The organism is Nonomuraea sp. NPDC049504, from assembly GCF_040676845.1.
GTDB lineage: Bacteria > Actinomycetota > Actinomycetes > Streptosporangiales > Streptosporangiaceae > Nonomuraea > Nonomuraea salmonea.
Genome location: NZ_JBFAPT010000003.1, coordinates 57,672 through 286,398, shown reverse-complemented (window position 1 = coordinate 286,398; position 228,727 = coordinate 57,672). Strand labels below are relative to the sequence as shown.

Here is a 228,727-nt window from a genome sequence, read left to right as displayed (position 1 = left end):
AGCGGGTCGCCGCCGCCGCGTACGAGGTCGCAGAAGGCGATGCCGTCGACGCCGAGCGAGCGCGCGCTCGCGGGCGCCAGCGCCACCCCGCGCCCGGCCGCGACGAGCAGCACGGCGGTGAGGATCTGGTGCACCTGCTGCTCGATGCGGGGGTGGGCGTTGGTGAGGAAGCGCACGGTCAGCTCGTGAAAGTAGCGCGACTGTACGGGGTTGTAGCTGATCACCGGCAGCCCGTCGAAGTCGTCGGGCGCGAGCGGCCTGCCGAGCCCGGCCAGCCGGTGCCCGGCGGGCACGACGGCGCACAGCGGCTCGCGGAAGACGACCCGGGAGTCGAGCGTGGCGATGTCGAACGGCGGCCGGGCGAGACCGAGATCGAGCTCGCCGCGCAGCAGGCCGTCCACCTGCCCCGCGGTCACCCGTTCGTGCAGGATGACGTCGATGTCGGGGAGCTGCTCGGCCAGGCGGCGCAGCAGCGTGCCGAGCATGCTGATGGCCGAGACGGCGGTGAACCCGAGCCGCACGGTGCCCGCCGCGCCGCTGGCGATCCGGCGCGCCCGGTCGCCCGCGGTGTCGATCAGCGAGAGCATGCGCCGGGCGTCCTCCAGGAAGCCGCGCCCGGCGTCGGTGAGCACGACGCGGCGGTTGTCACGCTCCAGCAAGGTCACGCCGACGGCGCGTTCGAGCTTCTGGATGTGCCGGCTGAGCGGCGGCTGCGTCATGCGCAGGCGGTCGGCCGCGCGGCCGAAGTGCAGCTCTTCGGCGACCGCGACGAAGGCCCGGATCTGGTCGAGGGTCAGCATGATGCTCGCAGAGTATCACTCGATACCGAAAAGAGGTTGGACAGGCATCAAGCCAGGTCCTTAGTCTCCGGAGAACCAAAACAGCGGAAACCTTGCCGTAACCTGACGCAACTGCATCTCCGCACAGAGCAAGCCACGGGCGGCCCCCCGCCCGGATGAAGGAGAAGTCCATGCCGACATCTCGGACAGCCCCCCGCCGCATCCTCCTGGGTGTCGCCGGTGCCGTCGCCGCGATGGCGCTGACCGCGTGCGGTGGTGTCAAGACGACCTCCTCCGGGGGCGGCGACGGGGAATATCCGTCGGGCAACATCGAGTTCAGCGTCGGCGCCTCCGCCGGCGGCTCCTCCGACCTCATCACCCGCGCGCTCGCCCAGGGCATCGCCAAAGAGCTCGGCGTCTCCGCGCCCGTGATCAACAAGCCCGGCGCCAACGGCGCGCTCGCGGCCAAGGAGCTGCAGGCCGCCAAGCCCGACGGCTACAAGATCGCCGTGCAGAACGCCTCGCTGTTCACGATCACGCCGCTCACGGTGTCGCCCGCCGAGGCCACCAAGATCGACTCGTTCGAGGTCATCACCGGTGTCTCCCGCGACGACTACGTCATGGCCACCAACCCCAAGTCCGGCTTCACGTCCATCGAGGACATGAAGAAGGCCGGCAAGACCATCCGGTACGGCACCACCGGCGTCGGCACCGGAGCCCAGCTCGCCTCCGCGCTGACGTTCAAGACCGCCGGCATCGACGCCACGGCCGTGCCCTTCGACGGCGGCGCCCCCAACCTGACGGCCCTGCTCGGCAACCAGGTGGACGTCTCCACCATGCAGATCGGCGAGGCCATCGAGAACATCAAGGGCGGCAAGCTCGTGCCGCTCGCCGTGTTCTCCAAGGAGCGCATTCCCTACCTGCCCGACGTCAAGACCGCCATCGAGCAGGGCTTCGACGTCCAGGTGACGCAGTACCGCTTCCTGACCGCGCCCAAGGGCACGCCGGAGAACGTCAAGTCCAAGCTGCTCGACGCGGCGAAGAAGACGTTCGCCACACCGGAGTACAAGAAGTTCAACGAGCAGAACTCGCTCACTCCGATGGAGGTCTCCCCGCAGGAGGTCCTCGACGCGCTGCAGAAGGACTCCTCGACGTTCAAGGCGAAGCTCGACGAGTTCGGCATCAGCCTGGCCGGTTGACCCCCCTTCCTGCGAAGGAGTACCCCCATGTCCGTGTCCGACCCGGCGCCGCCACCGGACTCCGGCGACGCCGCCGTGCTGCAGGCCGAGGCCGACCGGATCCAGGCCGAGATGGAGGAGGCCAGGCCCCCGCACGCGGGCCCGGCCGCCCAGGTCGGCGCCGCGCTGGTGGCGCTGGTCGTCGGCCTGCTCGGCACGGCCGGCTCGTACGCGCTGGGCCTCGGCGCGCTGACCCAGCCGGGCCCCGGCCTGTGGCCGTTCGCCATCAGCGTCGTCATCGTCGTGCTGTCGGCGGTGCTCCTCGTCACCGGCCGCGGCCTGCGGGACACCGAGCGGTTCTCCCGCGCGAGCCTGCAGACCGTGGTCGGCCTGGTGACGCTCGTGCTGCTCGCCGCGCTGCTGCCGGTGATCGGGTTCGAGATCCCGTCGGCGCTGCTGATGTTCGTCTGGCTGCGCTGGCTGGGCAAGGAGTCGTGGCGCTCGTCCATCGTGATCAGCATCGGCGCCGTGGCCGCGTTCTACGTGCTCTTCGTGCTGCTGCTGCAGATCCCGCTCCCCCGCCTCATCTGAGGAAGGCCCCGAGAAGAGTCACATGGACATCTCCCCGATCCTCAACGGCTTCGGCGTCGTCCTGGAGCCGGCCAACCTGCTCTACTGCCTGGTCGGCGTCATCATCGGCATGCTCATCGGCGTGCTGCCCGGCCTCGGGCCCGGCGCGACGATCGCGATCCTGCTGCCGATCACGTACGGCATCGGGCCGGTCTCGGCGATCATCATGCTGGCGGGCATCTTCTACGGCGCCCAGTACGGCGGCACGATCACCTCGGTCCTGCTGCGCCTGCCCGGCGAGGCGTCCTCCGTCGTGACCGTCTTCGACGGCTTCGCCCTGGCCAAACAGGGCAAGGCGGGCACGGCGCTCGGCATCGCGGCCATCGGCTCGTTCGTCGGCGGCACGATCTCGATCATCGGCCTGACCCTCGTCGCGCCGATCGTGGCCGGCTTCGCCCTCGACTTCGGGCCGCCCGAGTACGCCGCGCTCGGCATCCTCGGCGTGCTGCTGATCTCCTCGATCGGCAACGGCAACAAGCTCAAGGCCATCATCGCCGCCTGCGTCGGCCTGCTGATCGCGACCGTCGGCCGCGACACGTTCACCGGCGCGGAGCGCTTCACCTTCGGCAGCCTCAACCTGGCCGAGGGCATCGACTTCATCCCGATCGCCATGGGCCTGTTCGGGCTCAGCGAGATCCTCTACAACCTGGAGGAGCGGCACAACAAGGTGCACTCCCCCGCCAAGGTCGGCAACGTCTGGCCGTCGCGCCGCGACCTCAGCCAGTCCAAGGGCGCGATCGGGCGGGGCTCGCTGGTCGGGTTCGTGCTGGGCGTGCTGCCCGGCGGCGGGGCCGTGCTGTCGTCGCTGGCGGCGTACGCGCTGGAGAAGCGGCGCGCCAAGCAGCCCGAGCGCTTCGGCCGCGGCGCGGTGGAGGGCGTGGCCGCGCCCGAGACCGCCAACAACGCCGCCGCCACCTCCTCGTTCATCCCGCTGCTGACGCTCGGCATCCCGGCCAACGCCACGATGGCGCTGATCTTCGGCGCGCTGCTCATCCAGGGCATCCAGCCGGGGCCGCAGCTCGTCACCGAGCACCCCGACGTGTTCTGGGGCGTCATCAACTCGATGTACATCGGCAACATCCTGCTGCTGATCATGAGCATCCCCATGGTCGGCGTGTTCGTCAGGATCCTGCGGGTGCGCCCGGCCATCCTGGCGCCCATCACGGTGCTGATCACGCTGCTCGGCGCCTACACCGTGCGCAACCAGGTCTACGACATCTTCCTGGTGATCGTGTTCGGCGTGCTGGGCTACCTGATGAAGAAGTTCGGTTTCGAGCCGGGGCCGCTGGTGCTGGCGTTCGTGCTGGGCACGATGATCGAGAGCTCGGCGCGTCAGGGGCTGCTCATCTTCGGCGGCAACCCGGCGGGCTTCCTCACCCGCCCCATTTCTGGGACGGTGTTCGCCATCGTGGTGATCGTGGCCGCCTGGCCGCTGCTCCGCAGAGCCGTGCGCCGCAGACCGGCGCAGGACGCCGATCGTGTCGAGGAGAGGATCTGATGACCGTCACCGCCGGCCGGGTCAGCCGGGTCGTCGTCACGCCCGTCGCCTTCCGCGACCCGCCCCTGCTCAACGTGGTGGGCGTGCACCAGCCGTACGTGCTGCGCGCGATCGTCCAGGTGCACACCGACGAGGGGCTGGTGGGGCTCGGCGAGACGTACGCCGACGAGGCGCATCTCGGCCGCCTGGAGGCGGTGGCCGCGGCCCTGCCCGGCGCGGACGTCTTCGACCTGCACGCCCTGCGCCGCGTCGTCACCGAGACGCTCGGCGCCTCGACCGGCGGTGCGGGGGCCAGCTTCGGCGGCATGCTGGAGGTCTCCAGCGCCGTGGACACCGTGGTGTCGCCGTTCGAGGTGGCGCTGCTCGACCTCCAGGGCAGGGCGCTGGGCCGGCCGGTGAGCGACCTGCTGGGCGGCGCCGTACGCGACCGGGTGCCGTACTCGGCGTACCTGTTCTACAAATGGGCCGGGCACCCCGGCCATGACGAGGACGCCTGGGGCGAGGGCCGCACGCCCGAGCAACTGGTCGCCCAGGCGCGCCGGATGGTCGACGAGTACGGCTTCACCGCCGTCAAGCTCAAGGGCGGCGTGTACGAGCCCCGCCACGAGGCCGAGACCGTCGAGGCGCTGGCCGCCGCCTTCCCCGGCCACGCGCTGCGCATCGACCCCAACGGCGCATGGACGGTCGGCACCTCGATCGAGGTGGCCGATCGGCTGTCCGGCGTGCTGGAGTACCTCGAGGACCCGACGCCCGGCATCGACGGCATGGCCGAGGTCGCGAAGCACACCGAGCTGCCGCTGGCCACGAACATGTGCGTGATCGCCTTCGAGCACCTCAAGCCGGCCGTGGCCGCCGACGCCGTGCAGGTCGTGCTCTCCGACCACCACCTGTGGGGCGGGCTGCGCCGCTCGGCGCTGCTCGGGGGCATCTGCGAGACGTTCGGCATGGGGCTGTCGATGCACTCCAACTCGCATCTCGGGGTCAGCCTGGCCGCGATGACGCACCTGGCCGCCGCCACGCCCAACCTCACCTACGCCTGCGACACCCACTACCCGTGGAAGACCGAGGAGGTCGTCAAGCCGGGCGTGCTGGAGTTCCGCAACGGCGGCGTGGCCGTGCCGCACGGCCCCGGCCTCGGGGTCGAGCTGGACGAGGACGCGCTGGCCGCGCTGCACGAGCAGTATCTGCGCTGCGGGCAGCGCGGGCGCGAGGACACCGCGTACATGCGCTCGATCGTCCCCGGCTTCACCCCGAACACCGCCCGCTGGTAGCCCTCCTACGGGGCTTGCAGGCGGGCGCGGCTGTTGGACAGGTGCAGCCGCATCGCCGCCCGCGCCGCCGCCGCGTCCCTGTCGGCGACGGCGCGGTAGACGTTCTCGTGCTCCAGCGTCACCCGCGTGAGGTGGGTGGCGTCGGAGACCGTGTAGACGTGTTCGAGCCGGGTGCGCGGCAGCATGATCATCATGGGGCCGAGCGAGGCCAGCAGGTCGGAGTAGAACCGGTTGCCCGAGGCCAGCGCCACCTTCATGTGGAAGGCGAAGTCGGCCTCGACGGCGTGTCCGGGCTGCTCGCCCGACCGCCCGAGGTCGATCAGGGCCCGCTCGATGGCTTTGAGCTGCAAATCCGTACGCCGCTCAGCCGCCAGCCCCGCGGCCTCCGTCTCGACGCCGATGCGGAAGTCGATCATGTCGAGGACGTCGCGGTGGGTGCGCACCTGCGCCGCCTCCACCGAGAACGCCGTGGGCGGCGGCAGCGCCAGCACGAACGAGCCCCGCCCCTGGAACGTCTCCACCAGCCCGGCCGCCTGCAGCCGCGAGACGGCCTCGCGCACCACCGTGCGGCTGACCCCGAACTCCTTGATCAGCGACGACTCGGTGGGCAGCTTGTCGCCCGGCCTGATCTCGCCGGCCAGGATGCGGGCGCGGAGCCGCTCGACCAGCTCGTGCGCCAGCCCGCGCCCGCCGTCTCGCCCGATCCTGCGCGCCGCCTTCCGGCCGGTCGGCGTGGCATCGCTCTGGTCGCTCGGCACGGCGGACAATCTACCGGCCGGAGCCGTGGAACTCGACGTCGTCGATCAGCCGGTCGCGGGCCCGCCCGGCCAGGCTCAGGCCCAGCCCTGGACGGTCCGGCACGGCCATCCGCCCGCCCTCGATGCGCATCCGCTCCTCGAACAGCGGCGCCAGCCACTCGATGTGCTCCACCCACGACTCGCGCGGGAACGCGGCGGCCAGGTGCACGTGGATCTCCATCACGAAGTGCGGCGCGACCTGCGTGTGCGCGTGGTCGGCCAGCGCGGCGATCTTGAGGTAGGGGGTGATGCCGCCGACGCGCGGCACGTCGGGCTGGATGACGTCAACGGCCTCGATGAGGCCGATGTGCTCGGCGACGCTGGTGAGCATCTCGCCGGTGGCGATCGGCGTGTCCAGCGCGGCGGCCAGCCGCGCGTGCCCCTCGGCGTCGTACGCGTCCAGCGGCTCCTCGATCCACACCAGGCCCAGGTCCTCGACCGCCCGCCCGAACCGCAACGCCGACGCGCGATCCCACTGCTGGTTGGCGTCCACCATCAGCGGCACCCCGTCCCCGACATGCTCCCTGACCGCCGCCAGCCGCCGCAGATCCTCCTTCATGTCCGGCTGCCCCACCTTGATCTTGATCCCGCCGATCCCGTCGGCGAGGGACTGCGCGGCCCGCTCCTTGACCTCGTCCAGCGGCGCCTGGAGGTAACCGCCCGAGGTGTTGTAGACCCGCACGGAATCCCGGTGGGCGTCCAGGAGCTTCGCCAGCGGCAGCCCCGCCCGCCGCGCCTTCAGATCCCACAGGGCCACGTCCACGGCCGCCAGCGCCTGCGTGGCCACCCCGGAGCGGCCCACCGACGCGCCCGCCCACAGCAGCGCCTCGTACGTCTTGCCGATGTCCGACGGGTCGCGCCCGAGCAGGCTCTCCCCCACCTCCCTGACGTGCGCGTACTGCGCCGGGGTGCCCGCCCTGGTCGTGTAGGAGAAGCCGAGCCCGCGCAGGCCGTCCCTGGTGCCGATCTCGCAGGTCAGCACGTCGATCTGGGACAGCGGTCGCTGCCGTCCCGTGGCCACTTTGGCGTCGCTGACGGGGGCCGCGAGCGGCACCGCGTACCGGGCGAACCGGACGTACGCGATCGCGTCGCCCACGCGGGTCACGCCTTCCCGAACTCGACGCTGTCCGTCACCCATGCACGGCACTGCTCGCTCAGCGTGAACCCGAGCCCGGGGCGGTCCGGCACGATCATGCGCCCGTCGCGCGTCTCGAGACGCTCGTTGAACAGCGGGTTCAGCCACTCGAAGTGCTCCACCCACGGCTCGCGCGGATAGGCGGCGGCCAGGTGGAGATGGATCTCCATGGCGAAGTGCGGCGCGAGCTGCAGGCCCGCGTGGTCGGCGAGGGTGGCCAGGCGCAGGAAGGAGGTGATGCCGCCGACGCGGGGCGCGTCGGGCTGGATGACGTCGGCGGCGCGGGCCTCGATGAGCCGGACGTGCTCGGCGACGCTGGAGAGCATCTCGCCGGTGGCGATCGGCGTGTCCAGCGCGGCGGCCAGCCGCGCGTGCCCCTCGGCGTCGTACGCGTCCAGCGGCTCCTCGATCCACACCAGGCCCAGGTCCTCGACCGCCCGCCCGAACCGCAACGCCGACGCCCGGTCCCACTGCTGGTTGGCGTCCACCATCAGCGGCACCCCGTCCCCGACATGCTCCCTGACCGCCGCCAGCCGCCGCAGATCCTCCTTCATGTCCGGCTGCCCCACCTTGATCTTGATCCCGCCGATCCCGTCGGCGAGGGACTGCGAGGCCCGCTGCTTCACCTCCTCGATCGGCGCGTGCAGGAAGCCCCCCGAGGTGTTGTACGCCCGCACCGAGTCCCGGTAGGCCCCAAGGAGCTTCGCCAGCGGCAGCCCCGCCCGCCGCGCCTTCAGATCCCACAGGGCCACGTCCACGGCCGCCAGCGCCTGCGTGGCCACGCCCGAGCGGCCCACCGACGCGCCCGCCCACAGCAGCGTGTCGTACACCTTGCCGATGTCGGACGGGTCCTGCCCGATGAGGTTCTCGCCCACCTCCTTGGCGTGCGCGTACTGCGCGGGGCCGCCGGCCCGCTTGGAGTAGCTGAACCCGGTGCCGGAGTGCCCGTCCTCGGTCGCGATCTCGGCGAAGAGGAACACGATCTCCGTCATCGGCTTCTGCCGCCCGGTGAGCACCTTGGCGTCGCTGACGGGCACGTCCAGGGGAAGCGTGACGGAGGAGAGCGTGACGTGACGGATGCGGTCGGCCATGAGGAACCTCGCGGGGTCGGGGTGGGGCTGGCGTACGCAAGTCATCGTACAAATTCGATATTCATCCGACAACTGGCCATCCGCGGCCACGCGATGGACACACGCATGCCCGCCACGGATCCTGAACCTGACCAATGATCGGGGACCCCTTCTCCGGGGGACACCCGCGCCTCGAGTACCGGGAGATCCGCATGAGAACCCGCCCCTGGGCCCGCCGCACCGCCGCCTCGGCCGCCACGCTGGTCGCCGTCCTCGCCCTCACCACCGCCCCGGCCCAGGCCGCCGACCCCTCGGACTGCGCACAGGCCGCCACGGTCGTCCGCACCCCGCAGGTCATGGTGCTGGCCGACGGCGAGTCCGGCACGAAACGCCCACTCTGAACCCGATCCCGATCGGCGCATCAATCCACCAAAATCTCCACCGAAGCCGGGACGCTCCGAATCGACGGTGACGATGACCGCCGCCTACCACGTGACGTTTCGCGGCGGCCCTCGTCCTCCGTTCAGTCGAGGACCACGACCATCTTGCCGCCGGCCTGGTTGGCCTCCATCACCCGATGCGCCTCGGGGACCTCGTCGAAGCGGAACACGCGCGCCGGCTCGACCTTGAGCCGGCCCGCCGCCACCTGCTCGGCTATCTGCTGCAGGGGGACGTCGGAGAGCGGAAAGCCGGGAGTGCCGAAGACGAAGCTGGCGAAGAAGGTGAGGTAGACGCCGCTCGCCATCTGCGCCAGCGGATTGAAGTCGGCGATGGGATCGAGCCCGCCCAGCCAACCGGCCAGGCAGGCACGGCCGCCGCGCCGCAGCATCGCCAGGGAGTCCAGGATGGTGCTGTTGCCCACCAGGTCGAGTACCGCGTCGAGCTGCCTGGCCTCGCCGATGCGCCGGCACAGGTCGGGCTCCTCCCGTTCGGCGCGCCGCGCGCCGAGTTCCTCCAGCATGGCGAAACGTTCCGGGTTGCGGCTGGTGGCGATGACCTGGGCACCAGCGTTGACCGCCAGCTTGAGTGCGGCCTGACCGAAAGAGGAGGTCGCCCCACGAACGAGCAGCGACTGCCCCTCAGCGATCTCCAGGTTGCGGAACAGGCAGGTCCACGCCGTCGCGTAGGTCTCCGGGATGGCCGCGAGCACCTCCCACGGCAGATCGGACTCGATCAGCGCCACGTTGGAGGCCGGCGCCCGCGTGTACTCGGCGTAGCTGCCGTTGATGGTGCGTCCGAGACCGCCCATCAACGCCGCGACCTTGGCGCCCACCGGAAACTCACCACCAGGGCACGCCTTGACCAGTCCGACGCACTCGATGCCGCTCACCTTCGCGGCCTCGGCCCACTCACCCCGGCGCATGTGCATCTCGGCATGATTGACACCGAACCCCTTGATCTCGATGACGACCTGACCGGCGACGGGCTCGGGGTCGGGCAGTTCGGTATAGACCAGGCAGTCAGGACCGCCAAATCTCTCGATGACGATGGCGCGCATCACGACTCCCACGACGTACGGCATCCTGCGCCCCAAGGCGGCACCGCCACAGTGGCGCGGGCACCGGAGAAGGTGATCCCCGTTACCGGGACCTCGAAAGGAGGCTGCCCCCTCACCCCACGTTCACGCCCTGACCAGCGCGTTCAGCTCCCGGAGGAAGCACACGAGGGTCGAGTGGAGGCAGCACGCACGCCGCCGGCCTCTCGGCTCGAGCGCCTCTACAAGCCGTACTCCGTCTGCAGGCTGAGCCAGATCTCGCTGACGGTGGGGAAGACGGGGACCGCGTGCCGGAGCTGGTCGAGGGATGCCTCGCAGGTCACCGCGATGGTGGCCGAGTGAAGCAGGTCGACCACCGAAGGGCCGACGAAGGTGGCGCCCAGCAGGACGCGGCGTTCCTCGTCGACGACCAGTTTCGCCCGGCCCTGATAGTCGTCGCCGCGCAGCCTCGCACCGATCACGGCGGCCAGGTCGTACTCGACCGTGCGCACCATGAACCCGGCCGCGCGAGCCCGTGCCTCGGTGAGTCCCACCGCGCACACTTGCGGGTCCGTGAAGATGACCTGGGGCGCCCCCCGCTCGTCAGCGATATCGCCTTCCAGCCCGCCGGACCGAGCGGTGATCACATCGGCGCAGACGCGGGCCTGGTACTTACCCATGTGCGTGAGCAGGTTGCGCCCGTTGACGTCGCCGACCGCGTACAGCCAGCCGTCCGGGACCGCGGTCGCCCGCATACGCGCGTCCACGATGATCGGCCCGTCAGCATCGACACCGACGGTCTCCAGCCCGAGATCGGCTACGGCCAGCCGGCGCCCGGCGGCGACGAGGATCTCATCGGCGTCGATCCGCTCACCGGCATCGGTGTGCACACTCACCGGACCCTTCGGGACGGGCCGTTCAACCCGGACCGCCGTATGCCGGAAACGCACGTCGATGCCGAGGCCGGCGAAAGACTTGGCCACCAAGTCCCCGGCGAACGGCTCAGTCTGCGCCAGCAGCCGATCTCCGCGGACGAGCATGGTGACCTCACGAGCGCCGAGGGCATGCAGGGCCTGGGCCATCTCGCAGGCGACCGGCCCGGCGCCGATGACCACGAGCCGCTCGGGCACCTGCCGCGCGCTGGTGGCCTCCTGGTTCGTCCACGGGCGCGCCTCCCGCAACCCTGGGATGCCGGGGATGGCGGGGGTGCTGCCGGTGGCCAGGACGACGGCTTCGCCGGCCCGCAGGGAGAGGGTGCCACCGTCCGGCGTCCGCACCGCGACCTGCGAGGGCCCGGACAGCCGGCCACGGCCTCGCACGAACGTCGCGGGGAGATCGTTCAGCCCGCTCACGTAGTCACTGTCATCGAAATGCGATACGAACTCCTCCCGGCGGTCCAGCACCGCGGCGGCGTCGATCGGACCGCCGAGTTCGAGGCCCGGCATCCGGCTGACGTCGGCCGCGATCTCCATCGGCCACAGCATGGCCTTGCTCGGGACGCATCCGTAGTAGTTGCACTCGCCGCCCACCAGGCGTTCCTCGACCACGGCCACCGTCGGACCGGCGCGGGCGACGCGTTCGGCCACGGTCATTCCGACCGGGCCCGCGCCTACGACGACCACGTCGAAGACTTCGTTCTCATGCATCACGAAGGGCTCCCGTCCTGTACTTGCGTGACGGGCCGCGAGCATGACGAGCCCCACGTCACGGCGGTGGAACGCGGCTCGCGACGCGACCCGGCAGGAATCGTCCCGAGCCAGGCGACGCGGCACTGCTCGCCGCACCATGCGGCCAGTGGCCACCGGACAGGAACCCATCGATCTAAACACGCCCGCCACCAGGAACGACGCCGACATGCCCCACGATGGCTAAAGGAGCTGCAGATCATTGCCCTGCCGGCCGCCCAAGCAAAAAGGCCAGCCGATCCGGAGTCACTCCAAGATCGTCTGGCCTTCTACAACCGTCGGGACGACAGGATTTGAACCTGCGACCCCTTGACCCCCAGGCACATCACGACGGGGCGGGATAACGGCCGAAACCCGCCCCCACCTGGTACGGCCGTCCCGTACGATCCCCTCAGATCCTTGGTCGTCCGGGCCGGTTGTCACTCAGTTAGTCACCCAGAATCTGGCCGGTTGGCTGGGCCTGCTGCCATACGTCTCGGCCGTTGCTCCACAGCTCAGAGGCATGGTAGGCGAACCGGTCGAACAGGCCGTCATCCTGATACCGCCGCAGGTGCAGCATAGGCGAGTCGTGCCCGACCAGCTTGGCCAGGTGGGGCGTGACGAGCATCTCCGAGTCGAACCGGAACACGCTCATGGCGATGTGCTCGTCGCCGAACCGGGCTTCTACGCCCGGAACGTCTCGTAGCTGTTCGGCCTCTGACAAGGTGATCCGGATGCGCGTGGAGACGGTCAGCGGAACGTTCTCCACCTCCTCACGCCGCCGGGTGACCTCGCTCTCCGGGTCACCGACGAGGAACCGGACCTTGCAGCCCTGCTGGGCCTTCCGTTTGAGCACCTTCGCGAGGTTGGGGTGTTCCAGCCACAGGAAGTAGTTCGTGTAACCGGCGAATACGATTTCGTTGCGCGCCGAATTGATGAGATTGCGCCAGATTGATTTCGGACATGCAGAGCGATAGGGATAAACGGTCAAGACTTCCTTGTCCGGCCCGGTTTTCACCGTATTGCGGATTGCTTCTGGCCATAGCACGGCGATCTCAACTCCTAGTGCCTCTGCGGCGGCCCATTGGTGTCGCATGTGCGGAACGCGCGTTTCGTCTTGCAGCCAGCGTTCCACCGTCTTGACGTCCACGCCACATCGGTCGGCCAAGTTCTGGTTCGTGACCTGGGCGTTCAGCATGGCTCTGCGTAGGGGGACATTGGCCACGGTACACCTCGCGCTGAGGACGTCAGGGACGTCTGGAGCGTAACGCCATAACGTCCTGGACGTCTTGGTAACGCGGTGGGTTTGTCACGCGCAGGTAAGCACGCTGATCCCATGTCAACCCCGGTAATTCTCGAAGACCTCCAAGCGGCATTTCCCGGTTGGTGCATTTGGCGTAGTTCCGCCGGTCGCATCTGGGCCACCCGGAATGGCCGTCGGCTGTCTCAGCGCGAGATAGATCACGGCCTGGCACAGACGATCGACGCGGACGACATCGCCCAGCTCGCCGAGCAGTTGAAGGAGCAGGAAGCAGGAGAGCAGGCACTGTGACCACCCCCTCCACCAGAGTCGGCCGCCGCGCCGAGATCACGGGCATGCTCCACAGCCCGGCAGCAACACGAGCGTGGGCTTCCTTCCTCCTCGGACGCTTCGGGACCGTGATAGCGGTGCTGCGTAACGGCACTCTGGCCTTGCTCGCGCTGGACGGAGATGCGCACGAGATGCCGGGAGGAGTGAAGCGCTGGCCGATCCACTTGGACGACCACCTGCCATGCCCCTTCTTCCGCCACGGTGACCATGTTGCGATCCAGTCCTCTCGCCTGCCACCTCGTACGCCGTCGACTCACCGCGTAGCGGCAGCGGGCCGGGGGCAGAGCGTCAAGCCCGGCTTCGCGTGTACGTTCGCCGGTCGTCGTTCCTCGGTCACGTGTTGTCCTGCGGTCAGAGCCGGACTGCTGGGGTTGCCTGAATCGATGGCGTGCGAGGTGGTCCCCCACCTCGGGGGCCGGAGCGTCCTTGAGGGTTGAAGAGCCCCGGTTCCTGGCGAGTACTACTGGACGCCTCGGGAGCTGCGCCACAGCTTCGTCTCGCTGCTCTCCGGCTCCGGCGTCCCCTGGACGACATTGCCCCACCTGGTCGTCAACAGTGGCACCGCCGCCACCAAAGCCGTCCACCGTAAGCAGATTCGTGCTCGGAAAGCACTCATCAATGCGAAAGGGTGCCACTCTTTAGAGTGACACCCTCATCGACCAGCGAAAATCTGGTCGGGACGACAGGATTTGAACCTGCGACCCCTTGACCCCCAGTCAAGTGCGCTACCAAGCTGCGCTACGTCCCGGTTGTGTCGGCCGCCCCCTGCGGGGCGGGACGTCATAACCTTAGCGCACATCAGAGGTGCGCGCGTACACGGAAAAGCGGGAGCGGAGGCGGCCAGTGGGGCGGAGGCCGAGCATCGATCGGGATGAGCTGGCCAGGCTCGTCGCTCAAGGGCGGAGCGTGCAGGAGCTGGCGGCGCACTTCGGGGTGAGCGAATCGGGGGTGTTGCAGGCCAAGCGGGCCGCGGGGCTGGCCAAGCCGATGCTCGACCACAGTGCCGCCCTGCCGTGGAAGCTCGCCAGGACGCACTCCCAGTCGGGGCCCGCCACGAACCTGCGTAACCTGTCGGCCGCGGCGCAGGGCAAGCCGCCGGCGGCCGAGCGGCTGAACACGGCGCTGCGGTGGGCTCAGCGGCTCGTGGACGCGGGCCTGGACGTGCGCTACGACCCCGCGGAAGGGTTCAGCGAGGTGCCGGCCTCCCCAGGGGGCTCACATGTCGCAGCCGTGCTGGAGGCGGCGAGGAAAGCACTCGACGCTCACTGAGGCTCGCGTTTCGACATACCTGTTCGAGGGCAGTCGCTGGTCTCATCGAAGAGACCGGAGGCGAGAACATGACCACCTCTGTATGGGTGGCCGTCGTCGTGGTCGTGGTGGTGGCGCTCGCCGCAGTGGGCTGGTTCATGCTGCAGCAGCAGAAGCGCCGCTCCCACCTCCGCGAACGCTTCGGCCCGGAGTACGAACGCATAGTCTCCGAGCACGACAACCGCCGGGAGGCGGAGCAGGAGCTGCTCGACCGTGAGCAGCGCCACGCCGAGCTGGACATCAGGCCCCTGTCGGACGAGTCCCGCGACGCGTACGCGAGCCGCTGGATCGAGGTCCAGGAGCGCTTCGTGGACGCGCCCGGCTTCGCGGTGACGGAGGCGGACCAGCTCGTGACGGCCGTCATGGCCGAGCGGGGCTACCCCACCGAGGACTTCGAGCAGCGCCTGTCCGACCTGTCGGTCGGGCACGCGGCGACGCTCGACCACTACAGGACGGCTCACGAGATCAGCGGGCGCGCGGCCAGGAAGGAGGCCTCCACCGAGGACCTCCGGCAGGCCATGGTGCACTACCGCGCGCTGTTCGAGGAGCTCCTCCACGAGACCACCCGAGGACGGTGAGCACGATATGAGCAGCAGCGACGAGCTCAAGGTGCCGTCGCAGCCCGGCAGAACGTACGACCACGCCGGAAACGACACCCCGCATGACACCACGCATGACACCGCGAACGACCGTGAGCACGACTACAGGGACGGCGAGCGGGACGGCCTCGCAGACGATCTGCGTGACGACCCCAGGGACGACCCCAAGGACGACCCCAAGGACGACGTCGCGCACCGGGAGCCCGTCGAGGACGTGATCGTCAGCGACGAGCCCGTCCGCGACGGCGAGTACGCCCGCGACGGCGACGAGCTGGCCGCGTCCGAGGCCGGGACCGACCGCATCTCCCCGTACGACGACGACCCCCACGACGGCACGGCCATCCCCGGCACCGGCGTCGCGGCGACCCCCGCGGCTCCCGCGGCGACCGGCCGTGACCCGTACGCGGACCAGGCGCCGGCGCACGCGGCCCCCGACGACATCGTCCTGTTCGACCAGGACCCCACCCAGGTGCAGGCCCGCTGGCGCGACCTGCAGGCGTCGTTCGTGGACGACCCCGGTGAGGCGGTGCGACGCGCGGACGGGCTGGTCGGCGAGGTGGTGGAGTCGCTCACCAGCAGCCTGACGAGCCGTACGGAGGCGCTGCGCGGCCGCTGGAAGGACGCCGGCGAGGCGGAGACCGAGCAGCTGCGGCTGGCGCTGCGCGACTACCGCAACGTCCTGGAGCGCCTGCTCGCGCTCAGCGGCTCGCAGGACCACGGCGCGCCGCACGCTCAGGGGATCTCGCAGGACCACGGCGTCCAGCACGCCCAGGGGATCTCGCAGGACCACGGCGTCCAGCATGCTCAGGGAATGAGGTGACGTGGCATGCTCGCGATCATCGCAGCGATCATCTTCGGTCTAGGGTTCCTGCTCGACCTGGTGGGCGCGTCGATCCCCGGCGGCTTCTCCGGGATGACGTTCGTCCTGCTGGGGCTGACGCTGCTGGCGCTGCACCAGGCGGGCGTCGGCACGGCCGGCATCCGTACGGGCAACGGCGGCTGGCGCAGCAGGGCCCGCCGCTAGAACGAAGTGAAGGGGCCCGGCGAGCCGGGCCCCTTCGCCATACGCGTTGGACGCGGATGTCAGCTTTTGCCGGGAAAGCGCATGATGACCGTGCTGCCCTCGCCGCCGACCTGCAAGGTCAGGTCGGAGGAGAGCAGGCGAGCCACCCACAGCCCCATGCCGCCGACGGAGCCGGGCATCGGCCCCGGTTTCCACGAGCCGTTGTCGTGCACCTCGACGACGAGGTCGCCGTCAGAGGTCCACGTCCGCAGGAACGCGTGGTCGTGCCCGTGGGTGACGGCGTTGGTGGCGACCTCGTTGACGGCGATGACGAAGTCGCCGATGGCGTCCTCCGGCATGCCGGAGGCCCGCGCCTCCTCCTCGGCGTACTGCCGCACGCGCGGCAGGTCCGGCAGGCGGAACCGCAGGCCTTTCACGGGCGCGCCGGGTGGCGGGCCCTTGTGGCCCGACTGAGGCTCCACGTCCTCGTTCACCCGGTGACCGCCCTCGTCAGGAGACCAGCTCGGCACGCAGCTGGTCGAGAACCTTGCGCAGGATGCGTGAGACGTGCATCTGCGAGATGCCGAACTCGGCCGCGATCTCGGCCTGCGTCATGTTGCCGAAGAAGCGCAACAGCAGGATGTGCTTCTCGCGGGAGGGCAGAGCGTCGATGAGCGGCTTGACGGCCTCCCTGTCGACCATGGTGCTCAGCGTGTCGTCGTCCTCGGGGATGACGTCGCCGAGCGAGGCGGCGTCGTCGTCCGTGCCGAGCGGCGCGTCGAGCGAGAGCGTGCTGTACGCGGCCGAGGCGTCGAGCGTCAGCAGGACGTCCTCCTCCGTGATGTTCATCTTGGCGGCGAGCTCCGCAACGGTCGGGGACCTGCCGAGGTCCTGGCTCAGGTCGGCCACGAGCCGGTTGAGCTCCGAGCGGCGCTCCTGGTAGAGGCGGGGCACCCGGATCGCCCAGGTGCGGTCGCGGAAGTGCCGCTTGACCTCGCCGGTCATCGTGACGACCGCGTAGCCCCTGAACGCGTGTCCGAGGGTCGGGTCGAAGCCGTTGACGGCTTTCATCAGGCCAACATACGCGGCCTGGAGGAGATCCTCCAATGGCTCGCCGCGGTAGCGGTAGCGTCGCGCGATCTCCATGGCGAGCGGCCTGTGCATCTCGACGATGCGCTCGCGCAGGCGTTCCCTGTGGCTGTCGGGCGTCTCTTCCCTGACCATTTCGGCCAGGAGTTCTTCCGCGGTCATCTCCTCGAGGACGTATTCCTGCACAGCCATCGCTGCTCCCTATATGGATCGCAGGCGGCCTCGCAAGGAAAAAAGCCCATGCAGAGGCACGCCTCGTCTGTTCTCGAGACAGAAGCCCTCTGCTGGACCTCGGATCCAGTGTCCCCCATCGGGCTGGAAGTATTCCTCGATCGCGTGGTGACAGTAGGGTTGCTTCGTGACAATGCCGGAGAACGGCGGGGAGCCCGTGGCGGCCCTCAGCCTGACGTCGTCGACCGTGGACGGGATCACCGTGGTGCGGGTCGACGGGGTGCTCGACGCCACGACACGCGCCCAGTTCGCCGACTATCTAGCCATGGCGGGCGACGACCTGATCCTCGACCTCGCCGGGGTGACGTTCATGGACTCGCGCGCGCTCGGGCTGATCGTGCATCACTGGCAGACCAGCCTCACGGCGGGCACCAAGTTCGCGCTCATCGGGGTGGAGTACACCAAGTCGAAGGTGATGTGGATCACAGGTCTGGCGCAGCGGCTGCCGATTTACGACACGCTCGCTGACGCGGTCGCCGCGATCAAGTGAGCCGTGTGCAGTGAGCGGCGTCCAGTGGCGGCGTCCAGTGAGCCGCGTCCGGTGAGCCGCGTCCAGTGAGGGTCAGCCGCGTTTCGACGACTTGCGCTGGTGCTCCTCGACCAGGAGCCTGGCCAGGTCGGCCACCTTCACCTGGTGGTGCTGGGAGATGCGGCGCAGCTCCTCGAACGCGGCCTCGGCGCTGCACCCGCTGGTCTGCATGATGATGCCCTTGGCCTGGTCGATCAGCGAGCGTCCTGCCAGGGCCTCCTGCAGCTGGGCGGCGTCGGTGCGCACCTCCTCGAACTCCCACATGTTGGCCATCGCCACGCCGACCTGCTCGGTCAGCATGTCGGCGAGCGACACCGCGCCCTGGGGCGAGAACGCGCCAGGGCGTACCGAGTAGAGGCCGACGACCAGCAGCGCGGGCGGCACCTCGATGGGCACCGTGAGCACGGAGCGCACGCCGGAGCGGGTGGCCAGCGCGTCGTAGCGCGGCCAGCGGGTCTCCTTGAGCACGTCGGTCACGGTGGCGCGGCCGCCGCTCTGCCTGGCCTCGATGGACGGGCCCTCGCCCAGCTCACGTTCGCCCTCGACGAGCAGGATCAGCTCCCTGTGGGAGCCGGAGACCAGCACCCGGTGGTCGCGCCAGTGCTCGGCCGAGGCTCCCGAGCAGCCGGGCACTCCTGCCGCCAGCGCCGCCGTCAGTCCTCTGAGCACGCTCTCCGTCGAGGTGTCCTCGCCCAGGCGGCCCAGTGCGGCGAGGTCGCGCGCGAGTCCGGGGGTGATCATCGCGGTCGATTCCATAGCAACAAGCATCTACCCCTTATGGCTAGCATTATCCCGGGTGGCGTAGCGTTCAGACCATGACCATGCCGGACCTCGAACACGCGCTAGACGCGCTGGCCGGGCGCGTCTCCTCGCTGCGCGAAGCGAGGGCCGCCTACCCCAAGGACCTCGCGCCCACACTCGACGCGGCGCTGGCCGAGCTCGACACGGCCGCGGAACTCCTGGCGGAGGCCCGGGAGGAGCTGCGCAAGGCCCCCAGGCGTCCTGGCGGCAAGAAGGACGGCGGGCAGCGGGAGCTGAAGCTGCTGCGCCAGGTGTTCAGGGCCTTCCCCGTGCCCGTCATCGTGCTCGACGGCGGCGGCGTGGTCAGGCGGATCAACCCCGAGACCTCCCGCATGCTGGGCAGCCCCGACGGCTATCTCGTGGGCCGCTCGTTCCCGCTGCTGGTGGACGTGTCGCGGCGGGCGGCGTTCCGCTCGCATCTGACGGCGGTGCTGCAGACGGGCCAGCCGTCGGCGTTCGAGACGCGCCTCGCGCACCAGGGCCGCACCCACACCGTGCAGCTCGCGCTGACCCGGCTGACCATGCCGGGCGAGCCGCAGCAGATGATCGCGGCGGTGGCGCTGCCGACGGAGGTGCAGCTGCCCGAGCCGGGCGCGCGGCGGCCGGAGCAGGCCGACGGCGCGCTGCTGCTGGCCGCGGCGCGGCGGCAGGACCTGCTGGCCAGGATGGCCAGGCTGCTGCTCGAAGAGGACGCGCTGATGCGTCCTGGCGCGCTGCAGCGGGCCACGCGGCTGCTGGCGGCCGAGTGGGCCGACTGGGTGATCGCCGACCTGATGCGCGACGGCCTGCCGCACCGCGCGGCCGTCATGGCGCCGAAGAACCATCCGCTGGGCGACCTGGTCAGGCAGGTGGAGTCGGCCGATCCGGCGGGCAGCATGGTCGTGATGCAGGTGCTCGACCGCCGCTCCGGCGTGGTGCAGGAGATGGTGGACGACGAGAGCGTGCTCGGGTTCTGCGCGGAGGGGCCACTGCTGACCGTGATGGGCGCGGGCTCGCTGCTGTCGGTGCCGATCGGGCACGGCGACGGCGTGCTGACGCTCGTGCGGGCGCACGACCGGCCGCCGTTCGGCCTGGCCGACCTGGCCGTCATGCAGGAGGTGGGGCTGCAGCTCGGCCTGGCCCTGCGCGCCCAGGTGAGCTTCCAGAGCCGGTCGCGGGCCGCCGACGCGCTGTCGGCCAGCGTGGCCCCGCGCAACCTGCCCGACGTGCCCGGCTACGAGGCGGCGGCGGTCTACCACCCCGGCTCGTCGGTGGGCGCCGAGTTCTACGACGTGTTCCCGGTGTCGGGCGGCTGGGGGTTCGCGCTGGGCGGCGCGGCCGGCAAGAGCGAGGAGGCGGCCTCGGTCAGCGCGATGGTGCGCGGCGGCCTGCGGGTGCTCAGCGCCTGGGAGCCCGATCCCGACCTGGTCATGCGCAAGGTGAACGAGGCGCTGGTCGCGCAGGGCACCGGTATGTTCGTGATGGCGGTGGCGGGCTTCGTGAAGGGCCGCGAGATCCGGCTGTCGTCGGCGGGCCACCATCCCGCCGCCCTGTTGCAGCCCGACGGGGCGGTGCGGTTCGGGGCGGGAGGTGGCGTGCCGCTGGGCATCTCCGCCGAGGCGGAGACCGAGGTCCAGACGCTGACGGTGGCCGTCGGCGAGACGCTGGTGCTCTACTCGGAGGGGCTGGTCTCCTCGCGGAACGAGCGGGGCGAGCCGTACGGCGAGGAGCGGCTGGCCGACGTGCTGGGCCGGTGCGCGGGGCAGGCGCCGTCGACCGTGGTCAAGGCGGTGGAGGCCGATCGGCACGCGTTCTCGGGCGGCCAGGTCTGGGATGAGATCGTGGTTTTCGCCCTGCGCGGTGTCTGATCTGCGGGGGTTTGCGATCGGCGGAAATCTGGGTATCGTCTGAGAAGTAGAACGACGTGCCTAAGACGCAGGCACACCTTTGAGGCTGCTTTTTCCACGCTGAGGTGTGCCATGAATATCGCGATCGTCGCTTCTTCCAACGGTAACCAGCGCCACCGCATTCTCTCCGTCGCACGAGAGCTGGGGCGCGAGCACCACGTCACCATCTACTCCCGACGTGACAACGCCGAAGGCAAGCCCAAGACGCGGGTGGCCCCGGGTGTCACTCTGGAGCACATCGACGTGGGGCCCGCCAAGGAGCTGGCCGCCGACGAGGTGTCCCCTTACCTCAGTGAGGTGGGCGCCCACCTCGGCAAGCGATGGACGCAGGATCGCCCCGACGTGATCCACGCCTACTCGTGGACCGGCGGGCTGGTCGCCGTCGCCGGCGCCGAAGGTCTCGGAGTGCCGGTCACGCAGACGTTCCACCGGGTGGACGCCGGCCACAAGGACCTGGAGCGGGCGCTCGGGCGCCGGGCCAACGCGGTCATCGCGGGCTCGGGCGACGAGGAGTCCGCCCTCATCAGGCTGGGCGTGCCGCGCGGGAACATCGCGGTGGTGCCGTACGGCGTCGACACCGAGCGCTTCCAGCGCCGGGGCGCGGTCGCCACGCGCGGCACCCGCAAGCGCCTGCTGCACGTCGGCCCGCTGTCGATCGACCGCGGCGCCCACACCATCGTCAGGGCGCTGCCCGGCCTCGGCGACGTGGAGCTCGTCATCGCCGGCGGCCCGGAGCCCGAGGAGCTCGACCAGGACCGCGACGCGCGCCGCCTGCGCGCCCTGGCGGAGCAGCTCGGCGTGGCCGACCGGGTGACGCTGCTCGGCCAGGTGAAGCGGACCGCAGTACCGAAGCTGATGCGCAGCGCGGACGCCGTCGTGTCGGTGCCGCGCGAGGCCGTGACCGGGATCGTCGCGCTGGAGGCCATGGCCTGCGGCGTGCCGGTGATCGCCTCGGCCGTCGGCGCGCACCTCGACTCCATCGTGGACGGCGTCACCGGGCTGCTGGTGCCGCCGGACCGTCCCGCCCGCACCGCGCGGCTGGCCCGCGAGCTGCTGTACGACCCCACCCTGCGCACCGCGCTCGGCTACGCGGGCGCCGACCGGGCCCGCTCGCGCTACTCCTGGGAGCGGGTGAGCCAGGAGCTCGTCCGCGTCTACGAGTCCTGCGCCTGATTCCCCATCACGCGACCCCGGCAGGTGGCCTCGGCCACCTGCCGTCTCCCTGTCCGGGGGTCAACCGCCGATGAGATGAGCGGCCTTGAGCGCCAGGTGCACCGCCAGGCGGTCGTCGCCGTCCGACAGGTCGCGATGGGTGAGCCGCTCGGCCTTGGCCAGCCGGTAGTAGAGGGTCTGGCGGTGCACGCCCAGCTCGGCGGCGGTCTTCTGGGCGTGGCCGCCCCGGTCGAGATAGACCTCCACCGTCTGGGCCAGCTCCGCGTCCAGCCCCGCCGTCTCCGCCGCCAGCTCGCGCAGGTCGGCCTGGCTGAGCCTGGCCAGCAGACGGTGCACGCCGAGGTCCTCCCAGCGGGCGATCGGGGCGTGGCGCGGGAAGTGCTCGGCGATGCGCAGCGCCTGGCGGGCCTCGCGCCAGCTCAGCCACGCCTCCCCCGGGTCGTCGCGGGGCGCGCCGACGCCGGCCGCGGTGCCGTACGCGCTCTGCACCGTCCGCGCCACCTCCCCCGCCAGGTGCGCGGGGGCGAGCAGGGCGACCGGCGAGCCGGTACGTGCCAGCACGCCGCGCGGCAGCGTCCACAGGGCCGCCACGCGCTCCTGCGACTCGCGTACGGCGATGGCCGCCACCGGCCCGCTCACCTCCAGCGAGACGGACGCGCGCTCCTCGGGATCGGCGGAGAGCAGGGCGCGCAGCCCGTGCCCGAGGTCCTGCCTGCTGCGCGCCTCCTGGGCCAGCGCGGCGGCGGCCCGCGCGACCAGCGGCGCGGCCGAGCGCAGCCGCTCGTCGGTCAGCTCGCCCGAGTCGAGCAGCCACAGGTAGCCGTAGGTGACGTCGGCGTGCCGCAGCGGCCAGCACACCCGGGCCAGGACCTTCAGCTCGGCGTCCGCCGGGATCCTGACCGGCCCGCTCGCGCGGGCGATGCCGTAGCGCTCGAAGTAGTCGCGCACCTCTCCCGTGGCGCGCCTGCGCAGGATCGACTCCTGGCGGACCGTGTCAATGTCGCCGTGCTGGGCGCCGTAGGCGAGCAGCCGGAACGAGCGGTCCTCCAGCGTCGCGGACGCGCCCAGCCGGGCGGCGATCTCGTCGACGATCTCTTGCAGGTCAGCCGAGTTGTGCATTTGTACGACAGCCTCCCACACCGGGCGTTACGCGCGTCGATGGCCCCCTCTGAGCTGGCTTTTTACACTTGAAGCATGCTGGGTCAACTGCTGCTCGCCGCTTCGCGGAGCGGGCTCGTCCGCCGTTCCGTGTCAGGCTTCCCGCTCACCAAGAGGGTCGTGGAGCGGTTCGTCGCGGGCGAGAGCGTTGAGCAGGCGCGTGACGCCATCGAACGGCTGCGCGACGCCAAGCTCGCCGTGACCGTCGACCACCTGGGCGAGGAGACGCTCGACGCGCGGGCCGCCGAGGCTGTCGCCGACGCGTACATCACGCTGCTGCGGGCCGTCAGGCCGCTCGGGCTCGGCTCGCGGGGTGAGGTGTCGGTCAAGCTGTCGGCGGTCGGGCAGCGGCTCGACGAGTCGATGGCGCTGGAGCACGCCCGCGAGATCTGCGCCGCCGCCGCGGCCAACGACTCCACCGTGACGCTCGACATGGAGGACCACACCACGGTCGACTCCACGCTGACGATCCTGCGCAAGCTGCGCGAGGACTATCCGGGCACCGGGGTGGCGATCCAGGCGTACCTGTTCAGGAGCGAGCAGGACTGCCGGGACCTTGCTTCGGAGGGCTCCCGCGTACGGCTGGTCAAGGGCGCCTACCGCGAGCCCGCCTCCGTCGCCCACCAGGGCAGGACCCCCGTGGACAAGGCGTACGTGCGATGCCTGCGGATCCTCATGGCGGGGAAGGGTTACCCCATGGTGGCGACGCACGACGATCGCATGATCGCGATCACGGAGCTGCTCGCCGACCGGTTCGGGCGGACGATCGGCGACCACGAGTTCCAGATGCTCTACGGAATCAGGACCGACCTGCAGGAGTCCCTGGCGGGAGCGGGTCACACGGTCCGCGTCTACGTCCCCTACGGCGACGACTGGTACGGCTACTTCATGCGCCGCCTGGCCGAGCGCCCCGCCAACGTCGCCTTCTTCCTTCGTGCCCTTGGGGGTAAGTAAATGGATGCCATCAGCAACGTCCCCGTGCCCGCGAACGAGCGCGTCTACGGCTACGCGCCCGGCAGCGCCGAGCGGGCCGCGCTGGAGGACCGCATCAAGGAGCTGGCCGGTTCGCAGGCCGACCTGACCATGACCATCGGCGGCGAGCAGCGCCTCGGCGGCGGCGCGCCCATCGACGTGGTGCAGCCGCACAACCATGGCTCCGTCCTGGGCCGTACCAATGACGCTACGGCCCAGGACGTGAAGGACGCCATCGACGCCGCGCTGGCGGCGGCGCCGTCGTGGCGGGCCCTGTCGTTCGACGAGCGGGCGGCGATCTTCCTGCGGGCGGCCGACCTGCTGTCCGGGCCGTGGCGGGCGACGCTGAACGCGGCGACCGTGCTCGGGCAGTCGAAGTCGGTGCAGCAGGCGGAGATCGACGCGGCCTGCGAGCTGATCGACTTCCTGCGGTTCAACGTCTCGTTCGCCCGGCAGATCTACGCCGACCAGCCGATCTCGTCGCCCGGCGTGTGGAACAGGATGGAGTACCGGCCCCTTGAGGGGTTCGTGCTGGCGATCACGCCGTTCAACTTCACCGCCATCGCCGGAAATCTGCCGACTTCTGCGGCTTTGATGGGCAATGTCGTCGTCTGGAAGCCGTCGCCCACCCAGCAGTTCGCCGCGCACTTCACGATGCGGCTGCTGGAGGCCGCCGGGCTGCCTCCCGGCGTGATCAACCTGATCACCGGCAACGGGCAGGCCGTCTCCGAGGTGGCGCTGACCCACCCCGCGCTGGCCGGCATCCACTTCACCGGCTCCACCGCGACGTTCCAGCACCTGTGGCGCACCGTCGGCGAGAACATCGCCGGCTACCACGGCTACCCGCGCCTCGTCGGCGAGACCGGCGGCAAGGACTTCGTGCTCGCGCACCCCTCCGCCGACCCCGCCGTGCTCTCGACCGCGCTGATCAGGGGCGCCTTCGAGTACCAGGGGCAGAAGTGCTCGGCGGCGTCGCGGGCGTACGTGCCGCGCTCGGTCTGGAACCGCATGCGTGACGACTTCGTCGCCACCGCCGAGTCCCTCACCGTGGGCGACGTGGCGGGCGACCTGTCGACGTTCATGGGCGCGGTCATCGACGCGCGGGCCTTCGCCAAGCACAAGGAGGCCATCGACCGGGCGCGGGCGGCGTCGAACATCGACATGCTCACCGGCTCGTACGACGACTCCACCGGCTACTTCGTCAAGCCGACCGTCCTGGAGTGCGCCGACCCGGCCGACGAGATCTTCGTCAAGGAGTACTTCGGGCCGATCCTCGGCGTGCACGTCTACGACGACGGCGACTACGACAGGGTGCTCGACCAGATGGAGGGCATCGCCCCGTACGCGCTGACCGGGTCGATCGTGGCCGAGGACCGCTACGCGATCGCCGCCGCCTCCGAGCGGCTGCGCTTCGCGGCCGGCAACTTCTACGTCAACGACAAGCCGACCGGCGCCGTCGTGGGCCAGCAGCCGTTCGGCGGCGGGCGGGCCTCCGGCACCAACGACAAGGCGGGCTCGATCTTCAACCTGACGCGGTGGGTGAGCGCCCGCGCGATCAAGGAGACGTTCGTACCGCCGACCGACCACCGTTACCCGCACATGGGCTGACCTCTCCACAGCCCGTCGCCGCCGAGAGCCTCCCGGTCCTGCCCCGGGAGGCTCTCGGCGTCCTCCGGATGGCCGGATCTGCAAGGAACGTGTCATTGACGCCATCCGTGGGCCGCGACCAGCATGAAGGCATGCAGCGACGAGTCCTCATCGTCGTCTTCCCCGGTTTCCAGCTGCTCGACATGGCCGGGCCGGCCGACGTCTTCGGCACCGCGACCCTGATCCGCCGCGACGCCTATCAGGTCGAGGTGGGGTCGGTCTCCGGCGGCCACGTCACGGCGGGCAACGGGGTGCCGGTCGTGACCAGGCCGCTCGCCGAGGTCACCGAGCCCGTGGACACGCTGCTGGTGGCGGGCGGGCCCTCCGTACCCGAGCGGCTGGCCGACACCGCGCTCGTCGGGCAGATCGCCCGGCTCGCGGCGGGCGCGCGGCGTACGGCGTCGGTGTGCAGCGGCGCGTTCCTGCTCGCCGAGGCCGGACTGCTCGACCGCCGCCGCGCCACCACGCACTGGCTCGTCGCCGACGACCTGCGCAGCCGCTACTCCGGCGTGGACGTCGACGCCGACCCCCTCTACATCGAGGACGGCGACGTGTGGACGTCGGCCGGCGTGCTGTCCGGCGTGGACCTGGCGCTCGCCCTCGTCGCCCGCGACCACGGCCACGGCCTGGCCAGGAACGTCGCCCGCGGCCTCGTGGTCTATCTGCACAGGCCGGGCGGGCAGAGCCAGTTCAGCACCGCCATGCGGGCGCTGACGCCGCGCAGCGAGCCGCTCAGGGAGCTGCAGGGCTACATCGACGCGAACCCGGCCGCCGACCTCAGCGTGCCCGCGCTCGCCGCGCGGGCCGGCATGAGCCAGCGGCACTTCTCCCGCGTCTTCACCGCCCAGACCGGCATGTCACCCGGCCGGTACGTGGAACGCAGCCGCGCCGACACCGCCAGGCGGCTCCTGGAGGTCACCGGGCTGCCGCTCGACGCGGTGGCCAGGGAGTCGGGGCTCGGCTCGCCGGAGACCCTCTACCGCGTCTTCAGGCGGCACTGGCGGATCTCACCCGGCGACCATCGGCGCCGGTTCCAGTCGAAGGAGAGGTAACTCGTCATGCACGTGGCCATCCCGCTCTATCCCCGCTTCACCGCGCTGGACGTGGCGGGGCCCTACACGGTCCTGTCCATGGTGCCCGGCTGCACCGTCACGCTCGTCGCCGCCGACCGCGGGCCCGTCGCCGACGACTTCGGCACGTTCCTGCTCGCCGCCACCGCCTCGTACGAGGAGGTGCCCGCCCCCGACGTCATCATGGTCCCCGGCGGCACCGGCACCCTGGACGTCCTTTCTGACGAGGCCCTGGTGAACTGGATCAGGCAGGCCCACGAGCACACCCGGTGGACCACGTCGGTGTGCACCGGCTCGCTCCTGCTCGGCGCCGCCGGCCTGTTGGAGGGCCTCCCCGCCACCAGCCACTGGGCCCTCCTCGACCTCCTCAAGCAGTACGGCGCCGAACCCGTCAGCACCCGGGTGGTGCACACGGGCAAGATCGTGACGGCGGCGGGGGTGTCGGCCGGCATCGACATGGCACTCACGCTGGTGGGCAAGGCCGTGGACGAGGAAACCGCGCAAAGCGTCCAGCTGGCCATCGAGTACGACCCCGAGCCCCCGTTCACGGCCGGCAGCCTCCAGACGGCCCCTGAAGGCATCCCCGACCGCGCCCTCCACCTCCTGACCCAAACCCCCTGACACCGCCACAGGCGGCCACCTCGAACCGCCGTCGCCGAGACGATCACCCTGGGCCGCCGCCGAGCGGTGGGGTTGCCCACAGGGCGGCACCCAGGCTCACGCCCTGACCGAGCCTCACCGGGCAGACGCTCAGCCTTCCTGCACCGCCCCGATGGGCAGCACGTCAAAGTGCACGATCACATGCCCCACCGCCGTCTCACCGGACCGTTCGAGCTCCGCGGCGGACTGAACGGACCCCGCGCCGCCCGTCGCCCCTCCCTCTTCACCAAGGCTGCCGGGCCTCACCCCGCGGGCCACCGAGTCGCCCGCTCCCCCGGCCTGGGCCGTCTCCGCATCACGTCTGTCATCAGCAGCGACCCGGCCCTCAGCGCCTCCCGGCGCCTGAGCACTCCCCTCAGCGTCGGCGGCAGAGCCTGCCACGTCCTCGGGGCCGAGGGATTCGGCTCTGCCGTCGGAGACCGCTCGGTAGCGTTCGAGCACCTCAAGAACCTCGTCCCGCATCCGCCCTGTCTCCTCGGGCGTGAGGCGGAGTGAGCGCCGGGCGAAGCCGCTGACCTGGTACCACTCCGCCGGCGCACGGTCGGCCACCTCGCGCCAGCGCGCCAGCTCGGCGCTGCGCTGGCGGATCAGGTCGTCCAGCAGGAATTCGAGCGCGCCGGCCGCCTCGGGATCGACGGGCTGGTCGCCGTAGGAGTAGCCGCCGGGGGTGATGCGCCAGTACTTCTCCTTGCCGCGTCCCATCCCGGCCACGACCTCGATCATCCCGTGCCGGGCCAGCTCACGCAGGTGGTAGCTGGTGGCGCCGGTGTTCTGGCCGAGGAGGGCGGCGAGGCGGGTGGCGGTGGAGGGGCCGTGTTCGTCGAGGAGCTCGTAGATGCGCAGCCGCAGCGGGTGGGCGAACGACTTGAGCGCGTTCGCGTCCAGCGTACGCGCCGAGTAGCGCTTGCTCGTCATTTGTGCAAACCTATCTTTGCAAAGAATCCTGTGCACACTTTCCCTTACACATTATCGGAGGGCGCCATGGCGGGCCTTGGCCGTTCGTTCGGCTTCCTGTGGGCGTCGACCGCGATGTCCAACCTGGCCGACGGCCTGCTCAAGGTCGGGGCGCCGCTGCTGGCCGTCTCGCTGACCCGCTCCCCCACCCTGGTCTCCCTGGTCGGCGCGGCCGCGACGCTGCCGTGGCTGCTGCTCGCGCTGCACGCGGGCGCCGTCGCCGACCGGGCCGACCGCCGGCGCGTCATGGTCCGGGCCAACCTGGTGCGCGCCGCGATCCTGGCCGGCGTCACCGCGCTGGCCGCGTCCGGGCTGCTCGACCTCTGGCTGCTGCTCGCCGCGGTGCTGCTGGCCGGGGTGAGCGAGGTCTTCGCCGACCTCTCGGCGCAGTCCGTGCTGCCGATGACCGTCTCCGGTCCCGACCTGACCAGGGCCAACGGCCGCGTCTCGACCGCCCAGATGATCGGCAACGACTTCGTCGGCGCCCCGCTGGCGGGCCTGCTCGTGGCCGTCGTCCCCGCCGTCCTGTTCGGCGCCCCGGCCATCCTGTACGCCGCCGCGGGCCTGCTCCTGCTGGGCATGCGCGGCACGTACGCACCGGCCCCGGCCGCCCGCGACCGGCCGATGCGGGCCGACATCGCGCAGGCGCTGCGGTTCTTAGGGTCACATCGGGTGCTGCGCGGCCTGGCGCTCACGGCCGGCGCGTGCAACTTCGCCAACGCCGCCTACTTCGGCGTCTTCGTGCTCTGGGCCGTCGGCGAGGAGTCGGCGATGGGGCTGCGGCCCGCCCAATACGGCCTGATGACCACGGCGTTCGCGGTCGGCGCGGTGGCCGGGTCGCTGCTGGCGGGCCGGGCGGCGGGGCTGTTCGGGGAGTTCCGCACGCTGCTGGGCGCCTGGCTGGTCAGCGCCCTGCTGCTCCTGGTGCCGGTGCTCGTGCCGTCCGCGTGGACGCTCTATCCCACCGCCGTGCTCTGGGGCGTGCTCGGCGCGGCGGGCAACGTCCTGGTGATCTCGGCGCGGCAGCGGCTGATCCCGGCCGAACTCCTCGGCAGGGTCAACTCGGCATACCGGCTCGTCGGCATGGGCGCGATGCCGCTGGGGGCGGCGCTGGGGGGCGTCGTGGCCGAATTCGCCGGGCTTCCTGCCGTCCTCACCGGCGCGACTGGAGTATGTTTGTGCGCTGTCGGGCTGTTGTGGCGCGCTTTGTCAGATCAAATTTCTGAGCCTCTGACCAGGGCACCCACACTTTCCGACATATCCGGATCACGTTAGGCACCCAAGAGCCTGTGCCGAGGTGACATGATTATCCCCGAGCTTGAGGGGATGGTATGCGGGAGATCGGCGGACGGTACCTCCTGAACGAGGAGGCCGGTCGTGGGGGTATGGGAGTCGTCTGGAGGGCGTTCGATCAGCTCCTCCACCGTACGGTGGCGCTCAAAGAGCTGACCCTTACCGGCGAGGTCGAGATGGTGCGCCGCAGGGTGCTCCGCGAGGCCAGGATGGCTGCCGGGCTGACGCACCCCAACATCGTCACGGTGCACGACCTGATCGAGGAGAGCGGCAAGCTCTGGATCGTGATGGAATACCTTGACGGGCTCTCATTGCACCAGTTGCTCTCACAGGTGGGCACGCTGCCCGCGCAGTCGGTGGCGGCCATCGGCCAGCACCTGCTCGCGGCGCTGCGCACCGCCCACGAGGCAGGGGTGCTGCATCGAGACGTCAAGCCCGCCAACGTCATGCTGACGGGCGACCGCGTGGTGCTCACCGACTTCGGCATAGCGACCGCCGAGGGCGACATCCGCATGACCACCTCGCGGCGGCTGCGCGGCACCCCGGCGTTCATGGCGCCCGAGCGGCTGCACGGAGGGCCGGCCAGCAAGGAAGCCGACATGTGGTCCTTCGGCGCCACCCTCTACAGCGCCATCGAGGGCCAGCCGCCCTACCCTGGCCAGGACGCCGCCACGGTGCTCGGCATGGCCCGCAGCGGCCCCTACCCGCCACCGCGCCGCGCCGGAGTCATGCGCCCCCTGATCGAGGGCCTCCTCCACCACGACCCCATCCGCCGCTTCACCCTTGACCAGACGGCAGGCCTCCTGGCCGGCATGCGCGCCAGCAGCTACCAAGCCGCCATCTGAGACGGAGCCGCCGACGCCTCGGCCCGATTGCCGTGGCCGAGGCGAGGTCAGGTGGGCGAAGGAGCAGCCATGAGCTGCGGGCGTCAGTCCTCCTTGTCGGCGCGGGCCTCGGCTTCTGCGGCGTCCATGGCTTCCGCTTCCTCCGGGGTGGGGGCGGTGCCGCCCAGGTGGGCGGGTTGCCACCAGACGCCGGGGGGCACCTCCGGGTAGGTGCGCTGGGCCTTGTCCACCAACTCCGACAGGCGGCCGTGCAGGTCGGCGACGTGGTCGTTGACGTTCTCGCCGCGCTTGGGGTACATCGGCTCGCCCACCAGGATGGTCATCGGGACGTGCCGCTGCAGCAGCTTGCGGGGACGGCCCTTGGTCCACAGGCGCTGGCTGCCCCACATCCCGACGGGGATGATCGGGGTGCCGGTGGCCTGGGCCATGCGGATGGCGCCGTTCTTGATCTCTTTGACGGTGAAGGAGCGGCTGATCGTGGCTTCGGCGAACACGCCGACGACTTCGCCGGCCTTGAGCATGCGCAGGGCGGTGGCGTACGAGCCGGCCCCCGCGCCCCGGTCGACCGGGATGTGGTGCATGCCGCGCATCAGCGGCCCGGAGATGCGGTGCTCGAACACGTCCTGCTTGGCCATGAACCGCACCAGCCGCTTCGACGGCAATGCGGCGAACCCGGCGAAGATGAAGTCGAGGTAGCTGATGTGGTTGCTGACCAGCACCGCTCCCCCCGACCGCGGCACGTGCTCGGTCCCCTCCATGTGGAAGCGGATGTCGAGCACGCGAAAGAGGGTCCGCGCGGCGGCGATCACCGGCGGGTACACGATCTCAGCCATGAGCAGACGGTAACCTACTCAGGCGGGTTTGACGGACGTGGGGAGGCTGACCATCCCCCTCACGTTGCCGTGCGCGGTCCTGCGGATGCCGCTCTCGTCGATGTCGTAGTCGGGCGTGACGGCGCGGGTGAGCTCCTCCAGCGCTACCCGGGCCTCCAGGCGGGCGAGCGGGGCGCCGAGGCAGAAGTGGCGGCCGGCGCCGAAGCTGATGGCGCGGCGGGTGTCGCGGGTGAGGTCGTAGACGCCGGCGTCGGGGAAGACGCTCTCGTCGCGGTTGGCGGAGCCGATCAGCAGCCACATCCTGGCGTCGGCGGGCACCCGGACGCCGTACCACTCGGTCTCGCGGGTGAGGCGGCGGGCGGTGCCGTGGGCGGGGGCGTCGTAGCGCAGCGTCTCCTCGGTCCACCGGTCGATGGCCCCGCCGAAGGCGGCGGCGCGCTGGCCGGGGTTGCGCCAGGCCCAATACCAGGCGGCGCTCAGCAGGTGGGCGGTGGTCTCGGCGCCGGCGCCGATGAGCAGGAAGAGGAACGCCACGATGTCGTCGTCGGTCAGCTCGTCGTCGGCGACGAGCACGGAGACGAGGTCGTCGCGGGGGGCGGCCCGGCGTTCGGCGATGATCGTACGGTAATAGCCCCCGAGCGAGAGCAGGCCCTTGACGCCCTCCTCGCTCATCGCGCCCGCGGGGTCGGCGTCGAACAGCGCGCCGGAGTCGCGCCGGATGTCCGCGCGGTCCGACGGCGGCACGCCGACCAGCTCGGCGATGACGTCGAGCGGCAGCCTGGCGGCGATGTCGCGGGCGAAGTCGAACGTGCCGTGTTCGAGGGCCCGTTCGATGTGCCCGCGGACGATCTGCCTGATCATGGGTTCGAGCGCGGCGACGCGGCGCGCGGTGAAGCCGCGCGAGACGGTGGCGCGCATGCGGGTGTGCTGGGGCGGGTCCATGGCGACGAACGACAGGTAGCCGCGGACGTGGGGACCCCAGGCGCCGGGGTCGAGCATGGGGCCGTGGTCGCTGGACAGCAGCTCGCTGTCGATCAGCGCGGCGGAGACGTCGGCGTGCCGGGACAGCGCCCAGAAACCGAGGTCGGGGTTGTGGTAGAGCGGTGCTTCCGCGCGCATCCTGGCGTAGACGGGGTAGGGCTCGTCGTTGATGACCGGATCGTAGGGGCTGTAGACGACATCCACCCGGCCCACGTTATGACGCTTGCGCGGTCGTGAAAACGGGCAGATGTTTTGACCATGAAGAAGCTCATCAACACGGCTGGTTCCGTCGTTGACGACGCGCTGAACGGCATGGTCGCCGCCCACCCCACGCTGCGGGTCCGCGACAAGGTCGTCTACCGCGCGGAGGGGCCGCGGCCCGGCAAGGTGGGCCTGGTGTCGGGCGGCGGTTCGGGGCACGAGCCGCTGCACGCGGGGTTCGTCGGTTACGGCATGCTCGACGCCGCCTGCTGCGGCGAGATCTTCACCGCGCCGGTGCCCGACCCGATCATCGAGGCGACCATGGGCGTGGACGGCGGCGCCGGGGTGCTGCACATCGTCAAGAACTACACCGGCGACGTGCTGAACTTCGAGATGGCGGCCGACGCGGTCGAGGGCGTCGAGGTGGCGAGCGTGCTGGTGAACGACGACGTCGCCGTCGAGGACTCGCTCTACACGGCGGGCCGGCGCGGCACGGGCGCGACGCTGTTCGTGGAGAAGATCGCCGGGGCGCTCGCGGAGGAGGGCGCGCCGCTGGGCGAGGTCGCCGCGGTGGCGACGGAGGTCAACCAGCGCAGCCGCTCGTTCGGCATCGCCCTGACCTCCTGTACGCCGCCCGCCGCCGGCAAGCCCATCTTCGACCTGCCGGAGGCCGAGGTGGAGCTGGGCATCGGCATCCACGGCGAGCCGGGGCGCAGGCGGGTGCCGCTGGCGCCGGCGCGGGAGCTGGCCGACGTGGCGATGGACGCGATCCACGGTGACCTGCCGCTGCGGGGCGACCTGCTGGTCATGGTCAACGGCATGGGCGGGACGCCGCTGTCGGAGCTGTACGTGGTGTTCGCCGAGGTGGCGGCGTACATCAAGGGCAAGGGGGCGCGGGTGACGCGCTCGCTGGTGGGCAATTACGTGACGAGCCTGGACATGCAGGGCTTCTCGGTCAGCATCTGCCTGCTGGACGAGACGCTGGCCCGCCTATGGGACGCACCGGTCGAGACGCCGGGGCTGCGCTGGGGGCGATGATGGACACCGACCTGTTCGTGGCCTGGTTCGAGGAGAGCGCCAGGCTGATCCGCCGCGAACGCGACCGCCTGACCAGGCTGGACGCGGCGATCGGCGATGCCGACCACGGCACCAACCTCGACCGCGGCTTCTCCGAGGTCTGCAAGGCGCTGGCCGACGACCCGCCCGGCTCGGCCGCCGAGGTGCTGACGACGGCGGGCGTGACCCTCATCCGCCGCGTCGGGGGCGCGGCGGGGCCGCTCTACGGGTCGGTGTTCCGGCAGATGGGCAGGGCGCTGCCCGAGTCGCCGGTGACGCTGGCGGGGTTCGCGGCGGCGTTCGAGGAGGGCGTGGTGGCGGTCGAGCGGCTGGGCAAGGCCGCGCTGGGCGACAAGACGATGGTGGACGCCCTCGCGCCCGCCTCCCGCGCCCTGTCTCTGGCCGTACGCGACGGCGTCGGCGTACGGCAGGCCGTCGAGCAGGCGGCGCACGCGGCCAGGGAGGGCGCCAAGTCGACGATCCCGATGCAGGCGAGGAGGGGCCGGGCCAGCTACCTGGGTCCGCGCAGCATCGGCCACGAGGACCCCGGCGCGGCCTCCGCGGCCCTACTGCTGGAGGCGCTGGCGAGCGTGGTGGAATGAACGCCGCAAGCGCCCCCTCACGGCATGGTGCCGGTGAGCGGCGGGGTGCCGGGATGTGGCGGGAGGCCGGGGAGGCGGTGCGATCGTTGGGCGGCGGGGCTCTGTGATGGTGGGCGTGGTGCTGGTCTCGCACAGCGCCGGGCTGGCGGCCGAGGCGGTGGCGCTGGCCCGGGGCATCGCGGGGGAGGACGTGCCGCTCGCGGCGGCCGGCGGGACGGCCGACGGCGGGCTCGGCACCAGCGTGGACGTCGTCGAGGCGGCGGTGCGCAGCGTCGACAGGGGGCGCGGGGTGCTGCTCATCCCCGACATCGGCAGCTCCGTGCTGACCGCCCGGCTGGTTGCCGAGGAGCACCGGGCGGTGGTGGCCGACGTACCGTTCCTGGAGGGGGCGATCGCGGCGGCGGTCACGGCGGGCGCGGGCTCGTCCCTGACCGACGTGCTCGCCGCGGCCGAGGAAGCCCGCACCTACCGCAAGTTCTGACGGCGGACGCGGGCTCACCCCCCGCAGCCGACAGGCTCGCCGCAGCCCAGAAGGCCCGCACCTACCGCACGTTCTGACAGCGGGCGCGGGCTCACCCCCGATCGAGGAGGCCCGCGCCTGCTCCGGTGTCAGTGGCCCTTGAAGGCCTCCTCCAGCCACCAGGAGCCGCGGTCGCGGGTCACCTTGGCGTGGATCAGGAGCGGGCGGTCACGAGGGCCGGAGAGCCAGGTCGAGACGTCGGCCAGGTCCTCGCGCCGGGTGACGGTCACGGCGGCGAGGCCGTGGCCGCGAGCGATGGCGGCCAGGTCGGCGGGTGGGAAGGTGACCGTGCCGAGCGGGTGGTCGTGCGGGCCGAAGTGGTGGGCCTCGGCGCCGTACGCCTCGTCGTCGTACACGACGATCACCATCGGCAGCCCCAGCCGCACCACGGTCTCCAGCTCGGCGACCCCCATGAGGAAGCCGCCGTCGCCGAGCGCGGCGACGGGAAGCCGGTCGGGGCGGGCCAGCGCGGCGCCGACGGCGGTGGCGAGGCCGAGCCCGACCGACTGGAACGCCTGAGTGAAGCAGAACCCGTTCTCATCCGGCACGTCCATGAACATCGACGGATAGCCCATGAAGTTGCCGGAGTCGATGGACACGATGCGCTCGGCGGGCAGCAGGTCGTCCAGGCCGATGGTGAGCGTCCTGGGGTCGATGCGGCCGCCGTCGCCGTCGTCCTCGTACGGCACCGCCCGCCACCGCCCCTCGGCCTGGATCCGGCCGGCCAGCTCAGGCGTACGGTAACCGGCCTTCGCCGGAACGACGCCCGCCAGCGCGGCGGCGACCTGGGCCACGTCGCCCACCACGCCGACGTCGGCGGGTACGTGGGTCTTGAGCGCGGCGGGTTCGAGATCGACCTTCGCCACCCGGGTGCCGGGCGAGACGAGGGACCCATGGCGGGTGGTCCACATGTTGAGCGCGCAGCCCCAGCCGACGACGAGGTCGGCGCCGCGGATCAGCTCGGCGGCCAGCGGGGTGGCGAAGCCGCCGGAGACGTCGAGGTCCCACGGGCTGCCCCGGAACAGGCCCCTGGCCACGGCCGAGGTGGCGAGCAGCGCCCCCGTGCGCTCGGCCAGCGCCTCCAGCTCCCGCCTGGCGTGCCGGGCACCGCGCCCCGCGATGAACACCGGCCGCTCGGCCGCCTCCAGCGCCGCGGCCAGCTCGCCCGCCTCGGCCACCGCCGAGGAAGCCTGAGACGCGGCGGGCACCTCGACCGCACCCGTGTAAGGGGCGGACTGGACGTCGAGCGGCAGGTTGAGCAGCACCGTACGCCGCTCCCCCGCCGCCACCCGGTACGCCCGCACCGCCTGCGCGACCGCCTCGTCCGCGCTCGTGACGCGCATCGGCACCGCGCCCACCGCCGTGGCGAGCGCCGCCTGGTCGATGTGGAAGTTGGACTGCGCCTCGGTGGCCTCGCCGGCCAGCACGACCATCGGGGTGCGGCTCTTGGCCGCCTCGGTGATGCCGGTGAGCGCGTTGGTGAGCCCCGGCCCCTGGTGCACTGTGACGATGCCGGGCCGGCCGCTCATCCTCGCGTAGGCGTCGGCCATGGTGGCGGCCCCGCCCTCGTGGCGGGCGGCGACGAAGCGCGCGCCGGCCGCCACGAGGGCGTTGGTGACGTGGAAGTTGCCGCTGCCGACCACCCCGAAGACCGTCCCGGCCCCGCAGGCGGCCAGGGCGCGGCCGACGGCCTCGGCGACGATCAACGTTCCACCAGGGCGAGCACGCGGACGGGGCTGCCCGAGCCGCCGACGATGGGCAGCGGCGGCGCGACGACGACGGCGCCGGTGACGGGCAGCCGGTCGATGTTGCGGAGCTGGGTGAGGCCGTATTTCCCGGCGCCCAGAAGGAAGGAGTGGCAGGGGAAGGGCGGGTCGAAGGAGTGGGCGGCGCCCGCGTCGGTGCCGACGGTCTCGACGCCGATGCCCTGGATGGGCGCCTCGGAGGCGAGCCACTGCGCGCACTCGGAGGAGATGCCGGGCGTGTGCGGGCCGTTCTCGTCGGCGTTGAGGAAGGCGGCCTGGTCGGCGGAGCGGGCGTCCCAGCCGGTGCGGTAGAGCAGCCAGCCGCCCTCGGGGAGCGGGCCGTTGGCGCGTGCCCACTCCTTCACGTGGTCGATCTGGAGGAGGAAGTCGGGGTCCTTCGACGCCTCGGCGGCGAAGTCGAGCACGACGGCGGGCGCGATGAGGCTGCGGGCCGGCACCTGGGAGACGTCCTGGCCGTCGCGGGCGGTGACCCAGTGGACGGGGGCGTCGAAGTGGGTGCCCGTGTGCTCGCCTGTGTGGATGTCGTTCCAGTACCACGCCGGGCCGCGGTCGTCGTAGCGGCTGATCTCCTCCAGCCGGAACGGGATCGTGTTGGCGAACGGCTCGGGCAGCTGGAGGATCGGCGTCTCCGCGGTGAGGGGCGCGGTCAGGTCGATCACCTCGATCGCCCCGCTGCGCACGCTGTCCACGAAGCTCTGCAACACCGACATGTCTTCCTCCTTGGTAGGGCTGTGCGCATCCTCCTACGCTCGCCCTACCAGTGCCAACACCCGCGTCACGACTTCGTCCACTCCGCGCAGCCGCCGGTCTGGAAGGCCTTGTCCGTGGGCTGGACGGTGACGGTGGCGGCGCCCGTCGGCATGCCGGCCGCGATCACGTCGCCGCTCGCGCTGCGCAGCCGGGCCCAGTAGCACATGGTGAACCCGGCGGCAGGGCCGGTGGTGCGGTAGGTGCCGGGCTGGATGTCGGTGCCGACGTGGAGGGTACGCAGGGACATGGGGTTGGTGAGGGTCCCGCCGCCCGGCTGCGTCTGACTCGGCACGCTCTGGTCGGGCGGCGTCTGAGCGGGCGGGGTCTGTGCGGGCGGCGTCTGGGCGGGACCGGTGGGAACGGTCTGGGCAGGGCCGGTGGGAACGGTCTGGGCCGGATCAGTGGGGACGGGCTGCACGGGAGCGCTGCTCTCCACCGGAGCCGACGGGCTCGACTCGACCGTCACCGTCACCTTGGGCGCGGGCTCGTCCCCCGACGACGGCGACGTGGACCCGGCCCCGAATCCGACGAACACTCCCAGCAGGAACCCCAGCAGCGCGGCCAGCCCCGAGACGAGCACGATGATCGGCGGGCTGCTCGTCGCGCGCGGATATTGCGGGTAGTCAGGGGGAGGTGGCCCGTACATCACGGACCCAGCGTGCCACCCCTGTCAACCCATCCGGTCAGCACAGGCGGTCAGCGGTGAAGGTAGTCGACGAGCGACGCCTTCTCCGTCTCCAGCTCCTCGATGGCGCTCTTGACGACGTCGCCGATGCTCACGATGCCGATCAGCCGGCCGCCGTCGACGACGGGCATGTGGCGGAAGCGCTGGTTGGTCATCGTACGGCGCAACGACTCGACGTTCTCGCCGGGCCCCACGGTGGTCACCTCGGTCGTCATGATCGAGGACACCGGGGCGTCGAGGATCGAGGCGCCGCGGTCGTGCAGCCGGCGCACGACGTCGCGCTCGGAGACGATGCCCTCGATGGTGACGCCGTCGGAGGAGACGACCACCGCCCCGATGTTGTGCTCGGCCAGCTCCGTGAGCAGCTCGCGCACGGTGGCGGCCGGTGACACGCAGGTCACGTGGCTGCCCTTGTTCCGAAGGATCGAACCGATGAGCATGTGCATCACCTCTGTCCCTCAGTGTTCCAAGCCCGCGTCCAGAGCAAACAAGCGTGTGGGGGCGGAGTCAAGCGGTCCCGTAGGCTGCCTGCGTACGAACTCCGACATGTCACTCAGGGACCGTGAAAATGACCGAGGTGCTCAACACCGGTAGCCATGATCTGCCCGTCACCGACGAGCTGGCCGCGTTCATGCGGACGGGGTGGGCGGGCGAGCGCCGGGCCGGCATCGCGCCCCTGCCGATCGCGCCGTGGGCGGCCAAGCGGCGGGCCGCGCTGGCCCAGCGCTTCCCCGGCGAGCGGCTGGTGATCCCGGCGGGCACGCTGAAGGTGCGCAGCAACGACAGCGACTACCGGTTCCGTCCGCACAGCGCGTACTCGTACCTGACGGGGGCGGGCGAGTCGGACGACGTGCTGGTGATCGAGCCGTCCGGCGAGGCCGTCCTGTACGTCAGGCCGCGCGCCCCGCGCGAGGAGGGCCAGGAGTTCTACCGGGACCGCCGCTACGGCGAGTTCTGGGCGGGCCCGCGCCCCGACCTGGCGGAGGCGGCCGAGCTGTACCAGGTGGAATGCGCCCACATCCGCGACCTCGACCTGAAGGGCCCGGCGCGGGTGCTGCGCGGGGTGGACGCGTCGGTGGACGCCAGGGTCGAGCGAGGCGGCGGCGACGCGGAGCTGGAGTCGTTCCTGTCGGAGATGCGGCTGATCAAGGACGAGTGGGAGGTGGGCGAGCTGCGTTCGGCGGTGGACGCGACCGTGCGCGGCTTCGAGGACGTCGTGCGCGCCCTTCCCCAGGCGATGGGCCACCGGCGCGGCGAGCGGTACCTGGAGGGCGTGTTCGGGCTGCGGGCCCGCCTGGAGGGCAACGCGGTCGGCTACGACAGCATCGTGGCGTCGGGCTCGCACGCCTGCGTGCTGCACTGGATCCGCAACGACGGCCCGCTGCGCCGCGACGACCTGCTGCTGATGGACGCCGGCGTCGAGTCGGACACGCTCTACACGGCCGACGTCACCCGCACGTTCCCGCTGTCGGGCCGGTTCAGCGCGGTGCAGCGGCAGGTGTACGAGCTGGTCTACGAGGCCCAGACGGCGGCCATCGCGACGCTGCGGCCCGGCGCCCGCTTCCGCGACTTCCACCTGGCGGCCATGCGCGTCATCTGCGAAGGGCTGCGCGACTGGGGCCTGCTGAAGGAGCCGGCCGACACGCTGCTGGAGACCGGCCTCTACCGCCGCTACACGCTCTGCAGCAGCGGCCACATGCTGGGCCTCGACGTGCACGACTGCGCGAAGTCGCGGGCCGAGGTCTATCTGGACGGCGTGCTGGAGGAGGGCCAGGTGCTGACCGTCGAGCCCGGCCTGTACCTCCAGCCCGACGACCTGACGCTGCCGGAGGAGCTGCGCGGCATCGGCGTGCGCATCGAGGACGACCTGGTGATCACCGCCGGCGGTGCGGAGCTGCTGTCGGGCGGCCTGCCCCGCCACCCCGACGAGATCGAGTCGTGGATGGGCACGCTTCTGTAGTGGATCGCACACGTTTCGTGCGTGGCTGACAAGTTCGAACCGGGCTCTCATACCTTTTACGCAAATTCTCACCGGAGCATCGACTACTGGACAACCCGTCAGTAGGGTTGCCAATCCGTAGGCGGCGGAGGTGGTGATGGCCTGGTCCGGGTACGTCGGGCGCCGGGCCGGCGCGGCCCTCGGCCAGGTCGGTGAGCTGTTCGTCATCGTGCTGGAGGGCCTGCGCCGCAGCTGGGACGTCAGGCGCTGGTTCTGGGAGTTCGTCGACCAGTGCTGGTTCCTGGCCCGCGTCACCAGCGTCCCCGTGCTGCTGGTCTCCCTGCCGCTCGGCGCCACCGTCGCGTTACAGGTGGGCGAGCTGGCCCGGCAGCTGGGCGCCGGGTCGGCCACCGGCAGCGCGGTCTTCGTCGGCCTCATCCGCGAGGTGGCGCCGCTGGCCAGCGCGCTGCTGATCGCCGGGGCCGGCGGCAGCGCCATGACCTCCGACATCGGGGCCCGCCACATCCGCGACGAGCTGAGCGCGATGGAGGTCATGTCGGTCAACCCCGTCCACCGGCTGGTCACGCCGCGCATGTGGGCGGCCAGCACGATCGCGGTGTGCCTGTGCCCGCTGGTCATCGTGGCGGGCGCGGCCGGCGGCTACTTCTTCAACGTGGTGGTGCAGGGCGTCACGCCGGGCGCGTACTTCGACGGGGCGCTGTCGCTGGTGGTGGCATCCGACCTGTACGTGACGCTGCTCAAGGCGTGGATCTTCGGGTTCATCGCCGCGGGGGTGGCCTGCTACAAGGGCATGACGTGCGCGACCAGCCCGGTCGGGGTGGGGCGGGCGGTCAACCAGTCGACCGTGGTGACGTTCATGCTGGTGTTCACCTTCAACTACGTCATCTCGGCCGTGTACTTCCTGGCCTACCCGCCGAGGTCGCTGTGACGACGGCGTTGCGGGCCGCCGAGCGCTTCGCGTCCCTGTCCGACTGGCCGCTGTTCGTGGGCAAGGTGCTGTTCTACTGCGTCCGCGACGTCGTGCTCCGCCTCAAATACGGCAAGGTCGTGTTACGGCAGGTCAGCGACGTGGTGGTGGGCGTCGGCGCGACGGTCATCGGCGGCGGCATGATCTTCGTGGTGTTCACGATGGCCTTCGTCGTGGGCGCGACCGTGGGGCTGCAGGGCTACCAGGGGTTGCAGGCCATCGGCGCGGAGTCGTTCATGGGCCTGGTGGGCAGCTTCGCCAACGTCCGCGAGATCACCCCGATCATCGCGGCGACGGCGCTGGCGGCGCAGGTCGGCTCGTCGTTCACGGCGGAGCTGGGCGCGATGCGGATCTCCGAGGAGATCGACGCGCTGGAGGTGATGGGCATCAACGCCTTCACCTACCTGATCTGCACCCGCGTCGTGGCCGCGTTGCTGGCGCTGGTGCCGATCTACCTGATCGCGTTGTTCGCCAGCTTCTTCGCCACGCGGCTGATGTGCACGGTGCTGTTCGGGCTGGCGCCGGGCGTCTACGACTACTACTTCTACCTGTATCTGCCGGTCAGCGACATCGTGTTCAGCGTCGCGAAGGTCGCGGTGTTCGCGTTCGCGGTGATCGTCATCCACTGCTTCCACGGGTTCCACGCCACGGGCGGGCCGGTGGGCGTGGGGGTGGCGGCGGGCCGGGCCATCCGCCAGTCGATCGTCACGATCGTGCTGCTCAACCTGTTGCTGTCGTACCTGTTCTGGGGTGGCGGCGGCAACATCCCGCTGACGGGGTGACGCGGTGAACCGCAGCGAGCTCTCCCTCTCCACCCGGCTCTGCATCGCGCTCGCCATGCTCGTGGTGCTGGCGGGAACCGTCCTGTACGCCGTGCGCACCGCCACCGAGGTCCCCGGCACCCGCTACGACGCCGTGTTCGGCCGGGCCGGGCAGGGCCTCGACGCCGGCTCCCCCGTGAAGATCCGCGGCATCACCGTGGGCGAGGTGACGGACGTCTCGCTCGACGCCAAGGGCAGGGCGGTGGTCACCATGCACGTGGACGACGCGATCAGGGTGCCGCGCACGGCGACCGCGTCGGTGGAGCCCGCGTCGGTGTTCGGGCCCAAGTTCGTGGACCTGCGGCCGGGGCGGGGCGAGGCGCGCGGGCCGTACCTGGCGGCCGGGGCCGTCATCACCCGTACGGAGGACCCGCTCGATCTGTCCGACACGCTCGGCGACGCCTACCGGGGCCTGAAGGCCGTGAATCCGCGCGAGGTGACGGTCATCGTGCACACCCTGGCCAAGGGCCTGGAGGGGCAGGGCGAGGACCTGCGGGAGCTGATCGGCGACGCCGGCACGGTCATGTCGGTGGCGCACCGGCAGCGCTTCCGCGCCCGGCGCTTCCTGCGCGACGGCGCGCTGCTCGGCACCGCCCTGTCCGGCAAGGGCGACGAGCTGGTCGCCATCTCCTCCGACGTCAACGCCATCACCCCCGACCTGCTCAAGCGGGCCGACAAGGTACGGGCTCTGCTGCAGGAGGTCACCTCGGTCTCCGGGCAGGTCACGCACGGCCTGGCCAAGCACAGGGGGAACCTGCGGGCCGGGGTGCACTCGGGCGAGCGGGTGGCCGCGCTCATCTATGCCCAACTCGGCCTCGCGGGCGACGGCGTACGCGGCCTGAACACGCTGGTCGATCTGCTGAACGAGCTGATCGAGGCGCCGGGACCAGGAGGGACCAGGCAGCTGCAGGTGGAGGCGTTCCTGTCGGGCGACGTGTGCGAGCTGGTGGTGGGCATCTGCGGCCCCACCGACGGGAGGCGCTGATGGAGATCGCCCGCCGCCGCTGGACGCTGCTGCGCGCCGCGCTGTTCACCGGCGTGTGCGTGGCGCTGATCGCGGCCATCGGCGTGCAGGTCGCGCGGGTGAGCACCGGCGACGGCTACCGGCTCGTCGCCGTCTTCGACGACGTGTCGGGGCTGGTCGAGGGCGACCAGGTGAAGATCGCCGGAGCGCCCGTCGGCCAGGTGGAGGCGATCAGGGTCGTGGACGGCCGCGCCGAGGTGACGCTGGAGGTGCAGCGGGAGATCACCGTGCCGTCCGACACCGAGGCCGCCGTACGCTGGCGCAACGCCGTCGGCCAGCGCGTGGTCTACCTGCTGCCCGGCACCGCGCCCGGCAGGCTCGCCCCCGGCGCGCGCATCGCCCGCACCTCGTCGGTGGTGGACATCGGCGAGCTGATCAGCGACCTCGGCCCGCTCACCCGCAGCCTCGACCCCGACCAGATCAACCGGCTGCTGACCGCCGCCGCCACGTCGCTCAAGGGCAACGACCGCACGATCCCGCGGCTGCTCGACAACGTCAACGCCATCACCACCACGGTCGAGCAGCGCAGGAAGACCATCGAGCAGCTGCTGAAGGACTACGCCACGGTCAGCGACGTGGTCGCCAGGCGCGACAGGCAGATCGAGCGGCTGGTGGACAACCTGGTGACGCTGTCGGAGTCGTTCGCCGACAACCGCGAGCTGGTGGACGACGCGCTGGTGGAGCTGGCGGCGACCATGCACACCACGAACGAGGTGCTCGGCAAGAACGCCGGCGAGCTGGGCTCCCTGGTCGACAACCTGTCGGGGCTGACCGGCGGCATCAGGCGCAACGTCAGGAGCATCGACCAGGCGGTCGGCACCTTCCCGCCGCTGTTCGAGCGGGCGTACTCGTCGGTCAACCGGGGCCACTACTTCATGACCGCGGTCCCCTGCCTGGCGCTCGGGCCCGCGCCCTGCCCGTACGGCATGCGCACCCCGCCGCCGCTGCGCAACACCCGCGTGCAGAGCGAGAAGGACCTGCGGAAGCTGCTGGTGGGGTCGTGATGGCGCTCAAGTCCTTCAGGGATCGCAACCGGCACGCCGTCGGGCTGGTGTCGCTGGCCACGCTCGCCACGGTGCTGGTGGCCACGTTCCTGGTCGGCAACCTGGGGCTGCTGGAGGGCGGCTACACCATGTCGGGCGTGTTCGCCGACTCGGGCGGGGTGCGCACCGGCAACGACGTACGGGTGGCCGGCGTACGGGTGGGCGAGGTCACCGAGGTGCGCGCCGACTACGCGCAGGGCCACGTGATCGTCACCTGGCGGGTGGACGACGGCGTCCGGCTCGGCCGCGGCACCCGCGCCGACATCGCCCTGTCCAACCTGCTCGGCGGCCGGTACGTCAAGCTGTCGGGAGCCGTCTCGCCCCCGTACATGCACGAGCTGCCAGAGGGGCGGCGGCGCGTCCCGATGACCCGCACCGGCGTCCCCACGCTGGTCAACGACGCCGTCAAGGACGCGACCCGGCTGGTCGAACGCCTCGACACGAAGGCCGTGGACGACCTGCTCACCGAGCTGGGCAAGCTCGACGTCGTCAAGCGCGGCCGCGTCACCCGGCTGCTCGACGACATCGGCGACCTGTCCGACACCGTCAGCAAGAGCGAGCCGCAGCTGCGCCGGCTGCTCGACAACGGCGCCCGCGTCATGGACGTGCTGAAGAAGAAGGACGCCCAGCTCGGCCGGCTCATCGACGCCGTCGAGGTGATGCTGGAGGAGCTGCGCAGGCGCAGGAAGGAGCTGCGCACGCTGCTCGGCGACGGCAGCGACCTGGTACGCAGCACCACCCGCCTGATCAGGGAGCACGAGCGCTCGCTCGTCCAGGTCCTCGACGACAACGCCGCCATCACCACCCGGCTCAGCGCCGGCAACGAGCGGCTGAACACGCTGCTGGCCTGGGCGGGGCCGACGTTCTCCGGGCTGTCCACGATGGGCGGCCAGGGGCCGTGGCTGGAGGCGATCGCGACCGGGCTGGGGCCGATCAACCCGGAAGTGCTGGCGGCCGTCACCAAGGACAGGGCGAAGGACAGGAGGGGCGACCGATGAGGCGGCTCGTCGCGGTGCTTTCGGCCTGGGTGCTCCTCGCGTCGGGGTGCACGGTGGGCGGGGCGGAGCCGTACCGGCTGAGCGCCGTCTTCGCCAAGACGCCCGCCCTGTACGAGGAGGCGCGGGTCAAGGTCATGGGCCTCGACGCCGGCTACGTGGACCGCATCCGCATCGACGGCGACCGCGTACGGGTGGACCTGCGGATCGACCCGCACGTGCCGCTGCCGTCCGGCGTCAAGGCCGTGGTCGCGCCGCAGAACACGCTCGGCGAGCGCAACGTCGTGCTCTACCCGCCGTGGAAGCCGGGCGATCGGCGCATCGCGCCGGGAGCGGTGATCCCGCTGGAGCGCACCGACCTGCCGGTGGAGATCGACGACGCGCTCGACGCGTTCACCAAGCTGACCGAGGCGCTCGACTCCCGCAAGCTGGGCGGCGTCGCGGGCGACCTCGCCGACGGCGTCAGGGGACGCGGGAAGACCATCGGCGACGCCATCAGCAGCACCTCCGAGCTGACCGGCGTGCTCGCCGCGCAGGACCAGCGGCTGGTCGAGCTGGCGGAGGGCCTCAACGAGCTGGCCACCAGCCTCAACGAGCGCGAGCGCCAGGTAAGGGGCGCCATCGACGCCTTCTCCGAGGCGAGCGCGCTGCTGGCCGAGGAGCGGCGGCGGCTGCGCGGGTTCGTCACGTCCATGGCGGGGTTCGTGCGGCGCGGCGACGTGATCATCGAGCAGTACGCGGAACGCCTGCCCCAGGCCACCACGACGCTGGCCGAGCTGGTGCTGACGGTCAGGGCCAACAGCGCCTCCATGGCGCGGGCGGTCAAGGGCGCCGCCGACTTCGCCGACGTGCTGATCGACTCCTGGGACCGCGAACAGCACGTGCTGCAGATCCGCGTCGTGCTCAACGCGATGACCAGGGCGTGGCTGCGGCCGCTGTTCGACTCCCTGAACCTGGGCGAGGTGCCGTGCCTGCCCGCCGGCCTGAGCAACTGCCCCTTCGAACGCAGGGGAGGCGGCCGATGAGGCGCGTCCTGGCCTTGGTCCTCGTGGTCACGGTGACGGCGGCCTGCTCGCTGCGCACGCTCGGCGCCACCACCGGCGACCTCACCCTGTACGCGGTCTTCGACGACGTGCAGAGCTTGGTCTCCGGGCACAGCGTGCAGATCGCCGACGTACGCGTCGGGTCGGTCACCGACGTGCGCCTGGAGGGCTACCGAGCCAAGGTCACCATGTCCGTCCAGTCCGCCCACCGGCTGCCCGCGGGCAGCACCGCGACCGTGGCCAAGACCTCCGTGCTGGGCGAGAACTACGTCCTGCTCACTCCGCCGCCCGGCAAGGACCTGACCACGGGGCCGTACATGAAGGACGGCGCCACCATCTCGGAGACCTCGGTCGAGCCGGACATCGAGCAGGTCACCGCGAGAGCGGGGCCGCTCATCGAGGCGCTCGGCGCGCAGGACGTCAACGCCGTGCTGGACGCCGCGTCCACCGCCTTCGCCGGGCAGGGCGACGAGGTCAACCGGCTGATCAGGCAGACCGCCGAGGTCACCGACGCCTACGCGGCCGCCAGGAAGGACCTCGCCACCTCCATCGACGCCCTGGCGAAGCTCGGCGACGACCTGGCCGAGGGCAGCGGCGAGCTGGACCGGCTGCCCGGCACGCTGGCCGCCGCCACCGACCGGCTCGCCCACGGGCGGGGGCACGTCAAGAAGGCCGTGGCCGCCCTGACCAAGCTGGCCGAGCAGGCCAACCTCACCGTCTATCCGCGGCACGCCGCCCGGCTGCGGACGCTGCTGCGCGAGCTGGAGGGCATCTCCACGGCCATGCAGCGCGGCGGGCAGGACCTGAAGGGGCTGGTGGCCAGGCTGCAGAAGTTCATCGACGCGCCGCCCATCACCGTCAACGGGCAGGTGCTCACGTACGTGTGGCTGCGCGGCGTGCTGCTGCCCCAGCCAGGACGGCCCGTACGCGACACCGTGGACGCCGTCCGCCGGCTGCTGGAGCCGCCGCGATGAAGAACCGGGTCGCGCTCAACCTCGGGTTCTTCGTGGCCCTGGGGATCGTCATGACGGTGTGGGCGTTCACCACGATCATCCGGCTGGACGCCGTCGAGCGGCCGTACCGGGTGTCGGCCGAGTTCGCCTCCTCCCCCGGGCTGATCCGCGGGTTCGACGTCGCCTACCTGGGCGTACGGGTCGGGAAGATCGGCGACGTGCGGCTCGCGCCCGGGAAGATCGTGGTCGGGCTGGACATCGACAGGGAGACCAGGCTGCCGAAGGGCGTCACCGCCGAAGTGCGGCGCCGCTCCGCCGTCGGAGAGCCGTACGTCGAGCTGTCGCCGCCCGCCACCGGCGTCACCGGCGCCAGGCTCGCGGCCGGCGACACGATCCCGCTGGCCAGGACCGCCGTGCCGCTCGACTACAAGAAGCTGTTCGAGGGCGTCGGCAAGCTGCTGAACGCGGTGCCGCCCGAGGACGCCGAGACCATCGTGCACGAGCTGGCCGTCGCGCTCGACGGGCGGGCGCCCGCCATCAGGCGCATCATCGACGACGCCCACACCCTGACCGGCACGCTGGCCGACAACGCCGACGTTCTGGACGACCTGTCGGTACAGCTCACCCGGCTCACCCACACGCTGGCCGGCAAGCGGGGCGAGCTGGCCTCCGGCATCACCGACCTGAGCACGGTGACCGCGACGCTGCGGGCCTCCCGCAAGGACCTGAACGCCATCCTCGACCGGGGCCCTGGCGTGTTCGGGCAGCTCGACGCGGCCGTGCGCGCCTCGCGGCCGGGCTTCTCGTGCCTGCTGACCGCCGCCGGGCTGCCGCACCGGCCCGCCTTCTCCGCCGCCACCGAGCGGAACGTGCACCACCTGCTGAGCATTGTGCCGACCGCGCTGAGCCTCGCCGACGACATCAGCGACCGGCGCGGCGACACCGTGTACGGGCGGGCGGAGTTCCTGTTCAGCGTCCCCGGCGGGCCGACGCCGGCCGAGGAGTACGCGGGGCCGCTCGGGCCGCCCACCGTGCCCCGGCTGCGCGCCTGCCCCGACCGTGACCCCGAGCCGCGCCCCGGCCGCTCCGGCGACCGGTACCGCGAGGTCGCCGACCCGGAGCCGTCCGGACGTCCCTCGGCCCTGGACACCCCGAGACCCGATCGGAGCAAGACCCCCGCACGCACCTCGGACCCCGTCGCCGCCCCCACCGGCGGCCCCGGGCCCTCCGACCCCCTGGACAACGCCCCGCTGATCGTCGCGATCATGCTCGCCGTGCTGGCGGGCGGCGGCGTCGTGGGCTGGACCGCCGCGGGCCGCGCCGCCCGCCGCCGATGAGGAGCCCCTATGACCACCCGGCACCCCACCGCCCCCGCCACCCAGGAAGACCCACCCCTCCCCATCTCCGAGCCCGCCGCGGAGCCCGCCTCTGAGCGAGCCGCCGAGCCCGCATCTGGGCCCGCCGCCGAGCCAGCCCCCGCCTCCGCCTCTGAGCCCGCCGGCTCGGCCGAGCCGGCCCCTGCTCGTGCCGGCTCCCCCGCCGAACCGGAGGCCGCCGCCGAGGCGGCCCCCTCACCCGAGACGCCCGCCGCAACCCAGCAGGAGGCGCGGTCGAGGGGTGGGTTCACGCGGGCCAAGCTGCTCGGGGCGCTCGGGGCGATGCTGGTGGTCGCCGTCGCGGCCACCGCCGTGCTGCAGTGGGTCTCTGCGACCCGCGCCCAGGAGGCCACCGCCCGGCTGGAGGCCGAGCGGGCGCTGCGGGTGGAGGTGTCGGGCGCGGCGGGCGCGTTCAGCCGGGCCCTGCTCAGCTACGACTACCAGAACCTGCAGACCACCCGTGCCACGCTGGCCGCCCAGGCGACGGGCGACTTCCTGGCGACGTACGACGCGGCGTTCGGCGGCGCGATGGCCCAGGTCATCGTCAAGCTCAAGGCCACCTCCCAGGCGACCGTGCGCGAGGTCTACCTGGCCGGCGTGGACGAGGCCACCGCCCACGCCATCGTGGTCGTCGACCAGCAGGTCAACACCTCGGAGGCGATCCGCTCCGTCAAGGACTCGCACCTCAAGATCAGCCTGGTGAAGGAGAAGGGCATCTGGAGGATCAACGAGGTGACGGTGCTGGGCGCGGCGTCGGAGGACCAGTACGACCTGGACGGCAAGCCCGCCAAGGAGTGATCAGCGGCGCGTGGGCGTGGGGTCGAGGAACACCTGCTCTACCTCGGGGAACCGATCCCGCAACCGCCGATCCACCTCGTCGCAGGCGATCTCCAGACCGGCGGCGCCGGCCTCGTCCCAAAAATCGATCTTGGCGGCGACCAGCACCGCGCCGGGCCCGATCACCATCGTCAGCAGCTCCACCACGTCGGCCACCTCGGGCTGCTCCAGCAGCACGGCCCTGATGCCGGCCTCCATGCCCTCGGGCGCGGCCTGGTCGATGAGCAGCGACAGGTTCGAGCCGATCAGGATGAGCGCCGCCACCAGCAGGAGCAGGCCGATGGTCACGGAGGCGACGCCGTCCCAGAGCGCCGAGCCGGTGAGCTGCGAGGCGAGCAGCCCGCCGGCGGCGATCAGCAGGCCCACGAGCGCGGCGGCGTCCTCGAACAGCACGGCCTTCAGCGCCGTGTCGGACGTCACCCGCACCAGCCGGAGCGGGTTGACGTCGTGCCGCCTGGCCTCGCGGCGCAGCTGCGACAGCGCCTTGAGGAACGAGACGCCCTCGATCACGAACGCGGCGGCCAGCACGACGTACGACGGGGTGAGGTTCGACAGCTCCTCGCCGTGGCTGATCTCGTGCAGGCCGTGCGTGACGGAGAACCCGGCGCCGCCCACCAGCGTCGCCACCGCCGCCATCATCGCCCAGACGAAGCCCGACTTGCCGTGCCCGAACGGATGCCGCCGGTCGGCCGGCCTGCCCGACCTGCGCACGGCCACCAGCAACAGCAGCTCGGTCACGGTGTCGGCGGCCGAGTGTGCCGCCTCCGACAGCATGGCCGCCGAGCCGCCGATGAGCCCGGCGATGAGCTTGGCCAGCGCGATGGCGAGGTTGGCGGCGCCGGCCACGAGCACCGTGCCGAGGCTCTCTCCCGACTTCCCGCCCATAGCGTTCCACCTTACGTGCGCTAGATTGGGGATCATGCGCGAGCCCCGGTGGCTGTCCCCGGCCGAACAGCGTGCGTGGCGCACGCACCTGGCGGTGCACAAGCTGCTCATGCACCGGCTCGATCGCGAGTTGCACGCGCACTCGCTCTCGCTCAACGACTACGAGATCCTCGTCAACCTCTCCGAGAGCCCGGGGCGCCGCATGCGCATGAGCGAGCTGGCCGACGTCACCATCCAGTCGCGCAGCCGGCTGTCGCACCAGATCTCCCGCATGGAGGCCAAGGGGCTGGTGACCAGGGAAGACTGCCGCGACGACCGGCGGGGCACCTACGCCGTGCTGACCGACGAGGGCTGGGAGACGATCCAGCGGGTGGCCCCCTACCACGTGAAGGGCGTGCGCGAGCACTTCGTCGACCGGCTCACCGACGACCAGCTGGAGGCGATCGAGGCGGCGTACGCGCCGATCGTCGAGCACCTGAAGAAGCTGCGCTGACACCCAACCGATATGCGCGAGGAGCCACGCGCCCTCCCGCCGATCGCTAGCATCCGGTCATGCTCAGAAAGCTACTGATCGTGGCGGTCCTCGCGCTGGCGACGGCGTGCTCGTCAGGCGGCGGGGGGCCAGAGCTGCCGGCCGGGCCCGACGTGATGAAGAAGGCCGTCGACGCCATGAAGACCGTCAAGTCGGCCAGCTTCTCCATCGCCACCGAGGGCAAGCCGGACGTGCCGCTGAAGAAGGCCGACGGCCGGCTCACGGCCGAGGGCGACGCCGACGGCACGATCACGCTCGAAGCGCTGGGCAACCTCCTCGAGGTCACCTTCGCCGTCGTGGGCGACACCGTGCACTTCAAGGGCGCCACTGGCGGGTTCCAGAAGATGACGCGGCAGCAGCTGGCGCAGATCTACGACCCTTCGGTCATCCTCGAGCCCACCAAGGGCGTCGCGCAGCTGCTCGCCTCCGGCACCGACCCCAAGGTCGAGGCCGTCGAGAACGGCTCCTACCGGGTCGCCACCACCTTCCCCGCGAACGTCGTGGGCCAGATCGTCCCCGGCGTCACGCAGGGCGTCAACGGCAAGATCTGGATCGACCAGGCCAGCAGCCGGCTCACCAAGGCCAGCCTGCCGTTGCAGGGCGGCACGGTGACGGTGTCGTTCAGCGACTACGACGCGCCGGTCACGATCAAGCCGCCCGCGGAGTGACGCACGTGCGACGGGACGTGAGGCGGGCCCCATGAGGCGGGCTCAATGAGGTGGGCTCAATGAGGTGGGCTCGATTGAGGCGGGCTCGATGAGGCGCGCCCGCCGGGTGGTGCTCGGCGCGGGCGGCGCGGTGGTGCTGCTTGCGGCGCTGGACGCGTACGTGGTGGTGACCGTCCTGGTCGCCATCGCCGGCGACGTCGGCATCCCGCTCAACCACCTCGAACGCGCCACCCCGATCGTGACGGGCTTCCTGCTGGGGTACGTCGCCGCGATGCCCCTGCTCGGGCGGCTCTCCGACCGCTACGGCCGCCGCCCCCTCATCCACGCCTGCCTGGCCGCCTTCGCCCTCGGCTCCGTGCTGACGGCGTTGGCGAGCGGCGAGATCATGGTGGTGACCGGCCGCACGGTGCAAGGCGTGGCAGGCGGCGCCCTGCTGCCCATCACCATGGCCCTGATCGGCGACCTGTGGGACGAACACGAGCGCCCGGTGGCCCTCGGCGCGGTTGGTGCCGCCCAGGAGCTGGGCAGCGCCCTCGGCCCGCTGTACGGCGGCCTCCTGGCCGGCATCCCCAGCACGGTGGTGGCGGGCCTGGAACTGGGCGGCTGGCACGCCATCTTCTGGATCAACGTCCCCCTGGCCGCCCTCGCCGCCCTCGCCATCCACCTCACCCTCCCACCCGGCCCGGCCAGGGCCGTTGAGGCCGGCGCGGATGCGCGCCGAGAAACCGCCGGCCCGATCGTGGCCGCGCACCCCTCTGCCGTATCCGCCGCGCCGCCCGCCGAAGGCGAGGCCACCGGCGGGGCACTGGACGCCTCCGCGCACGCGCGCCGCCGACCGGGCGAGACCGTCTCCGCAGCCGAAGGCGCCCCACCTGGCGCGGCCGTAGATGCCGACGCGGACTCGCGCCCCGAGACCTCCGAGGCCCGCGCGTCCGCTGTCGGCGGGCGCCCCGCCACCACCCCTGAGAGCGCCGCAGCCGGTGCGGGCGTTGCGGTTGCCGCGGGTGGGCGGGTGGATCTCGTGGGTGGGGGGTTGTTGGCGTTGGCGTTGGCGCTGCTCGTGATCGGGCTTTACAACCCCGATCCGGCGGCGGCCGTCCTGCCGCCCTGGGGGGTTCCGCTGATCGTGGCGAGCGTCGTGGTCGGCGCCGGGTTCGTGTGGTGGGAGGTGCGGTCGCCCGTACGGTTGATCGATCTCACCGGCGCCCGTAAGGGCCCGCTGCTGGCCACCCTCGCGGTCAGCTTTCTGGCGGGGGCGGCGTTGCTCGTCACCATGGTGTTCGTGCCGATCACCGCCCAGACCCTGCTGGGCACCGACGAGCTGGGCGCGTCGCTGGTGCTGGCGAGGTTCCTGGCGGCGCTGACGGTGGCCGCGTTCCTCGGCGGGCTGCTGGCCCGCCGGCTGGGCGACCGGGCGGTGGCGATGGCGGGCATGATCCCGGCTGCGGCGGGATACGCGCTGATGAGCCGATGGCCGCTCGACCTGGCCGGCGCGGGCCTGACGGTCGATCTCACGCTGGCGCTGGCCGGCCTGGGGCTGGGCTTGGTGATCGCCCCGGTGTCGTCGGCGGTGCTCAGGGTGAGCCGCCCCGACCAGCACGGCGTGGCGTCGGCCGCGGTCGTGGTGGCGCGGATGATGGGCATGCTGGTCGGCATCGCGGCCGTCTCGGCCTGGGGTTTCTACCGGTTCCAGTCGCTGACGGCCCACCTGGACACGCCGCTGCCGTTCGGCGTGGACGCGGCGACGTACCAGCGGCAACTGGCCGACTACACCGAGCTGGTGCAGGCGGCGCTGCACACCGAGTACACCGAGATGTTCCTGGTCACGGCGTTCATCTGCCTGCTGGGGGCGGCGGTCGCCGTCCGCATGCCGGCCCGCCGCTAGGGGCGGCCCCCACGAAGAGGGCCGCCCCCAGGCGGGGGGTCAGGGCGACAGGCGGTGCAGGTCGCGGGGGAACGCGGTGGCCTGCCGGACGTTGGCGGCGCCGGTCAGGCGGGCGGTCCAGCGTTCGAGCCCGAGGGCGAACCCGCCGTGCGGCGGCATCCCGTACCGGAACGCCTGGAGATACCCCTCGTACGGGCCGGTCCCCTCGCCCTGGGCGGCCAGCGCGCGGACGTAGTCGTCGTAGCGGTGCAGCCGCTGCCCGCCCGTCACCAGTTCGAGCCCGCGGAAGAGCAGGTCGAACCCGTTGGAGTAGCCGGGCCGCGCGGGGTCGGGATGGGTGTAGAAGGGCCGCTTGGACATCGGGTAGCCGGTGACGAACAGGAACTCCGACCCGTGCTCCCGCTCGGCCCACTCCGACAGCCACCGTTCCTGCGCGGGCGACAGGTCGGGCTCGGACGAGGACGTGAGCCGCTGCGCCTCGGTGAAGTGCACGGAGGGGATCTCCGCCGGCACCTCGGGCACCCGTACGCCGAGCAGCGAAAGGGCCCGCGGCGCCCGCCGGCGTACGGACTCCAGCATGCCCGCCACCACCTCCCGCAGCACCGCCATCACGTCCCGGTGGTCGCGGACGAAGCCGAGCTCGGCGTCCAGGCTGGTGTACTGGGCGAGGTGCCGTACGGTGTCGTGCGGCTCGGCCCGGAAGACGGGCCCGACCTCGTAGACCCGCTCGAACACTCCGACCATCGCCTGCTTGTAGAACTGCGGCGACTGGGCGAGGTAGGCGGGCCGCCCGAAGTAGTCGATGGCGAAGACGTTCGCGCCCGACTCGGTGGCCGAGCCGACGATCTTCGGGGTGTGGATCTCGGTGAACCCGAGCCGGTCGAGCGTCTCCCTGAACCCGGCCACGCCGGCCGCCGCGATCTCCAGCGGCGCCCGCAGCAGCGGGTGCCGCAGCGCGACGGGCGCGTGGTCGAGCACGGTCGGCAGCCCCGCGCCGACCACAGGCCGGTAGAGGTCGAACGGCGGCGGCGTGCCCGGCTCGGCCAGCACCTCGATCGAGGGCGAGACCAGCTCGTGGCCGCCCGGGGCCTGCGGGTTGACGGCCACCGTGCCGGTGACGGCGACCACGCTCTCCTCGGGCGGCAGAACGGCTGCTGAGTCGGTGACCGCCTGGGCGAGCCCGGCGCGGTCGCGTACGACGAGGAAGGAAACGGACTTCAGTTGCCGGCGGCGATGGACCCAGCCGGCGATCGTCACTCGTTGTCCCGCGTGCTCGGCGAGCTCCGCGGAGAGAATACGAGAGATCATCACAACTCCTGCGAGACGTGTATGACCCCTTGGGAGTGCGGGGGAGAAGGGAGCTCCCGGTGCCACCGCACTTTCGCCGCCCCCGCGAAGGGGGCGGCCTCGAAACGACCCGATGACGGGGGTCAGGCCGGCGGGGCATTTCCTCCCCGCGCTCGGGAGTGTCTTCACCGGCGGGTCACGGCGCCGCCTTCGCAGCTGCCGGCGGCTCTCTGAGGCCGTGGTGCCCGCGGTTACTCGTCTCCGTCAACGCGTTGCCGCAGACCTTATCACTTGTCCTTCTTGGCGCGCTTCTCCCTGATCTTCATCGTCACCTCGATCGGCGAGCCCGCGAAGCCGAACTCCTCGCGGATGCGCCGCTCGATGAAGCGCCGGTAGGTGTCCTCCAGCCAGCCGGAGGTGAACAGCACGAACTTGGGCGGCTCGACCGACGCCTGCGTGGCGAAGAGGATCTTCGGCTGCTTGCCGCCGCGCACCGGCGGCGGGGTCTCGTGCACCAGCTCGGTCAGGAACGCGTTGAGCCGGGCCGTGGGCACCCGCGTGGACCAGGAGTCGAGCGCCTTCTCCAGGGCGGGCACGAGCCGGTCGAGGTGGCGCCCGGTCTTGGCGGAGATGTTGACGCGCAGCGCCCACGGGGTGCGGACGAGCTGGCGGTCGATCTCCCTCTCGAGGTAGTAGCGCCGGTCCTCGTCGAGCAGGTCCCACTTGTTGAAGGCGACCACCATGGCCCGGCCCGACTCGATGACCAGGCCGATGATGCGGAGGTCCTGCTCGGTGAGTGGCTGGCTGGCGTCGATGAGCACCACCGCGACCTCGCTGCGCTCAAGGGCGGCGCGGGTGCGCATGGCGGCGTAGAAGTCGGCGCCCTGCAGCTCGCGGTCGCGCCGGCGGATGCCGGCGGTGTCGACGAAGCGCCAGGTGCGCCCGCCCAGCTCGATCAGCTCGTCGACGGGGTCGCGGGTGGTGCCGGCCATCGGGTCGACGAGCACGCGCTCCTCCCCCGCCAGCTTGTTGAGCAGCGAGGACTTGCCGACGTTGGGCTTGCCGAGCAGCGCGACGCGGGCGGGACCGCGCTCGGCCTCGAACGTGAGGCGCGGCGTCTCGGGCAGCGCGTCGAGCACGACGTCGAGCAGGTCGCCGCTGGAGCGCCCGTGCAGCGCGGAGACGGGGAAGGGCTCGCCGAGCCCCAGCGACCACAGCGCGGCGGCCTCCAGCTCCAGCTGCTGGTTGTCGACCTTGTTGGCGGCCAGCACGACCGGTTTGCCCGACTGGCGCAGCACGGAGCCGACGATCTCGTCGGCGTCGGTGGCGCCCACGGTGGCGTCGACGACGAACACGATCACGTCGGCCAGCTCGACGGCGACCTGGGCTTGCTCGGCGATGCGCAGGTTCATGCCCGTGGCGTCGGGGTCCCAGCCGCCGGTGTCGACGACGGTGAAGCGGCGGCCACGCCAGTTGGCGTCGTAGGTGACGCGGTCGCGGGTCACGCCCGGCACGTCTTCGACGACCGCCTCACGGCGGCCGATGATGCGGTTGACCAGCGTGGACTTGCCGACGTTGGGCCGGCCCACGATGGCGACGACCGGAAGCGGCGTGGCGTCTTCGTGCTCGCCGATCTCAAGCTCGTCGAGGTCGGCCTCGACCCAATCCCCCGTTGTCACGATTTTACGTCCTTTGTGAGTCCCGCACCGGACTTCGGATCAGGTGCGCTCTTTGACCAGTCTCAACACCTCCGCGATGACCTCGTCCAAGGTCAGCGCGGTGGTGTCGAGCTCGATGGCGCCATCCGCCATCGAGAGCGGGTCTGTCTTACGTGTCGAGTCAAGAGTGTCACGCTTGGCCATGGCCGCGCGCTGCGCCTCCAGCGTCGAGCCCGCCACCTCGGCGCTGCGCCGCAGCGCACGGGCTTCGGGGCTGGCCGTCAGGTAAACCTTGACGGTGGCGTCGGGGCAGACGACCGTGCCGATGTCGCGGCCCTCGACCACGATGTCACCGGCGCCGACGATCTCGCGCTGCAGCGCCACCAGGCGGGCACGCACCTCGGGGACGGCCGCCACGGCCGACACCGCGCCGGTCACCTCGGCCTCCCTGATCGGCCCCGCCACGTCGACGCCGTCGACGTGGATGGTGGGACCGTCGGGATCGGTGCCGGAGCCGACGGCCGGCTCGCCGCAGCGGGCCGCGATCGCGGCCGGATCGGCGAGATCGACGCCCTGGCGCAGCATCCACCAGGTCATCGCGCGGTACATCGCCCCGGTGTCCAGGTAGCGCAGGCCCAGCGCGCGGGCGACCCCGCGCGACACGCTCGACTTACCCGACCCCGAAGGGCCGTCCATCGCGACGACCAGACCGGTCACGGCCTCTCCCTCTTCACGTTTCAGCTTGCCTCGAAGAGGCTACCGCCTCCGGCTCAGTCGGCGATCCAGCTTGCGTGAAAGCCGAGCGGCACGCGGGCGGGCAGCCGCACGGTGGCGAGGGGCTCGCCGGTGAAGTCCTGGGCGGACAGGATCACCAGGTCGCCCGCGCCCCGCTCGGGGTTGTTGACGTAGGAGAGCACGTATCCGTCGTCCTCGCCCTCCCCTGCGGGGACGAAGACCGGCTCGCCCGCGAACGCCTCGCGGCCCAACCGCCGCGTCTCCTGCGTGCCGCGCTCCAGGTCGTGCTTGATCAGCGTGTTGTCGAACGCCGTGTCGGGCATGTCCTCCAGGTCGGTGGCGCCCGGGTAGAACCGCTCCTCCATGTCGAGGGTGGCGGCGGTGTAGCCGTAACGGTACGGCCGGCCGGTGCGGCGCTCGTCCATGCGCGGGAACTCCTGCGCCCGGTCGTCGAGCCGGGTCTCGGACACACGCCCTGTGCGCAGGTCGATGCGCCAGCGGTCGAGCGTGGGCGGGCCGCCGAGGTCGAGCCGGGAGTCGAGGAAGCGCTTGGGGTAGCGGACGACGTCCACGACCACCTCGTCGCCCTCCTCGTACGCGTTGAGCGTGTGGAACACCCAGCACGGCGCCACCTCGAACCAGCGCACCTCGCCGGTCGCGCGCGACAGGAGCCCGAGCCGCGCGCCGTGGTCCTCGTTCCAGGCGACGGGCAGCGGCGAGCCCTTCTCGGCGTGCGGCATGCTGAACGTCACCGGCAGGTCGTAGATCACCACGAACCGCTCGGTGAGCGCGAAGTCGTGCATCATCGGCGCGTCGGGGACCGGGATCTTCCTGACCTCCGTCACCACGCCCTTGTCGTCGATGACGATGTGCTGGTGGTGGTCCCAGCCGAAGAAGTACGCCATCGCGTGCAGCTCGCCGGTGAACGGGTCGAGGTGGGCGTGGCCGGTGTAGCCGCCGGGCAGCCCGCCGTCGAAGTCGCACGGCCCGATCGTGTCCAGCTCGTAGCTCAGCTCGTACGGCCGAGCGCCCCCTTCCTGCGTCGCGAACGTGCGCCCGGCCAGCCCGATCACGTGGGTGTTGGGCGCGAGGTCGAGGCCGGAGTGCACCGGCCCCGGCCGCGGTTGCTCGCCGAGCCGCCGCGCGACGGGGGCGCTGCGCACCCACCGGTTGCGGTACCACTCGGCGCGGCCGTCGCGCAGCCGCACCCCGTGCACCATGCCCTCGCCGATGAGCAGGTGGGCGGCGCCGGGGTCGTCGAGGCCGAGCGGGTTGGGCCCGTTGCGCAGGAAGCGGCCGTTCAGCTCGGCCGGGATGCGGCCGGTGACCTCAAGGCCGAAGGCGGTGATCTCCTCGGTGGCCGGGGCGAAGCCGCCGGTGAACGGGGTGGTGCCCATCATGCTCTCCCTCTCGTCTTCATGAACGGCGGTCGTGGGCCGGCAGGAACCCGGTGAGCACCGAGGTGCACAGCAGCCGGTAGCGCGGCGACGCGTCGGCCTCCTCGAAATAGCTCATGATCTCCAGGCTCACGGCGCCGTGGACGGCCATCCACAGCAGGTCCGCGATCTCGGCCGCCGCGCCGCCGGTCAGCTCCCCCGCCTCCAGGCACGCGGCCACGGACGCCACGAGCAGGCCGAAGGTGTGCTTGGCCGTCCGCGTCGCCTCTTCCCCCGCCCTGAAGCCCGGCAGGGCGCCCAGGAACATGACGCGGTAGTAGTCGGGCTCGGCCAGCGCGTACGCCCGGTACGCGCCCAGCACGGCCATCAGCCGGTCGAGCGGGCCCTCCTCGTGGGGCACCGCCAGCAGCCGCTGTTCGAGCCGGGCGAAGCCCTCCAGCCAGAGGGCCTCGCTGAGGCCGTCCTTGGCGCCGAAGAGCGTGTAGATGACCTTCGTGGAGCAGCCGGCCTCGGCCGCGATCCGCCGGACGGTCAGCGCCGCCGGCCCTTCGCTGATGAGCAGAAGCTTGGCCGCGTCGAGGACGGCCGCCCTGACGACGCTCTGCCCTTCGCGCTGGGCCTGCTGGTACGGGGTATTCACGGTAACGCCGTTTCTTCTCGGTAACACTGTTACCGATCTTTCTACCCGCCCATGCGCGGCCTGTCAACGACTAAGCGGGGGCGTGCAGGTAAGAGCGAGGGGTGTGGAGAGCGAACCGCGTGTCACGGTCGTGGTGGTCAGCAGGGACAGGGTGCGGACGCTGACCCGTACGCTGCCGCTGCACCCGCGCCCGGTGATCCTGGTGGACAACGGCTCGGGTGACGGCACCGCCGGGTTCGTCCGCCGCCACTTCCCCGACGTCCACGTGGTCGAGGCGGGCAGGAACCTGGGCGCCCCCGGCCGCAACCTCGGCGTCGAGCTGGCCGGGACGCCCTACGTGGCCTTCGCCGACGACGACTCCTGGTGGGCGCCGAAGGCGCTGGAACGGGCGGCCGACGTGCTGGACGCCCACCCCCGCCTCGCCGTGCTGGGTGCGCGCGTGCTGGTCGGCCCCGACGAGCGGCTGGACACGGTGTCGGAACGCATGCGCGACTCGCCGCTCGGCACCGAGCCCGGAATGCCGGGGCCGAGCGTGCTGGGGTTCCTGGCGTGCGGGGTGGTGGTGCGCAGGGACGCGTTCCTGGAGGCGGGCGGGTTCGACGACGTGGTCTTCTTCTTCGGCGAGGAGGAACGGCTGGCGCTGGATCTCGCGGCGCTGGGGTGGGGGCTGGCGTACGTGGACGAGGTCGTGGCCCACCACCACCCCTCGCCCGCCCGCGACCCCGAGGGCCGCCGCGCCCTGGCCGTCAGGAACGCGCTGCTGACGGCCGTGCTGCGGCGCCCCTGGCCGGTGGTGGCGCGGCGGGCGTTCGACGCGCTGCGCGGCGGCCGGGCAGGCCGGCGCGGTCTCCGTACGGCGCTGCGCCGGCTCCCCGCGGCCCTTTCAGAACGCCGCCGCCTCCCGCCGGCAGTGGAACGGAAACGACGCATGCTGGAAAGTCGTTACATATCGTGATTGATGGGCATCAGAGGGTCATGACAACAGCACCTAACCCGATCGACCTGCAGAAGCACCTGAGCGGGGTGGACTACCCGGCCAGCAAGCAGGACCTGATCAAGGCCGCTCGCGAGCACAACGCGAGCAACGACATAGTCAAGGCTCTCGAAGCCATGCCCGACCGTGAGTACGACGGCCCGAACGCCGTCAGCCAGGCGATCACCAAGCGCTGATCGCCGGAACGCGCCGGGCGGGCCCCCTCACGGGGACCCGCCCGGCGTACGTCCATGAACGGCCCGCCCGGACAGCGGGCGAGATGGTCTCAGGGGACCTGCCAGCCGCGTTCGTGCAGAGCCTGGGTGAGGGCGGCGGCGGCGCCGGGCTCCACGGACAGCTCCGCGATGCCCAGCGGCAGGCCGGGGGCGTGCTCAAGGCGGACGTCCTCGACGTTGACCCCGACCTCGTCGCACGCCTGGAACAGGCGGGCGAGCTGACCGGGACGGTCGCCGATGACCACCTGCACCACGGCGTAGGAGGAGGCGGGCCCGCCGTGCTTGCCGGGGATGCGGTCGTGACCCACCACGCCGCGCTTGAGCAGCTGGGTGATCTCGTTGGTCGCGGTGCCGTCGCCGTCGGCCAGGGCCCGCAGCGCGTTCGCCGCGTCGGCCAGGTCGTTGGCCACCGCCTCCAGCACCTCGGCGACCGGCGTCGCGTTGCCGGACAGGATGCCCAGCCACAGCCCGGGATCGCTGCCCGCGATGCGCGTGACGTCGCGGATGCCCTGACCGGCCAGCCCGAGCGCGACGTCGGTGGCGTCGGCCAGCCGGGCCGCCACCGCCGAGGCCGCCACGTGGGGAGCGTGGGAGACGACCGCGACCGCACGGTCATGGTCGATGGCGCTGACCTCGACCGCGTTGGCCCCGCACAGCTCGATCAGCCGCAGCACCGCCGCCTTCGCCTCGGGATCGGCCTCCTCGGTGGGGCACAGCGCCCACGGCCGGCCCAGGAACAGGTCGTCCCTGGCCGCGCCCGGCCCCGACTTCTCCCGCCCGGCGAGCGGATGCGAGGCGACGTAGGAGGACAGGTCGCAGCCGAGCTGCATGGCCCGATGGATGGGCTCGCCCTTGACGCTCGCCACGTCGGTGTAGAAGCGGGCCGCGCCGACCCGCTGCAGCTCCAGCAGCTCGGTCGCCACGTGCGCGGGCGGCACCGCGATGACCGCGAGGTCGGCCCGCTCGGCGTCGGCGCCCGGCCGCCACTCCTCGCCGGCGCCGAGCTCCCGTGCCAGTCGTACGGCCCCCTCATCCTGATCGGCGAGCAGCACCCGCACACCCCGCTTGCGCAGGGCCAGCGCCGCAGAGGTGCCGATGAGACCGGTGCCGACGACGAGCACGGTACGAAGATCCATCTCGATGTCCTGATTGGTCGGGCTGAACGGTTGAGAGGTGCCGCGCGGCCGGCATGCCCGCCGCGTCCTGCCTTACGGCGAATCTACTGGGCGATGTCCTGCCGCAGCGCCACCGCACCCCGCAGATAGACGTGCTGCATCTCGGAACGCGGCCGGTCGGTCTCGATGTGGGCCATGAGGCGCACCACCCGCGGCAGCGCGCCGGGAACGTCGATCTCGGTGCAGCAGATCAGCGGCACCTCATGGAAGCCCAGCTTGCGCGCGGCCAGCGCGGGGAACTCGGCCGTCAGGTCGGGCGTCGCGGTGAACAGCACGCTGATCACGTCGTCGGGAGTCAGGTCGTTACGCTCCATGATCGCGCTGACCAGCTCGGTCGTGCCCGAGATGACCGCGTCACGGTCGTTGGCGTCGACCTGGATCGCCCCACGGATCGCCCGCACCATGTGCTTCGTTCCCTTCCACGGCCATGGAGCCCGTGCGGAGGTACCGCACGGGCTCCTGCGTCCGGCCAGATTACAGCTTCACGGCCGCGTACAGCTCGCCGACTTCCTTCAGCGACAGCGCCCTGACGGTGCCCGGCTTCGTGCGGCCCAGCTTCACCGGCCCGAACTCGATCCTGGCCAGGTCGATCACCCGGTGACCCGCCTCCTCCAGCATCCGCCTGACCACGTGCTTGCGGCCCTCGTGCAGCACCACCTCGACCAGCGCCTGCTGGCCGTGCTCCTGCACGATCGAGAACGCGTCGGCCCTCGCGATGCCGTCCTCCAGCTCGATGCCCTGCTTGAGGCGGCGGCCGAGGTCGCGCGGGATCGGGCCCGGCACCTTGGCCCAGTATTTCTTCTGCACGCCGTAGCTCGGGTGCGTCAGCCTGTTGGCCAGCTCGCCGTCGTTGGTGAGCAGCAGCAGGCCCTCGGTCTCGGTGTCGAGCCGCCCGACGTGGAACAACCTGGGCGCCAGCTCCTCGACGTAGTCGGCCAGGCAAGGACGGCCCTGCGGGTCGTCCATGGTGGACACGACGCCGATCGGCTTGTTGAGCGCGTAGTAGACCAGGTCGGGGGCGGTCGGGATGCGCATGCCGTCGACGTGGATGACCTGCGTCGCCGGGTCGACCTTGGCGCCGAACCTGCGGACGACCTGGCCGTTGACCGTGACCCGGCCCTCGCCGATCATCTCCTCGCAGGCCCTGCGGCTCGCGACGCCCGCCTGGGCGAGCACCTTCTGCAGCCGCACGCCGTCGGGGACCTCGGTGGTGTCGCGCTCGTCGGTGTAGCCCTCGGGGTAGAAGTCGCGGTCGCGAAGCGGCTGCCTGGCCGCCTTGACGCGGTCACGCTGAGGGCTGCCGGGGCCGCCGCCGGAACCACTGCCGCGCCGTCCCCCGCCGACGGTCTGCACGTCGTCCCTGCGCCCGGTACGCGCGCCAGGACGCCCGTTCCGCTCGAACCGCCCCCGCTCAGGACGCTCGCCCCGCTCAGGACGACCGCCACGCTCGGGACGGTCACGCCGGTCGGTGCGCTCACCGCGCTCGAAGCGGTCTCCGCGCTCGGGGCGGTCCTGCCGGCCGGAGCGCTGCGGGCGGGCCTGGCGGTCGTCACGCTCGGGACGGTCGCTCCAGTCGCGCCGGGCCGGCCTGTCGTCGCCGTCACTCCGGCCGTAGCGGGCGCGCGTCGAGCTCACGGACCTGGGCGCGGCGTCCTCACGCCGCCCGCTCCGGCCCGCACGGAACGCACTGGCGCCCCGCTCGTCACGCCGCTCGCCCCGCCGATCGTCTCGCCGGTCGTCGCGCCGGTCGTCGCGCCGGTCATCCGATCGGTCGGAACGGTAACCGCCCCGGCCCTCGTCACGGAAGCGCTCACCGCGCTCGTAACGGTCGCCGCCCCGGTCGAACCGGTCGCCCCCGCCGAAGCGGTCGCCGCGTCCCCCGGGCCGGTCAGCCCGGTCGCTCCGATCGAAGCGGTCGCCACGCCCTCCGGCGCGGTCGTCCCGGCCGAAGCGCTCCTGCCGGTCACCGCCGCTGTACCGCCCGCGATCACCACCGCTGTTCCGCCCGCGGTCACCGCCACCGAACCGGCCACGGTCACCACCGCCGAAACGATCGCGGTCGCCGCCGCTGAAGCGGTCGCGGTCGCCGCCGAATCGCTGCCGGCGGTCGTCGCCGCCGGCGTACCTGTCATCGCGCCTGTCATCGCGCCTGTCGCTGCGCCTGTCGTCGCGCGGGCCCTGCCGGCGGTCGCCGTCACCGCGGTCGTACCGGGCGCGGGCGCCGCCCCGGTCGGCGCGCAGGGAGTCGCGGGACGGCCGGGCGCGGAAGTCGCCTCCGCCGCGGACGTCGTCGTCGCGCCGGAAGTCGCCCCGGCCACCGTGGGCACCGCGGGAGTCCCCTCCACGCGCGCCGCCGCCACGGGTGTCACCGGAGCGGAAGGCGGGACGCCCGCCACGGCCGGAGCCGCCGGCACGTCCACGACCGCGTCCATCACCGGACGGGGTGCTACGCCTGTTGATCACTTTGTCGTCTCCTCGAGATTTTCCACGTCGTCGGGGAGGAAGGGGGCGAGCTCAGGCAGCTCGCTCAGATCCCGCAGTCCCAGACGTTCAAGGAAGTATGAGCTTGTCCGGTAGAGCACTGCCTGGCTCTCCGGGTCGGTGCCGGCCTCCTCGACCAGCCCCCTGGCGACGAGCGTCCGCATGACGCCGTCGCTGTTGACGCCGCGCACCGCGGCGACGCGGGCACGGCTCACCGGTTGCCGGTAGGCCACGACCGCGAGTGTCTCCAGCGCGGCCTGGGTCAGCCGCGTCTGCTGGCCGTCGCGTACGAACCGCTCGACCAGCGCCGCGCAGTCGGCACGCGTGTAAAAGCGCCAGCCGCCCGCGACGTCTCGCAAATCAAAACCCCGCCCGGCGGCGGTGTATTCCGCCGCCAGCGCGCGCAACGCAGCGGCCACCTGATGCGTCGGCCGCTCCAGCACCTGAGCCAGCGTCACCTCGGCGACGGGCTCATCAACCACCATCAGGATAGCCTCCAGCGCCGCCTCCAGCGACGGCCCCTCCCCGCCACCCCCGCCGGCACCGGTGTTCCCGGGCTCTTCGCCCCCACGAGCGGACGCCGCCACCGCGGGCTTCTCGGCCTCGGTGGCGTCCCGCCACCCGGCCCGCGGAACGCCCCCATCAGCCTCGTCCCGCACCGGGGAACGGGCCTCATCCACAGAAGGGGCCGCCGGCTCAGCCTCCGAAGACTCGGACGTGTCCGGCGTCTCCGCGACCTCAGCCACTGGGCGCTCAGGCGCGTCCGGTGCCTGAGCGGCCGCAACCGCGTCGGATGCCTGCGCGGCCTCGTCCGGCGCCTCCGGCGCCTCTGCGGCCGCGTTCGCCTCCGCCTGCTCGGTGTGTGGCGGCGCGTCGTCGACGGGCGCAGGGCCGGCCGGGTCGCCCGGGTCGGTGGCGTCGGTGCCTTCCACCCGAGGGGCGCCCGGCTGGATCAGGGAGCCGGGGAGGGTCATCCAGGCGGGCAGGGGTGGGTCGGAGTCGGGTGAGCGGCGTGGGTTGGGCAGCGGGTTGTCGTCAGTCATCAGTGCGTTTCTCCGCCGGTTCCTCGTAGTCGTCCCCCACCGCGACGTCGCCGTCGTCGGTGCCCGTCCAGGTCACGTGCAGCTCCCCCAGCGGCTCGACCTGGTCGAACGTGACCGCAGACTCGCGGAAGAGCTCGAGCACGGCCAGGAAGCGTGCGATCACCTCGATCGTGCCCTCGCAGTCGGCGGTGAGGGCGCGGAAGGTGGCCCGCCGCATCCGGCGCAGGTGCATGACCAGGATGGCGGCCTGCTCCTTGACGCTGGCGAGCGGCTGGTAGATGTGGCCGACGCTCACGGTGGGCGGCAGCTTGGGGGTGAACGCCTTGGCCGCGATGCGGGCGAGCTGCTCGGGCCCGATGCCGAGGATCAGCTCGGGCAGCAGGTTGGCGAACTGCTCCTCCATCGGCACCGTACGCGGGAAGCGCAGCGCCTCCTCGGCCATCCGCCCGGCGAAGACCTTGGCCACTTCCTTGTAGGCCTTGTACTGCAGCAGCCGCGCGAACAGCAGGTCTCTGGCCTCGAGCAGCGCCAGGTCCTCTTCGTCCTCGACCTCGCCCGACGGCAGCAGCCTGGCCGCCTTGAGGTCGAGCAGGGTCGCCGCGACCAGCAGGAAGTGGCTGGTCTGGTCGAGGTCCCACTCGGGCCCCCGCGACTTGATGTACGCGATGAACTCGTCGGTGACCTTGGAGAGCGAGACCTCGGTGATGTCGAGCTTGTGCTTGGCGATGAGGCCGAGGAGCAGGTCGAAGGGGCCCTCGAAGACGTCCAGATGAACCTGGAAGCCCTGGGTCTCGGTCTGCTCTGCGGTCACCTGGCCATTGTGGCAGGCGCGGGCCAGCGCGAGAGCACCTCGCGGGCCAGCTCACGGTAGGCGTTGGCGCCGAGCGACGACGGGTCGAACGTCGTGATGGGCTCGCCCGCCACGGTGGCGTCGGGGAAGCGCACCGTACGGTTGATCACGGTGTGGAACACCTTGTCGCCGAACGCCTCCACGACCCGGGCCAGCACCTCGCGGCCGTGCAGGGTGCGGGCGTCGTACATGGTGGCGAGCAGGCCCTCGATCTCGAGGTCCTCGTTGAGCCGCTCCTGCACCTTGGAGATGGTGTCCATGAGCAGCGCGACACCGCGCAGCGCGAAGAACTCGCACTCCAGCGGCACCATGACGCCGTGGGCGCAGGTGAGGGCGTTGATGGTGAGCAGGCCGAGCGACGGCTGGCAGTCGATGAGGCAGACGTCGTAGTGGGGCAGCAGCGGCTTGATGACGCGGCCGAGCACCTGCTCGCGGGCGACCTCGGTGACGAGCTGCACTTCGGCGGCGGACAGGTCGATGTTGCTGGGCAGCAGGTCGAGGCCGTCGACGCCGGTCTCGAGCAGGACGTCTTCGGCGGTGACCCCGCGCTCCATCAGCAGGTTGTAGACGGTCAGGTCGAGCTGCAGCGGGTTGATGCCGAGCCCGACGGAGAGCGCGCCCTGCGGGTCGAAGTCGACCAGGAGTACCTTGAGGCCGTATTCGACCAGCGCGGCGCCGAGATTGATGGTGGTCGTGGTCTTGCCGACGCCACCCTTCTGGTTGACCATCGCGACCACGCGCGCCGGGCCGTGCACCGCAGGGGGCACCGGCTCGGGGAACACGGGTCTGGGCCGCTGTGTCGGGCCCAGATTGACGCCGTTGGAGGGCGCGTTGGTCTTGGTGTCGCCCCAGGGGTTGTCGGGGGTCCCCGGGGTCGAACCCTTGGTCGTCACAGTCACCAGCTCGAACCTCCCTGACGATCCCGAACCGGACCGTCCGGACGGACACTATGGCGTCACCACTTAACGCGGCAAGGCGGCACGCCGTGGGCGGCGCACGTCCCAAAAGACTATAGATCACTGCCGGGCGCGCGGATGCGCGGCGGCGTAGACCTCACGGAGCTTGTCGACCGTGACCAGGGTGTAGACCTGCGTGGTCGTCACCGAGGCGTGGCCGAGCAGCTCCTGCACCACCCTAACGTCCGCGCCGCCGTCCAAAAGGTGAGTTGCGAAGGAATGCCGGAGTACGTGGGGGCTTATCCCGTCGAGTCCGGCTCGTTCGGCTGCGGCCTGCAACACCTCCCACGCGCCCTGCCTGGTCAGCCGCCCGCCGCGGGCGTTGAGGAAGACGGCGGGGGTGCCGCGGCCGTGGGCGAGCAGCCCCGGCCTGGCGCGTACGAGGTAGGCGTCCAGCGCGGCCCACGCGTAGCGGCCCAGCGGCACGATGCGGGTGCGGCCGCCCTTGCCGCGCAGGCGCACCTGGTCGTCCTCAAGGTCGTCCACGGCCAGCCCGACGGCCTCGGAGATGCGGGCGCCGGTGCCGTAGAGGACTTCGAGCAGGGCCCTGTTGCGCAGCGTGAGCGGCGCGCCGTCGGGGCCGGACGCGGCGATGAGGCGTTCGACCTCGGCGACGCCGATGGCCTTGGGCAGGCGGCGCAGCCGGCGGGGCGGGCGTACCTCGTGGGCGGGGTCGTGGGCCGTCACGCCTTCGCGCAGGGCGAAGCGGTGCAGCCCGCGCACGGCGGAGACCGCGCGGGCCGCGGAGCTGGCCACGAGGGCGGGGTGCTCGCCGTCGCCCTCGCGCAGCGCGGCGAGGAAGGCCTGGACGTCGGCCTCCCCCACCTGGTCGAGCTCCAGGCGCCCGCGCGCCTGGAGGTGGTCGACGTAGCGGCGCAGGTCACGGCGGTAGGACGCGAGCGTGTTGGCAGCCAGACCTCGTTCGACCGCGAGATGGGCGAGGTAGCTGGAGAGCACTGCCTCCACGAACAGGTCCTTCCGTCACGCCTCCGGAGCGTCGGCGGGGCGCAACAGGGCGAACCCCTCAACCGATGCCGCATATGCGGCGAGGATACCGGCCACGGCCGTGGAATTGTGGATCATACCCATGAGGGCCTTCTCCACCGCGTCGGCCAGCGGCACCCATTCGATCGGCATGCCGATCTCCTCGTGCCGCTGGACGAAGTCGTTGTCCTCGTCGGGGATCTTGGTCAGGCCACGGGCGAGGAACACCCTGACCCGCTCGTCGGTCATGCCGGGCGACGAGCGCAGGTCGGCCAGGGTGTACCAGGTCTCGGCGCGGTAGCCGGCCTCCTCGGCGAGCTCGCGCGCGGCGGTCTCGACCAGCGGTTCGCCCGCCACGTCGCGGATCCCGGCGGGCAGCTCCCACATCAGGTGGCGGGTGGGGTGGCGGTATTGCCTGATGAGCAGGACGCGGTCGTGCTCGTCGAGGGCGAGCGCGGCGACGGCTCCTGGATGGACGACGTAGTCGCGCTCGGCCACCTCGTCGCGGGGCATCCTGACCGTGTCGGTGACGACGTCGATGATGTGACCCTTGAAGCGGTGGCGGGATTCGACGACGTCCCACGACTCGGGCGTGTCCGCGATCAGCCGGCCGCCCGCGGCGCCCTGCGGCGACGAGCCGTTGGGGTGGCCGTTCACGGGTGCACCTTGGCGCTGCCGACGCGGCTGTCGGCGTAGACGAGCGCGGCTCCGACGAGGCTCTTGAACATCGGGTTGGCCCTGGTGGGCCGGGAGCGGAACTCGGGGTGCGCCTGGGTGCCGATGAAGAACGGGTGGATCTCGGGGGGCAGCTCGGTGTACTCGACCAGCCGGCCGTCGGGCGACAGGCCGGAGAAGACCAGGCCGACCTGCTCGAGCCGCTCACGGTAGGCGTTGTTGACCTCGTAGCGGTGGCGGTGGCGCTCGTCGGCCTTGGCCTTGCCGCCGTAGAGGTGCCTGGCCAGCGTGCCCTCGCCGAGCTTGGCGGTGTAGCTGCCGAGCCGCATGGTGCCGCCCATGTCGCGCTCGCCGGCGATGACGTCTTCCTGGTCGGCCATGGTGGAGATGACCGGGTGCTTGGTGTCGGGGTCGAACTCGGAGGAGTTGGCGTCCTCGATGCCGGCCATGTTGCGGGCGGCCTCGATGACCATGCCCTGCATGCCGAGGCAGATGCCGAGCAGCGGGATCTTGTTCTCGCGGGCGTGGCGGATGGCGCCGATCTTGCCCTCGATGCCGCGGACGCCGAAGCCGCCGGGGATCAGCACGCCGTCGACGCCGTCGAGCTCGCGCTCGGCGCCCTCGGGGGTCTCGCAGTCGTCGCTCTTGACCCAGCGGATGTTGACGCGGGCGTCGTTGGCGAAGCCGCCGGCGCGCAGCGCCTCGGTGACCGAGAGGTACGCGTCCGGCAAATCGATATATTTCCCGACGAGGGCGATCGTGACCTCCTTGGCCGGGCGGTGCACCCGGCGCAGGAGCTGCTCCCACTCGGTCCAGTCGACGTCGCGGAAGGGCAGGCCGAGCCGGCGCACGACGTACGCGTCGAGACCCTCGGCGTGGAGCACCTTCGGGATGTCGTAGATCGAGGCCGCGTCGACCGCGGAGACGACGGCGTCCTCGTCGACGTCGCACATCAGGCTGATCTTGCGCTTGATGGCCGTCTGCACCGGCCGGTCGGAGCGCAGCACGATCGCGTCGGGCTGGATGCCGATGCTGCGCAGCGCGGCCACGCTGTGCTGGGTCGGCTTGGTCTTGAGCTCGCCCGACGGCCCGATGTACGGCAGCAGCGACACGTGCAGGAAGAACACGTTGTCGCGGCCCACCTCGTGCCTGATCTGGCGGACGGCCTCCAGGAACGGCTGGGACTCGATGTCGCCGACCGTGCCGCCCACCTCGGTGATGACCACGTCCACGTCAGGACCGGCCATGCCCCGGATGCGGTCCTTGATCTCGTTGGTGATGTGCGGGATGACCTGCACGGTGTCGCCCAGGTATTCGCCGCGGCGCTCCTTGGCGATGACGTTGGAGTAGACCTGCCCGGTGGTCACGTTGGCCGAGCCGAGCAGGCTGGTGTCGAGGAACCGCTCGTAGTGGCCGACGTCGAGGTCGGTCTCGGCACCGTCGTCGGTGACGAACACCTCGCCGTGCTGGAACGGGTTCATGGTGCCGGGGTCGACGTTGAGGTAAGGGTCGAGCTTCTGCATGGTGACCCTGAGACCGCGCCCCTTGAGAAGGCGACCGAGGCTGGATGCCGTGAGCCCCTTGCCGAGACTGGAGGCGACACCGCCGGTGACGAACAGATGCTTGGTTTGCGATGCGCTGCGCAAAGGGGCTCCCGTGGCTCGAGGTGTGGTCGAAGTGTCCACGGGCTCTCAGGATATCAAACAACGCCCCTCACATGCCCGAACGGCTTGACCTAGCGGTAACTTTGGTCCCTATGTCACTCGTTCGGCGGGCTTTGGGCGCGTTGATTCACCGTACGTACACGGCGATCCGGCATGCCGGGGCGATCACTCCGTCCACTCCCGCGGGCTACCGATTCGGCCGGCTCGGCGACGGTGTCAGCATCGCCTTCCCCCCTGGCGCGATCTTCGGCGAGCGGTGGATGGAGATCGGCGAGCACACGCTCGTGGGCGAGCGGGTGTCGCTGTCGTGCGGCATGATGCCGGGTCACGACCTCGGCGACGGCTCCGTCCTGCGCATCGGCGGCGGCTGCTCGATCGGCAGGGGCTCCCACATCGTCGCGCACCAGTCCATCGACATCGGCGACCACGTCTTCACCGGCCCGTACGTCTACATCACCGACCAGAACCACGTCTACGACGACCCCGAGGTGCCGATCGGCCGGCAGTGGCCGCGCAACAGCCCGGTCTCCATCGGCGCCGGCTCCTGGCTGGGCGCGGGCGCGATCATCCTGCCGGGCACCACGCTGGGCCGCCAGTGCGTGGTGGCGGGCGGCGCGGTGGTGCGCGGCGAGTTCCCCGACCACAGTGTTGTGGCGGGTGTGCCGGCCAGGCGGGTCCGCGGCTACACGCCCGAGATGGGATGGCACGCGCCCGTCACGTTCGACGCGACGACCTGAGCTCCAGGGGATGGACCGAACAAGCTTCTGACCGTTAGCGTCGGTTCATGCGCACCGCGATAAGTGAGCGTTTAGGGATCGAGTTTCCGCTCTTCGCCTTCAGCCACTGCCGCGACGTGGTGGCCGCCGTCACGAACGCGGGCGGGTTCGGGGTGCTGGGCGCGGTCGCGTACTCGCCCGAGCAGCTCGACACCGAGCTGACGTGGCTGGACGAGCGGGTGGGCGGCCGGCCGTACGGGGTGGACGTGCTCGTCCCCGGAAAGATCGACTCATCGGCGCACGACCGGCGCGTGCACCTCATGGACGCCGTCCCCGACCGGCACCGCGACTTCGTCACCCACCTGCTGACCAAATACGGCGTCAGCGCGCCCGGCCGGCCGATGAGCGCCACCGCCGACGAGATGGGCAGGCGGGTCACCGCGGCCGGCGCGACCGGGCTGATCGACGTGGCGCTGAAGCACCGCATCGGGCTGATCGCCAGCGCCCTGGGCCCGCCGCCGCCCGAGATGGTGACGAAGGCCAGGGAGGCGGGCGTGCCGGTGGCGGCCCTGGTGGGCACCGTCGAGCACGCGCGCAGGCAGGTCGAGGCCGGCGCCGACCTCATCGTGGCGCAGGGCACGGAGGCGGGCGGCCACACCGGCGACGTCTCCACGATGGTGCTGGTGCCGCAGGTCGTGGACGCGGTCGCGCCGGTGCCCGTGCTGGCCGCGGGCGGCATCGCGTCGGGGCGGCAGATGGCGGCGGCCATGGCGCTCGGCGCGGAGGGCGTGTGGTGCGGCTCGCTCTGGCTGACGACCGAGGAGGCGGAGACCTCTCCGGCGGTCAAGCGGAAGCTGCTGGCCGCCTCGTCGCTGGACACCGTACGGTCGCGCTCCCGTACGGGGAAGCCGGCCCGCCAGCTCAAGTCCGCCTGGACCGAGGAGTGGGACTCCGGGCAGGAGAGCCCCGGCCCGCTGGGCATGCCGCTGCAGCTGCTGCTGGCCGAGGGCGCGATGGCGCGGATCGGCGCGGCGGCGGAGAAGGGCGAGCCCGGCGCCGTGGAGCTGGTCAACTACTTCGTCGGGCAGGTGGTCGGCCAGCTCGACCAGGTACGCCCGGCCAGGGAGGTCGTCTACGACCTGGTCAGCGAGTTCGGCGAGGCGGTCGAACGGCTGGGCCGCCTCACGGCGGACTGACGCGGCCGGGCTCACGCCGCCTGGCGGCCTTGACGCGGGCTGACGCGGCGGGGTGGCCGCACGGCTGAGTGACGGCGGGGGCGAGCGCGGCTCCCCCGCCCTTTCCGCCCACCCCAAGGCGTTGCCAAGCCGGCGGCAAGAGGTACCCTGCGCCTGTGGTCGGGACCCCGCCTGAGCTGGAGCGCGGCACCGGCGTCCCCGCGCACGTGCAGATCGAGCGCTGGCTGCTCGACTCGATCGCCGGAGGCGAGCTGGCGCCGGGTGACCGGCTGCCCGGCGAGCGGGAGCTGGCCGGGCGGCTCGGCGTGAGCAGGATGACGCTCAGGCAGGCGCTCGCCACCCTCGAACGCGACGGCGTGCTGCTGCGCGTGCCCGGCAGGTCGGGCGGCGCGTTCGTGGCGGAGCCGCCGCCGGGACCGCGCATCGAGTGCGACCTGACGGGGCTGGCCGGGTTCACCGAGCAGATGCGCCGGGCCCACCTACGGGCCGAGGCGCGCATCCTGCGGGCCGCCACCGTGCCCGCACCGGCCGCCGCCGCGGTGGCGCTCGGCGTCCCCGCGGGCGAGCCGGTGCACGAGGTGGCGCGGGTACGCTCGGCGGGCCGCTCCCCCGTCGCGCTGGAGCGCTCCTACTTCCCCGCCCTGCCAGGACTGCTCGACCAGGACCTGACCGGCTCCCTGTACGACCTGCTCGCCGCCCGCTACGACCTGCGCCCTCGCACGGCGGTCGAACATCTCGACCCGGTGGTCGCCGAGCCGGGCGACGCGGCGGAGCTGGGCATCGAGGCGGGCGCGCCGCTCATGCTGATCGAGCGCACCGCCTACGCGGCGGGCGGCGTCCCCGTGGAGTACGCGCTCGACCTGTTCCGCCCCGACCGGGTGCGCATCTCCGTACGCAGCGGCGTCACGGCACCACCGGCCCCTTGACCACGGTGCCGGGCACCCACCGGCCCTCCACCTCGACCTCGACGGGCGCGCCCGGCGCGCTCTCGTCCGCCGGCAGGTAGGCGTAGGCGATGGAGGCGCGGGCGGTGTAGCCGTAGCCGCCGGAGGTGACGCGGGAGACGACGCGGCCGGCGAGGCGTACCGGCTCGTTGCCGAGGGCGACGATGCGCGGGTCGTCCAGCGTCAGGCAGCGCAGCCGGCGCGCGGGACGGGGGTCGAGCGCGTCCTTACCGAGGAAGTCCTTGTCGGGTTTGACGCAGAAGCCGAGGCCCGCCTCGTACGGTGTCGTCTCGGGCCCGAGGTCGGCGCCCCACACCCGGTAGCCCTTCTCCAGGCGCAGGCTGTCGATGGCCCGGTAGCCGCCGGCCACCAGCCCGTGCGGTCGTCCCGCCGCCCAGAGCGTCTGCCAGAGCGCGAGCCCGTACTCGCTGGAGCAGTACAGCTCCCAGCCGTGCTCCCCCACGAACGTCACCCGCAGCGCCAGCACCGGCACGTCCCCCACGGTGAGCTCGCGCGCCGTCATGAACGGGTGGTCGGCGGGCTCGGGCGTCAGCCCGGCGAGCACGTCGCGGGCGCGCGGCCCCCACAGCGCGAAGCAGGCGTACTGGCCGGTCACGTCGGCGATCCTGACGTCCGCGCTCGTGCGGGCGGCCTGCTTGCGCAGCCAGCCGAGGTCGTGGGCGCCGAACGCGGTGCCGGTGACGACGAGGAACTCCCGCTCGCCGCGCCGGGTGACGGTGAAGTCGCACTCGATGCCGCCGCGCCGGTTGAGCGCCTGCGTGTACGTGACGGCGCCGACGTCGCGGGCGATCCGGTTGTCGCACACCCATTCCAGCAGCTCGGCGGCGTCGGGCCCGGTCACCTCGATCTTGGCGAACGAGCTCTCGTCGAACAGCCCGGCCGCCGTACGCGTGGCGCGGTGCTCCGCCCCGATCGCCGGCGACCAGGACCGCCCTGCCCACCCGGCGGGCCGCTCGTCCTCGCCAGGCGTCTCGTTGGCGGTGTAGTGGTTGACCCGCTCCCAGCCGGACTTCTCGCCGAAGGCGGCGCCGTGCGCGGCGTGCCAGCCGTAGGCGGGCGAGACCCGCAGCGGCCGGCCCGCCGAGCGCTCGTGCCCGGGGTAGCGGATGTCGTAGTACGTCTCGTAGTTCTCGACCGCCCGCTTGAGCGTGTACGACGGCGAGCTGTAGTGGCGGCCGAAGCGGCGCACGTCCATGTGCCACAGGTCCATGCCGGGCTCGCCCTCGACGATCCACTCGGCCATGACCTTGCCGATGCCGCCCGCGCCCGCGATGCCGTGCGCGCAGAACCCGGCCGCCACGAAGAACCCGCCGACCTCGGTCTCCCCCAGGCAGAACTCGTTGTCGGGGGTGAACGCCTCGGGCCCGTTGATCAGCTTGCGGATGCCGACGTCGGCCATCGCGGGCACGCGGACGCGCGAGTTGTCGGAGATCTCCTCGAACCTGGGCCAGTCCTCGGGCAGCAGGCGGCCGTTGAAGTCGGCGGGGATCGCGTCGTACGCGTCCGGTCCCGCGGTCCAGGGGGCGCAGCGGCGCTCGTAGCCGCCCATGACCAGGCCGCGCACCTCCTGCCGGTAGTAGACGAGCAGGTCGGGGTCGCGCAGCGTGGGCAGGTTCGCGTGGTCGTGGAAGGCGTCGGTCACCACGTACTGGTGCGACATGGGCACGATCGGGACGCGCACCCCTGCCATGCGGCCGATCTCGGCGGCGAACATGCCGCCGCAGTTGACCACGATCTCGCAGGCGATGTCGCCCTGGTCCGTGCGCACGCCGGTGACCCGGCCGCCGGTCACCTCGATGCCGAGCACGCGGGTGCCGGTGCGCAGCTTCGCGCCGCCCGCGCGAGCGCGCTCGGCCAGGGCGTAGCAGAGCTGCGACGGGTCGATCTGCCCGTCCGTCGGCAGGTACGCGGCCCCGACCACGCCCTCGGGGTCCATGAGCGGGAACAGCTCGACCACCTCGGCCACCGAGATCTCCTCCAGCGGCAGCCCGAACGTGCGCGCCCAGCCGATCTGGCGGCGGATCTCCTCCATGCGCTCGGGCGTGGAGGCCAGCTTGATGCCGCCGCACTCGGTCCAGCCGGCGTCGAGCGTGCGGTAGAGCTCGACGGAGTACTGGTTCATCCTGGTCAGCGTGGGGTCGGCGCGCAGCTGGCCGACGAGCCCCGCCGAGTGGAAGGTGGAGCCGCTGGTCAGCGCGTCGCGTTCGAGCAGCACCACATCGCGCTCGCCGAGCTGGGTGAGGTGGTAGGCGACGGACGCGCCGCCCACCCCGCCGCCGATGATCACGATGCGGGCCGAGTCGCTCATGGTCGCGAGGCTAACCCGCGTACCTTAAAAGGTCTAGACCGTTTAGGGCGGCGGAGCTAGCATCGAGCATGGCCGCGCCCGAGGTGCTCGATCGCATTCCCTTGCTGTCCGGCGTGCCGCGCTCCGTGGAGGAGCTGCCCGGCGGGCTCACCAACCACAACTACAAGGTCACCACCCCGCGTGGCGCGTACGTCGTGCGCGTGCAGGCCAGCGACGGCGCTCTGCTGGCCATCGACAGGGACGCCGAGCACGCCAACTCGCTCGCCGCGGCAGCGGCGGGGGTCGGGGCGCCGGTGCACGACTATCTGCCCGACCTGGGCGTCCTGGTGGTGGGGTACGTCCCCGCGCGCACGTTCACCGAGGCCGACCTGCACGACCCGGCCAACCTGCCCCGCGTGGCCGAGGCGTGCCGGCGGCTGCACGCGGGCCCGCGGTTCGTCCGTGACTTCGACATGTTCGACGTGCAGCGGCGCTATCTGGCGATCGTCCGCGAGCGCGGCTTCCGGCTGCCGCCCCGCTATCTCGACTTCATGCCCGTCGTCGCCCGGATCAGGGCCTGCCTGGCGGTCAGGGACGAGGGCACCGTGCCGTGCAACAACGACCTGCTGCCCGGCAACATCCTCGACGACGGCGAACGCCTGTGGCTCATCGACTACGAATACTCCGGCAACAACGACGCCTGCTTCGAGCTGGGCAACGTCTGGAGCGAGTCCGGCCTGCCGCCCGGCCACCTGGAGGAGCTGGTCACCGCCTACTACGGCCGCCGCCTGCGCCACAAGATCGCCCGCGCCCGGCTGCTCGGCCTGATGTCCAAGTACGGCTGGACGCTGTGGGCCTCCATCCAGGACGGCGCCAACGACACCATCGACTTCGACTTCTGGTCGTGGGGCATGGAGAAGTACGACCGGGCGCTGACCGAGTTCACCGATCGCGCGCTCGGCGACCTCATGGACGAGGCAGCCAGGCCGGACTGAGGGGCAGACTAGGGGGATGCTCGCCGCTCTGACCGGTTTGGGCCTGTCCACGGCCGCCGGCCTCAACGCCTACATCCCCCTCCTGGTCGTGGGCGTGCTCGCCAACGTCACCGACGCCGTACGCCTGCCCGACGGCTACGCCTGGCTGTCGAACTGGGGCGTGCTCGCGATCATCGCCGTGCTCCTGGCCGCCGAACTCGTGCTGGACAAGGTGCCCGCGATCGACAGCGTCAACGACACCATCCAGACGGTGATCCGCCCGGCCTCCGGCGGCGTGGTCTTCTCCGCCACCGCGGCCGCCGCCGAGTTCGAGCGCTCCGCGTGGATGACCGAGAATCCGTGGGCGGGGTGGCTGATCGGCATCGTGGCGGCGCTGGCCGTCCACGCGGTCAAGTCCCTCGTGCGCCCGGTGGTCAACGCGGGCACGGCCGGGTTCGGCGCGCCGGTGCTGAGCACCGCCGAGGACGCCGGATCGATCGGGATGAGCCTGGTCGCGGTGTTCGCGCCCGTGCTGGTGATCGTCGCGCTGCTGGTGCTGGCCGTGCTCGCCTGGCTGCTGATCCGCCGGGTACGCCGGGTCCGCGCCCGCCGGCGAGAGGTTCGCCCGCCTCGACGGGTCTAGAGGCGGGTTCAGAGCCGGCCTCCAGATGGGGCCTCAGAGGCGGCCTTTGGGCGGTTTTTGGGCAGTTTTTGGGCGGCTTCATAAGCGGTGCAGCCAGCCCTCCACGGCGGTCACGAAGTCCTCGGGACGTTCCTCGTGCAGCCGGTGGCTCGCGCCCTCCCAGCACAGCACCGCCGACGCCGGGTCCTTGAGCAGCCCGCTCTCCCACTGCGCGCGCCCCTGATCGGCCCAGATCGACAGCACCGGGCACCGCCTGCGCGCCAGGTAGTCGTCGCTGGCCGGGCGCACCCCGATGGCGTCCCCGGTGACGAACATGGCCTCGAACGCCTCCGCCAGCACGTGCGGCGGCATGCCGTACAGGCGGCGCTTGTGCCAGCGCCTGATGAGGGCGGGGGTGGCGGCGTTGGTGCACCACTCGTCGATGCCCTCGGCGGCCTCGTGCGGCCGCTCGCCGCGCAGGCCCGCGATCATGCCGGGAAACCCGGCGGCGATCTCGGCGCTCATGCCGTAGCCGGGGTCGAGGGTGACGAGTGCCCGTACGCGCTCCGGATGCTCGACGGCCAGGATCGAGACCACCTGGCCGCCCATGGAGTGGCCGACGGCCACGACCTGCGGGATGCCGAGCCGGCCGAGCAGGGCGTCGAGGTCGGCGGCCATCGCGCGCGGCGTGTTGCCGGTCTCGGGGACCGACGAGTAGCCGTGGCCGCGCAGGTCCACCGCGATGACGCGGTGCCGTTCCGCGAGGGCGTCGATGTGCCAGGACCACTGGTGGGAGTCGGTGCCCCAGCCGTGCACGAGCAGCAGCGGCGGCGCGCTCATGGCGTCGCCGTCGTCGGTGTAGAAGAGCCTGACGTCGGGTCCGACCTGCGCGTACGGCACCTAGCCTCCGATCTTCGGCGCCAGCGCGACCTCGCCCGCCGTCCATCCGCCGTCCACGGCAAGCTCGGCGCCGGTGACGTACGAGGCGGCGTCGGACAGCAGGAACGCGATCGCCTCCGCGACCTCCTCCGGCTCGCCCCACCGCCCGGCCGGGGCCAGCGGGAACGTGCCCTCCCCCGACACCGCGCCCAGCGGCAGCGTCATGGGGGTGACGATCATCCCGGGATGGACGGAGTTGACGCGGATGCGGTCCTTGGCGAACTCCACCGCCGCGATCTTGGTGAGCCCGCGTACGCCCCACTTCGACGCCCCGTACCCGCCGGTGCCCGGCAGCGCGAACAGCCCCGCGACCGACGACAGGTTGACGATCGCGCCGCCGCCCGACGCCCGCATGGCGCCCAGCACCGCCTTGAGCCCGAGGAACGTGCCGGTCAGGTTGACCTGGATGACCCGCTCGAAGTCGGCCAGTGACTGCTGTTCGATGAGCTGGGCGGTGGCGATGCCGGCGTTGTTGACCAGGCCGTCGAGCCGCCCGTACGCGTCCACGGTCTCCTCCACCACGGCCGCCCAGGCGTCCTCACTCGTCACGTCGTGGGCGATGAACCTGGCGTCCAGCTCCCCGGCGGTGGCCGCGCCCTCCTCGGCGAGCACGTCGGTGAGCACGAGGCGGGCGCCTGCCGCCGCGCACCTCCGGGCGGTCGCCGCTCCCATGCCCCTCGCCCCGCCGGTGATGATGACGACCTTGCCGTCCAGCACGCCTGCCCCGCCCCTTCGTGAGGGTGATCCCTGCCGCCATGTCAGCACAGCGCCCGCTCCCGATCAAGGGCTTGCTCAGCACGCTCATCGCGCGGCGCGCCCGATCGGCACTATCCTTCAAAGCAGCAGCACCGAGCAGGAGGTGGCGGAGATCAGCGAGTTCCTAGTCGTCGTCCTTGTGGTCCTGGCGTTCCTCCTGCTTCTGGGCGGGCTGGGCATCTGGCTGCTGGTCAAGCTGGGCAAGAAGGCAGCGGTCAAGGCCAGGGAGGCCACCTCCCGCATCACCACCCACGTCAACGCCATGGGCGCCGGCGACGCCGCCGAGGTCGAGCGGCTCCGGCTCGACCTGCGCCGCGAGGTCGCGCTCACCCGGCAGGCCGTCGAGCAGGCCCAGCGTCAGGGCTGGGGGCTCGGTGAGCTGCCCCGGCTGCTCGCCGACCTCACCGCCCAGGCCGACGTGCACGACCAGCAGCTCGGCATGTACGCCCAGCAGCGCCGCCTGTCCCCCTACGTCGACCACGCCACCCTCGACCGGCTGCGCCAGCACCACGCCACGCTGACCGCCATGTGCGCCCGCCTGCGCGCCGACCTGCTGAGCGACCAGGTGCACCACACCGGCGCCGGCATCGCCGACCTCGGCCAGCGCACCGACCTCGAGATCGAGGCCCGCCGCCAGGCGCCCGACCCCCTCGACGAGATCGACGACCTCTACCGCCGCACGATGCAGGAACGCAAAGACCTCCCCTGACATGGCGGGGGCGGCCGCCGACCCGCTGAGTCCCGCCGGATCCCGCGCCCCACGCGGGGAGGACAAGCCGGATCCCGCGCCTCACGCGAGGAGGTCCCGCCGGATCCCGCGCCTCACGCGAGGAGGTCCCGCTGGAACTCGTGTCTCACGCGAGGAGGTCCCGCTGGAACTCGTGTCTCACGCGGGGAGGAGAGTCTTGAGGGTGCGCGCGAACGCCTCGGGATTGTCGAGCATGATGTTGTGCCCCGACTCCGGGATGCCCACCACCCGCACCCCGGCCGCCCGCAGCTCCTCGGCCCCGGCCGGCTCGTCACCCTCGGGGAACAGGAAGGCGCGCGGGATCGTCAGCCCGGCCAGCAGCTCCCGCATCGCCGGTGTGCTGCCCCGGGCCAGGCTGACCGCCGTACGGTGCAGGGCGCGCAGGTCGGCCAGGCGCATCGTGGACCACCAGTGCGGCCCCACCCGGTCGCGCACCTCCTTCCAGCCGCCCGACACGAACTCCTCCTCGCCGTAGGCGGCGATGCCGCTGGTGCCCGGGCGTACGGGCGTCGCCGGGTAGGGGTCGAGGTTGGCGTCCACCAGGACCAGGTCGGCCACCAGGCCGGGGTGGCGGGCGGCCAGCACGATGGCGACGGCCCCGCCCATGCTGTGCGCGATCATCGACGCGCCCTCCACGCCCGCCTTGTGCAACGCCTCCGCGAGGGCGTCGGCGTGGGCCTCCAGCGTGTACGAGAAGTCCTGCGGCCGGTCGCTGATGCCGAACCCGAGCAGGTCGATGAGGAGGGAACGGTGGCGCGGCAGCAGCGGGTGGGCCGCGACCTCCGCGTAGTAGGGGGCCGAGGTGGCGCCGAGGCCGTGAACGTAGACGCGGGCCGGCTCCGCGCCCGGCAGCTCGACCCAGCGGATGCGGGCGCCGCCCGGGTGGACGATGGCATCGTGCATGAAGGCTCTCCTCGTGTATCGGTCTCAATATATATCGATGCCGAGGTATGATCGGAAGCATGCTGGAGCTGGCCATCCTGGGTTTTCTCAGGGATCAGCCGTTGCACGGTTACGACCTGCGTACGCGGGTGGCCGCCCTGATGGGCCACGTACGCCCGGTCGCCGACGGCACCCTCTACCCCGCGATCAAACGCCTGGCCACGGCCGGCTGGCTGCTCAGAAAGGACGAGCCAGGCGCCGCCGCAGCCCCCCGCCGCATGCTCTATCTGACCCAGGAAGGCCAGGAGGAGTTCGAACGCCGCCTCCGCGACCCGGCCGACCTCGATATCAGCGACGAAAACCGCTGGTTCACGCTCTTGGCCTTCCTCCGGCACCTGAACAACCCAAAGGACCAGGCGAACGTCCTCAGAAGACGCCTGGCCTTCCTGGAACAACCGACGAGCTTCTTCTACGACGGCCCCCGCCCGATGGCCGCCGAGGAGTTCCCCGACCCCTTCCGCCAGGGCCTCCTCACCATCGCCCACGCCACCACCCAAGCCGAGCTGACCTGGCTCCACACCACCCTCGCCACTTTGGACTCCCTCACCAGGCCCTAGGCACGCCCCGCTACGAAGGAAGCGAGCGGAAGTGAGGTTGATCCCCAGGAAACCCGCCACACAAGGGACCCGCCACACAGGAGATCCGCGATAGCGAGACCGCCCCGGGCAGACCCACCACGAAGGAGGCCACCGGTACTGCAGTCGCCCCTCAGGCAACCCGCCACAAAGGGGGCCGGCAGTAGCGAAGACGACCTTGAGGCGCCCCGCCACGCAGCGGACCAGCAGTGGAGGGGTCAGTCCTCTGGCTGCGGTCCTGCCGTGGGTAAGCGGGCGGCTGGGAGGTGACTTGCGGGGTAAGGGGTTGGGGGTTGGTTTCGGGGGCCGTGGTCAGGAGGTGGAGCCGCTCTTGCGGGTGACCTCACCCGTCGCGGCGTCGATGGCGACTTCCTGCTTGGTGCCGTTGGCTGTGATCACGTCGGACTCCCAGACGGTCTTGTCCTGCTCGTCGTCCAGGTTCAGCTCGGTGATGCGCCCCTCGGGCACCGCGGCGACGATCTTGTCGGCGGCCTGGGCGTAGTCGAGCTTGGCCGCGGTCAACCGCTCGCGGTGCTTGGCCTTGTCGTCGGCGTCGTCCTCCTCGGTGGTGGGGCCGTTGACGACCTTGCCGCCCTCGACGTCCAGCTGGTGCTCGGTGCCGTCCTCGCCGACGACCTGGACCTCCCAGCGGCGGCCGTTCTCCTCGCTCTCCATGGAGATGACCTTGGAGCCGGGCACCGCCGCGATCGCCGCCTGCCCGGCTTGCTTGAGACCTTCCAGGCTGGCCTGGGCGTCGCCCGGCGCGGGACTGCCGGTCCCCTCACCGGTCTCCGTGCCGGTCGGTGTGCCGGTCGGGCTGTCAGCCGGGCTGTCGGTGGGAACGGCGGTGGGCGTGCCTAGGGTCGGCGAGGAACGTACGGTCAGTCGTTCCGCCTCGCTCGTCACGGCGCCGCAGCCTCCTGCGAGCACCGTGGCACCGACCACGGCACCGATGATCGACTTGTTCATACCCTGAACGCTGCCCCCCAGAAGGTAAAGCATTCCCGCAGGTCACAGGCCACCCCACAGCCGCTCCCTCACCTCACGCGGGCCTACGTGAGCCGCAGACCGAAACGCGGGTCCGCGTGAGCGCAAGCCGACATGCAGGTCCCCGTGAACGCATGAGCGCAAGTCGAGATGCGGGTCGCCACGCCGGGGCCCGCCTCACGGCCTCCTTCGAGCGGGAACCGCCGCGCAGAGACTCCTCCACACGGAACTCCGCCTCACGGAAACACCGCCTCACGGAAACACCGCCTCACGGGAACACCGCCTCATGGGGACGCCGCTGCTTGCGGGCCGCCGCATCCCGGCGGGGTCGCTTCACGTGGTGCGGCTCGCGTGAGGCCGCCCCGTGCGGGGCCGCCTCACGCCTGGTCTTCCTACTGGACGCCTGCTTCGCGCATGTCGCGGAGTTCGCGCTTCAGTTCTTTGATCTCGTCGCGGAGGCGGGCGGCCACCTCGAACTGGAGGTCGGCGGCGGCCTGGTGCATCTGCTCGGTCAGCGACTCGATCAGGGATTCCATCTGGGCGCGTGGCATCTCGCCGGCGATCGCCTTGGCGTGCTGGCCGGCCTGGCGGGCGGCGAAGCCGGGGACCGGGGCCTTGCCTCTGGACTGCTGGCGGCCGCCGCCCATGAGCTGCTGGGTGTCGGCGTCTTCGCGCTGCAGCGAGTCGAGGATGTCGGCGATCTTTTTGCGCAGCGGCTGCGGGTCGATGCCGTTGGCCTCGTTGTAGGCGATCTGCTTGGCGCGGCGCCGGTTGGTCTCGTCGATGGCCCGCTCCATGGAGGGGGTGACCTTGTCGGCGTACATGTGGACCTGACCCGACACGTTACGGGCGGCCCGGCCGATGGTCTGGATCAGCGACGTCTCCGAGCGCAGGAAGCCCTCCTTGTCGGCGTCGAGGATGGCCACCAGCGACACCTCGGGCAGGTCGAGGCCCTCACGCAGCAGGTTGATGCCGACCAGCACGTCGAACTCGCCGACGCGCAGCTCGCGCAGCAGCTCGATGCGGCGCAGCGTGTCGACCTCGCTGTGCAGGTAGCGGACCCGGATGCCGAGCTCGAGAAGGTAGTCGGTGAGGTCTTCCGCCATCTTCTTGGTCAGCGTGGTGACCAGCACGCGCTCGTCGCGCTCGGCCCGCTCGCGGATCTCGTGGACGAGGTCGTCGATCTGGCCCTTGGTGGGCTTGACCACGATCTCGGGGTCGACCAGGCCGGTCGGGCGGATGACCTGCTCGACCACCTCGCCCTTGACCCGCCCCAGCTCGTAGGGGCCGGGCGTGGCCGACAGGTAGACGGTCTGGCCGATGCGCTCCAGGAACTCCTCCCACTTCAGCGGCCGGTTGTCGAGCGCCGACGGCAGCCGGAACCCGTGGTCGACCAGCGTGCGCTTGCGGGAGGCGTCGCCTTCGTACATGGCGCCGATCTGCGGGACGGTCTGGTGGGACTCGTCGAGGACCAGCAGGAAGTCTTCGGGGAAGTAGTCGAGCAGCGTGTTGGGCGCGCTGCCCGGCTCGCGGCCGTCCATGTGGCGCGAGTAGTTCTCGATGCCGGAGCAGGTGCCGATCTGCCGCATCATCTCGATGTCGTACGTCGTGCGCATCCGCAGCCGCTGCGCCTCCAGCAGCTTGCCCTGCCGCTCGAGCTCGGACAGCCGCTCGGCCAGCTCGGCCTCGATGCCGGCCACGGCCGCCGCCATGCGCTGCTCGCCCGCGACGTAGTGGGAGGCGGGGAAGATGTAGAGCTCTTCGTCCTCGGTGATGACCTCGCCGGTGAGCGGATGCATGGTCGAGAGCTTCTCGATCTCGTCGCCGAACATCTCGATGCGCACGGCCAGCTCTTCGTACTTCGGGATGATCTCGATGGTGTCGCCGCGCACCCGGAACGTGCCGCGGGTGAAGGCCAGGTCGTTGCGGGTGTACTGCATGTCGACCAGGCGGCGCAGGAGCTGGTCGCGGTCGATGTCCATGCCGACGCGCAGGCGGGCCATGCGGTCGACGTATTCCTGCGGCGTGCCCAGGCCGTAGATGCACGACACCGACGCGACCACGATGGTGTCGCGGCGGGTGAGCAGCGAGTTGGTGGCCGAGTGGCGCAGCCGCTCGACCTCGTCGTTGATCGACGAGTCCTTCTCGATATAGGTGTCGCTCTGCGGGACGTACGCCTCAGGCTGGTAGTAGTCGTAGTAGGAGACGAAGTATTCGACCGCGTTGTTGGGCAGCATCTCGCGCAGCTCGTTGGCGAACTGCGCGGCGAGCGTCTTGTTGGGCTGCATGACCAGGGCGGGCCGCTGCAGCCGCTCGATCAGCCACGCGATGGTGGCGGTCTTGCCGGTGCCGGTGGCGCCCAGCAGCACGCTGTCCTTCTCCCCGGCCTTGACGCGGCGCTCCAGCTCGGCGATGGCCGTCGGCTGGTCGCCCGAAGGAGTCATCTCGGTGACGACCTCGAAGGGCGCCACCTTCCGCTGCAAATCAGTGACCGGTCGCATGTTGCCACTGTAGGCGGCCCCACCGACAGAAACGGTCAGGGCGGCCACTCCCCTGAACGGCGGGGCAGGGCATCGCCGCGAAGCCCCGGGGTGGCCGATGAACGCCGCCGGTGATCGCCGATCGTCGCGCTCCCGCTACAGCCAGCAATACCCATATGGCATCACATTGCAAGCGAACCGTAAGCAGTAGCCGATACGGTCGAATCCGCCTGTAGCGGAAAAGGAAGGTTTCATGTCACGACCCAGAGAGGCACTGATCCAGGCAGGACGGGGCGTAGCCCAGGCGGTGGCCCAAGGGGGTGACGTACGCCAGGCCGTCGGCCAGGCCGTGGGGCAGTACACGGGCCAGGCCGGGCCGGGTGGTCAGGGCGGCCAAGGTGGCCAGGGCGGTCAGGGCGGCCAGGGCTTCGCGCTGAACCCGCACGACTTCGCCGCGGCCCGCGACGGCGGCCCCTCGCTGGGGACCGTCATCGAAGCCAGGACGGCCTCGCTCAACGAGGCGGGCGAGATCGTCAACCGCAGCTTCACCGAGGACGGGATGCACGTCATCTCGCCGGTGGTGATCCCCAAGGGCAGCACCGCCAAGGTGATCGTGCCGCTGGGCATCCTCGTGCTGCTCGGCCTCATCGGCGCGCTCGGCAACATCGTCCCGAACGCCGACATGGTCTTCGGCCCCCACTACTGGGTGGTGCTGGTGCTGGCCGCCGCGTTCCTGTGGTGGCGGCGCAGTGTGGTGATGGTGCCCGAGGGCTGCAAGGCGCTCATCACGCAGTTCGGCAAGCTGGTGCACATCGCCGACCCCGGGCGGGTGACGCTGTTCAACCCGTGGAAGCGGGTCAGCTACATCGTCAACACCACGCGCGAGTACCCGTTCAACGCCCCGATCAGCGAGGCGCCCACCCAGCAGGGCGTCAAGGCGAGCGTGGACCTGTTCCTGCAGTTCAGGATCGAGAACCCGGCGGAGTTCATCTTCGTGCTCGGCTCGGTCAGCGGCTTCCAGTCCAAGCTGCAGAACGCCATCAGCGAGGTCACCCGCTCGCTCATCTACGCCCAGCGGGCCGAGGAGATCTACGACCTCGTCGGCGAGAGCACGCTCGGCATGCTGGAGAGCCTCAACCAGCAGTTCCTGCCCGCCGTACGGCTCACCGACGTGAACATCACGCACGCCGAGCCGTCCAGCCAGGAGTACCGCATGGACCTGGCCGCGCCCGAGATGGTGCGCGTCGCCAAGGAGGCCTACACCTACGAGTACGAGCTCCAGCTGCGCAAGGAGCAGAACGAGGGTGACCTGGTCAAGGAGCTGGCCGGGCTGCAGGAGACGCTGAGCGCCATCCAGGCGGAGATCGCCGGTTACCAGGCCCGCATGGACACCGCGCTCGAACGCGCCACCCACCAGGCGACCGCGCAGGCCAGGCAGCGCCTGGTCGAGGCGGAGTCCACGGCCAACGCCAACGCCGCGCTCCTGGAGGCGCAGGCGCTGGACATCAGGGCGCTGTCGGCCGCCGAGGCTCCCGAGATCCTCGACTACCGCTTCCAGCAGGACCTGCTGGCCAAGCTGGAGTCCGTCGCGACCCGGCTGCCGCAGGTGGTGCAGGTGGGCGAAGAGACCGACATCGACTTCCTGGTCCTCGCCCAGCAGCTCGTGGGCGGCAAGGACGCGGCGCTGTTCTCCGCCGAGGACATGGCCGCCATCCGGGGCAGGCTCGACGAGATCGCGGCCCGCGTACGCGACCGTGAGCGGGAGATCTCCGGCCTGCTGCAGAAGACCGCGGCCGGCGTGGAGGAGCCGCCGCACACGCCGGAGCCGGACACCGACCTCGAAAGCACCGTCGAGCGGCTGCTGCCGGGCGGTAAGCACCACGGAGAGCAGCCTGGGAGTGGCATCTGATGAGCAGGGAATTCTCGAAGATCAAGGAGTCGCTGGCCTCCTGGAGTGAGATCCGCCAGCTCCTGCGCGGCGGCGAGCAGGGCCAGCTCGTGCCGGTCGTCATCCCGAAGGACCGGCGCGGCTTCGCGTGGATGACGCTGGTGTTCCTGGCGATCTACTTCGCCGGCATGGCCGTGATGACCGACTTCACGCTCATCGCGGCGTTCGCGGCGCTGGTGTCCCTGCTGCTGGCGCTGCTCACGATGTGGCGCAAGGCCATCATCGAGATCGAGGAGGGCACCACCGGCGTGCGCAGCCGCTGGGGCGCCATCACGGGCACCCTCCCGCCCGGCCGCCACTACCTGTGGCTGCCGTGGGACCGGGTGGACGCCGTGGTGGACACCTCGACGGAGATCCCGTACTCGGCGCCGATCGTGGCCTGCCCCACGGCCGAGAACGTGCCGCTGAAGTCGATCGAGTTCTTCCTGAAGTTCAGGATCGTGGACCCGGTGGCGTTCGTCCGCACGATCGGGGCGGGCAACTTCGACCTCGTGCTGTCCAGCGCCGTCCAGGACGCTATCAGGCAGCGCAGCCGCCGCGTCAACACCGAGCGCGCGTACGACCTGCGCGGCTCCGACGTCGGCGACATGCAGGACGCGCTCAACCGCCAGCTCGGCCGTTACGGCGTGCGCATCACCGGCGCGAACATCCCCGACGTGCAGCTGCCCGACCAGTACCAGCAGCACCTGGCCACCCGCGAGAAGGTCGCCAAGGAGCTGTCGGCCTACGAGCGCGAGTGGGAGCTGACCCGCAAGCGCCGCATCGACACGCTGCTGATGGAGATCGAGCGCTCCAAGAAGACCCGTGACGCCCGCGTGGTCGAGGTCAAGGCCGCCTACAACACCGCGCGCAAGGACGTGGCGCGCATGCTGGAGGAGCAGGAGACCGAGGCGCAGCGCGTGACGTGGGAGATCGAGGCGCGCGGCAGGGCCGAGCTGACCGCCGCCGAGAACGAGGCCAAGGCGCTGCGGCGGCTGGCCGAGTCGTACCGGGACAACCGGGCCGTGCTGCAGTACGAGCTGGCCCGCAGGCGCCTCGACGTCGGCGCCAAGCTCGCGGAGAACGCGCCGCAGCCGCTGGTCGTCAGGACCCAGCAGGGCCAGTCGGACTCCGCGCTCAGCACCCTCCTGCTCGCCCAGCTGCTCCCCCGCATCTCGGGGACGGGGGCGGGAAACGTGAACGGCCACTCACCTTCCGCTTAGGAGAACCCCATGGTGTTCCGCAAACTGATGGCCGCGTTCGGCGCGGGCGTCGAGGTCGACACGGTGCTGACCGACACGAGCGTCAAGCCGGGCGGGCCGCTGCGCGGCGTCGTCCACTTCCGTGGCGGCAACTCCGACTACAAGGTCGAGGGCATCCACATCGACCTGACCGCCGTGGTCGAGGTGGAGTCGGGCGACAACGAGTACAAGACGAGCTACAGCTTCCTGCGCCAGCAGGTGGCCGGGACGTTCCAGCTCGCGGCGGGCGCGCAGCACCAGCAGCCGTTCGAGATCGCGATGCCGTGGGAGACGCCGATCAGCGCGATCGCCGGGCATCCGCTGCACGGCATGAAGCTGGGCGTGCAGACGGAGCTGGCGCTCGCGGGCGCGCTCGACAAGGGCGACCTCGACCCGCTGTACGTCGGCCCGCTGCCGGCCCAGGACCACGTGCTCGGGGCACTCGACCGGCTGGGCTTCCAGTTCAAGAAGGCCGACCTGGAACGCGGCACGCTGTACGGCTCGACGATGCCGTTCTTCCAGGAGATCGAGTACTACGCGGGCGGGCAGTGGCGGCGCCACTTCAACGAGCTGGAGCTGACGTTCATCGCCGGGCCGCGGCAGATGGACGTCATCCTGGAGGCCGACAAGCGGGGCGGCTTCCTGACCTCCAGCCATGACGCGTACAACCGGTTCACCGTGCGCTACGACGAGCCGCCGCAGGCGGCGGACGCGGCCCTGCAGCGCGGGCTGGAGCAGATGGCCCGCCGCCGCGGCTGGTTCTAGGCGTTCTGAACCCGGGTCACGGCGAGCAGATGGCCGCTGACCCCCAGCAGTGACGGCTCGCACTCGATCTGCCGGGCGGCGTCGAGCAGCAGCTCGCGCCGCCCGTCGTCGTCCAGCCAGTCGTCCACGTCGCCGTAGAGCCCGAATGCGCCCTCCAGGCCGTAGCGGCGCGGCTCGGGCAACCCGGCGGCGGTGAACTCGCCGGGGATGTCGCCGGGGTCGTGCAGATAGCCGCGGAACCCGCCCAAGGGGTTCGTGGAGATCATGACGCCCGTCTCCATCGCGGTGCGAGCGGCCGCGCGCCCCTCCTCCTGGAGGAGGAGCCCGAGGCGCACGCCTTCGTGGAGCGCGGCGTACCGGCTGATGAAGGCTCCGGCCACGATCCCGCCGGGCCGGACGGCGCGGCGGGCCTCGCGCAGCGCGCGCAGCCGGTCGGCGCGCTCGGGCAGGTGGTAGAGCGGGCCGAGCAGCAGCACCGCGTCGGCATCGCCGTCGGGGACCGGCAGGTCGCGAGCGTCGCCGAGGCGGGCGGTCACGCCGGGCAGCTCCGCCGCCTCGCTCACGTGCAGCGGCACCGGGTCGATCACCTCGACCTCGTAGCCCTCGGCGGCCAGCCATTCGGCGTGCACGCCGGTGCCGCCGCCCACGTCGAGCACGCGGGCCGGCGCCGGAGGCAGGGTGCGCAGCAGCACGTCGCGCGTGCGCCAGAACTCCAGCCGACCGCGACCCTCGCGCAACCGCGTACGCTCACCGCCGCGCTCGTAGTAGGTCATCAGAGCGGGATCCATGATCATATTCCCGGATCCTACGGGCGCTCTCGCGCCGGAGGCGAGGCGATATCCCCGTGCGGCCAGGGGTTTCCGTCTCCGCGTGACCTGGCAGCCACCAGGTGCGGTCGTTACCATGACGACGGGCACTGACTGATCGTCGGCACGGGCGGGGCGGGGCGCATGGGACGGTTGAAGGCGGCGTTGCGACGGACCGCCCCGTGGGCGGCGCGCAACGCCGACGGCGCCATCGCGCTCGCGCTGGCCTTCGTGGTCGGCGTGCTCGGCATCATGCCGCCGGAGATCTTCGGCAGCGAGGGCGACAAGATCCAGACGCAGCTGGTGAACTCGTCGTCCCTGGTCATCATGGCGCTGGTGGCCACCGCGCTGCTGCGCGACCGCGCCCGCCAGGCCCCCGTCGAGCGGACGATCACCTCGGGCGCGCTGGCCGAGCTGCCGATCCGGCTGGCCCGCCTGGAGGAGATCGAGACGCTGGCCCACAGCACCCGCCACGCGCTCGACGCGCTGCAGCTCGTCCGCGTGCTGGGCAGCAGGCAGGAGATCGCCCAGTGCCACGCCGAGGCCAGGCGCGACACCGCGCGCTGGCTGTTCAAGGGCGGCACCGGCACCTACCTGCGGGCCGTGACGCTGCCGCAGTGCGTGGCCGCCGCCCGCAGGGACAAGCGCCACCTCACCGTACGCGTCGAGGTCATCGACCCGTCCGACCTCGAGGTGTGCGAGACGTACGCCCACTACCGCCGCTCGCTGTCCGACACGCCCGACGGCACCGGCGAGACGTGGACGACCGACCGGGTCAGGAAGGAGTCGTACGCGACCGTCCTGGCCGCCTTCTGGCACCGGCAGCGCTACGGCCTGCTCGACATCGGGGTCGGCCTGTCGTCCACGATGACCACGTTCCGCTGGGACCTGTCCTCCAGCCGCCTCATCATGACGGTCGAGGACCCCAACAAGGCCATGACGGCGCTCGCCGACACCTTCTACTACGAGAACTGCGACACCGAGCTGCGGCTGAGCTTCGAGCAGGCGCGGCGGGTGCCGCTCGAGATGTACAGGAAGGTGCCGCTGAGCGACGAGCCCACGATCGAGGAGGTGCAGGAGTTGTTCGAGCGTGTGGGGCTGCCCCTGCCCAAGTCCTACAACGGGCACGACGTCGTCGACATCGCCCGTAAGGCGCTGCGCGCCGTGGACCCGTACGCATGAGCCGCCGGCTCGTCCGCAGGGCGGTGGCCGAGGGGCGCGCCAGGTCGTGGGCCCTGGCGGAGCTGGCGCGGCCCGGCCTGACCGCGGTGCGCCACCCGCTCGGGTTCGTCTGCCTGCCGCTGGAGCGCGACGGCGGCGACGGCGTGTGCCTGCACGTGTGGTCGAAGGCGCTGGCCCACGCCGAGACCACCACCTCGCAGATCCACTGCCACAGCTGGGACCTGGAGAGCCACGTGCTCTACGGCCAGGTCCGCAACGTGCACGCGGTCGTCGCCGACGCGGGCGCCGACGCCACCCACCGCGTCTACGAGGTGGTGAGCGGGGCCGACGGCGACCGCATCTCGCCCACCGGCCGCACCGTGCGGCACGCGACGGGGCTGGTGGAGGTCTTCGGGCCGGGCGAGACGTACACGCTGGCCGCCGACCGCTTCCACAGCAGCGTCGTGCCGGAGGACGGCGAGGCGGCCACCATCGCGCTCGGCAGAGGCCGGCCGGGTGGCCGCGACCTGTCGCTCGGCCCGCTCGGCGGCGGCGCGCACCACGTGGCCAGGCAGCCGCTCGACGCCGACGAGACGGCGCTGGCCGTCCGGCTGATCACCGCGCATCTCACCTGAGAGGGCAACGCCGATGGACCTGGATCACGCTCGCACGGTCGCCGTCGAAGCCGCCGAGGCCGCCGGGGCGCTGATCAGGGAGGGCACCAGGCGCGCGCTGCGCGTGCACGCCAAGGGCACGGCCGGCGACATGGTGACCGACCTCGACCTGGCCTCGGAGAAGCTGCTGCTGGAGCGGATCCTGACGGCCTTCCCCTCGCACGCGGTGATCGCCGAGGAGTCGGGGCTGAACGGCTCCGCGGGCGGCGAGTGGACGTGGCTGGTCGATCCGCTTGACGGCACCAACAACGTGGCGATCGGGCTGCCCGCGTACGTGGTGGGCGTGGCGCTGTGCCGGGCCGGGCTGCCGCAGCTCGGCGTGGTGCACGACCCGGTCTCTGGACAGACGTGGTCGGCCGTCAGGGGCGGGGGCACGCTGGCCTCGTCAGGGGGGCGGCTGTCGGCCCCGTACGCGCCCAGCCCGCACGGCCCGCTGCTGGCCTGGATCCAGGGCTACGGCATCGCCAGGGACGACCCGACCGTGCTCAGGCTGAAGGCGGCGCTCGACCTCAACGCCCGCAGGGTGCTGCAGCTGTGGACGCCGCTGCTGTCGTGGGCGATGCTGGCCCGCGGCGACATCGACGGCATCGTGGGCTACCGCACCGGCGTGGTGGACCTGCCGGCGGGCGCGCTGCTCGCGCAGGAGGCGGGCATCGAGATCAGGGCGCTCGACGGCGGCCCGTACGACGAGTGCGTCAGGGGCGCCGCCGACGTGCGCAGCTACGTGGCGGCCCACCCGCGCGCCCTGCCAGGGCTGCTCGCGCTCCTCCAATGAGGAGAAGTGCGCGCACGCAGTGTGTCGTTCTGCGATGAGTTACGCCGCTCCGCGCGGTCTACTCAAGTGACGCCGGAACCCGGCGCACCGCGGAGAGGAGCCCGACATGATCACCACCACCGAGCTGGCGCAGGTGCTCTTCGTCACCCCCCTGCAGCCCTCCGACGAGCTGTCACCCTCCCAGATCCGCTCGGCCGTGGACGCGCGGCTGTGCGCGTGCGGCGGCGACCCGTCGTGGTGCGCCGCGTACGTGGCGCAGGAGGCCGGCGACCACCCCGAGACGTACGCCCCCCGCATGCGGTGGGCGCTGGCCGCGGTGGCCGGCGCCTACGAGCCCGTCGCCGCCTGAGTAAGCCGCCTGAGTAAGCCGCGTGAGTCAGCCGAACGTGACCAGCGCCCACACCGTCGCCGCCGTGCCCACGACGGCCAGGCCGGCGCCGATGAGCAGGAAGCGCCGCATGGGCACGGCCACGTCGTGGCGGCGGCACGACTCGAACCACAGCAGCGTCGCCAGCGACGCCCACGGCGTGATGACCGGCCCGACGTTGGTGCCGGCCAGCAGCGCCAGCAGGTGGTCCTGCTCGGCGGCCGGGATGACGGTCTCGACCGCCTTGTACGCCGGCAGGTTGTTGATCAGGTTGGACAGCCCGGCCCCGACGGCGGCGGTGCGGTAGGGGTCGCTCTCGGTGCCGATCAGCCAGGTCATCAGCGCCGACAGGCCGTGCCCGCTGAGCGTCGGCACCACCAGGAAGAGCCCGGTCACGAAGATCACGAGCTGCCACGGGATCAGGTGCCAGGTCAGGCGCTCGCGGGCGCGCAGCACGAAGGCGGCCACGACGACGACGGCCGCGGCGCAGGCGGCCACCGCGACGTGCGCGCCGACCAGCAGCAGCACGATGAACAGCAGGCAGCCGGCCGCGGCCGCCCCGAACAGCACCCGGTCGCCGACGGGCTCCAGCACCGGCGGGGTGTAGCGCAGGTCGCGGCGCTCGCCGCGGCGCCAGAAGAACACCCACAGGAACACCATCGTCACCGCGATCGCGGCGATCTGCGGAGCCCACATGCGGGCCGCGAACTCCTGCGTGCTGAGGCCGATCTTGCGCATGCCGAGCAGGTTGGTCAGATTGGAGACCGGCAGCAGCAGGCTGGCGGTGTTGGCCAGCCAGATCGTGGTCATCGCCAGGGGCAGCGCGGCGATGCGGGCGCGGGGGGCGAGGGCGAGCATGACGGGGGTGAGCAGGACGGCCGTCGTGTCGAGGTTGAGGAAGATCGTGACGAAGGACGCGAAGGCCGTGCAGAGGAAGAAGAGCGCGGCGTAGTTGCCGCGGCCCAGCACCGCCATCCGCGCCGCGATCGCGTCGAAGACCTGCGCCTCCTTGGTCAGCTCCGCCACCACGATGATCGCCACCAGGAAGATCAGCAGCGGGCCGATCTCGCTCAGGCTCTCGACGGCCGCGTGCCAGGGCAGCAGCCCGGTGGCCACGAAGACCAGCCCCAGGATCAGGAGCCCGATCCTGATCCAGTCGAGTACGCCAAGACGCCGCAACACCCGACGATGATCGCACACGGACTGCAAATCGCCGATGCCACAGGGGATACTGAGGAAATGGCACGTGACGGCAGGCCGACCGACATCTTCGTCAGCTACTCCCCCGCCGACACGGCCTGGGCGACCTGGATCGCCTGGGAGCTGGAGGCGGCGGGCTACAAGACCATGATCCAGGCGTGGGACTTCGTGCCGGGCACCAACTTCATCGACTTCATGGACCGCGGCGTCAGCGAGGCGCGGCTCGTCGTCGCCGTGCTCTCGCGCAACTACCTCGGCTCCCGCTACGGGCGCATGGAGTGGCAGGCCGCGCTGCGCGCCGACCCCGACAACCCGTCCAACAAGCTCGTCACCATCCGCCTGGAGGACGTGCCGCTCGAAGGGCTGCTGTCCACGATCACCTGGGTCGATCTGCTCGGCGTCACCGACCCTGGCCAGGCCAGGGCGCTGCTGCTCGGCCGGGTCGGAGAGGCGCTGGCCGGCCGCGCCAAGCCCGAGGCCGCGCCCGCCTTCCCCGACGGCACCAGCAGGCCGGTCCCCGTGCCGACGCTGCCGGCGCCCGCCGAGCGGCCGAGGGCCAGGCGCACGCCGGTCACCGCGCCCACGTTCCCGCCGTCCGCCGCGGGCGGGCGGGGGCGCGAGACGATCAGCGTGCTGCACATCGGCGGGCCCCGCTTCGGGCGGGGGCTGCCCGAGCCCGGCGACCCGTTCACGCCCGAGGACATGCAGGCCCGCATCTGGGCCGACCTGACCGCCATGTACGACCGCGGCATGCCACGCCCCGACCTCATGGTCGTCGCGGGCGACCTCACCGAGTCGGGCACGCTCGGCCAGTTCGGCCAGGCCACCAGGTTCGTCACCGACCTGCGGCTGCTGCTCGGGCTCGAGCCGCACCGGCTCGTCCTGCTGCCCGGCCCGCGCGACGTCACCAAGGCCGCCGCCAGCGCCTACTTCATGACCTGCGAGGCCGACGACGTCAGCCCGCAGCCTCCTTACTGGCCCAAGTGGCGGCATTTCGCCACCCTGTTCGGCGAGGTCTACCAGGGGCTCGACGACCGGGTGTTCGACGGCGGGCAGCCGTGGAGCCTGTTCGAGGTGCCCGACCTGCGCGTGGTCGTGGCCGGGCTCAACTCGACGATGGCGATGAGCCACCTGGAGCGCGACGCGTACGCGCTGATCGGGGAGGCGCAGGCGGCGTGGTTCGCCGAGCGGCTGCGGCCGTACGAGGAGCGCGGGTGGCTGCGGCTCGGCGCGATCGGTCACCCGCCGGCCGAGCTGCGCGACGCCGCCACGTACGAACGGCTGCTCGGCCGCCGGCTCAACCTGCTCTTCCACGGCGGCGCCGGCACCGCGGCCGAGGGCCGGGTGGCCGCGCCGCGCGCCGGCCGGCACCAGGTGATCGAGATCGGCCCCGACGGGCTGCGCACCTGGCTGCCCGACGAGGGCACGCCCGAGCGGGTCAGGGCCAGGTGGCGGGCCGCGCAGACCACGTTCACCGGGCAGACGCCGCCCGCGCCGCCGCCCGCGCCCGAGCCGGAGCAGCGCGCGCCCAGCCCCGTCGAGCTGCTGCTCGACCGCATCGCCGAGGTGTGCGAGGCCCGCCACGAGCGGGCCAGGATCCGCAGGTTCGACGCCCACCTCGTGGTCACCCACCCCGAGGACGGGTTCGTCCGGCAAACCATGATCGGCGCGTACGTCGGCGAGCCCACCGTGGAGAGCGCCGACGGCTTCGTCCGCACCGCCCACGCCGCCGGGCTCGCGGCCGAGCTGGTCTACCAGGGTCCGCCCGCGCCGCGCGCGGTCCGCGACGAGCTGATGCGCAAGGGCGTGCGGCTGCGCAGCTTCACCGAGTTCCAGGGCCTGCTCGACCTCAGCGGCTACGTCACCGAGCAGACCGCGCGGCTCGCCTCCGACCGCCGCTACCCGCCCGGCCTGTACGTCCCCCAGCGCTACCGCGAGCTCGACCGCCCCGGCAGCGCCGTCAGGGCCGGGCTGACCGACGAGATGATGCGGCTGCTGTCGGCCGACCACGGCCGCTTCCTGCTGCTGCTCGGCGACTTCGGCCACGGCAAGACGTTCGCGCTGCGCGAGCTGGCCCGCCGCATCCCCGCCGAGCTGCCGCACCTGACGCCGATCCTCATCGAGCTGCGCGCGCTCGACAAGGCGCACTCGGTCGACGCGCTGGTGGCGGCGCACCTGGCGAGCCACGGCGAGGAGGTCATCGACCTCAAGGCGTTCCGCTACCTGCTCAGGCAGGGACGCATCGTGCTGCTGTTCGACGGGTTCGACGAGCTGGTAACCAGGCTGACCTACGACCGGGCGGCCGACCACCTGGCCACGCTGCTGTCGGCGGCCGAGGACAAGGCGAAGATCGTGGTGGCCAGCCGCACCCAGCACTTCAAGTCGCACAGCCAGGTGCTGACCTCGCTGGGCGAGATGGTGGGCGTGCTGCCGCAGCGGCGGGTGCTCGGCGTGGAGAACTTCGCGCCCGACCAGATCAGCTCCTACCTCGCCAACAGGTTCGGCGACGACGCCGAGGCCGGGGCACGCATGGCGCTGATGCGGGAGATGGAGGACCTGCTCGCGCTGGCCCAGAACCCGCGCATGCTGAGCTTCATCGCCGACCTCGACGCCGACCGCCTGCGTACGGTCGCCGAGGCCCGCCACACGATCAGCCCCGCCCTGCTGTACGAGGAGATCCTCACCTCCTGGCTGGCCTTCGAGGAGCGGCGGGCCAAGGTGCCGGGCTCGACCGGCGGGCTCAGCGTCGAGGAGCTGTGGCGGGCGGTGACCGCGCTGGCGGTGCGCCTGTGGGAGTCGGGCGACGCGCTGCTCGGCATGGACGAGCTGACCGAGATCGGCGAGACGCTGACCGACCTGGCCGACGGGCAGCTGTCGGCCGCGCACGCCGCGTTCCGCATGGGGTCGGGCAGCCTGCTCGTGCGCACGGAAGAGGGCATGTTCGGGTTCATCCACACCTCGGTGATGGAGTGGCTGATCGCCCGCCGCATCGCCGCCACCATGGACGACCCGGTCCTGCTGTCGCGCCGGCCGCTGTCGGCGCTGACCGTCGAGTTCCTGTGCGACCTCGCCGACGTACGCGCGCTGCGCTCCTGGGTGAACCACCCGCCGGCCGACGACGTCTCCCGCGCCAACGCCGTCAAGATCTCCGCCCGGCTGCGCACGCCCGCCCGCGCCGACCTGCGCGGCGCCAACCTCAAGGGCGAGGACCTGTCGGCCAGGGACCTGCGCGAGGTCGACCTGACCGGCGCCGACCTGTCCGAGGCGACGCTGGTCGGCACCAACCTGTCCAGGGCCGTGCTGAAGGACGCCCGCCTGACCGGCGCCAGGCTCGACGCCGCCCAGCTCGCCGGGGCCGACCTGCGCGGCGCCGACCTGTCGGGGGCGCGGCTGGCGCAGGTGGACCTGAGCGACGCGGCCGTCGAGGGCGCCCGCTGGCACCGCGCCACGCTGATCGACGTCACCGGCACGCTGCCGCACCTGCCGGGCGCTGCCGTGGTGCCAGGACAGCCGGTCGAGGTGGAGTTCGCGCCCGCCGGCATCGGCGTCCCGTACGGCTACCACTTCCAGACCAGCCGCCTGCCCGAGCCGATCGCCTACAGCCCCGACGGCGCCACCCTCGCGGTCGGCAACGAGGACGGCGGCGTGCTGCTGTGCGTGGGCGGCGCGCCCGTGCGCACGCTGCAGGGGCACCGGGGCCGCGTCTACGCGGTGGCGTTCGCCGGCGAGCTGATGGCCACCGGCGCGAGCGACGGCGTCGTGCTGCTGTGGGACGCGCTGACCGGCGAGCCGCTGCGCCGCCTGGAGGGCCATCCCGACGGCGTCTGGCCGCTGCGGCTCAGCGCGTCGGGCGACCTGGTGGCGGCGGGCGGCGGCGACGGCGTCGTCCGCGTGTGGGAGAGCGCCACCGGCCGCCTCGTGCACGAGCTGACCGGGCACCGGGCGCCCGTCTACACCGCCTCCTTCGGCCGCTCCGCCCTCGTCACCGGCGACGCGGCCGGCACCGTCCGCGTGTGGGACCTCGGCTCCGGGCAGATGAAGGAGACGCTCGGCGAGCACCGCGGCAGCGTCTTCCGCACCGTGCACAGCCCCGACGGCCGGCTGCTGGCCACCGGCGACGAGGCGGGCACCGTACGCCTGTGGGACACCGCGACCTGGACCCGCCTGCACGAGCTGACCGGCCACACCGGCAGCGTCTACTCGCTGGCGTTCGCGCCCGACGGCTCGCTGCTGGCCAGCGGCGACACCGCCGGCGCCGTACGCCTGTGGTCGCCGTCGGGCGAGGAGCGCGGCGTGCACACCACCCACGCGACCAGCGTCTACCAGGTCGCCTTCAGCCCCGGCGGGCAGATCCTGGCCAGCGGCGACGCCAACGGCGTCGTACGCCTGCAGCGGCTCGGCGACGGCAACAGGGTCGAGCTGACCGGGCACCGCAGCTCGGTGTGGCCGTTCGTGTTCAGCCCCGACGGCCAGGAGCTCGCCACCAGCAGCAACGACGGCACCGTACGCCTGTGGGACCCGCACAGCGGCCAGTGCCAGCGGGTGCTGCGCGGCCACGGCCGCCGCATCTCCTCGGTCGCCTTCAGCGCCGACGGCTCGCTGCTGGCCACCAGCGGCAACGACGGCACCGTACGCCTGTGGGAGCCCCGCACCGGCCGCCGGCTGCGCGAGTTCACCGGCCACAACGACCGGCTCATCTCGGCCTCCTTCTCCCCCGCCGGGCCGGTGCTGGCCACCGCGAGCAACGACGGCGGCGTGCACTTCTGGAACGCTTCGACCGGCGACTACGAGCGCGAGCTCAACGCCGAGACCGAGCACGTGTGGGCCGAGGCGTTCAGTCCCGCCGGCGACCTGCTGGCCACGGCCAACGACGACGACACCGTCCGCCTGTGGTACCGGCCGACCGGGCGGCTGGCGGGCAACCTGACCGAGCATCGCGGGCGGGTGCGCTCGATCGCGTTCAGTCCCGACGGCGACCACGTGGCCACCGGCTGCGACGACACGCTCGTCAGGGTCTGGCACCTGCCGACCGGCCGCCGGGTGGCCGTCCTGGAGGGGCACAGCGACCGGGTCTACTCCGTCTCCTACTCCCCCGACGGCCGCTTCCTGGTCAGCGCCGGCAACGACGGGCGCGCCCTGGTGTGGGAGCTGCCCCCCGGCCACGCGCCGCGCCTGGTGCACACGCTGCGGCACGAGGGGCGGCTGTGGAGCGCGGCGTTCGGCGCGGCGGGCTCGCTGCTGGCCACCGGCGGCGACGACACGCTCGTCCGCGTCTACGACGCCGCCGGCGGCGACCTGCGCCACACCCTGTCAGGCCACAACCGCCGCGTCTGGTCGGTCGCCTTCAGCCCGGCGCCCGGCTCCGAACTGCTGGCCAGCGCGGGCGACGACGGCGTGGTGATCCTCTGGGAGGGCGGCGCGCGGCGGGCGACCCTGCTGGGGCTGCCCGAGGGGTGGGCGGCCCTGGCGCCCGACGGCCGCTACAAGCTGCAGGGCGATCCGGGCGGGCAGTTCTGGCACGTGGTCGGGATGTCGCGGTTCGAGCTGGGCGAGCTGGACGCGTACCTGCCGGGGGTGCGGCAGGTGCCGCTCGACACGCCCTTCTAGAACACCTCGATGCGGTCCATGCCGATCACCGTGCTGCCCGAGGCCGGGTTTCCGGAGATCAGCGGCATGATCCGCCGTACCGTCTACGCCGCCCGCTGCTTGTCGGACGAGGTCCAGCCGGCGACAGCGGTCACCTACCTGCGAAGAACCGGGCTAGTGCGCCACGCCGTTTGCCCACTCGGACGCGTGGTCATGGACGAACGCGTCGAAGGAGCGGGGCGGGCGGCCGGTCAGGTCCAGCACCGCGGTGCTGACCAGGTCGTCCCGGCCGGCGCTCAGGCCGGCGTCCACGGCGGCAAGAGCGGCGGCGAATTCGGCCGGCATGCCGGCGGCCCGGTAACCGGCCGCCAGCTCGTCGGTTTCGACGGGCAGCACCTGAATCGGCCTGCCGGTGCGGGCGGTGATGATCGCCGCCGCGTCCCGGTAGCTCAACGCTTTCGGCCCGGTGAGCAGGTAGTCGCGCCGGTCACCCGGCCCGTGCCTGAGCCACTCACCCCGCTTCTCGCTGGGCCGCTCACCCTGCCCTCCGCTGGGCCTGTCGCTGGGCCTGTCGCTGGGCCTGTCGCTGGACCCGTCATCGGGGTCGGTCAGCAGGGCGGAGGCGGCGGCCGCGATGTCGCGCGCGTCGATCCAGCCCAGCCGGCCGCCACCGGCCGCGGTGTGGATCTCGCCGTGCCGCCGGAGCCGCTCGCCCAGCGGATGCGGGCGCAGGAAGTTCTGCATGAACCCGGACGCGCGCAGCACGACCCACCCGGGCCGGGTCCGTACCCGTGCGGCCAGCTCAAGCGCGCCGGGGGCGTTCGGCAGCACGATGGCGGAGCCGAGGAGCACCACGCGGCGCACGCCGAGCCGCTCCGCCTCGTCCAGGAACGGCTCAACCAGCGGCATCGGATTCACGGCGTTCGCCGGAGGCACGAGATAAACGCGGTCCGTCGCGTGCAGTGCGGCCCGGTGCGTGCCCGGGTCGTTCCAGTCGAACCGGACCGCGTCAGGATCCCCGGCGGAGGGGTTGCGAGCGGCCACCCGGACCGGTACGCCGTTGCCCCGCAGCAGCTTCGCCAGCACACTGCCGGTCTTCCCGGTGCCGCCGGTGACCAGCACGCCGCTCATCGGGCGGCCCCCGAGCGCAGCGAGCCGAGCAACTCGGGCAGCGTCCCGGTCGCCGAGGCGGCGGCCAGCGGGCTCCAGTAATCCCTGTAGTGCGTGATCAGGCCATCTTGGACCGTGATCACGGAGATGTAGTCCATGCGGTAGGGCTCGCCGGTGCGCACGGTGTACCCGTGCGCGGTGAACTCCACCACGATGGTGTCCGGCCGTTGCGTGTGATGCACGGTCACTACAGGTATCTCCCGTACGTCCATCCGTTCCGGATATCCGGCCAGATAGTCACGGACGGCATCCCGCCCCGCCAGCCGCCGCGGCGCGTCCCCCGCAGCGAACGGGAACTCGCTGGTGCCCTGCTCCGCCCACAGATCGGCGATGGCATCCATATCCTTGGCCAGCAGCAGATCCAGCAGTCGGCGGATCGTCTCCTCAGGAGTGCGTGGCATGTTCGTCCTCCGGTGTCCCGTGAAATGTGGTCATGCCAGCCTGGCCACGGATCCGGGCGCCGCGGAACGGACGGGTTAGCCCCGGACCCCTGGTCCGTGGCTAAGGCGGCCGCCACTGTGGCAGCCTGGACGGGTGAGCAGAGCTGAACTGGCCGACTTTCTCCGTCGCAGGCGGGAGGCGCTGCGCCCGGACCAGCTGCCGGCCACGGCCGTCCACCCGCCGGGCCGCCGCGCCCGCCGTACTCCCGGCCTGCGCCGCGAAGAGGTGGCCACGCTGGCCGGGGTCTCCACCAGCTACTACGAACGACTTGAGCAGGCCCGCGCTCCGCATCCGTCCCCGCAGGTCATAGCCGCGCTGGGCACGGCACTGCGGCTCACCGACGCCGAGCGCGAGCACCTGGCGCGGCTGGCCGGGCAGGCCCCGCCCGCCCCGCAGACCGGCCGGGCGCCGGTGCCCGCCTTCGCCCGCGAGCTGCTGGACCGGCTCGGGCCGGTGCCCGCCTACCTCACCGACGAACGCCAGGACATCGTCGCCTGGAACGACGCGGCAGCCGACCTGATCACCGACTTCGGATCGCTGCCCGCCGGGGAACGCAACGCCGTACGGCTGTCCATCCGGCTGGACGGCACCCTCTGCTCGGCCGCCGACGGCGCGCAGGGCGAATACGCCCGGCAGGCCGCCGCCCAGCTGCGCACAGCCAGCGCCCGGTACCCGGCCGAACGCGTACTTGGCGAGCTGGTCAACGAGTTCGCCGCGCACAGCCCCGACTTCGCCGCCGGCTGGCGCAACCACGAGGTACGCCCCATACCGACGCTGCGCAAGCACCTGCACCACCCCGAGCTGGGCGCCCTGGAGCTGGACTGCCAGACTCTGCTGCTGCCCGGCACCGATCTGCGGATGGTGATCTACACCGCGCGACCGGGCAGCCCCAGCGCCGCCGCGCTCGCCCGGCTCGCCGCACGCGACACTGAGATCGATCGGAATCCGGCGTAAGCCTCTCCGTGAGCGGAACCCAACGAAGACTCACTGACCAGCGGACCCACGATCGCAAGCCTCGTCATGGCTGCCATGACGGCCCGGTGGCGATCGCGTGGCAGAGCCGCTCCGCGTCCCACGCTGGTTCTCCCAGGTCGAGCCGGTCCGGCGCCCGGAACCCGTCCAGCGCCAGGTGAACGTGGCGCCGCCACAGGGACGGGGCGGCGTGCCGGGTGGCCTCGGCTACCGTGCTGCTCGCCCACAACAGCAGGAAGAGGTCGGCGCCGGTGACGTCCGGGCGGACGACGCCGGCCGCCTGCGCCCGCCCCAGCACCCGTTGCGCGAGCGCGCAGATCTCGCTGTGCGCGGTCTCGGTGCGGTCGTCGCCGGGGAACCGCCGGGCCAGGAAGTCGGCGAACGCCCGGTCCCCGGCCTGGGCCGTACACAGGACATCGAGCAGGCTGCGGAAGGCGTGCCACGGATCCTCCAGGCCGAGCGCGGCCTCTATCTCCTCGATCACGTGGCGCAGCTTCGGCTCCAGCACCGCGCACAGCAGGTCGAGGCGGGCCGGGAAGTGCCGGTAGAGGGTGCCGACCACCAGGCCCGCCTCGCGGGCGATGCCGTCGAGGGCGGCCTGCGCGCCCTGCTCGGCGAACGCGCGCCGGGCGCACTCGAGCAGCCGCTCGCGGTTGCGGCGGGCATCCCGGCGAGCGGGCAGCGGGTTCCCCGTGGCAGGCATGAGGTCACCGTAGCAAGGTGCGACAGGTCTCAACTTTGAGGATGCTCTCAACTTCGCTAGAGTGAGCAGCACCGAAAAATGAGAGCATGCTCATTTTCTGCGACAAGGAGAGCGACATGGCCAAACTCGGCGGGAAGGTCGCGGTGATCACCGGCGCGACCTCCGGGCTGGCGCTGGCGACGGCGAAGCTGTTCGTCCAGGAGGGCGCGCACGTGGTCATCACCGGCCGCCGCCAGGACCGGCTGGACGCGGCGGTGGCCGCCATCGGCCATGGCGTGACCGGCGTGCTCGGCGACGTCGGCCAGATCTCCGACGCGGCCCGCCTGGCCGAGGTCGTGGCGGTCGAAGCGGGCCGGGTGGACGTGCTCATCGCCAGCGCCGGCGTCTGGACGTGGAACGAGCACATCGGCGACGTGACCGAGCAGTCGTTCGACGCCGTGTTCGGGGTGAACGTGCGCGGGACGTTCTTCACCGTGCAGAAACTGCTGCCATTGCTGTCCGACGGCGCCTCGATCGTGCTCATCGGGTCGGGCGCCGCGGACAAGGGCGATCCGGGAACGACCGTCTACGCCGCGAGCAAGGCGGCGCTGCGGTCGTTCGCCCGGACCTGGACCACCGACTTGAAGCAGCGCGGAATCCGGGTCAACGTCCTCAGCCCCGCCGCGATCGACACCGCCGCGTTCGCGGACCTCCCGCCGGGGTTCAAGGAGCAGATCGCCTCGCGGGTGCCCGTCGGCCGCCTCGGCGACGAGCACGAGATCGCCACCGCGGCGCTCTTCCTGGCCTCCGCGGACTCGAGCTTCGTCACCGGCATCGACCTGCCCGTCGACGGCGGGATCGGCCAGGTCTGACCACCGGCAAGGCGCCGAAGGTCAAGAGGCGGGGCCAGGGGTGCCGGCACCCACACGACGATCTTCCTGATCGTCAAGGACGGATGTCATGTCGTCAACCCACGGCGGCGCGGCGCAAAAGGTCGTCCCAGACCTCGGCGACGCGGGCGTCGAGCTCCTCGAGTGAGCCATCGTTGGGGATCACGATGTCGGCCGCGGCCAGGCGTTCGTCCCTGCTCGCCTGGGCGGCGATGCGGGCCTGGGCGTCGGCCTCCGCCATGCCGCGGTGTTCGGCCAGGCGGCGGATGCGCAGCTCGTCGGGGGCGTCGACGACGATCACCACGTCGTACATGGGGGCCAGGTTGTTCTCCACCAGCAGCGGCACGTCGTACACCATGATCGTGTCGTCGCCGGCGCCCCGCTGCAGCTCCGCGACCCGCTCCCCCACCAGCGGGTGCACGATCGCGTTGAGCGCGGCCAGCCTCTCGGAGTCGGTGAAGACGATGGAGCCGAGCTTCTCCCTGTCGAGCGAGCCGTCGGGGCGCAGCACCCCGTCGCCGAACGTCTCCGTCACCCGCGCCAGCCCCGGCGTGCCGGGCTCGACCACCTCACGGGCGATCAGGTCGGCGTCGATCACCATCGCGCCCCTGGCCGAGAGCCGCTTGGACACCTCGCTCTTCCCGGAGCCGATGCCGCCGGTGAGCCCGATCTTCAACACGTCGGAAAGCCTATCGCCCGGATCTCACGCGGCCGGATCCGGGCGTCATGCGCAGCTCACTCCCCGCCCGCCGGCTCGGGCGTCACGCGCAGCACGCTTCCCCCCGCCACGTTCCGGCGTCATGCGCAGCTCATTCTCCGCCCGCCGGCTCCGGTGTCATACGGAGGTGGATGAGGGTCAGGTGGTCGTCCATGCGCTCGCGGTGGGTCTCGCGGTAGCCGAGCCGTCGGTAGAGCCGCAGGTTGCCCTCGGACAGGTGACCGGTGAACAGGTCGAACGCCTTCGCCTCCGGCACCTGCTCGTGCAGGGCGCGCAGCAGGGCCGTGCCGATGCCCCTGCCCTGCAGGTCAGGGGCCACGACGAGGCGGCCGACCAGGCAGGTGGCGCCGGAGAGCCGCCCGCGTACGGCGCCGACGATGCGCCCCGACTCGACCGCCTTGAGCACGACCGCGCCCTCGATGACCTTGCGCATCTGCTCCAGCGACTCCACCAGCGGCGGGATGTAGGGGTCGCCGTAGAGCTGCGCCTCGCTGAGGTAGGCCGCCCGCTGCAGGGTCAGGACCTCGCCCGCGTCATCGGGCACCGCCCGCTCGATCACCACCCGCCGCAGCCTACTCCCCGCGCCCGGCCCCCGCCGTCAGCTCGCCGGGACACGACGTGCGCGCCTTGGGCGGCTTTCCGCGTACGAGGAAGTCGTGCACCCGGGCACGCAGGCAGGCGGCACGCAGCTTCCCGGCTCCCTGCAGCAGATAGGCGTCATGCCCGTCCCCGTGCCACAACACCACCGCACCGGGGATCCGCCGCCCCAGCCGTGCCGCCGGGGCAGGCGGACTGACCACATCCAGCCGCCCCACTCCGACCAGCACCGACGCCCGGTCACCGTCGTCACTCGGCACCATGGAGCTCGCCGGGCCCGGCTCCGGGCGGCCGCTTCCGCCGTCACGAGGCACCGCAGGACCGGTGACGCCGGTCTCCTGGCCGCCGCCGGCCCTGGGCCCGAGGTCGCTGCCGGTCCGCGCCGGCCGGTCACCGGCGTCTCCCGAGGAGGGCCGGCCCTCGCCTCCGGCCGGCGCGGACGTCTCGGCGCCGGTCAGGCGGGACCGGTCGAGTCGCGGGGTGTGGGGCGGCCAGCTCGGACGGGCCCGCAGCCCCAGGCACCTGCCGACCTCGTAGCGGCCGGTCAGCCAGCCCACCCGGGGAGCCACCTCACGCAGCCTGGCCTCCATGCGCAGGAAGGTCCGGTAATCGGGCACGTCGGGCATGAAGTCGTGGCAGTGCATCGCCCGGGAGACCGTGGCGGGCGCGCCGGCCCGGCGTACGTCGGCGAGCGCCAGCAGCGCCCGCGCGTCCCCCTCCTCGGCGGCGGCCAGCGCCCTGGCCAGCTCGGGCCACCGCTTCGGGTCGAGCCCGGCGAGCACGGCCGCGACGACGCGCCGCTCGTCCACCGCCCGCCTGCCGGGAACGACCCCTGACCCTGCCTTGGACGATCGCCCGCCCGCCGAACCGCCGGCGACGACCGACGGTCCTCCGCCGAGCAGCTCGCCGAGCCCGGGGCCCGCCTTGAGCGGCGTCTCGCCGAGCAGAGCGTCCAGCCCGGGACCGTCGGGCGAGCCTGCCATCAGCTCACGAGGGCCGGAGGACGGGCCCGGGTTCGCGGGCAGGAGCAGTTCGCCGGGCGAAGCCGTGCGCTGTGTGCCGCCGCCCGGATCGGCGCCGCCGGCCCCGTGGGCGAGGAGGTCGTCCAGGACCTCGACGGCGTCGCCGTCCAGGGGGCAGGCCAGGTGGTTGACGCACCAGTCGCGGAAGTAGCGCAACCGGCGCTCTGCCGCCCTCGCGTGGGCGATGAGGCGGCGGCCCAGGCCGGGCTGGAAATGGTCGGGGACGCCCTCCAGGTAGATCCGCCCGGCGCGGCCGGGGAACAGCTCGAGGTACGCCTGCCCGTACACCGCCCCGTAGCCGTTGCCGAAGTAGCGCAGCCGGCGCCGGCCGAGTGCGTCGCGCAGGGCGTCGAGGTCGTGTGCCACCTGCCAGGCCGTCAGGCCGTCGTAGGCGGGCCCGGCCGCGATCCGGCAGCTTCTGTCGTAGGCGGCGTTGTGACGGGCGTAGGAGCGCCACGCGGCCTCTCCAGAGGCGATCTGGAGCCGCCGGGGGTCGGGCGGCGGCACCGAGCAGCGCACCATGGCCGCGCTCCCCCTGTCACCGATCCCGCGCGACTCCACCAGCACCACGTCGAACCACCGGGCCAGCTCGCTCACCGTGTCGGGCCTGGCGCGCACGTCCTGGACGGTGGAGCCCGCCCCGGTGTTGACGACCAGCGGGCCGAGGCTGCGTGCGGGGTCGCGGGCGGGCAGCCAGGCGAGGTCGATCTCCGTACGCGTCCCGGATGGCCGCTTCCAGTCCACCGGCACGGACAGCTTCCCGCACCTCAGGCCGTCGCCGCACTCCCGCCACCGCACCCGCCCGAGCGCCGGGCCGTCCGGCTCGCCGGGCCGGCCCGCCCAGAAGCCGCCGCCCCGCTCGTCCACCGGATCCGGCGCGCCGGCCGTGGCGGCGGCCGCCACGGACGCGGACGGTACGGCGGTGACGAGGACGGCGCTGGCGAGGACGGCGGCGGTCGTGAGGCCCGCCGCCGCCCTGATGACCGGCTGAACCATGCCCACGCAGATCGCTCCCGAGAGTCGCAGCCACCAAGCGCCGCCCAGTCTCCCAGCGCCCACCGGAGCAGGTCACAGGCTTGCAAAGACCCTCAGGTAAAATCTCCGTCCCGCCGCTGCAGGATGTGGAAAAACTCCCTTATACCGTCCACGAGCGAGGCGGGCGACGCCATGGCGACCATGTGGCTGGGGCTCTCGCCGCGGCCCCAGTAGACGATGTCGTTGCCGCGCTCGGCGATCCGCCGCAGCACCTCGGGCCCGCCGTGGGTGACCCCGGTGGGCACCTCCTTCTGGTCGACGGGCAGCCCGGCCGCCCCCTCGTAGTACGGCCAGGAGGACGACCCGCCGGTGCCGGTCAGCCAGTACAGGCTGGCGTTGGTGAGCAGCAGGTCCCTGTCGACGGGCTCGGCCCTCGACTCCCACCCGTCGAACTCCCTGAACCGCTCCACCAGGTACGCGAGCTGCGCCACCGGCGAGTCCACGAACCCGTACGCCAGGGTCTGCGGCCGGGCGGCCAGGTAGGGCCCGTAGCCGCTGCCGCCCGCCATGCGCCGCCCCATCTCCTCCAGCAGGGCGAGGTCCTCAGGGCCGGCCCCGTCCAGCTCGCCGGGCTCGCCCGTGGGGACGCCGAGCCCGGCCGTGATCACGGCGCCCATCACGTGCTCGCTGTCGAGGGCGGCCAGGCGCGGCGTGACGAGCGCTCCCGCGTCGTTGCCGTGCGCGACGTACCGGTCGTAGCCGAGCCGCCGCATCAGCTCGGCCCACGTGCGCGCCACCCGGTCGATGCTCCACGGCCGCGGGTCGGCGGGCTCGGGGAACGGCGAGAACGCGAACCCGGGCAGCGACGGGGCCACGACGTGGAAGGCGGTCGAGGGGTCGAGCCCGTGGGCGCGCGGGTCGGTGAGCGGGCCGATGACGTCGAGGAACTCGGCGACGGAGTTCGGCCAGCTGTGCGTCATGATCAGCGGCACGGCGCCCGGCTCCGGCGAGCGTACGTGCAGGAAATGCACCCGCTGCCGGTCGATGACGGTGGTGTACTGCGCGAACGCGTTCAGCCTGGCCTCCTGCGCCCGCCAGTCGAACCCGCCGGCCCAGTACGCGGCCAGCTCCCGCAGATGGTCCACGGGCACGCCGCGGTCCCACCCGCCCGGCAGCGCCCCCGCCCACCGGGTCCTGCGCACCCGCTCGCGCAGCTCGTCCAGGTCGGCCTGCGGGATATCGATACGAAAAGCGGTGATCTCTTCCATGCCCGGCACGCTAACGACGAACGCGGCAAGGATCGTTCCGCATTAGCGCGACCAGGAAACAGCCCCGCGAGGACATCGCACGACGAGCCGCGACCGAGGCAAGGACCGGCGAAAGACACCACCCGACCGACCGCTGCCGGAGCGGGCGCACACCGAGCGCCCCGGCGACCGGCCACGAGCGGAGGCGCAGCTCGCCGGACCGCCGCCGAAGCCGGCGCACACCAAGCGCCCCGGCGACCGGCCACGAGCGGGGGCGCCACCCGACGGGCCTGGCCGAGAAGGGCCGGGACACGCGGAAGGCCCCGCACGGAGAACCGTGCGGGGCCTTCCCACTGCTGATGGCCGCCACCTGGCGTGAAGGTCACGCCTCAGGCGGCCGGCGCCCGGTGCGGGGCGTCAGCTCTGGCCGCCCGCGAGCTTCTCGCGGAGCGCGGCGAGCGCCTCGTCAGAGGCGAGCGCGCCGCTGGCCGGAGCCGACGAGGAGCCACCCTGCTGGGGCTGGGTCTCACCGCTGTAGGACGAGGGAGCGGCCTCGCCGGCCTCCGCCTCGGCCTTGCGGGCCTCCTCGATCTGCTTCCTGTGAGCCTCGAAGCGCTGCTGGGCCTCGGCGTACTGCCGCTCCCACTCCTCACGCTGCTTGTCGAAGCCCTCGAGCCACTCCCCGGTCTCCGGGTCGAAGCCCTCGGGGTAGATGTAGTTGCCCTGATCGTCGTACGTGGCCGCCATGCCGTAGAGGGTCGGGTCGAACTCGACCTCGGTGCCGACACCCTCGTTGGCCTGCTTCAGCGAGAGGCTGATGCGGCGACGGTCGAGGTCGATGTCGATGATCTTCACGAAGATCTCGTCGCCGACCTGGACGACCTGCTCCGGGATCTCCACGTGGCGCTCGGCCAGCTCGGAGATGTGGACCAGGCCCTCGATGCCCTCCTCGACCCGGACGAACGCACCGAACGGCACCAGCTTGGTGACGCGGCCCGGCACGACCTGGCCGATCTGGTGGGTGCGGGCGAACTGCTGCCACGGGTCTTCCTGGGTGGCCTTGAGCGACAGGGAGACGCGCTCGCGCTCCATGTCGACGTCGAGGACCTCGACCGTGACCTCCTGGCCCACCTCGACGACCTCGGACGGGTGGTCGATGTGCTTCCAGGACAGCTCGGACACGTGGACCAGACCGTCGACGCCGCCGAGGTCCACGAACGCACCGAAGTTGACGATCGAGGACACGACGCCCTTGCGGACCTGGCCCTTCTGGAGGGTGTTGAGGAACGTCTGGCGAACCTCGGACTGCGTCTGCTCGAGCCAGGCGCGGCGCGAGAGGACGACGTTGTTGCGGTTCTTGTCGAGCTCGATGATCTTGGCCTCGAGCTCGCGACCGACGTACGGCTGCAGATCGCGGACACGGCGCATCTCGACCAGGGACGCCGGGAGGAAGCCACGCAGGCCGATGTCGAGGATGAGACCACCCTTGACGACCTCGATGACCGTGCCGGTGACGATGCCGTCCTCGTCCTTGATCTTCTCGATCGTGCCCCAGGCGCGCTCGTACTGAGCACGCTTCTTGGACAGGATCAGGCGGCCCTCCTTGTCCTCCTTCTGGAGAACGAGGGCCTCGACGTGTTCGCCGACCTCCACGACGTCAGCGGGATCGACATCGTGCTTGATCGAAAGCTCGCGCGAGGGGATGACACCCTCGGTCTTGTAGCCGATATCGAGAAGAACCTCGTCTCGATCGACCTTGACGACGGTGCCCTCGACGATGTCGCCGTCGTTGAAGTACTTGATGGTCTCGTCGATCGCCGCGAGGAAGGCTTCCTCGGACCCGATGTCGTTGACCGCTACCTGCGGGGTGCTCGAGGTGGCCTCAGTGCTGGACGTCATGTGTGGAATTGCTCCGAACGCGGACAGGATGTCGATGTGGCGGATGCGCGGCAGGCCCTCTTCCGCATCAAGCCGAGGAATTACGACATCGACGTGACCGAGCGCGAGCCCGCTCCGTCTGAGGCGCGCGCGAGCCCACAGCGCAGCGATCAGCATATGAGACCAACGCCACGGGGTCAATCCGGCGGGACGTCAATAGGCGATGACCTGGAGCCCTCGCTTGGCGATGATATTACCTCGAACCTTCTCCGGGATGGAGATGCGGTCGGGGTCGCCGTCGCTGACGTAGCGCTTGCCGGGATGCCGGTCCAGCCAATCGAGCCAGTATTGGGAGCACCACTTGCGGCACTCGCCCTTCTTGCCGTTGCTCTGGATGCGCTGGATCGCCCCGCGGTCGAACTTTTTCGCGTACGGCGAAAGCGAGGGCTCGGCCCCGGCGAGGAACACGCCCGCGAAATCGTAACGCGTGCCGTCCCAGGAGCCGGTCCTGGCGGGCTTCTTCCCCTTGGGCAGGGACCCGTACGGCAAAGCCATGGTCTGGGACGGCGGCGCGCCGAGCTTCTTCAGCAGCCGCTCCAGCCGGACGATCTGCTCCTTGACCTTCTTGCGCTTGAGCGTGCGCAGGTCGGGGTGGCTCCAGGTGTGGTTGGCCACCTCGTAGCCGTGGTCGGTCAGCCACCGCACGGCCGCCGCCTGCGCGTCGTGCTCGCGCAGCCCGAACGGCTCCTTGCTGATCCAGAACGTGGCCACAGGACGGAAGCCCGGGTGCCGGGCGGCGACGTCCTGGATGACGCCCACGGCAGTGTCCGGCAGCGGCCGGCCGTCGGGGCCCAGCCCGAAGTGGCTGGGATGCCCGTCGTCGAACGTCAGCACCACGGGGAACTTGCCGGCCGGCACCCTGATCTCGCCCCTGACGAACTCGGCCGCGGTGATCGGGACGTAGCCGCGCTCGGCCAGCTTCTCCAGCTCCTTCCTGAGCTGGGCGGGCGTGCGGTCGAGCGAGGCGCGCCGCTTGGCGAGGATGCGGTGGTACATCAGCACCGGCACCAGCCCCGCCTCGTTGGCGCGCACCTGCTTGGCGAACTCGGGCGTGGACACCACCCCGGGCGGCTGCCCGACCGGGGTGGGCTCGGGCGGCTCGGCGCTGCCCTGGACGGTGGCGCCGGCCTGCGGCCTGGCGTGCGGGCGCGGCTCACCCGGCATGAGGGCGAGCCCGATGACGGCGATCGTGATCACCACCGCGTTCGCGACGACGATGATCCGCGTGAGGGACGCTGATGACCGCACGAAACTCCCGCCCGCTCGGTGATGACGGCTCCACAGATTAATGCAGAACCGCCCACAGCGCGGCTTTCGCGGCTAGTGGCCCGCGTCCTCCCAGGTGCGGCCGACGCCCACCGAGACCTCCAGCGGGACCCGCAGCCGGTAGGCGGCGTTCATCTGGTCGCGCACCAGCTGGGTGAGCTGGTCGAGCTCGCCTGGCGCCACCTCGAACACCAGCTCGTCGTGAACCTGGAGCAGCATCCGCGAGGCCAGCTCCTCCTCGCGGATCGCCTGGCGCACGTTGAGCATGGCGACCTTGATGATGTCGGCGGCCGAGCCCTGGATGGGCGCGTTGAGCGCCATGCGCTCGGCCATCTCGCGGCGCTGGCGGTTGTCGCTGGTGAGGTCGGGCAGGTAGCGCCGGCGGCCCATGATCGTCTCGGTGTAGCCGTCGGTGCGGGCCTGGGCGACGATGGCGTGCAGGAAGTCGCGGACGCCGCCGAACTCCTGGAAGTATTCCTCCTTCAGCGCCCGCGCCTCGGCCACCGGGATGTTGAGCTGCCCGGCGAGCCCGAAGTCGGACAGTCCGTAGGCCAGGCCGTAGTTCATCGCCTTGATGCGGGCCCGCAGCTCGCCGTCGATCTGCTCGGGCGGCAGGTCGAAGACGCGCGCGGCGGTGGCCTGGTGGAAGTCGTGGCCCGACTCGAACGCCTCGATCAGCGACTCGTCGCCCGACAGGTGGGCCATGATGCGCAGCTCGATCTGGCTGTAGTCGGCGGTCAGCAGCGTCTCGTAGCCCTCGCCGACCGTGAAGCCCTGCCGGATGCGGCGGCCCTCGGCGGTGCGGATCGGGATGTTCTGGAGGTTGGGCTTCTCCGACGACAGCCGGCCGGTGGCGGCGATGATCTGGTTGAAGGTGGTGTGGATGCGCCCGTCGTCGGCGATCTCCTTGATGAGGCCCTCGACGGTGGTGCGCAGCTTCTGCTGGTCGCGGTGGCGCAGCATGATCGTGGGCAGCTCGTGCTCGGTCTGGGTGGCGAGCCAGGCGAGCTGGTCGGCGTCGGTGCTGTAGCCGGTCTTGATCTTCTTCGTCTTGGGCAGGTTGAGCCGGACGAAGAGGATCTCCTGCAGCTGCTTGGGCGAGCCGAGGTTGAACTGCTCGCCGATCGAGCGGTGGGCCTCCTCGACGGCGTGCTTGACCGCGGCGCCGAACTCGGCCTCGAGGGCGGCGAAGTATTCGCTGTCGACGGCGATGCCGGCCCGCTCCATCTCGGCGAGCACGGTCAGCAGCGGCTGCTCGACGTCGCCGAGCAGCTGGGTGCCGCCGCGGCCGGCCAGGAAGGTCTCGAGGGAGTCGGCCAGCTCGCGCACGGCGCTGGCGCGCAGCGCGAGGTCTTTGGCAGGGGCGTCCTCGTCGTCGCCGAACAGCGCGGCCTGCCCGTTGTCCTCGTGCTCGGCGCGCAGGTCGCGGTGGAGGTAGCGGCGGGCGAGGTCTTCGAGCGCGAACGTGCGCTGGCCCGGCATCGCGAGGTAGGCGGCCAGCGCGGTGTCGCAGCTGAGGCCGCGCAGCTCCATGCCCTGCGCCCACAGGGCCAGGATGGGCCCCTTGGCGTCGTGGACGGCCTTGGGCCTGGTCTCGTCGCCCAGCCAGGCGCGCAGGGCCGCCTCGTCGCCCTCGGTGAGCTTGACGGGGTCGATGTAGGCGGCGGTGCCGTCGGGTGAGGCGACGGCGACGGCGTCGATGCGGCCGGTGCCGCGGCCGTAGGCGCCCTTGAAGGCGAGCCCGGCGCGGCCCTCGGGGAGCGCGGCGAGCCAGCCGGCCACCCGGTCGGGGCCGAGCAGCACGGTCTCGACCTCGAAGCCCTGCTCGGGCTCCTGCTCGCCGGTGCCGAGCACCTTGAACACCCGCTCGCGCAGCTCGCCGCGGATCTGCAGGGTGTCGAACAGCTTGTTGATCTCCTCGCGGTCCCACGCGCCCTGCTCGAGCTCGCCCGGCTCGGCCTCGACGGGGACGTCGCGCAGCAGCTCGGTGAGCCGGCGGTTCATCAGCACCTGGGCGACGTGCTCGCGCAGCTTGTCGCCGACCTTGCCCTTGACCTCGTCGACCCGGTCGACCAGCGCGGTCAGCGAGCCGAACTCGCGCACCCACTTGGCGGCGGTCTTCTCCCCCACGCCGGGGATGCTCAGCAGGTTGTCGCTGGGGTCGCCGCGCAGCGCGGCGAAGTCGGGGTATTGCTGCGGGGTCAGGCCGTATTTCTCCTGGACCGCCTCGGGGGTGAAGCGGGTCATGTCGCTGATGCCGCGCCGGGTCATCAGGACGGTGACGTGCTCGTCGACCAGCTGCAGCGCGTCGCGGTCGCCGGTGACGATCAAAACGTCCATGCCCTGCTCGCGGGCGCGGGTGGCGAGGGTGGCGATGATGTCGTCGGCCTCGAAGCCCGCCTTGGACAGGTGCGGGATGCGCAGCGTGTCGAGCAGCTCGTAGATGAGCTGCATCTGACCGCGGAAGTCCTCGGGCGTCTCGCTCCTGTTGGCCTTGTAGTCGGCGTATTCCTCGTGGCGGAACGTCGGCTCCGACCGGTCGAAGGCCACCGCGACGTGGGTGGGCTGCTCGTCGCGCAGGATGTTGGTCAGCATCGAGGTGAACCCGTAGACCGCCTCGGTGTGCTGACCGTCGGTGGTCATGAGGTTGGCGTCTTTGAGCGCGTAGAACGCGCGATAGGCCAGCGAATGCCCGTCGAGCAGCAGCAGGCACGGGCGGCTGGGGGTCACTTCACTCTTCGGCACACAGGCAGCCTAGTCTGCGTCTCCGACAGAAAACCCGAGCTCGGAAGAGTGGAGGCGTCACTTTGACGCAGACCGACCCTATGGACGTCTCGATATTCGGCGACATGCACGAAGGAACGCTCGCCGACCGGCTGGGCATCGAGTTCCTCGAGGTCTCGCCTGAGCGGGTGGTGGGCCGCATGCCGGTCGAGGGCAACACGCAGCCGTACGGGCTGCTGCACGGCGGAGCCTCGGCGGTGCTGGCCGAGACGCTGGGCTCGGTGGGCGCGGCCGTGCACGCCGGGGCCGGGCGGATCGCCGTGGGCATCGAGATCAACGCCACCCATCACCGCTCGGCCCGCTCTGGCTGGGTGACGGGGGTCGCGACCCGGCTGCACGGAGGCAGGACGCTGGCGACGTACGACATCGAGATCACCGATGAGCAGGGCAGGAGGGTGTGCACCTCGCGGCTCACCTGCATGCTGCGTGACGCCTGACCGTAGTGCCCCTTACGTCACTTCGTCCGACCCTTTGCGCATGCCCCCCGCGGGTCGCTACGGTTGCTTCACCAGAGCCCGCGGGGAAGCCAAGTAGAAAACGTGTCCGGCCCCGCGTATGCGGGGTGCTCCCGTGTACGGCCGGGGATGCCTGACATGGCCCCAACGGCCGCCCCCGCGGGCTCGTCAATCTTCATCTTCCGATCGTTACGAGATCGTTTCCTCAAGATGCCAGGCGTCTACCGCGATTTAGCCCCTGACCTGCCGTGTTGTTTGCTCACATCACTGACACACACATGTCACTAATTGGTGACGAACGATACTGAAACGGGCGTCTCCGCAATAAGCTCCCGCCATTGCATCCCAGTTGTGCCTGCGATGCGCGCGTGTCGAGATGGAGGGGCACAACCCCGCCTTGACCTACTTGAGGGAGCACCATTGCGCAGAGCCGTGATCGCGTTCACGGCCTTTCTGAGTGGACTCATCTTCCTGCTCGCCGGCCCCGCGCACGCGGATCCGACGGACTGCCAGGGATTGAGGGGAACGCTCAAACTCCAAGGCCAGCCAGTGAACGGCGTGAAAATCGCCGTGACCACCGAAAGCGGGCAACCCGTCGAGGAGGTCACCACCAATCCCGAGGGCACGTGGGAAGTTCAGGTCGAGGAGCCGGGTAAATACAAGGTCGCCCTCGACCCCAGCACCCTCCCGCAGAACGCGGAGGTGCGCGGCGGCAACAACACCCGTACGCCGACCGTCTACGAGGGCAACTGCTCGGCCGTCCTGTTCGCGCTCCAGCCCAAGGGCGCGCCCGGCCAGGAGCAGCAGGAGGACGCCGGCGCCGCCGGCACGTTCTGGGCCCAGGCCGCGCAGCTCACCTTCGAGGGCCTCAACCTCGGCCTGATCATCGCCCTGGCGGCGCTCGGCCTGTCGCTGATCTACGGCACCACCGGCCTGACCAACTTCGCCCACGGTGAGCTGGTCACCCTGGGCGCTCTGCTGGCCTACGGCTTCAACGTCGGTTTGGGGCTGCATCTCATACCCGCCGCGCTCATCGCCGTCATCGCCGCGGCGGTCCTCGGCTACTTCCAGGACCGCCTGTTCTGGGGCCAGTTGCGCAGGCGCGGCACCGGCATCATCGCCATGATGATCATCTCGATCGGCGTCGCGCTCTTCATGCGCTACGTCTTCCTGATCTTCTTCGGCGGCCAGACCGAGTCCTTCGCGCAGTACACCGCCCAGCCCGGCATCGAGATCGGGCCCATCTCCGCCGCACCCAAGAACCTGGTCGCGATGGGCATCGAGCTCGTCGTCCTGATCATCGTCGGGTTCGCGCTGCTGCGCACCCGCACCGGCAAGGCGGCCCGCGCCGTGGCCGACAACCCGGCGCTCGCGGCCTCCTCCGGCATCAACGTCGACCGGGTCATCAGGATCATCTGGACCGGCGGCGGCGCCATCGCCGCCCTCGCCGGCATCATGCTCGCGCTCTCCCAGAACCTGAAGTACACGATGGGCCAGGAGATCCTGCTGCTCATCTTCGCGGGTGTGACGCTCGGCGGCCTCGGCACCGCGTTCGGCGCCCTGGTCGGCTCGCTCGTGGTCGGCCTGTTCATCCAGGTCTCCACGCTGTGGGTGCCGCCGGAGCTCAAGAACGTCGGCGCGCTGGCAGTGCTCATCATCGTGCTCCTCGTCCGGCCGCAGGGCATCCTCGGCCGCCGCGAGCGGATCGGCTGATCGGGGGAGGATCAGAATGGACTGGATCACGATTCTCAGCACCACCATCAAGTCCGCGGTCAACGTGGAGACGGTGCTGTACGGCCTCGCCGCCATCGGCCTGAACATCCACTTCGGCTACACCGGCCTGCTCAACTTCGGCCAGGCGGCGTTCATGGGCGTGGCCGGCTACGGCCTGGCCGTCACGGTCACCGTCATGGGCCTGCCGTTCTGGATCGGCATCGGCGTCGGCATCGTCGGGGCGATCATCCTGGCGATCCTGCTCGGCATCCCGACCCTGCAGTTGCGGGCCGACTACCTGGCCATCGTCACCATCGCCGCCGCCGAGATCGTCCGGCTCGTCTTCCGCTCGGTGACGTTCAAGGACGTCTTCGGCGGCTCCGACGGCCAGCGCGGCTTCAGCGACGGCTTCTACGCGCTCAACCCGTACCCCGAGGGTGACTACGGCTTCAACCTCGGGCCCGTGCCGCTGTTCTTCAACAACCGCTCGATGTGGGTGCTGACCGTCGGCTGGCTGCTCATCGTGCTGTGCTGCTTCATCGTCTTCCTGCTGATGAAGAGCCCGTGGGGCCGCGTGCTCAAGGCCATCCGCGAGGACGAGGACGCGGTGCGCAGCCTGGGCAAGAGCGTGTTCTCGTACAAGATGCAGGCGCTCATCCTCGGTGGCGTCATCGGCTCGCTGGGCGGCTTCATCTACGGCCTGGCGTACGGCTCCGTGCAGCCGGACGTGTTCGGCACGGAGACGACGTTCTACCTCTACACGATGATCATCCTGGGCGGCGCGGCGCGCGTGCTCGGCCCGGTCGTCGGCGCGTCGCTGTTCTGGGTGCTGCTCGTCCTGCTGAACGGTGTGCTCAGCGAGGCCGTCGCCGCCGGCTACATCACCATCATCGACACCAACCAGGTCGGTGCCCTGCGCTACGTCCTCGTCGGTCTCGGACTCATCCTGTTGCTCGTCTTCCGGCCACAGGGCATCTTTGGTGACAAGAGGGAGATAGCAATCGATGCACGCTGAGACCCAGACGACGCCAGGCGACCGCAAGGCCGCCGCCCTGGCCGCGTTCAAGGACCTGGCCCGCGATCCCGGCGTGCCCAAGCCGGACCCCATCCTCGTGGTCGACAAGGTGGTGCGCCGCTTCGGCGGTCTCACCGCCGTGGACGTCGAGCACGTCGAGATCCAGCGCGGCTCCATCACCGCGCTGATCGGCCCCAACGGGGCGGGCAAGACGACGTTCTTCAACCAGCTCACCGGCTTCGACACGGCCGACGCGGGCTCGTGGACGTTCAACGGGCGGCCGATGAACGGTGTGCCCGCGCACAAGGTCGCGCGGGCCGGCATGGTGCGCACGTTCCAGCTCACCAAGGCGCTCTCCCGGCTGACCGTCGTGGAGAACATGCGCCTGGGCGCCCAGCACCAGAAGGGCGAGAGCTTCTGGCGCGCCATGATCCCGGCCTTCTGGCGCGGCCAGGAGGAGGAGATCACCGAGCGGGCAGAGGAGCTGCTGGCCCGCTTCAAGCTCGACGCCAAGCGCGACGACTTCGCCGGGTCCCTGTCGGGCGGCCAGCGCAAGCTGCTGGAGATGGCCCGCGCGCTCATGGTCCGGCCGGAGCTGGTCATGCTGGACGAGCCGATGGCCGGCGTGAACCCCGCGCTGACGCAGTCGCTGCTCGGCCACGTCAAGGACCTGCGCGAGCAGGGCATGACGGTGCTGTTCGTCGAGCACGACATGGACATGGTCCGCGACATCAGCGACTGGGTGATCGTCATGGCGCAGGGCGCGGTGATCGCCGAGGGGCCGCCCTCGACGATCATGTCCGACGAGCGCGTGATCGACGCCTACCTGGGCGCCCACCACGACGCGCCGCTCTCGGAAGGCGACCTTGAGACGCAGCTCCACGAGGCCGAGGCGGCTCTGGAGGCCGAGATCGAAGAGGAGACGCAGAAGTGAGCGCCGACGAAGCGCCCCAGGGACAGGCCGAGGAGCAGATCGAGGAGCAGGCCCCGGCGGGCTCCGAGCGGGCCGTCACCGACCGCAGCGACCACCTGGCGGGCGCCGAGGACGCGGTGCTGCGCTGCGACGAGCTCATCGCGGGCTACCTGCCGGGCGTCAACATCCTCAACGGCGCCGACCTGTACGTCCAGCAGGGCGAGCTGATCGGCATCATCGGCCCCAACGGCGCCGGCAAGTCGACGCTGCTGAAGGCCATGTTCGGGCTGGTCAACATCCGCAGCGGCACGGTCCTGCTCAAGGGCGAGGACATCACGAACATGAAGGCCCACTCGCTGGTCTCGCGGGGCGTCGGCTACGTCCCGCAGACCAACAACGTCTTCCCCAGCCTCACCATCGAGGAGAACCTCGAGATGGGCGCCTTCCAGGTGCCGGGGAAGTTCAAGGAGCGCTTCGAGTTCGTGGCCGAGCTGTTCCCCGCGCTCAAGGAGCGGCGCAAGCAGCGCGCCGGCTCCCTGTCGGGCGGTGAGCGGCAGATGGTGGCGATGGCCAGGGCGCTCATGACCGAGCCGTCCGTGCTGCTGCTGGACGAGCCGTCCGCGGGCCTGTCGCCCAAGCTGCAGGACCTGGTCTTCATCCAGGCCCAGCAGATCAACAAGGCGGGCGTGACCGTGATCATGGTGGAGCAGAACGCGCGGCGCTGCCTGCAGATCTGCCACCGCGGCTACGTCCTCGACCAGGGCCGCAACGCCTACACCGGCACCGGGCGGCAGCTCGCCGACGACCCCAAGGTCATCGAGCTGTACCTCGGCACGCTCGCGAAGGCGTAACGGATCACTTTCGAGACGGGGAAGGGACTCCCACGGGAGCCCTTCCCCGTCTTTCAATGTGCCATGTGAACCGTTTAGCGACAGTCGCGCTCGTCCTGCCCCTCGTCCTCGTCGGCTGCCAGGAGTCGGCGTCCTCCTCGGCCAAGTACAGCACCGGCGGTGACCCCACCGACGACCCGTGCGCGCGCGTGGTCTCGGCCATCGGGTACGCCGGCCTCATGCTGGAGCCCAGAGGCCAGGAGGACCGGCAGAACTTCGAGGACGCCGTCATCGGCCGCCTGGCCGAGGCCCACGGCATCACGCGGGAGTTCGCCGACCGGCTGCCCGGCTCGCTGCGGCCGGCCGCCGAGACCGTCGAGCTCACCACGGCCCGCCTGTCCAAGGGCGACGTCCCCAGGGAGCGCCAGGTGGCGCTGCTGAAGCAGTACCGCGCCGCCGCCGACCAGATCGTGGCCGGCTGCACGTGAGCGCACGCGAAAGGGCCCGGCCGTGACGGCCGGGCCCTTCTCTGACGAGTGCCGGGTGGTGCTCAGCCCTCGATGTTGCCGGTACGGTACTCCAGCGCCTTCACCGGGTACTTGTTGTTGTTGCCGTACTGGTAGATGCCGATCGTGGCGACGGCCGGGTCACCGGCGTCGTTGAACTCGACCGGGCCGCTGACGCCCTCGTAGTCGATGTCCTTGCCGGCCTTCAGCAGGTCCACGCACTCCTTGAAGTTCGTGCACTTCTCGCCGCCCTTGCTGACCTCGGCCAGCTTCGCGGCGATGTCCACGCCCGCGTCGCTCTTGGCGGCCTCGGCGGCCAGCGCGATCAGGTTCGCCGCGTCGTACGACTCGGGGGCGTAGGTGTAGTCCTCGAGCTTCGGGTTGACGGCGAGCAGCTTGTCGCGGAACTCGTCGGGAGCGGCGGCGCCGGGGTAGGTGCCCTTGACGCCGGTCAGCGTGCCCTTGGGCATCTTCTCGTAGTTGGTGTTCGACATGTTGCCGTCCACCATGTACCACTTGTGCTTGCTGGCCGGCATGCCCTGCTTGACCAGCTCCTGGACGACCTTGGCGGTCTCCTCGAACCCGATGAGCACGATGCCCTTGGGGTTCTTGGCCTTGAGCTTGGCGACGTCGGCCGAGAAGTCGGCCGCCTTCGGGTCGTAGTCGACGCGCTCGACGACCTCGCCGCCGCCGTCGGTGACGGTCTTCTGGACCTGGTCGGCCAGGCCGGTGCCGTACGAGTCCTGCATCGCCATGATGCCGACGGTGTCGTTGCCGTCGGAGATGATCAGGTCACCGAGGACGCGGCCCTGCAGCTTGTCCGGCGGAGCCGTACGGAAGTACAGGCCGTTGTCCTGGATGGTGGTGAACTTGTCCGAGGTGTTGGCCGGCGAGAAGTGCACCACGCCCGCACCCGTGATCTTGTCGATGACCGACTCGGACACCGACGAGGACGCGGCGCCGATGATGGCGTCGGCCTTCTGGGCAAGCAGCTTGTCAACCGACTGCGAGGCGATGTTCGTGGTCGTGTCGCCCGAGTCGGTGTCGAACTTGGTGACGGGCTTGCCGAGCACGCCACCCGCCTCGTTGATCTCCTTCACCGCCGCGTCGACACCTGCGAACTCGGGAGGGCCGAGGAACGCCAGCGAACCGGTCTGGGGCAGCAGCGTGCCGAGGGTGAGCGTGCCATCGCCCTTCGCCGCGGGAGCGGAAGAGGCCGGTGCGGCACTCTCGGAAGTCTGCGTGGCGGTGTCACCGCCACCACCGCAGGCTGTCAGGGCCAGGCTGGTGGCAGCCACGACAGCCAGCGCCCGTCCCACGGGAGCAATGCGGATCATGAAGTGTCTCCTTCATTCCAGGCCGGGATCCGTCAGCACCGCCGAGCGTTCCCGATCGAATGCAGGAAACGTACAAAATCGTCGCATGCTCCAACCAGATGCGCCGAGGAACTGTCGGCACTTGGATGCGGAGTCGTAATCACTCCTCAACTTACGGGACCTGCGTAAGGATGCTTAATGTGCATCTGGTGAAGCGCATAACCCCCGCCCTCGTGACGGCGCTCCTCGCGGCGGGCTGCACCGCCGCCGCGCCGGCTTCCCCGCGGCCGGCCGCACCGCCGCCGGGGGTCACGGTCTCGCTGGCCCAATACCGTTCGGACGAGCCGGTGCACGTCCTTCAAGTGGCCGTCCGAAATATTCATGAAACACCGGTTTATTTCGCTGATGTCCAACTTGTCACGGCGTCCTTCAAGACCCTGCCACCGCAGCGCGCCGACGCCACCATCCGCAAGACCGCACGCACCGACCTGCCCCTCACCTACGGCCCCGCCAACTGCCTGCCCACCGGCCTGCCCGAGGTGGCGCCCGCCACCGTCATCGCCCGGGTCAGCACCGGCGACCGGCCGCCGCGCGCCGTCGCCTTCCCCGTGCCGCACCCCGACCCCCTCCTGGCCAGGCTGCTGCGCGACGAATGCTCGGAACACCTCGTCAAGCAGGCCGTGACCATCGAGTTCGGCCCCGAGTGGAAACAGACCGGATCAGGCTCGGACGCGGTCATGCGCGGCGACCTCGTCGTCACCCGGCGCGGACCCGGCATCGTCCGCCTCACCTCCATGGGCGGCACCACCCACTACATCGTCGAACACGCAGAGCCGCTCGGCACGCTCGACGCGGAGGCGCGGCAGGTACGCCTGCCCGTCCGCCTCACCCCAGGCCGCTGCGACGCCCACGCCTTCGCCGAGGCCAAGAAGGCGTTCCTGTTCCCCGTACGCGTCACCCTCGACGGCGGCGACGAACGCGTCGTCATCGTCGCACCGCCCAAACCCCTGCAGGACAGGCTCATCCAGTACGCCGCCCGCGCCTGCGGGCTGCCCCAGCAGTGAAAACCGGCAGTGAGAACCGGCAGTGAGAACCGGCAGCGGAACCGGCACTGAGACCAAGTGAAACCAGCAGTGAAACCGCAATGAAAAACCGCCCCTCCCGCGGGCGCGGCGCGGGAGAGGCGGTCAACCGGGGGTCAGCCCGCGATGTTGCCCGTACGGTACTCGATCGCCTTGCTCGGGTACTTGTTGTCGTCCCCGTACTGGTAGACGCCGATCGTGGCCACCTGCGGGTCACCGTTGTCGTCGAACTCGACGGGACCGCTGACGCCGTCGTAGTCGATGTCCTTGCCGGCCTTCAGCAGGTCGACGCACTCCTTGAAGCTCTTGCACTTCTCGCCGCCCTTGCTGACCTCGGCCAGCTTCGCGGCGATGGAGCGGCCGCTGTCGTCCTTGGCGGCCTCCGCGGCCAGGGCGATCAGGGTCGCGGCGTCGTACGACTCGGCGGCGTAGGTGAAGTCGTCGAGATCCTTGTTGATCTCCTTGAGCTTGTCCCTGAACGCGTCCGGCGCCTCGGCGCCTGGAATCGTGCCCTTGACGCCCTTCAGGGTGCCCTTCGGCATCTTTTCGTAGTTGGTGTTCGACATGTTGCCGTCCACCATGTACCACTTCACCTTGTCCGCGGTCAGGCCCTGCTTGACCAGCTCCGCGACGACCTTGGCGCCCTCCTCGAAGCCGATCAGCACGACCGCCTTCGGGTTCTTCGCCTTGATCTTGGCGACGTCGGCCGAGAAGTCCGCGGCCTTGGGGTCGTAGTCGACCCGCTCCACCACGCTCGCGCCCGCTTCCTCGGCCGTCGTCGTCACCTGGTCGGCCAGGCCCGAGCCGTAGGAGTCCTGCATCGCGAGGATGCCGACCGTGTCGTTGCCGTCGGCCGCGATCAGGTCACCGAGCACCCGGCCCTGCAGCTTGTCCGGCGGCGCCGTACGGAAGTACAGGCCGTCGTCCTTGATCGTGGTGAACTTGTCCGAGGTGTTGGCCGGCGAGAACTGCACCATGCCCGCACCCGTGATCTTGTCGATGATCGACTCCGACACCGACGAGGACGCGGCGCCGATGATGGCGTCCGCCTTCTGCGCGATCAGCTTGTCCACCGACTGCGAGGCGATGTTCGTGGTGGTGTCGCCCGAGTCCGTGTGCACCACGTCGATCGGCTTGCCGAGCACCCCGCCGGCCTCGTTGATCTCCTTCACCGCCGCGTCCACGCCCGCGAACTCGGGCGGGCCGAGGAAGGCCAGCGAACCGGTCTGGGGCAGGACCGTGCCGAGCGTCAGCGTGCCGTCGCCCTTCGCCGCCGGCGCCGAGGAGGCCGCCGAGGTCGCGGGGGCGGCGGACTCCTGCGCGGCCGTGTCGCCGCCGTCACTGCCACACGCCGTCAGTGCCAGGCTCGCCGCGGCCGCGACCGCCAGGACGCGGCCGGCCGGAGCAATGCGGTTCATCAAGATGAGACTCCCCCTATCTCAGCGAAGGGACGATCGCCTTCGCTGGGTTTACCGGGCTCAGCATGCCCGTTGTGGGGTGAAATGGGGAGTTCTTCCGATACTTTTATGCCAATTCGTAATGTCGTAAACACTGATAGTAATGGTTTGTTTCAGGAGAGTTACGGACATGACTCGCTAGGCAGGTCCGAGCGACGATATTTCCGGACGCAGACCAAAAAACACCCCACGAGCCCCTTACATCCCAATTCTCGGGCACCCGCTTCGCCCGGCCGAAACCCACCCGGAAGCACCCCGAAACCCACACGGAACACCCTCGCCGGACACCGGCCGGGACCCTCGCACGCTCCAGCTTCAGGAACGCATGAAACCGGACACGCGAAGGCCCGGGCCCATTGGACGCTCGGGATCAGGAGAACCCAGCCCACTGGACGCCCGGGACCAGGAAAACCCGGCTCAGGAACGCCGGCGCCCGGCCGACGCCCCTCGGGAGTCCCGGCCTCAGGAGCTCCGGCCTCAGGAGCGGTCCGCCGCGTCCGCGATGACGATCTGGGCGACCTCACGCATGCTCAGCCGCCGATCCATCGACGCCTTCTGGATCCACCGGAACGCCTGCGGCTCCGTCCACCCGTGCTGCGCCATCAACTGGCCCTTGGCCCGCTCGACCAGTTTGCGCGTCTCCAGCCGCTCGGACAGGCTCGACACCTCGGCCGCCAGCGCCACCATCTCGTCATGCCTGCTGACCGCCATCTCGATCGCCGGCACCAGATCCGCCTTGGTGAACGGTTTGACCAGATAGGCCATCGCCCCGGCGTCCCTGGCCCGCTCCACCAGATCACGCTGGGAGAACGCGGTCAGGATGAGACAGGGGGCGATGCGCATCTCGGTGATCCGCTCGGCCGCCGAGATGCCGTCGAGCACGGGCATCTTCACGTCGAGGATGACGAGGTCGGGTTTCAGCTCGTCGGCCAGCCGGATCGCCTGCTCACCGTCACCGGCCTCGCCCACGACGACGTAGCCGTCCTCCTGGAGCATCTCCTTGAGGTCGAGGCGGATCAGGGCCTCGTCTTCCGCGATCACTACTCGCCGCTGCGTACTCACGAGCAGAAGAGTACAGACGTCCGGTAGATTAGATCCACGCTGGCGCCCCTCGACCGATCGCATCGGCGGTAAGGTACGTCACGGATCCGGACAAGTCCGGATATACCAGCCGGAATGATGGAATGGCAGACATGGACGCCTCAAAAGCGTCTGCTCGAAAGGGCGTGCGGGTTCGAATCCCGCTTCCGGCACCCCGGCCCTCACAGCCGCCACCGTAGCAGCACCGAAACTGTCGGTGACGTTCGCCACACTGGCCGTGTGCATCCTCGCGAAACCGTTGACCGTGCCCTGCGCCTGTCGGCCCGAGGGCTGCCCGACCGTCAGGTGGCGGAGTCGTGCGGCGTGTCGATCGGAGCCGTCCAGAAGTGGCGCACCGGAGCGCGCCGCGCCCGTTATGACGACTTCCCGAGTGGCCACGGCTGTCCCCGCTGCCATGGCCGCGAGCTCGACGCCCACGCCTACGCCCACCTCCTGGGCCTCTATCTCGGCGACGGGCACATCGTGCGCGTCGGGTCGGTGCACCGGCTCTCGATCTTCTGCGACGACACCTGGCCAGGGCTGATCGAGGAAGCCGCCCGTTCGATGGCGCACACCATGCCGACCTCCAAGGTAGGTAGGCGACAGCGCCAGGGGTGTACGGAGGTGACCAGCTACTCCCTGCACTGGCCGTGTCTCTTCCCGCAGCACGGCCCGGGCAGGAAGCACGAGCGCGAGATCAGGTTGGCCGGCTGGCAGGAGGAGATCGTGCGGGCGCATCCGGGCCGGTTCGTGCGCGGGCTCATCCACTCCGACGGCTGCCGCGGCCTCAACCGGGTGCGGCGCGAGCTTCCCAGCGGCGTCCGCTGGTACGCCTATCCCCGCTACCACTTCAAGAACGAGTCCGCCGACATCCTGGCCCTCTGCTGCCAGGCACTCGACCTGCTCGGCGTGGCCTGGCGGTTCAACAATCGCAACGAGCTGTCGGTTGCGCGGCGGGAGGCGGTGGAGGTGCTCGATCGGTACGTCGGGCCCAAATACTGATCGTTCCTGTGGGGCTCGTGGGGTGGGAGGCGTCAGGGAGGGAAGGGTGAAGGATGGTGGGGTCGGGACTTTTCGGGATCCCGCCCAGCGGGAATAGCCGTTGCACGATCGATGAAATACGGGGGTGGGGTGGGATGCCGTTGAGCCTGGCGGATCGGGAGGCGTTCCTGGCGGAGCCGCACATCGCGAGCCTGGCCGTGGAGTCGGGTGACGGGCGGGGGCCGCTGACGGTGCCCGTGTGGTACGACTATCTCCCGGGCGGCGAGGTCAGGTTCCTGACCGACGGCGACTCGATCAAGGCCAGGCTGATCGCGAAGGCGGGGCGGTTCTCGCTGCTGGTGCAGCGGTCGAGCCCGACCTACCGGTACGTGTCGGTGGAGGGCCCTGTGGTGCGGTCGGGGCCGACGACGCTGGAGGATCTGACCCGCATCTCGTCCCGTTATCTGCCGCCCGACGCCGTGTCGGGATATGTGCAGGGTTCCGATCTCCATGTGCTGGTGACGTTCAGGATGCGGCCCGAACATTGGCTGTCGGCCGACCTGGGCGCTCTGGGCTGAGCTCAAGAACGGTATTTTTGGCCCGTGACTGCTATCGACCCGACCTCGATCGGTGCCTTCGGCACCGGCCTGGCGACCATCGCCGCTGACGGCACCGTACTCGACACCTGGTTTCCCGCTCCCGAGCTGGGCGACGCGCCGGCCGCGGGGACGCGGCGGCTGTCCGGCGATGAGGCCGGGGAGCTGGCCGAGCTGACCGGCCCCGACGCGGCGCGCGGCGTGGAGGTGGTGGCGGTGCGCACCGGCATCGCCAAGCTCTCCGAGCCGCCGGCCGACGCGCACGACGTCTACCTGCGCCTGCATCTGCTGTCCGCGCGTCTGGTGCGCCCTCATGGGGTGAACCTCGACGGCCTGTTCGGCCTGCTGGCCAACGTGGTGTGGACCAACTTCGGGCCGTGCCCGGTGGCGGACTTCGAGCGGACGCGGCTGCGGTTGCGCGGGCGGGGGCCGGTGACGGTCTACGGCGTGGACAAGTTCCCGCGGATGGTCGACTACGTGCTGCCTTCCGGGGTGCGCATCGCCGACGCCGACCGGGTGCGGCTGGGTGCGCATCTGGCGTCCGGCACGACGGTGATGCACGAGGGCTTCGTGAACTTCAACGCCGGCACGCTGGGCGCGTCGATGATCGAGGGCCGGGTGTCGGCCGGTGTGGTGGTCGGTGACGGCTCCGACGTGGGCGGCGGCGCCTCGATCATGGGGACGCTGTCGGGCGGCGGCAAGCAGGTCATCTCGATCGGTGAGCGCTGCCTGCTGGGCGCGAACGCCGGGCTCGGCATCTCGCTGGGCGACGACTGCGTGGTGGAGGCCGGCCTCTACGTCACGGCGGGCACGCGGGTGACCCTGCCCGACGGCACCGTGGTGAAGGCGGCCGAGCTGTCGGGCTCCAACGGCATCCTGCTGCGGCGTAACTCGCAGACGGGCGCGGTGGAGGCGCTGCCGCGCCAGGGCGGCAAGGTCGAGCTCAACGCGGCCCTGCACGCCAACGACTGACACCCCGGCCTGTGCCTGGTGGGCCGCCGAACGGGCGGCCCGCCACGATGTGTGACGGCAACGGCCTCATGACTCCGCCGAGCGGCCGATGACCGGTCGGCGGCGCGCTGACCGGCCAGCGGGGCGCGAAGGCGCCGCCGGACCGCGGTAAGGCTGATCGGGCGGGCGCAAAACCGCCGGCCCAATCGCACGCGGGCCTCTCCGGGCGGGCACGAAGACGCCCGCCGAGCCCCACGCGGGCCTTCGCACCAGCACCCGCCACGGACCCCGCGTCGGGCACCGGGGGCCCGCCGTAAGCCCCCCCGCCACGGACCCCGCCGTCGGCACCCGGGGCCCGCCGTAAGCCCCGCCCCGGGCGGCAGGCCCGGAGGCTGGACGGGTGGGGTCAGTGGGCGTGGGAGACCGCTGAGCCGATGGTGTGGACGCGCAGGGCGTTGGTGGAGCCGGGGGTGCCGGGAGGCGAGCCGGCCACGATGACGACCTTGTCGCCCTTCTCCAGCCGTCCGAGCGACAGCAGCGACGCCTCCACCTGGCGCACCATGTCGTCGGTGTGGTGCACGAACGGCACGTGGAAGGTCTCCACGCCCCAGGTCAGCGAGAGCTGCCCGCGTACGTGGGGCGCGCTGGTGAAGGCCAGCAGCGGGATGGGCGAGCGGTAGCGGGCCAGGCGGCGCGCGGTCTCGCCGGACATGGTGAAGGCGATGAGCGCCTTGGCGCCGACGATGGCGCCCACCTCGGCGGCGGCCCTGGCGATGGCGCCGCCGGTGGTCTCGGGCATGCGCTCGAGGGTGTGGGTGGCGTGCAGCGAGGACTTCTCGGCGGCGCAGGCGATGCGGTCCATCGTGGAGACGGCTTCGATCGGGTAGTTGCCGACGGAGGTCTCACCGGACAGCATGACCGCGTCGGCGCCGTCCATGACGGCGTAGGCGACGTCGGAGGTCTCGGCGCGGGTGGGGCGCGGGGAGTTCATCATGGAGTCGAGCATCTGGGTGGCCACGATGACGGGGTGGGCCTTCTCGCGGCACAGCTCGATGATGCGGCGCTGGACGATCGGCACCTGCTCCAGGGGCAGCTCGACGCCGAGGTCGCCGCGGGCGACCATGATGCCGTCGAAGGCGTCGACGATCTCGGGGAGGCGGTCGACGGCCTGCGGCTTCTCGATCTTGGCGAGCAGCGGCAGGCGTACGGCCTCCTGCTCCATGATGTTGCGCACCACGTCCGCGTCGGACGGGCGGCGGACGAACGACAGGGCGATCATGTCGAAGCCGGTGCGCAGCGCCCAGCGCAGGTCGGCTTCGTCCTTGTCGGTCAGCGCGGGGGCGCTGACGTTGACGCCGGGCAGGTTGAGGCCCTTGTTGTCGGAGATCATGCCGCCGATGACGACCCGGGTGATGACGCGGTCGCCGTCGACGCGGGTGACCTCGAGCACGAGGCGGCCGTCGTCGACGAGGATGGTGTCGCCGGGGCTGACGTCGTTGGGCAGTCCCTTGTAGGTGGTGGAGACCTGTTCGCGGTCTCCCGGGACGTCTTCGCCGGTGATGGTGAAGACGTCGCCGAAGCCGAGCCTGACGGGGCCTTCCTCGAAGGTGCCGACACGGATCTTGGGGCCCTGCAGGTCGGCGAGGACGCCTACACCGCGGCCGAGGTCGGCCGCCACCTCCCTGACCCGGTCGTACACCTCTCTGTGCATGTCATGGTTGCCATGGCTGAGGTTGAACCGTGCTACGTCCATGCCCGCGGCGATGAGCTCGCGGAGGCGTTCCTTGGACGATGTGGCGGGGCCTAGGGTGCAGACGATTTTCGCGCGACGAGTCACGAGTCCTACCTTAATTGGTACAGACCACTTGGCAGTCACTGACGACGGAGAACGTACCCGACGTATGAGAACAGAACGAGAACGGCGACCGCCGGTCGCGCCACGTTCGTGTACTCCTCCGGGTAGATCACGCCTTCGATGTAGTGGTCGATGAAGCCGCTCGCGGGCAGTCGTGCCTCGCCCGCGTGGCGACGTGCCCAGTCTTCCACGAGTGTGAGCGGGCATTCGACGCCGGTCACGACGGACTGCACTCCCCAGGCCGCGACGGCGAGGTGGATCAGATCGTGCGGCGCCGGCGCCAGGTGAGAAAGCCGCCTAAGGTCAGGTAGGCGAGAGAAGCGAGATGTACCCCCATCGCGGCGTCGGCGAGGAGGCGGTACATCATGGCTGCGCGGTCGCCGCCTTCCAGGCGTTCACGATGCCGTGACCGTAGAAGCCGTTGTCGTCGGTGTCGCCCTGGCACAGGTGTTTCTCGCTGGTGCCGAAGGCGTTGTAGGTGTACTCGCGCGGGCTGGGGCAGGCCTTGGGGGTGGCGGTCTTGTAGAGCAGGTCCTGGACGGTGTCGGGGGCGAGTTCGAGCCCGCCCTTGCCGGGCTTGCCGAAGCGGCTGATGAGGATGGCGGCGACGCCGGTGGCGTGCGGCGCGGCCATGGAGGTGCCTTCGAGGTACTGGTAGTAGGAGCAGGGGCCGCCGGTGCAGTCGCGTACGACGTCGGCGCCCTTGGGCTTGCCGTCCTTGCCGACGCGGCCCGCGGCGCGCAGCACGTGTTCCGGCGCGGCGGCGAGGATGGACCTGGTGACGTTGACGCCCTGCCCGTCGAGCACGTCGCCGCCGGGGGCAGAGACGTCGGTCTGCTCGACGCCGTAGTCGCTGTAGGCGGCCTTGCGGCCGGAGGGGCCGAGCGCGGAGACGGAGATGACGCCTTTGGACTCGGCCGGCACGTTGACGCAGGAGTTGTCGATCGTGCGTTCCTTCTCGTCGCCCTTGGGGTAACCGGGGCTCTGCTTGTCGATCTTGGGGTTGCCGAGGTCGGTGGAGCCGTTGCCGAGGGCGGAGATGAGGGTGACGCCGCGCTTGCGCGCGTAGTCGAGTGCGCGCTGCATGCCGGTGATGATGGCGCGCTGTTCGAGCTGCTGTTTCTTGGTGTCGGACTTGTTGGCGCGGCAGTTGAACAGCCAGGGGTCGACGTAGTAGCTCATGTTGACGACGTCGACGCCGATGTCGGCGGCGTAGGTGAGGGCGTCGAGGCTGGGCTTGAGGAAGAAGAAGCCGGAGTCCTGGCCTGCCCTGATGTTGACGATCTGGACGCCGGGCGCGACGCCGGCGATGCCGATGCCGTTGATGGGCGAGGCGATGGTGCTGGCGACGTGGGTGCCGTGGCCGTCGTCGTCGGCGTCCACGGGGTCCTTGCAGTTCTTGGCCTCGCAGGGGCCGTCGAGGGTCTCGCCGTAGTCGTCCTTGGGGCGGTCGGTGACGAAGTTGCGGCTGAGCTCGCGGTTGAAGTTGGGGGCGATGTCGGGGTGTTTGCCGTCCACGCCGGTGTCGATGACGCCGACGAGGACCTTCTTGCTGCCGGGGACCTTGGCGTTGGCGCGGTCGGCGCCGATCATGCGCATGTCCCACTGGCGGGGGGCGAGCGGTTCGCCGGCCCGCTTGGTGAACGCCTGCTCGTCGGGGAGTGCTCGCGTGACGGGCTTCGATGCCGTACGCCCGATGCTGCGGTCGGGGCTGACCCCGACGACGGCGGGGTCGCCGCCCACGGCCGCCTGGAAGGCGCCGTCGCCCCCGGCGGCGAGGAGGTAGCCGAGCTTGGTGTTGTCGGCGACGGTGGTGCCGCCGGCGCGTTCGACGGCGGCCTTGGCCTCACGCCCGCGGCCGTGCTCGTAGAAGACGAGGTATTCGGGCTGTCCCTGGCCTTGCGGGGTGGGTTTGCGGGCGGCCTCGCCGGGCTGGGGGGCGGTGGCGGAGCAGGCCGCGAGGGTGACCGCGGCGGCCAGCGCCGTCATGCCAGAGGCGAGCCGCCGCATAGTTCCCCCAACGCCTGAATGCCGCAGAATCTGAATGTTCCCGACAGTCAACCAGTGATGCAACCGAGTGGTGAAATTTCGGTTGATGGTGGGCGAAGCGGACCTCTATCCCCCAGCCCGCTTCGCCCCTTCAGGCGCGTGTCAGTCGCGGTGGCTCAGCCGTACGTCAGGAAGCCAGGCCAGCAGCACCGCGGCGGCCAGCATGATCGGCCCGGTCCACGCGAACACCCCGGTGATCGCGTCCGCGAAGGCCAGCTGCGTGGCGTGCCGTACGGCCTCGGGCAGCGCCTGGACGGCGGCGGGGGTGAGCGCGGCCTGCCCCGGCGCGAGGCCGGCGGCGAAGACGCCGCCGAGCGCCGACACGCCCACCGCGCCGCCGACGCCACGGGCGAACGTGACGGCCGAGGTGGCCGCGCCCCGGTCGGCCGCGGGCGTGGTGGTCTGGACGGCGAGCAGCAGGTTCTGCCCCATCACGCCCAGCCCGAGCCCGCACAGCACCATGTACGCCCCCGACGCGACCGCCCCGGTGCCGAGGTCCATGGTGGCGAACAGCAGCCCGGAGATCCCGGCGCAGACGGCCCCGCCCACGATGAGCCACTTGTACCGGCCGAGCCTGGTCACCAGCTGCCCGCCGAGCGTGGAGGCGACGATCATGCCGCCCATGAGCGGGAGCAGCAGCAGCCCCGAGTCGGCCGCCCCGGCGCCGCGCGCGAGCTGCAGGAACATGGGCAGGAAGGTCGCCATGCCGAGCATCGCGGTGGCCATGAGCACGACGGTGACGATGGGCAGGGTGAAGGAGGCCGAGCGGAACAGCCGCAGCGGCAGGATGGGCTCCTCCGCCGCGCGTTCCGCGAGGACGAACAGCACGGCCAGCAGCACCGCGCCGGCGCCGAGCCCGATGATGACGGGCGAGGTCCAGGCGTGCACGGTGCCGCCCCAGGAGGCGAGCAGGGTCAGGCAGGTCAGCAGGCCGGCGATGAGCGCGGCGCCGAGCCAGTCGACGCGGTGCGGCGAGGTGCGGCGGGGCAGCTTGAGCACGGCGAAGGCGACGGCCAGCGCGACGGCGCCGAGCGGCAGGTTGATGTAGAAGATCCAGCGCCAGGAGATGTGCTGGGTGAGGTAGCCGCCGACGAGCGGCCCGGCGATGGAGGCCAGCCCGAAGACGCCGCCGAACAGGCCCTGGAAGCGGGCACGCTCGCGGGGGGTGGCGAGGTCGGCGGCGATGGTCATGGTCAGCACCATGAGGCCGCCCGCGCCGATGCCCTGGAAGGCGCGGAAGGCGATGAGCTGGCCCATCGACTGGGCGACGCCGCACAGGGCCGAGCCGATGACGAACAGGACGATGGCCGCGAGGTAGAGGGTGCGGCGGCCGTACATGTCGCTGAGCTTGCCGAACAGCGGGGTGGCGATGCCGGAGGTCAGGGCGAACGCGGTGACCAGCCAGGACAGGCTCTCAAGCCCGTGCAGCTCCCCCACGATGGTGGGCATGGCGGTGGCCACGACGGTCTGGTCGAGCGCGGCCAGGAACAGGGTGATGATGAGTGACCCCATGCTGACCCAGAGTGTTCGCCTCGGGGTGGACTGCTGGGGGATTGTCGCTACCATGAGTCGACTCCTTGCTTCTTTTTCGCGAGAGGGCAGGAGTGATCCGCGGCGATCGGGGGTGCCACCCCGGTCGCCGCGCTTGTCTTTCCTCAGGAGAGTCAGAGTCCGTTTTCGAGCAGCGTGAACGCCTCCTCGAGCAGGTCCTCCACCGCGCCGCCGCCGGCCAGCGACTCCTGCACGGCCGAGATGGCCGCGCCGAAGGCGACGATGACGAGCAGCCTGGCGTGCACGGCGCTGGTGACGCCTGGACGGCCGCTGACGGCGCCGAAGAGGCTCTCCATCAGCTTCGTCTCGTCGACGGCCCTGGCCTTGGCGGCCAGCTCGGGGTGACGCCTGCGCAGCTCGGCGAACGGCTTCATGTCGGCCATGATCGGCCGCAGCCGCGCGGCGAGCGTACGCGCCACGACCTTGAGCGACTCGAAGGCGGGCTCGTCCGCGGGCCTTTCCTGCAGCAGCCCGATGAACTCCTCGGGCGTCCACATGGGGCCGGGGGCGAGCGCCTCCTCCTTGGAGGCGAAGTAGTTGAAGAAGGTGCGCGGCGAGATGTCGGCCGCCGCGCTGATCGCCTCCACGGTGGCGGCTTCGAGCCCCTGGTCGAGCGCGATGCGGACGGCGGCCACCCTGATGGCCTGCCGCTTCTCGGCCCGGCGGCGCTCACGCCGCTCCTGCGGACTCTCCATGCCTTGCACTGTACGCACCTTTTGCACACTCTGCAAGACATGCAGAGTGTGCAAAAAGCAGAGCGCCCGCCACAAGGGCAGGCGCTCCGGAGAACGAGCAGGTCAGACCAGCGGACGCGCGGTCGGCAGGATCGGGTACGGCAGCGCCGTGTCCCCGGTCAGGAACCGGTCGACGCCGGAGGCGGCGGCCCGACCCTCGGCGATGGCCCACACGATGAGCGACTGGCCGCGCCCCATGTCGCCCGCCACGAAGACGCCGTCGACCTTCGACATGTACGTCTTGTCGCGCGCCACGTTGCCCCTGGCGTCGTAGAAGCCGTCACCGGCGACCTCGGCCAGGTCCTGCAGCAGCGAGCCCTTCTCCGGCCCGAGGAAGCCCATGGAGAGCGTGACCAGCTCGGCCGGGATCTCCCGCTCGGTGCCGGGGATCGGCTTGAAGCCGTTCTGCGGCCCCTCGACCTCGACCAGGCGCAGGGCCCGCACGTTGCCGTCGTCGTCGCCGACGAACTCGGTGGTGGAGACCGCGTAGACGCGCGCTCCCCCGCCCTCGGCCAGCTCCTCGTGGGCGCTCTCCATCTTGAACAGCATCGGGTAGGTCGGCCACGGCTGGCCGGCCGGCCGCGTGGCGGGCGGCTGCGGCATGATCTCCAGCTGTGTGACGGACGCGGCGCCCTGCCTGATCGCGGTGCCGATGCAGTCGGCGCCGGTGTCGCCGCCGCCGATCACCACCACGTGCTTGCCCTCGGCCGAGATGGGCGAGGCGGGCAAGTCGCCCTCCTGGACCTTGTTGGACAGCGGCAGGTATTCCATCGCCTGGTAGATGCCCTTGAGCTGGCGCCCGGCCACCGGCAGGTCGCGCCACTGGGTGGCGCCGCCCGACAGCACCACGGCGTCGAACTGCTCGCGCAGCTCGGCGGCGGTGATGTCGACGCCGACGTTGACGGAGGTGCGGAACTCGGTGCCCTCGGCCCGCATCTGCTCGAGCCGGCGCTCGATGTGCCGCTTCTCCATCTTGAACTCGGGGATGCCGTAGCGCAGCAGGCCGCCGATGCGGTCGGCCCGCTCGAACACCACCACGTCGTGCCCCGCCCTGGTGAGCTGCTGGGCGGCGGCCAGGCCCGCCGGGCCCGAGCCGACGACCGCGACCTTCTTGCCGGTCTTGACGGCCGGCGGCTGCGGGCGCACCCAGCCCTCGGCGAACGCGCGGTCGATGATCTCGACCTCGACCCGCTTGATCGCCACCGGGTCGGAGTTGATGCCGAGCACGCACGCCGCCTCACACGGAGCCGGGCAGAGCCGGCCGGTGAACTCGGGGAAGTTGTTGGTGGCGTGCAGCCGCTCGATGGCCTCCTGCCAGTCGGTGCGGTAGACCAGGTCGTTCCACTCGGGGATGAGGTTGCCCAGCGGGCAGCCGTTGTGGCAGAACGGGATGCCGCAGTCCATGCAGCGGGCCGCCTGCTTGGTCAGCTTCTCCTGGGAGAAGTCCTGGTAGACCTCGCGCCAGTCGCTGATGCGGACGTCCACGGGACGGCGCGCCGGCAGCTCCCGGTCGTGCGTGAGAAAACCCTTCGGGTCAGCCATGCGGTACGCCTCCCTTAACCCTGAACCGCGGCCGCCATGACGGCCTCGTCGATGTCCCTGCCTTCGATGCGGGCGGCCTCGGCGGCCTCCAGCACCCTCTTGTAGTCGGTCGGCATGATCTTGCCGAACCTGGCCAGCGCCGCGTCCCAGTCGGCCAGCAGCTGCTTGGCGACCGGCGAGCCGGTCTCCGCGAAGTGCTTCTCGACGGTCTCCTTGAGGAACTCGGCGTCCTCCTCCGTGAGCGCCTCGATGGCGACCATCTCGCGGTTGACCCGCTCGGGCTTGAGATCCAGCAGGTACGCGATGCCGCCCGACATGCCGGCCGCGAAGTTGCGCCCGGTCGGGCCGAGCACCACGGCCTTGCCGCCCGTCATGTACTCGCAACCGTGGTCGCCCACGCCCTCGACGACCGCCGTCGCACCGGAGTTGCGCACGCAGAACCGCTCACCCACGACGCCGCGGATGAACACCTCGCCGGAGGTGGCGCCGTAGAGGGCGACGTTGCCGGCGATGATGTGGCCGTCGAGCGGCGCCCCGTCGTGCGGCCGCACCGTGATGCGCCCGCCCGACAGGCCCTTGCCGACGTAGTCGTTGGCGTCGCCGGTCAGCCGCAGCGTGATCCCGCGCGGCATGAACGCGCCGAACGAGTTGCCCGCCGAGCCGGTGAAGGAGATGTCGATGGTGTTGTCGGGCAATCCCTTGCCGCCGTGCCGCTTGGTCACCTGGTAGCCGAGCATGGTGCCGACCGTACGGTTGACGTTGCGGATGGGCAGCTCGAGCGTCACCGGGGTGCCGTCGTCGATGGCGCCCTCGGCGAGCTGGATGAGCGTGTTGTCGAGCGCGTGCTCCAGCCCGTGGTCCTGCTCGACGAGCCGGCGCAGCGCGGTGCCGGCGGGCAGCTCGGGCCGGTGCAGGATCGGCGACAGGTCGAGGCCGCTGGCCTTCCAGTGCTCCTCGGCCGCCGTCGTGTCGAGCAGCTCGACGTGCCCGATCGCCTCGTCGAGCGAGCGGAAGCCCAGCTCGGCGAGGTATTCGCGGATCTCCTCCGCGATGAACTCGAAGAAGTTGACCACGAACTCCGGCTTGCCGGTGAAGCGCTTGCGCAGCTCGGGGTTCTGCGTGGCGACGCCCACCGGGCAGGTGTCGAGGTGGCAGACCCGCATCATGACGCAGCCGGAGACCACCAGCGGGGCGGTGGCGAAGCCGTACTCCTCCGCGCCGAGCAGCGCGGCGATGACGACGTCGCGGCCCGTCTTGAGCTGGCCGTCCACCTGCACCACGATGCGGTCGCGCAGGTCGTTGAGCAGCAGCGTCTGCTGGGTCTCGGCCAGGCCGAGCTCCCACGGCGCGCCCGCGTGCTTGAGCGAGGTCAGCGGCGAGGCTCCGGTGCCGCCGTCGTGGCCGGAGATGAGCACCACGTCGGCGTGCGCCTTCGACACGCCGGCCGCGACCGTGCCGACCCCGACCTCGGCGACCAGCTTCACGTGGACCCTGGAACGCGGGTTGGAGTTCTTCAGGTCGTGGATGAGCTGGGCGAGGTCCTCGATGGAGTAGATGTCGTGGTGCGGCGGCGGCGAGATGAGGCCGACGCCGGGCGTGGAGTGGCGGGTCTTCGCGATCCACGGGTAGACCTTGTGACCGGGCAGCTGGCCGCCCTCGCCGGGCTTGGCGCCCTGCGCCATCTTGATCTGCAGGTCGTCGGCGTTGACCAGGTATTCGGAGGTGACGCCGAACCGTCCCGATGCCACCTGCTTGATCGCCGACCTGCGGGCCGGGTCGTACAGGCGCTCGGGGTCCTCGCCGCCCTCGCCGGTGTTGGACTTGCCGCCGAGCCGGTTCATCGCGATGGCGAGCGTCTCGTGCGCCTCCATGGAGATGGAGCCGTACGACATCGCGCCGGTGGAGAAGCGCTTGACGATGCTCTCGACCGGCTCGACCTCCTCGATGGGGATCGGCGTGCCCTTGCGCAGCTTGAACAGGCCGCGCAGGGTCATCAGCCGCTCCGCCTGGGAGTCCACGAGGTTCGTGTACTCCTTGAAGATCTCGTAGCGGCGGGTCCTGGTGGCGTGTTGCAGCTTGAAGACGGTCTCGGGATTGAACAGGTGCGGCTCGCCCTCGCGCCGCCACTGGTATTCGCCGCCGACCTGAAGCCTGCGGTGCGGGTTCTCCACCCGCGGGTAGGCGTGGCGGTGGCGCTGCGCGACCTCCTCGGCCAGCACGTCGAAGCCGACGCCGCCGAGACGGGAGGTGGTGCCGGTGAAGCAGGAGTCGATGACCTCCTGGCTCAGGCCGAGTGCCTCGAAGATCTGCGCGCCGGTGTAGGAGGCCACCGTGGAGACGCCCATCTTGGACATGACCTTGATGACGCCCTTGCCGTACGCCTTGATCAAGTTGCGCACGGCCTTGTGCTTGTCGGCCTTGAGCGCACCGCTGTCGACCAGGTCCTCGATGGTCTCGATCGCCAGGTAGGGGTTGATCGCGGCGGCGCCGTAGCCGATGAGCAGCGCCATGTGGTGGCACTCGCGGGCCTCGCCGGTCTCGATGACCAGGCCGATCTTGGTGCGGGTCTTCTCCTGGATGAGGTGGTGGTGCACCGCGCCCGTCAGCAGCAGCGACGGGATCGGCGCCCGTTCCTCGGAGGAGCCGCGGTCGCTCAGCACGATGATGCGGGCGCCGTCGGCGATCGCCCTGGACGCCTCGGCCCTGATCTCCTCCAGCCGCCGCAGCAGGGCCTCGCCGCCGCCGGAGACGTCGTACAGGCCGCTGATCACGTAGGGGTGGAAGCCCGGCAGGTCGTGCTCGTCGTTGATGTGGATGATCTTGGCGAGCTCGTCGTTGTCGATCACCGGGTACGGCAGCACGAGCTGCCGGCAGGAGCTGGGCCCCGGGTCGAGCAGGTTGCCCTCGGGCCCGAGCGTGCTGGCCAGGGAGGTGACCAGCTCTTCCCTGATGGCGTCCAGCGGCGGGTTGGTGACCTGCGCGAACAGCTGGGTGAAGTAGTCGAACAGCAGCCGCGGCTTCTCGCTCAGCACGGCCACGGGCGTGTCGGTGCCCATGGAGCCGATCGGCTCCTGGCCGGTGCGCGCCATCGGCGACAGGATGATGCGCAGCTCTTCCTCGGTGTAGCCGAAGGTCTGCTGCCGCTTGACGAGCGCCTCGTGGGTGGGGATCTCGCGCTGGCGGGCGGGCAGCTCCTCGAAGCGGACGAGCCCGGCGTGCAGCCAGTCTTCGTAGGGGAGCTCGGCGGCGAGCTCGGCCTTGATCTCGTCGTCCTCGATGATCTTGCCGCGGGCGGTGTCGATGAGGAACATCCGGCCCGGCTGCAGGCGGCCCTTGCGGACGACGTCCTCCGGCGCGATGTCCAGCACGCCGGCCTCGGAGGCCAGCACGACCAGGCCGTCGGCGGTCACCCAGAAGCGGCCTGGACGCAGGCCGTTGCGGTCGAGCACGGCGCCGGCGACGGTGCCGTCGGTGAAGGTGATCGAGGCGGGGCCGTCCCAGGCCTCCATCATCGTGGAGTGGAACTCGTAGAACGCGCGCCGCGCCGGGTCCATCTCCGTGTGGTTCTCCCACGCCTCCGGGATCATCATGAGCACGGCGTGGGGCAGGCTGCGGCCGCCCATGTGGAGCAGCTCGAGTGCCTCGTCGAAGCTGGCGGTGTCGCTGCCATCCGGGTCACAGATGGGGAAAAGTCGCGAAATATCGCCCGGAATGTGGGCGGAGGCGAGCATCGCCTCGCGCGCCCGCATCCAGTTGCGGTTGCCCTTGACCGTGTTGATCTCGCCGTTGTGGGCGATGTAGCGGTAGGGGTGGGCCAGCGGCCAGCTCGGGAACGTGTTGGTGGAGAAACGCGAGTGGACCAGCGCGATCGCCGTCGCGTAACGCTCGTCGCTCAGGTCGGGGAAGAACGGCTCGACCTGGTCGGGCGTCAGCATGCCCTTGTAGACGATCGTCCGCGAGGACAGCGAGGGGAAGTAGACGTCGGCCTCGTGCTCGGCCCGCTTGCGCAGGCAGAACGCCAGCCGGTCGAGCTCGAGCCCGGCACGGCCGTCCTGGTCGGCGACGAACAGCTGCGCGAAGTGCGGCATCACGGCCCGCGCGCTCGGGCCGGGCAGGTCGCGGTCGACCGGCAGCTCACGCCAGCCGAGCACGCTCAGGCCCTCCTCGGCCGCGATCTCCTCGATCAGGCGGACGGCGACCGCCCTGGCCTCGGAGTCGAACGGCAGGAAGGCGATGCCGGTCGCGTACGAACCGGCCGCGGGCAGCGTGAACGGCACGCTCGCCCGGTAGAACTCATCGGGGATCTGCGTCAGGATCCCGGCTCCGTCGCCGGTGTCCGGCTCGCTACCCTTGGCCCCCCGGTGATCGAGATTGCACAGCGCCGTCAGCGCCTTGACCACAATGCCGTGATCACGCCGACCGGCGACGTCGGCGACCATGGCGACACCGCAGGCATCGTGCTCGTTGGCGGGGTGGTAAAGACCCTGAGGCTCGGGGAACCCGAGGTGGGCAGCAGGCATTGAATCCCTCCCGTCGTCTTCGTCTGTCTGAAACTCCTGCACAGGCGAGGGACGACGTTGGCCCTGCTGCATATCGTGGGTAGAGGTTACCTCACCCTGCCGGAATGGTGCCCGCCGCGTCCGCATTGCGAACCTTGGCAGCCGTCCCGACATCCGAACTCGCTATCCCAAACCCCGGACACCGCCCGCGAAATTCCCGCTCAGCCCCCCGATTTCCGCCACCCGAATCGACTTCCCTTACCCACCCGCGCATCCCCCTCCCCCACCCACCGCCCCAGGCCCCCCACCGGCCCCTTCGCCCCCACTTCCGGGCCGGCCTCACCCAAGTCCAAAACCTGAACACCGGCCACCCACACCTCACCGGCACCACCGTCGCCGGCGGGGCGCGCACGTGGCACGGGGCCGCCTTGTTGAGGGCCGCCGGTCACCCGCGCCCCAGCAGCATCGCAGGCGCCGCTGCGGCGCACGTGCAGCCGGGGTGCCTGTGGGGGCCGCCCTGCTGAGGGCAACCCTGTGGGGGCATCCCTCTGGGGGCCGCCCTGCTGGGGACCACCCTCTGGGGGCAACCCTCTGGAGACCACCCTCTGGGGGCAGCCCTCTGGAGACCACCCTGCTGAGGGCAACCCTCTGGGGCCGCCCTGCGTCCCAGCCCTCGCGGCCCCCGTTCACCTGTCCCTCTCCGACCCGGCGGGCGGCGGTGGGCGGATCTTGGGGGTAGGGCACCGATAGGGTTCGGTCATGGAGCGTGACGGGGTGGAACGGCTGCTCACCGAGGCCAGGGCCGACAGCAGGCGACTGCGGCACGCCCTGGCCCTGCTGTGCGACGGCCAGTGGTGGACGCTGGCCGGCCTGGTGAGGGAGACCGCGACGTCGCGGCGTACCATCGAGGCCCTGCTCCGCGAGCTCACGCTGGAGCACGACGGTGACCGGATGCGCGTCCCTCTCATCGACACGCCCGCCTACCAGGACCTCATCGCCGTGGCGCCGCCACCGGAGGACCCGGTGGCGCATCTCGTCCCTCACTACGCCCACGTGCTCGACCGCCTCGCCGGCCTCATCGCCAAGGCGCCGCGCGCCCGCCACGTGCTCGACCACGTCTCCGCCACGCCCGAGACCGTGCTGCGGCGGGCGCTGCTGCTCGGCGCCCGCTTCTGGCTGCCCGGCACCCGGTTGCTGTGCGTGGGCGACCACGACCTGACCTCGCTGGCCGTCAAGCTGGTGCATCCGGAGACGGACGTGACGGTGGTCGACGTGGACGAGCGCATCCTGGCCTACATCGACGAGCAGCGCCTCGGCGTCCGTACGCGCTGGGCCGACCTCCGGCTCGGCCTGCCCGCCTCGGCTCGTGACCACGACCTGGCGCTCACCGACCCGCCGTACACGCCGGAGGGCATCGGCCTGTTCGTGGCGCGCGCGGTGGAGGGGCTGCGGGACGAGGGGCGGGTGCTGCTGGCGTACGGGGCGAGCGAGCGTACCCCGATGCTGGCGCTCAAGGTCCAGCAGGAGCTGACCGAGCTCAACCTCGCCTACGAGGCCGTTTACCCCGACTTCAACCGATACTTCGGCGCGGAGGCCATCGGCTCGGCCGCCGACCTCTACCTCCTGCGCCCCACCAGCAAGACCCGCCCCGCCGTGCAGTCGCGCCTGTCCCGCCAGTCCACCGCCATCTACACGCAGGGCCCGCAGTCGATCGAGAGCGCGGGCCCGTCGGTGGCGCCGGCCGAGTCACTCGCCGGTTTCGAGCCCGACCTGCTGGTCGGCGAGTGGCCGAAGGACCTCACCCAGCCCCGTGTCAGGCTCTCGACGTGGCTGGCCAAGCCCCACGCCACCGCGCCGACCCGGGTGGCCGTCTCCGTGCCACCCGGCCTGGAGTCCGCGATCCCGCGCCTGCTGCTGGCCACCCGCGCCGCTCACGTCCGCGTCGTAGGCGCGGCTCTGCCGCCCCTGCCGGAAGTCCTCACCACCGTGTACGACGTCCGCGACGCGACCGAGACCGCCTACGACGCCGTACGCCGCCCCGAGCCCACCGCGGAGGCCGAGGCGGTGCTGCGCAGAATACTCGACAACGGACACGCCAAGATCGCCAACACGTGGCGGGAGGCACTGATCGCCGTCGCCCGCGCCCAAGGTACGACCCTCACCAAGAACGAAGCCCGCGCCCTGATCCGCGAGGCCGCCGACTGGTCCGACGCCCTGATCCCCCTCGAAACCCCGCTGCACCACCTCTCCGCGCTGCCCTCGGCCGTCACCACCACGGTCACCGCCCTCACCACCACAACCTGACCCGCCCGCCCCCATCGGGTCTGGCCCGGCCCGTGGGGTCTGGCCCAGCACCCATCGCGCCCGGCCCGGCACCTGTCACGCAGCAGACGAGCACCCCGCCACGCCCGGCCTGAGCATCCGGCACCGTCCGCCCCGGATCAACACCGGCCATGCCCTGCCCTCATCGCGCGGCACCGTGACCCGCCTCACCCGCCTCGATTCCGCCTGGCCCGTCCATCTCCCATTGCGCAGCGGGCAGGCGAATCCAAGCCGCGCGTGCGGGCGGACCGGCAGCTCCTACGTCGCCGCCACGATGCGGCTCTGGACCACCCGTCCCAACCCATCCAGGGCGATGAGGGCGGTGACCAGTTCCTGCGCGGACGCCTTGCCGCCCACCCAGCTCACCGTCACGTAATGCCCCATCGCACGTACCTGCGCGCTGCTGCCGGCGACCTCGAAGGGGATGTCCTGCCGTACGAACGCGTCCTTGCGCAGGTCTGTCACCAGCGCGTCGGCCGCCTGCCCGTCGCTCAGGTTGAAGATGATGAACTGACCGGACACCGACCCGCCCTGGTACGTCGCCCGCAACGCCTGCGTGCACCCCTCGGCCGTGGTGCCCGAGAGCAGCTCGGAGCAGTCGGCGAACGTGTCGGCCGCGACCCGGCGCAGGGTGCCCAGGGTCTCGGCGGAGGAGGGGAAGACCTCGTCGGCGGTGAGCGGGGTGGCGTCGTTCTGGCGGTTGTCGATGGCCGCGTAGAAGGCGGAGGTCGCTTCGGTACGCAGGGCGGACGGCCGGGGCGTCTCCCTGCCCAGCCACATCCATCCGCCCACGGCGACGGCCACGACCAGCACAGCGGCCACCAGCGACAGGAACACGCGCCGGGACATCAGGACGACGGCCCCGTGATCGACACGACGCGACGGTAGACCGCCTTCTCGGCCCCGCGCAGGGCGAGGGTGAGCGAGACGTAGTCGTCCTTGGCGGTGGGCTCGGCGCCGTCCACCCGGCCCAGCCACACCAGCCCGACGTAGTGGCCGAGCGCGTAGCCGCCCGCCTCGGAGTAGCCGCCGGGCGGGAAGGCGGCCTTGCCGGAGGTCAGGGGCTGCACCCAGCCGCCCCGGTAGAGCACCTTCAGCTGCTCCACCAGGTCGCCCGCCGACTGGGCGTCCTTGAGGTTGAGCAGCGTGTACTGGCCCACGTAGCGGCCGTCGGAGCTGAGGTAGAGGCCGCGGGCGGTCTGCGTACAGCCCGCTTCGGCGGCCAGTTCGACGAGCTCCGCGCCCTGCAACGCCTGCGAGCAGTCGCGGTCGAGTTTCTTGGCGGCGAGCTTCAGCTTGAGCTTCTTGGAGACGGTCAGCTCCTTCTGGCTGAACACCTCCTTCTCCGTCAACGCCTTCCCGTCCTTCGTACGCTCGGCCACGGGGTCGAACAGCTTGGGCGAGTTCCAGCCGTGGAACACCTTGGGCAGCACCGTGTCCGGTGCGAGCACGGCCGCGGTGGCCTGCCTCTCCGGCGTGTACGTGCCCAGCGACCTGATCACCGTCACGAACCCGACCCCCGCCACGATCACGGCGACCACCGTGGAGATGATCACCAGCAGCCGCTGCCGCTCAGGCCGCATGCCCATGTCGGTGAGGACGGGGAACTGCCAGTCGGAACGCGGCGTCCGCCGCCGCTTCCGCCCCTTCCCGTCATCCTCACCACGGGCCACGCCCTCCGACGCCTCGCCGCCACTCGCCGCACTCCCGGCCGCGGCGCCCCGCCCCCGCTTACCACCTCGGGACAGCCCCTCCAGCGGCAACCCAAGACCACTCTCGTCATCCTGGCCACCGCGCGCCCGCGAACCGAAGTCCACCTCATCCTTGGCCCGCCCGCCATCACCCTTCCCCCGGCCACGGAACCCCAGCCTCCGCCGCTGCCCACCTTCATCGTCCGCAGCGCCGGAACCACCCCAGAAGTCCTCATCCTCATCAGCGGGCGCCTCACCGGCCGCAGCCGCCCGCCGCCCCTTGGCAGCTCCCCGACCGCGGCCTTCCTTGGCAGCACCCCGCCCCCGACCACCGTCGACATCAGCCCGGCCATCACCCTCAGCAACAGCGGCATCGCTCCCAGCACCAGCCCGACCAACGGAGTCGCTCCCGCCGGCGGCCCAGCCAAGAGGGTCACTCCCAGCGCCAGCCCGACCATGCGGGCCGCTCCCGGCACCAGCCCGACCGAAAGAGTCACTCCCGGCACCAGCCCCGCCCAGGGGGTCGCCTTCGACACCACCCCGGCCCCGGCTTTCGCTGACCGCCGCCGACGGGGCACCGCTGTCCGCGTTCGCACGCCGGCGTCCTCGACCAGCAGCGGCACGCCTACCGTCCTCCGGCCCTGGCGCCGACGAACCACCACCCGCAGACCTGCCGCCCTCATCCGTGGCCGCTCGCCGCCCACGACCGGACGCAGCCCGCCCGTCCTCGTCCGGCCCGGTCGCCGACCATTCCCCGCCGGCCGACGCCGCGGACTGCTCGGCCCGGCGAGCGGCCCTGCGCCCACGACCACCCCAAGAACGCCTGGACGCCTCACCCTCGGCCCGGCCCTCAAGAGCCGACCCCCAGATGTCATCCGCCCCCGCTACCGCCTGACCGCTCTCCTCACGGGACGCCGCCTTCCTGTCGCTATCGGCTGCCTCCCAGCCACCACTTCGAGCCCCACCCCCATGCCTACCGGGATCGGTCCCGGCAGCCGACCAGGCATCGCTAGGCGTGCCCGCCCCCGCTATCGGCCACCCAGCGGCATCGGTGCCGCCCGCAGCAGACTGCCCATGGCGACGCGCCCGCCGACCCCCCGAACGCGACCTCCTGCCACCCTCAGCCCCCGCCTCCGGAACCCCCTCACCAACGGAACGACCATCCCCAGCAGCCCGCCCGTCATCAACGAACCAGCTATCGGTCACAGGCCGGCCGTCACCCGCCGACCCGACATCACCAGCCCGCCACCCACCGGTACCCGACCGCCCGTCCGCAGCCGACCAACCACCGGTACCCGAGCGCCCATCACTCACAGACCTCACATCACCGGCCCGCCACCCACCAGTGCCGGCCCCTGTATCAGCAGCGGACCAACCGCCACTGTCACCCGAACCACCACCCGCAGGCCAACCACCGGTGCCCGAGCTGCCATCGCTCGCAGGCCAACCACCGGTGCCCGAACGACCGTCACCCGCAGGCCGACCACGCGCACCAGAACGGCCACCACCAGCAGACCGACCGCCCGAACTAGAGCGGCCACCATCGGCAGCCCAACCCCCGGTGCCCGAACCACCGTCACCCGCAGGCCAACCACCAGTACCCGAACCGCCGTCGGCCGCGGGCCAACCACCAGTGCCTGAGGTGCCATCGTTCGCAGGCCAACCACCAGTACTGGACCGGGCGTCGTCGGCGGGCCAGCCGCCGGTTCCCGACCGGCCGTCACCGGCGGGCGGGGCATCGCTCAGGGGTTGGGCGTTTTCGGCGGCGCGCCTGCCACGGCCACGGCCTCGGCCCCGGCTGTCGCCGAAGGCCTCCCACCCGTCGCTGCGCTGACCGCTCACCGTACCGGCATCCGACCAAGCGCCAGGGCCGACATCGCCAGCACCTGTCCGAGCGCCGCCGGCATCGGTCCCTACGCCGGCGGCGCCCATCCCAGCACCCCCGGCACCCGTCCCAACGCCGTCGGCGCCCATCCCAGCACCGCCGCCACCCGTCCCGGCACCGCCGCCGCGCGCCTCAGCACCGCGCCCGCCCTCCATCTGAGCGCCACGGCTGCCGCGCCTTCCAGCGCTGCGCCTGCCTCGTGCCCCAGCATCACGGCCGTCGCCCGTCCCGGCGCCGCCGTAGGCATCCCCCTGACCCGCGCCCGCACCGGCGACGTAGTCCGTGCCGACGCCATAACCACCGAAGCCCCCGGTGCCACCGTCACGGCCGTCGGCGGGGACGCCTGCGCCGGGCCAGACGCCTTCGCCGGGCCCCTGCCCGGCTCCCTGCCCGTACCCCGGCGTGGACTCGGACCCGAATCCGGATCCTGACCCGAACCCAGAACCTGACCCGAACTCGGAACCTGACCCGAACTCAGATCCTGACCCGAACTCCGGGCCGACGCCGGGCTCCGGGCCGGAGCCAGTGGCAGAGCGGCGCGAGTTGGAGCGGTTGCGGCCGCGGCCGGTGCCGTCGCCGCCGGAGCGGCCGGAACCAGGGTTGGCGCGTCGGCGGGCCATCACAGCCCCGCCGCCTCGATGACGTTGCCGAGGGCGAAGGTGACCGCTGCCGCCACCGCCCCCACCAGGAGTTGCCGCAGCCCGGAGTACCACCAGCTGCGGGCGGTCACCGCCGACACCAGCGCCCCTGCGGCGAACAGCGCGCAGCAGGACACCACAGCGGAGATCACCAGCTCGCGCGCCCCGAACAGGTACGGCAGCAGCGGCAGCGCCGCCCCCACCGCGAACGACACGAACGACGAGACGGCGGCCACCACCGGCGACGGCAGCTCGTCCGGCACCACGCCGAGCTCGTTACGGGAGTGCACCTCGAGCGCGCGTTCGGGGTTGCGGGAGATCTGGCGGGCGACCTCGGCGGCCAGGGCGGGCGACACGCCCTTGTCGACGAAGGTCTGGGCCAGCTCGGCCTGCTCGTCCTCGGGGTGGTGGGCCAGCTCGCGCCGCTCGACGGCGATCTCGGCCTGGGCCAGCTCGCGCTGGCTGGCGACGGAGACGTATTCGCCGCCCGCCATGGACAGGGCTCCGGCGGCCAGCCCGGCGACGCCGCCGAGCGCGACCACCCTGGGGTTGGTGCTGCCGCCGGCCACACCTGCGATGAGCGCGAAGTTCGACACCAGGCCGTCCATCGCGCCGAACACCGAGGGCCGTAGCCAGCCTCCGGTGACGTCGCGATGGTGGTGGTGGACCTCCGCGCGATCGCTCATCGGGGGTTCTTCTCCTTCGTCACGGTCTCGGCCTCCACGGGCCCCGCCTGCTCGCCCTCCTCCTGAGCCGCCGCAGAAACGACATCGTCGCCCTGCGCCGACGACCCGGACGCGGCCGGGTCAGCGCCGACCGAGGCGGAGGCGCCGGACGCGCCAGCGGCGGAGGAGCCAGGAGCATCGGAAACGGACGTGTCAGAGGCGGAGGCGTCAGAGCCCGACGCGTCGGAAGCGGAGGCTTCGGCGCCCGGCTTGTCGGTGCCGGACGGTTTGTCGCCGTCAGCCTCATCGGCCGAGGAGGCTCCGGACGGTGGCTCGCCGGACGAGCCCTCGGTGGTCGTGGACGAAGAGTCGGTGGTCGTGGACGAGGACTCGCCCGTGCCGGGGTCGGCCTGGCCGGCGCCGTGGGCCGGGTCGGGCTCGTCGGGGCCGGACTCGGGCAGCGCCACGATCTCCTCGCCCGTCTTGTTACGGGTGGCGAAGAAGTAGACCAGCGCGAGCACGAACAGCACGATCGAGGTCCACTGGTTGATGCGCAGCCCGAGGAACTCGACCGCGTGATCGACCCCGCCGACCGGGTCGATGCGCAGCCCCTCGATCCAGAAGCGGCCGAGCGTGTAGCCGGCGACGTAGAGGGCGAACAGCCTGCCGTGGTGCAGCGCGAAGCGGCGCCCCGCGAAGATGAGCAGGAAACCCAGCGCGACGTCCCACAGCGACTCGTACAGGAAGGTCGGGTGGTAGAGCACGCCGGGCTCGCCGCCGTGCTCGACGTCGATCTCGAGCCCCCACGGCAGGGTGGTCGGCGAGCCGTAGAGCTCCTGGTTGAACCAGTTGCCCCAGCGGCCGATGCCCTGCGCGAAGGCGATGCCGGGCGCGACCGTGTCGGCGACGGCGCTCATGGACAGGCCGCGTTTGCGTACGGCCAGCCAGACGCCGAGCGCGCCCAGCGAGACGGCGCCCCAGATGCCGAGGCCGCCCTCCCATATGAACAGGGCCTGGTAGGGCTCCTTGATCGCGCGGCTGCCGAAATAGGTCTGCCAGTCGGTGATGACGTGGTAGAGCCGGCCACCGATCAGGCCGAAGATGACCGCGGGAACCGCGATGTCCACGATCGTCCCCGCCTGGCCGCCGCGGGCGCGCCAGCGGCGCTCGCTCAGCCAGACGGCGACGATGACGCCGAGCACGATGCATAGCGCATAAGCCCGGATCGGGATGATTCCGAGATACCAGACCCCTTCTGAAGGGCTGGGAATCGAGGCTAGGGGCATGTCAAGCGAGGGTAGCGGAAGCGGGCCTACTTGGCCGCCTCGGTAATCTCATCACGCAGCTGCGACGGGCTGAACAGTACCTGATTGTCTATTTCTGTTCCGTTCAGTTTCACTGTCGGCGTGTGATCGAGCTTCTGCTCTTCGCTGACCTTCTTGCTGTACGCCAACTGCGCGTCGGCGTTCTTGTTGCTGGTCACGCACTGGTCGAAGCCGGGCGTGTCGACGCCGGCGTCCTTGCCCCACTGCTTGAGCTGGTCGGGCAGGAAGCCCTCCTCGGTCTCCGGAGGCTGGTTCTTGAAGAGCAGGTCGTGGAAGGCCATCCACTGCTTGCCGTCGGCGACGCAGCGGGACGCGCTGCCGGCGCGTACGGAGTTGGCCCGCGTCGGGTCCTGCGAGAAGATCGTGATCGGGTGATAGACGACCTTGGCCTTGCCCTCGGCGGCGAGGTTCTTGAAGGTCTGGCCGCTGACGCGCTCGAGCTCCTTGCAGGCCGGGCACTGGAAGTCCTCGTAGATGTCGACGACCGGCCCTGTGACGCCGTTCTGGGCCATCACCGCGGTGCCGTCGGACTGCACGGTGATCGGCGCGAGGGCGCCGAGGGCCTCCTCGGAGCGCGAGGTGCTCGCGGCGTACCACGCACCGAGGCCGACGGCCGCCACGGCGACCACGCCCGCGGTGGTGTACGTCACGATGCGGCGGCGCTTGTCGCGGGCCCGCTGGGCGGCCTGCTGCGCCTTGATCTTGTCGCGCGCGGACTGTGACTTGGTCTTGGTGCGCTCGCCCTTGCTCATCCTTCGTCCTCCCCCTCATCAACACCATTGTCGCCCCCGAGACCGAGAGCTCCGTCGAGCGCGAAACGGCCCGGCGGGAAGCGCACGGCCCACGCGCCGAGCAGCACGAGGCCGAAGTCGCGCAGGATGTCGAGCAGGTAGGTCGGCTCCTGTCCGGCACCCAGCTGGCCGCCGCCGCCGAAGCAGCCGCAGTCGATCCGCAGGCCGTTCGCCCACGCCCAGGCGATGCCGAAGACGAACGCGAACATGAGCAGTGCGGCGATCACCGCGGCCGCCCTGGTCAGCAGACCGACGACCAGCAGCACGCCGACCACGATCTCCAGGATGGGCAGTGCGTAGCCCACCGCGACGGCGATCGATTCCGGCAGCAGCTGGTACGCCTTGACCGCGACCACGGAGTCGGCCGGGTTGCCGATCTTGAGCGCGCCCGCCGCGATCAGCACCCCGCCCAGAACCAGCCGGGCGACGGTCGTCACCCAGGGTATCGCCGTTCTCGCCATCAGTGACGATTGTGACGCGGCCACTAGTGTTCTCCTCTTTCTCTGCGCCGGAAAGCGCACAGTACCCGCGACTATCCGATCACGTCCGGGATAAGCGTCAGCTAAGCGCGTATCCTGCCGCTGAACTGGGAGGTTCGCCGCAACCCACCCTCAACCGGGCAAAGATCGATCCCCCGTCCGGAACGTCAGGAACGCGCGCGCAACGCACCCTCCTGGCGCGAAGGCAGGGCGAGCCCTGCCGGCCACGCCGAAGGACGGCGGCAAGGCGCGCAGGGCGTCAGCACGTGCGAGGTGGCGGCCGAGCCTCGCCCAGGGGCGGGAGGCAGGCCAACGGCGCACCCCACCGCGAGCGGCACGAGCCCGACCGGTGCCTCCGCACCTCGCAACCGGTGGGGGCGGGCCCTCGCACGTCAAAGGTGGTGGCCGTGGCCGCACGTCCGATGCGGCGTGCCAAGCCGATGGTACGCGTGCCGGCGCGGGTGGCGGAGCCAGGTCAGCCGCGCGCAGCCCAGAGCCGGGTGGCGGAGCGATCGGCCCGGCGCGGCCCCGTACAGGCCGCGCCGAGGCGTCAGCGGCGGACGCCCTTCGCCATGTCGCGGGCCAGGGTGGCGATCGACTCGCGGCCGGCCGCCTCGTCGGGGGCGTCGAGGATGCGGCGGATGAAGGCCGAGCCCACGATCACGCCGTCGGCGTAGCCGGCCACCTCGGCTGCCTGGGCGCCGGTGCCGACGCCGAGGCCCACGCAGACGGGCAGCTCGGTGTGGGCGCGGGTACGCTCGACCAGGCCCTGGGCTGCGACGTTGACGGTCTCCCTCGCGCCCGTGACGCCCATGAGCGAGGCGGCGTAGACGAACCCGGTGCAGCAGTCGACGACGGCCTTGATGCGCTGCTCGGTGGAACTGGGCGCGACGAGGAACACCGTGTCGATGCCGGCCGCGGCGGAGGCCGCGCGCCAGGGCTCGGACTCCTCGGGCGTCAGGTCGGGCGTGATGGTGCCGACGCCGCCGGCGTTGGCGAGGTCGCGGGCGAACCGGTCGGCGCCGTATTTGTCGATCGGGTTCCAGTAGGTCATGACGAGCGTCGCGGCGCCGGTGGCGGCCACGCCTTCGACGGTGCGCATGACGTCGGCGATGCGGGTGCCGTTGACGAGCGAGCGGTGCACCGCGTCCTGGATGGTCGGCCCGTCCATGAGCGGGTCGGAGTAGGGCAGGCCGATCTCGATGACGTCACAGCCGGCCTCCACCAGGGCCGCGGCGGCGGCGACGGCGCCGTCTTTCGACGGGAAGCCCGCGGGCAGGTAGCCGACGAGCGCGGCCCGGTTGTCCGCCTTCGCCTTGGCGAAGACCGTCTGAAGAGTCGTCATGTCCGTCCGTTCCGAAGGTCGAATCCCACCATGATGCCCTGCTCGGCGCCCGGCCCGAAGCCTTCGGGCGTCAGCGGGCCGGCGGTGTCACAGGTTGAAGTACTTCATGGCCGTGCCCATGTCCTTGTCGCCGCGCCCGGAGAGGTTGACCAGGATGATCGCCTCGGGGCCGAGCTCGCGGCCCAGCTCGAGCGCGCCGGCGAGCGCGTGGGAGGACTCGATGGCGGGGATGATGCCCTCGGTCCTGGCCAGCAGCGAGAACGCGGCCATCGCCTGGTCGTCGGTGACGCCGTGGTAGGTGGCGCGGCCGGTGTCCTTGAGCCAGGCGTGCTCGGGGCCGACGCCGGGGTAGTCGAGGCCGGCGGAGATCGAGTGGGACTCGATGGTCTGGCCCTCGTCGTCCTGCAGGACGTAGGTGCGCGAGCCGTGCAGCACGCCGACCGAGCCGGCGGTGAGGGTGAGCGCGTGCTCGCCGCTCTCCAGGCCGTGGCCTGCGGCTTCGTAGCCGTGCAGCTGGACGCCCTCGTCGCCGATGAAGGCGTGGAAGGCGCCGATGGCGTTGCTGCCGCCGCCGACGGCGGCGCAGACCGCGTCGGGCAGCCGGCCGGTCAGCTCGAGCATCTGGCGGCGGGCCTCGACGCCGATGATGCGCGCGAAGTCGCGCACGATCTCGGGGAACGGGTGCGGGCCCGCGACGGTGCCGAACAGGTAGTGGGTGGTGTCGACGTTGGTCACCCAGTCGCGGAACGCCTCGTTGATGGCGTCCTTGAGTGTCTGGGAGCCGTTGGTGACGGGCACCACGGTCGCGCCGAGCAGCTTCATCCTGGCGACGTTGAGCGCCTGGCGCTCGCAGTCGACGGCGCCCATGTAGATGACGCACTCGAGGCCGAGCAGCGCGGCGGCGGTGGCGGTGGCCACGCCGTGCTGGCCGGCGCCGGTCTCGGCGATGACCCGCTTCTTGCCCAGCCGCTTGGTCAGCAGCGCCTGGCCCAGCACGTTGTTGATCTTGTGGGCGCCGGTGTGGGTGAGGTCTTCGCGCTTGAGTATGACGCGCGCGCCGCCGGCCTGCTCGCTGAAGCGCGGCACGTCGGTCAGCGTGGTGGGACGGCCGGCGTAGGTGCGCAGCAGGTGGTCGAACTCCTTGATGAACTGCGCGTCGTTCTTGGCCTTCTCGTAGACCGCGGCCACCTCGTCGAGCGCCGGGATGAGCGCCTCGGGCACGTATCGGCCACCGAAGATGCCGAACTTGCCGTGCACGTCGGGGTCGTCGCCGTGCGCGCCGTTGCCCGCCAGGTCGGCGGCGGTCAGGATGGTGCCTTCGTTTGCCACTGCTATCCCTCTGCTGAGTGGTCGGGGCGCGTCGACGGATGAGCACCGGCGGTCACCAGCGCCTCCACTGCCTTGCGCGGATCCTTGCCGGTGACCAGGCTCTCGCCCACCAGCACGGCGTCGGCGCCGGCCCTGGCGTAGGCGAGCAGGTCGTGCGGGCCGCGCACGCCCGACTCCGCGATCTTGATGACATTATCCGGGATCTTGGGCACGATCTTCGCGAAGACGTCGCGGTCGACCTCGAGTGTCTTGAGATTTCTCGCGTTGACCCCGATGACCCGCGCGCCGGCCGCGACGGCCCGCTCGAGCTCCTCTTCTGTGTGCACCTCGACCAGCGGGGTCAGCCCGATGGACTCGGCGCGCTCGATGAGCGAGACCAGCGCCTCCTGCTCCAGGCAGACGACCATGAGCAGGGCCAGGTCGGCGCCGTGGGCGCGGGCCTCCCAGAGCTGGTAGGAGGTGAGGATGAAGTCTTTACGCAGGATCGGGATGTCGACCCGGGCGCGGACGGCGGCGAGGTCGTCGAGGCTGCCGCCGAACTTGCGGCGCTCGGTGAGCACGCTGATGACGTGGGCGCCGCCCGCTTCGTAGTCGGCCGCCAGCGCGGCGGGGTCGGCGATCGCGGCGAGCGCGCCCTTCGACGGGCTGGAGCGCTTGACCTCGGCGATCACCGAGATGCGGTCGCCCCCGAGCGCGGCCATGGCGTCTCTGGGCGGCTGCGCCCGCTCGGCTCGCTGCTTGAGCTCGTCAATCGAGACGGCCTGCTGACGTGCGGCGAGGTCGGCGCGCACCCCGTCGAGGATGTCGTCGAGGACACTCGGCCCTTCCGTCCGCTCACTCACGCGCTGAGGTCCCTCCGGTCGGCTTCTGGGGGTGTGGCGGAGAGTTCGCGTCGGCGTCCGCTCTCTGCCTTGTCCTGCGATGGTATCGGCCTCAGCGAGGCGCCCTCACCACCGGTCCCCGTCTATGGGGCGAGGAACGCCCCGAAAGGCAGATTACGGACTACCCAGTAGACCATGACGACCACGATGAACGCCCACAGCCACGCCGGGTGGGGCACGGCGGTGCTCATGGACCTGCCCCGCCACGCGCGCACGACCCAGCGCCCCCACCAGAACAGCAGGATCGGCAGCATGACCACCAGCAGGGGGTTGAGGCCGAGCGCCGCCACGGGGTCGAGGTGGGCCAGCGCGTGCATGGTGCGCAGCGTGCCGCAACCCGGGCAGTAGAGGCCGGTGACCCACAGGAACGGGCAGGTCGGGTAGTGGCCTGGCTCGTTGGGGTCGACCACGGCGGCGACCACGAAGGCCGAGCAGGTGACGGCCGCGACGCCGAGCGGCGGGAGCAGGACCTTCAGGCGCCGCGTGCCGGTCCGCTCGGTTGTCGCGTGGCTCATGTCCTCAGTATCCGCCTTTCCTGGATGCTCAGTAGTCGTACGTGGCGGTGGCCGCGGTGCTCAGCCCGATGAGCGAGAGCAGCATGCCGCCGAAGATGATCCAGCCCAGCACCCAGAGCACGACGGTGATGTAGGAGGTGACCAGGCCGCCGACGGCCATGCCCGAGCCCTCTTCACCGGTGCGCTTGATCCGGTTGAGCGCGATGTGGCCGAGGATCACGCCGGGGATGCTGGTGAGCCCGCAGAAGACCAGGCCGATGATGCCGAGGACGAGCGAGGCGACCGCCATGCCGTTGGTGGAGCGGGTCTGCTGGGGCGCGCCGTAGTAGCCCTGTTGCTGCTGGTCGTAGCCGTAGCCCTGCTGCTGGGAGTAGCCGCCGCTGGGGGGCATCTGGCCGTAGCCGAGGTCCTGCGGGTAGCTGGGCGGCTGCTGACCGTAGCCACCGCCGCTCTGCGGCTGCTGACCGTAGCCACCGCCGCTCTGCGGCTGCTGACCGTAACCTCCGCCGCTCTGCGGCTGCTGACCGTAACCTCCGCCGCTCTGCGGCTGCTGACCGTAGCCGCCCCCGCTCTGCGGCTGCTGGCCGTAGCCGCCGCCGCCGCTGGGAGGCTGCTGGTTGTACCCGCCACCTCCGCTCGGGGGCTGCTGGCCGTAGCCGCCGCTCTGGGCCTGCTGACCATAGCCTCCGTCGTAGCCCGGCTGCTGCTGCCCGTAGCCGGGCTGCTGCCCGTAGCCGCCGCCCGGTGGTTGCGCGCCGTAGCCGCCGCTACCGCTCTGATCCCCGTAGCTCATGAGCTGGCTCCTCAATCATTCGTGGCGAGTTGATACGGCAGCTTAGTGAGGAATTCTTTGCCAAGAAGACAAGGACTCAGAACAGTGGAGGTTTCGACATCGGGCCGTGTTCAGCGGCCTTCTGTGGGGTCGTCGCCCCTGTCGAGCGCCTCCCAGAGCGCCCTGTCGTCGGTGACCTGCGCCTTCGCCTCGCCGGGCGTGTCCTGGGCCCGGTCGTAGCGGGCGGACATGCCCGCCCACCGGGCGCCGCGCACGATCGCGGTGACGCCGCCGGCGAGCATCAGCAGCGCGCCCGCCGCCGCGACGGCGGGCCACAGCGGCGCGGTCTCCCACGGCACGTCGGTGGCGCCGCGCAGCGCGTTCTGCTCGGCGAGCCAGCCGGTGACATTGGACGCGCCGAGCGCCGTCCAGGTCGCCGCCGCGGCGCCCGCGCCGCACAGGGCGAGCACGGCGCCGACGGCGCGGCGGCCGGTGCCCTTGCTGGCGAGCACGGCCACCACCCCGGCGAGCCCGGCCAGCGCCACGGGGGTGAGGACGGGGCTGAGGTCGCCGCCGGTGGGCGCGGCCACGCCGCTCTGGAGCACCCGCGCCCAGTCCTGCCCGGCCGCGACGAGCACCAGCAGGCAGCCGAGCGCGGTCGCGGCGACCCAGATCCACAGCTCCCGCTTGTCGCTGCGCATGGTGTCAGCCGATCACGATCTCGAACTGGTCGGCGTCGAAGCAGGTGCGGTCGCCGGTGTGGCAGGCGGCGCCGACCTGGTCGACCTTCACCAGCAGGGTGTCGCCGTCGCAGTCGAGCGCCACGGACTTGACGTGCTGGACGTTGCCCGAGGTGCCGCCCTTGACCCACAGCTCCTGGCGGCTGCGCGACCAGTAGGTGGCCCTGCCGGTGGTGAGCGTCCGATGCAGGGCCTCGTCGTTCATCCAGGCCAGCATAAGCACCTCGCCGGTGTCGTACTGCTGGGTGATCGCGGGCACCAGGCCGTCGGGGTTGCGCTTCAACCGCGCGGCGATCTTCGGGTCGAGGGACATGCTGCCATTCAACCAGGCCACCGCCGCGCCCCCGCCGTCAGGCGAGCGCCTCGGGGAGGGTGTCGTAGATGGGGAAGAGCGGTGCGAGGTTCGTCCTGCGGAGCCTGCGCAGCACCTGGCCGTCGGGGGCGACGAGCGCCATCGTGCGGTCGCGCTCGCGCAGCGAGGCGAGCAGCCGCACCAGCACGCCGAGGCCGGTGGTGTCGATGAAAGTCAGCGCTGTCAGATCCACGACGAGTTTGGAGTCGTGAGCGGCGACCGCTTCGTCCAGACATTTCCGCACTTGGGAGACATTGTCGACGTCCATCTCCCCCGCCAGCCTCACCACCACCGAACTCCCATGATGGTGTCGCGACATCTCCAGCACATCCACGCCCATGCTCCTCATAACCCCTCCCGTGGGCGGCTCCGCCGAAAACGTACACCGGACCGGACCGGATCACCGTGCGTTTTGCTGAGAATGCGGTACGTGATCACATCCGGGCGAGTACTTTTTGACTCGACCGCGTGCTAGGGGAGGGCAGGATCGTGGTGCACGTCGCGGGCTCCGTCCTGGATCCGGATCTGGGCGATCATGTCTGCCTGCCGTTCGACGGCGAGCGGGAGCGGATGACGTTCACGCGGGCGTTCACCGTGAACGGCCTGCGCCGCCGTACCAAAGTGGTGATCATCACCCACACCGACACCCCCGAGCGCACGCGCGGGTGGCTGGCGCCGCTGGTGCCGGGGTTCGCCGACGCCGAGCAGGCCGGCCAGATCAAGATCCTGGCCTGCGCCGACACCCACTTCACCGACGGCTTCCTCGACCCCGCGCGGCTGCACGCCGAGCTGGCCGATGCCCGCGACCAGGCGCGCAGGGACGGCAGGCACGGCGTGTACGCGCTGGTCGACGCCTCCTGGGGGCTGGGCGACGTGCCGGGGCACGAGGCGTTCGAGGCGGCCGTCAACGAGCTGTTCGGCGAGGGCTGGCTGGCGGCGGTCTGCCAGTACGACCGCGGCGTCTTCCCCCGCGACGCCCTCGACCGCGCCGCCGCCGTGCACCCGATCTCCCCCGAGCAGGCGCTGCTGCGCTTCGCGCACGCCGAGTCGGGGCTGCGGGTGTGGGGCGACGTCGACCTGACCAACAGGCCCGCGTTCGCCTCCCTGCTCGAGCGGCTGGAGAAGGAGCCGGGCGAGGTGGTGATCGACGCGGCCGGGCTCGAGTTCATCGACGCGGGCTCGGCCCAGCTGCTGACGATGACGGCGATGGCCAGGCCGCGCGGCACGACGACGGTGCTGTGCCGCGACCCGATGGCCCGGGTGCTGCGGCTGATCGGGGCGGACGAGTACATCGCCGTACGACGGGCGGACGATGTGTAGACGGGTGCTCTGCACCGCTTTCGCCCGCGGCCGCATCACGCTCCTGCGCAGGAGCGTCACCGAGCACGCCAGGGCCGAGGGGCTGACCGGCCGCGGCCTGGAGGACTTCGTGCTGGCGGTCAACGAGATCGTCACGAACGCGGTCCTGCACGGCGGCGGCCACGGCCGGCTGCGGCTGTGGTCGCACGCCGGCCGGCTGTGGTGCGAGGTCAGCGACGAGGGCCCGGGGCTGCCCGCCGGGTGGATGGGCGACGGGCGCCCGCCCGAGGGGCTCGACTTCCGCGGGCGGGGGCTGTGGCTGACCGGCATGCTGTGCGACCAGGTGATGGTCGTGTCGGGGCCGGCCGGCACGACGGTGATGTTCTCAGCGCTGCTGAGCGACGCGCCGAACCGCGAGCCGACCGCCGCCCTCCTCTGACCGCCCTCCTCTGACCGCCCTCCTCTGACCGCCCTCCTCTGACGCCCTCCTCAGACCGCCCTCATAGGAGCGCCCTCCTATGAGCGGGCCGCCGACACCCAGGAGGCGTGCAGGTCGGCGTACACGCCGGGCGCGCCGACCAGCTCGGCGTGCGGGCCGCGCTGCACCAGGCGGCCCGCGTCGAAGACCAGCACCTCGTCGGCGTTCTCCGCGGTGGACAGCCGGTGGGCGATGGAGATCGCGGTGCGTCCCCTGGTGACGCCTTCTAGCGCGCGGGCCAGGCGTACCTCGGTGGCCGGGTCGACGGCGGAGGTGGCCTCGTCCAGCAGGAGCAGGTCGGGGTCGGCGAGGTAGGCGCGGGCCAGCGCGACGAGCTGCCGCTCCCCCGCCGACAGCGACTCGCCGCGCTGCCCGACCGGCGTGGCCAGGCCCGCGGGCAGGCCCTCCAGCCAGTCGGCCAGGCCCAGCTCGGTCAGCGCCAGCTCGATCTCCTCGGTGGTGGCCGACGGCTTGCCGTAGCGGATGTTGTCCTCCAGCGTGCCGTCGAACAGGAAGCCGTCCTGCGGCACCATGACGATGCGCTCGCGCAGCGAGGAGAAGCGCACGTTCCGCAGGTCGTGGCCGTCCACGGTGACGCGGCCCGCCGCCGGGTCCATGAGCCTGGTCAGGAGCTTGGCGAACGTCGTCTTGCCCGAGCCGGTCTCCCCCACCACGGCCACCCGCGAGCGCGGCGGGATGGCGAGCGTGATCTCGCGCAGCACGGGCGCGCCGCCGGGGTAGGAGAAGTGCACCTCCTCGAAGGCCACCTCGATGGGGCCGCGCGGCAGCACCACGCCCTGCTCGCCCGGGTCGGCGACGTCGGGCGGGGTGTCGAGCACGCCGAGGATGCGGCGCCAGCCCGCGACCGCGTTCTGGGCCTCGTTCAGCACCTCGGTGGCGGTCTGCAGCGGCGAGACGAACAGCGTCACGAGGAACAGGAACGCCACCAGCTCGCCCTGCGTGATGCCGCCCGACAGGCCGAGCTGCACGCCGAGCAGCACGATGCCGGCGATGGCGACCGCGGCCACGATCTCGGTCAGCGGGAAGACGAACCCGACGATGGTCTGCGCCCGAACCTGGGCCTTCCTGTTGGCGTCCACGGCCCGGTCGACGCGCTCGGCGGTGCGCCGCTCGGAGGCGTAGGCCCTGATGACGGCGGCGCCGACCACCGACTCGCTGACCGCTGCCAGCATGTCGCCGGTGCGCTCGCGCACGGTCGTGTACGCCCGCGACAGCAGCCGCTGGAAGCGCGGCAGGGCGATCATCAGCGGGATGAAGCAGACCCACACCAGCAGCGTGAGCTGCCAGGAGTAGACGAACATCAGCACCGTGGCCACGAAGAGCTGGCCGAACGACACGATGATCATCAACCCGCCCCACTGCATGAACGTGCTGATCTGGTCGATGTCGTTGGTGACGCGGGAGACCAGGGCGCCGCGGCGCTCGGTGTTCTGGGTGAGCACCGACAGGTCGTGCACGTGGCGGAAGCCGCTGACGCGCAGGGTGGCGAGCGAGGACTCGGTGGCCTTGTAGAGGCGGACGTTCATGACGTACCCGGCAAGGGCCGTCAGCACCACCGCGGCGGCGCAGATCACCACGGCCTTGGTGATGTACGAGACGTCGGGCGTGCCGTTCTTGAGCCCGGTGTCGATGGTCTGCTGCACCGCGACCGGCACGATGACCTTGCCCAGGGTGGCGATCACGGCCAGCGCCAGCGTGCCGAGCAGGCCCTTGCGGAACTCGGGCGTCAGCGACAGGCCCTGGCGGATCGTGGCCAGCGCGGAGCGCTCGGCGTTGCCGTGGATGCTCTGCGCGGTCATGCGCTGACCCCTTCTTCCTCGATGTCTATGTCCGCGTCGATGTCCGACAGCTCGATCGCGGTGCGCTCGGCCTCCTCGCGCTCGTAGGCGGTCACCAGGTTGCGGTAGCCGTCGCAGCGCTTGATCAGCTCGTCGTGGGTGCCGCGGTCGACGACGCGGCCGTGGTCGAGGTAGACGACCTCGTCGGCCAGGGCGATGGTCGCCATCCGGTAGGCGACGACCACGACGGTGGACGCCTCGGCGGCGTCCCGCAGGCCGTACAGGATCTTGCCCTCGACCTGCGGGTCCACGCTGGAGGTGGCGTCGTCGAGGATGAGCAGTCGGGGGCGGCGGGCCACCGCGCGGGCCAGGGCCAGGCGCTGGCGCTGGCCGCCGGACAGCGAGGCGCCGCGCTCGCCGACGCGGGTGGCGAGGCCGTCGGGCAGCCGGCCGACGAAGCCGTCGGCCTGGGCCAGGCGCAGGGCGGCCCAGACGTCGTCGTCGGAGACCTCGACACCGAGGGCGACGTTGCCGCGTACCGTGTCGTCGAACAGGAACGTCTGCTGCGGCACCAGCGCCACGGAGGCGGCCACGGCGCCGTAGGGCAGCTCGCGCAGGTCCACGCCGTCGAGCAGCACCCGCCCCGAGTCGGGGTCCACCAGCCGCACCAGGAGCTGCACGAGCGTGGACTTGCCCGACCCGGTGGGGCCGACCAGCGCGACGGTGCGCCCGGCGGGGACGTCGAAGGTGACGTCGTGCAGCACCTGGGCCTCGCCGTAGGCGTAGGAGACCCCGCTGACGCTCAGCTCGGCGGGGGCGTCGGAGGCCGTGGCGGCGGCGGTGCCGTACTCCATGGAGCCGTCGGCGTCGAGCACGGCCTGCACCCGCTGCCAGCCGACGACGCTGCGCGGCAGCTCGGCCAGCACCCAGCCGAGCGCCCTGATGGGGAAGGCCAGCAGCGTGAACAGGTAGGCCACCTCCACCAGGCCGCCGGGGTCGATCGCGCCCGCGGACAGCCGGGCCGCGCCGACGGCCAGCACGGCGAGCACGCCGAGCGTGGGCAGCGCCTCCAGCATGGGGTCGAACAGGCCGCGTACGCGGCCGACGGCGATGTTGGCGTCGCGCAGCTCGTGGGCGCGCCGCCGGAACCGGTCGGTCTCCAGCTCCTCCCTGCCGAGCGTCTTGACGACGAGCGCGCCGTCGAAGCTCTCGTGCGCGATCTCGCTGACCTCGGCGCGCAGCTGCTGCGCGCGGGTCGCCAGGGGGCTGAGCCTGCGCTGGTAGAGCAGGTTGAGCACGGCGATGGCCGGGAAGATGAGGAAGCCCACGAGCGCCAGCACCGGGTCGGTCACCACCATCGCGACCGCCGCGGTGACCAGCATGACGATCACGCCGACGGCCATGGGCAGCGGCGCGAGCGGCGCCCAGGCGGCCTCGGCGTCGGCGCTGGCGTTCGACAGCAGCTGCCCGGTGGGGTGCCGGTGGTGCCAGGCCAGCGGCAGCCGCAGGTACTGCTTGGTGACGTCGCGGCGGGAGCGGGCCTGCATGCGGTACTGCAGGACGCCGGCCAGGATGCGGCGCCCCGCCACGCCGATCGCCTTGAGCAGCGCGGCGCCGACGATGAGCAACACGCCGGTCCACATCGCGCCCGCGGCGACCTCGCCGTCGGCGAACGCGGCCAGCACCACGTTCTGGGACGCCCACCCGAGGGCGGAGGCGGAGGCGACCGTCATGCCGCCGTAGACGGCGCTGGCCAGCACCGCAAGGGTGAAAACCAGCTTCTCGGTGCGAACGGCCACCCCAAGGACGCGGAGTCCTTGACGCATCACGGCCGAGGTGACCTTGCTCGCCACTCGGTGGGTTTCCTCTCATGTCTGTTGTTTGTACGTATGTCACTATCACGCCCGATCAGTCGGTTATTCCCAGCGGTAGGCTGATCACGTGACTCACGCTCGTGGCGAACGCACCGCGCTCTGCGATCTGCTCGACCGGCTCGGCCCCGAAGCGCCGACCCTGTGCACGGGCTGGACCACCTACGACCTGGCCGCGCACCTCGCGCTGCGCGAGCGCAGGCCCGACGCCATGGGCGGCATCGCGCTCAAGCCGCTCGCCGGCTACACCGCCTCGGTGCAGCGGCGGCTGAAGGACCGCCACCCCTACCCCGAGCTGGTCGGCCTGGTCCGCAAGCCGGGCGGCGTCTACGGCCTGCTGCCCGCGCTCGACGAGGCGGTCAACACGCTGGAGATGTTCGTCCACCACGAGGACGTGCGCCGCGCCCAGCCGGGCTGGGAGCCGCGCGAGCTGCCCGAGGACCTCGAGCGGCTCATCTGGAAGCGGGTCTCCACCGGCGCCCGGCTGATGCTGCGCAAGTCGCCCGTCGGCGTGGTGCTGCACCGGCTCGGCGGCGGCGTGGTGCTCGGCGGCCCCAAGGGACACGCCCGGGTCGAGGTCACCGGCAGGGCGGCGGAGCTGCTGATGTTCTGCTTCGGGCGGCAGGAACACGCCCGGGTGGAGCTCACCGGGGATCCGGCCGCGGTGGCCGCGCTGCGCGAGGCCACCCTGGGCGTCTGACCTTCCCGGGTCAGGGCGGCCGAGGGTTTCGGATGCGCGGAAAAACCGGCGGGGCAGGCGCTCGCGCGCCGTCCGCTGCCCTTACCATGGCATAGGAAAGAAGCCCCCCGGTTAGGATCATGTACATCTTCAGAGATGCCTAAGGATCGCCCAGACTCGGGTATATACGGCTGGGAACGAACTGCAGGAGGCCCCCCATGCAGGTCAAGAAGGTGATCACCTACGTGGCTGTCGCGTTCGTGGTCTTCTACCTGTTCACCCGGCCGGCCCAAGCCGCCGCCGCGGTCAACGGTGTGTTCGACGGAATCGTCCACGGAGCCAATCAGCTGGCGGTGTTCTTCTCGAGTGTGCTGACCTGACGGGTGGTTCTGTCTGCGTGAGGTGCTTCCCCGCGCTGCCCAATCGTGTTACGCAGACAGGATGACAGATCGCCTCACCGGCACCAGACTTCATCAGCTCGACGCCGCCGCCAGGCGCGTCCTCGAACGAGCCGAGCTCGAGGGCATCGAGCTGATCCGTTTCCTGTACGCCGACCACGCAGGCGTGATCCGCGGCAAGGCGGCGGCACGGTCCCGGCTGGCCGAGCGGCTCAGCTCGGGCATCGGCCACACGGTGGCCATGATGGCGATGAACATGCTCGACCAGTTGCAGGAGGTCGAGCACATGGGCCCGGTGGGTGAGGTGCGCATCGTGCCCGACGCCACCACGTACGTCCCGCTGCCGTACGCGCCCGGCGCCGCGGCGATGCTGTCGGACCTGCGCATGCCCGACGGCTCCCCGTGGGCGGCCTGCCCCCGCACGTTCCTGAAGGACGCCGTCGCGGAGCTGCGCGCCGAGGGCTACACGCTGGAGGCGGCCTTCGAGCCGGAGTTCACGCTCGGCCGCCGGCTGCCCGACCCGTCGGGCGGGCCCGACCGGCTGGTGCCGATCGACGACTCGCTCTGCTACGCGGCGATCGGCTTCGACACCGCCCACGACTACGCGATCAAGCTGGTACGCGCGTTGGAGACACAGGGGCTGCGCGTCGAGCACTACCATCCCGAGCTCGGCCCCGGCCAGCAGGAGCTGTCGATCCGCCACGCGCCCGCGCTGCGCGCCGCCGACAACCACGTCCTCTACCGCGAGACTGTGCGCGGCGTGGCGCTGCGCATGCAGATGTGGGCCTCGCTGGCCCCCAAACCGCTGGCCGACCAGGCCGGCAACGGCGCCCACCTGCACCTGTCGCTGTGGAGCGACACGCGCAACGTCTTCGCCTCCGACAACGAGGTGCGTGACGGCTTCATCGGCGGCCTGCTCGCCCACCTGCCCGCCCTGACGGCGCTGACCTGCGGCAGCGTCAACGGCTTCCGCCGGCTGGCGCCGCGCATGTGGGCGAGCGCGTACGCGGTGTACGGCCCCGACAACCGCGAGGCCGCCGTGCGCGTCTGCTCCCCGCTGGGCGAGAGCGGCGAGCCCAACCTGGAGCTGAAGCCGTCCGACTCGGCGGCCAACCCCTACCTGTCGCTCGGCGCGGTCATCCACGCCGGCCTCGACGGCATCAGGCGCAAGCTCGACCCGGGCGAGGCGGTGGAGGTCGACCCCGACACCCGGCCTGGCCGCTATCCGCGCCTGCCGTCCTCACTGGACGAGGCGCTGGACGCGCTGGAGGCCGACGAGGTGCTCATGGAGGCGCTCGGACCGCTGCGGCGCAGCGCGTATCTGGCCGTCAAGCGGTCCGAGGCCGCGGCGTTCGCCGGCAAGGACACCTCCTACGAGCTCTTCCACCACCTGCGGGTGTTCTGAGCCCGCTCAGCGGACGGGGTGGCCCGCGTTCCTGAGCGTCTCCTTGACCTCGGAGATCTTCAGCGTGCCGAAGTGGAACACGCTGGCCGCCAGCACCGCGTCGGCGCCCGCCGCCACGGCCGGAGGGAAGTCCTCCAGGCGGCCGGCGCCGCCGCTGGCGATCACCGGTACCCGTACGGCCGCCCTGACCGCGTGCAGCATCTCCAGGTCGTAGCCGTCGAGCGTGCCGTCGCCGTCCATCGAGTTGAGCAGGATCTCGCCGGCGCCCAGCTCCTCGCCCCTGGCCGCCCACTCCACCGCGTCGATGCCGGTGCCGCGCCGCCCGCCGTGGGTGGTCACCTCGAAGCCGCTGGCCGTCCCCGGCGCCCGCCTGGCGTCCACGGACAGCACGACGCACTGCGCGCCGAACCGCCTGGACGCCTCGGTGAGCAGCTCGGGCCTGGCGATGGCGGCCGTGTTGAGCGACACCTTGTCGGCGCCCGCCCGCAGCAGCCGGTCGACGTCGTCGGCCGACCGCACGCCGCCGCCCACGGTCAGCGGGATGAAGACCTGCTCGGCCGTCCTGCGCACGACGTCGAGCATGGTCTCGCGCTCCCCTGAGGAGGCGGTGATGTCGAGGAAGGTCAGCTCGTCGGCGCCCTCCTCGTCGTAGCGCCTGGCCAGCTCGACGGGGTCGCCCGCGTCGCGCAGGTTCTCGAAGTTGACGCCCTTGACCACGCGCCCGGCGTCCACGTCGAGACAGGGGATGACTCTTACCGCCACGGTCATGTTCGCAGTGCCTCGATCTCGATCTCTACCAGCATTCTCGGGTCGACCAGCCCGGCCACCCGTACGCCGGTGCACGCGGGGCGCACCTTGGCGAAGACCGCGTGGATCGCCTTGCCCACGGGGTCGAAGTGACGTTGCTCCACCACGTAGTAGCGGACCATGACGACGTCCTCACGCGTCAGGCCGCCCATCAGGACGGCTTCGAGCGCGATCTCGATCGCGGTCAGGGCCTGCCGATGCGGGTCTCCGACGTGGCGTACCTCTCCGTCGACCGTGGCCGTGCAGCCGGACACGATCACTCGCCCGCCCGCCACCACCGCGCGGGCGTAACCGTACTTCTCCTCCCAGATGCCGCCCGAGAACACCCGGTAACCGGTGCTCTCCATGCCGATGCTGCTGATGCTCATCTCGCCCCCTCCCGGCACAGCTACACGCGTACCGCGGCTAGCGCGTCTTCCAGGGTGAACGCGTGAGCGTACAGGGCCCTGCCCACGATGGCGCCCTCCAGTCCGTCGGGGACGAGGGACGCGAGAGAGACCAGGTCATCCAGGCTGGAAACGCCGCCGCTGGCCACCACGGGCTTGTCGGTGCGGGCCAGGATGCGGCGGTAGAGGTCGAGGTTGGGGCCCTGGAGCATGCCGTCCTTGGTGACGTCGGTGACGACGTAGCGGGGGCAGCCGTCGGCCTCGAGCCGGTCGAGCACCTCCCACAGGTCGCCGCCTTCCTCGGTCCAGCCGCGGGCGGCCAGCGTGGTGCCGCGCACGTCGAGGCCGACCGCGATGCGGTCACCGTGCTCGGCGATGATCTTGCTGCACCAGGACGGGTTCTCCAGCGCGGCGGTGCCGATGTTGACCCGCCTGCAGCCGGTGGCCAGGGCCGCGGCCAGGGAGTCGTCGTCGCGGATGCCGCCGGACAGTTCCACGTTGACGTCGAGCCTGCCGATCACCTCGGTGATCAGCTCCCGGTTGCTCCCGCGGCCGAACGCGGCGTCGAGGTCCACGAGATGGACCCACTCCGCGCCCGCCTCCTGCCAGGCCAGCGCGGCGGCCAGTGGCGCGCCGTAGCCGGTCTCGGTGCCGGCCTCGCCCTGCACCAGGCGTACGGCCTGGCCGTCGGCGACGTCGACGGCGGGCAGCAATGTGAGAGACATTCAGGTCCTCCGGTCGAAAGCGAGAGTCACGACTACGGGCACGAACAGCACCGACAGCACCAGGACCGCGAAGCTGATCGGGAACGACCCCCACACCAGCCACGCGATCGCCTGGACGAGCAGGAAGCCGAGCGCCACCACGGCGTTCTGGGCACGGTGGCGGCGGGCGAGCAGGCCGCCCTGCCGGTAGAAGCGCACCGGCCGTGCCATCGGACGGGGCGTCAGGCGGGTCAGCAGTGCGCGGCGCCTGACCGCGCGGGCCTGCCGCTCCTCGTTGGCCCGGATCGCGCGCGCCCGCTCGGCCTCCCGCTCCGCCCTGCGGCGCGCACGCTCCTTGCTCACGTCAGCGCCTTCAGCCAGTTTCGCAGCAGGGCGGCTCCGGCGTCGCCGGACTTCTCCGGATGGAACTGGGTGGCCATGAGCGGGCCGTTCTCCACGGCGGCGACGAACGGCACGCCGTGCTCGGCCCAGGTGACGACCGGCTCGGCGAACCCGTCGCCGGGCCGCAGCACCCAGTCGCGCACGCCGTAGGAGTGCACGAAGTAGAAGCGGGTGTCGGCGTCGAGCCCCTCGAACAGCACGCTGCCGGCGGGCGCCTTGACCGTGTTCCAGCCCATGTGCGGCAGCACGGGCGCCTCCAGCCGCTCGACCGTGCCCGGCCACTCGCCGCAGCCCTCGGTCTCGACGCCGTGCTCGACGCCGCGCGCGAACAGGATCTGCATGCCGACGCAGATGCCCAGCACCGGCCGGCCGCCCGACAGGCGGCGGCCGATGATCTGCTCGCCGCGCACCGACGTGAGGCCCGCCATGCAGGCCGCGAACGCGCCCACTCCTGGCACCACCAGGCCGTCGCACTCCTGCGCGGCCCGCACGTCGGACGTCACCGTCACCTCGGCGCCCGCCCTGGCCAGGGCACGCTCGGCCGAGCGCAGGTTGCCCGAGCCGTAGTCGAGCACCACGACGTTCTTCTTCACCACCACAACACCCCCGCCGTGATCGCCATCACCGCGCCGACCGCGCAGATCGCCGCGCCGATCTTCAGCCCCTGTTTGGCCAGGGAGAACACACCGCCGCCCAGGAACAGCCCGATGAACACCATCACCCCGGCGAGCAGGTTGTCGGTCATAGCACGCCCTTGGTGCTCGGCACCCCGCTGGCCCGCGGGTCGAGCTCGGACGCCTCGCGCAGCGCCCTGGCCAGCGCCTTGAACTGGGCCTCGACGATGTGGTGCGCGTTGCGGCCGTAGGGCACGTGGACGTGCAGGCAGATGGCCGCCTGCGCGACGAACGACTCCAGGATGTGGCGGGTCATCGTCGTGTCATATTCGGGGCCGATCATCGGCGCCATGCCCTCGGGCTCGGTGTGCACGAGGTAGGGGCGGCCCGACAGGTCGACGGTGACCTGGGCGAGCGACTCGTCCAGCGGGCACGATGCGCTGCCGAACCGCCGGATGCCGGACTTGTCGCCCAGCGCCTCGCGGAACGCGGCGCCCAGCGCCAGCGCGGTGTCCTCGATCGTGTGGTGGGAGTCGATGTGGAGGTCACCCTCGGTCTTGACCGTCAGGTCGAACAGTCCGTGCTTGCCGAGCTGCGCCAGCATGTGGTCGTAGAAGCCGACCCCGGTGGCCACCTCGACCCGGCCGGTGCCGTCGAGGCCGACCTCCACCAGGACCGAGGTCTCCTTCGTGACACGCTCGACGCGACCTACGCGGCTCACATTGCTCCTTCCAGGGCGGCGCGGAAGGCCGCCATCTCCTCGCCCGTGCCGATCGACACACGCAGCCACTCGGGCGGGCCCACCTCGCGGATGAGCACGCCGCGCTCCAGCATCCCCTCCCACACCCCGCGCCGGTCGGGGAAGCGCCCGAACAGCACGAAGTTGGCGTCGGAGTCGGCCACCTGAAGGCCCTTGCCGCGCAGCCAGGCCACCGTGTCGTCACGCTCGCGGCGCAGCGCGTCGACCGTGCCGAGCAGCTCGCCGCGGTGGCGCAGCGCCACCCGCGCCGCCGCCTGGGTGAGCGTGGACAGGTGGTACGGCAGCCGCACCAGCAGCAGCGCCTCGACCACCGCCGGGTGCGCCGCCAGGTAGCCGACGCGGGTGCCGGCCATCGCGAACGCCTTCGACATCGTCCTGGTGACGATCAGCCTCGGGTGGGCGGGCAGCAGGGTCAGCGCCGACGGCGTGCCCTCACGGGCGAACTCGGCGTAGGCCTCGTCGACCACCACCATGCCGGGAGCCGCCGACAGCACAGCCTCGATGGTCTCCAGCGGCTGCGCCGTGCCCGTCGGGTTGTTGGGCGAGGTCAGGAACACCACGTCGGGGCGGTGCTCCTCGATCGCGGCGACCGCCTTGCCGGGGTCGATCGAGAAGTCCTCCTCGCGCGTCGCCCTGATCCACTCGGTGCTGGTGCCGCCGGTGATGATCGGGTGCATGGAGTAGGAGGGCTCGAACCCGATGGCGGTGCGGCCGTGGCCGCCGAATGCCTGGAGGATCTGCTGGAGCACCTCGTTGGAGCCGTTGGCGGCCCACACCTGCGCGGGCGTCAGGCCGTGACCGAGGTAGGCGGCCAGGTCGGCGCGCAGCTCGGTCGCGTCTCTGTCGGGGTAGCGGTTGAGCTCGCCGGCCCGCTCGCCGATCTCCCTGGCCAGGTCGGCGACCAGCGCGGGCGAGGGCGGGTAGGGGTTCTCGTTGGTGTTGAGGCGTACGGGGACGTCGATCTGCGGCGCGCCGTAGGGCGTCTTGCCGCGCAGATCGTCGCGGATGGGCAGGTCGTCGAGGTTCACGCGGTCTCCGTCGGCACTCGCCAGTCGAATCGGGCGCGGATCGCGGCGCCGTGTGCGGGCAGGTCTTCGGCGTCGGCCAGCACCGACACGTGGGCCGCCGCCCCGGCGAGCGCCTCGCGGGTGTAGTCGACGACGTGGATGCCGCGCAGGAACGACTGCACCGACAGGCCGCTGGAGTGGCAGGCGCAACCGCCGGTGGGCAGCACGTGGTTGGACCCGGCGAGGTAGTCGCCGAGCGAGACCGGCGAGTAGGGGCCCACGAAGATCGCGCCGGCGTTGCGCACCCGGGCCGCCACGGCCGCCGCGTCGGCGGTCTGGATCTCCAGGTGCTCGGCGGCGTAGGCGTCGACGACCTTGAGACCGTCGTCGATCGAGCTCACCAGCACGATGCCGGACTGCCGCCCGCTCAGCGCCTCGGTGATGCGCTCGGAGTGGCGGGTGGCCGAGACCTGGCCGGGCAGCTCCTTCTCGACCGCGTCGGCCAGCTCGGGGCTGGTGGTGACCAGCACGGCGGCGGCGATCGTGTCGTGCTCGGCCTGGCTGATCAGGTCGGCGGCGACGTGGACGGGGTCGGCGCTCTCGTCGGCGAGGATCGCGATCTCGGTGGGGCCGGCCTCGGAGTCGATGCCGATGCGGCCCTTGAGCAGCCGCTTGGCCGCGGCCACCCAGATGTTGCCGGGGCCCGTGACCATGGTCGCGGGCTCGCACTCCTCGGTGCCGTAGGCGAACATCGCCACCGCCTGCGCCCCGCCCACGGAGTAGACCTCGTCCACGCCGAGCAGCGCGCACGCGGCCAGGATGGTGGGGTGCGGCAGGCCGCCGAACTCCTTCTGCGCGGGGCTCGTCACCGCCAGGGAGCCGACGCGCGCCTCCTGGGCGGGCACGACGTTCATCACGACGCTCGACGGATAGACCGCGCGGCCGCCGGGGACGTAGAGGCCCACCCGGTCGACGGGCACCCACCGCTCGGAGACCGTGCCGCCGGGCACGACCTGGGTGGTGGCGTCGGTGCGCCGCTGGTCGCGGTGGACCAGCCTGGCCCGCCTGATCGACTCCTCCAGCGCGGCGCGCACGCGGGGGTCGAGCCCGGCCAGCGCGTCGCGCAGGGCCTCGGCGGGGACGCGGGCGGAGGCGATCTCGACACCGTCGAACCTGGCGGTCAGCTCCCGTACGGCTGCCGCCCCGCGATGGCGCACCTCGTCGCAGATGGGCCGCACCTTCTCCAGGGCGGCCTCGACGTCGAGCTCGGCGCGGGGCAGCACGTCGCGCAGGTTCGCCGGCAGGGAACCGCGCATGTCGATACGGGAAATCACCCCAACAGTCTACGGAGTCCGGGCTCCGATTCAGGCGGCGTCCACCATGCGGACAGGCTGCTCGCCCGAGTGACGCCCGCTGGAAGAGCCGACGGCCGCGGGGGCGGCGCTCGCCGACGCACGCCCCTCGCGGCCGTCATGACCCCGGACCGGGCCTGCCGGGGCCGGCGCCGTGGCCGTCACGGGGGTACGGCCACGGCCGGGGAAAGCCAGGGGAAACTCCACTGCCCCGCAGGCGCGCCCTCTAACGCACTTCTTCAAGAAAAACTTTGGGGCACCACAAGGTGACGTTGCGTGATTTTTGCCCACGAAATCCCGCTGCCGCGCGGCGCGGGGCCGGGAGCGGGCCGCCGGCGGCGGCGTCCGACATTATCTGTCCATTATGTCCGGACCTTTACCCTTACCGGCATGGGACAGTGGCACGGGCCCGACGGCCTGCTCGTCGAGGCGATCATCTTGGACGATCGCCCGCTCCTGCGTGTCTCCCACCGCGTCAACGGCCGCACCTACCTGCGCGGATACTGCGCCACCGTCGCCGAGCTCGGCGAGCACGGCGTGGACCTCGCCGAGCTCGTGGAGCGTACGGAAGACAGGCCGCTTGACCATCTGTAGACCCCTGCCCGCCACTGTCGATCAAGCGGGCGGGGTACGGCATGCACCATGGTCCGGCTGCTGGTCTACACGCCCATGCTGGCCCAGGCCGGCACCCTGACCTCCGTCCAGGGCCCCGGCTGGGCCGTGGAGATGAAATGGGACGGCGTGCGCGCCCTCGCCTACGTCGAGGACGGCGCCGTCCGCCTGATGTCGCGCAACGCCAAGGACATCACCCCCGCCTACCCCGAGCTCCAGCTCATGGCCGGCGCCACCGGCGGCCACGACGCGGTCATCGACGGGGAGATCGTCGCCTTCGACGACGCGGGGCGGCCCAGCTTCGAGGCCCTGCAGCCCCGCATGCACCAGCGCAACCCGGCCGCCGTGGCCGCGCTGACCAGGGCGGTGCCGGTGACGTACATGGCCTTCGACATCCTGCACCTCGACGACGCCGCCACCGTCGCGCGGCCCTACACCGAGCGGCGCGAGCTGCTGGAGAGCACGCTCACGCCCGGCTACCGGTGGCAGGTGCCCGTCTGGTTCCCCGACCACGCCCAGCGCGCCTTCGAGTCCTCGCAGCAGCTCGGGCTCGAAGGGGTCGTGTGCAAGCGGCTCGCCTCGCCGTACCGGCCGGGGCGGCGCAGCGGCGAATGGACGAAGGTCAAGAACGTCAGCACCGCCGAGGTGGTCATCGGCGGGTGGAAGCCGGGCAGCGGGCGGCGCTCGGGCACGATCGGGTCGCTGCTGCTCGGCGCGTACGACGACGCGGGCCGGCTGCGGTTCGTCGGCCACGTCGGCACCGGCTTCACCGAGCAGGTGCTGCGCGACCTGCGCGACCGGCTGGCCCCGCTGGAGCTGCCCGGCCCCCCGTTCGGCGACGAGGTGCCGCGCGAGCACGCCCGCGACGCCCACTGGGTACGCCCGGAGCTGGTCGGCGAGGTCCAGTACGCCGAGGTCACCGGTGACGGCCGGCTGCGCCACCCCTCGTGGCGCGGGCTGCGCCCAGACCGCGAGCCGGCCGAGGCCCGCACCTCCGGACTGCTCCCCCACCAGGGCGACGCCGCCGCGGGCTGATGCCCGACACGCCACCCCTGGCCACACATCGTCCCCTTATGGTGACTTAGAGTGACCAAAAGGTATGTCGAATGGTTCGGGGGACATAGTGCGCAGAACTTTCGTCACCACGCTGGCCGGGCTCACCGGATTCACCGGGCTCGCCGCCCCGCCCGCCACGGCCGACCAGCCGCCCCTCTTCTCCGCGAAAACCGAACACCAGGCCCCGCCGCCCGTCTGGGGCGCCGCGTCCTCGCCGCTCATGCGTCCACGACAGGCCGTCAAATACTGGACCGCCGCCAAACAGGCCGAGGCCAGAGCCGCCGACCTGCCGAAGAGCCCCAAGGGAGCCGCGCGCACCGCCGCGCCCCTCAGCGTCCCGGCCGCCAAGCGCCTCACCCCCGGCGGCGACGTCAACGGCTACGCCCGCGTCCGCAGGCCGTACACCGCCGTCCCCTACAGCCGCATCAGCGGCCGGCTCTTCTTCGTCAACGCGGGAGGGCAGCCCGACTCCTGCACCGCCTCCGTCGTACGCTCCGCCAGCGAGCTCCTCATCGCCACCGCCGCCCACTGCGTCTACAGCGTCGCGGAAGGCACCGCCACCGGGCAGTGGCACCGCAACTTCCTGTTCATCCCCGCCTACGACGGGCGCGCCGCCGGCCTGCGGGGGCGCGAGCCGTACGGGCGGTGGGGCGGCCGGCGTGCCTGGAAACCCGACGGTTACACCGGCCTGCACGGCGGCGACTGGAACTCCAGCTACGACATCGCCCTCATCGAGGTCGGCAGGCGCGAGCGCACCCTCCAGGACGCCGTCGGCGCCTTCACCCCCATGCTCAACCAGGGCGGCAGGCACACCATCGCCACCACCGGTTATCCCGGGCTGCTCGGCAGGGAGCCGTACGACGGGCGCGACCAGCTCTGGTGCCTCGGCAGGACCCGGCAGTCCGCCGGCGTCGCCCGGACGGAGACCATGCTCGCCGCCAACACCACCGGCCGGGCCGCAGGAAGCGGACGCATGGAGACGCACAACTGCCACCTCCACAAGGGCCACTCCGGCGGCCCCTGGTTCCTCAAGAACACCGGCGACCTCGTCGGCGTGCTCTCGGCCGGCAAGGAAGACGGCGAGGCCGACGGCAACTCCGTCGCCACCGCGCTCAACCTCGAAGGCTACGGCGCCATCGTCGGCAAGGCCGACCCCAAGGGCGTCTACGACGCGCTGTCGGTCAGGCTGGGCCGCCCCGCCAGGCCCGGGAGGCCCGTCAGGCGCGGCCGCACCACGACCGTCACCGCCACCGTCACCATGCGCGGGCTCATGGCCGCCATGCGGGTGCCCGTCACGATCGCCGCGCCGCGCGGCGCCGCGCTGGCCGCCGTGCACGGCGTCGCCTGCGCGCCCACCCGCCGCCAGGCCACCTGCCTCATCCCGGCCGTCCGTCCCGGGCGGCCGGTCAGGATCAAGGCACGCGTGCACGTCGCCGCCGACGCGCCGCACCGCCTCGCGCTCGCCGCCCGCGTCACCTCGACCAGGCTCGACCCGACGCAGCGCGACAACACCGACGTGCTGCGGCTGTTCACCCACGGCTGACCTCGGCGACGGGCTCCTTCAGCGTGCGGGCCAGCAGCCAGGCCAGCACCGGGAAGACGATCAGGCAGGCCAGCGCCGTCCGCAGCGACGACGCCTCCGCCATCGCGCCCACCAGCGGGCTCGCCAGCCCGCCCACGCTCACCGCCAGGCCCAGCGTCACCCCGCCCGCCGTGCCCACCCGGCTCGGCAGCAGGTCCTGGCCCAGCGTGACGTGCAGGGAGAACGGGGCGTACAGGGCGATCGAGGAGGCCGCCACGAAGACGTACGCGGCCGGGCCGGGCACCAGCACCGCGCCCGCGACCGCCGGCACGGCCAGCGCGTACGCCAGCCGCATCGTCCGCACCCGCCCCCACCGCGCCGCCAGCCTGCCGCCCAGCACCGTGCCCACCGCGCCGCCCGCGAACAGCACGAACAGCGCCACCGCCCCCGCCGCTCCCCCGCCCATCAGCAGGGCCACGAACGCGCTCAGCCCCACGTACACCACCGAGCGGAAGACGATCACCAGCGTCAGCCTGGCGAACGCCGGCCAGTCGTCGCGCCCCCGCACCGCCGCCGCCGCTCCCGGCGTCCGCGCGCCGCCCGACAGCGAACGCACCGCGGGCAACGTCACCAGCGCGCCCAGCACGGCCGGCACCACCAGGAACGGCGAGGCGCCCAGGCCGCCCGCCGCCAGCAGCGGCGTCACCAGCACCGGCGCCGAGGCGAAGCCCAGCGTCCCGCCGAGGGAGAACCAGCTCATCCGCACGTGGCCGCCCTCGCTCGCGATCCGCGCCAGGCGGGCCGCCTCCGGGTGGTACGCGGCCACGCCGAGTCCGGACAGTGCCACGGCCAGCCAGGTCAGCGCGTACGAGTCGGACAAACCGCCCGCCGCCACCCCCACCCCCGACACGACCATGCTCACGGGGATCAGCCACGGCATCCGCCACCGGTCCGTCATCACCCCGAACAGCGGCTGCACGATCGACGACAGCAGCGTGGCGGCCAGCACGATGCCGGACACCGCGACGTACCCGTAACCGCGCCCGGCCACCAGGAACGGCACGAGCGCCGGGACCGCGCCCTGGTAGAAGTCCACGCAGCCATGGCCGGCGGCGAGCATGGGAATCCGCTTCACGTCCTCGATGATTCCTGCGGACGCCGCTGGCACGCTTCCGATAAAATGCCAAATCATGTCGGAAATCCGCCACCTGCCCGAGGCCCCTACCGGACGCCGTCCCCTGACCTCGGGCGGCGGCATCGACGCCCACCGGCATGACACCCACCAGATCGTGTACGCCTGCCGCGGCGTCCTGTCCGTCACCACCGACGCCGGCACCTGGGTCGCCCCCGCCAACCGGGCCATCTGGGTGCCCGCGGGAACCGTGCACGAGCACCGCGCCCACGGCGACACCGACCTGCGCCTCGTCGGCCTCACCGGCAACCCGCTGCGCCTGGCCAGGCCCGCCGTGCTCGCCGTCGGGCCCCTCCTCCGCGAGCTGATCATCGCCTACACCGGCGAGCCTCCCTCGCCCGAGCCCGAGCGCGACCGGCTCCTCGCCGTCCTCCTCGACCAGCTCCGGCGCGCCCCCGAGCAGCCCCTGCACCTGCCCACCGCGCGCGACCCCCGGCTGGCCGCCGTCTGCGCCGCCCTGCACCGCGACCCCGCCGACACCAGCACCCTCGCCAGGCTCGCCGCCCGCGCCGGCACCAGCGAGCGCACGCTCGCCCGCCTGTGCCGGGCCGAGCTCGGCATGAGCTTTCCCCAGTGGCGCACCCAGCTCCGGCTGCACCACGCGCTCCTGCTGCTGGCCGACGGGGTGCCGGTGACGGCGGTCGCGCACCGGTGCGGGTGGGGGTCGGCGAGCGCGTTCATCGACGTGTTCAGGAAGGCGTTCGGGTACACCCCCGGCCGGGCCTTTACATTGTAGATTCGCTACACTGGGGTGTCGTGAGCAAACCCAAAGGTAAGGGCGGCACTCCGGCCACCATGGCGCTGACCAGGGCCAAGGCCGAGTTCACGCTCCACCCCTACGACCACGACCCCGACGCCCAGGCCTACGGCGAGGAGGCCGCCGACGCGCTCGGCGTCCCCTACGAGCGGATCTTCAAGACGCTGGTCGCCGAGGTCGAGGGCGGGCTGGCCGTGGCCGTCGTGCCCGTCGCGGGCAAGCTCGACCTCAAGGCGCTGGCCGGCGCGCTCGGCGGCAAGCGGGCCGCGATGGCCGAGGCCGCCAAGGTCGAGCGCGTCACGGGTTACGTCGTCGGCGGCATCAGCCCGCTGGGCCAGCGCAAACAGCTCCCCACGGTGGTCGACTCCTCAGCCCTCGACTTCGAGACGATCTACTTCTCCGCCGGCAAACGCGGCCTCCAGATCGAGACCGCCCCCGCCAACCTCATCACCCTCACCCGCGCCGTGATGGCCCCCATCGGCAAACCCGCCTAGGGTGAGAGCACGTCACCCGGGCCGATGAGCGTGCGGCGGCCCGCCGTTCCCTCCGGGACGATCACGCCCTGGATGATGAGCGCCGTCCTGACCGTCGGGGCGTGACCGTCCAGACGGCTGAGAACGATTTGAGCCCTCCCCCGACCCCCGCGGTTGAATGCGACCGGCGGAGCCGTCCTGCCGGGCCGGCTGGGGACGGGCGGGCTGACGAGCCGGCGGGCGCGCGGGAGCCTGCGCCCTCCCAGCCGGCTGGGGGCGGGCCGGCTGGGGGCGGGCCGGCTGGGAGCGGGCCGGCGGGCGTGCGGGAGCCGGGTCCTGCGCCCTCTCAGGGGCCTGCGGCCGTTCCGGAGCCGGTGCCCTTCCCGGAGAGACCTCTGGCGGGGTGTGGGTGGCCGGGCGGTGGCGGTCGCGTGGGGGCCAGTCGAAGGTGAGCTCCGTGCGGCCCTGCCTTGGGGAGATCACTTCGTCCTGGCCCATCAGCCACTCGAACAGGCGGCGGTGGCGGCGCAGGAACGGGTGGGTGCGGCGATCCCTGCGTTCCTCGTCGGCCAGGGCCTGCTCCAGGCCCGGCGTGTGGCCGCCGCCGAAGCGGGACATGTCGGGTTTGGGGAAGCCGCGCGGCTCCGTACGGCGCAATGCCCGCCGCATCGACTCCACCCAGATCGGCCCCGGCAGCGACGCCCCCTGCACCGCCCCATAGTGCCGGTCACCGATCTGCACGCCCCGCAGCGGGAACTTGTACGACCCCCTGATGTCCCCCACGCTGACCGCCGCCGCCAGGTCGGGCGTGTGCCCGGCGAACCACGCGGAGGTGTAGCCGTTGTTGGTGCCGGTCTTGCCCGCGGCCGGCCGCCCGATGCTCTGCCCCTGCATGGTGCCCTTGTCGAAGACGCCGGTCAGCACATGGTTGACGGCGTCGGCGACGCGCTGCTCGATGGCCTGCTCGCACGAGGGCGGCACGTGCGTACGCCGCCCGTCCCTGCCGGTGATCTCCACGATGGCGAGCGGCCGGCAGTAGAGCCCGCGCGCCGCGAAGGCCGCGAACGAGGCCGCCACCGTCACCGGGTCCATCTCGTTGATGCCGAGCGTGAACGTCGGCACCTCCCGCAGCGGCGCCCCGTCGGCCCTGACGACGCCGAGCTTCTTCGCGGTCTTGACGACGTTGCAGAGCCCGACCTTGCGCTCCAGCATCATGTAGAAGATGTTGACCGACTTCCAGGTGCCGGTCTCGATGCTGTGCGGCCCGCCGTCGCCCTCGCCGCTGGCGTTGGTGATGCGCGTGCCGGGGTCGTTGACGGAGCGGCCGTCACAGTTCCGGTAGCCCTGCGACGGCGACAGGGCGCCGGGCGTCTGGAAGCCGTCGCCGAAGCGCCAGCCCTGCTGCAGGGCGGTGGCCAGGGTGAACACCTTGAACGTCGAGCCCGCCTGGAAGCCCTGCCCGCCCCCGTGGGCGACGTCGGCCGGCAGGTTGAAGGTGGTCCTGGGGCCGTTCTTGCGGTCGCCCGGGTTGCGGCCGAAGCGCTTGCTCGCGGCCATCGCCCTGATGCGGCCGGTCCCCGGCTCGACCATGGCCTCGGCGGCCACCTCGGTGTCCTCGGGCGCGACGTGCCGGCGGATGGCCTGCTCGGCGGCGCGCTGGGCGACGGGGTCGAGGCTGGTCCTGATCACCATGCCGCCCTTGGCCATGCGGCGGCGTCGCTCGGCGGCGGTGTTGCCGAAGACGGGGTTGGTGAGCAGCTCCTGCTGGACGTACAGGCAGTAGAAGGGGTACTCGGACTGGGCGCAGCCGCCTGGCTCGGGCCGCAGCCGCAGCCCGAGCGGCGAGCTCTTGGCCTGCGCCGCCTCCTGCTGGCTGATCAGCTTGAGCCCCGCCATGCGGTCGAGCACGAGGTCGCGCCGCCCCTTGAGCCGCTCGCGGTGCGCGCTCCCGAGCGAGGGATCGGTCGAGTACGGCATGCGCACCGCCCCCGCCAGCGTGGCCGCCTGGGTGAGCGTGAGCCGGGCGGCGGAGGTGGAGAAGAAGCGCCTGGCCGCCGCCTGCACGCCGTGGGCGCCCGCCCCGAAGTAGGCGATGTTGAGATAGCGCTCCAGGATCTCGTCCTTGCGGTACTTGCGCTCCAGCGCGAGCGCCAGCCGCAGCTCGTTGATCTTGCGGGCCAGGTTGGGCGCGCGGGCCTTGTCGCGCTCGGCGTCGGTGCGCGCGCTCTCCACCAGGATGTTCTTGACGAGCTGCTGGGTCAGGGACGAGCCGCCCTGCCGGATGCCGCCCGCCTGGGTGTTGGTGAGCAGCGCCCGCAGCGTGCCCCTGACGTCGAGGCCGCCGTGCTCGTAGAAGCGGGCGTCCTCGATCGCCACGATGGCCTGGCGCATCACGGGCGCGACCGAGCCGAGCCGCACGGTCGTCCTGTTGGCCTCGTAGAACTGCGCGAACGGCCGGCCGTTCCTGTCGAGCAGCCTGGTCACCTGGGCGAGCTGCTCCTCGCGCGGGGCGGGCGGCAGGTCCACGAAGGTGTTGACGGCGTTCTTCGCGGCGAGGCCGCCCCCGCTCACCACCGGGACGGCCAGCGCGGCCGCCAGCAGCCCGCCCAGCGCCCCCGCCAGGCCGAGAGCCCCGATGGATCTGAGTACGCTCACGTCAGATGTGTACGACGTCCCGATCAGCGGCAAACGCCCGGCTGCGAGCTCTTTACCGTTGCCTGCGGATGTTCAGACCGAGGGACCTGAACTGCTCGAACGGCCGGTGGTAGCCGCGTTCGATGTGGTGCACGCCGCGCAGCGTGGAGGGCCCGTCGGCGACGGCGGCGGCCAGCACGGCCGAGAAGCCGGCCCTGATGTCGGGCAGCGTCACGTCGGCGCCCCTGAGCTTGGACACGCCGCGCACGACCGCCGAGTGGCGGGCGTTGGTGTCGTGGTAGCGGCAGGCCGGGCCGCCGAGGCACTGGTCGAACACCTCGATCTCGCAGCCCATCTTCTGCAGCGCGGGCACGTACACCAGGCGGTTCTCGAAGACCGTCTCGTGCAGCACGGACATGCCCTGGCTCTGGGTGAACAGCACCATGAGCGGCGTCTGCCAGTCGGTCATGAAGCCGGGGTGGGTGTCGGTCTGCACGGCCGCCGAGCGCAGGCCCTCGGGCGGCGCGGTGGCGCACAGGTACTCGTCGTTGATGTCGAACCTGGCGCCCATCCTGGCCAGCGTGGTGATGGCGGTGACCAGGCGATCCTGGGGGCAGCCGTGCACGCGTACCTCGCCCTGGGTGATCAGCCCCGCCGCGAGGTAGGAGAACGCCTCGATGCGGTCGCCGGTCAGCCAGGTGGAGGCGCCGCGCAGGCGTTCGACGCCCTCGATGACGATCCTGCGGTCGGGCGACAGCTCGATCCGCGCCCCCATCCGCTGCAGGAACAGCGCCAGCTCCACCACCTCCGGCTCGGTGGCGGCGTTCTTCAGCACGGTCTTGCCGTCGGCCAGCACCGCCGACATCAGCACGGTCTCGGTGGCGCCCACGCTCGGGTACGGCAGCTCGATGCGGGTGCCGTGCAGCCGGCCCGCCTTGGCGTAGATGCCGGCGTCCTGCACCTCCACTTCGGCGCCCATGGCGCGCAGCGCGTCCACGTGGAAGTTGACCGGCCGCCGCCCGATGGGGTCGCCGCCGACCAGCGGCACAAATGCCTCACCCGCCAGGTGCAGCAGGGGGCCGAGCATGAGGATGGGGATGCGGTTCAGGCCGGTGAACGCGTCGGGCACCCGGGGCTCGATCGCCGCGCCCCGCTCGATCCTGATCTCCGTACGGGAGATCTCGACGTCGATGCCCAGGGCGCGCAGCATGGCGGCGGTGATCTCGACCTCGCCGACCTCGGGGGCGTTGTGGATGCTGCTCTCGCCGTCGCCGAGCATGGCGGCGACCATGTGCTTGGACACGCCGTTCTTGGAACCGCGTACTTCGACGTCACCCCGGAGCGGGCCGGAGGGTTCTATCTGCCAGACCTCTTCTGCAATCACGAAGTGAGCCTAACCGGGAGATACCATCAAGCTGATTCGGACGTACATGTGAGGGGGAGTCGCGTGGCGAGGGAAGTACGCGCATTCGCGGTAACTGTCCTCACTCTCGCCACTCTCGGAGCCGCCGCCGGCCTGCTCTGGTCAGGGCTGACGCCCCGGGCCCCCTACCAGGTCGCCGGGCAGGGCGAGCCGGTGCTCGCCGACCCCACCACGCAGGCGCTGATCGCGGCCGACGGCTGGTTCGCGGTGATCACCGGCGGGCTCGGGCTGGTGTGCGGCGGCGTCGCCTGGTTCATCGCGCGGCGGTGGATGCTGCCGGTGCTGCTCGGGCTCTGCGCGGGCGGGGTGCTGGCGGCGTTCCTGACGCTCTGGATCGGGTCCTCCGTCACGATCGGGGCGGTCACGGTGGAGGCCGCCGTGGCGGCGAACGCCGCGCCCGGGGTGTCGATCGTCCCCGGCGCGCTGGAGCTGACCGCCAAGGGCGTGCTGGTGTGCTGGCCGCTGCTCGCCGTGGGGTTCTTCGCGCTGCTCGAAGGCATGCACGGCTACCGCGAGTCGCCGCTGCGGCAGCCGTACGGGATCGAGCCCGGCGGGATCGAGCCGGGCGGCCCGCACACCGGCGTCTGGCGCTAGAGCGCGGGCCGCCGCCTGCCGTGGCCCGTGGCGAGCTCGAACGCCCGCGCCACCCGCAGCACCCTGGCGTCCTCGAACGGCCGCCCGATGATCTGCACGCCCACCGGCAGCCCCTCGGGGGTGAACCCGGCGGGCACCGACGCGGCCGGCGCGTGCAGCACGCTGACCCAGTACGCCGAGCGCATCCACGACAGGTAGTCGGGCAGCTTGTGACCGTTGATCTCGCTGACGTGCGGATGCTCGACGGGGAACGGCGGCACCTGGCTGACCGGCGCGATCAGCACGTCGTAGGTGTCGAAGAAGGCGGCCATGCGCTGGTAGAGGCGGCTGCGCGCGATCTCGGCCCCGGCCAGGTCGGCGCCGGTGACCTTGCGGCCCTGCTCGACGTTCCAGGCGGTGTTGGGGCCGAGGCCGCTCTTGTCGCCGTGGGCCAGCAGGTAGAACCAGGCGCGGTAGGTCCTGAACGCGTCGTCGGCGCCCTCCAGGTCGAGCTCGACCTGCTCGACGCGGGCGCCGAGCCCCTCGAACACGGCGGGCGCCGTCGCGGTGACCGCCGCCGTGCGCGGATCGACCGGCAGCCCGCCCAGGTCGGGGCTCCACGCCACCCGCAGCCCGGCCACGCCCTGCTCCGGCTCGGGCGCGAACACCTCCTTGATCGCGTACGGCGAGCGCCGGTCGAACCCGGCGACGGCCCCGAGCATGAGCGTGACGTCCTCGACCGTGCGCGCCATCGGCCCCGGCACCGACAGCGTGTACCAGGCGGCCGTGTCGGACGGCGCGGGCACGCGCCCCGGCGTCGGCCGCAACCCGACGACGTTGCAGAACGAGGCCGGGTTGCGCAGGGAGCCGCCCATGTCGGAGCCGTCGGCCAGCGCGACCATGCCGGTGGCCAGCGCGACCGCCGCTCCCCCGCTGCTGCCTCCGGCCGACTTCGACAGGTCGTAGGGGTTCCTGGTGGCGCCGAACACCTCGTTGACCGTGTGGGAGCCGGTGCCGAACTCGGGGGTGTTGGTCTTGCCCACGGTGATCGCGCCGGCCGCGCGCAGCCGGCGCACCATCAGGTCGTCCTGCTCGGGCACGTGCTCGGCGAACAGCGGCGAGCCGTACGTCGTGCGGATGCCGGCGGTGTCGTGCAGGTCCTTGTGCGCGACCGGCACCCCGTGCAGCGGCCCGGTCGGCTCGCCGGCCGCGAGTGCCCGGTCGGCCGCCTCGGCGGCTTCGAGCGCGTGGCCGGCGGCGAGGGTGACGACGGCGTTGACGGCGGGGTTGACCTTGTCGATGCGGTCGAGATGGGCGCGCAGGACCTCCACGGCGCTCACCTGCCTGGTCTTGATCAGTCGGGCCAGCTCGGTCGCGGTCAGGTAGTGCAGTTCGCTCACGTGGTGATCCTCCCCCACGCGTGGCGGGCGGGCGACGGCGAGGGTTGCCGAAGGCCGCTCACGCGTTGAGGCAGGCCGGGCCGAGGAGCTGTTTGAGCTCGCCCATGAGCGCCGGCGACGGCGTGACCCGCAGCCGGTCGTCCACCCGCAGCACCGTCGTCCTGGGCCCGTTGCGCACCTGGAGGTGCACCTCGGACGTGCCGGGGTGGGTGGTGAGTATCTCCTTCAGCCGGCCTACGACGGGCGGCGTGCAGCGCGTCAGCGGCAGGCTGACCAGCACGGGACCGCCCGCCTCCTGGGTGAGGTCGGGCGCGGTCACCTCCATGGCGATGATCTTGGCGACGTCCTCCCGCTTGTCGATGCGGCCCTTGACGAACACGATCGCGTCCTCGGCCAGGATCGTCGAGCACAGCTGGTAGGCCGACGGGAAGATCATCACCTCGATCGAGCCCGCGAGGTCCTCCAGCTGGGTCAGCACCCAGGTGTCGCCCTTCTTGGTGATCTTGCGCTGCACCCCGCTGAGGATGCCGCCCACCGTCACCACCTGCCCGTCGGGGCGGCTGTCGTCCTGCACGGCCGCGATCGAGCAGTCGGCCCCCGCCGCCAGGACGTGCTCGACGCCGAACAGCGGATGGTCGGAGACGTAGAGGCCGAGCATCTCCCGCTCGAACTGCAGCAGCGTGGTCTTGTCCCACTCCCCCGGCGGGATCTGCACGTCGAACGTCTGATCCTCGCCCCCGTCGAGCACCCCGAACAGCGAGTCCTGGCCGATGGCCTCGTTCTTCTTGATGTCGATGATCGCGTCGACGGCCTGCTCGTGCACCATGACCAGGCCCTTGCGCCGATGCCCGAGCGAGTCGAACGCGCCCGCCTTGACCAGCGACTCGATCACCCGCTTGTTGCACACCACGGCGGGCACCTTGCGCAGGAAGTCGGAGAAGCCGGTGAAGCGGCCCTTGCTCCTGCGCGCGGCGATGATGCCGTCGACCACGTTCGCGCCGACGTTGCGGACGGCCGACAGGCCGAAGCGGATGTCGGTGCCGCGCGGCGTGAAGTCGAAGTCGGAGTCGTTGACGTCGGGCGGCAGGACCTTGATGCCCATGCGGCGGCACTCGTGGAGATAGAGGGCCGACTTGTCCTTGTCGTCCTTGACCGAGGTCAGCAGCGCCGCCATGTAGGCCGCCGGGTGGTTGGCCTTGAGGTAGGCCGTCCAGTAGGCGATGAGGCCGTAGGCGGCCGTGTGGGCCTTGTTGAAGGCGTAGTCGGAGAACGGCAGCAGGATGTCCCACAGCGCCTTGACGGCCCCGCCGGAGAAGCCGTTGTCCTTCATGCCCTGCTCGAAGGAGGCGTACTGCTGGTCGAGCTCCGCCTTCTTCTTCTTGCCCATCGCGCGGCGCAGCAGGTCGGCGGCGCCCAGGGAGTAGCCGGCCACCCGCTGGGCGATGGCCATGACCTGCTCCTGGTAGATGATCAGGCCGTAGGTCGTGTCGAGGATGTCCTCGAGCGGCTTCTCCAGCTCGGGGTGGATGGGCGTGATCTCCTGCTGGCCGTTCTTGCGCAGCGCGTAGTTGGTGTGGGAGTTGGCGCCCATCGGGCCGGGGCGGTAGAGGGCGAGCGCGGCGGAGATGTCCTCGAAGGTGTCGGGACGCATGAGGCGCAGCAGCGAGCGCATGCCGCCGCCGTCGAGCTGGAAGACGCCCAGCGTGTCGCCCTTGGCCAGCAGCTCGTAGGTCTTGCGGTCGTCGAGCGGCAGCGCCGTCAGGTCGACCTTCTCGCCCGTCGTGGACTCGATCAGCTTGAGGCAGTCGTCCATGATGGTGAGGTTGCGCAGGCCCAGGAAGTCCATCTTGAGCAGGCCGAGCGTCTCACACGTCGGATAGTCGAACTGCGTGATGATCGCGCCGTCGGAGTCGCGGCGCATGATCGGGACGTGGTCGGTCAGCACCTCGCGCGACATGATCACGCCGGCCGCGTGCACGCCGGTCTGCCTGATCAGGCCCTCAAGGCCCCTGCCGAGGTCCATCGTGGCCTTGACGTCGGGGTCCTCGTCGTAGATGCGGCGCAGCTCGCCCGCCTCGGCGTAGCGCGGGTGGTCGGGGTCGAAGATGCCGGCCAGCGGGATGTCCTTGCCCATGACCGCGGGCGGGAACGCCTTGGAGACCCGGTCGCCGAGCGCGTAGGGGTAGCCCAGCACCCGCCCCGCGTCCTTGATGGCGGCCTTGGCCTTGATGGTGCCGAACGTGGCGATCATGGCCACCTTGTCGGCGCCCCACCGCTCGGTGACGTAGCGGATGACGTCGCCCCGCCGGCGTTCGTCGAAGTCGATGTCGACGTCGGGCATCGACACGCGCTCGGGGTTGAGGAACCGCTCGAAGATCAGGCCGTGCGGGATCGGGTCGAGGTCGGTGATGCCCATCGCGTACGCCACCAGCGACCCCGCCGCCGAGCCGCGCCCGGGCCCGACCGGGATGCCCTGCCGCTTGGCCCACATGATGAAGTCGGCCACCACGAGGAAGTAGCTCGGGAAGCCCATCTGCTCGATGACGCCGATCTCGTACTCGGCCTGCCTGCGGTGCTGCTCGTCGTAGCCCTCGGGCCAGCGGCGGGCCATGCCCTCCCAGACGGTCCTGCGGAAGAACTCGCTCTCGGTCATGCCGTCGGGGACGGGGAACGTCGGCATGAGGTTCTTGTGCTCGAAGAACCCGCTCGGATCGACCTTCTCGGCCACCAGCAGCGTGTTGCGGCAGCCCTCCGCCCACAGCTCGGAGGAGTCGACCGCGCGCATCTCGCCGGCGCTCTTGAGGTAATAGCCGGTGCCGTCGAAGCGGAAGCGGTCGGGGTCGGACAGCTGCCTGCCGGTCTGGACGCAGAGCAGCGCGTCGTGGGAGGCGGCGTCGGACTCGTGGGTGTAGTGGGAGTCGTTGGTGACCAGCGGCGGGATGCCGAGCTGCCGGCTGATGCGGGTCAGGCCGTCGCGGACGCGGCGCTCGATGTCGAGGCCGTGGTCCATGATCTCCAGAAAGAAGTTGTCCTTGCCGAAGATGTCCTGATATTTCGCGGCGGCCTTGAGCGCCTCGTCGTCCTGGCCGAGCCGCAGCCTGGTCTGCACCTCGCCCGAGGGACAGCCGGTGGTGGCCATGAGGCCCTCGGCGTGCTCGGCGATCAGCTCGGCGTCCATGCGGGGCCACTTGCGCACGAAGCCCTCGGTGTAGGAGCGCGAGGACAGCCGCATGAGGTTGTGCAGGCCGGTCTTGTCGCGGGCCCAGATCGTCATGTGGGTGTAGTGGCCGCCCGCCGAGACGTCGTCCTTGCGCTGGTGCGGCTCACCCCACAGCACCGGCCGCTTGGTGTGGCGCGACTCGGGCGCCACATAGGCCTCGATGCCGATGACCGGCTTGACCCCGGCCGCCGTGGCCTGCTTGTAGAAGTCGTAGGCGCCGTGCATGTTGCCGTGGTCGGTGATGGCGATCGCCGGCATGCCCAGCTCGCCGACCAGCTCGAACATCTGCTTGAGCCGCGCCGCTCCGTCCAGCATCGAGTATTCGGTGTGGACGTGCAGGTGAACGAACGAGTCACTGGACGACATGAAACCGCGCCTCCCAGTCGGCTGAACGGACGTGCGGATCCGACTTTAATCCGCGCCACCGACAGGTCCTGCGGCCTCGGGAACGGCGTGCCGGGAGCCGCCCGCACCCGCCGCACCCGATACCCTCGGAAGTCACTTTAAGTAGTCGAGGAGTGACGCGGTGCGCACGGAGACGGACGAGGGATACCGAAAGGCGCTGGGCAACCGGCAGGTCCAGATGATCGCCATCGGCGGGGCGATCGGCGTCGGCCTGTTCCTGGGCGCGGGCGGCCGCCTGGCCGCCGCAGGGCCCGGCCTCGTGCTCTCCTACGCCGCCGCCGGCCTGGCCGCCTTCTTCGTCATGCGGGCCCTCGGCGAGCTGGTGCTCTACCGCCCGGTCTCCGGCTCCTTCGTCGAGTACGCCGGCGAGTTCATCGGCCCATGGGCCGCGTTCGCCAGCGGCTGGATGTACTGGATCAACTGGGCCTTCACCGGCATCGCCGAGCTGACGGCGATCGCCGCGTACATCCACTACTGGGCGCCCGCCTGGCCACAGTGGCTGACGGCGCTGATCGCGCTCGGCATCGTCATGACCGTCAACCTGCTGTCGGTGCGGTTGTTCGGCGAGCTGGAGTTCTGGTTCGCGCTGCTCAAGGTGCTGGCCATCACGGCCTTCCTGGTCGTGGGGCTGGTGCTGGTGGTGTTCGCGGTGGGCGACGCGGGGCCGCACAACCTGGTCGCGCACGGCGGCTTCTTCCCGACCGGGTTCCCGCTGGTGCTGATGAGCCTGCAGTCGGTCGTGTTCGCGTACGCCTCGATCGAGCTGGTCGGCATCGCCGCCGGCGAGACGGCCAGGCCGCACGAGATCATGCCCCGCGCGATCAACGGCGTCGTGTGGCGCATCGCGATCTTCTACGTCGGCTCGGTCGCGCTGCTCTGCATGGTCCTGCCGTGGACCGCCTACAGCGCGGGCACCTCCCCCTTCGTGACCGTCTTCGCCGGCCTCGGCGTGCCCTGGGCGGCCGACGCGATGAACCTCGTCGTGATCACCGCCGCCCTGTCGTCCTGCAACTCCGGCCTGTACGCCACCGGCCGCATCCTGCGCTCGATGGCCATGAAGGAGGAGGCGCCCGGCTTCACCGGCGTGCTCAGCTCCCGCCACGTGCCGATGGGCGGCATCGTGTTCACCGCGTCGATGCTGCTGGCCGGGGTGGCGCTGTTCTACTTCCTGCCCGAGCGGGCCTTCAACATCGCCACCGCCTGCGCCTCGCTCGGCGTCATCACCACGTGGGGCGTGCTGGTGTGGTGCCAGATCCGCCTGCGCCGCTCCGGCCACCGCTCCACCTTCCCGATGCCCGGCTCCCCCTACACCAACTGGCTGACGCTCGGATTCCTCGCGCTGGTGGTGCTGCTGATGCCGTTCGCCGACGAGGACCAGCTCGTCGCCTTCTTCCTCATCCCGGTGCTCGCCGTCGGCATCGCCTTCGGCTGGCGGATGGTACGCCGCCGTCGCGACGCCGTGCCCAGGGCCTGACCGCCCGGGCCATACCCGGCCCGGTGATCGGCTGGGTAGTCTCGATGGCGCAGTCGTGAGGAGTCGCCGCTCGGGGAGGTCGTGCTGGACGAGGCTGAACGCGGCACCAGGGGGTCGCTCATCAGGGCCGGAGCGGCGGTCGCGATCGGCGTGGCGCTCGCGCTGGCCTGCCTGCCCCTGGGGGTCTATCCGAAGCTCGCCTGCGCGGTGCTCGACGCGGGCTGCCCGCCCGGCTCGCCCGCGGGCGACCTGCCTCGGGTGACCCGCCTGACCGCCTTACAGGCCGCCCAGAGCGGCGCCTACGTGGCGCTGGGCGACTCCTACTCCTCCGGCGAGGGGGTCTACGACCTCGACAGGGAGCCGGTCAACGAGGGCGCCGACCGCTGCCACCGGGCCACCGGCTCGTACGTGCCGCTCGTCGCCAAGACCTACCGCTTCGGCGGCGGCACCGCCTTCTACGCCTGCAGCGGCGCCACCACCCGCCAGCTCCTCGCCGGGCAGCACGGCCAGCCGCCCCAGATCAGCCGGGTCGGGCCGGGCGCCAGCCTGGTCACGCTCAGCATCGGCGGCAACGACGCCGGGTTCACCAAGGTGCTGACCGGCTGCATCGTGAAGCTGCCGTGGTCGTCGGCCTGCGTCGACCAGGAGACCGCGGTCAACCGGCGCATCGACGAGCTGCGTACGAGCGTGCTGCGGGTGCTCAGGGAGCTGCGCGTGCGGGCCCCGCAGGCGCGGGTGATCGTGCTCGGCTACCCGCGGCCGTTCCCCCAGGACCCGGTGGACACCGTCGACAACCTGAGCGCGGCCGACCAGCGGTGGCTCAACGGCGTGACGCGGCGCCTCAACGACACGGTCGGGTCCGTGGTGAAGGACTTCGACCGGACGATCGCCGCGTTCGGCGCCCCCGGCAGCGCCGAGTACGTCGACGCCTACGAGGCGTTCAGCGGGCACGAGGTCGGGCAGCCCGCGCCGTACCTGAACGGGCTCGCCATGGAGGTGGGCGAGCTGCGCGTCAACGCCCGCAGCTACCACCCGACGGGCGACGGCTACCGCCGCTTCGCCGAGCTGATCATCAAACAGATCGCCGACGGCCCCGGCCGCCCGCTGAACAACCTCCAGCTCTCCCAGCCCACCGCCGGCTGACCTACCAGGGTCACCGTGTCGGTCGGGGGGCGGTCAGGGGGCGGTCAGGGGGGCGGTGCGGCGCTCCGCGAGGTGGAGGCCGGCCTCGATGACGGCGTTCATGATCGGGGCGAGGCCGGGTTCGCCGAGTGACGGGGCGCGCCTGGCCATTCTGGCGACCAGGGCGCGTTCGCGGTCAATGTCGCGTCCTGCGAAGCCGCCCACCGGCTTGATGCGCTGCACGGTGCCCGCCAGCTCCACCCGGCGTTCGAGCAGCGTGGCCAGGGCGGCGTCCACCCGGTCGATAGCGGCGCGGCACTCGGGCAGCGTGGCGGGCGACTCGGGGCGCAGCAGCCCGCCGGCGACGGTGACGGCCTCCTCCGCGAGCGCGCGGCCCTCGGGGCCGGCCACCAGCCCGTCCGCCCCGGTGGCGACGGCGGCGGCGGCGAGCTCCGGGTCGCCGGTGACGTCCACGAGCACGGGACGCCCTGACGCGGTCCGCGCGGCGCGTACGAGGCCGAGATCGGGCCGCCCGCCCTCGCACAGGATCACCCGCCCGTCGCCCTCGACGGCGCAGTAGTCGGCCAGCCCCAGCCACTCCTCGAGTGACGCCCCCGGCCGCCGCTCCACGACGACCGGCAGCCCCGTGCCGGCCGCCGCCCGGACAAGGGGGATGTCCCGCGTCCACGCCGCCCCCACGACGACCGCATCGGCGTGCGCGGCGATCGCCGGCAGGTCCGCCGCGGTGGCCGGCTCAACGAGCGTGACCCCCGGAGTCAGCCCGGCGGACCGCCCGTCAGGCCCCGCTGCGGGCGAAACCCGGAGCAGTGCCGAGGTCGCCTCGTGGGTTTGTCGTCCGCGCAGGCTGACGCGGGTGGCGATGATCGCGGGGCGCCCTTCACCCACAGGCAGGCCGCCCAGCGTGAGCGCCTGCCGCTCCAAAGTCGATGACATCCCGACTCCTCATTCGGCCGGCCCCTGGAGCCGGCGGGGGAACGAAAAAAGGCAGAGACGACGGTCTCTGCCTCGTGCCGACTCCAGGTGGTCGCTAGCTGACGACCGGCTCTCCCGGAGCCGGCTCGGTAAACGCGTAGCGACGACAAGTCATATCTGAACCTTACACCCCTGCCTCCACCTGCTGGGCGGCACTTCTCACAGGACGGACTGGCCTTCGAGCGAGTCGCCGATGATCCCTGCCTATGGGAGTATTTCTTGGCCTAGAGGAGGGTTTGAGGCCGTTGATGTCGGATCGCAAGCAGGAGGGACGCCGCATCGCCGGCCGCTACCAGCTGCAGGAACCCATCGGCAGGGGCGGGATGGGCATCGTCTGGCGTGCCTACGACGAGCTCTTGGACCGCACGGTGGCGGTCAAGGAGGTCAGGTACGCCGCCGCCCTGGGCGAGGAGGTGCAGCTGCTGAACCGGCGCACGATGCGCGAGGCGAGGGCGGCGGCGAGGTTCGAGCATCCCAACGTGATCGTCGTGCACGACGTGATCGAGGAGGACGACCGGCCCTGGATCGTCATGCAGCTGGTCCAGTCGCGCTCGCTGGGCGCGGTGATCAAGCAGGACGGTCCCTTGCCGCCCAAGCGCGTGGCGGAGATCGGGCTGGCCGTGCTCGACGCGTTGCACCGCGCCCATGAGGCGGGGGTGCTGCATCGGGACGTCAAGCCCGAGAACGTGTTGCTGGCCGACGACGGCAGGGTGGTGCTGACCGACTTCGGCATCGCCACGCTGGAGACCGAGACGCAGCTCACGGTGACGGGCCTGGCGGGCACGCCGGCGTTCATCGCGCCAGAGCGGCTCAAGGGCCTGCCCGCGCGGCGCGAGTCGGACCTGTGGTCGCTGGGCGCCACCCTCTACACGGCGGTCGAGGGCCGCTCGCCGCACGAGCGCGGCATGGCGCTGGCGACCATGCACGCCGTGCTGACGGACGAGCCCGACCCCGCGACGCACGTGGGGCCGCTGACCGACGTGATCATGGGGTTGCTGGTCAAGGAGCCGGTGCAGCGGCTGACGTACGAGGAGACGCAGCGCATGCTGCGGGCGGCCATCGCGGGCTTCTCGCAGCCGAGCGCGCCGCCCACCGCCCAGTTCCCCGCGGCGCAGTTCCCGCCCGAGCAGGAGCTGCGGGTGCCGGAGCCGGCCAAGCGTCCTGCCCAGAGCCAGGCGCAGGGTCAGGCGCAGGGTCATGCGCAGGGTCATGCGCCTTCGAAGCCGAAGCGGCCCGGCCCCGCCAAGGCGCGGCGGCCGTACGCGCCGGTGGAGGACGACACCCCCACCGACCCGAACCTCGCGAGCGCCCGCTCGCAGGCCGCGCCCGCCGCTGAGAACGTTCCCGAGACCGGTGTGCGCCTGTCACAGGCGCCGACCGTGGAGCCGCAGCAACCGCCGTCGGGGCCGACCGGCGAGTCGACGTTGAGCGCGTCCAAGGGCGAGCCGCGGCGCATGATCACGGTCGTCGCGGCGGCCGTGGCCGTGCTGCTGGTCGCCGGCGTGGGCGGCTATCTCGGCCTGCGTTCCGCGCCCGAGGACTCGGATGGCGAGGGCGCCCAGGCGGCGGTCGCCAGCACGGTCCCGACCGGGCCCAGCGAGTCCGCTCCGCAGACTCCCCCGGCGTCCCCGTCGGCCACTCCCTCCGACGAGGAGGAGGACCCGTCCCCGAGCCAGTCCCCGACCCAGGCGGAGAGCCCCACGGCCGAGCCCGAGGAGACCAAGGAGGCCAAACCCGCGCTGCCGTCCGGCTGGAAGATGCACACGGACAAGAAGCTCGGCTTCTCCATCGGCCTGCCCAAGGGCTGGGACGAGTGGCAGCGTTCTGGGATCGTCGGCAGCGGCGTCGAGTACAAGGGCCCCGGCGGGGCGCCCAACGCGCACGTCCGCATCGAGCGGGCCTCCAAGCTGGGCAAGGACCCGCTGAAGGGCTGGAAGAAGCTGGAGTCGCGGCTGAAGAACCGCTTCGGCGGCTACAAGAAGCTCAGCATCAAGGAGGTCAAGTACGGCAAGGCGGCGGCCGACTGGGACTTCATCTGGCCCACGCAGACGGGCAAGTCCCGCATCCGCTACCGGGGGTTCATCGCCGAGGACGGCAAGGCGTACGCGATCTACTGGCACACCCTGAACAGCCACTGGGAGGACGACCTCCGCTTCTTCGAAGGCTTCTGCGCGACGTTCTCGCCGAAGAAGTAGGCTGCGCGGCGTGCACGTCAGCAATCGTTACCGCCTCGTCGAGCCCATCGGCGAGGGCGGCATGGGGGTGGTCTGGCGGGCCTACGACGAGTTGCTCGACCGTACGGTCGCGATCAAGGAGGTCCGCTACACCGGGGTCGGCGACGCCAAGCGGGCCGAGCTCAACCGCCGCACCATCCGCGAGGCCAGGGCGGCCGGGCGGCTCGACCATCCGTCGGTGGTCGTCATCCACGACGTCGTCGAGGAGGACGGCCGGCCGTGGATCGTCATGCAGCTCGTCCGCTCCCGCTCGCTGGCCAGGGTGATCTCCGAGGACGGCCCGCTGCGTCCCGCGCAGGCCGCGGTGATCGGCGGCCGGGTGCTCGACGCGCTGCGGGCCGCCCACGCGACCGGCGTGCTGCACCGCGACGTCAAGCCCGAGAACGTGCTGCTCGCCGACGACGGGCGGGTGGTGCTCACCGACTTCGGCATCGCCTCCATGGAGGCCGAGGCCGGGCTGACCGCGACGGGCGGGCTGGTCGGCACGCCCGCGTACATGCCGCCCGAGCGGCTCAACGGCGAGCCCGCGCGGCCCGAGTCCGACCTGTGGTCGCTGGGCGCGACGCTGTACACGGCCGTCGAGGGGCGGCCGCCGTTCAAGCGCGACTCGTGGGCGGCGACCGTGGCGGCGGTGCTGCGCGACGACCCCGAGCCGCCGGCGCGGGCCGGGGCGCTCGGGCCGATCGTCATGGGGCTGCTGCGGCGCGAGCCGGGCGCGCGGCTGCCCGCCGCCGAGGCCGCCCGCCTCCTGTACGACCTCGCCGCCACCGCCCCGCCCCGCCCCACGACCACCACGGACGCGCCCTGGCACGCCACCCCACCCGCCGACGGCTCCGGGCACACCACGCCACCACCCCACGCCACCTGGCAACCCACGCCGCCCCCCGAAGGCCCAGCACACGCCACCCCACCACCCCACGCCACCTGGCAACCCACGCCGCCCCCCGAAGGCCCAGCACACGCCACCCCACCACCCCACGCCTCCTGGCAGGGGACGCCGCCGGGCGGCGGGTCCTACCCGGGCGGGCAGCCGACCGGGGATCGGCGGCCCGCCGGGCAGGGCCAGGCGACGATGGACCGGCCGCGGGGCGGGCGGCGCAAGACGTTGTGGGTGGGCCTGCCCGCGGCGGTGCTCGTGGTGGCGGTGCTGGGCGCCGGCGGCGTGCTGCTGTCCGACCGCTGGACGGGCACGACCGCCGGGCAGAGCCCCTCGCCCACGGCGGACACCCCGACGGGCGAGCCCACGACGGGACCACAGGAGCCGACGCAGCAGCCGACGCAGCAGCCGACGGAGGAGCCGTCCGAGGAGCCCACGGACTACCCGACGGACGACCCGGCGGAGGAGCCCACCGACGAGCCCACCGACGAGCCCACCGACGAGCCCACCGACGAGCCTGAGATCCCGGAAGGCTGGCGGCCCTACCGGAACGCCGACGGCCGCTTCCAGCTCGCCTTGCCCGCCGGGTGGCAGGTGAAGAAGACCGACGGCCGCGACAGCGTGTCGGTCACCGGTCCGGGCACTCCCGGCAAGCTGCTGGTGGAGTGGACGGTCCCCGACATCACCTGGACGGACCCGGAACGGCACTGGCTCCGCCTGGAGGCGGAGATCAAGAAGAAGGGCGAGTTCCAGAGCTACCGGCGGATCGGCATCGAGTCCACCGAGTTCCTGGGCCGCCCGGCCGCCGACTGGGAGTTCACCAGGGTCCGCGACGGCGTGACGATCCACGTGCTCAACCGCGGCCTGCGCACCGCCGACGGCCGCCCGTTCGCCGTCTACTGGGAGACCACGCACGCGCGCTGGGCCGAGGACCGCCACTACTTCTACGACTTCCTCGAGACGTTCCGGCCCCTGTAAGTAGGACGCTGGGAGTAAGACCTGTGAGTGAAACGCTGTGAGCAGGACGACCGAGGAGCGGGCGACGTTCTGGCGGCACCCGGCGGTGCCGGAGACCGACCTGCTGAAGGCCCGCTACGTCACCCACCGCTTCTCCCGGCACGTCCACGACGGTTACGCCATCGGGCTGATCGTCTCGGGGGTGGAGGAGTTCGACTACCGGGGCACGCTGCTCCGGGCGGGCGCGGGCGAGGTGGTGCTGGTCAACCCGGAGTCGGTGCACACCGGGCACGCGGGGGTGCCGGGCGGCTGGGCGTACCGGATGCTTTATCCGTCGATCGAGGCGGTGGCCGCGATCGCGCGTGAGCTGGGCGGGCCCGGCGGGACGCCGCACTTCCCGCGCCAGGTGGTGCGCGACGCCGACGTGGCGGTGCTGCTGCGGCGGGCGCACCAGGCGGCCGAGCGGGGCGACGCGCTGGCCGCGTCGACGCTGAGCCGCACGCTGTTCGCCCGGCTGCTGACGCGGCACTCCGCGCCGAAGCCGCCCGCCGCGCTGCCCGGCGAGGGCAGGATGGCCGTGCGCGCGGCGCTCGACCTGCTGCACGAGAGCCTGCTCGATCCGCCGACGCTCGACGGGCTGGCGGAGGCGGTGGGGGCGCGGCCGTTCCCGCTGCTGCGGGCGTTCAAGGCGGCGACGGGCCTGCCGCCGCACGCCTACCTGATCTCCCTGCGCGTCGCCAAGGCGCGGCACCTGCTCCTGAGCGGCATGCCGCCGGCGCAGGTGGCGGCCGAGTCGGGGTTCACCGATCAGGCGCATCTCAGCCGGCATTTCAAGCGCGTCGTGGGTGTGCCGCCGGCGGCGTACCAGCGGGCCGCAGGATCGTACAAGAACCGACATTCCCGCATCTCATAACCTCGGGAGGCATGGAACCGACAACTCACCGTTCCGCGGCAGTGCGGGACGGTCTGGGCGTGGGCCTGGCCGTGGGGCTGTCCGGGCTCGCCTTCGGCGCCGCGGCGATCACCGCGGGCCTGTCCGTGGCGCAGGCGTGCGTGCTGAGCCTGCTGGCGTTCACGGGCGCCTCGCAGTTCGCGCTGACGGGCGCGGTGGGCGCGGGCGGCGACCTGCTGGCCGCCAGCCTGGGCGCGCTGCTGCTGGGCGGCCGCAACACCCTGTACGGCCTGCGCCTGGCCGACCTCCTCCAGGTACGCGGCCCCCGCAAGCTGCTGGCCGCCCAGGGCGTCATCGACGAGACGACGGCCGTGGCGATGGCCCAGCCCGACCCCCGCTCCTCGCGTACGGCCTTCGTCACCACCTTCGCCACCCTCTACCTCACCTGGAACCTGACCACGCTGGCGGGCGCGTACGGCACCTCCTTCCTCGGCGACCCCGCCGTCCTCGGCCTCGACGTCGTGGGCCCGGTGGCGTTCCTGGCGATCCTGTGGCCCCGGCTGGCGGGCAGCGCCGAGCTGCGCGGGCTGGCCGCGGTGGCGGCGGTGATCGCCCTGTGCGCGACGCCGTTCTTCCCGCCCGGCGTGCCGGTGCTGCTGTCGGCCGTGGCGGTCCTGGTGGTGATGGTGCGATGACGTTGTGGTGGGCGATCGCCCTGGTGTGCGCGGGCTGTTACGCGCTGAAGCTCGCCGGCCTCGCCGCGCCGCGCGCGGTGCTGGACCATCCGAAGGTGCGCAGGTTCGCGGAGCTGGTGCCGGTGGCGCTGCTGGCGGCGCTGATCGCGGTGCAGGTGTTCACGCAGGAGGGCGGGCTGACCTTCGACGCGGCCCGTACGGCGGGACTCGGCGCGGGAATCGTCGCCCTCCTGCTCCGCGCCCCTTTTCTGGTCGTTCTGGCGGCAGCGGCGGCAATGACGGCGCTTGTCCGGTTTCTTCTGGGGTAGTCGCCGGTGCATGTCCGAATCCGCGGTGATGGTCGGTGGGCGTTACCGGCTCCTCAGGACGATCGGCAAGGGCGGCATGGGCACGGTGTGGCACGCGCACGACGAGGTGCTCGGCCGTGACGTGGCGGTCAAGGAGGTGCCTCCGCCTCCTGAGCTGACGGGCGCCGAGCGCGAGGATTTCGCTGTGCGCACATTCAGGGAGGCCAGGGCGGCGGGCCGGGTGGCGCACCCGGGCGTGGCCACGGTCTACGACGTGCTGGAGGAACGCGGGCACCCCTGGATCGTCATGCAGCTCGTACGATCGCGCACGCTCGGCGAGCTGCTGCGCGACGAGGGCCCCATGACGCCCCTGCGGGCCGCGGACATCGGGCTGCAACTGCTGGAGGCGCTGCGCGCCGCGCACGCGGCCGGGGTGCTGCACCGCGACGTCAAACCGGACAACGTGCTGCTCACCGAGGACGGCAGGGCCGTGCTCACCGACTTCGGCATCGCCACCACGGAGGACGAGGCGCCGGTCACGCGTACGGGCGTCCTGGTCGGCACCCCGGCCTTCGTCGCCCCTGAACGCGCGGCGGGCGGCCGGGCGCGGCCCGCGTCCGACCTGTGGGCGCTGGGCGTGACGCTGTACCTCGCGGTCGAGGGCCACTCCCCCTTCCAGCGGGACAACGCGCTGGCCACGCTGGGCGCGGTGATGCACGCCGAGCCGGCGCCGCTGGCCAGGGCGGGGGTGCTGGCTCCCGTCCTGCACGGGCTGCTGCGCAAGGACCCGGCGGAGCGGATGACGCTGGAGGAGACCGAGCGGCGGCTGGCCGGCATCCTGGCGGGCGGCTCGCCCGAGCAGACCGGGCCCGTCCCGCTGCCCGCGCGTACCGGGCCCGTCGTGGTGCCGCGCCGGCGGTCACGGGTGCTGCCGGTGGCCGCCATCGCGGGCGGCGCGCTGCTCGTCGGCATCGTCACGGGCGGGGCGGCCTGGTGGTCGAAGCAGGGCCGTGAGCAGCCGCGCGGCGGGCGGCCCGTACCGGCGGTGGCGACCACCTCCGCGCCGGCCGACCGCGACACGACGACCAAACCGCCACCGGCGGGCGAGTCGCCCCGCAGCGACACCGAGGTGGTCACTCCCCGCAGCACCCCGCCACCCGCCCGCACCCAGCCGAGAACCCCGGACACCGGCGAACGCACCCAGAACCGCCGCCCCCGCCCCGACGACACCCCGGCCAGGACGCGGGACGAGACCCCCCGGAAGGACGAGACCCCCCGGCAGGATGAGACTGCCCGGAAGGACGAGACCGCCCGGAAGGACGAGACGGACCGCCCGCAGCGGCAGAGCGAGTCCCCCTCGGAGGAGACCCCCGGCCAGATCGAAGGCTCGGACGGCGGCTGAGCCCGCGCAAGGGGCCGCCGCAAGCGTGATCGGCCCAGGGGCCGCAGGGCACGAACCGCGCCCCGCGCGAGGGCCGCTGGACGCGAGCCTCAGGCCGACGGCCCGCCGACTCCGGTCAGGACTCGGCGCGGACCAGGTCGAGGGCCTTCTGCAGGTCCTGCGGGTAGTCCGTGCTGAACGACATCCACGCACCGGTCGACGGGTGCTCGAAGCCGAGCGCGACCGCGTGCAGCCACTGCCGGGTGACGCCCAGGCGGGCCGCCAGCGTGGGATCGGCGCCGTACAGCAGGTCACCGACGCACGGGTGGCGCAGCGCCGACATGTGCACCCGGATCTGGTGCGTACGCCCCGTCTCGAGCTTGATGTCCAGCAGGGAAGCCGCGCGGAACGCCTCGACCGTGTCGTAGTGGGTCACCGACGGCTTGCCACCGGCGACGACGGCCCAGCGGCCGTCGCCCGACGGGTGCCGGTCGATGGGCGCGTCGACGGTCCCCCTGAACGGGTCGGGGTGCCCCTGCACGAGCGCGTGGTAGCGCTTGTCGACCGTGCGCTCCTTGAAGGCCCGCTTGAGGAACGAGTAGGCGTGCTCGCTCTTGGCCACGACCATCGCGCCCGTGGTGTTGGCGTCGAGCCGGTGCACGATGCCCTGGCGCTCGGCGGCCCCGCTGGTGGCGATGGTGTGACCGGCGCCGAGCAGCCCGCCGATCACGGTGGGCCCGGTCCAGCCGACGGTGGGGTGCGCGGCCACGCCGATGGGCTTGTTGACCACGATGACGTCGTCGTCCTCGTACACGATCGTCATGCCCGGCACCGGCTCGGCGACCGGCATGGGCGTGGTGACCGGCGGCGGCATCGTGACGTCGAGCCACGCGCCGGCGTGCACGCGGTCTGACTTGGCCGGCACGCGGCCGTCCACCAGCACCTCACCCGCGCCGATCAGCTCGGCCGCGCGCGTGCGGGAGAACCCGAACAGGCGCGAGAGCGCGGCGTCGAGCCGCTCGCCCTCCAGCCCGTCGGGCACGGGCAGGCTGCGCTGCTCACTCATCCTTGGCCGCCTCCTCCTTCGACCCGTCGATCTCCTTCGACCCGTCGATCTGCACGTTGCGCCAGGCCAGGATCACGGCCAGGATGCCGCCGCAGACGATGGCGGAGTCGGCGATGTTGAAGACGGGGAAGTAGTCGATGACCGGGAAGTTGCCCGGCAGCACCTCGATGAAGTCGACCACGTGGCCCTGGAGCTGGGTGGAGCGCCCGAACCCCGAGGGGTAGCGCAGCAGCCGGTCGGTGAGGTTGCCGACGGCGCCGCCGAGCAGCAGGCCGAGCGCGATCGCCCACGAGAGGCTGCCGAGCTTGCGCGCCGTGCGGATGATGGCGACGACCACGCCGGCGGCGATGAAGGTGAAGACGAAGGTCATTCCGGTGCCGATGCTGAAGGCGGCACCGGAGTTGAAGATGACCCTGAACTGGAGCACGCCGGGGATCACGACCAGGGGCGCCTCACCCTCAAGGGTGCGCAGCACCAGCGTCTTGGTGGCGAGGTCGGCCGCGTAGATCACGGCTCCCAGCACGACGAGGACGGCGAACAGGCGCCCGCGTGGCCGGCCGGCGGTGCCCCCCTGTCCTACCGGCGCTCCTCCTTCTGCTTGCAGGCCACGCACAGCGTCGCCCTCGGGAACGCCTGGAGGCGTTCCTTGCCGATCGGCTTGTGGCACGATTCGCACACTCCATAGGTCCCTGCGTCGATCCTGGCGATCGCACGTTCGTTCTGCGCGACCAGATCGCGCGCATTCAGGGTAAGGGCGATCTCGCGTTCGCGCTCGTACGTCTTCGCGCCGGCGTCCGCCTGGTCGTCGCCCGCGCCCTGTGTGACGTCCCCAGAGGCTATCTCCGACTCGTGGCGCAGGATGTCCGCCTCGAGCTCGTCGATCTCCTGCTGGAGCCTGCCGCGTACCTCGGCCAGCTCCTCATCCGACCACATCGACGGTGTAGCGGTCTGCGTGACTGCCGCCATGGCTGCCTCCATGCTGATCAAGGCCGTGAATGGTGCGGGCAGCTTAGGATCCTGATAACGGAACGGCAAACGACCCGCCGGACGGTTTACCTAGCCCGTACTATCCCGCCTCGCGCATTCAACTCCTCCACACCGGCGTCCATTCCCACATCTTTGCGCCCTTTACGACCCACGTACCGCTGGGCGGCGATGAACCTCCTGACCCGGAAACCTGGAAGCCTTGACCTCGACTCTGCGTTATGGTTTAAGCCTGCAAGGCGTTGATGGGGCCCGCTGTGAGGGATATCACCCCGGAGCCGCCGGAAGAACGGCTCGTCAGAGCTCATTAGACCCGGCAGCAGTCAAACGAAGAGGGCCTCGCCCGCGGGCGGGGTCAAGAAGGGTGGTACCGCGGGGCCGCGAGGCTTCGTCCCTTCACGCCAGAGCCCAACCGGCCGATTCACGCGTGGAGGTCACGCCCGAGATGTCTTCCCCAACGTTCCGCTCTCTTCCCGCGCAGGTCGACCTGCCCGCGCTCGAGCGCGAGGTCCTGGACCGCTGGCGGGACGGGAAGATCTTCGAGCGTTCCGTCGAACAGAACGCCGGCAACCCGTCGTGGGTCTTCTACGAGGGCCCGCCCACCGCCAACGGCCTGCCCGGCGTGCACCACGTCGAGGCCCGCGTGTTCAAGGACCTGTTCCCGCGCTACAAGTCGATGCGCGGTTTCAGCGTTCCGCGTAAGGCCGGCTGGGACTGCCACGGGCTGCCCGTCGAGGTCGGCGTCGAGCGCGAGCTGGGCCTGTCCGGCAAGAAGGACATCGAGACCTATGGCATCGCCGAGTTCAACGCCAAGTGCCGCGAGTCGGTGCTGCGCCACGTCGACGCGTTCGAGCAGATGACCGAGCGCATGGGCTACTGGATCGACCTGTCCCAGGCCTACCGCACGATGGACCCGTCCTACATCGAGTCCGTGTGGTGGTCGCTGAAGGTCGTCTTCGACAAGGGCCTGCTGTTCCGCGACTTCCGCATCACCCCCTACTGCCCGCGTTGCGGCACCGGGCTGTCCGACCACGAGCTGGGCCAGCCGGGCGGCTACGAGACCGTCTCCAGCCCGTCGGTCTACGTCCGCATGCCCGTCACCTCGGGCCCGCTGGCCGAGGCCGGCGCCTCGCTGCTGGTCTGGACGACCACGCCGTGGACGCTGGTCTCCAACACCGCGGTCGCCGTCCACCCCGACGTCACCTACGTCGCCGCCCGCACCGCCGACGGCGAGGTGCTGGTCGTGGCCGAGCCGCTGCTGTCGGTGCTCGGCGAGGGCGTCACCGAGGTCTCCCGCCACACCGGCCGCGAGCTTGAGCACACCACCTACAACCGGCCGTTCGACCTGGTCGACATCCCCGGCGCCCACTACGTCGTGCTCGGCGACTACGTCACCGTCGAAGACGGCACCGGCCTGGTCCACCAGGCCCCCGCCTTCGGCGCGGACGACATGGCCGTCATCAAGCGCTACGACATGCCCGTCGTCAACCCGATCGGCCCCGACGGCCGCTTCCTCGACGACGTCCCCATGGTGGGCGGCCGCTTCTTCAAGGACGCCGACGAGGAGCTGACCGAGGACCTTCAGCGGCGCGGGCTGCTGTTCCGCGGCGGCCACTTCGAGCACAGCTACCCCCACTGCTGGCGCTGCCACACCCCGCTGCTCTACTACGCGCTCCCGTCCTGGTACATCCGCACCACCGCCGTCAAGGACCAGATGCTGGCCGAGAACGCCGGCACCAACTGGTACCCCGACACCATCAAGTGGGGCCGCTTCGGCGAGTGGCTGCGCAACAACGTCGACTGGTCGCTGTCGCGCTCCCGCTACTGGGGCACGCCGCTGCCGCTGTGGGTGTGCACGCAGGACGAGTCCCACGTCACGTGCGTCGGGTCACTGGAGGAGCTGGGCGCGCTCGCCGGCCAGGACATCTCCGCCCTCGACCCCCACCGCCCCTACGTCGACGACGTCACCTTCGACTGCCCGTCGTGCGGGGCGCTCGCCCGCCGCGTGCCCGACGTCATCGACGCCTGGTACGACTCCGGCTCCATGCCGTTCGCCCAGTGGGGCGAGCGCGGCAAGCCCGAGGGCGTCTACCCGGCGCAGTTCATCTGCGAGGCCACCGACCAGACGCGCGGCTGGTTCTACTCGCTGATGGCCGTCGGCACGCTCGTCTTCGGCCAGTCCTCCTACGAGAACGTGCTCTGCCTCGGCCTCATCCTCGCCGAGGACGGCCGCAAGATGAGCAAGCACCTCGGCAACATCCTCGAGCCGATCCCGCTGATGGACCAGCACGGAGCCGACGCGCTGCGCTGGTTCATGGCCTGCTCCGGCTCGCCGTGGGCGGCCCGCAGGGTGGGGCACGGCACTCTTGAGGAGATCGTCCGCAAGGTGCTGCTGACGCTGTGGAACACGGCGTCCTTCTTCACCCTCTACGCCAACGCCGAGTCCTGGTCGCCGTCCCGGCTCTCCCAGGCCGTCCCGCCGGCCGAGCGCCCGCTGCTCGACCGCTGGGCGCTGGCCGAGCTGCACCGCACGGTCGCCGAGGTCACCGCGGCGCTCGACGACTACGACACCCAGCGCGCCGGCCGCCGCCTGGCCGACTTCCTCGACGACCTGTCCAACTGGTACGTCCGCCGCTCGCGCCGCCGCTTCTGGCAGGGCTCGGAAGAGGCGTTCGCGACCCTGTACGAGTGCCTGGAGACGGTGATCAGGCTGATGGCGCCCATCACGCCGTTCATCACCGACCACCTCTGGGACGTCCTGCGCGCCGACGACGCCCCGTCCTCGGTGCACCTGACCTCCTGGCCGCAGGCCAGGGAAGACCTCATCGACCCGGTGCTGTCCGACCAGATGGCGCTCGTACGCCGCCTGGTCGAGCTGGGCCGCTCGGCCCGTGCCTCCTCCGGGGTCAAGACCCGCCAGCCGCTGCGGCGGGCCCTGGTGGGGGCGCACGACTGGCCGTCGCTGCCCGGCGAGCTGCGCGGGCTGGTCGCCGACGAGCTCAACGTCCAGGCTCTGGAGGACATGTCGGGCTTCAGCGCCGATCTCGTGTCCTACACGGTCAAGCCCAACTTCCGGGCGCTGGGCAAGCGGTTCGGGCCGCAGACGAAGCTGGTGGCCGCCGCCCTGGCCGCCGCCGACGCCACCCGCGTGGCCCGCGCGCTGCGGTCGGGCTCCACCGTCATGGTGGAGGCCGAGGAGGTGGGCGAGGTCATGCTCGGCCCCGACGAGGTGATCGTCACCGAGCAGCCCCGCTCCGGCTGGGCCGTCGAGACCGGCGCCATCGGCACCGGCACCGGCGAGACGGTGGCGCTCGACCTGGAGCTGACCGACGAGCTGCGCCGCGCGGGCCTGCTGCGCGAGGTCATCCGCCTGGTCCAGGACGCCCGCAAGTCGACCGGCCTGTCCATCACCGACCGCATCGACCTGTGGTGGACGACGACGTCGCCCGAGCTGGCGACGGCGCTGCGCGCGCAGGGCCAGGTGGTGACCGAGGAAGTCCTCGCCACCTCCCTCACGGAAGGCACCACCGCCGACCTGCCGACCCACACGGACGAGGACCTCGGCCTCACCTTCCAGCTCCGCCGCGCCTGAACGCCGCGGTAAGACGGCCCCTGGCGACCACCGCCAGGGGCCGTCTCATGGGCCCTTCGGCCAGAGCGACACCCCTCAGACAGAACCGCCCCGAGCGGACCCCACCGAAGAGACCTCACGCGCCAAGCCACGTCTTCACAACACCACGCGGCAGGAGGACGGCGCCGTGCCGCCGCTGCCCGGCCGAGCGCACCCCCACACCGCTCAACCGGAAGCATCACGCGCCACGGCGCTCGTCCTGGATCACGGCGCTCAGGAGTACCCGGCCCGCACGTCTTGTTCGGCGGCGAGCGACTCAACCGCCTTCCGCAGAAGCCAGTGAGACGGCTGCCCGCCCACCGACGAGCAACCCGCCTACCTCCCGCAGAAGTCAGCGACGCACCCACCTTGCCCAGCGGTGAGCAGGCCGACCGCCTCCTCCAAGAGTCAGCGGCACGACTGTCCTGCGGCGGTGAGGAGGAGCTGGTTGTTCAGCTGACCCTTTGGCGGTCGTGTTGGCAGACTGGGCAGCTCGTCAGGCCGGCGGCCTCCGCGGCGGCGAGGGTCATCGTCTCCACGCCGTCGCCCGCTCCGCGAACCAGGGGGCAGGAGGTGCCGTGGTAGCGGCGGGTGCCGGTGATGACCTTGACCGTTTGCGGCCCTCGTGCCTTGCCGTTTCCGTGGTCCTTGGACCCCGCCGGCTCGTCGCCGGGCTGGGAGCTGGACGATCCGGCCTTGGAGCCCGTGTCCTTGGCGTCTGTCGTCCTGGAGTCTGCGGGCCCCGCATCGGTGGTCCTGGAAGCGGTGCCGCCGTTGGACGAGCCGCTTCCCTCAGCTCGGGGTCCTTGCCCCTGGGAAGCGCCGCCCTTGGCCGCCGGAGCCCCGCTGCCGGTGCTCCCTGAGGATCCGGAGCCGGGTCCTGAGGAGCCGGGACGCTGGTCTGTGCCGCTGCCGGAAGCCCCGGGCTGTCCCTTGGCCGCGCCGCCGGAAGCCCCGGCCTGCCCCTTGGGAGCGTCATCGGTAGGAGCGGGCTGTCCCTTGGGAGTGGTGCCTGAGGTGGCTCCCTGCGGGCCGGTCCCGCCACCGCCCTGCGGCCCTGAGGCGCCCTTGCCCGCTTGCGGCCCTGTGCCGCCCCCGGCGCCCTGTGGTCTGGTGCCGGAGCCGTTGGTGGTGGTGCTCTTGGGGTCGTCCGTCGCCGTGGACGGAGTTGCGTTGCTGGAGCCTGAGCCGCCGGACGGCGGACGCTCGGCTCCGCTCTTGCCCGGTGTGGCTCCGGGCTTGGCGACGGGAGTCCTGGACGACGCGCCCGGAGGCAGCGGGCCCCCGGGCTTGGCCGTCGCCTCGGCCGAGGAGGCGGGCCGCTCGTGCAGAATGACGGTCTCCCCCGGCGCGGGCTCATCGCCGGCGGGACGCTTGCCCGGCTTGCTCCCGGCCCCTGAGGGACGCTCCGGCGCACCGGACGTGGGCCCCGCGGGCTTGGGTGCCCCAGGGCGCTGTGGCATGCCCGACGCCGTCACGCGTGGCTGCGGTGCCGTGGCGGGCCCGGCGGCGTCATCGTCAGCCTCACCCGCACCGGACGCCGGCCCGGCCTTGCCGCCACCCGACCCGGCCTGCTCACCGCCGGGCTTGCCCCCCTGCCCGGGCTTCCCGGACGAAGAGCCCCCGGCCGCGCCCGGCTTTCCTGAAGCGGAACCACTGGCGTTCCGCGTCATCTCTGACGCGGACCCACCGGCCGTGCCGGGCTTGGCGCCGGTGCGGCTCTGGTCGGTGCCGGTGGTGCCTGGACGGGGTGGGGTGGAGCCATGTGCGGGCTTGGCAGGGGTGGGGACGTCGGGGGACGTCTCGTCGTCGGAGGCGCCGGTCGTGTCGCCGGAAGCACCGGCTGCGGTCGTGCCCTTCGCGGGCGTGCCCGGCTTGGCCTTCGCGGGTCCTGACGTCGGCGCTCCGGGCTTGCCGGAGGCGGAGTCGGCTCTGCGCGCGAAAGGCGGCGGCCGGAAGTAGGAGGTCTCTGCGTCCGCCTGCTCGTCGTCCGAGCCACCACCGGTGTCGGTGCCGGTGTCGGTGCCGGTCTCGGGGGCGGCGGAAGGTGAGCCCGTTGCCTGGTCGGCCGGGGCGGCCGAGGGACGGCCGAACCACCCGGCGGCGCCTTCCTCGTGGGCGGCGGCAGGCTCCGGGCTGGGGGTGGAAGCCTTCGTGTCGGGCTTCGGCGGGGTGACCGGCGGACGAAGGTCGCGGGTCTCCGCGGAGTTGTCAGATCGGCTCTTGGCAGGAGCGGTGCTGGGGTGGGCCGCAGGCTCGGGGTCGGCGGCAGGCGGCAGCTGCCGTCCGCCGAGCGCGGCGTCGGGCAGGCACGTCGTGCAGGGCGTGAAGCCCTCCTCGCGTGCCTCCTCGTACGTCAGTTCCTCGTGATCCCGTCCGGCCAGCTGCCTGCACCCGGGGACGTGGTAGCGCTTGCGTCCCGGGATCACCAGCACGATCGCATCCGGCGCGATGCCGGCGGCCGCGGGGCGGCGCGGAACGGGGGCCGGAACGGTCGCCGTGCGCTGCTGCGGTGCCTGCGGATGCGGTCGGGACTGCGGGGGCGGCTGCTGAGCCATGGGGCCGGTCTGGGTGTACGGCTGCGCGGGCGGCATGAGCCCCTTCGGGGGGGTGGCCGGCGCAGCGGCCTGCCCACCTCCGGGAAAAAGCTCGTTCCGTCGCAGAAACGCCCCGATCACCAGGAACAGCGCGGACAGCACGCTGACCACGATGGACCACATGATCAGGAACGGCTTCGCCAGTACGAAGCCCGCGATCAGCAGCACCACTGCCGCGAGCACCAAACCAGCACTGATAAGGATCACAGGGGGCTCTTTCGAGTGGCAGGTCCTAGTGACCCGTTACTTTACCGCCGGTCGTTGTGGGGACCGTCACCGCCGGGGAAAGCGCCCTGCGGAGCGTCGCCGCCGAACGGGCCGGGGCCTCCGGGGAGAGGCTGCTGGCCGCCCTGGGGCACGGCGTGCGACATGGCGGGTGCCTGGCCCTGCGGACCACCGGACAGCACGGGGAACCCGCCGCTGCCTTCGGCGGAGACGTTGAGCTCGGCGAGCTGGTTCTCCAGGTAGAGCTTGAGCCTGCTGCGGTATTCGCGCTCGAAGCTGCGCAGCTCCTCGACCTTGCGCTCGAGCTCGTCGCGGGTCTGCACGAGCGAGCCCATCGCCTGGCGGTGGCGCTCCTGGGCGTCGCGCTCGAGCGTCTCGGCGCGGGCCCTGGCGTCGCCGATGACCTGCTCGGCCTGGCGGCGCGCCTTGGTGAGGATCTCGTCGGCCTCGCGCCTGGCGCGGGTCACCGTCTCGTCCGCCTCCCGGCGGGCGTCGGCGATCGCCTGGTCGGCGGTCTGCTGGGCGAGGGCGAGCACGCGGGCCGCGGTGTCCATGTTGTCCTCGGCGGGAGGCATGCTCATGGCCACGGGAACCTGCGGCTGCTGCTGCACCGGCGGCGGCTCGGGGGCCCGCATGGGCTCCGGCTGCGGCGGCTGCATCATCTCGGGCTTGGGCTGCTCCTGGACCGGCGCCGAGGCCATGGGCATGTTCATGCCGCCAGGCACCTTCCCGCGCAGGCACTCGGCCAGCTTCGCGCGGAGCTCCTCGTTCTCTTGGATCAGGCGGTCGAGCTCAGCCTCCACCTCGTCGAGGAAGGCATCGACCTCCTCCTCGTCGTAGCCCGGCCGGAGCCGGGTGGTACTGAACTGCTTGTTCCGCACATCAGCGGGCGTCAGCGGCATTTTTTGGTCTCCTTGGCGCGCTTGGAGTCTGTCCGGAGGACGGTAACCCGAATCACTTCAGCGCGGACACGAGTTGGATCACGACCGGCGGCCCCACGGGCCCCGCTCATCGTGGGCCGAGGGCCCCGGCGATCTGAATCAAGATCAGAACCACGATGAACAGGACAGTGAAGCTTAGGTCAAAGGCCACCGTACCCAACCGGAGCGGAGGAATGAAACGGCGGAGGAACTTGAGGGGTGGGTCAGTTGCGGTGTACGTGGCCTCCGCCACGACGAGCACCACTCCGGAGGGACGCCACTGCCGGGCGAACGCCTGCACCGTCTCAAAGATCATCCTGCCGATGAGCAGCACCAAATAGAGAGACAGGACTACGACCAAGATCCCACTCACGATCTCCACGGCCCGGCCGCGCCTCCACTTCTGATGTGCCTCCAGGTCTTGGGGTAGACCTGGTTGGGTCCGATAGGCATACAGAGACTCTAACTCTGATTGAAGAACCCGCGTTCCGCGATTCGAGCCTTGTCCTCGGCGGTCACCTCGACATTGGCAGGGGACAACAGGAACACCTTGTTGGTAACACGTTCAATGCTGCCATGTAGGCCAAAGACGAGACCTGCCGCGAAATCAACCAGCCGCTTGGCGTCGCTGTCGACCATCTCGGTCAGGTTCATGATGACGGGGGTGCCGTCACGGAAGTGCTCGCCGATCGTACGCGCCTCATTGTAGGTGCGGGGGTGCAGGGTGGTGATGCGGGCCAGATCGGTCGTGCGGCGCTCCACGATGGTGGTCGTGGGCCTGGGTGCAGGGACCCCCGCCTCGGGCTCGTCGTCGCGGTCCTGGACCGCCACGGGACGCTCCTCGCCGGGCCGCTGCACCTCGTCGTCGTAGGCGTAGTCGTCGGTGTAGGTCTCGTACCTCTCGTAGCGGTCGTCCTCCACGAGACCGAGGTAGACCGCCATCTTGCGCATCGCGCCGGCCATCGCTACGTCGTCCTCCTGCTCATGGTCGCACTCGCTCGGGCCCGTCGCCGTGCCCTGAGGCGGTAGGCGTACCCCCTGGAGCTCACCGCTGACTCGACCTCTACTTGATCATGGGCCTGAAGACCCACTTGAGGGGACATTACCTGACGAAGGGCTTGCGACGACCGAGCAACGCCGTACCGACCCGCACGTGTGTCGCGCCGTACGCGATCGCCTCGGCGAGGTCGGCGCTCATGCCCGCCGAGACCATGGTCGCGCGGGGGTGCTGCTCCTGCAGCGCCACCGCGAGGTCGCGGAGCCTGGCGAAGGCCTTGGCGGGCTCTTCGTCCAGCGGCGCCACGGCCATGACGCCGCCCAGCCGCACCCCGCCGGCCAGCGCCACCTCGTCGGCGAGCGCGAGCAGGTCGGCGGGCCTGGCGCCGCCCCTGCCCGGGTCGTCGTCGAGCGCCACCTGCAGCAGGCAGGTGATCTCGCGGCCCTGGCGGACGGCCTCCTTGCTGATCGCCTCCACCAGCCTGAGCCGGTCGACGGAGTGGATCACGTCGGCGTAGCCGACCACGGAGCGGACCTTGTTGGTCTGCAGCTGGCCGACGAAGTGCCAGGTCAGCGGCAGCCCCGCGAGCTCGCGGGCCTTCGGGGCGGCCTCCTGGTCGCGGTTCTCGCCGACGTCGCGCACGCCCAGCTCGGCCAGGATGCGGACGTCGCCGGCGGGCCTGGTCTTGGTGACGGCGATCAGCGTGACCTCGCTGCGGTCGCGGCCCACGGCGTGGCACGCCGCGGTGATGCGCTCGTCGACCTCGGCGAGACCGGCCGCGATCTCGTCCCTTCTCACGTGCCTCTCCCTCTTCGCTTTCACCAGGTGACCGGCTTTTGGCGCGTTCCCGCCACCGTACGCACGACGGCGCCGCTCCCGGATCCCTGCGGGGAGCGGCGTCAGGCGGGACAACGTGGCTACCGGCTATTTGAGGAAGTCGGGAACGTCGAGTTCCTCTTCCTGCTCCTCGAAGATCACCCGGGGACGTTTGGGGGGCTCCGACATGCGGGAGGTGATGGGCGTGGGCGGGTTGGCGGGCTCGGGCGTGGGCCGGGGGATCGAGACGGGGCCGGACGGCCCGTCGGCGGACTCTCCCAGCTCGGACCTGTCGTCGCGATCGCCTGAACCCGAACGCTCGGGCCCCTGGTCGTGCACCGGCTCGACCGGCCGCACCGGCTCCGGCCTCGACTCGGCGCGCGGCTCAGGACGGAACTCCGAGCGCGGCTCGGGCCGGAACTCCGAGCGCGGCTCGGGCCGGGATTCGACGCGCGGCTCGACGCGAGGCTCGGGACGCGGCTCAGGTCTCGCCTCGGCGCGCGGCTCGGGCCTGATCTCGGGACGCGGCTCGGGCCGGAAGTCCGTACGGGGCTCAGGACGCACCTCAGCGCGCGGCTCAGCCCGCAACGGCGGCGGGTCGGACTTGATGCTCGGGGAGGCCACGTTCGGCCGCGCAGGCGACGACACGGGAGGCGCGGGAGGCGCGGCGGGACGGCCCGCCGGCCGGGGCGCCTGCTTCTCCGTCGGGCCCGGCACGTCGTCGAAGCCGGCCGCGATCACGGTGACCCGCACCTCGTCGCCGAGCGCGTCGTCGATGACCGTGCCGAAGATGATGTTGGCGTCGGGCGCCGCGGCCATCGACACGAGCTGGGCGGCCTCGTTGATCTCGAACAGGCCGAGGTCGGAGCCGCCCGCGATGGACAGCAGCACGCCGTGCGCGCCGTCGATGCTGGCCTCGAGCAGCGGGCTGGAGACGGCCATCTCGGCGGCGGCCACCGAGCGGTCGTCGCCGCGGGCGTGGCCGATGCCCATGAGGGCCGAGCCGGCGCCCGACATGACCGACTTGACGTCGGCGAAGTCGAGGTTGATCAGACCGGGCGTGGTGATCAGGTCGGTGATGCCCTGGACACCGGAGAGCAGCACCTGGTCCGCCGCCTTGAAGGCGTCGAGGACGCTGACCTGCCGGTCGGAGATCGACAGCAACCGGTCGTTGGGGATCACGATGAGCGTGTCGACCTCGTCACGCAGCGTCTCGATGCCCGCTTCGGCCTGCGATGCCCTGCGTCGTCCCTCAAAGCTGAACGGACGGGTCACGACGCCGATGGTGAGCGCGCCGAGCGACCTCGCGATGTTGGCCACGACGGGCGCGCCGCCCGTGCCGGTGCCGCCACCCTCGCCCGCCGTCACGAAGACCATGTCGGCCCCCTTGAGGACCTCCTCGATCTCCTCACGGTGGTCCTCGGCCGCCTTGCGGCCGACATCGGGGTTGGCGCCGGCGCCGAGCCCGCGCGTGAGCTCGCGGCCCACGTCGAGTTTCACATCGGCGTCACTCATCAGCAGCGCCTGGGCGTCGGTGTTTATCGCGATGAACTCGACGCCCTTGAGTCCCTCCTCGATCATCCGGTTGACGGCGTTGACTCCGCCGCCGCCGATGCCGACGACCTTGATGACCGCGAGGTAGTTCTGCGGTGCTGCCACGACGAGGGGCCTTTCCGCTCGTTGACTTGCCATTTCGGTGCGGATTGTCTCCGCTTTTTGTCAGTTCGGGTAACTCTCAACCTCAGGTTGAGATTTAGATTTATGTCAACCTGAGGATTGATACGGACAGTAGGAGTTACGCTCCGGGCCGGTCAACTAACCGCGCCGCAAGCACGTCCGGCGTGTCGCGCGCTGTCCGTTTCGCTCCGCAGTCACGCCTGGTGGCGAGCCTCCTATGCCGAAAGTCCGGCTTACAGGCTCTCATGTCGCGGGCCCCGCCCGGCACAGGCTCGGCGATGCCGTTGCCACGGACTTGCCGGGCCCTGACGATCACGATCACTTCAGCGTCACCACGTCCGGGGAGCTGACGTCGTAGAAGGTGGCGGATCGTTCCTTTTTGAGAAGCGAGGCCAGGATGCGGCCCTTCTCCTCGGGACGGTCGGGCCCGCCCCAGAGCACCGTCCGCCCGTCGGACAGCGCCAGCGTGACGCCCTCGGCCGTGCCCGCGCGCACCTGCCTGACCTTGCCCGCGACCTCGGGCGGCACCGCGCGCACGACCTTGAGCGCCGCCGTCATGACCGGATCGCCGGGAACGGGACGGTCGACCTTGAGCACCGGCAACAGGGGCGGCACGGCCGACTCGACCTCGATCACCACGCCCTGCCCGTCGACGATCGCCACCTTGCCGCCGGTCTCGATCGCCGCGACCGGCTCGCGCTCGACCACCTCGATCTTGAGCGTGCCCGGCCAGACCCGGTCGACCTTGGCGGAGGCGAGCTGCCTGATGCCGAGGACGCGGCCCTCGACGTCGGCGAGGTTCACGGTGGCCAGGGGATGCAGGTCGGGCACGCCCGCCTGCTGCTTGATGCGCTCGCTCGGCACTGTGAGATTTCCCACGATCTCGATCGAGCGCACCCCCAGCACCGGCGAGAAGAACACCAGCCACGCGGCCGTGCCCACCACTCCCGCCGTCAGCAGCACCAGGAACGCCGTGCGCGCCTTCATCGCCCTCCCACGTACATGCGGCTCATGTCGGCACCGAACCTACGCCGACGGCGGCGTGCGGCCCGCGCGCCACGCCCAAAGCGCGGACGCTCAGGACAGGCGGGCGACGATCTGCGGCCCCAGCTCGGTGACGTCGCCCGCGCCCATCGTCAGCACGATGTCGCCGGGCCGCGCCCGCTCGGCCACCAGCCCGGGCACGGCCGACCTGTCGGGCGCGTACGCCACCCGCCCGGCCGGCAGCGGCACCCGCTCCGCCACCATGGCGCCGGACACCCCGGGCTCAGGGTCCTCCCTGGCGCCGTAGACGTCGAGCACGATGGCCTCGTCGGCCAGGCCCAGCGCGGCGCCGAACTCGTCGGCGAAGAACCGGGTGCGCGAGTAGAGGTGGGGCTGGAAGATCGCGATGACCCGGCCGGTGCCGGAGTAGGAGGCCACCACGTCGCGCGCGGCCCGCAGGTCGGCGGCCAGCTCGGTCGGGTGGTGGGCGTAGCTGTCGAAGACCGCGACGCCGCCCGCCTCGCCCTTGGCCTCGAAGCGCCGCTTGGCCCCCGTGAAGGCGCCCAGGCCCTCTCTGATCTCTTCGAACGGCAGCCCCAGCTCGTCGGCCACGGCGATCACCGCGGTGGCGTTGAGCGCGTTGTGGGCCCCGGGAACGGCCAGCCTGACCTCTCCCCTGCCCTCGATGGAGAACACGGTGCCGAAACCGTCGGGCCTGACCTCGCCCACGCGGTAGTCGTCGCCGCGCAGCCCGTACGTCTTGACCCGCAGCCCACGCTCGGCGGCCCGGCGCGTCAGCTCGGCCGCCCCCGGGTCGTCGGCGCACAGGATGAGCAGCGAGCCGACCCGGTCGGCGAAGCGCGCGAAGCTGTCGTGCACCGCCCGCGGGTCGCCGTAGTTGTCGAGGTGGTCGGCCTCGACATTGGTGACCACGGCGATGTCGGGGGCGAGCATGAGGAAGGAGCCGTCGCTCTCGTCCGCCTCGGCCACGAACACCCCGCCCTGGCCGTCGTCGGCGCCGAGGCCGGTGGTGACGAGCTGGCCGCCCACGCAGTAGGACGGGTCGGCGCCGCACTTCTGCAGCGCCACCGTGAGCATGGAGGTGGTGGTGGTCTTGCCGTGGGTGCCGGCGATGGCGACCGCGGTGCGCCCGGCCATGACGGAGGCCAGCGCGGCGGCCCGCGGGATGATGCGCAGCCCCTGCTTGAGCGCCTCGCCCAGCTCGGGGTTGGAGTCGCGGATGGCGGTGGAGACGACCACGGTGTCGACGTCTCTGATGTGGGAGGCGGCGTGGCCGATGTGGACGGTGGCGCCCAGCTCGCGCAGCTCGGTGATCAGCTCGGAGCTGCGCGCGTCGCTGCCGGTCACGCGTACGCCGCGCTTGAGCAGGATGCGGGCGATGCCCGACATGCCGGCGCCGCCGATGCCGATGAAGTGCACGCGCCCCAACTCTTCGACGGCGACGGGATCGACCAGCTTCACGAGACTCATCCGGCTATCTCCAACACTTTCCTGGCAAGCATGATATCGGCGTCCTTGCTCCCGAGTCTGGAGGCGTTCTCCGACATGACGGCGACCCGCTCGGGGTCGTGGAGCATGGGCAGCACGTGGTTGATGATCCATTCGGCGGACAGCTCGGCGTCGTCGACCACCAGGCCGCCGCCGCCCGCCACGATCCGCTCGGCGTTGATGCGCTGCTCGCCGTTGCCGTGCGGCAGCGGCACGTAGGCGGCGGGCAGCCCCACCGCGGTCAGCTCGGCGCACGTGAGCGCGCCGCTGCGGCACAGGGCGACGTCGGCGGCGGCGTAGGCGAGGTCCATGCGGTCGACGTAGGGCAGCAGGACGTATTGCGGGTCGCCGGGCGGCGGCTCGTGCTCGACCGTGTTCTTCGGGCCCAGCACGTGGAGCACCTGCACCCCCGCCCTGCGCAGCGCGGGGGCGGCGGCCAGCGCCGCCTGGTTGATCGAGCGCGCGCCCTGCGAGCCGCCGAACACCAGCAGCGTCGGCCGGTCGTTCTCCAGCCCGAACCACGAGCGCGCCTTGTCACCCATGGACAGCCGGTCGAGCGAGACGATGTCGCGGCGCAGCGGGGTGCCGACGTATTCGGCCTTGGGCAGCAGCTGGGCGTCGGGGAAGCCGGTGAAGACGTGTTCGGTCAGCCGGGCGCCCAGGCGGTTGGCCAGCCCTGGACGCGGATTGGCCTCGTGGACGACGATCGGCAGGCCGCGCCGCTTGGCCGCCAGGTAGGCGGGCGTGGCGACGTAGCCGCCGAAGCCCACCAGGACGTCGGCCCGCACCCGGTCGAGGATGCTCGCCGTGGCGTTGATCGCCCCCGCGAGCCGGCCCGGCACCGTGAGCAGGCTCGGGGTGATCGTCCTTGGCAGGGGCACGGCGGGCACCAGCTCCAGCTCGTATCCCCGGGCAGGCACGAGCCGCGTCTCCAAGCCGCGCTCCGTGCCCACGCAGGTGATGCCGACGCTCGCGTCAAGATGGCGCAGCGCGTCCGCAAGGGCGAGCGCGGGCTCGATGTGCCCGGCCGTCCCCCCACCGGCGAGGACCACCCTCATCTCGGTCACTCCCTAACGTGTCGCTCGGCCTCTGGTCGTACGCCGCAGGCCCAGCCAGCTTAGGGCCCGGGCGGCGGGTCCGGGGCCACGTGCCGCCAAGGCCTCGCGCGCGCCGGGCTCGCGCCGCGCGAACGACAGCAGCATGCCGAGCGCGGCGAGGGTGGGCAGCAGGGACGAGCCGCCGTACGAGACCAGCGGCAAGGGGATGCCGGTGATCGGCAGCACGCCCAGCACGGCCCCCATGTTGACGGTCGCCTGGCCCACCACCCAGGCCACCATGGCGGCCGCGGCGAGCCTGGTGAAGGCGTCGTTGACGCGCACGGCCACGCGCAGCCCCGCGTAGCCGAGCAGGCCGAACAGCGCGACCACGATCAGCGTCCCCATCAGCCCCAGCTCCTCGCCGAGGATGGCGAAGATGAAGTCGCTCTCGCCGTGGGGCAGCCAGCTCCACTTCTGCCTGCTCTCGCCCAGGCCGACGCCGAACCAGCCGCCGGAGCCCATCGCGATCTGCCCCTGCACGGCCTGGTAGCCGGCGCCCTGCGCGTCGGCCCACGGGTCGAGGAAGGCGCCGATGCGCGCCATCCGGTACGGCTCCACCTTGATCATGATGACAGCGGCCAGGACCGCGAGCGCCATGATGCCGCCGAACAGCTTGATCGGCGCCCCCACCACCCACAGCAGCGCCAGGAAGATCATGAACAGCACGAGCGTGGTGCCGAGGTCGCTGCCCAGCATGACCATGACGGCCAGGATCGCGGTGCCCGGCATGAGCGGGATCAGCATCTGCCGCCACTCGATCCTGCCCTGCCTGGCCCGCCTGGCCAGCAGGTCGGCGCCCCATAGCGCGAGACCGAGCTTGGCCGGCTCCGACGGCTGCACGGTCAGCGGGCCGATGTAGATCCAGCGCTGCGCGCCCAGCTCGGACGAGCCGATGAACAGCACCATGACCAGCGCGATGATCGACAGCGCCATCAGCGGGTAGCCGGCCCAGCGGAAGAACTTCACCGGCAGCCGCGAGCACGCGTACATCAGCGGCACGCCGATCGCGGCCGACAGCGACTGCTTGATGAACCACGAGAACGGGCTGCCGGTCTTGTTCAGCGCCTCGATGCTGGAGGCCGACAGCACCATCATCAGGCCCAGCGCGAGCAGCAGCGCGCTGCACATGATGATCAGGTAGTAGGTGGTCAGCGGCTTGTCGAGCAGCTCCTTGAGCGCGACGAGCTGCTCGCGCAGGAACTTCTGCGGGCTCTCCTGGGCGCGGGCCGGCGGCCGCACCCGCTCCTCAGCGCTCGTGCTCACGTCGTGCCCTCAGCTCGCGTACGGCACGCGCGAAGGCCTCCCCCCGCGCCGGATAGTTCGCGAACATGTCGAAGGAAGCCCCCGCCGGGGAGAGCAGCACGGTGTCGCCTGGCGAGGCCAGCCGGGCCGCTTCGGTGACGACTTTGTCCATCGCACCAGTGTCCCGATCCGCGATGTCCACGAGGGGGACATTCGGCGCGTGTCGCGCGATGGCTTCGGCGATCCTGGCGCGGTCGGCGCCGATCAGCACCGCGGCGCGCAGCCTCGGGGCGGCCTGGCGTACGAGGTCGTCCACGTCGGCACCCTTGAGCAGGCCGCCCGCCACCCACACCACCGACGGGTAGGAGGCCAGCGCCGCCGCCGCGGCGTGCGGGTTGGTCGCCTTGGAATCGTCGACGTAGTCGACCTCGCCGATCCTGTCCACGTGGGCGAGCCGGTGCGGGTCGGGGACGAAGTCGCGCAGCCCCTGGCGTACGGCCTCGGACGGCACGCCGAGCGAGCGGGCCAGGGCGGCGGCGGCCAGCGCGTTGGCCACGTTGTGCGGCGCGAACGGCTTGACGTCGTCGAGCGTGGCCAGCTCCTCGGCGGCCTCCACGGGGTCGGCCACGAACGCGCGGTCCACCAGCAGGTCCTCGACCACGCCGATCTCGCCCCGCTTGGGCACCCGCAGGGTGAAACCGACCGCGCCGGGATAGGGCGCGGCCAGCCGGGTGGCCTCGGGGTCGTCGGCGTTGAAGATCACCGTGCCGGCCCGCTCGAACAGGCGGCCCTTGGCGGCGGCGTACTCCTCCATGGAGCCGTGCCAGTCGAGGTGGTCGGGCGCCACGTTGAGCACCGCCGCGGCGTGCGGGGCCAGCGTGGAGGACCAGTGGAGCTGGAAGCTGGACAGCTCGACGGCCAGCGCGTCGTACGGCTCGCCCACCGCGCGCACCACGGGCACGCCCACGTTCCCCACGGCCAGCGCCTTGCGGCCGGCCGCCAGCAGGATCGAGGTGAGCATGCGCACGGCGGTGGTCTTGCCGTTGGTGCCGGTCAGCGCCAGCCACGGCGCCGCCTGTCCGGGACGCAGCCGCCAGGCCAGCTCGACCTCGCCCACGACCTCGACCCCCGCCTTCAGCGCGGCGGCGATGAGGGGGTGGTGCGGCGGCCAGCCGGTGGTGACCAGCCGGGTCACGCCGTCGGGCAGCGCCATCTCGCCGAACCTGGTCTCGACGCCGACCCCGGCCAGCTCGGCGGCGGCGGCGAGCTGCCGCTCGCCCTCGGTCGCCTCGACCACCACGACCCGCTCGCCCCGCGCGGCCAGCACCTCGGCCACGGCGGTGCCGGACACGCCGAGCCCGGCCACACACGTGAGCGTCATGGCCGCGGCATCCACTCGACGTAGAACAGGCCGAGGCCGAGCGCCGCGCACAGCATCGCGATCAGCCAGAAGCGGACCACGATCGTGGTCTCCGCCCAGCCCTTGAGCTCGAAGTGGTGCTGCAACGGCGCCATCCTGAACACCCGTTTCCTGGTCATCTTGAAGAACCCGACCTGGATGATGACCGACAGGGTGATGATCACACACAGACCGGCCAGGATGATGAGCAGCAGCTGCGTACGCGTGGCGATGGCGAGGCCGGCCAGCACGCCGCCCAGCGCCAGCGAGCCGGTGTCGCCCATGAAGATGCGGGCCGGCGGGGCGTTCCACCACAGGAACCCGATCAGCGCCCCCAGCACGGCGGCGGCCACCACGGCGAGGTCGAGCGGATCTCGCACCCAGTAGCAGTTGGGGCCGAGCTGGTCGATGCAGTTGTTGCGCAGCTGCCAGTTGCCGATCAGCACGTACGCCGCCAGCACCGTGCCGGTCGCGCCGCTGGCCAGGCCGTCGAGGCCGTCGGTGAGGTTCACCGCGTTGGAGAACCCGACGATCATGATGAGCACCCAGATGGTGAACCCGACGATGCCGATCGAGGGGCCGATGTCGCGCAGGAACGACACCCGGGTCTCGGCGGGGGTGATGCCGTAGACGTTGGGCTGGCGTACGACGAGGACGGCGAAGACCGCGCCCACGACGAGCTGGCCGAGCGCCTTCGCGCCGCTGCGCAGGCCCAGGCTGCGCTGCTTGTAGATCTTGATGAAGTCGTCGAGGAAGCCGACCGCGCCGAGTCCCGTCATCAGGAACAGCACCAGCATGCCCGACACGGTGATGGGGGTCAGGGTGGCCAGGTGGGAGGCGCCGTAGGCGAGCAGGGCGGCCAGGACGAACACCGTGCCGCCCATGGTGGGGGTGCCCCGCTTGCCGAGGTGGGCCTGCACGCCCTCCTCGCGGACCTGCTGGCCGATGCCGCGCCGCGAGAACAGCCGGATCGCCAGCGGGGTGCCCAGCATCGAGAGGATGAGGCCAACCGCGCCGGCGATGATGATGTTGGTCACTGGGGGGCACCTCCGAGCACGAGCTCGGCCGTCCGCTCGAGGCCCATCGCCCTGGGGCCCTTGATCAGCACCGCGTCACCGGGCCGCAGCCACGCGGCGAGCTGCTGCGCCGCCGCCTCGGCGTCGGCCACGTGCACGACCGTCGTCGGCTGCCCGTACCCACCGGGCGGCCCGAGCGGCGGCCCCCCGGGCGGCCCCTGCCACCCCGGCACGCCCTGCCCGTGGGGACCGGGCACAGGAGACACGGGAACGGCCCCAGGAACCTGCGGCCCGGGCCCGGCCACTTGCGGGGCCTGCGGGCCGGAGGCGGGAACGCCAGGGCCCTGGGGACCGGGGACGGGAGCGCCCGGGGCCTGGGGGCCCGGGGCGGGGGTGCCGGGGAGTGTGGCGGGGGGCTGGAAGGTGTTCTGGGAGTCCATGGCCGCGGCCGTTTCCATGGCGGCGGCGCGCGCCCCCTGGAGGACGGGCTCGGCATCGGGGCCGGCCACGATGAGCCCGGCCAGACCGGCGGCGCCGGCCATGCGGCCCAGCTCGGTGTTGAGCGCCCCGCTCTCCTCCCCCAGCTCGCGCAGCGCCGCGATGACGGCGAAGCGCCGCCGCCCGCGTCCGATGACGTCGAACGTCTGGAAGGCGGCCCGCATCGAGTCGGGGTTGGCGTTGTAGGCGTCGTTGACCACGGTCACCCCGTCGGGCCGGTCGGTGACCTCCATCCGCCACCGGCTGCGCGGCGTGGCCGCCGACAGCTCCTCGGCGATCGTGGCGACCGGCAGCCCCAGCTCGTAGGCAGCGGCGGCGGCGGCCAGCGCGTTCTCGACGGCGTGCGCCCCGATCAGCTTGAGCGCCACGTGCGCCGACCCCGACGGGGTGCGCAGCGTGAACGAGGCCCGCCCGCGCGCGTCGACCACCACGCCCTCGGCCCTGACCGAGGCGGACTCGCTCTGCCCGAAGTACGTGACCCGCGCCTCGGTGCGCGAGGCCATGCCGCGCACGAGCGGGTCGTCGGCGTTGAGCACCGCGACGCCGTCGCGCGGCAGCGCCTCGACCAGCTCGCCCTTGGCCTTGGCGATGGCCTCCTTGCCGCCGAACACGCCGAGGTGGGCGGTGCCGACGTTGAGCACGACGCCGATCTTGGGGGGCGCGATGCGGGTGAGGTCCTTGATGTGGCCGATGTTGCGGGCGGCCAGCTCGAGCACCATGAAGCGGGTGTCGAGGCCGGCCCGCAGCACGGTCAGCGGGTGGCCGAGCTCGTTGTTGAAGCTGCCGACGGGCGCGATGGTGGCGCCGATCCGCCCGGTGAGACGGGCCAGCAGGTCTTTGGTGCCGGTCTTGCCGGCCGACCCTGTCACGCCGATGACGGTGACCTCGGGCAGCGTGCGCGCCTGGGCGGCGGCCAGCTCGGCGAGCGCGGCGGCGACGTCGGGGACGATCACCGCGGGCGCGTCGACGGGGCGGCTCGCGAGCACGGCGACGGCGCCGTCGCGTACGGCCTGGGCGGCGAAGTCGTGACCGTCGACCCGCGCGCCCTTGATGGCGACGAAGAGGGATCCCGGTTCTACGGCCCGCGAGTCGATCACGACGGGCCCGCGCACCACCGCGCGGGGATCGGCCATGCCCGACAGGGCGCCCGAGGTCATCTCGGCGATCCTGGCCAGAGGCAACGGGATCATTAGTGCTTCCTGCTTTCCTTGCGTGCGTCGATCGCTTCGGCGACCACTTCGCGGTCGTCGAAGGGGATCACCTCGCCTGAAACGTACTGGCCCTGTTCGTGACCCTTGCCCGCTACGACGATCACGTCGCCGCGCCCGGCCCGGGCGATCGCCAGGCCGATGGCGGCCGCGCGGTCGGGCTCAATGATCACATGAGCGCGGTCGTGCTGCGGAACGCGGAGCGCCCCTTCCATCATCGCCGCGAGGATGGCCAGCGGATCCTCGGACCGCGGATTGTCGTTCGTGAAGATGGCCACATCAGCCAGTTGTGCAGCGATTTCCCCCATGATGGGGCGTTTACCGCTGTCGCGGTCGCCGCCGCAGCCGAGCACGATCGTCAGCCGCCCCTCCGTGACCGACCGCAGCGAGCGCAGCACCGACTCGACGGCGCCCGGCTTGTGCGAATAGTCCACGACGGCCTGGAACTCGTCGTCCGCGGCCGTGACGCGCTGCATGCGGCCGGGCACCCCGGCGAGCGTGCCGAGGCCCTCCACGGCCGCCTGGAGCGGCACGCCGGCCTCGACGAGCGTCACCACCGCGCCGAGCGCGTTGGCCACGTTGTACGGCCCGGGCAGCGCCACGCTCGCGTCGGCCTCGACCCCTCCGGGACCGACCACGCGGAACGTGCTGCCGTCGGCGCCGAGCCTGGTCTCCACCGCCCGCCAGTCGGCCTCGGGATCGCCCAGCGCCGAGAACGTCGTCATCGGCACCTTCGCCAGGCCCAGCAGCTCGCGCCCGTAGCGGTCGTCGAGGTTGGTCACCCCGACGCGGCTCAGCTCGGGCTGGAACAGCTTGACCTTGGTCATGAAGTAGTCCTCGAAGTCCTTGTGGAAGTCGAGGTGGTCCTGCGACAGGTTGGTGAACAGCGCGACGTCGTAGTAGACGCCGTCGACCCGGCCGAGCGCGAGCGCGTGGCTGGAGACCTCCATGGCCGCCGCGGTGACGCCCAGCTCGCGCATGAGCCCGAACAGGCCGTGCAGCTCCGTCGCCTCCGGCGTGGTGAGCCTGGGCTGGAAGCGCTGCTCGCCGGCGTGGATCTCGACGCCGCCCACCAGGCCGGTACGGTGACCCGCGGCCCGCAGGCCCGCCTCGATCATGAACGTGGTGGTGGACTTGCCGCTCGTGCCGGTCACACCGAGCACCTGGATGTCGTGGGCCGGCTGGCCGTAGATCCAGGACGCGATCTGCCCGAGCAGGGCGCGCGGGTCGGGCACGATGAGCACGGGCAGCCCGGTGGCCACCGCCGCGTCGCGCCCGGCGCGGTCGGTGAGCACGGCGACGGCTCCGCTCGCCATCGCGTCCGCGGCGAACGCGGCGCCGTGGACCCGGTTGCCCGGCAGGGCGACGTAGAGGTCGCCGCGCCGGACTTCACGGGAGTCGATGGTGACGCCGGTCAGCGCGGCGTGCGGTGAGCGCGAGGTGCCCGAATCGGCATCGAGCATGGTCGCGAGCCCGCTCAGCGGGCGGGGCGGGCTGGTCGTGGGACGCATAGACGACGGGGGACGCACGGCGAGAGCGTACCTTCCCTGGTCACTGTCCCGCGCGGTTCCGCACCGGCGGGGCGGCGGAGCCTGTGGGAGGAATCTTCTTGCTCTTGATGGCGAACGTCATCACATCCTTGAAGACGGGGGCCGCGAGCTGCCCGCCGAAGTGGCCGTTCTTCGGGTTCTGCAGCACCGACAGCACCACCAGGCGGGGGTCGTCGGCCGGCGCGAACCCGGCGAACGAGGCCGTGTAACCGTCGTAACGGCCGAGTTCGGCATCGTAGCGGTTGGCGGTGCCCGTCTTGCCCGCCACCCGATATCCGTCGATGGCGGCCAGCTGGCCGGTGCCCTCCTCGCCCACGGCGCTCTCCAGCATGGTCGCGATCTCCTTGGCAGTCGTCTCACTCACCACCCTGGTCTGCTTACCTGCGGGAGCGGGGACGAACCTGCCGGACGCGTCGGTCGTGCCTGCCACGATCTGCGGATCCATCTTGACGCCGCCGTTGGCGATGGTCTGGTAGACGCTGGCCATCTGCAGCGCGGTCACCGAGACGCCCTGCCCGTAGGCGACCGTGCAGTTCTGGCTGCCCGACCACTTCTTGTAGTCGGGCAGCAGACCGGCCTCGGCGCCGGGGACTCCGCCGCCCGGCCTGGTGCCGAACCCGAACGCCTTGAGCATGGCGTGCAGCCGCTCGCTGCCGACCTTGCGCGCGGCCATGACCGTGGCCACGTTGCTCGACTGCGCCATCGCCTGGCGGAACGTCATCGACTCCACCTTGTGGCTGTGGGCGTCGCGCAACACCTGGTCGGCGCACTTGATGCGGTCGGGCACCTGGTAGACCGTGTCGGGCGTGACCGCCTTGGCCTCCAGCGCCGCGGCGGCCGTGATCACCTTGTTGGTGCTGCCCGGCTCGAACACGACGGCGGCGGCCTTGTTCACGAAGCTCTCCGCGGGGGCCTTGCGCCAGTTGTTCAGGTCGAGCTCGGGCGCGTTGGCCATGGCGACGATCTGGGCGGTCCGCACGTCCATGACGATGACGGTGCCGCTGTCGGCGCCCGACTTCTTCACCTGCTCGGCGATGGACTTCTGGGCGGCCCACTGGATGTCGCGGTCGATGGTGAGCCGGACGTTCCTGCCGTCCACGGGCGCCGTCTGCTGGCTGGCGGTCATCGGGATCTGCTGGCCGTCGCGGCCGGTCTCGACGCGCTGCTCGCCGTCGCGGCCCGCCAGCAGCTTGTTCTGGGTACGTTCGACGCCGCCGAGCCCGGTGCCGTCGTCGCCGACGAACCCGATGAGGCTGCCCGCGAGGTCGCCCGCCGGGTAGAGCCTGCGGTAGGTCTTCTTCGCCGAGAGCGCCGGGATGCGGGCCTGCATCAGCCGGGTGGCGACGACCGGGTCGACGTCTCTGGCCAGCAGCTGGTAGTGGGTGCCCGTCCTGGCGAGCTTGGCGGCGATGTCCTGCTCGCTCTTGCCGAGCTGCTGGGCCAGGATCGCGGCCGCCTTCGCCCTGATGGCCTCGGGCACCTTGGTCGGGTCGATCGACACCTCGCGGGCCTCGACCGTGACGGCCAGGTTGTGGCCGTTGACGTCGGTGATCGCGCCGCGCTTGGCCGGGATCGTCACGGTGTGCAGGCGCTGTTTGGCCGCCGCGGCCTCGTACACCTTGGAGTCGAGGCCCTGCAACTGGATGAGCCGGCCCGCGAAGATGGACAGCACGAACGTCATGCCGATCAGGCCGATGTTGATGCGCCTGCGCGGGTTGCCCAGCCGCAGCACGAGCGGCGGGCGCGGCGGCGGGCGCCGCGGTCCTCTGGGCGGCGGCACGTCGGCACCGCCCCGCGAGCCACCTGCGGCGCCGCTGCGGGAACCGGGGTGCGGGCCGCGCCGGGCCGTGGCGCCGTCGCGCCCCCGCGCCGCCTCGGGCCGCGCACCCGCCGCCGGCCTGGGGCTCCCCGACGGGGTACGCCGCAACGCGTCCTGGCCCCGCCCCCGGGAGTCCTCATCGGCGGTACGCCGCGTCTTGCCCCCGGCCTGCCCGGCCCCTCTGGCGCCGGCGCCGGGACCCGGCCTGCCCGCCGAACCGCCCGCACGACCACCTGGGCCGCCTGGGCCGCCGGACGGACCGCCCGCACGCCCGCGATCGTCGTCACGCCCCTGCACGCGCCCCCGCAGCCGATCGGCATCGTCACGGGGACCGCGCCCACGCGGCCGGTCATCGTCATCACGGGAGCTCCGGCCACGCGGCCGGTCGTCATCGCGGGGACCGCGCCCACGCGGCCGATCGTCGTCGTCGCGGGGGTTGCGGCCACGCGGCCGGTCGTCGTCGCGGCCCTGGGCCCCCCGTGACCGAGGGCGCTCGTCGTCGTGCGGACGGCGGCGGCCGCCCGCGTCCTCGTCGTCGCGGGGACGCCTGCGGGCGCCGGGACGGTCGCCGTCGCGGGCAGCGTCACGGGCAGAGTCACGGGCAGCGTCACGGGCAGCGCCGTGGGCCGAGTCGTCGGCCGGGTCGGGGCGGCGGCGGTTGCGGCCGTCGTCCGGGCCGAAGGTCTCGCGGCCGAACGGCAGGTCGAGCGGGTCGTCGCGATCGCGCGGCCGGCGCGGCGGGTTCTCCTGCGACGGCGGACGCCCCTCGCCTGAGGAGCCCCCGCGCCCCGGGTCGCGCCCGGAATCACCGCGCGACGCGCCGCCCTGACGTGCCGTCCTCCCGGGCCCGCCCGGCGTACGACGAGCGGCGCCTGGCCCTCCCTGAGAGCCGGCGCCGCCTGCGCCGCGGCCGGGACCCTGCCCCCTGCCGCCTGTTTCCCTCACCGCTGCGGATCCGCCTGGCTCGCCTGGTCACCGGCGCTGCTGTAGGCGTTGACCTCGTCCCAGTCGGTGTGCTGGCCCTGCATCTCGGCCAGCTTGGCGATGTTCCCCGGCTGGGTCTTGAGCTGGTATTCCTGGTCGATCTTCTCGTTCTCGCGCTTGGCCACCGCGATCTCCTCGCGCAGCTTGGCGTCGGTGATCGTGTCCTGGGCGAGCATGGTGTTGAGCAGCAGCAGGCTCACCAGGCCGCCACAGAGCAGGCCGACGACGAGCAGCACGAACGGCGTGCGCTGCCGCCGCGCGGGCCCACGGCCGCCCGCGGGGCGTGCCGCCGGCGCCTTGACGCGTGCGCGTCCCTTGGCCGCCTCGGGACGCTCGGTGCCGGGCGCCTTCCCGGGAGCCGCGGTCTTGCCCCGCGAAGGAGCGGCGGTCGTGCCCCGCTCGGGAGCCGCGGCCTTGCCGCGTGCGGGCGCGGTCTTGCCCCGCTCGGGAGCCGGCGCCTTGCCACGCACGGGAGCGGGCGTGCCTCGCTCGGGAGCCGGCGCCTTGCCACGCACGGGAGCGGGCGTGCCCCGCTCGGCGGTCGCGCTCTTCCCGCGCGTGGGAGCCGCCCCTCGCGCGGGGGCCGGCTTGCCGCGCTCGGGCGCGGGCGCCTTGCCGCGGGCGGCGCCGGGCGCGCCGGCGCGCCCGGCGAGGAGGGCGCGTTCGGCGGCGGCCTCCGCGCGTGCCCGCTCGGCGGCCGAGCCCTTGCCCCCGGCCTCGGGCCGCGTGTCGATACGGGGCCGCGGCTTGGGCTGCTGCGACACGGCCGACCTGCGGGTGCCCGTCTTGGGCACCGCGCGGCGGACGGGAGCCCCCCGGCCGGTCTCCTGCTCAGTCGTCAACACGGATCCTCTCTGCCGCCCGTAGCCGGGCCGAGGCCGCCCGCGGGTTGCGGGCGAGCTCTTCTTCGCTCGGGAGCTCTGCTCCCCTCGTCAGCAGGCGGAACCTCGGCTGGTGAGCCGGCAGCGGGACGGGCAGCCCGGGAGGGCTGGTGTCCCTGGTTCGCGCCGTGAGGGCCTGCTTGGTGAGCCGGTCCTCGAGTGAGTGGTAGGAGAGCACGACGACTCGCCCACCCAGCGCCAGTGCGTCGAGTGCCGCGGGCAGCGCCGCCTCCAGGGCGGACAGCTCCGCGTTCACCTCGATGCGCAGCGCCTGGAAAGTCCTCTTGGCGGGGTTTCCCCCGGTGCGCCGGGTCGCGGCGGGGATGGCCTCGCGAACGATCTCCGCGAGCCGCTTCGTCGAGGTTATTGCCTCTTTGGCACGTTCTCTGATGATCAGGCCCGCGACACGCTGAGCGAATCTCTCCTCGCCGTAGTCGCGCAGGATGCGGGTCAGCTCGGCGGCGGAGTAGGTGTTGACCACTTCGTCCGCCGTCAGCTCCTGCGAGGTGTCCATGCGCATGTCGAGCGGCGCGTCGTAGGAGTAGGCGAACCCGCGCTCGGCCTCGTCGAGCTGCGGCGAGGAGACCCCGAGGTCGAACAGCGCCGCGTCGATCGTGCTGCGCCCGGCGCGCGCGAGCACGTCGGGCAGGTCTGCGGACGAGGCGTGGACCAGGGTGATGCGGTCGGCGTAGGGGCTCAGCCTGCGGGTGGAGTGTTCGATCGCGAAGGGGTCGCGGTCGATGCCGATGAGGTGCAGCGCGGGATGTGCGGCGAGCAGCGCCTCGGAGTGGCCGCCGAGGCCGAGGTTGGCGTCGACGACGACGGGGGCGGGGCCGGACAGCGCGGGGCCGAGCAGCTCCAGTGTGCGCTCGAGCATCACCGGAACGTGACCGCCCTTGGCGACGCTGTCGTCCATCTCCAACCCCCCTCTCGCGTCCTTGCTCGCGGATGACGCGTTCATCGGTCGATCGCCGGTCCTTCCTGGGTCCCCACCCGGCGCCGCCCGGCCAGGTCCCCATCCGCACCCTCTTCGTGGACGCCCGCCATCTGACACCGGGGAAGGTGCATCAGCTGGCGGACAGTGGTTGCGGGTGGAGACCTCGCCGAACGACATCACCGACGGATCGACCGTGGTTCCTACAAGATCCCTGGCAGCACCTCCTCCGACAGTTCGGCGAACGCCTGCTCCTGTGCGCTGAGATAGGTGTCCCAGGCCTGCGCGTCCCAGATCTCCAGCCGGGTGTTGGCCCCGATGACGACGCAGTCACGTTCCAGGCCCGCGTACGCGCGAAGGCCCTGCGGGATCGTGATGCGTCCTTGTTTGTCTGGTTTCTCGTCGGACGCACTGGCGAAGAAGACGCGGCTGTAGTCACGTACCGCCTTGGCGGTGACCGGGGCGGTGCTGAGAGCCTCGGTAATGCGCTGGAACTCCTCCACGGGAAAGACGTAGAGGCATCGCTCCTGGCCTTTGGTGATCACAAGACCCTCCGCCAGCTCCTCACGGTACTTAGCCGGCAGGAACAGCCGTCCCTTGTCGTCCAGACGCGGTTGATGGGTGCCGAGGAACACCGGCCCCACCTCCCGTGCCTCGTGAAGCGCTCAGCGCTGGTGCACCGGGCCCTCCACTGCGCACCACCATACTCCACTTCTCCCCACCGTCAACTGATTCGAACCGTCTTCATCATCGGTTTCCCTTGCGTTACCGCAGGTCAGAGGCATGGCCTGGGGTGGGGGGCGGTGGGGTGGCGGCGACCGCCATGGGCGTGTCGGGGCTTTGAAACGCCGTTCAAATAGGGCCTTCGCGGGGGCGGCGAAGCTCGGGGTGGAGGAAAGTGGGGCGCTTCGCGGGGCACATGGCGGTGCGCTGTGTCACGGGATTCGCACGACCATGCCGCAAGAACCGGAACATCACCGGTGTTCCCTGAATATCCACAAATGTCGCTACAGAACCCGCAGCGTCGTAGGGTCGTACAGACAATGGAAAAGGAATGGCATGGCTCCCGCAAAGGCACCGTACCGGGACAGCCGTCGCACTTCTCATGGAGGCCTGGTGGCAGTAACCCATGACGTCCCTCCCCAGCTCGACGAGCTGGTCACCACCGCCCACCGGATCCGGCAGGCCATCGAATCGGTGATCGAGGGCAAGAGCGACGCCGTCCGCCTCACCCTTACCGTCCTGCTCGCCGAAGGCCACCTCCTCATCGAGGACGTGCCGGGAGTCGGCAAGACGATGCTCGCCAAGGCGCTCGCGCGCTCCATCGACTGTCCGGTACGCCGCGTGCAGTTCACCCCCGACCTGCTGCCCAGCGACATCACCGGGGTCAGCGCGTACAACCAGCAGACGCGGGAGTTCGAGTTCAAGCCCGGTCCCGTCTTCGCCAACATCGTCGTCGGCGACGAGATCAACCGTGCCTCGCCCAAGACGCAGTCCGCGCTGCTGGAGTGCATGGAGGAGCAGCAGGTGACGGTGGACGGGCGGACGTACCAGCTCGACGCGCCGTTCATGGTGATCGCCACCCAGAACCCCATCGAGATGGAGGGCACCTATCCCCTGCCCGAGGCGCAGCGCGACCGCTTCACCGCGCGCGTGGCGATGGGCTACCCCGAGCCGACCGCCGAGCTGGAGATGCTCGACGTGCACGGCGGCACCTCACCGCTCGACAAGCTGGAGCCGGTCGCGACCACCGCCGAGGTGCGCGCCCTCATCGAGGCCGTACGCGGCGTCTACGTCTCCCAGCCGGTCAAGAAGTACGCCATCGACCTCGTCGTGGCCACCCGCCATTCCCCCGACCTGCGACTGGGCGCCTCCCCGAGGTCCACGCTGCAGCTCGTACGCGCCGCCAGGGCGCACGCCGCGCTGTCAGGCCGCGACTACGTCATCCCCGACGACCTGCAGGACCTCGCCATCCCCGTGCTGGCGCACCGCCTGCTGCCCAGCATCGAGGCCCAGGGCCAGCGCCGCCTGCCCGAGCAGGTCGTGACCGACCTCGTCAGGCGGGTCCCGGTGCCGGAGACGCGGGGGGCCTGATGGCCGACATCCAGGACCCGCGCCCGCCGGAAGAGGCGCGGTGAGGGCCGGGCTGCGGGCGCTGACCTCCCGGGGCAGATCGTTCCTGGCGTCCGGGATCGCGGCGCTGGTCATGGCCGTCCTCCTGGGCGAGAACGACCTGTTCAGGATCGGCGTCCTGATCACGGCGCTGCCGCTGCTGGCCGCGATGGTGGTGGCGCGGACGCGCTACCGGCTGAGCTGCGCCAGGCGGCTGGACCCGGCGCGGGCCGAGGTGGGCGGCGAGGCCACCGTGACCCTGCGCCTCGAGAACGTCACCCGCCTGCCCACCGGCCTGCTGCTCATCGAGGACACGGTGCCGTACGCGCTGGGCGTGCGGCCCAGGTTCGTGCTGGACAGGGTCGAGGCCAGGGGCGTGCGGGAGATCGACTACCGGGTACGCTCCGACCTGCGCGGGCGCTACACGATCGGGCCGCTGTCGATCCGCATCGCCGACCCGTTCGGGCTGGTCGAGCTGGCCCGGTCGTTCACGATCAGCGACACGCTCGTGGTGACGCCGCAGGTGGTGGCGCTGCCGCACGTACGGCTGTCGGGCGAGTGGACGGGCGGCGGCGACAGCCGTACGCGGAGTGTGGCGGCGGCCGGCGACGACGACGTGGCGCCGCGCGAATACCGGCAGGGCGACGACCTGCGGCGGGTGCACTGGCGCTCGACGGCCCGTCACGGCGAGCTGATGGTGCGCCGCGAGGAGCAGCAGTGGCAGAGCCGCGGCGCGCTCCTGCTCGACACCCGCAGGCACGCGCACCGCGGCGAGGGTCCGCGCTCGTCGTTCGAGGTGGCCGTCTCGGCGGCGGCCTCGATCGGCGTGCACCTCGCCCGCGAGGGCCTCGGCCTGCGGCTGGTCACCGACCAGGGCGCCGAGCACCTCACCGACCAGGGCCTGAGCCACTCCCTGCTGGACACCCTCGCCGTGATCAGGCACAGCCCGGCCCGCTCCCTGGAGATGGGCGTCTCGGCGCTGCGCCAGGGCGGCGGCGACGGGCTGATCGTCGCCGTGCTCGGCGCGATGGAGCCCGAGGAGGCCAGGGAGCTGGGCAGGCTGCGGCACAGCGGCATCACCGCGGTGGCGGTGCTGCTGGACGTCAGCTCGTGGGAGGGCGGCGACGGCACCGCCGCCGAGAACCAGCGGGCCGTCGAGACGGTGCTCGCCGGGTACGGCTGGCGCATCGTCACCCTGCCCGCGGGCACCTCCATCGCCACCGTCTGGCCGGACGCCGCGGGACGCGGCAGATACGTGCTCGATCCCGCGGGAGGGGCGGCATGAGACTGACGATCGCCTCGGGGGTGGCCGCGTTCACCGCGGCCGTCCTCCTCTACCCCCTCTTCGCGGGCGGCGCCTGGTTCTGGACCTCGCTCGGCGCGGTGCTGGCCGTGGTCGCGGCGGGCCTGCTGAGCAGCCGCCTGTCGCTGCCGGCGTGGGCGGCGCCGCTGGTCGGGCTGGCGGCCACGGGGATCTTCCTGACCGTCTCCTTCGCCTCGGAGGAGGCGTGGGCGCTCATCGTGCCGACGAAGGACTCGGTGGCGGAGCTGGTCAGGCTGCTCGGCGTCGGGTGGGCCGACATCCAGCGGTTCGCGGCGCCCGTGCCGGACACCGACGGCATCACGCTGCTGACGTCGGGCGGCGTGGCGCTCATCGCGATCGCCGTGGACTTCCTCGCCGCGCGGCTGCGCCGGGCGGCGCTGGCCGGGCTGCCGCTGCTGGCGCTGGCCACGGTGCCGGCGACGATCCTGACAGACCCGATCAGCTGGCCGGCGTTCATCATCGCCGCGCTCGGGTTCGTGGGGCTGCTCATCTCCGACGGGCGCGAGCGGATCGGCCACTGGGGCCGGGCGGTGCTGGTACGCCGGACCCGCGTGGTGACCCCGTCCCAGGGGACGCCGCCGCGCGACACCGCCGACACCAGCGGGCTGCGGCTGTCGGGCAAGCGCATCGGGTTCGCGGCGATCGTGCTGGCCGTGCTGCTGCCGGCGGCGCTGCCCGCGATGGAGCCGGTGTCCTTCTTCACCTTCGGCGTCGGCGGGCGCGGCTCGGGGCCCGGGAACTCGATCAGCATCCCCAACCCCATCGCCAACCTCAAGGGGCAACTGCAGTTGCCGGACCGGCGGGTGGTGCTGACCTACACCAACAACGACGACCAGCCCCGCTATCTGCGCATCTACGCGCTCGACACGTTCGACGGGCAGCAGTTCGGCATGACCCAGCCGAAGGGCGCGCCGCAGAACAGGACCGAGAACGGCCCGCTGCCCGCCCCGCCGGGGCTGGGCCGCGATCCCAAGATCACCAACGTGGTCACGAACGTCAGGATCAGCGACGAGATCGCGCGGCTGCAGTTCCTGCCGCTGCCGTACCCGCCGCGGCAGATCAAGGTGGACGGTGACTGGCGGGCCGACGTGGACACGCTCATGGTCTTCTCCACCCGCGAGGAGGCCGCCGGCATCGAGTACGACGTCAGCACCAGCGAGCCCCAGCCCACCGCCGACCTGCTGGACGCGACCGACAACACTCCGCCCCAGGTGGACGACCGCTTCCTCGCCCTGCCCGAGAACCTGCCGCCCGGCATCCTGGAGCTCGCCGAGAAGGAGACCGCCGAGGCGAACACCAGGTACGAGGCCGCGGTGATGCTGCAGGAGTTCTTCACCACCGACGGCGGCTTCACCTACAACCTGGAGACGCAGGGCCACAGCAACTCGGCGCTCAGCGACTTCCTGCTGCGCTCGCGCGCGGGCTACTGCGAGCAGTTCGCCGCGTCGATGGCGGTGCTGGCCCGGCTGATCGGCATCCCGTCGCGGGTCGCGATCGGCTACACCGGCGGCACCAAGGTCGGCGACCACTGGGAGGTCGGCACGAACGACTCCCACTCCTGGCCCGAGCTGTACTTCGAGGGCGTGGGCTGGCTGCCGTTCGAGCCGACGCCATCCGGCGCCGCGGGCCAGGGCAGCGCCCGGGTGCCCGAATACTCCCGGCCGCGGCCCGAGCCGGCCGCCACCACCAGCGAGCCGTCGCCCGGCGCCACCAGCTCCGAGGCGGACGCCCCGCAGGACCCGCAGGCCCGGCGCAACATCCGCGAGCTGGACCGCGAGGGCACCGTCGCGACCGGCACGCTGCCGCCCGACGACTCGATGCCGCTGGCCGGCAAGATCGGCATCGGGGCGGGCGCGCTGCTGCTCGTCCTGCTGATCCCGGCGGGTCTGCGGCTGGTCTCGCGCAACCGGCGGGTACGCCGCCTCACCTGGAAGGTCTCCCAGCCCTCCGACGAGCTGACCGCCAGGATGGCCGTGGGCCGCGGCCAGACCACCGTCGCGGCCGTGTGGGCGGAGCTGGACGACGTCCTGTACGACTACGGCATGGCCCGCCTGCCCAGCGAGACCCCACGGGCGCTGGCCCGGCGGCTCACCCAGCAGTACGAGTTCGACGCCGAGTCCGCCGCTGCCATGACGGCCATCGCGGGCAACGTGGAGCGGGTGCTGTTCGCCCGGGAGCCGGGCAGGATCGCGCCCATGGGCAAGGACCTGCGCAAGGTGCGCCTGGCGCTGGCGGCCACCGTGTCACGCGGGCGGCGGCTGCGCGCCGTCCTGATGCCGCCGTCCACGTTGCGGCGCATCCGGATGCTGGGCGAACGCCTGCTCGACGGCTTCGACCTGCTGGAGACGATCAGGCTGCGCCGCACCTCCCAAAAGGGCGCCTGACCCCGAAACAGCGACCGCCCGGCCCCGTACGGGGCCGGGCGGTCGCGTCACTCGGGGCGCTGAACCAGGACGTCGGCCGGACTCGTAGGGGGCGAGGCGGTCGCGCCACTTGGGGCGCTGAACGAGGACGTCGGCCGGACCCGTAAGGGGCCGGACGGTCGCGTCACTTGGGGCGCTGAAGACGGCGGCATCGGCAGGGTCCGCGAGGGCCGGGCGCGTCACGTCGCGACTGCTGAGGCGCTGAACTCACTCCCTCTGGAACGCACCGGTCGGGTGGTCGCGGCTCGTGTGGCGGCCACGGCGCCCGGCGGGCGGCGGGCGGCCGGGGGGTGGGCATGCGGGCGGCCGCCCCGTGCCGGGGGCGGCCGCGTCAGCTAGCCTCGCGGGTCAGCGCTCGTCGTGGCGACGGCGCCAGCGCTCTTCCATGCGCTCCATGAAGCTGCCCCGGTTGCCCCGGCGGGCCTGCTTGCCCGGAGGAGTGGCCGTGCCTGCGGCGGGGGCGGAGTCTCCGAACCCGTTCATCTTTTTCCAGCTGGACAGGCCCCACAGACACGCGGCGAGCATGACCACGAAACCGCCGACGCCGAGCGGGATCAGGCTCATCACCACGCCGACCATCATGATGACGACGCCCAGGGCAAAGCCGATGGAGGCTTTGACCAGGCGACGCTTGTAATGGCTGCGCGGGTCGCTGATCCTTACGGTGTTGGCCCACTTCGGGTCCTCGGCGTAGAGGGCCTGCTCGATCTGGTCGAGCAAGCGCTGCTCGTGCTCAGAGAGCGGCACGGCGCCTCCCAAGGACGGCCCCAGGACGGGGAAGACGGCAACGGACGACACGGGGTGTCCGAACCTCGCGGTCGGTTATCCCCAGAATACGAGGCTGTAGACGTAGGCGAAAGCAAACGTCCAACGCAGACCAAACCGGAGGTGACGTCATGGCTCCATTGTGGCCCATCTCGCCTCCCTCTCCCCAAAATCCTGACACGGACGCCCCCAGCAAGTCCTGACATCGAACGTCATGTCTCTATTTCATCAAGCTTGCCACGTACCAGCGACGCAGGGAGCA

The 228,727-nt window shown here is 71.6% G+C and carries 206 protein-coding genes, 3 tRNA genes and 1 pseudogene (2 of these 210 only partly in view); 91 read left to right on the top strand and 119 right to left on the bottom strand.

Translation table 11 applies throughout. The annotated features are described in order from the left end of the window. Positions 1-800, bottom strand: partial view of a LysR family transcriptional regulator gene (locus AB0K28_RS07780; RefSeq protein WP_364366411.1) — the 5' portion only. 115 nt of this gene lie to the left of the window's left edge; 800 of the gene's 915 nt are visible here — the first part of the coding sequence; its start codon is at positions 798-800; its stop codon lies beyond the left edge, outside the window. Between the two features lie 170 nt (positions 801-970). Here AB0K28_RS07780 and AB0K28_RS07775 point away from each other — a divergent pair, with 170 nt between their 5' ends. The 4 genes from AB0K28_RS07775 to AB0K28_RS07760 are packed head-to-tail and all read left to right on the top strand — an operon-like array spanning position 971 to position 5,356. Beyond that, on the top strand, positions 971-1,978 hold the full coding sequence (locus AB0K28_RS07775) for a tripartite tricarboxylate transporter substrate binding protein (RefSeq protein WP_364366408.1): 1,008 nt from the start codon (positions 971-973) through the stop codon (positions 1,976-1,978). A gap of 27 nt (positions 1,979-2,005) precedes the next feature. After that, positions 2,006-2,548: a tripartite tricarboxylate transporter TctB family protein gene (locus AB0K28_RS07770; protein WP_364366405.1), complete on the top strand. Its 543-nt coding sequence runs from the start codon at positions 2,006-2,008 to the stop codon at positions 2,546-2,548. Positions 2,549-2,570: 22 nt separating this feature from the next. Further along, positions 2,571-4,085 carry a tripartite tricarboxylate transporter permease gene (locus AB0K28_RS07765; RefSeq protein WP_345401847.1) on the top strand — a complete coding sequence of 505 codons (1,515 nt, stop codon included), beginning with the start codon at positions 2,571-2,573 and terminating at the stop codon, positions 4,083-4,085. Next, positions 4,085-5,356, top strand: a complete 1,272-nt coding sequence (locus AB0K28_RS07760; RefSeq protein WP_364366402.1) for an enolase C-terminal domain-like protein — start codon at positions 4,085-4,087, stop codon at positions 5,354-5,356. The genes AB0K28_RS07765 and AB0K28_RS07760 overlap by 1 nt, the downstream gene beginning before the upstream one ends. Before the next feature lie 5 nt (positions 5,357-5,361). On the opposite strand, the gene AB0K28_RS07755 is transcribed toward AB0K28_RS07760, so the two are convergent. Genes AB0K28_RS07755 through AB0K28_RS07745 form a run of 3 tightly spaced genes read right to left on the bottom strand, consistent with a single transcriptional unit; the run spans position 5,362 to position 8,424 of the window. Then, on the bottom strand, positions 5,362-6,114 hold the full coding sequence (locus tag AB0K28_RS07755) for a FadR/GntR family transcriptional regulator (RefSeq protein ID WP_364366399.1): 753 nt from the start codon (positions 6,112-6,114) through the stop codon (positions 5,362-5,364). Between the two features lie 10 nt (positions 6,115-6,124). Then, entirely contained in the window at positions 6,125-7,249 is a 1,125-nt protein-coding gene (locus AB0K28_RS07750; RefSeq protein WP_364366396.1) for a mandelate racemase/muconate lactonizing enzyme family protein, read from the bottom strand. A 5-nt stretch (positions 7,250-7,254) separates the two neighbouring features. Continuing rightward, positions 7,255-8,424 carry a mandelate racemase/muconate lactonizing enzyme family protein gene (locus AB0K28_RS07745; RefSeq protein ID WP_364366393.1) on the bottom strand — a complete coding sequence of 390 codons (1,170 nt, stop codon included), beginning with the start codon at positions 8,422-8,424 and terminating at the stop codon, positions 7,255-7,257. A gap of 146 nt (positions 8,425-8,570) precedes the next feature. On the opposite strand from AB0K28_RS07745, the gene AB0K28_RS07740 reads away from it, so the two are divergent. Beyond that, the gene (locus tag AB0K28_RS07740) at positions 8,571-8,759 is read left to right on the top strand and encodes a hypothetical protein (RefSeq protein WP_364366390.1); all 189 of its coding nucleotides are present in this window, start codon (positions 8,571-8,573) and stop codon (positions 8,757-8,759) included. A gap of 122 nt (positions 8,760-8,881) precedes the next feature. Here the strand turns inward: AB0K28_RS07740 and AB0K28_RS07735 are convergent, their stop codons facing one another. The 4 genes from AB0K28_RS07735 to AB0K28_RS07720 all read right to left on the bottom strand — a co-directional run bounded on the left by AB0K28_RS07735 (position 8,882) and on the right by AB0K28_RS07720 (position 12,694). Continuing rightward, positions 8,882-9,856 (bottom strand): zinc-binding alcohol dehydrogenase family protein, encoded by a 975-nt coding sequence (locus tag AB0K28_RS07735; RefSeq protein ID WP_364366387.1) that lies wholly within the window; start codon positions 9,854-9,856, stop codon positions 8,882-8,884. Positions 9,857-10,074: 218 nt separating this feature from the next. Beyond that, positions 10,075-11,688 carry an NAD(P)/FAD-dependent oxidoreductase gene (locus AB0K28_RS07730; RefSeq protein WP_364366384.1) on the bottom strand — a complete coding sequence of 538 codons (1,614 nt, stop codon included), beginning with the start codon at positions 11,686-11,688 and terminating at the stop codon, positions 10,075-10,077. Positions 11,689-11,795: 107 nt separating this feature from the next. Continuing rightward, a tRNA-OTHER gene (locus AB0K28_RS07725) sits at positions 11,796-11,898 on the bottom strand. Between the two features lie 46 nt (positions 11,899-11,944). Beyond that, complete coding sequence (locus tag AB0K28_RS07720; protein ID WP_364366381.1) at positions 11,945-12,694, bottom strand: hypothetical protein; 750 nt, start codon at positions 12,692-12,694, stop codon at positions 11,945-11,947. Positions 12,695-12,832: 138 nt separating this feature from the next. On the opposite strand from AB0K28_RS07720, the gene AB0K28_RS07715 reads away from it, so the two are divergent. Further along, positions 12,833-13,048, top strand: a complete 216-nt coding sequence (locus AB0K28_RS07715; protein WP_345401826.1) for a hypothetical protein — start codon at positions 12,833-12,835, stop codon at positions 13,046-13,048. Between the two features lie 710 nt (positions 13,049-13,758). Here the strand turns inward: AB0K28_RS07715 and AB0K28_RS07710 are convergent. Next, a tRNA-Pro gene (locus tag AB0K28_RS07710) sits at positions 13,759-13,835 on the bottom strand. Between the two features lie 95 nt (positions 13,836-13,930). Here AB0K28_RS07710 and AB0K28_RS07705 point away from each other — a divergent pair. The 4 genes from AB0K28_RS07705 (at position 13,931) to AB0K28_RS07690 (ending at position 16,018) form a co-directional block, all read left to right on the top strand. Further along, positions 13,931-14,356 (top strand): hypothetical protein, encoded by a 426-nt coding sequence (locus tag AB0K28_RS07705; RefSeq protein ID WP_364366378.1) that lies wholly within the window; start codon positions 13,931-13,933, stop codon positions 14,354-14,356. 68 nt (positions 14,357-14,424) lie between these two features. Next, entirely contained in the window at positions 14,425-14,973 is a 549-nt protein-coding gene (locus tag AB0K28_RS07700; protein WP_345401757.1) for a hypothetical protein, read from the top strand. Positions 14,974-14,980: 7 nt separating this feature from the next. Next, positions 14,981-15,814 (top strand): hypothetical protein, encoded by an 834-nt coding sequence (locus AB0K28_RS07695; RefSeq protein ID WP_364366375.1) that lies wholly within the window; start codon positions 14,981-14,983, stop codon positions 15,812-15,814. A gap of 6 nt (positions 15,815-15,820) precedes the next feature. Then, complete coding sequence (locus AB0K28_RS07690; protein WP_355421584.1) at positions 15,821-16,018, top strand: hypothetical protein; 198 nt, start codon at positions 15,821-15,823, stop codon at positions 16,016-16,018. A gap of 59 nt (positions 16,019-16,077) precedes the next feature. Here the strand turns inward: AB0K28_RS07690 and AB0K28_RS07685 are convergent, their stop codons facing one another. Beyond that, positions 16,078-16,491, bottom strand: a complete 414-nt coding sequence (locus AB0K28_RS07685) for an ATP-binding protein (protein ID WP_345401748.1) — start codon at positions 16,489-16,491, stop codon at positions 16,078-16,080. Between the two features lie 16 nt (positions 16,492-16,507). Then, positions 16,508-17,278 carry a SigB/SigF/SigG family RNA polymerase sigma factor gene (locus AB0K28_RS07680; RefSeq protein ID WP_345401745.1) on the bottom strand — a complete coding sequence of 257 codons (771 nt, stop codon included), beginning with the start codon at positions 17,276-17,278 and terminating at the stop codon, positions 16,508-16,510. Positions 17,279-17,450: 172 nt separating this feature from the next. Between AB0K28_RS07680 and AB0K28_RS07675 the strand changes: the two genes are divergently transcribed. Beyond that, a complete protein-coding gene (locus AB0K28_RS07675) occupies positions 17,451-17,807 on the top strand; it encodes an STAS domain-containing protein (protein ID WP_345409712.1) in 357 nt (118 codons plus the stop codon). A gap of 72 nt (positions 17,808-17,879) precedes the next feature. Here AB0K28_RS07675 and AB0K28_RS07670 read toward each other — a convergent pair whose 3' ends face one another. Continuing rightward, positions 17,880-18,602, bottom strand: coding sequence for a GAF and ANTAR domain-containing protein (locus AB0K28_RS07670; protein WP_364366371.1), 723 nt, complete (start codon positions 18,600-18,602; stop codon positions 17,880-17,882). Between the two features lie 59 nt (positions 18,603-18,661). On the opposite strand from AB0K28_RS07670, the gene AB0K28_RS07665 reads away from it, so the two are divergent. After that, positions 18,662-20,494 (top strand): SpoIIE family protein phosphatase, encoded by a 1,833-nt coding sequence (locus tag AB0K28_RS07665; RefSeq protein WP_364366368.1) that lies wholly within the window; start codon positions 18,662-18,664, stop codon positions 20,492-20,494. A gap of 111 nt (positions 20,495-20,605) precedes the next feature. Beyond that, positions 20,606-21,706, top strand: coding sequence for a glycosyltransferase (locus tag AB0K28_RS07660; protein ID WP_345401739.1), 1,101 nt, complete (start codon positions 20,606-20,608; stop codon positions 21,704-21,706). A gap of 60 nt (positions 21,707-21,766) precedes the next feature. Here AB0K28_RS07660 and AB0K28_RS07655 read toward each other — a convergent pair whose 3' ends face one another. Further along, positions 21,767-22,825 (bottom strand): helix-turn-helix domain-containing protein, encoded by a 1,059-nt coding sequence (locus AB0K28_RS07655; protein ID WP_364366366.1) that lies wholly within the window; start codon positions 22,823-22,825, stop codon positions 21,767-21,769. A 75-nt stretch (positions 22,826-22,900) separates the two neighbouring features. On the opposite strand from AB0K28_RS07655, the gene AB0K28_RS07650 reads away from it, so the two are divergent. The 4 genes from AB0K28_RS07650 (at position 22,901) to AB0K28_RS07635 (ending at position 27,174) form a co-directional block, all read left to right on the top strand. Further along, positions 22,901-23,818, top strand: a complete 918-nt coding sequence (locus tag AB0K28_RS07650; protein WP_364366363.1) for a proline dehydrogenase family protein — start codon at positions 22,901-22,903, stop codon at positions 23,816-23,818. Next, entirely contained in the window at positions 23,819-25,444 is a 1,626-nt protein-coding gene (pruA, locus tag AB0K28_RS07645; RefSeq protein ID WP_364366361.1) for an L-glutamate gamma-semialdehyde dehydrogenase, read from the top strand. It abuts the gene before it with no gap. Positions 25,445-25,575: 131 nt separating this feature from the next. Next, entirely contained in the window at positions 25,576-26,535 is a 960-nt protein-coding gene (locus tag AB0K28_RS07640) for a GlxA family transcriptional regulator (RefSeq protein ID WP_364366358.1), read from the top strand. Positions 26,536-26,541: 6 nt separating this feature from the next. Then, positions 26,542-27,174 carry a DJ-1/PfpI family protein gene (locus AB0K28_RS07635; protein WP_364366355.1) on the top strand — a complete coding sequence of 211 codons (633 nt, stop codon included), beginning with the start codon at positions 26,542-26,544 and terminating at the stop codon, positions 27,172-27,174. Between the two features lie 129 nt (positions 27,175-27,303). On the opposite strand, the gene AB0K28_RS07630 is transcribed toward AB0K28_RS07635, so the two are convergent. Next, on the bottom strand, positions 27,304-28,128 hold the full coding sequence (locus AB0K28_RS07630) for a helix-turn-helix domain-containing protein (RefSeq protein ID WP_364366352.1): 825 nt from the start codon (positions 28,126-28,128) through the stop codon (positions 27,304-27,306). A 66-nt stretch (positions 28,129-28,194) separates the two neighbouring features. Between AB0K28_RS07630 and AB0K28_RS07625 the strand changes: the two genes are divergently transcribed. Both AB0K28_RS07625 and AB0K28_RS07620 read left to right on the top strand, forming a co-directional pair. Continuing rightward, complete coding sequence (locus tag AB0K28_RS07625) at positions 28,195-29,442, top strand: MFS transporter (protein WP_364366349.1); 1,248 nt, start codon at positions 28,195-28,197, stop codon at positions 29,440-29,442. A gap of 56 nt (positions 29,443-29,498) precedes the next feature. Next, the gene (locus AB0K28_RS07620; protein WP_364366346.1) at positions 29,499-30,305 is read left to right on the top strand and encodes a serine/threonine-protein kinase; all 807 of its coding nucleotides are present in this window, start codon (positions 29,499-29,501) and stop codon (positions 30,303-30,305) included. Positions 30,306-30,388: 83 nt separating this feature from the next. Here the strand turns inward: AB0K28_RS07620 and AB0K28_RS07615 are convergent, their stop codons facing one another. Together AB0K28_RS07615 and AB0K28_RS07610 are read right to left on the bottom strand one after the other, a co-directional pair. Continuing rightward, a complete protein-coding gene (locus AB0K28_RS07615) occupies positions 30,389-31,138 on the bottom strand; it encodes a lysophospholipid acyltransferase family protein (protein WP_364366343.1) in 750 nt (249 codons plus the stop codon). Positions 31,139-31,156: 18 nt separating this feature from the next. Next, positions 31,157-32,323: a cytochrome P450 gene (locus AB0K28_RS07610; protein WP_364366340.1), complete on the bottom strand. Its 1,167-nt coding sequence runs from the start codon at positions 32,321-32,323 to the stop codon at positions 31,157-31,159. 54 nt (positions 32,324-32,377) lie between these two features. Between AB0K28_RS07610 and dhaK the strand changes: the two genes are divergently transcribed. From dhaK to AB0K28_RS07595, 3 genes are all read left to right on the top strand, one after another. Next, complete coding sequence (gene dhaK, locus AB0K28_RS07605) at positions 32,378-33,358, top strand: dihydroxyacetone kinase subunit DhaK (RefSeq protein ID WP_364366337.1); 981 nt, start codon at positions 32,378-32,380, stop codon at positions 33,356-33,358. Further along, a complete protein-coding gene (gene dhaL / locus AB0K28_RS07600; protein WP_364366334.1) occupies positions 33,355-33,978 on the top strand; it encodes a dihydroxyacetone kinase subunit DhaL in 624 nt (207 codons plus the stop codon). The genes dhaK and dhaL overlap by 4 nt, the downstream gene beginning before the upstream one ends. Positions 33,979-34,096: 118 nt before the next feature. Continuing rightward, positions 34,097-34,459 (top strand): phosphoenolpyruvate--protein phosphotransferase, encoded by a 363-nt coding sequence (locus tag AB0K28_RS07595; RefSeq protein ID WP_364366331.1) that lies wholly within the window; start codon positions 34,097-34,099, stop codon positions 34,457-34,459. A 128-nt stretch (positions 34,460-34,587) separates the two neighbouring features. Here the strand turns inward: AB0K28_RS07595 and AB0K28_RS07590 are convergent, their stop codons facing one another. The 4 genes from AB0K28_RS07590 to AB0K28_RS07575 form a co-directional block, all read right to left on the bottom strand. Then, positions 34,588-36,204 (bottom strand): thiamine pyrophosphate-binding protein, encoded by a 1,617-nt coding sequence (locus tag AB0K28_RS07590; protein ID WP_364366328.1) that lies wholly within the window; start codon positions 36,202-36,204, stop codon positions 34,588-34,590. Continuing rightward, entirely contained in the window at positions 36,201-36,974 is a 774-nt protein-coding gene (locus AB0K28_RS07585) for a cyclase family protein (protein ID WP_364366325.1), read from the bottom strand. Before AB0K28_RS07585 ends, AB0K28_RS07590 begins: the two co-directional genes overlap by 4 nt. A gap of 65 nt (positions 36,975-37,039) precedes the next feature. Then, positions 37,040-37,663, bottom strand: a complete 624-nt coding sequence (locus AB0K28_RS07580) for a hypothetical protein (RefSeq protein WP_345401699.1) — start codon at positions 37,661-37,663, stop codon at positions 37,040-37,042. Between the two features lie 47 nt (positions 37,664-37,710). Next, positions 37,711-38,139, bottom strand: a complete 429-nt coding sequence (locus AB0K28_RS07575) for a CBS domain-containing protein (protein WP_364366322.1) — start codon at positions 38,137-38,139, stop codon at positions 37,711-37,713. Positions 38,140-38,267: 128 nt separating this feature from the next. Here AB0K28_RS07575 and AB0K28_RS07570 point away from each other — a divergent pair, with 128 nt between their 5' ends. From AB0K28_RS07570 to AB0K28_RS07525, 10 genes are all read left to right on the top strand, one after another. Then, on the top strand, positions 38,268-39,659 hold the full coding sequence (locus tag AB0K28_RS07570; RefSeq protein WP_364366319.1) for an aminopeptidase P family protein: 1,392 nt from the start codon (positions 38,268-38,270) through the stop codon (positions 39,657-39,659). Positions 39,660-39,795: 136 nt separating this feature from the next. After that, positions 39,796-40,587 (top strand): ABC transporter permease, encoded by a 792-nt coding sequence (locus AB0K28_RS07565; RefSeq protein ID WP_364366316.1) that lies wholly within the window; start codon positions 39,796-39,798, stop codon positions 40,585-40,587. Then, positions 40,584-41,408 carry an ABC transporter permease gene (locus AB0K28_RS07560; RefSeq protein WP_364366313.1) on the top strand — a complete coding sequence of 275 codons (825 nt, stop codon included), beginning with the start codon at positions 40,584-40,586 and terminating at the stop codon, positions 41,406-41,408. Before AB0K28_RS07565 ends, AB0K28_RS07560 begins: the two co-directional genes overlap by 4 nt. A 4-nt stretch (positions 41,409-41,412) precedes the next feature. Beyond that, positions 41,413-42,432 (top strand): MlaD family protein, encoded by a 1,020-nt coding sequence (locus AB0K28_RS07555; protein ID WP_364366310.1) that lies wholly within the window; start codon positions 41,413-41,415, stop codon positions 42,430-42,432. After that, a complete protein-coding gene (locus tag AB0K28_RS07550) occupies positions 42,432-43,475 on the top strand; it encodes an MlaD family protein (RefSeq protein ID WP_364366308.1) in 1,044 nt (347 codons plus the stop codon). Before AB0K28_RS07555 ends, AB0K28_RS07550 begins: the two co-directional genes overlap by 1 nt. Further along, positions 43,475-44,512, top strand: coding sequence for an MlaD family protein (locus tag AB0K28_RS07545; protein WP_345401684.1), 1,038 nt, complete (start codon positions 43,475-43,477; stop codon positions 44,510-44,512). Before AB0K28_RS07550 ends, AB0K28_RS07545 begins: the two co-directional genes overlap by 1 nt. Continuing rightward, positions 44,509-45,534, top strand: coding sequence for an MCE family protein (locus tag AB0K28_RS07540; protein ID WP_345401681.1), 1,026 nt, complete (start codon positions 44,509-44,511; stop codon positions 45,532-45,534). Before AB0K28_RS07545 ends, AB0K28_RS07540 begins: the two co-directional genes overlap by 4 nt. Next, complete coding sequence (locus AB0K28_RS07535) at positions 45,531-46,526, top strand: MCE family protein (protein WP_364366306.1); 996 nt, start codon at positions 45,531-45,533, stop codon at positions 46,524-46,526. Before AB0K28_RS07540 ends, AB0K28_RS07535 begins: the two co-directional genes overlap by 4 nt. After that, positions 46,523-47,842, top strand: a complete 1,320-nt coding sequence (locus AB0K28_RS07530) for an MCE family protein (protein ID WP_364366303.1) — start codon at positions 46,523-46,525, stop codon at positions 47,840-47,842. Before AB0K28_RS07535 ends, AB0K28_RS07530 begins: the two co-directional genes overlap by 4 nt. Positions 47,843-47,851: 9 nt before the next feature. Then, the gene (locus AB0K28_RS07525) at positions 47,852-48,679 is read left to right on the top strand and encodes a hypothetical protein (RefSeq protein ID WP_364366300.1); all 828 of its coding nucleotides are present in this window, start codon (positions 47,852-47,854) and stop codon (positions 48,677-48,679) included. Here the strand turns inward: AB0K28_RS07525 and AB0K28_RS07520 are convergent, their stop codons facing one another. After that, positions 48,680-49,603 (bottom strand): cation diffusion facilitator family transporter, encoded by a 924-nt coding sequence (locus AB0K28_RS07520; protein ID WP_364366297.1) that lies wholly within the window; start codon positions 49,601-49,603, stop codon positions 48,680-48,682. A 34-nt stretch (positions 49,604-49,637) separates the two neighbouring features. Between AB0K28_RS07520 and AB0K28_RS07515 the strand changes: the two genes are divergently transcribed. The 3 genes from AB0K28_RS07515 to AB0K28_RS07505 all read left to right on the top strand — a co-directional run bounded on the left by AB0K28_RS07515 (position 49,638) and on the right by AB0K28_RS07505 (position 52,688). Then, on the top strand, positions 49,638-50,096 hold the full coding sequence (locus AB0K28_RS07515; RefSeq protein WP_355421494.1) for a MarR family transcriptional regulator: 459 nt from the start codon (positions 49,638-49,640) through the stop codon (positions 50,094-50,096). A 59-nt stretch (positions 50,097-50,155) separates the two neighbouring features. Continuing rightward, positions 50,156-50,803 carry an LppX_LprAFG lipoprotein gene (locus AB0K28_RS07510; protein WP_345401667.1) on the top strand — a complete coding sequence of 216 codons (648 nt, stop codon included), beginning with the start codon at positions 50,156-50,158 and terminating at the stop codon, positions 50,801-50,803. An 88-nt stretch (positions 50,804-50,891) separates the two neighbouring features. After that, positions 50,892-52,688 carry an MFS transporter gene (locus AB0K28_RS07505; protein WP_364366292.1) on the top strand — a complete coding sequence of 599 codons (1,797 nt, stop codon included), beginning with the start codon at positions 50,892-50,894 and terminating at the stop codon, positions 52,686-52,688. A gap of 39 nt (positions 52,689-52,727) precedes the next feature. On the opposite strand, the gene aspS is transcribed toward AB0K28_RS07505, so the two are convergent. The 5 genes from aspS to AB0K28_RS07480 form a co-directional block, all read right to left on the bottom strand. Then, positions 52,728-53,996 (bottom strand): aspartate--tRNA(Asn) ligase, encoded by a 1,269-nt coding sequence (aspS, locus tag AB0K28_RS07500; RefSeq protein WP_364366289.1) that lies wholly within the window; start codon positions 53,994-53,996, stop codon positions 52,728-52,730. 266 nt (positions 53,997-54,262) lie between these two features. Beyond that, on the bottom strand, positions 54,263-55,654 hold the full coding sequence (gene der / locus AB0K28_RS07495) for a ribosome biogenesis GTPase Der (RefSeq protein WP_364366286.1): 1,392 nt from the start codon (positions 55,652-55,654) through the stop codon (positions 54,263-54,265). 39 nt (positions 55,655-55,693) lie between these two features. Beyond that, positions 55,694-56,350, bottom strand: a complete 657-nt coding sequence (gene cmk / locus AB0K28_RS07490) for a (d)CMP kinase (protein WP_345401655.1) — start codon at positions 56,348-56,350, stop codon at positions 55,694-55,696. A gap of 53 nt (positions 56,351-56,403) precedes the next feature. Then, complete coding sequence (locus AB0K28_RS07485; protein WP_364366283.1) at positions 56,404-57,768, bottom strand: carotenoid oxygenase family protein; 1,365 nt, start codon at positions 57,766-57,768, stop codon at positions 56,404-56,406. A 16-nt stretch (positions 57,769-57,784) separates the two neighbouring features. Continuing rightward, complete coding sequence (locus AB0K28_RS07480; protein ID WP_364366280.1) at positions 57,785-58,405, bottom strand: WHG domain-containing protein; 621 nt, start codon at positions 58,403-58,405, stop codon at positions 57,785-57,787. 103 nt (positions 58,406-58,508) lie between these two features. On the opposite strand from AB0K28_RS07480, the gene AB0K28_RS07475 reads away from it, so the two are divergent. Together AB0K28_RS07475 and AB0K28_RS07470 are read left to right on the top strand one after the other, a co-directional pair. Then, positions 58,509-59,360 carry a glycosyltransferase gene (locus AB0K28_RS07475; protein WP_364366278.1) on the top strand — a complete coding sequence of 284 codons (852 nt, stop codon included), beginning with the start codon at positions 58,509-58,511 and terminating at the stop codon, positions 59,358-59,360. Between the two features lie 20 nt (positions 59,361-59,380). Further along, positions 59,381-59,575, top strand: a complete 195-nt coding sequence (locus AB0K28_RS07470) for a DUF2795 domain-containing protein (protein WP_355421464.1) — start codon at positions 59,381-59,383, stop codon at positions 59,573-59,575. Positions 59,576-59,664: 89 nt separating this feature from the next. Here AB0K28_RS07470 and AB0K28_RS07465 read toward each other — a convergent pair whose 3' ends face one another. The 9 genes from AB0K28_RS07465 to AB0K28_RS07425 form a co-directional block, all read right to left on the bottom strand. Then, positions 59,665-60,750: a prephenate dehydrogenase gene (locus AB0K28_RS07465; RefSeq protein ID WP_364366274.1), complete on the bottom strand. Its 1,086-nt coding sequence runs from the start codon at positions 60,748-60,750 to the stop codon at positions 59,665-59,667. Between the two features lie 83 nt (positions 60,751-60,833). Further along, entirely contained in the window at positions 60,834-61,193 is a 360-nt protein-coding gene (gene aroH, locus AB0K28_RS07460; RefSeq protein WP_345401642.1) for a chorismate mutase, read from the bottom strand. A 70-nt stretch (positions 61,194-61,263) separates the two neighbouring features. Further along, positions 61,264-63,252 (bottom strand): pseudouridine synthase, encoded by a 1,989-nt coding sequence (locus tag AB0K28_RS07455; RefSeq protein WP_364366272.1) that lies wholly within the window; start codon positions 63,250-63,252, stop codon positions 61,264-61,266. Continuing rightward, the gene (scpB, locus tag AB0K28_RS07450) at positions 63,249-63,782 is read right to left on the bottom strand and encodes an SMC-Scp complex subunit ScpB (RefSeq protein ID WP_364366978.1); all 534 of its coding nucleotides are present in this window, start codon (positions 63,780-63,782) and stop codon (positions 63,249-63,251) included. Before scpB ends, AB0K28_RS07455 begins: the two co-directional genes overlap by 4 nt. A 523-nt stretch (positions 63,783-64,305) precedes the next feature. Continuing rightward, positions 64,306-65,124, bottom strand: a complete 819-nt coding sequence (locus AB0K28_RS07445; protein ID WP_364366270.1) for a segregation/condensation protein A — start codon at positions 65,122-65,124, stop codon at positions 64,306-64,308. Further along, positions 65,121-66,062: a ParA family protein gene (locus AB0K28_RS07440; RefSeq protein WP_364366268.1), complete on the bottom strand. Its 942-nt coding sequence runs from the start codon at positions 66,060-66,062 to the stop codon at positions 65,121-65,123. The genes AB0K28_RS07445 and AB0K28_RS07440 overlap by 4 nt, the downstream gene beginning before the upstream one ends. 117 nt (positions 66,063-66,179) lie before the next feature. Next, the gene (locus tag AB0K28_RS07435; protein WP_364366266.1) at positions 66,180-67,085 is read right to left on the bottom strand and encodes a site-specific tyrosine recombinase XerD; all 906 of its coding nucleotides are present in this window, start codon (positions 67,083-67,085) and stop codon (positions 66,180-66,182) included. Between the two features lie 15 nt (positions 67,086-67,100). Further along, positions 67,101-67,760, bottom strand: a complete 660-nt coding sequence (locus AB0K28_RS07430; protein WP_364366264.1) for an NUDIX hydrolase — start codon at positions 67,758-67,760, stop codon at positions 67,101-67,103. Beyond that, on the bottom strand, positions 67,757-69,424 hold the full coding sequence (locus AB0K28_RS07425; protein ID WP_364366262.1) for a CTP synthase: 1,668 nt from the start codon (positions 69,422-69,424) through the stop codon (positions 67,757-67,759). Before AB0K28_RS07425 ends, AB0K28_RS07430 begins: the two co-directional genes overlap by 4 nt. 110 nt (positions 69,425-69,534) lie before the next feature. Between AB0K28_RS07425 and AB0K28_RS07420 the strand changes: the two genes are divergently transcribed. The 3 genes from AB0K28_RS07420 (at position 69,535) to AB0K28_RS07410 (ending at position 72,280) form a co-directional block, all read left to right on the top strand. Then, positions 69,535-70,179, top strand: coding sequence for a DapH/DapD/GlmU-related protein (locus AB0K28_RS07420; RefSeq protein ID WP_364366260.1), 645 nt, complete (start codon positions 69,535-69,537; stop codon positions 70,177-70,179). A gap of 47 nt (positions 70,180-70,226) precedes the next feature. Continuing rightward, entirely contained in the window at positions 70,227-71,354 is a 1,128-nt protein-coding gene (locus AB0K28_RS07415) for a nitronate monooxygenase family protein (RefSeq protein WP_345401624.1), read from the top strand. Positions 71,355-71,509: 155 nt separating this feature from the next. Then, on the top strand, positions 71,510-72,280 hold the full coding sequence (locus AB0K28_RS07410) for a GntR family transcriptional regulator (protein WP_364366258.1): 771 nt from the start codon (positions 71,510-71,512) through the stop codon (positions 72,278-72,280). Here the strand turns inward: AB0K28_RS07410 and AB0K28_RS07405 are convergent. Further along, positions 72,258-74,627 (bottom strand): FAD-dependent oxidoreductase, encoded by a 2,370-nt coding sequence (locus AB0K28_RS07405; RefSeq protein ID WP_364366256.1) that lies wholly within the window; start codon positions 74,625-74,627, stop codon positions 72,258-72,260. The two genes, AB0K28_RS07410 and AB0K28_RS07405, sit on opposite strands and share 23 nt — an antisense overlap. A 68-nt stretch (positions 74,628-74,695) precedes the next feature. On the opposite strand from AB0K28_RS07405, the gene AB0K28_RS07400 reads away from it, so the two are divergent. Further along, positions 74,696-75,601 (top strand): phosphotransferase, encoded by a 906-nt coding sequence (locus tag AB0K28_RS07400; protein ID WP_364366254.1) that lies wholly within the window; start codon positions 74,696-74,698, stop codon positions 75,599-75,601. A 16-nt stretch (positions 75,602-75,617) separates the two neighbouring features. Continuing rightward, a complete protein-coding gene (locus AB0K28_RS07395; protein WP_345401612.1) occupies positions 75,618-76,223 on the top strand; it encodes a DUF4126 domain-containing protein in 606 nt (201 codons plus the stop codon). Between the two features lie 78 nt (positions 76,224-76,301). Here AB0K28_RS07395 and AB0K28_RS07390 read toward each other — a convergent pair whose 3' ends face one another. Together AB0K28_RS07390 and AB0K28_RS07385 are read right to left on the bottom strand one after the other, a co-directional pair. Continuing rightward, positions 76,302-77,102, bottom strand: a complete 801-nt coding sequence (locus AB0K28_RS07390; RefSeq protein WP_364366252.1) for an alpha/beta hydrolase — start codon at positions 77,100-77,102, stop codon at positions 76,302-76,304. Continuing rightward, positions 77,103-77,858, bottom strand: coding sequence for a glucose 1-dehydrogenase (locus AB0K28_RS07385; RefSeq protein ID WP_364366250.1), 756 nt, complete (start codon positions 77,856-77,858; stop codon positions 77,103-77,105). It lies immediately after the preceding gene. A 142-nt stretch (positions 77,859-78,000) separates the two neighbouring features. On the opposite strand from AB0K28_RS07385, the gene AB0K28_RS07380 reads away from it, so the two are divergent. Then, complete coding sequence (locus AB0K28_RS07380) at positions 78,001-78,606, top strand: hypothetical protein (protein ID WP_364366248.1); 606 nt, start codon at positions 78,001-78,003, stop codon at positions 78,604-78,606. 177 nt (positions 78,607-78,783) lie between these two features. On the opposite strand, the gene AB0K28_RS07375 is transcribed toward AB0K28_RS07380, so the two are convergent. Next, positions 78,784-79,548: an alpha/beta hydrolase gene (locus AB0K28_RS07375; protein WP_364366246.1), complete on the bottom strand. Its 765-nt coding sequence runs from the start codon at positions 79,546-79,548 to the stop codon at positions 78,784-78,786. A 59-nt stretch (positions 79,549-79,607) separates the two neighbouring features. On the opposite strand from AB0K28_RS07375, the gene AB0K28_RS07370 reads away from it, so the two are divergent. Continuing rightward, positions 79,608-80,144: a PadR family transcriptional regulator gene (locus AB0K28_RS07370; RefSeq protein WP_364366244.1), complete on the top strand. Its 537-nt coding sequence runs from the start codon at positions 79,608-79,610 to the stop codon at positions 80,142-80,144. A 330-nt stretch (positions 80,145-80,474) separates the two neighbouring features. Here AB0K28_RS07370 and AB0K28_RS07365 read toward each other — a convergent pair whose 3' ends face one another. Continuing rightward, on the bottom strand, positions 80,475-81,131 hold the full coding sequence (locus tag AB0K28_RS07365) for a PepSY domain-containing protein (RefSeq protein WP_364366242.1): 657 nt from the start codon (positions 81,129-81,131) through the stop codon (positions 80,475-80,477). Positions 81,132-81,541: 410 nt separating this feature from the next. Next, on the bottom strand, positions 81,542-83,650 hold the full coding sequence (gene uvrB / locus AB0K28_RS07360; protein WP_345401594.1) for an excinuclease ABC subunit UvrB: 2,109 nt from the start codon (positions 83,648-83,650) through the stop codon (positions 81,542-81,544). A 232-nt stretch (positions 83,651-83,882) separates the two neighbouring features. Here uvrB and AB0K28_RS07355 point away from each other — a divergent pair, with 232 nt between their 5' ends. The 3 genes from AB0K28_RS07355 to AB0K28_RS07345 are packed head-to-tail and all read left to right on the top strand — an operon-like array spanning position 83,883 to position 87,562. Next, positions 83,883-85,538 carry an SPFH domain-containing protein gene (locus tag AB0K28_RS07355; protein WP_364366240.1) on the top strand — a complete coding sequence of 552 codons (1,656 nt, stop codon included), beginning with the start codon at positions 83,883-83,885 and terminating at the stop codon, positions 85,536-85,538. Beyond that, the gene (locus AB0K28_RS07350) at positions 85,538-86,779 is read left to right on the top strand and encodes an SPFH domain-containing protein (RefSeq protein WP_364366238.1); all 1,242 of its coding nucleotides are present in this window, start codon (positions 85,538-85,540) and stop codon (positions 86,777-86,779) included. Before AB0K28_RS07355 ends, AB0K28_RS07350 begins: the two co-directional genes overlap by 1 nt. A gap of 9 nt (positions 86,780-86,788) precedes the next feature. Then, entirely contained in the window at positions 86,789-87,562 is a 774-nt protein-coding gene (locus AB0K28_RS07345; RefSeq protein ID WP_364366236.1) for a sporulation protein, read from the top strand. Here the strand turns inward: AB0K28_RS07345 and AB0K28_RS07340 are convergent. Then, a complete protein-coding gene (locus tag AB0K28_RS07340) occupies positions 87,559-88,356 on the bottom strand; it encodes a class I SAM-dependent methyltransferase (protein WP_364366234.1) in 798 nt (265 codons plus the stop codon). The genes AB0K28_RS07345 and AB0K28_RS07340 overlap by 4 nt on opposite strands. A 156-nt stretch (positions 88,357-88,512) precedes the next feature. Here AB0K28_RS07340 and AB0K28_RS07335 point away from each other — a divergent pair, with 156 nt between their 5' ends. The 4 genes from AB0K28_RS07335 to AB0K28_RS07320 all read left to right on the top strand — a co-directional run bounded on the left by AB0K28_RS07335 (position 88,513) and on the right by AB0K28_RS07320 (position 91,327). Continuing rightward, entirely contained in the window at positions 88,513-89,550 is a 1,038-nt protein-coding gene (locus AB0K28_RS07335) for a hypothetical protein (protein WP_345401588.1), read from the top strand. After that, positions 89,547-90,164 carry a hypothetical protein gene (locus AB0K28_RS07330; protein ID WP_364366232.1) on the top strand — a complete coding sequence of 206 codons (618 nt, stop codon included), beginning with the start codon at positions 89,547-89,549 and terminating at the stop codon, positions 90,162-90,164. The genes AB0K28_RS07335 and AB0K28_RS07330 overlap by 4 nt, the downstream gene beginning before the upstream one ends. 13 nt (positions 90,165-90,177) lie before the next feature. After that, positions 90,178-90,978: an inositol monophosphatase family protein gene (locus AB0K28_RS07325; RefSeq protein ID WP_364366230.1), complete on the top strand. Its 801-nt coding sequence runs from the start codon at positions 90,178-90,180 to the stop codon at positions 90,976-90,978. 106 nt (positions 90,979-91,084) lie between these two features. Further along, the gene (locus AB0K28_RS07320; protein ID WP_364366228.1) at positions 91,085-91,327 is read left to right on the top strand and encodes a hypothetical protein; all 243 of its coding nucleotides are present in this window, start codon (positions 91,085-91,087) and stop codon (positions 91,325-91,327) included. A gap of 27 nt (positions 91,328-91,354) precedes the next feature. Here AB0K28_RS07320 and AB0K28_RS07315 read toward each other — a convergent pair whose 3' ends face one another. Beyond that, positions 91,355-92,527: an SLC13 family permease gene (locus AB0K28_RS07315; protein WP_364366226.1), complete on the bottom strand. Its 1,173-nt coding sequence runs from the start codon at positions 92,525-92,527 to the stop codon at positions 91,355-91,357. Between the two features lie 57 nt (positions 92,528-92,584). On the opposite strand from AB0K28_RS07315, the gene AB0K28_RS07310 reads away from it, so the two are divergent. Further along, positions 92,585-98,152 carry a TIR domain-containing protein gene (locus tag AB0K28_RS07310; protein WP_364366224.1) on the top strand — a complete coding sequence of 1,856 codons (5,568 nt, stop codon included), beginning with the start codon at positions 92,585-92,587 and terminating at the stop codon, positions 98,150-98,152. A 153-nt stretch (positions 98,153-98,305) separates the two neighbouring features. Here the strand turns inward: AB0K28_RS07310 and AB0K28_RS07305 are convergent, their stop codons facing one another. Next, positions 98,306-99,262 (bottom strand): NAD(P)H-binding protein, encoded by a 957-nt coding sequence (locus AB0K28_RS07305; RefSeq protein WP_364366222.1) that lies wholly within the window; start codon positions 99,260-99,262, stop codon positions 98,306-98,308. Continuing rightward, on the bottom strand, positions 99,259-99,702 hold the full coding sequence (locus AB0K28_RS07300) for a nuclear transport factor 2 family protein (RefSeq protein WP_364366220.1): 444 nt from the start codon (positions 99,700-99,702) through the stop codon (positions 99,259-99,261). Before AB0K28_RS07300 ends, AB0K28_RS07305 begins: the two co-directional genes overlap by 4 nt. A 133-nt stretch (positions 99,703-99,835) precedes the next feature. Here AB0K28_RS07300 and AB0K28_RS07295 point away from each other — a divergent pair, with 133 nt between their 5' ends. Beyond that, a complete protein-coding gene (locus AB0K28_RS07295; protein ID WP_345401566.1) occupies positions 99,836-100,696 on the top strand; it encodes a helix-turn-helix transcriptional regulator in 861 nt (286 codons plus the stop codon). Positions 100,697-100,760: 64 nt separating this feature from the next. Here AB0K28_RS07295 and AB0K28_RS07290 read toward each other — a convergent pair whose 3' ends face one another. Then, positions 100,761-101,417 (bottom strand): TetR/AcrR family transcriptional regulator, encoded by a 657-nt coding sequence (locus AB0K28_RS07290; protein ID WP_364366218.1) that lies wholly within the window; start codon positions 101,415-101,417, stop codon positions 100,761-100,763. A gap of 86 nt (positions 101,418-101,503) precedes the next feature. Here AB0K28_RS07290 and AB0K28_RS07285 point away from each other — a divergent pair, with 86 nt between their 5' ends. Next, complete coding sequence (locus tag AB0K28_RS07285) at positions 101,504-102,268, top strand: SDR family oxidoreductase (protein WP_345401560.1); 765 nt, start codon at positions 101,504-101,506, stop codon at positions 102,266-102,268. 94 nt (positions 102,269-102,362) lie between these two features. Here AB0K28_RS07285 and coaE read toward each other — a convergent pair whose 3' ends face one another. The 7 genes from coaE to polA form a co-directional block, all read right to left on the bottom strand. Next, positions 102,363-102,965 carry a dephospho-CoA kinase gene (gene coaE / locus AB0K28_RS07280; RefSeq protein WP_364366215.1) on the bottom strand — a complete coding sequence of 201 codons (603 nt, stop codon included), beginning with the start codon at positions 102,963-102,965 and terminating at the stop codon, positions 102,363-102,365. A gap of 130 nt (positions 102,966-103,095) precedes the next feature. Next, entirely contained in the window at positions 103,096-103,563 is a 468-nt protein-coding gene (locus AB0K28_RS07275) for a GNAT family N-acetyltransferase (RefSeq protein WP_364366975.1), read from the bottom strand. Positions 103,564-103,576: 13 nt separating this feature from the next. Beyond that, a complete protein-coding gene (locus AB0K28_RS07270; protein ID WP_364366972.1) occupies positions 103,577-105,619 on the bottom strand; it encodes an alpha/beta hydrolase in 2,043 nt (680 codons plus the stop codon). Between the two features lie 92 nt (positions 105,620-105,711). Continuing rightward, positions 105,712-106,866 (bottom strand): epoxide hydrolase family protein, encoded by a 1,155-nt coding sequence (locus AB0K28_RS07265; RefSeq protein ID WP_364366213.1) that lies wholly within the window; start codon positions 106,864-106,866, stop codon positions 105,712-105,714. Between the two features lie 396 nt (positions 106,867-107,262). Next, entirely contained in the window at positions 107,263-108,744 is a 1,482-nt protein-coding gene (rpsA, locus tag AB0K28_RS07260; RefSeq protein ID WP_345401550.1) for a 30S ribosomal protein S1, read from the bottom strand. A 192-nt stretch (positions 108,745-108,936) separates the two neighbouring features. Then, positions 108,937-110,031: a polysaccharide deacetylase family protein gene (locus tag AB0K28_RS07255; protein ID WP_364366211.1), complete on the bottom strand. Its 1,095-nt coding sequence runs from the start codon at positions 110,029-110,031 to the stop codon at positions 108,937-108,939. A gap of 72 nt (positions 110,032-110,103) precedes the next feature. Then, a complete protein-coding gene (gene polA, locus AB0K28_RS07250; RefSeq protein WP_364366209.1) occupies positions 110,104-112,794 on the bottom strand; it encodes a DNA polymerase I in 2,691 nt (896 codons plus the stop codon). Positions 112,795-112,898: 104 nt separating this feature from the next. Between polA and AB0K28_RS07245 the strand changes: the two genes are divergently transcribed. From AB0K28_RS07245 to AB0K28_RS07220, 6 genes are all read left to right on the top strand, one after another. Further along, positions 112,899-113,270: a hotdog fold thioesterase gene (locus tag AB0K28_RS07245; RefSeq protein ID WP_345401541.1), complete on the top strand. Its 372-nt coding sequence runs from the start codon at positions 112,899-112,901 to the stop codon at positions 113,268-113,270. 588 nt (positions 113,271-113,858) lie between these two features. Then, positions 113,859-115,001, top strand: a complete 1,143-nt coding sequence (locus tag AB0K28_RS07240; RefSeq protein WP_345401538.1) for a branched-chain amino acid ABC transporter permease — start codon at positions 113,859-113,861, stop codon at positions 114,999-115,001. A gap of 16 nt (positions 115,002-115,017) precedes the next feature. Next, on the top strand, positions 115,018-116,016 hold the full coding sequence (locus AB0K28_RS07235) for a branched-chain amino acid ABC transporter permease (protein ID WP_345401535.1): 999 nt from the start codon (positions 115,018-115,020) through the stop codon (positions 116,014-116,016). After that, positions 116,006-116,950, top strand: a complete 945-nt coding sequence (locus AB0K28_RS07230) for an ABC transporter ATP-binding protein (RefSeq protein WP_345401532.1) — start codon at positions 116,006-116,008, stop codon at positions 116,948-116,950. The genes AB0K28_RS07235 and AB0K28_RS07230 overlap by 11 nt, the downstream gene beginning before the upstream one ends. Then, the gene (locus AB0K28_RS07225; protein ID WP_345401529.1) at positions 116,947-117,780 is read left to right on the top strand and encodes an ABC transporter ATP-binding protein; all 834 of its coding nucleotides are present in this window, start codon (positions 116,947-116,949) and stop codon (positions 117,778-117,780) included. The genes AB0K28_RS07230 and AB0K28_RS07225 overlap by 4 nt, the downstream gene beginning before the upstream one ends. Positions 117,781-117,845: 65 nt before the next feature. Then, complete coding sequence (locus AB0K28_RS07220; protein ID WP_364366205.1) at positions 117,846-118,247, top strand: hypothetical protein; 402 nt, start codon at positions 117,846-117,848, stop codon at positions 118,245-118,247. A gap of 62 nt (positions 118,248-118,309) precedes the next feature. Here AB0K28_RS07220 and AB0K28_RS07215 read toward each other — a convergent pair whose 3' ends face one another. Next, on the bottom strand, positions 118,310-119,602 hold the full coding sequence (locus AB0K28_RS07215; protein ID WP_355427832.1) for an ABC transporter substrate-binding protein: 1,293 nt from the start codon (positions 119,600-119,602) through the stop codon (positions 118,310-118,312). Positions 119,603-119,790: 188 nt separating this feature from the next. Here AB0K28_RS07215 and AB0K28_RS07210 point away from each other — a divergent pair, with 188 nt between their 5' ends. After that, positions 119,791-120,645, top strand: a complete 855-nt coding sequence (locus tag AB0K28_RS07210) for a hypothetical protein (protein WP_364366202.1) — start codon at positions 119,791-119,793, stop codon at positions 120,643-120,645. Positions 120,646-120,779: 134 nt separating this feature from the next. Here AB0K28_RS07210 and AB0K28_RS07205 read toward each other — a convergent pair whose 3' ends face one another. Beyond that, a complete protein-coding gene (locus AB0K28_RS07205) occupies positions 120,780-122,081 on the bottom strand; it encodes an ABC transporter substrate-binding protein (protein WP_345401514.1) in 1,302 nt (433 codons plus the stop codon). 516 nt (positions 122,082-122,597) lie between these two features. Then, positions 122,598-123,161, bottom strand: coding sequence for a response regulator (locus AB0K28_RS07200; protein ID WP_345409702.1), 564 nt, complete (start codon positions 123,159-123,161; stop codon positions 122,598-122,600). Positions 123,162-123,290: 129 nt separating this feature from the next. Here AB0K28_RS07200 and AB0K28_RS07195 point away from each other — a divergent pair. The 4 genes from AB0K28_RS07195 (at position 123,291) to dapD (ending at position 125,749) form a co-directional block, all read left to right on the top strand. Further along, positions 123,291-123,373: transfer RNA gene (locus AB0K28_RS07195), tRNA-Leu, on the top strand. 67 nt (positions 123,374-123,440) lie between these two features. Beyond that, complete coding sequence (locus tag AB0K28_RS07190) at positions 123,441-124,202, top strand: helix-turn-helix domain-containing protein (protein WP_364366200.1); 762 nt, start codon at positions 123,441-123,443, stop codon at positions 124,200-124,202. Positions 124,203-124,336: 134 nt separating this feature from the next. Beyond that, positions 124,337-124,759: a pyridoxamine 5'-phosphate oxidase family protein gene (locus AB0K28_RS07185; RefSeq protein ID WP_345401508.1), complete on the top strand. Its 423-nt coding sequence runs from the start codon at positions 124,337-124,339 to the stop codon at positions 124,757-124,759. Positions 124,760-124,783: 24 nt separating this feature from the next. Continuing rightward, complete coding sequence (gene dapD / locus AB0K28_RS07180) at positions 124,784-125,749, top strand: 2,3,4,5-tetrahydropyridine-2,6-dicarboxylate N-succinyltransferase (protein WP_364366198.1); 966 nt, start codon at positions 124,784-124,786, stop codon at positions 125,747-125,749. Positions 125,750-126,134: 385 nt separating this feature from the next. On the opposite strand, the gene pyk is transcribed toward dapD, so the two are convergent. From pyk to gltB, 7 genes are all read right to left on the bottom strand, one after another. Then, positions 126,135-127,565: a pyruvate kinase gene (gene pyk / locus AB0K28_RS07175; RefSeq protein WP_364366196.1), complete on the bottom strand. Its 1,431-nt coding sequence runs from the start codon at positions 127,563-127,565 to the stop codon at positions 126,135-126,137. Positions 127,566-127,600: 35 nt separating this feature from the next. Continuing rightward, positions 127,601-127,804, bottom strand: coding sequence for a DUF2784 domain-containing protein (locus AB0K28_RS07170; protein ID WP_364366194.1), 204 nt, complete (start codon positions 127,802-127,804; stop codon positions 127,601-127,603). Positions 127,805-127,946: 142 nt separating this feature from the next. Then, positions 127,947-129,593 (bottom strand): S8 family serine peptidase, encoded by a 1,647-nt coding sequence (locus tag AB0K28_RS07165; RefSeq protein WP_364366192.1) that lies wholly within the window; start codon positions 129,591-129,593, stop codon positions 127,947-127,949. 141 nt (positions 129,594-129,734) lie between these two features. Next, positions 129,735-131,144, bottom strand: coding sequence for an MDR family MFS transporter (locus AB0K28_RS07160; protein ID WP_364366189.1), 1,410 nt, complete (start codon positions 131,142-131,144; stop codon positions 129,735-129,737). A gap of 152 nt (positions 131,145-131,296) precedes the next feature. Then, complete coding sequence (locus AB0K28_RS07155) at positions 131,297-131,878, bottom strand: helix-turn-helix domain-containing protein (RefSeq protein ID WP_345401490.1); 582 nt, start codon at positions 131,876-131,878, stop codon at positions 131,297-131,299. Positions 131,879-131,980: 102 nt separating this feature from the next. Next, complete coding sequence (locus AB0K28_RS07150; RefSeq protein ID WP_345401487.1) at positions 131,981-133,459, bottom strand: glutamate synthase subunit beta; 1,479 nt, start codon at positions 133,457-133,459, stop codon at positions 131,981-131,983. A 14-nt stretch (positions 133,460-133,473) separates the two neighbouring features. Further along, positions 133,474-137,979 carry a glutamate synthase large subunit gene (gene gltB, locus AB0K28_RS07145; RefSeq protein ID WP_364366185.1) on the bottom strand — a complete coding sequence of 1,502 codons (4,506 nt, stop codon included), beginning with the start codon at positions 137,977-137,979 and terminating at the stop codon, positions 133,474-133,476. A gap of 738 nt (positions 137,980-138,717) precedes the next feature. On the opposite strand from gltB, the gene AB0K28_RS07140 reads away from it, so the two are divergent. Continuing rightward, the gene (locus AB0K28_RS07140; protein WP_364366182.1) at positions 138,718-140,262 is read left to right on the top strand and encodes a bis-aminopropyl spermidine synthase family protein; all 1,545 of its coding nucleotides are present in this window, start codon (positions 138,718-138,720) and stop codon (positions 140,260-140,262) included. Positions 140,263-140,538: 276 nt separating this feature from the next. Here AB0K28_RS07140 and AB0K28_RS07135 read toward each other — a convergent pair whose 3' ends face one another. The 16 genes from AB0K28_RS07135 to AB0K28_RS07060 all read right to left on the bottom strand — a co-directional run bounded on the left by AB0K28_RS07135 (position 140,539) and on the right by AB0K28_RS07060 (position 154,022). Further along, positions 140,539-141,129 (bottom strand): hypothetical protein, encoded by a 591-nt coding sequence (locus AB0K28_RS07135; RefSeq protein ID WP_364366179.1) that lies wholly within the window; start codon positions 141,127-141,129, stop codon positions 140,539-140,541. Further along, positions 141,129-141,953, bottom strand: a complete 825-nt coding sequence (locus tag AB0K28_RS07130; RefSeq protein WP_364366176.1) for a hypothetical protein — start codon at positions 141,951-141,953, stop codon at positions 141,129-141,131. Before AB0K28_RS07130 ends, AB0K28_RS07135 begins: the two co-directional genes overlap by 1 nt. Positions 141,954-143,290: 1,337 nt before the next feature. Beyond that, complete coding sequence (locus AB0K28_RS07125; RefSeq protein ID WP_364366173.1) at positions 143,291-143,620, bottom strand: hypothetical protein; 330 nt, start codon at positions 143,618-143,620, stop codon at positions 143,291-143,293. A 264-nt stretch (positions 143,621-143,884) separates the two neighbouring features. After that, positions 143,885-144,022, bottom strand: coding sequence for a hypothetical protein (locus tag AB0K28_RS07120; protein ID WP_364366170.1), 138 nt, complete (start codon positions 144,020-144,022; stop codon positions 143,885-143,887). A 453-nt stretch (positions 144,023-144,475) separates the two neighbouring features. Continuing rightward, positions 144,476-145,180 carry a VIT1/CCC1 transporter family protein gene (locus tag AB0K28_RS07115; RefSeq protein ID WP_364366167.1) on the bottom strand — a complete coding sequence of 235 codons (705 nt, stop codon included), beginning with the start codon at positions 145,178-145,180 and terminating at the stop codon, positions 144,476-144,478. After that, entirely contained in the window at positions 145,177-146,445 is a 1,269-nt protein-coding gene (lgt, locus tag AB0K28_RS07110; RefSeq protein WP_364366164.1) for a prolipoprotein diacylglyceryl transferase, read from the bottom strand. Before lgt ends, AB0K28_RS07115 begins: the two co-directional genes overlap by 4 nt. A gap of 26 nt (positions 146,446-146,471) precedes the next feature. After that, a complete protein-coding gene (locus AB0K28_RS07105; protein WP_345401466.1) occupies positions 146,472-147,236 on the bottom strand; it encodes a thioredoxin domain-containing protein in 765 nt (254 codons plus the stop codon). Next, positions 147,233-147,736, bottom strand: coding sequence for a MauE/DoxX family redox-associated membrane protein (locus tag AB0K28_RS07100; protein ID WP_355431813.1), 504 nt, complete (start codon positions 147,734-147,736; stop codon positions 147,233-147,235). The genes AB0K28_RS07105 and AB0K28_RS07100 overlap by 4 nt, the downstream gene beginning before the upstream one ends. Positions 147,737-148,304: 568 nt before the next feature. Next, positions 148,305-149,099 (bottom strand): tryptophan synthase subunit alpha, encoded by a 795-nt coding sequence (gene trpA, locus AB0K28_RS07095; RefSeq protein WP_345401463.1) that lies wholly within the window; start codon positions 149,097-149,099, stop codon positions 148,305-148,307. 87 nt (positions 149,100-149,186) lie between these two features. Next, positions 149,187-150,392: a tryptophan synthase subunit beta gene (gene trpB / locus AB0K28_RS07090; RefSeq protein WP_345409700.1), complete on the bottom strand. Its 1,206-nt coding sequence runs from the start codon at positions 150,390-150,392 to the stop codon at positions 149,187-149,189. Between the two features lie 38 nt (positions 150,393-150,430). Next, positions 150,431-151,270: an indole-3-glycerol phosphate synthase TrpC gene (gene trpC / locus AB0K28_RS07085; RefSeq protein WP_345401460.1), complete on the bottom strand. Its 840-nt coding sequence runs from the start codon at positions 151,268-151,270 to the stop codon at positions 150,431-150,433. Positions 151,271-151,392: 122 nt separating this feature from the next. After that, the gene (locus tag AB0K28_RS07080) at positions 151,393-151,824 is read right to left on the bottom strand and encodes a DUF2752 domain-containing protein (protein ID WP_364366159.1); all 432 of its coding nucleotides are present in this window, start codon (positions 151,822-151,824) and stop codon (positions 151,393-151,395) included. A 28-nt stretch (positions 151,825-151,852) separates the two neighbouring features. Continuing rightward, entirely contained in the window at positions 151,853-152,617 is a 765-nt protein-coding gene (locus AB0K28_RS07075; protein WP_364366156.1) for a DUF4190 domain-containing protein, read from the bottom strand. A 110-nt stretch (positions 152,618-152,727) separates the two neighbouring features. Further along, positions 152,728-153,297, bottom strand: a complete 570-nt coding sequence (locus AB0K28_RS07070; protein ID WP_364366153.1) for a Trp biosynthesis-associated membrane protein — start codon at positions 153,295-153,297, stop codon at positions 152,728-152,730. A 4-nt stretch (positions 153,298-153,301) separates the two neighbouring features. Beyond that, the gene (gene hisI / locus AB0K28_RS07065; protein ID WP_345409699.1) at positions 153,302-153,661 is read right to left on the bottom strand and encodes a phosphoribosyl-AMP cyclohydrolase; all 360 of its coding nucleotides are present in this window, start codon (positions 153,659-153,661) and stop codon (positions 153,302-153,304) included. A gap of 25 nt (positions 153,662-153,686) precedes the next feature. Next, positions 153,687-154,022 carry an STAS domain-containing protein gene (locus tag AB0K28_RS07060; protein ID WP_364366150.1) on the bottom strand — a complete coding sequence of 112 codons (336 nt, stop codon included), beginning with the start codon at positions 154,020-154,022 and terminating at the stop codon, positions 153,687-153,689. A 134-nt stretch (positions 154,023-154,156) separates the two neighbouring features. Between AB0K28_RS07060 and AB0K28_RS07055 the strand changes: the two genes are divergently transcribed. After that, on the top strand, positions 154,157-155,008 hold the full coding sequence (locus tag AB0K28_RS07055; protein WP_364366147.1) for an MEDS domain-containing protein: 852 nt from the start codon (positions 154,157-154,159) through the stop codon (positions 155,006-155,008). Positions 155,009-155,012: 4 nt separating this feature from the next. Then, positions 155,013-155,426 (top strand): ATP-binding protein, encoded by a 414-nt coding sequence (locus tag AB0K28_RS07050; RefSeq protein WP_364366144.1) that lies wholly within the window; start codon positions 155,013-155,015, stop codon positions 155,424-155,426. Positions 155,427-155,503: 77 nt separating this feature from the next. Here the strand turns inward: AB0K28_RS07050 and AB0K28_RS07045 are convergent, their stop codons facing one another. Together AB0K28_RS07045 and AB0K28_RS07040 are read right to left on the bottom strand one after the other, a co-directional pair. Further along, on the bottom strand, positions 155,504-157,285 hold the full coding sequence (locus AB0K28_RS07045) for an ABC transporter ATP-binding protein (RefSeq protein ID WP_345401442.1): 1,782 nt from the start codon (positions 157,283-157,285) through the stop codon (positions 155,504-155,506). Continuing rightward, positions 157,282-159,090, bottom strand: coding sequence for an ABC transporter ATP-binding protein (locus AB0K28_RS07040; RefSeq protein WP_364366967.1), 1,809 nt, complete (start codon positions 159,088-159,090; stop codon positions 157,282-157,284). The genes AB0K28_RS07045 and AB0K28_RS07040 overlap by 4 nt, the downstream gene beginning before the upstream one ends. 115 nt (positions 159,091-159,205) lie before the next feature. On the opposite strand from AB0K28_RS07040, the gene AB0K28_RS07035 reads away from it, so the two are divergent. From AB0K28_RS07035 to AB0K28_RS07025, 3 genes are all read left to right on the top strand, one after another. After that, positions 159,206-159,835, top strand: coding sequence for a TIGR03085 family metal-binding protein (locus tag AB0K28_RS07035; protein WP_345401439.1), 630 nt, complete (start codon positions 159,206-159,208; stop codon positions 159,833-159,835). Positions 159,836-160,032: 197 nt separating this feature from the next. Beyond that, positions 160,033-160,194: a hypothetical protein gene (locus AB0K28_RS07030; RefSeq protein WP_345401436.1), complete on the top strand. Its 162-nt coding sequence runs from the start codon at positions 160,033-160,035 to the stop codon at positions 160,192-160,194. A gap of 61 nt (positions 160,195-160,255) precedes the next feature. After that, the gene (locus tag AB0K28_RS07025; protein ID WP_364366140.1) at positions 160,256-161,617 is read left to right on the top strand and encodes a glutamine synthetase family protein; all 1,362 of its coding nucleotides are present in this window, start codon (positions 160,256-160,258) and stop codon (positions 161,615-161,617) included. 6 nt (positions 161,618-161,623) lie between these two features. On the opposite strand, the gene hisF is transcribed toward AB0K28_RS07025, so the two are convergent. Genes hisF through hisD form a run of 9 tightly spaced genes read right to left on the bottom strand, consistent with a single transcriptional unit; the run spans position 161,624 to position 167,631 of the window. After that, positions 161,624-162,385 carry an imidazole glycerol phosphate synthase subunit HisF gene (gene hisF / locus AB0K28_RS07020; protein WP_345401430.1) on the bottom strand — a complete coding sequence of 254 codons (762 nt, stop codon included), beginning with the start codon at positions 162,383-162,385 and terminating at the stop codon, positions 161,624-161,626. Next, on the bottom strand, positions 162,382-162,792 hold the full coding sequence (locus tag AB0K28_RS07015; protein ID WP_345401427.1) for a Rid family hydrolase: 411 nt from the start codon (positions 162,790-162,792) through the stop codon (positions 162,382-162,384). The genes hisF and AB0K28_RS07015 overlap by 4 nt, the downstream gene beginning before the upstream one ends. Positions 162,793-162,812: 20 nt before the next feature. Further along, positions 162,813-163,535, bottom strand: coding sequence for a bifunctional 1-(5-phosphoribosyl)-5-((5-phosphoribosylamino)methylideneamino)imidazole-4-carboxamide isomerase/phosphoribosylanthranilate isomerase PriA (priA, locus tag AB0K28_RS07010; RefSeq protein ID WP_364366136.1), 723 nt, complete (start codon positions 163,533-163,535; stop codon positions 162,813-162,815). Then, the gene (locus AB0K28_RS07005) at positions 163,536-163,877 is read right to left on the bottom strand and encodes a hypothetical protein (protein WP_364366133.1); all 342 of its coding nucleotides are present in this window, start codon (positions 163,875-163,877) and stop codon (positions 163,536-163,538) included. It abuts the gene before it with no gap. Then, a complete protein-coding gene (gene hisH, locus AB0K28_RS07000) occupies positions 163,874-164,509 on the bottom strand; it encodes an imidazole glycerol phosphate synthase subunit HisH (RefSeq protein ID WP_345409696.1) in 636 nt (211 codons plus the stop codon). Before hisH ends, AB0K28_RS07005 begins: the two co-directional genes overlap by 4 nt. After that, positions 164,506-164,661, bottom strand: a complete 156-nt coding sequence (locus AB0K28_RS06995; RefSeq protein ID WP_364366130.1) for a hypothetical protein — start codon at positions 164,659-164,661, stop codon at positions 164,506-164,508. Before AB0K28_RS06995 ends, hisH begins: the two co-directional genes overlap by 4 nt. Beyond that, positions 164,658-165,251, bottom strand: coding sequence for an imidazoleglycerol-phosphate dehydratase HisB (gene hisB, locus AB0K28_RS06990; protein WP_345401418.1), 594 nt, complete (start codon positions 165,249-165,251; stop codon positions 164,658-164,660). The genes AB0K28_RS06995 and hisB overlap by 4 nt, the downstream gene beginning before the upstream one ends. Then, positions 165,248-166,318, bottom strand: a complete 1,071-nt coding sequence (locus AB0K28_RS06985) for a histidinol-phosphate transaminase (protein WP_364366127.1) — start codon at positions 166,316-166,318, stop codon at positions 165,248-165,250. The genes hisB and AB0K28_RS06985 overlap by 4 nt, the downstream gene beginning before the upstream one ends. Then, positions 166,315-167,631 carry a histidinol dehydrogenase gene (gene hisD, locus AB0K28_RS06980; protein WP_364366124.1) on the bottom strand — a complete coding sequence of 439 codons (1,317 nt, stop codon included), beginning with the start codon at positions 167,629-167,631 and terminating at the stop codon, positions 166,315-166,317. The genes AB0K28_RS06985 and hisD overlap by 4 nt, the downstream gene beginning before the upstream one ends. A gap of 408 nt (positions 167,632-168,039) precedes the next feature. Between hisD and AB0K28_RS06975 the strand changes: the two genes are divergently transcribed. The 3 genes from AB0K28_RS06975 (at position 168,040) to AB0K28_RS06965 (ending at position 170,860) form a co-directional block, all read left to right on the top strand. Beyond that, on the top strand, positions 168,040-168,243 hold the full coding sequence (locus AB0K28_RS06975; RefSeq protein WP_345401409.1) for a hypothetical protein: 204 nt from the start codon (positions 168,040-168,042) through the stop codon (positions 168,241-168,243). Between the two features lie 48 nt (positions 168,244-168,291). After that, positions 168,292-169,296: a non-homologous end-joining DNA ligase gene (gene ligD, locus AB0K28_RS06970; protein ID WP_364366121.1), complete on the top strand. Its 1,005-nt coding sequence runs from the start codon at positions 168,292-168,294 to the stop codon at positions 169,294-169,296. A gap of 88 nt (positions 169,297-169,384) precedes the next feature. Beyond that, positions 169,385-170,860, top strand: coding sequence for a trypsin-like peptidase domain-containing protein (locus AB0K28_RS06965; RefSeq protein ID WP_364366118.1), 1,476 nt, complete (start codon positions 169,385-169,387; stop codon positions 170,858-170,860). Here AB0K28_RS06965 and AB0K28_RS06960 read toward each other — a convergent pair. Further along, positions 170,847-171,974: an MFS transporter gene (locus tag AB0K28_RS06960; RefSeq protein ID WP_364366115.1), complete on the bottom strand. Its 1,128-nt coding sequence runs from the start codon at positions 171,972-171,974 to the stop codon at positions 170,847-170,849. The two genes, AB0K28_RS06965 and AB0K28_RS06960, sit on opposite strands and share 14 nt — an antisense overlap. 55 nt (positions 171,975-172,029) lie before the next feature. On the opposite strand from AB0K28_RS06960, the gene AB0K28_RS06955 reads away from it, so the two are divergent. Together AB0K28_RS06955 and ybaK are read left to right on the top strand one after the other, a co-directional pair. Beyond that, positions 172,030-172,767: a helix-turn-helix transcriptional regulator gene (locus AB0K28_RS06955; RefSeq protein ID WP_364366112.1), complete on the top strand. Its 738-nt coding sequence runs from the start codon at positions 172,030-172,032 to the stop codon at positions 172,765-172,767. Between the two features lie 59 nt (positions 172,768-172,826). Beyond that, complete coding sequence (ybaK, locus tag AB0K28_RS06950; RefSeq protein WP_364366963.1) at positions 172,827-173,282, top strand: Cys-tRNA(Pro) deacylase; 456 nt, start codon at positions 172,827-172,829, stop codon at positions 173,280-173,282. Positions 173,283-173,294: 12 nt separating this feature from the next. On the opposite strand, the gene AB0K28_RS06945 is transcribed toward ybaK, so the two are convergent. Both AB0K28_RS06945 and murA read right to left on the bottom strand, forming a co-directional pair. After that, positions 173,295-175,916 carry a transglycosylase domain-containing protein gene (locus AB0K28_RS06945; protein ID WP_364366109.1) on the bottom strand — a complete coding sequence of 874 codons (2,622 nt, stop codon included), beginning with the start codon at positions 175,914-175,916 and terminating at the stop codon, positions 173,295-173,297. A gap of 52 nt (positions 175,917-175,968) precedes the next feature. Further along, positions 175,969-177,279 carry a UDP-N-acetylglucosamine 1-carboxyvinyltransferase gene (gene murA, locus AB0K28_RS06940; protein ID WP_364366106.1) on the bottom strand — a complete coding sequence of 437 codons (1,311 nt, stop codon included), beginning with the start codon at positions 177,277-177,279 and terminating at the stop codon, positions 175,969-175,971. 63 nt (positions 177,280-177,342) lie between these two features. On the opposite strand from murA, the gene AB0K28_RS06935 reads away from it, so the two are divergent. Then, positions 177,343-177,912 (top strand): hypothetical protein, encoded by a 570-nt coding sequence (locus tag AB0K28_RS06935; RefSeq protein WP_364366103.1) that lies wholly within the window; start codon positions 177,343-177,345, stop codon positions 177,910-177,912. Here the strand turns inward: AB0K28_RS06935 and AB0K28_RS06930 are convergent. Both AB0K28_RS06930 and dnaE read right to left on the bottom strand, forming a co-directional pair. After that, on the bottom strand, positions 177,909-179,291 hold the full coding sequence (locus AB0K28_RS06930) for an amidase (RefSeq protein ID WP_345401386.1): 1,383 nt from the start codon (positions 179,289-179,291) through the stop codon (positions 177,909-177,911). The genes AB0K28_RS06935 and AB0K28_RS06930 overlap by 4 nt on opposite strands. 58 nt (positions 179,292-179,349) lie before the next feature. Then, the gene (gene dnaE, locus AB0K28_RS06925) at positions 179,350-182,877 is read right to left on the bottom strand and encodes a DNA polymerase III subunit alpha (protein ID WP_364366100.1); all 3,528 of its coding nucleotides are present in this window, start codon (positions 182,875-182,877) and stop codon (positions 179,350-179,352) included. A gap of 160 nt (positions 182,878-183,037) precedes the next feature. Here dnaE and AB0K28_RS06920 point away from each other — a divergent pair, with 160 nt between their 5' ends. After that, positions 183,038-184,390 carry an amino acid permease gene (locus tag AB0K28_RS06920; RefSeq protein ID WP_345401383.1) on the top strand — a complete coding sequence of 451 codons (1,353 nt, stop codon included), beginning with the start codon at positions 183,038-183,040 and terminating at the stop codon, positions 184,388-184,390. Positions 184,391-184,471: 81 nt separating this feature from the next. Next, positions 184,472-185,533, top strand: a complete 1,062-nt coding sequence (locus AB0K28_RS06915; protein ID WP_364366097.1) for an SGNH/GDSL hydrolase family protein — start codon at positions 184,472-184,474, stop codon at positions 185,531-185,533. A 33-nt stretch (positions 185,534-185,566) separates the two neighbouring features. Here the strand turns inward: AB0K28_RS06915 and AB0K28_RS06910 are convergent, their stop codons facing one another. After that, positions 185,567-186,466 (bottom strand): chorismate mutase, encoded by a 900-nt coding sequence (locus AB0K28_RS06910; protein ID WP_364366094.1) that lies wholly within the window; start codon positions 186,464-186,466, stop codon positions 185,567-185,569. 287 nt (positions 186,467-186,753) lie between these two features. On the opposite strand from AB0K28_RS06910, the gene AB0K28_RS06905 reads away from it, so the two are divergent. The 6 genes from AB0K28_RS06905 to AB0K28_RS06880 are packed head-to-tail and all read left to right on the top strand — an operon-like array spanning position 186,754 to position 193,849. Continuing rightward, complete coding sequence (locus AB0K28_RS06905; RefSeq protein WP_364366091.1) at positions 186,754-188,700, top strand: protein kinase; 1,947 nt, start codon at positions 186,754-186,756, stop codon at positions 188,698-188,700. 10 nt (positions 188,701-188,710) lie between these two features. After that, positions 188,711-190,594 carry a protein kinase gene (locus AB0K28_RS06900; protein WP_364366088.1) on the top strand — a complete coding sequence of 628 codons (1,884 nt, stop codon included), beginning with the start codon at positions 188,711-188,713 and terminating at the stop codon, positions 190,592-190,594. A 37-nt stretch (positions 190,595-190,631) separates the two neighbouring features. After that, the gene (locus AB0K28_RS06895) at positions 190,632-191,486 is read left to right on the top strand and encodes an AraC family transcriptional regulator (protein ID WP_345401355.1); all 855 of its coding nucleotides are present in this window, start codon (positions 190,632-190,634) and stop codon (positions 191,484-191,486) included. A gap of 11 nt (positions 191,487-191,497) precedes the next feature. Continuing rightward, positions 191,498-192,160: an AzlC family ABC transporter permease gene (locus tag AB0K28_RS06890; protein ID WP_364366084.1), complete on the top strand. Its 663-nt coding sequence runs from the start codon at positions 191,498-191,500 to the stop codon at positions 192,158-192,160. Further along, the gene (locus tag AB0K28_RS06885) at positions 192,157-192,468 is read left to right on the top strand and encodes an AzlD domain-containing protein (RefSeq protein ID WP_345409691.1); all 312 of its coding nucleotides are present in this window, start codon (positions 192,157-192,159) and stop codon (positions 192,466-192,468) included. Before AB0K28_RS06890 ends, AB0K28_RS06885 begins: the two co-directional genes overlap by 4 nt. Positions 192,469-192,478: 10 nt before the next feature. Beyond that, on the top strand, positions 192,479-193,849 hold the full coding sequence (locus AB0K28_RS06880; protein ID WP_364366081.1) for a protein kinase: 1,371 nt from the start codon (positions 192,479-192,481) through the stop codon (positions 193,847-193,849). A gap of 115 nt (positions 193,850-193,964) precedes the next feature. Here the strand turns inward: AB0K28_RS06880 and AB0K28_RS06875 are convergent, their stop codons facing one another. The 3 genes from AB0K28_RS06875 to AB0K28_RS06865 are packed head-to-tail and all read right to left on the bottom strand — an operon-like array spanning position 193,965 to position 195,860. After that, positions 193,965-194,894 (bottom strand): RluA family pseudouridine synthase, encoded by a 930-nt coding sequence (locus tag AB0K28_RS06875; protein WP_364366078.1) that lies wholly within the window; start codon positions 194,892-194,894, stop codon positions 193,965-193,967. Then, positions 194,887-195,417, bottom strand: a complete 531-nt coding sequence (gene lspA / locus AB0K28_RS06870; protein WP_364366075.1) for a signal peptidase II — start codon at positions 195,415-195,417, stop codon at positions 194,887-194,889. Before lspA ends, AB0K28_RS06875 begins: the two co-directional genes overlap by 8 nt. A gap of 53 nt (positions 195,418-195,470) precedes the next feature. Further along, positions 195,471-195,860: a TraR/DksA C4-type zinc finger protein gene (locus AB0K28_RS06865; protein WP_364366072.1), complete on the bottom strand. Its 390-nt coding sequence runs from the start codon at positions 195,858-195,860 to the stop codon at positions 195,471-195,473. 463 nt (positions 195,861-196,323) lie between these two features. On the opposite strand from AB0K28_RS06865, the gene ileS reads away from it, so the two are divergent. Beyond that, entirely contained in the window at positions 196,324-199,470 is a 3,147-nt protein-coding gene (ileS, locus tag AB0K28_RS06860) for an isoleucine--tRNA ligase (RefSeq protein WP_364366069.1), read from the top strand. Between the two features lie 470 nt (positions 199,471-199,940). Here the strand turns inward: ileS and AB0K28_RS06855 are convergent, their stop codons facing one another. The 15 genes and pseudogenes from AB0K28_RS06855 to AB0K28_RS06785 form a co-directional block, all read right to left on the bottom strand. Continuing rightward, a complete protein-coding gene (locus AB0K28_RS06855; protein ID WP_364366066.1) occupies positions 199,941-202,271 on the bottom strand; it encodes a hypothetical protein in 2,331 nt (776 codons plus the stop codon). 62 nt (positions 202,272-202,333) lie between these two features. After that, a complete protein-coding gene (locus AB0K28_RS06850; protein WP_364366063.1) occupies positions 202,334-203,212 on the bottom strand; it encodes a DivIVA domain-containing protein in 879 nt (292 codons plus the stop codon). Between the two features lie 106 nt (positions 203,213-203,318). Further along, the gene (locus tag AB0K28_RS06845; RefSeq protein WP_345401346.1) at positions 203,319-203,612 is read right to left on the bottom strand and encodes a YggT family protein; all 294 of its coding nucleotides are present in this window, start codon (positions 203,610-203,612) and stop codon (positions 203,319-203,321) included. Positions 203,613-203,692: 80 nt separating this feature from the next. Further along, the gene (gene sepF, locus AB0K28_RS06840; RefSeq protein WP_364366060.1) at positions 203,693-204,193 is read right to left on the bottom strand and encodes a cell division protein SepF; all 501 of its coding nucleotides are present in this window, start codon (positions 204,191-204,193) and stop codon (positions 203,693-203,695) included. A 139-nt stretch (positions 204,194-204,332) separates the two neighbouring features. Further along, the gene (locus tag AB0K28_RS06835; RefSeq protein WP_364366057.1) at positions 204,333-205,025 is read right to left on the bottom strand and encodes a YggS family pyridoxal phosphate-dependent enzyme; all 693 of its coding nucleotides are present in this window, start codon (positions 205,023-205,025) and stop codon (positions 204,333-204,335) included. Between the two features lie 126 nt (positions 205,026-205,151). Then, positions 205,152-206,702 carry a cell division protein FtsZ gene (ftsZ, locus tag AB0K28_RS06830; RefSeq protein WP_364366054.1) on the bottom strand — a complete coding sequence of 517 codons (1,551 nt, stop codon included), beginning with the start codon at positions 206,700-206,702 and terminating at the stop codon, positions 205,152-205,154. Positions 206,703-207,038: 336 nt separating this feature from the next. Beyond that, positions 207,039-207,707: an FtsQ-type POTRA domain-containing protein gene (locus AB0K28_RS06825; protein ID WP_364366051.1), complete on the bottom strand. Its 669-nt coding sequence runs from the start codon at positions 207,705-207,707 to the stop codon at positions 207,039-207,041. 90 nt (positions 207,708-207,797) lie between these two features. Continuing rightward, positions 207,798-209,195 carry a UDP-N-acetylmuramate--L-alanine ligase gene (gene murC, locus AB0K28_RS06820; RefSeq protein ID WP_364366048.1) on the bottom strand — a complete coding sequence of 466 codons (1,398 nt, stop codon included), beginning with the start codon at positions 209,193-209,195 and terminating at the stop codon, positions 207,798-207,800. Further along, positions 209,192-210,271, bottom strand: coding sequence for an undecaprenyldiphospho-muramoylpentapeptide beta-N-acetylglucosaminyltransferase (murG, locus tag AB0K28_RS06815; protein ID WP_364366045.1), 1,080 nt, complete (start codon positions 210,269-210,271; stop codon positions 209,192-209,194). Before murG ends, murC begins: the two co-directional genes overlap by 4 nt. 12 nt (positions 210,272-210,283) lie before the next feature. Beyond that, entirely contained in the window at positions 210,284-211,573 is a 1,290-nt protein-coding gene (gene ftsW / locus AB0K28_RS06810; RefSeq protein ID WP_364366042.1) for a putative lipid II flippase FtsW, read from the bottom strand. Continuing rightward, positions 211,557-212,933: a UDP-N-acetylmuramoyl-L-alanine--D-glutamate ligase gene (murD, locus tag AB0K28_RS06805; RefSeq protein ID WP_364366039.1), complete on the bottom strand. Its 1,377-nt coding sequence runs from the start codon at positions 212,931-212,933 to the stop codon at positions 211,557-211,559. The genes ftsW and murD overlap by 17 nt, the downstream gene beginning before the upstream one ends. Further along, a complete protein-coding gene (gene mraY / locus AB0K28_RS06800) occupies positions 212,930-213,988 on the bottom strand; it encodes a phospho-N-acetylmuramoyl-pentapeptide-transferase (protein ID WP_355420670.1) in 1,059 nt (352 codons plus the stop codon). Before mraY ends, murD begins: the two co-directional genes overlap by 4 nt. A 440-nt stretch (positions 213,989-214,428) precedes the next feature. Further along, positions 214,429-215,655: pseudogene (murF, locus tag AB0K28_RS06795) on the bottom strand (UDP-N-acetylmuramoyl-tripeptide--D-alanyl-D-alanine ligase); the annotation flags it as partial. Next, complete coding sequence (locus tag AB0K28_RS06790) at positions 215,655-217,184, bottom strand: UDP-N-acetylmuramoyl-L-alanyl-D-glutamate--2,6-diaminopimelate ligase (RefSeq protein ID WP_364366036.1); 1,530 nt, start codon at positions 217,182-217,184, stop codon at positions 215,655-215,657. The pseudogene murF and the gene AB0K28_RS06790, both read right to left, overlap by 1 nt. 40 nt (positions 217,185-217,224) lie before the next feature. Next, positions 217,225-219,003, bottom strand: a complete 1,779-nt coding sequence (locus AB0K28_RS06785) for a penicillin-binding protein 2 (protein ID WP_364366033.1) — start codon at positions 219,001-219,003, stop codon at positions 217,225-217,227. A gap of 48 nt (positions 219,004-219,051) precedes the next feature. Here AB0K28_RS06785 and AB0K28_RS06780 point away from each other — a divergent pair, with 48 nt between their 5' ends. Next, complete coding sequence (locus AB0K28_RS06780; protein ID WP_364366031.1) at positions 219,052-219,525, top strand: hypothetical protein; 474 nt, start codon at positions 219,052-219,054, stop codon at positions 219,523-219,525. A gap of 18 nt (positions 219,526-219,543) precedes the next feature. Continuing rightward, positions 219,544-219,816 (top strand): hypothetical protein, encoded by a 273-nt coding sequence (locus AB0K28_RS06775; protein ID WP_364366028.1) that lies wholly within the window; start codon positions 219,544-219,546, stop codon positions 219,814-219,816. Positions 219,817-219,983: 167 nt separating this feature from the next. Here AB0K28_RS06775 and AB0K28_RS06770 read toward each other — a convergent pair whose 3' ends face one another. From AB0K28_RS06770 to mraZ, 3 genes are all read right to left on the bottom strand, one after another. Continuing rightward, complete coding sequence (locus tag AB0K28_RS06770; RefSeq protein ID WP_364366025.1) at positions 219,984-220,868, bottom strand: hypothetical protein; 885 nt, start codon at positions 220,866-220,868, stop codon at positions 219,984-219,986. Next, positions 220,858-221,823, bottom strand: a complete 966-nt coding sequence (rsmH, locus tag AB0K28_RS06765) for a 16S rRNA (cytosine(1402)-N(4))-methyltransferase RsmH (protein ID WP_364366022.1) — start codon at positions 221,821-221,823, stop codon at positions 220,858-220,860. Before rsmH ends, AB0K28_RS06770 begins: the two co-directional genes overlap by 11 nt. A 221-nt stretch (positions 221,824-222,044) precedes the next feature. Further along, positions 222,045-222,476, bottom strand: coding sequence for a division/cell wall cluster transcriptional repressor MraZ (gene mraZ / locus AB0K28_RS06760; protein WP_345401317.1), 432 nt, complete (start codon positions 222,474-222,476; stop codon positions 222,045-222,047). A 481-nt stretch (positions 222,477-222,957) separates the two neighbouring features. On the opposite strand from mraZ, the gene AB0K28_RS06755 reads away from it, so the two are divergent. The 3 genes from AB0K28_RS06755 to AB0K28_RS06745 are packed head-to-tail and all read left to right on the top strand — an operon-like array spanning position 222,958 to position 227,661. Next, entirely contained in the window at positions 222,958-223,935 is a 978-nt protein-coding gene (locus tag AB0K28_RS06755; RefSeq protein ID WP_345401314.1) for a MoxR family ATPase, read from the top strand. A gap of 40 nt (positions 223,936-223,975) precedes the next feature. Beyond that, on the top strand, positions 223,976-225,238 hold the full coding sequence (locus tag AB0K28_RS06750; RefSeq protein ID WP_345401311.1) for a DUF58 domain-containing protein: 1,263 nt from the start codon (positions 223,976-223,978) through the stop codon (positions 225,236-225,238). After that, the gene (locus AB0K28_RS06745; protein ID WP_364366017.1) at positions 225,235-227,661 is read left to right on the top strand and encodes a DUF3488 and transglutaminase-like domain-containing protein; all 2,427 of its coding nucleotides are present in this window, start codon (positions 225,235-225,237) and stop codon (positions 227,659-227,661) included. The genes AB0K28_RS06750 and AB0K28_RS06745 overlap by 4 nt, the downstream gene beginning before the upstream one ends. Before the next feature lie 387 nt (positions 227,662-228,048). Here the strand turns inward: AB0K28_RS06745 and AB0K28_RS06740 are convergent, their stop codons facing one another. Together AB0K28_RS06740 and dinB are read right to left on the bottom strand one after the other, a co-directional pair. Continuing rightward, a complete protein-coding gene (locus AB0K28_RS06740) occupies positions 228,049-228,447 on the bottom strand; it encodes a DUF3040 domain-containing protein (RefSeq protein ID WP_364366014.1) in 399 nt (132 codons plus the stop codon). Positions 228,448-228,677: 230 nt separating this feature from the next. Beyond that, positions 228,678-228,727, bottom strand: partial view of a DNA polymerase IV gene (gene dinB / locus AB0K28_RS06735; protein ID WP_364366011.1) — the end only. The gene runs 1,192 nt beyond the window's last position; only the last 50 of its 1,242 coding nucleotides appear in the window; its start codon lies beyond the right edge, outside the window; its stop codon occupies positions 228,678-228,680.

Excerpts from the sequence above, each read along its gene's own strand:
- AB0K28_RS07775 (WP_364366408.1), top strand. The coding sequence starts at position 971 with ATGCCGACATCTCGGACAGCCCCCCGCCGCATCCTCCTGGGTGTCGCC.
- AB0K28_RS07770 (WP_364366405.1), top strand. The coding sequence starts at position 2,006 with ATGTCCGTGTCCGACCCGGCGCCGCCACCGGACTCCGGCGACGCCGCC.
- AB0K28_RS07765 (WP_345401847.1), top strand. The coding sequence starts at position 2,571 with ATGGACATCTCCCCGATCCTCAACGGCTTCGGCGTCGTCCTGGAGCCG.
- AB0K28_RS07760 (WP_364366402.1), top strand. The coding sequence starts at position 4,085 with ATGACCGTCACCGCCGGCCGGGTCAGCCGGGTCGTCGTCACGCCCGTC.
- AB0K28_RS07745 (WP_364366393.1), bottom strand. The coding sequence starts at position 8,424 with ATGACTTGCGTACGCCAGCCCCACCCCGACCCCGCGAGGTTCCTCATG.
- AB0K28_RS07740 (WP_364366390.1), top strand. The coding sequence starts at position 8,571 with ATGAGAACCCGCCCCTGGGCCCGCCGCACCGCCGCCTCGGCCGCCACG.
- AB0K28_RS07735 (WP_364366387.1), bottom strand. The coding sequence starts at position 9,856 with ATGCGCGCCATCGTCATCGAGAGATTTGGCGGTCCTGACTGCCTGGTC.
- AB0K28_RS07730 (WP_364366384.1), bottom strand. The coding sequence starts at position 11,688 with ATGTCGGCGTCGTTCCTGGTGGCGGGCGTGTTTAGATCGATGGGTTCC.
- AB0K28_RS07720 (WP_364366381.1), bottom strand. The coding sequence starts at position 12,694 with ATGCTGAACGCCCAGGTCACGAACCAGAACTTGGCCGACCGATGTGGC.
- AB0K28_RS07715 (WP_345401826.1), top strand. The coding sequence starts at position 12,833 with ATGTCAACCCCGGTAATTCTCGAAGACCTCCAAGCGGCATTTCCCGGT.
- AB0K28_RS07700 (WP_345401757.1), top strand. The coding sequence starts at position 14,425 with ATGACCACCTCTGTATGGGTGGCCGTCGTCGTGGTCGTGGTGGTGGCG.
- AB0K28_RS07695 (WP_364366375.1), top strand. The coding sequence starts at position 14,981 with ATGAGCAGCAGCGACGAGCTCAAGGTGCCGTCGCAGCCCGGCAGAACG.
- AB0K28_RS07690 (WP_355421584.1), top strand. The coding sequence starts at position 15,821 with ATGCTCGCGATCATCGCAGCGATCATCTTCGGTCTAGGGTTCCTGCTC.
- AB0K28_RS07680 (WP_345401745.1), bottom strand. The coding sequence starts at position 17,278 with ATGGCTGTGCAGGAATACGTCCTCGAGGAGATGACCGCGGAAGAACTC.
- AB0K28_RS07675 (WP_345409712.1), top strand. The coding sequence starts at position 17,451 with ATGCCGGAGAACGGCGGGGAGCCCGTGGCGGCCCTCAGCCTGACGTCG.
- AB0K28_RS07670 (WP_364366371.1), bottom strand. The coding sequence starts at position 18,602 with ATGGAATCGACCGCGATGATCACCCCCGGACTCGCGCGCGACCTCGCC.
- AB0K28_RS07665 (WP_364366368.1), top strand. The coding sequence starts at position 18,662 with ATGACCATGCCGGACCTCGAACACGCGCTAGACGCGCTGGCCGGGCGC.
- AB0K28_RS07660 (WP_345401739.1), top strand. The coding sequence starts at position 20,606 with ATGAATATCGCGATCGTCGCTTCTTCCAACGGTAACCAGCGCCACCGC.
- AB0K28_RS07655 (WP_364366366.1), bottom strand. The coding sequence starts at position 22,825 with ATGCACAACTCGGCTGACCTGCAAGAGATCGTCGACGAGATCGCCGCC.
- AB0K28_RS07650 (WP_364366363.1), top strand. The coding sequence starts at position 22,901 with ATGCTGGGTCAACTGCTGCTCGCCGCTTCGCGGAGCGGGCTCGTCCGC.
- pruA (WP_364366361.1), top strand. The coding sequence starts at position 23,819 with ATGGATGCCATCAGCAACGTCCCCGTGCCCGCGAACGAGCGCGTCTAC.
- AB0K28_RS07640 (WP_364366358.1), top strand. The coding sequence starts at position 25,576 with ATGCAGCGACGAGTCCTCATCGTCGTCTTCCCCGGTTTCCAGCTGCTC.
- AB0K28_RS07635 (WP_364366355.1), top strand. The coding sequence starts at position 26,542 with ATGCACGTGGCCATCCCGCTCTATCCCCGCTTCACCGCGCTGGACGTG.
- AB0K28_RS07630 (WP_364366352.1), bottom strand. The coding sequence starts at position 28,128 with ATGACGAGCAAGCGCTACTCGGCGCGTACGCTGGACGCGAACGCGCTC.
- AB0K28_RS07625 (WP_364366349.1), top strand. The coding sequence starts at position 28,195 with ATGGCGGGCCTTGGCCGTTCGTTCGGCTTCCTGTGGGCGTCGACCGCG.
- AB0K28_RS07620 (WP_364366346.1), top strand. The coding sequence starts at position 29,499 with ATGCGGGAGATCGGCGGACGGTACCTCCTGAACGAGGAGGCCGGTCGT.
- AB0K28_RS07615 (WP_364366343.1), bottom strand. The coding sequence starts at position 31,138 with ATGGCTGAGATCGTGTACCCGCCGGTGATCGCCGCCGCGCGGACCCTC.
- dhaK (WP_364366337.1), top strand. The coding sequence starts at position 32,378 with ATGAAGAAGCTCATCAACACGGCTGGTTCCGTCGTTGACGACGCGCTG.
- dhaL (WP_364366334.1), top strand. The coding sequence starts at position 33,355 with ATGATGGACACCGACCTGTTCGTGGCCTGGTTCGAGGAGAGCGCCAGG.
- AB0K28_RS07585 (WP_364366325.1), bottom strand. The coding sequence starts at position 36,974 with ATGTCGGTGTTGCAGAGCTTCGTGGACAGCGTGCGCAGCGGGGCGATC.
- AB0K28_RS07575 (WP_364366322.1), bottom strand. The coding sequence starts at position 38,139 with ATGCTCATCGGTTCGATCCTTCGGAACAAGGGCAGCCACGTGACCTGC.
- AB0K28_RS07570 (WP_364366319.1), top strand. The coding sequence starts at position 38,268 with ATGACCGAGGTGCTCAACACCGGTAGCCATGATCTGCCCGTCACCGAC.
- AB0K28_RS07565 (WP_364366316.1), top strand. The coding sequence starts at position 39,796 with ATGGCCTGGTCCGGGTACGTCGGGCGCCGGGCCGGCGCGGCCCTCGGC.
- AB0K28_RS07550 (WP_364366308.1), top strand. The coding sequence starts at position 42,432 with ATGGAGATCGCCCGCCGCCGCTGGACGCTGCTGCGCGCCGCGCTGTTC.
- AB0K28_RS07545 (WP_345401684.1), top strand. The coding sequence starts at position 43,475 with ATGGCGCTCAAGTCCTTCAGGGATCGCAACCGGCACGCCGTCGGGCTG.
- AB0K28_RS07540 (WP_345401681.1), top strand. The coding sequence starts at position 44,509 with ATGAGGCGGCTCGTCGCGGTGCTTTCGGCCTGGGTGCTCCTCGCGTCG.
- AB0K28_RS07535 (WP_364366306.1), top strand. The coding sequence starts at position 45,531 with ATGAGGCGCGTCCTGGCCTTGGTCCTCGTGGTCACGGTGACGGCGGCC.
- AB0K28_RS07530 (WP_364366303.1), top strand. The coding sequence starts at position 46,523 with ATGAAGAACCGGGTCGCGCTCAACCTCGGGTTCTTCGTGGCCCTGGGG.
- AB0K28_RS07525 (WP_364366300.1), top strand. The coding sequence starts at position 47,852 with ATGACCACCCGGCACCCCACCGCCCCCGCCACCCAGGAAGACCCACCC.
- AB0K28_RS07520 (WP_364366297.1), bottom strand. The coding sequence starts at position 49,603 with ATGGGCGGGAAGTCGGGAGAGAGCCTCGGCACGGTGCTCGTGGCCGGC.
- AB0K28_RS07515 (WP_355421494.1), top strand. The coding sequence starts at position 49,638 with ATGCGCGAGCCCCGGTGGCTGTCCCCGGCCGAACAGCGTGCGTGGCGC.
- AB0K28_RS07510 (WP_345401667.1), top strand. The coding sequence starts at position 50,156 with ATGCTCAGAAAGCTACTGATCGTGGCGGTCCTCGCGCTGGCGACGGCG.
- AB0K28_RS07505 (WP_364366292.1), top strand. The coding sequence starts at position 50,892 with ATGAGGCGCGCCCGCCGGGTGGTGCTCGGCGCGGGCGGCGCGGTGGTG.
- aspS (WP_364366289.1), bottom strand. The coding sequence starts at position 53,996 with ATGATCTCTCGTATTCTCTCCGCGGAGCTCGCCGAGCACGCGGGACAA.
- AB0K28_RS07485 (WP_364366283.1), bottom strand. The coding sequence starts at position 57,768 with ATGATGGGCACCACCCCGTTCACCGGCGGCTTCGCCCCGGCCACCGAG.
- AB0K28_RS07470 (WP_355421464.1), top strand. The coding sequence starts at position 59,381 with ATGACAACAGCACCTAACCCGATCGACCTGCAGAAGCACCTGAGCGGG.
- AB0K28_RS07465 (WP_364366274.1), bottom strand. The coding sequence starts at position 60,750 with ATGGATCTTCGTACCGTGCTCGTCGTCGGCACCGGTCTCATCGGCACC.
- aroH (WP_345401642.1), bottom strand. The coding sequence starts at position 61,193 with ATGGTGCGGGCGATCCGTGGGGCGATCCAGGTCGACGCCAACGACCGT.
- AB0K28_RS07420 (WP_364366260.1), top strand. The coding sequence starts at position 69,535 with ATGTCACTCGTTCGGCGGGCTTTGGGCGCGTTGATTCACCGTACGTAC.
- AB0K28_RS07415 (WP_345401624.1), top strand. The coding sequence starts at position 70,227 with ATGCGCACCGCGATAAGTGAGCGTTTAGGGATCGAGTTTCCGCTCTTC.
- AB0K28_RS07405 (WP_364366256.1), bottom strand. The coding sequence starts at position 74,627 with ATGAGCGACTCGGCCCGCATCGTGATCATCGGCGGCGGGGTGGGCGGC.
- AB0K28_RS07400 (WP_364366254.1), top strand. The coding sequence starts at position 74,696 with ATGGCCGCGCCCGAGGTGCTCGATCGCATTCCCTTGCTGTCCGGCGTG.
- AB0K28_RS07395 (WP_345401612.1), top strand. The coding sequence starts at position 75,618 with ATGCTCGCCGCTCTGACCGGTTTGGGCCTGTCCACGGCCGCCGGCCTC.
- AB0K28_RS07375 (WP_364366246.1), bottom strand. The coding sequence starts at position 79,548 with ATGCACGATGCCATCGTCCACCCGGGCGGCGCCCGCATCCGCTGGGTC.
- AB0K28_RS07370 (WP_364366244.1), top strand. The coding sequence starts at position 79,608 with ATGCTGGAGCTGGCCATCCTGGGTTTTCTCAGGGATCAGCCGTTGCAC.
- AB0K28_RS07365 (WP_364366242.1), bottom strand. The coding sequence starts at position 81,131 with ATGAACAAGTCGATCATCGGTGCCGTGGTCGGTGCCACGGTGCTCGCA.
- uvrB (WP_345401594.1), bottom strand. The coding sequence starts at position 83,650 with ATGCGACCGGTCACTGATTTGCAGCGGAAGGTGGCGCCCTTCGAGGTC.
- AB0K28_RS07355 (WP_364366240.1), top strand. The coding sequence starts at position 83,883 with ATGTCACGACCCAGAGAGGCACTGATCCAGGCAGGACGGGGCGTAGCC.
- AB0K28_RS07350 (WP_364366238.1), top strand. The coding sequence starts at position 85,538 with ATGAGCAGGGAATTCTCGAAGATCAAGGAGTCGCTGGCCTCCTGGAGT.
- AB0K28_RS07345 (WP_364366236.1), top strand. The coding sequence starts at position 86,789 with ATGGTGTTCCGCAAACTGATGGCCGCGTTCGGCGCGGGCGTCGAGGTC.
- AB0K28_RS07340 (WP_364366234.1), bottom strand. The coding sequence starts at position 88,356 with ATGATCATGGATCCCGCTCTGATGACCTACTACGAGCGCGGCGGTGAG.
- AB0K28_RS07335 (WP_345401588.1), top strand. The coding sequence starts at position 88,513 with ATGGGACGGTTGAAGGCGGCGTTGCGACGGACCGCCCCGTGGGCGGCG.
- AB0K28_RS07330 (WP_364366232.1), top strand. The coding sequence starts at position 89,547 with ATGAGCCGCCGGCTCGTCCGCAGGGCGGTGGCCGAGGGGCGCGCCAGG.
- AB0K28_RS07325 (WP_364366230.1), top strand. The coding sequence starts at position 90,178 with ATGGACCTGGATCACGCTCGCACGGTCGCCGTCGAAGCCGCCGAGGCC.
- AB0K28_RS07320 (WP_364366228.1), top strand. The coding sequence starts at position 91,085 with ATGATCACCACCACCGAGCTGGCGCAGGTGCTCTTCGTCACCCCCCTG.
- AB0K28_RS07310 (WP_364366224.1), top strand. The coding sequence starts at position 92,585 with ATGGCACGTGACGGCAGGCCGACCGACATCTTCGTCAGCTACTCCCCC.
- AB0K28_RS07305 (WP_364366222.1), bottom strand. The coding sequence starts at position 99,262 with ATGAGCGGCGTGCTGGTCACCGGCGGCACCGGGAAGACCGGCAGTGTG.
- AB0K28_RS07300 (WP_364366220.1), bottom strand. The coding sequence starts at position 99,702 with ATGCCACGCACTCCTGAGGAGACGATCCGCCGACTGCTGGATCTGCTG.
- AB0K28_RS07290 (WP_364366218.1), bottom strand. The coding sequence starts at position 101,417 with ATGCCTGCCACGGGGAACCCGCTGCCCGCTCGCCGGGATGCCCGCCGC.
- AB0K28_RS07285 (WP_345401560.1), top strand. The coding sequence starts at position 101,504 with ATGCTCATTTTCTGCGACAAGGAGAGCGACATGGCCAAACTCGGCGGG.
- AB0K28_RS07270 (WP_364366972.1), bottom strand. The coding sequence starts at position 105,619 with ATGGTTCAGCCGGTCATCAGGGCGGCGGCGGGCCTCACGACCGCCGCC.
- AB0K28_RS07265 (WP_364366213.1), bottom strand. The coding sequence starts at position 106,866 with ATGGAAGAGATCACCGCTTTTCGTATCGATATCCCGCAGGCCGACCTG.
- rpsA (WP_345401550.1), bottom strand. The coding sequence starts at position 108,744 with ATGACGTCCAGCACTGAGGCCACCTCGAGCACCCCGCAGGTAGCGGTC.
- AB0K28_RS07245 (WP_345401541.1), top strand. The coding sequence starts at position 112,899 with ATGCACGAAGGAACGCTCGCCGACCGGCTGGGCATCGAGTTCCTCGAG.
- AB0K28_RS07235 (WP_345401535.1), top strand. The coding sequence starts at position 115,018 with ATGGACTGGATCACGATTCTCAGCACCACCATCAAGTCCGCGGTCAAC.
- AB0K28_RS07230 (WP_345401532.1), top strand. The coding sequence starts at position 116,006 with ATGCACGCTGAGACCCAGACGACGCCAGGCGACCGCAAGGCCGCCGCC.
- AB0K28_RS07215 (WP_355427832.1), bottom strand. The coding sequence starts at position 119,602 with ATGATCCGCATTGCTCCCGTGGGACGGGCGCTGGCTGTCGTGGCTGCC.
- AB0K28_RS07205 (WP_345401514.1), bottom strand. The coding sequence starts at position 122,081 with ATGAACCGCATTGCTCCGGCCGGCCGCGTCCTGGCGGTCGCGGCCGCG.
- AB0K28_RS07185 (WP_345401508.1), top strand. The coding sequence starts at position 124,337 with ATGCCGTTGAGCCTGGCGGATCGGGAGGCGTTCCTGGCGGAGCCGCAC.
- AB0K28_RS07165 (WP_364366192.1), bottom strand. The coding sequence starts at position 129,593 with ATGCGGCGGCTCGCCTCTGGCATGACGGCGCTGGCCGCCGCGGTCACC.
- AB0K28_RS07160 (WP_364366189.1), bottom strand. The coding sequence starts at position 131,144 with ATGGGGTCACTCATCATCACCCTGTTCCTGGCCGCGCTCGACCAGACC.
- AB0K28_RS07155 (WP_345401490.1), bottom strand. The coding sequence starts at position 131,878 with ATGGAGAGTCCGCAGGAGCGGCGTGAGCGCCGCCGGGCCGAGAAGCGG.
- AB0K28_RS07150 (WP_345401487.1), bottom strand. The coding sequence starts at position 133,459 with ATGGCTGACCCGAAGGGTTTTCTCACGCACGACCGGGAGCTGCCGGCG.
- gltB (WP_364366185.1), bottom strand. The coding sequence starts at position 137,979 with ATGCCTGCTGCCCACCTCGGGTTCCCCGAGCCTCAGGGTCTTTACCAC.
- AB0K28_RS07140 (WP_364366182.1), top strand. The coding sequence starts at position 138,718 with ATGGAGCGTGACGGGGTGGAACGGCTGCTCACCGAGGCCAGGGCCGAC.
- AB0K28_RS07135 (WP_364366179.1), bottom strand. The coding sequence starts at position 141,129 with ATGTCCCGGCGCGTGTTCCTGTCGCTGGTGGCCGCTGTGCTGGTCGTG.
- AB0K28_RS07125 (WP_364366173.1), bottom strand. The coding sequence starts at position 143,620 with ATGGCACCTCAGGCACTGGTGGTTGGCCCGCGGCCGACGGCGGTTCGG.
- AB0K28_RS07115 (WP_364366167.1), bottom strand. The coding sequence starts at position 145,180 with ATGAGCGATCGCGCGGAGGTCCACCACCACCATCGCGACGTCACCGGA.
- lgt (WP_364366164.1), bottom strand. The coding sequence starts at position 146,445 with ATGCCCCTAGCCTCGATTCCCAGCCCTTCAGAAGGGGTCTGGTATCTC.
- AB0K28_RS07105 (WP_345401466.1), bottom strand. The coding sequence starts at position 147,236 with ATGAGCAAGGGCGAGCGCACCAAGACCAAGTCACAGTCCGCGCGCGAC.
- AB0K28_RS07100 (WP_355431813.1), bottom strand. The coding sequence starts at position 147,736 with ATGGCGAGAACGGCGATACCCTGGGTGACGACCGTCGCCCGGCTGGTT.
- trpA (WP_345401463.1), bottom strand. The coding sequence starts at position 149,099 with ATGACGACTCTTCAGACGGTCTTCGCCAAGGCGAAGGCGGACAACCGG.
- AB0K28_RS07080 (WP_364366159.1), bottom strand. The coding sequence starts at position 151,824 with ATGAGCCACGCGACAACCGAGCGGACCGGCACGCGGCGCCTGAAGGTC.
- AB0K28_RS07075 (WP_364366156.1), bottom strand. The coding sequence starts at position 152,617 with ATGAGCTACGGGGATCAGAGCGGTAGCGGCGGCTACGGCGCGCAACCA.
- AB0K28_RS07070 (WP_364366153.1), bottom strand. The coding sequence starts at position 153,297 with ATGCGCAGCGACAAGCGGGAGCTGTGGATCTGGGTCGCCGCGACCGCG.
- AB0K28_RS07045 (WP_345401442.1), bottom strand. The coding sequence starts at position 157,285 with ATGACCGCGCAGAGCATCCACGGCAACGCCGAGCGCTCCGCGCTGGCC.
- AB0K28_RS07040 (WP_364366967.1), bottom strand. The coding sequence starts at position 159,090 with ATGCGTCAAGGACTCCGCGTCCTTGGGGTGGCCGTTCGCACCGAGAAG.
- AB0K28_RS07030 (WP_345401436.1), top strand. The coding sequence starts at position 160,033 with ATGCAGGTCAAGAAGGTGATCACCTACGTGGCTGTCGCGTTCGTGGTC.
- AB0K28_RS07025 (WP_364366140.1), top strand. The coding sequence starts at position 160,256 with ATGACAGATCGCCTCACCGGCACCAGACTTCATCAGCTCGACGCCGCC.
- hisF (WP_345401430.1), bottom strand. The coding sequence starts at position 162,385 with ATGACCGTGGCGGTAAGAGTCATCCCCTGTCTCGACGTGGACGCCGGG.
- AB0K28_RS07015 (WP_345401427.1), bottom strand. The coding sequence starts at position 162,792 with ATGAGCATCAGCAGCATCGGCATGGAGAGCACCGGTTACCGGGTGTTC.
- priA (WP_364366136.1), bottom strand. The coding sequence starts at position 163,535 with ATGTCTCTCACATTGCTGCCCGCCGTCGACGTCGCCGACGGCCAGGCC.
- AB0K28_RS06995 (WP_364366130.1), bottom strand. The coding sequence starts at position 164,661 with ATGACCGACAACCTGCTCGCCGGGGTGATGGTGTTCATCGGGCTGTTC.
- AB0K28_RS06975 (WP_345401409.1), top strand. The coding sequence starts at position 168,040 with ATGGGACAGTGGCACGGGCCCGACGGCCTGCTCGTCGAGGCGATCATC.
- ligD (WP_364366121.1), top strand. The coding sequence starts at position 168,292 with ATGGTCCGGCTGCTGGTCTACACGCCCATGCTGGCCCAGGCCGGCACC.
- AB0K28_RS06955 (WP_364366112.1), top strand. The coding sequence starts at position 172,030 with ATGTCGGAAATCCGCCACCTGCCCGAGGCCCCTACCGGACGCCGTCCC.
- ybaK (WP_364366963.1), top strand. The coding sequence starts at position 172,827 with ATGGCGCTGACCAGGGCCAAGGCCGAGTTCACGCTCCACCCCTACGAC.
- dnaE (WP_364366100.1), bottom strand. The coding sequence starts at position 182,877 with ATGTCGTCCAGTGACTCGTTCGTTCACCTGCACGTCCACACCGAATAC.
- AB0K28_RS06910 (WP_364366094.1), bottom strand. The coding sequence starts at position 186,466 with ATGTCATCGACTTTGGAGCGGCAGGCGCTCACGCTGGGCGGCCTGCCT.
- AB0K28_RS06905 (WP_364366091.1), top strand. The coding sequence starts at position 186,754 with ATGTCGGATCGCAAGCAGGAGGGACGCCGCATCGCCGGCCGCTACCAG.
- AB0K28_RS06890 (WP_364366084.1), top strand. The coding sequence starts at position 191,498 with ATGGAACCGACAACTCACCGTTCCGCGGCAGTGCGGGACGGTCTGGGC.
- AB0K28_RS06885 (WP_345409691.1), top strand. The coding sequence starts at position 192,157 with ATGACGTTGTGGTGGGCGATCGCCCTGGTGTGCGCGGGCTGTTACGCG.
- AB0K28_RS06880 (WP_364366081.1), top strand. The coding sequence starts at position 192,479 with ATGTCCGAATCCGCGGTGATGGTCGGTGGGCGTTACCGGCTCCTCAGG.
- AB0K28_RS06875 (WP_364366078.1), bottom strand. The coding sequence starts at position 194,894 with ATGAGTGAGCAGCGCAGCCTGCCCGTGCCCGACGGGCTGGAGGGCGAG.
- AB0K28_RS06865 (WP_364366072.1), bottom strand. The coding sequence starts at position 195,860 with ATGGCGGCAGTCACGCAGACCGCTACACCGTCGATGTGGTCGGATGAG.
- ileS (WP_364366069.1), top strand. The coding sequence starts at position 196,324 with ATGTCTTCCCCAACGTTCCGCTCTCTTCCCGCGCAGGTCGACCTGCCC.
- AB0K28_RS06850 (WP_364366063.1), bottom strand. The coding sequence starts at position 203,212 with ATGCCGCTGACGCCCGCTGATGTGCGGAACAAGCAGTTCAGTACCACC.
- sepF (WP_364366060.1), bottom strand. The coding sequence starts at position 204,193 with ATGGCCGGCGCGATGCGCAAGATGGCGGTCTACCTCGGTCTCGTGGAG.
- AB0K28_RS06825 (WP_364366051.1), bottom strand. The coding sequence starts at position 207,707 with ATGAAGGCGCGCACGGCGTTCCTGGTGCTGCTGACGGCGGGAGTGGTG.
- murC (WP_364366048.1), bottom strand. The coding sequence starts at position 209,195 with ATGAGTCTCGTGAAGCTGGTCGATCCCGTCGCCGTCGAAGAGTTGGGG.
- murG (WP_364366045.1), bottom strand. The coding sequence starts at position 210,271 with ATGAGGGTGGTCCTCGCCGGTGGGGGGACGGCCGGGCACATCGAGCCC.
- murD (WP_364366039.1), bottom strand. The coding sequence starts at position 212,933 with ATGACGCTCACGTGTGTGGCCGGGCTCGGCGTGTCCGGCACCGCCGTG.
- AB0K28_RS06790 (WP_364366036.1), bottom strand. The coding sequence starts at position 217,184 with ATGCGTCCCACGACCAGCCCGCCCCGCCCGCTGAGCGGGCTCGCGACC.
- rsmH (WP_364366022.1), bottom strand. The coding sequence starts at position 221,823 with ATGGACGACAGCGTCGCCAAGGGCGGTCACGTTCCGGTGATGCTCGAG.
- AB0K28_RS06745 (WP_364366017.1), top strand. The coding sequence starts at position 225,235 with ATGAGACTGACGATCGCCTCGGGGGTGGCCGCGTTCACCGCGGCCGTC.